Here is a 230,686-nt window from a genome sequence, read left to right on the forward strand (position 1 = left end):
CCCTCACTTTCTGCTAGGTGGTTGATAAATTGGTAGTCGGTTTGGTCGTACTGGGTGCAGTATTCTCTGATTGGGTAGGTTTCTTTGAGTTTGAATTCAAATTGTTGTCCTTCGCTCATTCCATATTCGGTGAGTATAACAGAGATAATTTCAGGTACTGTTTTGTTACGAAATACTCGTTGGTTGGTTCTTTTCTTTAGGTGAGTTAGGATGGGAGTTAGGATGATTTTGAAGGTAGCATAGTGTTGTCCTACTGCTCCACGCTTAACGGTTTGTATTACGCCATTGATGCCTTCTGATTTCTCTGGATTAAAGGATAGGAAGGCAGGTTTGCTGAGTAGTTGGGTAATATCAAAACGGATGTGGTTACAAACAAGGGTGATTTCAAATACGTAATCACTGGAGATGGTTTCTATACCTTCGAAAGATAATACTTGTAGTTTGGCATTACTTTCTAGTCCCTGCACATCTATGCTGAAATGTGTGCTATTTGCTGGGTCAAACATAAAACGACACTCCTATCGTGTATCTAAGCGATAGCAAATACTACAAAACAAAAGATAATAAAAGGCAAGCATACTCTTTTAACTTTTAAAATAAAAGACAAAATAAGAGTTAAATTATGAGTATTGTAAGTACTAAATGCGAGCATTTTAAAATCCTTCACCAATATGTCGCATCCTTAATGGAGGCGGACTATAAGCGGGTTGACCTACCGATAGCAAGCTGTCGGCACATCCGAAGATGTCCCACTCATAGCCCGCCATAAAACAGACATAACAAAACACTAGAGTAAGTGTTAGGTCATATCTATGGCGGTACTGCTTGCTAAAAAATGGGAGGTCAAGCCCATACCTTAGTTTAACTAAGGTGAATTAATTAAACATCATAGAAAAACAAAAAACAAGTCTTTAGTTATTCATTGTTGTCTATTGTCGTATGGTGGCGCGGTCTTTGCTTCGCGCGGGCGCGCGCGTTTTTGCAAATCATTAGTTTTTAATCCTATTACATTAGGATTATATATAGATTAAATGCGGTTTTTATGCACCCCCTGTCTAATTTCGCGCTAGTAAAAAAATGACTAGAGAGGCGGTCTCTATTGAAAAAGTCACAAGGTTTTACTATACCCCTATGATTAGTTAAATTTGAGTAAGTGACTATTTTCGATTAATTGCTTTTTGTTTGATATATGTTCACATGTGCTATTATTTTTATATTTTAAATAACAAGGAATTTTACAATATGCTTAACCGCGAATTTGCACTTGAGATTTTAAAAGTCTGTACTAATACAGTAATTCCTGAAGAACAAAAAGCACAAATAATTGAACTTTGCCAAAAATATAATTTTGGTTATCCAAGTTCTCAGTTTATTAGTGCTTATGAATATTTAGTTGAAAAAGATTATATAAAAGGCTGTATTGGTTATGGGTTTTCTTTACCTTTTATTGCGACAGAAAAAGGAGTTAATTTTTTAGGAACTTAAAATTAATAAATTTCAAAAATGATAACTGCGCCTAATAACTTTAGGCGCATATTATAGGAGAGGAGACAAGTGGATATAAAAAATACTACACGTTACTGTTTATAAAAAGCCATTTTAGTAACAACAATTTCTTTTGCTTTATTTAGGTCTATTTCTGATAATTCAGGCAAATAATAATAAATAGGCTCTCTTCCATCTGTACCTGCAAAATCAGCATATTCCCATGTCTCATAAATTGTTTCACCTTTTGAATTAATGGCATGTAAATTACCATGTAATAATTCACTAAAACCTATTTCATCTGCAAAAATAGCCCATGACCACAACTCAATTAATAAATCACTATTAGATTGATTATCTTCAAATTTTTCATAGAGATTATCAAAAATAGCTTCAATAGCGAGATTACTTCCAGATAACGCTGCATGGTATTCTATTTCTGAAAGCTCAACTGAAATATTAATATCTTCTAGATCAATTTCAGACTCATATAAAAACCAAGACATTCTTTCAAAACCAAAAAGTTTAATTGCCTTGTATAAGGTATCTATTAATTCTTTTCGAACGTTCATACTATCATCTAGATTACTAATGTAATCATCCAAATCACTTTTGAATACATCAGGAATAGCCATGCCTCTAAGATGTTGTTGATACAGTCTGTAAACTTCTCCTCTATCATAATCTAAATGTAAAGTCATAATGCTATTTAAAGCCATTAATTTACATATCAATGCATTATAAGAAGGTTTATTTAAAGATATTGAATCCTCTATAGCTTGGTAAATAGTTTGCTCTTTTAGCTCTTGTAAATTTTCTTTATAGGAAATTCTATCAATTACTTCATCAGTGGTAAGAAAAATAACTTGATATGAAGATAAAGAGCCAATGATGATTTCTGAAGTTTGTGTAGCAACTGATGATAAATTGAACTTATCACATAGTTCTTTAAATCTTTCTTGATGTATTCTACAAGTAGATTTGAAATCACAGTTTAGAGTAAGTGTATCAGCACATAGAAACTTAAAAGATTTATAGCCATTCAAAGCAGCTGCTAATTCATAAACTTGTACACGAGTCAAATCTGAGTTAAATACTTTGAGTTTTTGGTGTGCTTCATAAATAGCGGTAGATAAAGTCATATTTTTTCCATATAACTAAATAAATCTTTAAGGGAAACAAACGCACATGACAAAATTCATAAGATTTATTTAGTCTTTTGGTAAAAAAATCAACTTTAAAAATGTGATTTAGTGTCAGTTTTTACTCATGTGCAAGTAAGGGCGACCCCTTTAAATATATTAAATAATAATAAAAAAATTATGTCAATAATAGAATTTATAGTTCATACAATAAGCTTTATTTTGTTGTTAAGGCAGATTACTGGTGGGTTACTCTTTTTTAGGGGCTGGCATAATTCAAAATATTTCAATAACTATAATTAACTTGATCTATAGCGACTTGATAAACAAATTATAAATATTATTTTTTCTCATTGGCTAAAGCCAGTTGATAACATTGTTCTAGTTCTTGATCAGTTAGCTTGGCTAGGTCGCGTTTATGTTGTTCGCCAATAATAATATTAAGCGCGGGCGGTTGTTGTTGTGTTGGCTGTGGCTCTGGTTTATTACCATAGACGCGGGGTTTAAGTTTTGAAGCTATCCACATTCTTGTTTGTATCTGTAGTTTAGCCTTTGTTAATGCGCCCCCTGTACAGTAAACAGTATCAGCAATATTTAATAAATCATCCGCTAGCATATCGGCTTGAATTTCTCTAGCTAGCTTGTACAGGTCGCAAAACTCCGCATTACTCGCTAACCATCGAAAAATAGTAGCCTTTTCTGGCATATCTTCAGAAGTACATATTGCCCTTAATGACTCGCCATTAATTAAACGGTCAATAATGGTTGTTGCTAGTTGTTCACTATATTTAGTTGGTCGTGCCATTTAATACCCTTGTATTATCCCGTGTATGCTTATTTTAAGCCATTTAAACACAAAAGTAATAGTAAGGTAGCAGTAACACAACAAGAAGTTTAAAAAGGGGCTTTTATGGCGTCTATAGAATATTTAAATATTTACTTGTTGTAGTACGTGGGTAATGTTAAATTTAATTGACTTTAACTAAATCGTTAAAGCATGGGCTTGGCCGCCCATTTAAGCAGCAATTCCTACTAGATAGCAATTTATTGTTAATTGTCCTGTCATGGTGGGCTATGTATGGGACATCCTACGGGGTGTGCCAGTTTGCTTGCTTACTGGTCGGCCAACCTGTACATAGTTCCACCGCCCTATAAAAATTTGGCTGATAGATGGGCGGTTAATATCTAGTAAGCAGGTAAACATATCATGACAAATTCAGAAAATACCCCTCGTTTTATTCCCCTTAATCAATCATCACAATGTAATAGTAACAATGTACTTTATTATGATAAGCATGTTCCTATAGAGTCTATTTTGGAATGTGCAACGGGGCGGTTAAGTGCTATTTTAGGATTGGTTGAGTCATTACATGAATATAATAATCCTTCACCTTATGCAGTACAAAAAATAGCTATTGTTAGCACTCTATTATTAAGTGATGTAATGAGCTTAATTAATATGATTCAATCAATAACACAAGATAGATAAATTATATTACTCGTTATAAAAAAGACTGGTTTTTTAACTGGTCTTTTTTGGGGGCTGAAAAAATTATACGGGGTATTATGTTCTCACTTGGGGGGCACTTTTTCGGCTATAAATATTAATTAACAAGGCTTTTAGGTGCATGAAAGTGTTGACTTTTTAAAACATGATTTTAGGGCTAAAAAAGCAAAATAACATCCTTTTATAAATAAAAGATTTAATCCATAACAGGAGTTATAAATTTAAAAAGGTTTGATATCAATAAACTAATAATTTAAGTTTATTCAGTCTTTATCTAAAATTATTTAAATATTAGTAGTTTCTCTAATTTTTATTTATTTAATTTAGTCCCTGTTTTTTGTAGAACAATAATACTTTCTTCAGTCATTGTTGGAGCTGTTTCACCTTTAATATTCGTTGCACTGACTTTAGAGGGCATTCTTTTATTATGAATATCTCGGTAGTAAATATTTTTTAGTTTAAATCCTAATGTTGCCCCAAACTCTGCAATTATTAAATCAGTATGTAACTTTACAGAGTGTACTACTCGAGAAGATGTTACTAGGACAAAAAATTTTTCATCTTTAAGATAAAGAGATGCATTTTTCATACAGTTATATAAACTATCATAAAAAGAAATAATATCTTTTAAGCGATCTCTGTGTTTCTTACTTTCTTTCTTTTCTGTTGCAGCTTGCATACGTAAATTAAATAACTCTATGATGTTTTGTAAAGTTATTGAGCAGGTTTTATAACTTAATGTATCAATATGACTTGTTTTTCCTCCTAATAAATCATTATCTAACTGAGCTATAGGTGTACCACTTAATGTTTCTAAACCTAATATTTGAGAGGAAAGCCTTGAAAACTGTCCATATGCAACTGTAGTTGAGCTATCCCCATATGGGGGGGAAGTAATAATGAGATCAGCCTTATTTTTTCCTATATCTTTTTGAAAGATTGTACTATCAGAATTGATAATTATAGGTAAGTTTTTTTTATTTTTTATTTTATTGCTATAGTTGGAAACTGCATTAATGTTTGTTTGTAAAACTGGTAATAATTCATTAAAGAACACTTCTTTATTATATCCTCTGCCTACTTTTTTAGTATCCCTGTGCATCTTAAATCCGCCATGATTACAGTATGATATTTTTCTAACAATTTCGCTAAAAGATACTAAAATTAAATTTCTTATATTTTCATTATTAAAAATTTTTATTGAGTTCAGAAAATCTGAAATACTCTGTATCGTTTCATCATGAAACCAGTAATTTATATTATCAAATTGTATTTTTTTTGTATCTGAACAAAAAAAGCTCTCTTTTAATGTTGTTACAATATCCTTAAGATCTTCATCTGAAATATATGTAAATTTAGTTTTACTTATTAAACAAGCCAAAGGATTTAACTCAATACCTATACTTTTTCGATCTAATAAAAAAGACTCTACTAGTGTTGTACCTGAACCTGCAAATATATCAACAACAGTTTCGCCTTGTTCACTAAAGGTATTAATTATTTTTTCAACTAATTCTGGAATAAAAACAGCTGGATACTTATGAATATTATGAGTGGCAAGATAATTTCTTCTTGTTTTAAAAGTCCAGTTGAATAACCAGTTTTTTAAATCAGTGTTATTAGTCATATGGAAAATTAATACCTATAGGGTTTTGTTTACCGTTGATTATTATTCCACAATTTAAACAACAAAACAATCATACATAGGGTATTACCATGAATAAGGAAGAATTATATCAAAAAATAGCTACTCGTATTTTACAAAAAAGAAGGGATAGAGATTTATCTCAAGAACAACTAGCTAATGAAATAGGCAAATCTCAGTCGTGGATTCAAAAAATAGAGTCAGGTAAAAAGCCAATTTCATTATTTCTCCTATATCAACTTTCAGAAGTGTTGCAATGCTCAATATATGGATTAATTCCAGAAACTAATGAGGAGTGAATTAAATGTGGACCACAATCGAGAACGCTAACTTACAAGCATTTATAAATGATTTTAATAAAGTTAGAAACTTAGGATTCATTCCTTGTACAAGACTTGGCAGTACAGCAATAGGAAAGACCTTTGAAGATGCTTTGAAAATAGCTGAAAATAACAAAAAGGACCCTGATTTACATGGTTTTGAAATTAAAGCTCAACGCCACTTAACTAGTAGTTATGTGACATTATGTACGAAATCACCAACAAATCCACCAAAGGCTAACCAAATATTAAAAGATGAATACGGTTATCCAGATGCAAGTCATCCAGATATTAATGTTCTTCATACATCTATTTTTTGTGGTAAAACTAACAGATTACCATCCAACTATTGTTTTACTTTAGAAATAGATGAGTTAAATGAGCAGTTATATATTGTTATCACTAACCCAGAAGGAATTATTAATAAATCAATATATTACACCTTTACTGCTATTCAAAATGCCTTATCTAAAATTAATAATCTTGCATATGTTCAAGCTGAAACAGAGATAAGAAATGGTCAAGAGTTTTTTCATTTTAAAAATGCAACCATATTTTCTCAAATGAAAGACTTTCATGTTTTTATTGATATGATGAAGCAAGGAAAAATTATGTATGATATAAGGCTCGGTGCATATAAAACAGGTCCTAAAATAGGAAAGGCTCACGATCATGGTTCAGGGTTTAGAATAAAAAAGGAAAATTTTGGTCAACTATATAATTATTCACAAACCATTTGATTGTTACCTTTTTATATAAATTATTTTTGTTTAATCCAATAATAACCTGCTTTAATAGTACTAGCCACTATAACAAGTGGCTTGTCTATTAGCTCTACCAAGTCGGATTGATCTATTAATTTATGTTGTAGTAGATATTCAGGGGTAACTTGTAGAATATGGGCTATCTGATTAAGCCAATTATATTGAATTGGGCTTAGTTCAGTTAGTTGGGATATTTTCTCTAGTGGTTGAGAATGCGCCAGCAATTCACTTTTTATAATGTCCTTATGCTGTTTTATATAGTTGGCTATTTCTTTTGTCACTCGATTACTCGGTTTAACATTTAATTTATTATCAGTAATGCTGATAGTTAAACCTTGTTTAGTTAGATATTGAATAGGGTTAATCGAGGTCAAAATTTACCCCCTTATCATCGTCCATAAGCTCATTTATAGAATGTGTACTACTATCATTTTGTAGGTCTGTTAGGTCTTTTTCACTATCCCTGCCAGTAGTAGGGGGTATTTTATCCGTGACAACGTGACAATCTTTGTTATTGTTGACTTGTAGCGGTTTTTCTATCCGTGACATTTGACTAATGTCACGTTTAATATTTTGGCTGTTCTCGTTGTCTCCCTTAGCTTGTCCCGTTGTCACGCATTTATCAGGGATATCTATCGGGGTGTTAGTAATATAACGGTTAAATGCGTCTTTGAATTGATCTTTTGTATATCCTCTTGCCCGTTCATCTATACCTATTCTTATTGTATTAGAGACTATATCAAATTCTTTTAGTATCTTGGCTAGGTTACGGGCATTTATGCCCCGTCCTTTATTCCATGTACACCAATTAGCCTCATTATCTGAGTTTAGCTCATTAACTAGATCATGACTGAATATTCTATCTATGCCCTTAGTATTAAAGAGTGTTTGTATATCTCTTAGTAATTCGGTGCGGGTGCTGTCGTTTTCTTCTTGTTCGCCATTTATGCGTATCGCTGAGTTAATGGCAGTTTGTTGCCAATGCCCGCCCGCTAGGGTGGCTATTTGTCTTAGTGACTCCCAACAATCATTAGCGCGGTCATTAAGTTGTGGTAATGGCTCAATCTGGATATTAATTATTTTTAGTTGGTTGTCTTGTGCAAATCTGGCTAGTTTAGCGCGTAATACTCGCCAGAGTTCTGGGTCTGATTTATCTATGTTTTTAACGGTTTCGCCCTGTGTTTTGCGTCTGAGTTTTAAAGTAATACTTCTGTCCTGTAGGGTATCGGCTATTTTACCAATGCCACAAAGGGCTTTAGCTCCCCATACATTAAACGGGGTTGGTATTAAATCTTCGCCAACACAACGAATAATAAACGCACTTTCACGGGTAAAGCCTGAATTTATAATACCTCGCATATCATCATGTAATGATAGAAATGTATCAACTTCATCAATAAATAAAGTAGGCTTGTAAAGTTCTAAGAGTCTAAATAAAGAAGCACTAGAGATATTGGAGGTTATAAAGCCTTTATAAGATAGTCTTTTTAGGGTGCTAAGTAGTTTAGTTTTACCGCAACGCTTTTCAGGTGCTGTTATATTGGCAATAGGAGCATAATTAACATAATCAATAAACCATGTATAACTAGCCCACAAAGTACAAGCGACAATTGTTTCATGATCGGCTATTACATATTGTTGTAAGGTGTCTTTAATTTCATTTAGTAGTTGTTCGCCATTTATAGGACTATCCCATATTTCGATTAGTGGAAATATGTCGTTTGTGTTTTGCTCCTGGTCTTGGTTTGGTTTTTGGGTGGTTAGTTTATCGAACAATTGCATAGTAACCTTTTTACTTTCTTTTACTACTTGCCTAAAGCGGTTATAACTGGCGGGGTTTTCTTGGTATAGTATTTTAAAGGCTTGTATAACTTCATCTGTTAAGACTGCGCCCGCGTCATCGGCTAGCCTCGCTATGGCCTGTTGTATAATCTGTTCAGGGTCTAGGGCTTGCCATTGGTTACTATAGAGATCGTTATTATTTGACATGCTGTAACCTCTTAAGACGTTGTAAAGCTAATTGATAGCGTTGTTTATCCGCTTTATTTAATAGCTGTCCTTTGTTTTGTTGTGCTTCTGCTACTTGAATAATTAGTCGCTCATGAGCTATAGCTTGCTTGTTAGGTAGCTTTTTATAAGATGGGTTACTATTACCTTGTTTATAAGTAGGCTCATATTTAAATAAATCTTTTAATTCAAGTCCTATGGCGTTTACTATTTCGTTAGCAGTGCAACCACTCCAACACTTAAGTAATACGGTATTGTCTGTACATTCTGTAATCGTCAATGATGGGCTTTTGTCGGCATGACTAGGACAAAGGGCTAGCCATTGGCTTAAACCGTCTTTAGTGGGTTTTTTCGCTTTTACCTTATCCAACTTATCTAATACTTTATCTATGGGTAACTTATCAGCATAATTAACAGGGATATTCATTATTATTTATTCCTCTTTTATAGGGGCTAATTACTTTTTTAAGGCAATAAAAGCCCCTGTTAGCCAGTAATAACACTAGCTAATGATTTAAAAAATAATTTATTTAATGATATAGAATTATGGTTTTAAGTTATTTGTTATCACGTTCTTGTAATCGGTTGGAAATCCATTCTTGTATCTCGGTATATTCCCATAAAGAAGATTTACCAAATTTAGCAGGGGGTGGAAAAATACCTGATTTAATATAGTTATATACACTCGCTCTTGATAAACCTGTTAGGTTCATGACTTCGTGTAATCTAATTAGTCTTTTACTTTCTGTTTGCATGTTATTTACTCCATAACAATTTATTAGGTAGTTATAGAGTAAATAAATAATTAAAATAAAAAAATTAGCCCCACCCTACGGAAAAAGGGTGGTTTTTGACTGTAAATGTATAGTTTTCAAATGGAAAAAAGGGGGTTTTTCGAGCGGAAATAGGATAATTATATATTTACATCAAATCGTTCTTTTACAAAAATTTTTAGTTGTTCTTTTTCTTTTTCACTTGGTCGACCATTCTGTCTTGTATAGTCTGGTGCTATAGGTTTAATCCATTCTTTAAGGGTTTCTTTAGAGGGAATAAATATATCATCCCCACTATCTGCTAAAGATTTTAAATCAGCTAATACTATCTGTGTCATTGCGTTAATTCTAATAATTTTATAGGGGTCATCATTTTCCCAATAAGCTTTACTTTTAGATATAGCTATTGCTTTAGTTTCTTCTATTTTTGATAATCTAATACCAAGGTTTTCTAACTTCTGTTGCTTTAGCTGATTTTGATAAGTGTTTGAGGAAATTAATTGACCTATATAAAGGCTTTCAGTTGCAAATATTAGAAGTTTAGAAAGCATATCATAATTAATTGTAGATTTTTTCTTATTAAAAAAGGGAAAAAATAAAGGGTCAGTACTTTTATAATCTAAAATTTTTAATGCTTGCTTTATAAACTTAATACTCATAACAGCATATAAATGTACTATATCTACTTCCTTATCAGTACTTGTTCTGTATGTTTTATTTGTATCATTAGCATTTAGATAGCTTAGTAATAAAGGTCTGAGTTTAGCATAATCCCTAATACTATAAGTACTTTCATATTGTTGTTTTACAATAGTTACTTGGTTTAGAGCAAAGTCTATTACGGCATTAGATAAAAAAGACCTTATTTCCTTAATTTCAGCAATAGTAAAATTATGTAAAAAAATTGTGGCGTATTCGTAAACTCTACCAATACCATAATAAGGAATATAATTAAAAAAAGGTTTAAATGGATCAGTATGATTATTTAAATATTGGTTTGGTATGTCAGTAAAACGATATAGTGTCCATAATTTATCTGTATATTCTTGATAATTTTCTTGGTTAACTCTTTGGATAAAAGGCATATTTATGTAATGTACTTATTAAAAATAATATATTAGAGTAATAATTCAAGTAGTTTAGATAGCTATAGACAATAATGTAATTATTCTAAAGTCTACAAACATAGCTTAAAATTTCATTAAGAGAATAACCGACAAATTATTTATCATTCATTTTTGTATTGATAAGGTGCTTTATAACCATGATCTCTATTGTAGATAATATAGTTACTCCACCATTGCATAATATTTATTCTTTCCTCTAAATGCTTCGCTTTATGAATATAGGCGGCTCTAACATTATTGCGCTCTAGGTGGCTCATTTGGCGTTCTACGGCATCTTCACTGAATAAACCACTTTCTATTAATGCACTACAGGCTAATGATCTAAAGCCATGCCCGCATATTTCGGTTTTGGTGTTATAACCTATCTTTCTTAGTGCTTCGTTTATAGCATTCTCTGAAATTGGTTTAATACCGTTGTAAGTAAATATTAGGTCATAGTTGCCTGTTATTTCTTTTAGCTCTGTAAATAGCTGTATAACCTGATCTGATAAAGGTACTATATGGGCGGTCATCATTTTAGCCGCTCTATCAGCATATCTAACTCCTTCGATAGCTTCTCGAGTTTCGGGAATAATCCAAACTTTATTAGTAAAGTCTATTTCATCCCATCGAGCGAACCTTAACTCACTTGATCTTACAAAAGTATGTAAGGTAATTAACAAAGCATATTTTGTTACTACATAGTGAGGATAATTATATAAACGTTCGGCTAGTTCTTGTAAGTGTTCTATATTTAATGCAGGTCTATGATTAGATTTAGGCGCAATTTTTAAGCCTGCTAGGTCTATTGATGGGTTATTTTCAATTAATCCTTTAAATACAGCATGTCGCATGATTTCTATTATCTGTCTTCTAATTCTACTAGCAACATCTAGTAAACCATCATCTATAAGCTTTTGTACTGGAGGTATTAAATCTTTAAGAGTTATGGTATGAATTAATTTATTACCTAAAGAGGGCAATAAATGAAGCTCAATACCTCTTGTCACTTTATTAGTATTAATAGGTTTCCAATTCTTTTCATATTCCGTTTGTTTTATCCAACTTCTAGCTGTTGCTTCAAATGTATTGCCAGTATTTAAAATAGTTTTATCCTTGTTTTTTTGTTCTATTGGATCAATCCCTTTTACTAGTAACTCTTTTACTTTGTCTCTTTTTTCTCTGGCTTCTTTTAAAGATAAGACGGGATAATTGCCAAAAGCTGTTACAGTTTCTTTTCCATTTGGCTTTTTAAATTTCATCCGCCAGCTTTTTGTTCCATTTGTTTTGACTAATAAGAAAAGACCACCACCATCAAATAATTTATAGTTTTTATCTTTAGGTTTTGCACTATTAATTTTAATATCACTTAATGGATTAACTAATATAGCCATTATCTATACTCACAAAGGTGTTAATATTGTACCCCCTTTTGTACCCCCTTTTTAATAAGTTGTCAATGGTTCTATAACAGTCTTATAATATAAAAATACTAAGTAATTCAATATAGTTAATATAATATATAGACTATTTTAGAAAATATAATACTCATTAATGGCTCCGCCTCCGAGCACCATATATAAAGCCTAGTTAATTAATTTAACTAGGCTTTTTTGTTTTAAGAGTTTTGTTAACTGCCATTTTAACCCTATTAAATAATTTATACCTCTTCAATTTAGAGCAGTTAAAATACTAAATTGATTTTTGTAGTTTGACTAATAAAATATGTAGATTTATAGTATAGGGTTTTGTTCATAAACATGATAATTTTCTTATATTTAGAAGTTAAGAAGAGGTTTCAAAATGAAGCGTTTAGCAAGAACCGAGTGGGTTGGCTCTTTGGATGAGGGTGTAAGTGTAATAACTACGGATAGCCAAGTTCTAAATGAAGCGACACATTCGTATAGTGCGCGCTATCAAGAAAACACTCCTAATCAAACTAGCCCAGAAGAACTTATAGCAGCAGCACATTCAGACTGTTATTCTTCCATGTTTAAAATAGTTTTTGAAAAAGAAAATTATGATGTGCAGAATTTAAAAACTTGTGTTGAAGTAACAATAGATGATGAAACACATGATGTAATAGGTTCGGATATATCTGTAGTAGCTAAAATACCAAATATTTCAAAAGAAAAATTTATTAGTTTAGCTACTTTAGCAAAAGATATATGTCCAGTAACTAGATTATTAAAAATACCAGTTAGTCTTGATTGTGAGTTAATAGAATAGCTAAATATATTCCTAATATTGTATTGGGTGCTTTCGTTAATTAATACAATTTAATAGAAAAAGTTGTTGCTAGTGGTTATAGCTATAATAACCTTATTTCTATTTTATCAATCCTATGCAATAAATTGCTGAAAAGTATTACAGCTTTTTTTTCACCATGGGCCATATGGTGCATTCTTGCAAACGGACAGGGTACGATGAAATCATTGTATCCTGAGCTTATTTATTAACATTTAAGTAATAACTAAGGATAGATACATAATATTGTTTTATTGGAAATTTAAGTAAAAAATTATTTTTAAACGAGGAAGTGTTTGTTTGATGTACACTTTTGAAAGTGTAATTTTTCACCCTACGATAGGCAAGAAAAAGAAGCCTAAAATTTACTGTTGGAATGTTATAACAGTTTATTAAAGGCTTTAACAGAGTTAACCCATGCAAGGATATATAGTTATATCGTCTTTATTTAGCAACTTAGAGTGAATAGAAAAAAAGTTTTTAATCGTTAAAGACAAACTAAATAAAGACACTACTAATAGTAGGGTAATTAACTATTTATGTTAATTAGCTGAATGACTATATTGACCACCTACATAAGTTGTATAAACATAATTAATTCATACTAATTCTATTCAGTTACGATTATTTAGAATGTATTTTTACAATTTGAATAAGTTATTGCTGAGGCAGAAATAATATATTTCAGTTTAAAAATAGCATATCAACTCTACTTTAGAAAATTTATAAGTGAGAACATATATGAAATTTATTAAAATTGAAGATCCTATCTATTTAGTTAATCCAGAAACAATAGCCTTTATTAGATGGCAAGATCCATTCTTTTTTATAAAATTGGTAGATGGTTCAGATTTGCCAGGTATTTATTTTGAAGGGTCTATAGAAGAGTTCACAGCTAACCTGTTTGAGAACATTATTGAATTTAACTAGTTATTTTAGATAGTAAATTATTGTATAAGCCCACAGTAGTGGGCTTTTTCTTTATTATTTGTAATTGATTAATGAATGATATAAGGTCTTGGCAAAACAAAAAAAGATAAAGTCTTACGCTGTATACTAAGTATATGCCGATAATCTGATTTATTATATAAAATATGAAAATAGAGTAAGCTCATTCCTTGATAGGTTTATTTAACAATAGGTATTTCATCCCATCGTGTTGTATAACGTTTACTTAGTAAATCTCTTTTAATAATCCAAGCAGCATTATGTCTTATTCCACCTATTCTAATAGTATCTCTACCCATTTTTTTATTAATCATATCAACAGTGCTATTTAATTTATTGCTTTTTTCTTTCTGTTCACTATCTTGTGATGCTGAAAAAATATCAAATTGCTGAATGTCTTTATCTGTAAGATCAAGCATCATGACACCTGCCTTCATAAACATATAGCCTTTTTTATAAATAGTCTTTAATCCTTGTTGAGCAGCTTTAATTATCTCTCGCGTGTCATTAGTAGGATAGGGAAGTGGTACAACAATAGAGGGATTATATTGAGGTAAATCATCCCTAAATCTATTGGTTTTAAGAAATATAAGAACAGCTCTTGCAACCGAGTTTTGTTTTCTTAGTTTTTCTGCTCCTTTGCTTGAATGGACTCTGATAGCTTCATGTAAGTCATATAGACTGCCTGTTAAGCGTCCAAAACTACGAGAAGTCATAATGTTCTTTTTAGTTGTATCAAGATCATCAAGCACTATGCAGGGTATACCCTGTAATTCTAGTACAGTCCGTTCAAGAATAACTGAAAATTGTTTTCTAATATATTTAGGATCAGCTTCCTTTAGTTGCCAAGCTGTTGTTATGCCCATTGCCTGAAGTTTGTTGGCTATTCGATAGCCAACGCCCCATATCTTACTAACAGGTAAGTTTTTTAATAATGTTTCTAGTTTTGGTTCTGTTGGATGTAACCAACAAACGCCTTCATAATCAGGATTCTTTTTAGCTACATGATTAGCTATCTTGGCTAGTGTGCGAGTAGAGGAAAGGCCAATACTAACAGGAATGCCCGTATTCCGTTTAATGATATGTCTTAATCGTTTACAGTGCTCTACAGGATTACCGAAACCCTCCAGATGTACAAATGCTTCGTCAATAGAGTAAATCTCTAAATCGGCTGTATGTTCTCTTATTGTATTAAATACTCTGTAACTCATATCACCATATAGTTCATAATTAGAACTAAGTAAGGTTATTTGCTTCTGTATTCCATTAGGAATCTTAAAAGCAGGCATCCCCATAGGCACAAGTGGCTTGATCTCATTAGAACGCGCTATGATACAGCCATCATTGTTGGAGAGAATGCCTATGGGTTTACCTACAAGACTAGGATTAAATACACGTTCACAAGAAGCATAGAAGTTATTGCAATCAATAAGGCCAATCACTGGCTTCTACCCCTTAAAGAGTGAATAGTATGGATTACTACACCCCATATATGAACTTCTTTATCCTTTAAAGGGATAGTAGGATAGTCAGGATTACCAGATACTAAACAAGGCGAGTTAGGCATATAAGCTAAACGTTTACAGGTTAACTCACCATCAATGGCCACAATTAAAATATCACCAATTTTAGGATCAAGTGAACGATCAACAATCAACAAATCCCCGTTAAATATTCCATCATTAATCATAGAGTCGCCGACAGCTCTAATATAATAAGTAGCGTTAGGGTGCTGAATAAGAAGCTCCGTAAGATCGAGCTTAGTTTCAAGATAATCGTCAGCAGGGGAGGGAAAACCAGCTCTAACAGGGTTGTTCACAAATGGCAAATAGTGCATTTCAGACTCAAATGCACAACCAAGCACAACAAAACTAGATTTGTGCAAGTTAAAATCTCCAAAAAAATACTATAAAAATCCGTAGCTCAAAATCCCTTATTGGCATCATGCTCATTGTTGGATTATTAGAAGTGATAGTATGATTAAAATTACATACTTTAATGAGTTAAATATATAATTATAGCTTTATGGCGGTCAAGCTAACTCTACTAATGTTTATAAATATTAGTTCAAGGTTATCAAATACACTATAAAAAAAGCCTTATATTCACTATGATACAAGGCTTTATATTGTATTTATGTCAATATAAGAAAAATAAAATAGTTATTTAATCGTTGTAACAATTTCGCCAACGACCTTTTCAGGAAATCCTTTAAATTTTATAAAATGAATAAAACCTTTGCGTTCTACAGGCACTAAATAGACATTAATATAATCGTTATTTAAGGGACGCATAAAAGCCATAAAGCTTTTATTAGCAATTTTAATTGCTGTAATTTGTCCATTACAAAGCCCTTCTTCTTTTCTCACTTTTTGAATAGCATTCATATCATCACCTAGCGGTAATAATCCGAATAATTTAAGATAGAACATATCAGGTTTTAACTTACTACCAGTCACAGTTTCTCGGTAATTAAAACCAATTACTTTGCCATTATTAAAAAATATTAGAGGAGAGTCACTAACCCCAAAACTGATGGGTTGTTCAACTTTCATTTCTAAACCTGTAAGGGTGACTAAAGGAAAGTTAGCAGAAGCCAAAGGTGTATATTCTTGTAAATTTACCTTTACTTCGCAATCATCAGCTATTGCAGTATTTGTAATGAACAATGATGTTATAAATATAAGAAAAAGCTTTTTCATGTATTACTCACCCTTTACTTTAGATTTAATTTAACTAACTAAGTATTACATAAAATAACTTCAATCATTAAGTAATTTCTAAGACTGGAGATGAGATAAGTAAAGTTAATAATGATTATGCATTATATAGTGATCCATACCATGTATATAACTATTGGTAGCTATTAATTTAATTGGTGGTTTAAATATTATCTATTTATTGGTGATATTCAGTGGGTTACTTTATATGCCAAAGTTCTTAAGATAATACCAACAATACCCAATGCAGCAAATAGCAATGCACCCAGTATAGAATATTGTGTACCCCAATCAGAGATAAATAATCCACAAACAAAGGTTCCTAATGTGGTACCAAGATTAGCAGCGGTTAAAAATAAGCCATTAGCAAACTCTGGTGCTTCGGGGGCGGCAGTGCTGACCATATATTGATTACCATTGTTGGCAATACCAACAAATATGCCCAGTGGTAACAAAATAGCAGTAACAATGAAAGCGGATTCACCCATTATAAATAACAAAATATATAATGCTAAGAGTAATATAGGCATGCTAATTAATGTTGGAGAAGGTATTTTTGCTAGTAGTCTACCTGCTAGAATATTACCAATAATATTAGCCAGCCCATATAAAAATAGTAATAAACTAATAATTTTAAAGGACAATATGGTCACTGAATGTAGATAATCAGAAAGATAACTATAAAAACCAAACATCACAGCATTCATCAAAATAGCCGCGATTACAGACAACCATAAAATAGATTTCTTCAACACAGCTAACTGTTTACCATAAGTTAGCCTACTAGTTGTTGGCATTGATGGTATAAACAATATTGTAGCAGCTAACACTATAACATTTACTACCGTGAAAAATACCATAGCCATACTAAAGCCCCATTCATCAGCAATAAAGCTAGTTATGGGTACGCCAAGTACCATACCAGCTGAAACACCAACAAATACTTTTGCTATTGCTTTGGGCGCTTCCTGCTTACTGACTGAAGCTGCTGCGGTTGTAAAGGCAATGGTAATATATACAGGATGAAAAAAAGCGGGAATAGCGCGAAATACTAACTGGACACTATAGTTTTCAGCAAAAATAGAAATAATATTACTTACCACAAATACTGATAGGGACAACACCATTGCAGTTTTGCGGTTTATTTTAGAAAACAGTAATGGAACAATTGGTGCAGTGAAAGCTATTACTAAAGCAAATAAACTAATCATCCAGCCTGCTTCAGGCACACTAATATTAAATTTTTGGGCGATAATTGGAATAATGCCAACCACTCCCATTTCAGTATTCAAAATACCAAATACACCAAGGGTTAAAATCGGTACTAACAGGCGATTATTTGCCTGATGAGTTGAGTTTGTCATCAAAAACCTTACTAGTTATTTAATCTATGATGGAAAACGGTTTAAGTTACGCCCACTACCATTAGTTTTAGCGAGTGATATAGCATGGACTATCTAGGGTATAAAAGGTGTATTAAATGCTTCGAGTTTTCCATTAGAATTTTATCTATAAAAATACCTGCTGAAACATTTCAGACAGGTATTTTTAGAAGGGTATTAATTATCGCAAACTTATCATTTCAAATTATCTTTAAAAAACTGTTCAAACTTATCAAATGGAATTTTATCCAAGTTATCGTACAAATCCACATGGTCTGCATCAGCGATAACAACCAGTTCTTTTGGTTCAGCAGCAGCCTTATATACATCTTCTGAATAGTAGCGTGAATGCGCTTTATCGCCAGTTACTAGCAGAACAGGACGTGGTGCAATCCATTTGATATTTTCCATTAGTGGGAAACTAAAGAATGACATAGGGGTAGTCGCTGTCCAAGCAGTTGTTGAGTTAATTGCTCTTGGATGAAAGCCTCGAGGTGTTTTGTAATAGTCATAAAATCTTGCCAAAATTGGATTAGGATCTTTTGGTAATGCCTCAGGTAAGACATGATCACCTTTAATGATATTGCCTTTTTCATCAAAGGGTATTTCATGTAGCCCTACAGCAAATGTACCTTGTTCAGCATCAATCCAACGTTGTTGGCTTAAATAATCTACTACTTTCTGCCGTTGTTCTGGTGTATAGGAATCTTGATAACCTTTACTCATACTACGAGACATATCATACATAGCTGTAGTTGCTACTGCTTTGATACGAGAATCACTTGAAGCAGCAGTAATAGCCATGCCTGTTAAGCCACATATAGCCAACACACCAATACGATCACGGTCAACAAAAGGTTGTAAACCAATAAAATCTACTGCTGCACTAAAATCTTCTGTATAAATATCAGGTGATGCCACATTACGAACTTCACCACCACTTTCGCCAGTGAACGAAGGATCAAAGGCTAAAGTAACAAAGCCCCTCTCTGCTAAGGTCTGTGCGTGTAAGCCAGCAGTTTGTTCTTTTACTGCACCAAAAGGGCCACTTAAAATGATGGCAGCCAGTTTTTTATTAGCCATGTTCTGTGGTGTATAGAGATCACCCACTAACGTAATGCCATAACGGTTTTTAAAAGTAACTTTTTGATGATCAATCTTATTACTTTTAGGGAAAGTTTTATCCCATTCTTGAGTAAGTTGCATACTGTTTATTCCTGTATTTCCAATAACTTGAGGATTAGCGATTGCAGCAGATGTACTGATAATAAGTGAAATCCCTACAGCAACAGCAATTTGCAGAAATTTTCTGTGGGAGAAGAAAGGTTTCATAGTGACTCCTAGCTGTTAGCTCATTGATAAAATATGCGATTATTTTGTTACTTGTTTGCATAGCTTAATTTAATGAATTTATTATTGATCAAGGATTACTCTGATACAATGAATAAATTCGGAATTGATAATTCGCAAATCGAGAATAATTATGTTGAACCGATTAGATGCGTTGAAATATTTTTGTATTGCTGCTGAAACATTGCAATTTCGAGAAACAGCAGTACGAATGTCAGTATCGCCACAAGTGGTTACACGCATGATTGCCGAACTAGAAGAAGAATTAGGTACATTATTGTTTGTACGTAATACGCGCAATATGCAGCTAACTGAATTTGGTGAGCGTTTTTTACCACAAGCACAACAATATTTATTAGACGGTGAAAAATTATTTGCAACGGCTAAAAAAAAGCAAAGTGATATAAGTGGTGTGGTTCGAATTACTGCAATAAGGCTACCTGAAAATGAGGCTATCATAACTGACTTGGTAGAAAAGTGTGCAGATTATCCAGAGTTACGAATAGATTGGCGTGTAGATTCAGCTAAACTTCATTGGGTAGAAAATCAGATTGATATTGGCCTGCGTATTGGATTTGAACCAGATCCACTGATGATTATACGAAAAATTAGCACCATGCAGGATAAATTCGTGGTTTCACCAAAATTATTGGCTAAGCTTGGTCAACCAAAAGATTTAGATGATTTACAAAAACGTTATCCTGTAAGCAATTTAATCAATATTAATACAGGTCGTTCATGGGGTTGGCCAATTAATGACGAACTGCACTTATTTCCAAAACAGCTTCAGTTTGCCACTGATGATCAATACAGTGAACTTTCTGCAGCATTAGCAGGAATGACTTGTTCACTTGTTGCAGACTATATATGTAATAAATACCTTGCAACGGGTAAGTTAGTTGAGCTATTTCCTGATATCCCGCGAAAACAGTGGCAAATGTACCTCTATCGGCCACAGCGTACCATTACTTCTGCGCATGTGTTGAAAGTATTTGATTGGTTAACCGAGATTTTGCATAAATACTATAAAAAATAAAAAAAGTTAGATCAGTAGCAATGATATAAAGCATTTTTTAAATAATGCTGAAAAATGCTTAGTAAATACAATAAAATTCATACAGATAATTCTATAATGTAACGGTTTGAAAGAAAGTATTGTTATTTAGAATCCTTATCTGCTAAAGCGCTTAATGATATACTCCAATTACTACACCACTTAGTGAAAGGAGTTCTACATTGGACATTCCACGTATCTTCAACATTACTGAAAGTGCTCATCGTATCCATAACCCATTTACCTCAGAAAAACTTGCTACATTGGGTGCTGTATTACGCCTCAAACATGGAGCTCGAGTGCTTGATCTTGGTAGTGGTTCAGGTGAAATGTTATGCACTTGGGCGCGTGATTATGGAATCACTGGTATTGGGGTTGATATGAGCCAGTTATTCAGTAAGCAGGCGAAGCTCCGAGCAGTAGAACTTAGCGTTGACAATCAAGTACAGTTTATTCATGGTGATGCTGCTGGCTATGTAGCCAAAGAGAAGTGCGATGTAGCAGCCTGTATTGGCGCAACGTGGATTGGTGGGGGTATCGCTGGCACTATTGAACTTCTAACAAAAAGCCTTCATAAGGGTGGAATCATCCTGATTGGTGAGCCCTACTGGCGTCAATTACCGCCAACAGAAGATATCGCTAAAGAATGCTTTGCCAATTCTATTTCTGATTTTCTTATGCTTCCTGAACTTGTCAGCTTTTTTGACGAGCTAGGTTATGACGTTGTGGAAATGGTGCTAGCTGACCAAGAGGGCTGGGACAGATACGAAGCAGCCAAGTGGCTAACTATGCGCCGATGGCTTGAGGAAAATCCTAACGATGACTTTGCTAAAGAAGTTCGCGCCCAACTGACTATCGCACCAAAACGCCATGTCATCTATACACGTGAATACCTAGGATGGGGCGTGTTTGCTCTGATCGCACGATAATATTAAGTGATAGAAGGAGTTATTGTTTTCAATAGCTGGAGAAATTGTATTATAGCTGCTAATGAGCTTACATTTAATGGCGCACTCGGCGGGAGTTGAACCCACGACCCCTGCCTTCGGAGGGCAGTACTCTATCCAACTGAGCTACGAGTGCGTATAGCAGAGGGGCATAATAATACGCATATAACAATTAATAGTCTACACTTTTGGTTATTTCATTTGTAGTAAAATAGAAATTAAGTTATCGAGTTATTAATTTTTACTGAAAAGGCTTTAGTTGCTTATAATAGATCAACTAAATAACAATAAATTAGTCTATTATTTATATTTACAGTAAAACTAATAACCCATTGGATGTCGCTATGAATAAACCTGCGTTAATTGCTATACCTGAATCCTTACAATCAATGAAGTTACATGGTATTAATGCTTTTTCAGAGGCGTTGGCCGATAAAGGTTTAGATAGTAAGATTTATCAGCAATGGCCTGCAGAAAAACAGCAGCAATTAGCCAGAGTATTAACCTGTAGTGAGTTTGTTGTAGAGCAAGTAAGACGTTGTCCAGAAATACTATTAGAATTGTTAGAAAGTGGCGAGCTAGATCGTAGTGTTAGTAGGCAGGAGATTATTGAGCAGTTAGCAAAAGTTGTGGATGCCTGTAGTACAGAAGATGAGTTATTAAGTTGTTTACGTAAGGCACGTAATCGTCAACAAATCCGTATTATTTGGCGTGATATTACAAGGCAAGCAGATTTAATAGAAACTTGTAAAAACCTTTCTGATTTTGCAGATGCGAGTATCGATCAGGCTTATCATTGGCTATATAAAGAGCAAGCTAAGGTTTTTGGTGTGCCTATTGGCAGATACACAAAACAACCCCAGCATTTAGTTATTTTAGGGATGGGTAAATTAGGTGCTCAAGAGCTAAATCTTTCTTCTGATATTGATCTAATTTTTGCTTATCCAGAGGGAGGGGAAACGGAGGGGGCTAAGAAGTCTTTAGACAATCAAGAATTTTTTACACGTTTAGGCCAAAAGCTAATTAAAGCATTAGATAGTATTACTATTGATGGTTTTGTGTTTCGAGTAGATATGCGTCTACGGCCTTATGGCTCAAGTGGCCCTTTAGTTTATAGTTTTCCTGCCATGGAACAATATTATCAGGATCAAGGGCGTGATTGGGAACGTTATGCCATGATTAAGGCGCGAGTAGTTGCTGGCGATAAGGAAACGGGCAAGGATTTAATAGAAATTTTAAGACCCTTTGTTTATCGACGTTATCTCGATTTCACTGCTATTGAAGCCTTGCGCACGATGAAGCAATTGATTCAACAGGAAGTTAAACGTAAGGGAATGAGCGAGAATATTAAACTTGGCTCAGGTGGTATTAGAGAGATCGAGTTTATTGCACAGGCTTTTCAGTTAATTCATGGTGGCAGGGATTTAAGTTTACAGCAGCGACCTTTACTAAAAGTACTGGATACTTTAGCAGGTGAAGGATACCTACCTTCTGCTGTGGTGGATGAATTAAAGTCAGTTAATTGTTTTTTACGTTATGTAGAACATGCGATTCAAACCATTGCTGATAAGCAAACCCAAATGTTGCCAGATAACCCAACAGATCAAGCCCGTGTAGCGTTTATGATGGGCTATGAAAATTGGCAAGCATTTTATGAGGCTTTAACAAGCTATCGTGAACGTATAGATTGGCACTTTAAGCAGGTGATTGCTGATCCAGAAGAGGAAGAACAAGAAGCTAGTCAAGCTGTTGGGGAGGAGTGGTTATCTCTGTGGATAAGAACCCAAGATGAAGAGAACTCCTGTAATCAATTAGCAGAAGCAGGGTTTACAGATGTACAGGCACTTTATCAAAAGTTAATGGATTTACGCCATAGTCCTAGTTTGAGATCTATTCAGCGTACAGGGAAAGAACGTTTAGACGCTTTTGTGCCACGCTTGATTAATGCTGCTATGGAGTTGGAACAGCCTACCTTAAGTATATTAAGAGTATTGCCTTTAATTGAAGCGGTAGCGCGTCGCTCTGTTTATTTAGTATTGCTTACGGAAAATCCTAGTGCCTTAAAAAGATTGTTAAAGCTCTGTGCAGCGAGCCCTTGGATTGCTGAGCAAATTACTCATTATCCAGTGTTGCTTGATGAACTGTTAAATGAAGATAAATTATTTAGCCCGCCCAAAGCAGTAGAATTGGCCGCAGAGTTACGGCAGCATTTAGCACGTATTCCTGAGGATGATTTAGAACAGCAAATGGAAGCATTGAGACATTTTAAATTGGCACACCGTTTACGGGTGGCAGCTTCTGAAATTACGGGTAATTTACCTTTAATGAAAGTAAGTGATTATTTAACGTGGTTAGCAGAAGCTATTCTTACTGAAGTATTGCATTTAGCATGGCGCCAATGTGTCTCGAAATATGGTGTTCCTCAACGATTAGATGGTACTGCTTGTGATTTAGATTATATTATTATTGGTTATGGCAAGGTGGGCGGTATTGAAATGGGTCATAATTCAGACCTTGACCTTGTTTTTATTCATAATGGTGATCCACAGTCAGAGACAGATGGCGCTAAGTCAATTGATGGCTTGTTGTTTTTTACCCGTTTAGGGCAGCGAATTATCCATATTTTAACCACTCAAACCACTTCAGGTATCTTATATGAAGTTGATATGCGCTTAAGGCCTTCAGGTGCATCAGGTTTATTAGTTAGTAGCTTAGCTGCTTTTCAACGTTATCAAGAGAAAGAGGCGTGGACTTGGGAGCATCAGGCATTAGTTAGGGCGCGCGTATTAACTGGTGCCTCTGATGTGGCAGAAGCATTTGAGAAAATTCGTATTGAGATATTGGGCAGGCAACGAGATTTAACACAGCTTCAAACAGAAGTAAGTGAGATGCGCAAAAAAATGCGTGATAATCTAGGAACACAAATAACCAATGCTGGACTAGGTAATAATGCTTTTGCAGCAGATCAATTATTTAATTTAAAACATGATGCAGGTGGTATGGTAGATATTGAGTTTATGACTCAGTTTGTTACTTTGGCTTGGTCATGGAAATACCCAGAATTATCTGTTTATACTGATAATATTCGTATTTTAGATGCAATGGCAGAAACCCATTTAATGACACAGGAAGATGCTCTTTGGCTACAAGATACTTACCGAGCTTATCGTTCGGTGGTGCATAAATTAGCATTACAGAATGAACCTAATTTAGTCGCTGCTAATCAGTTTGTTGAAGAGCGAAAAAGGGTAATGAGTTTTTGGTACTCTCTAGGGCTGAGTTAACTCTTTATATTGTTCTTATCTATAACTGGTGAGGATGGATAATCATCATTGAGTGATCGTATTTTATTCAGAGATTTATAAACTAGCAATTGAAGGATAACAGATAACCGCTTAGCTTTTGTTATTTTAGGATACTCCTTTGATCTGGTATTATAAGCAAATTATCCTAATGCAGATTATAAGCAATTAATGAATATATTAATTATAGGCCCTTCATGGGTGGGCGATATGGTGATGGCGCAAACTTTGTTTATATGTTTGCGTAAAGAATATCCAAATTGCAATATTGATGTACTAGCACCAGAGTGGAGTAGACCGATTTTAGAGCGTATGCCTGAAGTAAGAGAAGCTTTATCTTTTCCTTTAGGGCATGGTGCATTAGATATTAAAACCCGTAAACAAATAGGCCGCTCATTACAAGGTAAGTATGAGCAAGCTATTGTATTACCTAATTCCCTTAAATCAGCATTAGTGCCTTATTTTGCCAAAATTGCTAAGCGTACAGGTTGGAAAGGTGAAATGCGGTATATCTTGTTAAATGATATCCGTAAGCTTGATAAAACACTTTATCCTCTAATGATTGAGCGTTTTATGGCGTTAGCGTATCCAAAAGGTAAAGTTTTAGCCCAACCGTACCCTAAACCTCATTTAGAAATTAATCCAGAGTTACAACAACAAGCATTAGCTACTTTTAATTTGCAGCCAGTTAAACCGATATTAGCGCTATGCCCTGGTGCCGAATTTGGTGAGGCAAAAAAATGGCCAGCAGAGTACTATGCCAAAATAGCAGAAGATAGAATAGCAGTAGGTTGGCAAGTATGGATATTTGGTTCTAAAAATGATTTTCCAGTAGGTGAGACCATTCGTAATCTTTTACCGAATGAACAGCAAAACCAATTATATAATCTAGCAGGACAAACCAGTTTGGCACAGGCTATAGACTTATTAGCTTGTGCTAGTGCTGTGGTTACTAATGACTCAGGATTAATGCATGTGGCTGCTGCATTAAATCGCCCAATTGTGGCGGTATATGGTTCCACCTCACCACAGTTTACTCCTCCCTTAGCTGAGCAAGTAGAGATAGTGCGCTTAGGATTAGATTGCAGTCCATGTTTCGACCGTACCTGTAGATTTGGTCACTACAATTGTTTAAAGCAATTAAAACCTGAGTTAGTTGAAACAGCATTGGATAAGTTAATTAAAGTGAAACAGGTGGATTAAATGCGAGTTTTATTAATTAAAACCTCTTCGCTAGGTGATGTAATCCACACTTTACCTGCCTTAACTGATGCTAAAAGAGCGATTGCGGACATTCAATTTGATTGGGTCGTAGAAGAAAGTTTTGCAGAAATACCCAGTTGGCATCCTGCGGTGAATGAAGTTATACCTGTAGCTATCAGGCGCTGGCGCAAAAACCTTTGGCAAACATGGAAAAGTGGCGAGTGGCAAGCATTTAAGCAACGATTAAGAGCTTATAACTATGACTTAGTGATAGATGCTCAAGGTTTGTTAAAAAGCGCTTGGTTAACCCGTTATGTAAAAGCACCTATCGCAGGGTTAGATAAACTATCAGCTAGAGAACCAATGGCTAGTCGTTTTTATCAGAATAGTTATTCTGTTGCTTGGGGGCAGCATGCTGTTGAGCGTGTGCGTCAGTTATTTGCGCAAGCCTTAAATTATCAATTGCCAACAACAATGGGCGATTATGGTTTAGATCGCCAACGGGTAATAGGGAATTTACAAGGTAATGATCCCTATGTCGTGTTCTTACATGGAACTACTTGGGATACAAAGCATTGGCCAGTATATTATTGGCGACAATTAGCAGAAATACTCAATCAGCAAAATGTTTGCGTAAAATTACCTTGGGGTAGTGATAAAGAAAAGTTAAGGGCTGAACAGATAGCAAAAGATTTAGTGAATGTAGTGGTGTTGCCTAAATTAAATCTGCAAGGTATTGCAGCAGTATTGGCAGCTGCTAGAGCTTGTGTGGCTGTAGATACTGGCTTAGGACATTTGGCAGCAGCGTTAGATACGCCTACCATTTCTTTATTCGGCCCTACTAATCCTGAATTAACAGGCTCTTATGGTAAAGAGCAAATCCATTTAATAGGTAATTACCCTGCATGTATACCCTGCTTAAAGAAGGAGTGTACTTATCAGCCTACAGAGCAAGATAAACAGCTATTTGATTTAAACAAAGAATATCCGCTTTGTTTTACGCAAGTAAATCCACAACAAGTGATTAATCATTTATCTGTATTGCTTAACAAAAAACCCATCGTTTAAGATGGGTTTTAGCAAGCAAACATGAAGTTAAACTTGGGATTGATGGTAGTTTTGTAATCCCATCTTTTCAATTAAACCCAGTTGTTTTTCTAACCAATAAGCGTGGTCTTCTTCAGTATCTTTTAATTGGTTGCGGAGCATATCACGGCTTACAAAGTCGCCTTTTTCTTCGCATAATTTAATGCCATCAACTAATGCTTGGCGAACATGTAGCTCTAAACGTAAATCAAACTCAAGCATTTCAGGTACAGTAGTCCCAATATTGATTTCATCAGGACGCATAGTTGGTTTGCCTTCTAAAAAGAGAATACGTCGCATAATTTGGTCAGCATGTTCGGTTTCTTCTTCCATCTCATGATTAAGGCGCTCATACAATTTTTTAAAATCCCAGTCATCGTACATTCTGGAATGAATAAAATATTGATCACGGGCGGCTAATTCTCCCGTTAATAGTTTATTTAAATAATCGATAACTTCAGGATTGCCACGCATTTAGAGTCTCCTTAACGCTAAAGGAGCGTTATTATTAGAAGTGAGTTTATTTCTATAGCATAAATTTTAGTCACTATTGTTTCAAATTACCAGCAATTCAGACTAAATCATTAAAAAAAGCTATGTTGTTGTAAATGCAAATATTTATCATTGTTTATTGCATTCTTTTTAGGCATAAAAAAAGAGCTATCATATTGTTAAATAGCTCTTTTTTTATTAATTCAATAAAACAGGTTAGTTTACTTTTTTACCATGCGCCTGTTGGTCTGCATGATAAGATGAACGCACTAATGCGCCTGATGCGACGTTTTTAAAGCCCATTTTTTTACCTTGTTCTGCAAACCATTCAAAGGTATCTGGGTGTACAAAGCGTTGTACAGGCAAGTGGCTTTTTGATGGCTGTAAGTATTGGCCTAAGGTCAACATATCAACTTCATGCTCCCTTAACCTTTCCATTACTTCAATAATTTCTTCATCGGTTTCACCAAGGCCTAACATTAAACCTGATTTAGTAGGAATATGAGGGACGCGCTTTTTAAAGTTTTGCAGTAAGTCTAATGACCATTCAAAATCAGAACCTGGACGTGATGATTTATATAAGCGAGGTACAGTTTCTAGGTTGTGGTTAAATACATCTGGTGGTTCTGTTGCTGTAATATCTAATGCGATTTCCATACGACCACGATAATCAGGTACTAGCGTTTCTAGCTGTATAGTAGGCGATAATTTACGAATTTCTCTTAGACAATCAGCAAAGTGTTGAGCGCCGCCATCGCGCAAGTCATCACGATCTACAGAAGTAATAACTACATAGCGTAAACCTAAATCAGCAATGGCAATGGCTAGATTTTTAGGTTCATCTGCATCAAGTGGGTTAGGGCGACCATGACCAACATCGCAGAAGGGACAACGACGGGTACAGATATCACCCATAATCATAAAGGTTGCTGTACCTGAGGCAAAGCATTCGCCTAGATTAGGGCAAGTGGCTTCCTCACAAACACTATGTAAACGGTGTTTACGAAGCAAAGTTTTAACTCTTTCCACTTCTGGGGTAGCAGGAATACGCACACGTATCCAATCAGGTTTTTTAGGTAGCTCAGTGGTAGGAATAACTTTTACAGGGATTCTAGCTACTTTATCAGCACCCTTTAATTTAACACCCTGTACAGCTTTTTTAGGAGTGTTAGGTGATTCATTTTGCATAGTCATATTTCAATTTCTTTATCTAAATGATTTATACAGATGGCATTAAATAAAATATATAAAGCTATGTTTTCCAACATACCTCATTTTTATCCTATTTAAGGGGGGATCTATAATTTGCTTACTACTATTATAGTCTCATTCTTTGAATTTGCTATTAGATAAAATTCTAACTTTTTATTTTATTGCTATAAAAGAGGGGTATAAATAGGGTTAGTTTACAAAAAAGGGTAGTTACCACTACCCTTATTATTACTGGACGTGGTAGCGTCCAGCCATTGCTTTATAAAGCATATTTTCATATTGTATCAGTTTGTATCTATTGTTAATTAGCGATATCTTTGAGTTTGTTTCAGTATTGAGAGCATTCAGCCAATCTGAAATTTCACCAGCACCTTGTTGGTATCTGTCATCATAATATTGGCTAATTTGCTGATCGTATTTATATTTTTCCTCAGTATTCGCTAACGTATCTTTGGTTCTGGAGTAAGAGTAATAATAAGTATCTACCTCATTAAGGGCCGTGGTTAGGCTTTGCTCAAAAGAAAGGCGTACAGATTCGTATTCTGCTTCTGATAGTTTTATATTCCATCTTACTTTGTTCCATTGTAGAAAAGGCAGATCAATACTGACATTACCAGAGGCAAAAGGCACATTAAAAGCAGTGTTAACTTTGTCCGAAGATGAATTAATCGCTGCGCCTAGGGTAATAGTTGGATACCAACTTTTATCAGTGGCTTGTTTATTGAGTGATGCTTCTTCTAATCTATATTCGGCTGCTTTTAGATCAGGTCTATTGGCTAACACAGATAATGGAACATTAAGATCAACTTCTGGTAGCGTTAAACCAAGCAAGCTAGGGTAGTTAATGGTTAACTTATCTTCTGGCTTTAAATTCAATAAATTGCGTAGTGTCTGTTCTGCTGTTTTTTGCTGATTTTTTAAATCAATTAAATTGTTATTAGCACTTAAAACAGATTGAGTCGCTTGTGCAGGATCTAATGCTGATACTTTACCATATTGGTATTTAAAGCTAACTAATTCATTAATTTGTTGGTAATTCTTGATACTTTGTTCAGTAACGATAATCGCTTCATTAAGGTAGACAAGCTGGTAATAAGCGTCTACCACACTATTTATTAAGCTTAATCTAGCTGTTTCCAAATCTTGAACAGTGGCTTTATATTCCCATTCTTTAGCACTGGCTGTATCCGCTATTTTTTGCCATAAATCCAACTCATAGCTTAAAGATAAGTTACCACTGACATTCCTATTGCTATCGCCACCATGTTTGATATTTTTACTGGCTGAGCCGCTAGTTCCTCCAGAGAAGCTAGGCACTAGGTCTTCACCTATTAGATTAGCTTGGTAAAGTGCTCTATTAACATTAATGGCGCTTTGAGCAAAATCAATATTGTTGGTTAAAGCTAACTCAATCAGTTTATTAAGTTCATTATCACCATAGATAGTCCACCAATTAGTATCTATTTGATAACGATCTATTACTTGTTGTGTTAGTTGTAGTCTTTGTTGCAGTTGTTGATCTGGGTTGTTAGTAGTAGCACAGCCCATTACAAGACTAGATAGGATAAGTGGTAATATCAATAATTTAGTCGGTTTCATAGGATTATCCTCAATCTCTGGAAAGTGCTTCTATAGGGTTGAGTTGGGAGGCATTGCGGGCAGGCATAAAACCAAAAACAATACCAATTAACGAAGAACAACCTAGTGCTAGCACGATTGAACTGGCTGAAAATGACATGGCGAATCCAGTAACTAGATAGTTGAAAACAAAGCCTATAAGGTAAGAAAGACTAATCCCCAATAAACCGCCTATTAAACAGATTAATACTGCTTCAATCAAAAATTGCTCAAGTATATTATGTTGTCTTGCACCGATTGCCATACGAATACCAATTTCTTTGGTACGTTCTGTAACTGACACTAACATAATATTCATTACACCTATGCCGCCTACCACTAGCGATATTAATGCAATACAAGAAATCAACAAAGTCATTGTGTTAGTGGTACTTTCTATGGTTTGTTTAATACTATCAGTATTTTGGGTAAAGAAATCTTGTGTGCCATGTTTAACGGTAAGTAGTTTGGTTAAGTTTTTTTCTGCTACTTGGGAGCTTATATCATCTCTTACTTTTACCGTAATAGAGCTGATATAACGTTGCCCAGTAATTTTATTCATTACCGTAGTATAAGGTGACCATAGATTTAGACTGTCGCTATTACCAAAAACAGTTTGTTGTTCTTTAGTTACACCGATTATTTCTAATGGTTTTTTATTAAGTACCACTATTTTTCCTATAGGGTTTTCGCCATTAGTAAAGAGTTTCTTTTGGGTATTAGGATCAATAACAACCACAGAACTGTTATTCTGTACATCTTGTTTGTTAAAGAAACGCCCTTGTGCTATCTCTAAGCCTTTTACATCAAAATATTGTTCACTTACACCGCTTAGTTGGCCATTTACGGAAATATTACCGTACACTAAAACACCACTGGCAGAACTGACAGGGGTTGAGCTAGTTAGATAGCTTTGTTTGGCTAATACATCTGAATCATCAACGGTTAAGGTTTTAACTCTACCAGACCTCATATCCCCGAAGCCTTTGCCGGGATAGATATTGATAGTATTAGTACCCATCGAGTTGATATCGGTTAAGATTTTTTCCTGTGAGCCTCGGCCAAGGGCAACAACAGACACAACTGAGGCTATACCAATAATAATACCAAGCATAGTGAGCATAGAGCGCATTTTATGGGCTATGATTGCTTGCACAGACATTTTAAAGGATTCTACAAATTGATCTTTATAGAACATTAAACTATTACGTTCTTTGCTTGGTTTAGCGGCTTCAGTTTTTACAATATCATCAGCTTTACGTTGATCACTGACGATAATGCCATCTTTAATTTCTATAACACGGTTAGCGAAATTAGCAATATGTGCATCGTGGGTTACTAAAATAATGGTATGGCCTTGCTTATGTAAGTCTTGTAAAATTTCCATGACCATTTCACCACTTTTAGAGTCCAGCGCACCTGTTGGTTCATCGGCAAGGATAATTTCACCACCATTCATTAATGCACGCGCAATACTTACACGCTGTTGTTGACCACCAGAGAGTTCATTAGGTTTGTTTTGTGTTTTATCATTTAACCCTAAGCTTGTTAATATTTCTTTAGCACGTTTGGAGCGTTGATTGTAGTCTAAGCCTAAGTAAACAGCAGGCAGAGCCACATTATTTTCTGCAGTTAAGGTACTTAATAGATTATAACGTTGAAAAATAAAGCCAAATTTTTTACTACGCATTTTGGCAAGTTCATTATTATCCATTTCTTCTGTTTTTATACCATCGATAGCATAAGAACCAGAAGTAGGCGTATCTAAACAACCAAGTACATTCATCAAGGTGGATTTGCCTGACCCTGATTGCCCTATAATGGCAATAAAATCACCTTTTTCTATCTCAAGGTTAATATCTTTCAGGATATGAACACGATTATTGCCTTCCCCAAAATATTTATTGAGGTTTTTAACTTCTATCATTGTCATATTTATAACCTCATTCTGGTGTTTTTACTGCTGGCAGCCGTTATTTCTGTACTAGCCATTTGCGCTGAAATAACCCTTTCACCTTCTTTAAGACCAGAGATAATTTCGGTATTCATACTGTCTGATAGACCTACCGTCACTTCTTTTTCTACTACCTTATTACCTACTTCTAAGGTATAGACATAGTTTTTATCACCCACCGTGTTGAGTGTAATAGTAGGTACTATAAGCACATTGTCTTTGCTAGCAATTGTGATGGTGTTTTGAGTTGTCATACCTATGCGTAATGTTCCTTCTTCATTAGGCACTACTAAATTGCCATAGTAGTAAACAGCGGTACTGGAATCTGTGGTGCCAGTATAGTTACCTGCCGTCAAGGTAGTTAGGCCTGGATCTAGTGTATCTAATTGGCCTTTGAAGATTTTAGTAGGTTCAGAAAGAATGGTATAAGTTACTTCCATGCCAGGCTTTATTTTGGTGATATCACCTTCAGAGATTTGCATCTTAATTTCCATTTTACTTAAATCAGCAATCTGCACAATGGTTGGAGTAGTTTGATTTGAGTTAACTGTTTGCCCTTCTTCAACGGGTACAGAAACAATAGTACCATCAAAAGGTGCCACTATTTTGGTGTAACCTAAGTTGGTTTCAGCGGTATTTACTGAGATTTGGGTTTGGATGATTAACGATTCTAAATCGGCAACATTGGCTTTGGCTGTGGCTAAAGCATCATTAGCACTGTCTAAGTTTTCATCAGAAGTAGCATTTTTAGCTTTTAAGCTTTTTTCACGATTATATTTCTTTTGTGCAACAACTAAAGCTATTTTCTTGGCTTCTAATTGAGTTTTGTATGACTCTAATTTAGCTTTGTTGATGTTAAGCTCGTTTTCTTGGGTAGTGGAATCAATCTCTGCAATCATGTCACCTTTTTTAATCTGTTGCCCTAAGGAAACATAAAGCTTTTGAATTTGCCCAGAAACTTGCGCACCGACGGTTACAATTTGTTTAGCGCCTATTTCACCTGTGGTATTAACCGTGCGCTTAATATCGCCAATAACTACTTTTTCTGTGAGGTAGCTTATTTGTTCTTTTTGATTAAAAAAAAGAAAATAAATAGCAGTGGCTATGGCTATTAATACCACTATAGAAATGGTGATTTTTTTCCCCTGTTTCATCATTACTCCCAGCTATACAGATTAAGTTAAAGTAATGATACAAGAATATTTTTAGGAAATTTAAGGATTTACCAAAACCTTACCGATTCTTTACATAGAGCAATTTAATGTAAATTTATAAGTAATAGGGGTATTTATTGTTTGTCTGAAAAGTAAGTAACTTGTCTATAGGCTAGTTTATTGACGAATTGTGCTATTACTCGCTTAATTAACTCATCAAAATCAACATTACCAATAAAATCACTTAATTGAGTCATCCGCATACCTGCATAGCCGCAGGGGTTAATACGAGAGAAAGGTTCTAAATCCATTTGTGCATTAAGTGCAAAACCATGAAATGATGCATTGCGACGAATTCTTAAACCAAGGGAGGCTATCTTAGCATCTTCTACATAAACACCAGGAGCATCTGCTTTGGCATAAGATTTAATACCATATGAGGCGAGTAGATCAATTAAGCTATTTTCGATAGCGGTTACTAATGTTCTAGGGCCTAAATGGTGGCGCTTTACATCAATCATCAAATAACCAATCAATTGCCCTGGTCCATGATAGGTTACTTGTCCACCGCGATCTGATTGGACAACAGGTATATCACCAGGCATTAGCAAGTGTTCGGTTTTACCTGCTGTGCCTTGGGTGAAAACAGGATAATGTTGTAATAACCAAACTTCATCTTGGGTTTGTTCAGTTCGGTTATTAGTGAAATCTTGCATAGCATGCCATACAGTTTCATAAGGCTGTATGCCTAATTTGCGAATAATAAGTGTATCGGCACTCATTACAATACCATATGAACACGCCCTGTTGCTTTTAAGTCATCATGAATAGCTTGCAGCTGAGGAACACCTGTGGCCGTAATAGCTAAACGAAGCGAATGGTATTTACCATTACTGCTATACTGATCAGTAATAGTAGACTCATCGAAATCGGGGGCATGCTTACGAATAATATCAATCACTAATTGCTTAAATTCATCATGAGCATCACCAATTACTTTGATGCCATAATTTTCACAAGGAAACTCAATTTTAGGTGGTTCTTGATTGGTCATAAATTCACCTTAGTTAAATAGCCCTTTAAAAAATAACACGATGCTATCCCACATACGTTTAAAGAAACCACCTGGTTCTACCGTTTGTAAGGCTACTAAATCGGTACTATAAATTACTTGATTGCTAGCGGTTTTAATTTCTACCTTGCCCACTACTTGTCCTGCCTTTACAGGTGCAATTAGTTGCTTAGCTGTGGTTACTTGGGCATGTAAGCCTGTAAATTGGTTTCTAAGAAGGGTTAAGGAAATATCCTGTGCTAAACCTGCTTGTACTTCAGCAGCATCGCCTTTCCAGACTTTTAGGCTAGATAATTGGTCACCTTTTTTATAAAAAGTTCTATTTTCATAGAAGCGGAAACCATAGGTTAATAATTTTTGGGTTTCTTCTGCACGTGCTTTTTCGCTTGCTGTACCAAATAGTACCGCAATTAGTCGTAAATCATTACGTTTAGCAGAGGCTACCATGCAGAAACCTGCTTCTTCAGTATGACCAGTTTTTAGTCCATCTACTGTATTATCTCGCCACAGTAAAAGGTTACGGTTAGGTTGCTTAATGTTGTTCCAAAGAAACTCTTTTTGACTATAAATCGCATAGTGGGCAGGGTCTTCGTAAATAATAGCTCTGGCTAAGATACCCATATCATGCGCTGAGGAGTAATGCTCTGGGTCAGGCAAGCCTGTAGCATTCATGAAGTGAGAGTTTTTCATGCCTAGTTGTTGAGCTGTCTTATTCATTAGCTGTGCAAACACTTCTTCACTACCTGCTAAATACTCTGCCACAGCCACACTGGCGTCATTACCTGATTGAATAATGATGCCATGCAATAGGTCTTCTAATGATACTTTTTTACCAACTTCAATAAACATTTTAGAACCACCAGTACGCCATGCTTTTTCACTGATCGTTACTAAATCTGTAGGTTTAACTTGACCCTTTTTCATTTCTAAAGTGGCCAAGTAAGCTGTCATTAATTTAGTTAAACTGGCGGGCGGTAAACGTTGGTCACCATTGTTATTGATTAACACTTGTCCAGTTGCAGCATCTATCAGTACATAGGATTTAGCAGCTAATTGGGGAGCTGCAGGAGTAATTTCTTGGGCATGAGCAAGGCAAGCACTAAATAGAAATGTGGCTGCTAATGTGGTACGTTGGATAAAGTGGGTTATTTTCATATTCTTCAAAATTAATTAATGTTAATAAAAGTTAGTCTTGCTTAACGAGCTTTGATTGACCTAAGTTGGCGACGCGGATAGCTTCTTGGGTTTTAAATGTTTCGTGTTGATTAGGTAATGGGCCTAAACGGACACGATATAATTGCTGAGCGCCATTTAATACAGAGCTAATAAATACAGGAACATCGGTCACTTTGACTAGGCGTTGTTTTAACAGTTCCGCAGCATCAGGGTTAGCAAAAGCCCCTACTTGTAAGTAAAGCCCCTTCTGTATGTTACTAGTATCTGCCATTGCATGTTGATTTGTTGGCGGTTGGTATTCACTTACTTGTGTATCATTTACAGATTGTGTAGTTACAGTAACTGAAGTTTGTGGTTGTTGCTGAGCAACCGTTGTACTTTTAGTATTGTCCCATTGTTGCGGGTCAATACTTTCAACTCTTACTTTCGCTGTACCTGTATCAGCATAACCTAACTTTTTAGCTGCTGCAAAAGATAAGTCAATAATTCGATCTGAATGGAATGGACCACGATCATTAACTCTTAAAATAACACTACGGTTATTTTCGAGATTGGTTACTTTAACGTAACTGGGTAAAGGAAGTGTTTTATGAGCTGCTGTCATACCGTATAGATCATAGAGTTCGCCATTGGCTGTAGCTTGTCCATGAAACTTAGTACCATACCAAGAGGCCATGCCTACTTCTTTATAACCTGTGGCAGAGTTTTTGGGATAATAAGTTTTACCTAATACGGTATAAGGATTTTTTTTATAGGTTCCTGTATGAGGAGAAGGAGTAGCATCAGGAATATTGGATACATCTACATCCCACCAAGGCGCACCATCTTTTATAGGTCGTACATATTGACCAGAGTGAGAGGTTTTAGCGACTTTTTGATAACTGTCATCATTATTATTGGTAGTGTCATTAGACTGACAACCAATGAGTAATATCATTAAGCCACTAAGTGTCGTTAATCGGGCAATCTGTAAAAGTTTAGTCATTATTTAATTTAGTAGCCAATAGTTGTTCAGATAGTTGGTAAACAACTAACGAATACATTACGCTACGATTGTAACGTGTAATCACCTGAAAGTTATTTAAGCCAACCCAATATTCATCACCTGCCTCACCATCAAGCTTAAATGCCATAACGGGGGTATTATCAGGGATGGTCTTTGCTAGCGACCAACCTGCCTGCGTTAGTTTAGCAATTGTTCTATCTAATTCAAGCCCTGTAGATAAAACACAGGCAGCTTTGTCACCTGTTACTTTAGCTTGTAGCACAACAGTTTGCTCAGATTGCCAGCCATGTTCTTTGAAATAATTAGCTACACTTCCAATAGCATCAGTGGGGTTATTCCATATATCTATATGTCCATCATTATCAAAGTCCACCGCATAAGCTCTAAAACTACCTGGCATAAATTGAGCCATGCCCATAGCACCTGCATAAGAGCCTTTTAGTGTTAAAGGGTCTAGTTGCTCTTCACGGGTCATCAATAAATATTCTTTAAGCTGTCTTCTAAAAAAATCACTACGCGGTGGATAGTCGAAGCCTAAGGTTGTTAATGCATCCATCACAGGCCAACTGCCCATATTACGACCGTAAAAAGTTTCTACACCAATAATTGCAACCACTATTTGTGGTGGAACACCATAGGTCTTTTCAGCTCTTTCTAAAGCTTCTTGGTTATTTTTCCAGAAAGTTACACCTTCATTAACACGTTGCTCAGTCATGAAAATAGGGCGATATTCTTTCCAAAGTTTTGCCTTTTCAGCTGGTTTGGCAATTAAATCTAAAATAGCTTGTTGTTTTTTTACTTTGCTAAATAATGTGCTTAGTTGCTCTTCGGCAAAGCCATTATTTTCTACCAAGTCTTTGGTAAATGTTTGAACCTCTGTAGATTCATTATAATTATTAGCATAGGTTATTGGCGTCACAGTTAGCAATAAGGCGAGCAAGGTCTGAATTTTAATGTATTTATTTATCATATGCATTTTCATCTTATAGAGGTTGTCCATTGGCGATGCGTTTGGATGGCCATTAAAATACCAAATGAGGAAAGTAATGTAACAACTGAGGTTCCGCCATAGCTCATCAGAGGTAAAGGAACGCCCACTACGGGTAATAAGCCACTAACCATGCCAATATTTACAAAAATGTAAACAAAGAATGTCATACTCAAGCCACCTGCCAAAAGTTTGCCAAATAGCGTTTGAGCATTAATGGTAATCATTAAACAGCGTGCAATGATTAATAAGTAGATTGTTAACAGTAAAATAACACCAAATAAACCAAATTCTTCCGCAATTAATGCAAAAATAAAATCAGTGTGGCTTTCTGGTAAAAAGTCTAAATGAGATTGTGTGCCTTCTAACCAACCTTTACCCCAAAATCCTCCAGAGCCAATAGCAGCTTTGGATTGAATAATATTCCAACCTCTACCTAAGGGGTCTGACTCTGGGTTTATAAACGTTAGCACACGATGTTTTTGGTAGTCGTGCATAATAAAATGCCACATACCATAAGCAATAGGAATGGCGGCAATAATAGCACTAATGATCCAGCTCCAACGAAGCCCTGCAATAAATATAACAAAAGCACCAGCAGCTAAGATAAGTAGTGATGTACCTAAGTCTGGCTGTCTAAGTACTAATAAGAAAGGAATACCTGTTAAAACTAGACTCACTATCACATGTTTAAAGCTCGCAGGTAAACTATGCCTTGATATATACCAAGCAATAGTGGCTGGTACTACGATCTTCATAAATTCAGAAGGTTGAAAACGGATTAAGCCAGGTATTTTTAACCAGCGTTGAGCGCCCATAGCGTTGTGGCCATTAAAATCTACAATAATCAGTAAGATAACACCGATAATATAGGGAATAAGTACCCAGCGAGCCATAAATCGTGGATCGAATTGGGCAATAACTAACATAATAAAAGTGCCCATAACAAAGAAAGTAGCTTGTCTATTCACAAGCTCCATATTTTTACCACTAGCAGAGTAAAGGATAAATAAATTAGCTGCTGCTAAAACTAATAGCAGTACTAGCAAATAACCATCAATATGTAATCGTTCTAAAAAGGTAGCTCTTCGTTTATGTGGCGCTTGATTATTTAAAATAATCCGTTTTTTACTAGTTAACATTGTTTGTATCCTCTAATGTTTCACTAGCAGGTGGTAATTCTTCTGGCGAAGGCTTTTTAGCCATTAATTCAGCATCGGTTTTAAGTTGGCCATCAGCATTTAATAGCCAAGCATCCATTACTTGTTTAACAATGGGTGCAGCCACACCACTACCAGATTCACCATTTTCTATAATAATAGCCACAACAATGCGTGGTTTTTCAGCAGGAGCAAAGGCAACAAATAGGGCGTGGTCACGATGCCTTTCATTTAAACTTTTACTATCATAACGTTCATTTTGACGTATGGCGACTACTTGAGCTGTACCACTTTTACCTGCTATACGGTAGCTAGCTGTACTGCCCATTTTTCTAGCTGTACCTCGTGCGCCATGAACCACTTGCTGCATATCCTGATTAACGATATCCCAGTTGTCTTTATTTTTTAATTTAATATCAGGAGGAGTAGGTCGGTCTTTAGTATCAATTGAACCGTTAGCGATAAGCTGTTCAATAGTCAAATTATCAGCAAACTTTAATAAATGAGGGCGAATCCAATGGCCATGATTGGCTATTAATGCAGTTGCTTGGGCTATTTGTAAAATAGTAGTTTGCATATCACCTTGGCCAATTCCTGTAATTAAAGTATGTCCAGGATACCAACGTTGTTTGTGAACTTTTTCTTTCCACTCTCTGGAGGGCATAATACCTGATGATTCTTCTAAATACATATCAAGTGATACGCGTTGTCCTAAGCCAAATGAAGTCAAATACTTATGTAGATTATTAATACCTATTTTATAGGCTAAATCATAAAAGTAAGTATCATTGGAACGCATGATAGCTGTTTCCATATTTATCCAGCCGTCACCACCTCGATTCCAGTTACGGTATTTATGGGTAGAGTTGGGTAGCTGATAAAAACCAGGGTCAAAGATTTTCTCATCTGGTGTGGTAGCACCTACTTCAAGCCCTGTTAATGCAACCAAAGGTTTAACTGTAGAACCAGGTGGATAAGTACCATAGATAGCACGATTTAAAAAAGGTTTATCTGGATTATTAGCTAATGCACTGTAATCTTTTTGACTAATACCTGTTACAAAAGGGTTAGGGTCATAACTTGGGGAGCTAACTAAAGCTAATATTTCACCATTGCGAGGGTCTAAAGCAATAATGGCAGCACGTTTATCTTCTAAAACCTCCATCGCCATCTTTTGTAAATAATAATCCAGTGTAAGAGTTAAATTTTGTCCTGCTATCGGTTGCGTTTGGCTTAATACACGCATTACTTTACCACGCGCATTGGTTTCTACTTCTTCATAGCCTACTTGTCCATGTAACATGCTTTCATAGAAGCGTTCTGCACCTGTTTTTCCTATGTGATGTGTACCACTATATTCAACAGGGTCAACACGTTTTAAATCTTGGTCGCTGATACGTCCTACATAACCTACAGAATGTGCAAATAATTTCCCATAGGGGTAATTACGAATAAATTGTACTTCAACTTCAACACCAGGTAAGCGAGGCTGATTGATAGCAATAATAGCCCTCTGTTCTTCTGTAAGTTCGTATAAAAGGGGGATAGATTCAAAAGGACGAGAGCGTTGTTTTACTTTATTAATCAAACTTTCTTTATCTTCATCGGTTAAATGAAGAACTTCAACCAGCGTATCAATAATAGTTGGCCAATCTTTGGCACGCTCACGGGTAAAAGTTAAGTTAAAACTGGGTTCATTACTGGCAATAACAATACCATTACGATCATAAATAATGCCACGTATAGGCGGGATTGCTTGGGTATGAACACGGTTTTTTTCAGAAAGAGTTGAGTGGTATTTGTATTGAATAACTTGTAGATAATACATTCTAGCAAACAGAATGAGTATTAAAGTGGCGATAAAAATAGAACCGACAATTACCCTATGCCTTATGATACGGGCATTTTTTATGTGATCTTTTATAGGAAGTGGTTCTACCATAATGAACTATTTAAACCTTTAGGTTTATTTATGATAGGGGTGGCCAGCAAGAATGGTCCAAGCCCTATATAACTGTTCTATAATCACAACCCTAACAAGTGGATGAGGTAAAGTTAAGGCAGAAAGTGACCATTTTTCATCACTGCGCTTACAAACTTCTGGAGCTAACCCTTCAGGCCCACCAATCATTAAGTTAATATCTTGTCCTGCTAGTTGCCATTGTGCTAAACGTTCAGCTAGTTGCTCTGTACTCCAAGGTTTACCCGTGACTTCTAAAGTAATAACTTTGTCGCTAGGTTGGGTTTTATTCAACATGGCTACCCCTTCTTGTTGAATAAAACGTTTAATATCAGCATTTTTACCCCGAGTGGTTAACGGAATTTCTATTAACTCTACAGGTAATTCTTTGGGTAAACGTTTATGATATTCTTGCCAACCTTCTTCAATCCAACGTGGCATTTTACTACCAACAGTAATCAGCCGAATACGCATAAATTAGATAGCTTCATTATTAGTTTGTTTAGCACGACTTTGTTCTGCACCTTGCCACAAGCGTTCTAAATCATAAAAGCTACGAGTTTCTTGTAACATAACATGAACCACTACAGAACCTAAATCTACTAATGCCCATTCGGCATTTTCTAAACCTTCAATACCTAATGGACGCACACCTTGTTTTTTCACTTCTTCAATCACATTATCAGCTAATGCTTTTACCTGACGTGAAGAACTACCTGTAGCAATAACCATAAAATCAGTGACACTGGTTTTTTCATGAACATCAATAACAACAATGTCTTTGCCTTTTAAATCGTCTAGTGCGGCAGTGGCTATTTCTACAATTTGTTTACTTTGCATAATATATTGGTTACCTAAATATACGAAATACTACTTACTCGTTTACTTGATGAGTAATCTATTTCTATTAATGAGTTATAAAAACCTGTTCGTGTTATTGATAAAGCTGGTGTTGATTAATATAGTCTAACACAGTCTCAGGTAATAAAAATTGTACCGATTTACCCTGTGCTAAATTGTTTCTAATCTTGGTTGATGAAATATCTAAAGGCGTCTGCTGTATATAAGCGATTTGCCCGTATTTTTCACTAAACTGCTTAGAATCAACTCGTTTATTTGCTATAAATGTTTGTAATTCAGGCGGGATTTTAGCAGATAGATGAGGTCGTTGTAATACAAGAATGTGACAATAATTTAATAGCTCTTGCCAGCGATACCATGAAGGTAAGCCACAGAAAGCATCCCACCCCATAATGAAAAACAATATATCATTAACAGCCAGTTCTTGATGAATGGAGTGGAGAGTATCAAAGGTATAAGAAGGCTTGTCACGTTTTAACTCTCTATCATCCACAGCAAACAGTGGTGTATTGCTAGCAGCCAGTTGTACCATTGCTAAACGATGGCTGGCGCTGATTGAGGGTGTTTCACGATGTGGTGGTAAGGCATTGGGAATTAGTCTTAATTCATCCAATGCCAGTTGTTCTGCAACTTCAATAGCTGATCTTAAATGCCCTATGTGAATAGGGTTAAAAGTGCCACCCAGTAAACCTATTTTAGCCACGGGTTTGACCATCACCTAAGACAATGTATTTTTCCGTAGTCAAACCTTCTAAACCTACAGGGCCACGCACATGCAGTTTATCAGTAGAAATACCAATCTCTGCCCCTAAGCCATACTCAAAACCATCTGCAAAGCAGGTTGGGGTATTATGCATCACTGAGCTTGAGTCTACTTCTGCAAGGAAACGTCTTACTGATTCGGTATTTTCAGTAATAATGCTGTCTGTATGGTGAGAACCATAATAATTAATATGACTAATCGCTTGTTCAATATTATCGACTACACGCACAGCCAAAATGGCAGCTAAGTATTCTGTAAACCAGTCTTCTTCAGTGGCTTTATTAATAGTAGGTAAATAGCTGAGTGTACGTTCACAGCCACGTAGTTCAACACCTTTTTCTATAAATTGTTGAGCTACAATGGGTAAGAATTTTTCTGCTACTGCTTGATCAACCAGTAGTGTTTCCATCGCGCCACAGATACCATAACGATAGCATTTAGCATTTACTGCAACCTTGCACGCTTTTGCTAAGTCGGCATATTGGTCTACATAAATATGGCAAACACCATCTAAATGCTTGATTACGGGCACTTTAGCATGTTCGCTAATACGTTGGATAAGGGATTTACCACCACGAGGAATAATAACATCCACATATTCAGGCATGGTTATTAGTAAATCAACCGCTTGACGATCAGTAGTATTTACCAATTGTACACAATGAGCAGGCAAATTAGCTTGTTGTAAGCCTTGTTGAATGCAGGCTGCAATTGCTTTGTTGGAGTGAATAGCTTCGGAGCCGCCTCTTAAAATAATAGCATTGCCTGATTTTAAACAAAGTGCAGCGGCATCAATGGTTACATTAGGACGTGATTCATAAATCATACCAATGACGCCAATAGGTGTACGCATTTTACCAATTTGTAAACCAGAAGAAGTATATTTTAGATCTCTAATAGCACCTACAGGGTCAGCTAGGGCAATAACTTGTTTTACGCCTGTAATCATCCCCTCTAAACGAGCATCAGTTAACTCTAAGCGGTCTAATAAAGCTGATGATAAACCATTTTTTTTACCATTTATAAGGTCTTGTTGATTGGCTTGTTGAATAGTTTCTTTGGCATCAGCTAACTGGCCAGCAATACATTGTAGAGCTTTGTTTTTTTGTGCTGTCGTTGCTTTAACCAATGCTTGTGCAGCCTGTCGAGCATTAATGCCCAACTCATGCATATAGTCAGTAATATTTGCCATAATAGATCCAGTGTAAATCGTGAAAATTATAATATTTTGCTATAAGTAGATAGTATCTATATAAAATGAGTAAAGATCAATATAATGGGTAATTAAACTGCTCAAGATAAAGTTGAGCAGTTAGTATATGTTTAAACTCTTTCATTACCCATAGTTTCTCTGATACGTTTAGCGATGTAAGCAACATGAGTTTCCAAGGCAAAATGTCCTGTATCTAGCAATTCCACTATTGCATTAGGATTATCTCGTTTAAATGCTTCAGCACCAGCTTGAATGAAAAATGGATCATGTTTCCCCCAAATGATTAAAGAAGGAATTTGTGTATCTCGGAAGAATTTTTGAAAGGCTGGATAAAGTTCTAAGTTATTAGCATAATCAAGCAGTAAATCAAGCTGGATTTCCTTATTCCCAGGTCTCTCAAACAAAAATGTATCTAAGTAGTATGCTTCAGGTGCTACAGTTTCAATGTCTTTTACTCCATGTAGATATTGCCAATAAGTTCCTTTTAAATTCAAAATATTTTTATCAATAGTCTGGCGATTTTCCTGACTAGGATTATTCCAATAAGTTCTAATTGGATTCCAAGCATCTCCAAGACCTTCTATATAAGCATTACCATTTTGAGAGATAAAGCCAGTCAATCTATTTGGATAATTTAGAGCAAGGCGTAAACCAATTGGAGCGCCATAATCAAAAACATACATTGCATAACTTTTAAGATCTAAAGTATCAACAAACTTAGTCATAGTCTTTGCAATATTATCAAAGTTATATACATAGTTAGTTTCACTAGGGACTTCTGTAAAGCCAAAACCAGGTAAATCAGGGGCAATAATATGAAATTTATCAGCTAATAAAGGTATTAGCTCTCTAAATTGATGTGAAGAACTAGGAAAGCCATGTAAAAGCAAAAGCAAAGGTAGATTTTTATCCCCTGCTTCTCGATAAAATAAACGAATATTATCTACATTAATAAACTTATATTGAATGGGATAATGAGTATTGATAGTCATTTTAAATTCCTTTGTAACCTGTATAATTAGTTTTAGAGGTTTCGTAATTGTGGTGTGATATTTGTAACTTGTCAAATATTATTTTAATGGTTACAATGAAATTATTAATAATAGGTAAAGAAAATGGCAAATATAAATACTGTTCCTCAGCAACCCTATGTATTAGCAGATCATATTGTGTTGGATATGATTAATACAGTAGCTAAAGTAAATGGGGATATTATTGATTATTGGCAGTCAGCTAAGGATGTCATTAATTGGTTAGATAAAGTAGCTAATATAAATGTGCCTGTAGATAGAAAGTTTACGGATGAAGATTTACTTCATTCAGCCAAAGAGTTGCGAGAGAGTGTTCATCTACTTATTCAAGCTAAAAAAGCAGGCGAATTGTTACGCATTGATTTACTAAATAATTTTTTATTAGAGTCTTTAAGTTGGTTAAGCCTAGAAGTTAATAAAAGTGGAGAGTTAGGTTTTAAAAAAAATTATAAAAAGGATACACCCAAACAAATATTAGGACCTCTAGCAGAGGCCGCAGTTGAATTGTTAGTGACAATGGATTTTGGCCTTGTAAAAAGGTGTGAACATGAAGATTGCATATTGTGGTTTTATGACAAAACAAAAGCCCATAAAAGACGGTGGTGTAGTATGGCAGTTTGTGGAAATAGACACAAAGTTGCTAATTTTAGAAAAAAACAGCAATAGTATTGGTTAGATTTAGTTAAGTTTTTCTTAAGTTGGTTGGTAATTATGAGCAATATTGAGTTTACAAAAGAAAATGCACTGCACAAATTATTAATCAAGTGACCACTCAAAGCTAAAGTTTTGCTGAGCATCTTTATCTCGCCATTGAGGGAAATTAGCAACGGCTATTACAGTATTTTGCTCATCAAGCAATAAGGGTATTCTTTGACGAATAAAGCTAGGAATGGCTTGTTCATTAAATAATCTTTTTAAATCCCGATGACCGCGATTATGCAACTGTAAGACCTCACCACCTTGTCGATAGCTTACAAGTAAAGGCTTGTTAGGTAAATCACCTTGTAGAGTAATCATACCATTATTGGGTAGTGGTATTTCCTGTTTTGGGGAAATGGGCAGTTTAATAGGGGTGGGCTTATTAAGCCATTTATCCATGAGTAACCAGATGCGTTGATTGCTACGATGTAGTTCTCCGTTTTGTAATTGCCATATAGGTTTTGCACACTCTTTAGCCTTGAGTAAGTCTTGCCAACCTTGCCAATGAACAGTTGCAGGGAGTAGCGTATATTTGGCTAGCCAGTAAGAAAGCGCATTTTTTTGCCTAGCCTCTGTTAAATTGGCGAGAGGCGCTAGCTGTAAACTGGGTATGGTTAGCCATGGGTAAAGAGGATGAATGTTAGCTGCTGTTAAGTCTTGTATTGCTAATTCATTTAGTAGTTGTTGGGCTTCCTGAAGATGTTTGGCCGTTTGTGCAATATTGTTTATAGCCTGTGGCCAGTAGTCTTGTAGGACAGGAATAATTTGATGACGTAAATAATTACGGGCAAAGCTTGTATCTGCATTACTGGGATCTTCAATCCATTTCAAATACTCGGTTTCGGCGTAGTTTTTTAATGTTTGATAGGGTATATCCAAAAGTGGCCGTACCACTGTTCCTGCGGCTAATGGTCGGCTTTTAGGTATTGCTGTTAAACCTCTAACACCTGCACCCCTTAATAAGCGAAATAATAAAGTTTCTGCTTGATCGTTTTGATGCTGGGCTGTTAGTAAAATATCCCCTTTTTGCATTATCTGCTCGAATGCTTGATAACGAGCTTCTCGAGCTACTTGCTCAATACTGGCTTGTTTCGCGACTTTTACTTTAATAATTGTTAAAGGAATGGCGAGTTCATCACAAATTTTTTGACAATGTTCAGGCCAAGATTCAGCCACAGCTTGTAAACCATGATGAATATAAATAGCTGATAATTCAGGTAAGTTATAGTGTTTTTTTAATTGAACTAAGAGATGTAGTAAAACCGTAGAATCCATGCCACCAGAAAAACCAACAATCCAACGTTTAGCTTGTTGATAAGGTGCTAGTTGTTGCCATAACTGAGAAATGAGCGACATGGTGATTGAATTAAAGAGTTATCTATTATTAAGTACAATAACATATTTAATCATTTAAGCAATTAACCGTCGGTTGATAAACGGTCACTACGATCAAACTGCCAAGTTCTTATAATTTCAATAATGTCAGTATCTGCAAGCTCTCTAGGGAAAGGGGCAAAGGGAGCTGACATATGCACAATGCGAATAGCTGCGCGATCTAATACAGGTTTGCCTGATGATTTAAGCACTTTGACTGTATGTAATTGGCCATTTTTCTTAATAGCCACTAATAATCTTAAATTGCCATAAATCTTTTTTGTGCTGGCTTCTTTGGGGTAATTTAGGTTACCAATACGTTCGATTTTCTTACGCCATTCATCTTGGTAAGCAGCACCTTTATCTCTTTTAGTTGCGGCTGAGGTAATTTGTAAAATTTTAGGGCGTTTTGCATAGGCTTGCTCTTTTTGCGCAATTTGTGCCTCTAAACTGGCTATTTGTGCAGCCCAATCTGTATTATTAACGGTTTGTTTAGCTTGATCTTGCTGTTCTTTCTTTTCAGATTCTTTAATGTCTTTTTGCTGTTGTTTACTGGCCGTGGTTAAAACGCTTTTAGTGGTTTCGGTAGGCTGTTGCTCCTTTTCCATCATAGGCAACGGGCTAGGCGCAGGATTAATTTCTATGGCTTGAAACTCGGCGGGAGAAGTTGTCCTTGGTATCAGTGCTTGTTCTTCAGTGCCACTGCCTTGTTGATTTTCTTGGGCAATAAAGTCTGCCTCTTCAGGTGCCTTATCATCTTTAAAAGAAGCTAAAGAGACATCTAATACTTTTCCAATATGCTGATCTTCAGGTGTAAAGCCAACACCAAAAATAATCGTAGTATGAAGGATAGCAGCTAAACATATCATCAAGCCAAGCAAGTCATTTTGCTTGGATTTATGGAGCTTAGCTAATTTATTAAAAAGTGATCGCATAATTTTTACATTTAAAATACTTAAAACATCCTGTTTGGTTCGCTCAGTATTTCAATCAACGATGAAAAGTTGATTGAAATTTAAGGAGTTACTTTTTTAACTTGGCTTCAATACAATTCATTAATTTACCAGCAATATCTGTATTATACGCTTTATCAATTTCTCGAATACAGGTAGGACTAGTAACATTGACCTCTGTTACATATTCACCAATTATATCTAAACCCACAAACAGTAGGCCTCTTTTTTGTAACTCAGGGCCTATTGCTTTAGCAATCGCATAATCTTTTTCAGACAGAGGCTGAGCTATACCCGTTCCACCAGCAGCTAAGTTACCACGGGTTTCTCCTTTGGCAGGAACACGTGCTAAACAGTAGGGAATTGGCTCGCCATCAACAATTAGTATGCGTTTATCACCTGCAGTAATATCTGGAATATAGCGCTGTACCATAGTTTGACGAGTACCATGTGCAGTTAATGTTTCAATAATAACTGACAGGTTAGGGTCACCTTCGCGGTGACGGAAAATAGAGGCTCCGCCCATTTCATCTAATGGTTTTAAAATAACATCACCTTGTTCTTTTATAAAAGCTTTTAAAATATCAGGGCGGCGGCTCACTAAAGTGGGCACCATAAATTCTGCAAAATTAGTAGCAAATAATTTTTCGTTACAGTCCCTTAGGCTTTGTGGTTTGTTTACAATTAATACACCTTGTTGCTCAGCTTTTTCAAGTAAGTAGGTGGTGTATAAAAACTCACTGTTAAAGGGAGGATCTTTGCGCATTAAAATAACATTTAATGTATCAAGACTAATATCAGCTTCTTCACCTAAGTCATAAAAATGCTCTGGTTGTTTATAAACTTTTAGTGAACGAGCTTTGGCTCTAACCATACCATGTAAAAGATATAGGTCTTCTTGTTGCATGTAAAACAGTTCCCAACCACGTTCTTGAGCTGCCCATAGCATTGCCAGCGAGCTGTCCTTCTTAAAATTAATGCTATTGATAGGATCCATCACAATGCCGAGACGTATAGACATAACTCAGTATTCTCCTGATATAATCTGCTATTTTGATGATACAATGTTGACATATGTAAATAATTATAGAATAAATTAACATATTATGTAGTATGATATGTTATAAATAGTATTTATAATACAAAATCATCAACATTTGCACTCTAGTTAGTTACTGTGCTCTATGTTATGTATAATATGGTCATAATGTAGATTATTTTTATCTCAAGTGATGGCGGAATAAGATGGAACAAGGTGAAAAACTTAAAGTCATGGTGATAGACGATTCTAAAACTATTCGTCGAACCGCCGAGACCCTGCTTAAAAAAGCAGGATGCGATGTGTTTACTGCAGTAGACGGTTTTGATGCGTTGGCTAAAATAGCTGATAATCATCCAAATATTATTTTTGTAGATATTATGATGCCACGCCTTGATGGTTATCAAACTTGTGCACTTATAAAAAATAACAGCCGTTTTAAAACTACGCCTGTTATCATGTTATCATCTAAAGATGGTTTGTTTGATAGGGCAAAGGGAAGAATAGTAGGTTCAGATCAGTATTTGACTAAACCGTTTAGTAAAGATGAGTTATTAGGTGCAATAAAAGCGCATGTTCCAAACTTTGTACCTCAAGATAATGCAGCTGAATAAGCAGCTGTTTTTGTATATTAATAATTAAAATTGGTGGTAAGGTAAAATGGCTCGAATTTTAGTTGTAGATGACTCTCCTACAGAAGTATATAAATTAACAACAATGTTACAAAAACATGGGCATATGGTTATTGGAGCGGAAAATGGAGCAGATGGTATTGCACTAGCTCGTAAAGAAAAGCCTGATGTTATTTTAATGGATATAGTTATGCCTGGCTTTAATGGTTTTCAGGCAACGCGTCAATTGACGAAAGATGAAGAAACAAAGAATATTCCAGTTATTATTGTTACAGCGAAGGATCAAGAGACTGATAAAGTATGGGGGCGTCGTCAAGGAGCTAGAGATTATTTAACTAAGCCAATTGATGAAGCTACACTTTTATCTACTGTAGATGCTGTATTAGCAGGGTAATTGCAACAAACCTTAAAGCTTAAGGAGTTATGGACATGGGAATGCAAGAGAAAAGCACCCCATTTAATTTGTTACTCGAAATTGATCAGCTTTATACTGACTCAGGCATTAGCTTGCCTGAGCAAAGAAGGTTGCAGGCTAGTATTTGGACTGGTATTGGGTTTAGATTAGGGCAATATCATTTTGTAATTGCTATTAATTACTTGGAAGAAATTCTTACTGAACCGACATATACCGCAATTCCGATTGTTAAACCATGGTTAAAAGGGGTGGCGAATATGCGTGGTCACCTATTGCCAGTAATGGATTTAAACAAGTTATTTGGTATTCCTTCTGAGGCTTCTCGTAAGCAGCGGCGAGTGATGGCTGTAAAGAATACAGATGGTGGGTATGTTGGGTTTTTAGTTGATGCTGTATATGGTATGCAGTATTTTTCTGCTGACAATCAATTGGCAGGTACAGTTGATATACCAGAATCGTTGACGCCTTTTATTGCAGGTGTGTATAAAGGTGAGCAACAAAAGTGGTTAATTTTTAATACTGAAGCTTTTATGGCAAGTCCACAGTTTTTAACAATAGGACAGTAGTTAATAGTTAAAGGTCAAAGTTTTAACAAATTAGATAATATATTAAAGTCTAAGGGCCTTAAAATCTGGCTTTCAAAGAGGCATAAGTAGTATGAGTAAAGAAAAATCAGCTAGTTCATCAAAGCAAAGTAGTAATTTTCTACTAGTATTGCTAGGTATTTTGCTAACCGTGCTAGTTGTAGCATACGTAGCAAATCTTTTTTATCTTGGTAAGAAGTCTGCAGATGATAGAGCTTTTGTTAAAAAGGCAAATGATTTGCGTGTTTATTCGCAAAGTATAGCGGCTGATTCATTAAAAGCGCTTACAGGTAGTGAAGAGGGCTTTAAGAACTTGACTGTTGCCTCTACTAGTTTTGATGCAGATTGGACAAGCCTAAAAAATAAACTACCAATAGATCAAGCGAATGGTTTGACAAATGCATGGTCAGCATTAAAGCCTAATATTGATACTTTATTAATTAGACAAGAAGCTTTAATAACTACTTATGCATCAGTTGACACTTCATTTAAGTTAGTAGAAAACTTACGTACTATTAGTCAAAACACACTTGATAAGTTAAAAGATCAGCAAAGTGATATCAGACTTACTAATCAAATGCAACAAGCTGCCCTCTTATTAGAGAGTATTCAGCACAATTTAAATAGTGTGTTGACTGATTATGCAACTATTGAAAATACTAGTAGAGATTTAACAGAAAAAGTAAAAGAGTTTAATAATATTGTTGATATGCTTAAACAAAGTGGTGTATTGCCAAGTGAAGCTCAAAATATTTTATTAACTGCAGTTAGCCCACTTAATCAATTAAGATCTAATGTAGATGTGATCCTTGAGAAGTCTCAATATATTGCAGAATTACAAAGTGTTGAGACAAAAATTCTTGATGGCTCAAAAAGATTGTTAACTGAAGCTACTAGAGTAGCTGATAATATTGAAGAATCAACATCTGCTTTTAGTACTAGTGCCTTCTTAGGTTATGTAGCCTTACTACTCATTATCGCTTCAGTTGCTGGTATGTTCTTTGTTATTCAAAGAAATACACGTAGTCGTTTACAAGAAACAGCAAGAGAAAACGCAGTAAACCAAGAAGCAATTTTGCAGTTACTTGATGAAATTGGTGATTTGGCTGATGGTGATTTAACGGTAAGTGCAACAGTTTCTGAAGCATTCACTGGTGCGATTGCTGACTCTATTAACTACTCTATTGAACAGTTACGTGATTTGGTACGAACGATTCACCAAACATCTGGTCAAGTATCTGCTACTGCTGAAAATAGCCAGAGCTTGGCGATGAACCTAGCGGAAGCGGCTGAGCATCAGGCGGGTGAAATTGCAGGTGTATCAACAGCTATTAGTGAAATGGCAGGCTCTATTGATAAGGTATCTGCTACTGCACTTGAGTCAGAAAACGTGGCAAAACGTTCGGTAGAAATTGCACATAATGGTAGTAAGATTGTACATAATACTATTTCTGGTATGGATACGATTCGTGAGCAGATTCAGGATACTGCTAAACGTATTAAACGTTTGGGTGAATCTTCACAAGAAATTGGTGATATTATTGGTCTGATTGATGATATTGCTGAGCAAACGAATATTCTCGCACTTAACGCAGCTATTCAGGCATCGATGGCTGGTGATGCAGGTCGTGGTTTCGCGGTGGTTGCGGATGAGGTACAGCGCCTAGCAGAAAGATCTTCAGCAGCTACCAAACAGATTGAATCATTAGTTAAAGCCATTCAAACAGATACTAATGAAGCCGTTATTTCGATGGAACAAACTACTTCGGAAGTTGTTCGTGGTGCTAAACTTGCAGAGAATGCTGGTGTTGCTCTTGAAGAGATTGAAAACGTATCACAAGCATTGGCAAAATTGATTCAGTCAATTTCTAATGCTGCTAGACAACAGGCTTCAACAGCTGCTCATATTTCAAGAACGATGGATGTAATTCAAGAAATTACAACCCAAACTTCTTCAGGTAGTACAGAAACAGCGGTTTCGATTGGTCGTTTAACTACCATGTCAAGGGACATGCGTAAATCTGTAGATGGTTTCAAACTACCAAATAACTAGTTGATTTTAAAGAATTAATATGCTTATACAGTTTATGTTGAATCAGATAATAAGTGTGCTTTGTGTTGGAGAGTATGCATGGCTATAAATAATGTCACTACAAAGGATAGCCATGATTATGTTGCGCTTAGTTGGGTAAAGAATGAGATAGTAAATAATCTTAATCAAGTTCAACAAGTGCTAGAATCATTAGCTGATGAAACAACAAGTAAAGATAATATAGCGTCAGGATTAGCTAATTGTTATAGCTTGTTGCATCAGGTTAGTGGCGCACTAAATATGGTGGGCTTTCCTGGTGCAGCATTATTTGCAGAAGAAATAAAAACTTTCTGTGAAACACTAATCAATGACAAAGTAGAAAACTTCAGCCATAGTTTGCAAGTGTTTATGCAAGCTGTGTTACAGATGCCTACCTATCTAGAAATTATCCAGACAGAAGGCCATGACATCCCTATAGCTTTATTACCTCTTATCAATGAGATGAGAGAATGCTATAGAGCAACCCCTTTATCAGAAGTTGAATTATTCTCTCCTAAATACTACGGGGCGGCTTCACCTTTAACGGATGAAGAACTAAAAGAGATTAATACAGAAGGATTAGCTAATTTATTACGTAAATTACGCCAATCACTACAATTATCCTTAATTGATTTAATTCATAATCGTAATCTTGAGGTAGCTCTTGATCATTTAATCAAGATTTTTAATTATCTTGGGCGTTTATGTAAAGCTACGCCAATTTCTATGCTATGGCGTATTTCATTAGCTTTTGTAACGGGTATTAATGAAAAAAGTATACCTAATAATCATGAAGCTAAAGATTTGTTAAAACAAATTGATCGACAAATAAAAATGTTGGTTGAGCAAGGTGTTGTTGGAATGAATAACCCTGCTCCAGATGGATTGATAAAAGAATTATTATTTTTATTGGCTCAAGTTGATAGTAATTCTGATGAAATCAATGCAATTAAACAAGAGTTCCATTTAACAAACTTAATTTTAAATGTTAAAGATGTTAATACGCATCAAACAAAATTAGCCAATATTGATAAAGCTGCTTTAGAGTCTGTATCTCAAGCATTGTCAGAAGAGTTCACTTTTGTTAAAGATCGATTAGATTTATTTGCTCGTTCTGAAAATCACAGTGAAGTAGATCTGCAAGGTTTACCTGAAACGCTAAAAGTAATTTCTAATACATTAGAAATGTTGGGTTTAAATACGCAGAAAAATGTTGTTAATAAACAATTTGATGCCATTAATAATGCCATCATCAATAATTATTTAGATAAAGTTCAAGCGATTGATATTGCTGAAGCAATATTAGATGTAGAAACAGTAGTTGCTAATATTACCAAAACTGGTGGCGCAGTAAAAACGGGTGTTACTGGCGATGCACAAGAAGTAGTAATCCGCGAAGCAGCTTATGAACTAACACAAGTAAAAGAAATTTTAACACAATATTTTGCAACAGCAGGAAAAGAAGGACAAATAAAAGATACAACAGAGCTATTAGCTCATACTGCGGGTGCTTTAGCTATTATTTCACAACAACGGGCAGCCGCTGTAGTTATCCGTTGTTTACAGTATATTGAAGAGCATTTAATTAATAGTACGCTTTATCCTGATAATAAAGAAATTGACTCTATTGTTGGTGCGATTGCAAGCATTGACTATTACATGGAGTGTTTAGCTAAAAATCAAATAGTAAGCGCTAAAGATGCGTTGAACTTCGCAGTAAAATATTTATATGAGTTAGATTATTCATTACCTGATGATTATGAATCATTGACGACTAAATATATAGCATCTGCACCAGCTCTAGAGGAAGCTGCGCAGAATGTTTCCGTTGAAGATAATGTTGTTGATATAGAAACTGTAGAACAGCCAGAAGTTATTGCGGAGCAATCTCCAACAATACCAGAACAGCCCATAGTTCAAGAAACTAAAGTTGAAGATGAGATAGATGAAGAGCTTGTTGAAATCTTTACAGAAGAAATGGAAGAGATTTTAGAAGCATTATCAACTACTTTACCTGCGTGGGTCGCTAATACAGATGATAAGGATTCACTAACAGAAATTCGCCGTTCTTTCCATACCATTAAAGGGAGTGGACGGATGGTGAAAGCTATGGTTATTGGTGAATTAGGTTGGTCGGTAGAAAATATGCTGAATAGAGTTATAGATAAAACTATACCTATTACGCAACCCATCTTAGAAGTAGTACAAGATGTTGTAAAATTACTGCCCGAACTCATTAAAGAATTTGCATCAGGACAGCAACATCCTCGTGAAGATGTTGACTATTATTCAGCCGTTGCTGATGCATTGGCTGCAAAGCAAGTACTACCAACTAAAAAAAAATCTGAAGAAGTTTTAACGGTCGAAGAGACGGTTGTTGAAGAAGATGAGGAAGTTACTGAACCAGAATTGGTTGTTGAAGAAAATTTACAAGCGCAAGAAGCTGATCCAATAGCTCCATCATCTGATGAAGAAGAAGCAAGTTCAGCTTCTGCAGAGTTTGATGTTGAGTTAATAGATATTTTTATTGCTGAAGCTCAGACTCATATGCAAACGTTAAAAGCATTTATAACGTTATGTGAACGCTCATTACCTCAAATTGTTACAGATTCTTTACAACGAGCAATGCACACTTTAAAAGGTAGTGCATTAATGGCAGGTTTAGATGCTATTGCTAATATAGCTAAACCGTTTGAAGGCTTCTTAAAAGAATGCAGTATCAATGCTTGGGCAATTGAACGAATTGATCTTGAGTTATTACGTGATGCCTATGCATTATTAAATAAAGGTATTCGCCAATTAGAACTTTATTCATTAGCACCTGTTGATGGTACAGAATCATTAGTTGAACGTATTCGTTTACGTCGTGAATACTTAATTTCTCAACTTGAAGTAACAGCAAGTTCTGAATTAGCTAATTCAGATAATGATGCGTCACCTGCTGCTTTAGTTAGCGCATTAATGCAGAGTGTTGATTTATTATTAGATGCTGAAGAATATATTGAAAAATGGCGTGAAACACCTGCTAATGATTTTACGCAACTTTCTGTATTACAGGAAGAATTAGCAAAAGTATCGCCTTATGCACAACAAGCAGGTTATCCTTCAATTGCAGATTTAAGCAATGTCTTATTGAAAGCTTATGCTGCAGTAGCTGCAAATACTATAAAAAGAGATGATGCATTTTTTGAAGCATTGGCTCAAGTTCATCATGTGTTATTGAATTGTATTGATCAATTAGCAGCGGCACAGGTTGTTTCTGAATATCCTGAAGAGATTGCTTCTTTAGAGCAAATTTTATCTCGCTCTAATGTTCAAGAAGAAGTAGTTGTAGAGCAAGATGAGACTATAGACCAGCCAATAGCTGATAAATCTGAAGAAGTTGAAAAAGCTACTGAACCAGAAATAATAGAAGCAGATATTGAACCAACAAAGCAGGAGGTTGATACTCAACCTTCAACAGTAGAAGAAAGTACTTTAGCTAATGCTAATACCCAAGTTTCAACTAACTTTATTACGGAAGATAAACTAATTCTAGGTGCACCTGCACCTGCTGGTCCAATTATTGAGTCTGAAGATGACATTGATCCAGATATGGCAGAAATCTTCCTTGAAGAAGCTGATGAAATATTAGTTGAAGCAAGAAATGACTTAGATAAATGGATTGAAGATCAAAACCCTGATCACTTAAAAGACTTACAACGCCAATTGCATACTCTAAAAGGTGGTGCAAGAATGTGTGGTGCTGTAGGTTTGGGTGATTTAGCACATGGTCTGGAATTTATTTATGAAGGCTTATTGAATGGTCGATATAGTAATTCAACAGATCTAGTTAAGTTACTGAATAAAACCCATGATTTTATTCAGTTGATTGTTGATACATTACATGACTCTACGGTATTACCTCAAAGTCCTGAGTTATTACAGGCTATTCAATTATTTCGTCAAGAAGGACGTGTTGTTTTAGATGATGTGGCAATAGTTTCAGAATCATCAGAGCCAGTAGTGTTAGAGGCTGAAGTTGTTGATAATGCAGCTGTAATTATTCAAGAACCTACAGAACAAGTTACGGAAGCTCAAGTAGTAGAGACTGAAGTGATTGAGGCTGAGGAAGAAGATCAAGTAACTAGTCAACCAAAAGAGCAGCCTGTAACTATTGATGCCGAACCCGTTGAGGTAGTTCAGCCTACACAGGTTAATGAAGAACCAGTAGTAGATCAATCAGAAAAAGATCAAGCGTCTCCTGTAGTTGTAGAATTTAGGCAAACAGAAGTTTCTAAACCAAAAGATAAAGTAGCAACAAAAGAAAATAAAGAAGTAGCTGAGCAAATTAAGGTAGCAGCAGAACTATTAGATAGTTTAGTTAACCTTGCTGGTGAAACCTCTATTTATCGCAGTCGTGTTGAACAGCAAAATAGTGATTTAGCCTCTGCGTTGATGGAGATGGACGCTACTATTGATCGGGTACGCGATCAGTTACGTCGTTTAGATACAGAAACTCAAGCGCAAATTATTTCTAGACACCAAACAGAAGTTTCGTCTAGCTATACAGATTTTGACCCATTGGAAATGGATCAATACTCACAAATACAGCAATTATCAAGATCATTGTTTGAATCTGCTTCGGACTTGCAAGATTTAAAAGACACCTTGATGCGCCGTAATCGCGATGTTGAAACATTGTTACAGCAACAAGGGCGTGTAAATACAGAGCTACAAGAAGGCTTAATGCGCACACGAATGGTGCCATTAGATCGTATTGCGCCTAGATTACGCCGTTTAGTGCGTCAAGTTTCTACTGAGTTAGGTAAACAAGTAGATTTAGTGATTGGTAATACAGCAGGTGAAATGGATCGAGGCGTGATTGACGCTATTGTTGCGCCATTAGAGCATATGATTCGTAATTCACTTGACCATGGTATTGAAAGTAAGGAAGTTCGTGAAGCAGCAGGAAAACCTACTAAAGGTACAATTTCTCTAGACCTTATTCGTGAAGGTGGGGAAATGGTATTACGTCTTAAAGATGATGGTGCTGGTATTTCGGTTCAAACTGTACGTGAAAAAGCCATTAATAAGGGCTTAATGAGTCCTGACGAAAAACTTTCTGATAAAGAAATTCTACAGTTTATTTTAGAGGCTGGTTTTTCAACAGCTAAAAGAATTACTCAGATTTCTGGTCGTGGAGTTGGTTTAGACGTTGTAGTAAATGCTGTTAAGCAATTAGGTGGTGTATTAGCATTAGACTCTGAAGAGGGTAAAGGTACAACTTTCTCTATTCGCTTACCTATTAACTTATCAGTGAGTCGTGCACTAATGATTCGTGTTGGTGAAGATCATTATGCAATTCCGATGAGTACAGTAGAAGGGGTAACTTATATATCTCCTGAACAGCAGAAAGAGTTTTATCAGTTTGGTACTGCTGAGTTAGAGTATGGTGGCGAGTCTTATCGAGTTAAATATTTAGGAGAACTCTTAGGTACTCAAGTAGTAGCGCAAACACAACATGTAATTGAGGAAAAAGCTCCTGTTTTATTGGTACGCTCTGGAGAACATTATATTGCCTTACGTGTTGATGAGTTATTACCATCAAGTGAAGTGGTTGTTAAGAGTTTAGGTGCTCAATTCCTTTCAGTACCTGCTATTTCGGGTGCTACAATCCTAGGTGATGGTCATGTGATTATCATCCTTGATTTAAGTGCATTAGTACGTAGTTATTTTGTTCATCAGCAACATAACGTTAGAACAGAAGAAAGAAGAGTAACGACCGCTGAGAAATTAGAAGAGGTGAAGCGTCCGCCATTAGTTATGGTTGTGGATGACTCTGTAACTGTACGTAAAGTAACAACCCGTCTTCTTGAACGTCAAGGTATGCAAGTAATTACTGCTCGTGATGGTCTAGATGCCGTAACTCAGTTGGAAGAAAAAGTTCCTGATATTATGTTGCTTGATATTGAAATGCCTAGAATGGATGGATTTGAGGTGGCAACAAGGGTACGTAATGATGAGCGGACTAAGCATTTACCAATTATCATGATTACATCACGAAGCGGTGAGAAACATAGAGAGCGTGCATTAGCTATTGGTGTTAATGAATATATGAGTAAGCCTTTTATGGATGCTAAACTAATTAAGTCTATATCTGATCTGCTACCCACATTTGAGGTTAATTTATTGGAGAGTAGTTCATGACAGAACAAACATCTGCTAAAAAGACTTCATTAAATGCGTCATTAATTACCTTATTGGATAGAACATTAATTCTTCCTAGTACTGCCATAGTAGAAGTAGTATCTATTTCAATGCCTCAGGTTGTTACCAAAATGCCACGTTGGTTTTTAGGCTTTTTACCTTGGCAGGGCTTACGAATACCTTTTATTTCGTTTGAAGCTATTTGTGGTTCATCGTTTAGAATTAATGCGAATTCAAATATTGTAGTTTTAAAAACTACCACTGAATCATTACAGAGCAAATTTTATGCTATGCTAATTCAGAATACACCAAGTAATTGTACAGTGACTGAAGAAGCAATTATGGATGTGGTAGGTGAATTATCTCGTTATGAGTTAGAAACTGTACGTATTAATGACCATATAGCTAAAATCCCTAATATTCCTGCATTAGAAAAATTATTGATCGACACGGGTGTATTAAATTAGTATGAATATCAGTTGTTGCATGGATGCAGCAATGAATAGTTTTGTCGAAGTAGTTTAAAAATAAACTGTTTATATTAGAAGTTAATCTGCTTATATAAGTATCTCCTAAAGTTCTTGTTATGAATACCCACCTAAGAGGGCAATATGAAGAAGTCTTTGATTGTTTTGTTACTTTCTTTACTATCTTTTGCTAATTCTGTCTTTGCTGGTGTAATTGATGATGCAGTTAAAAGGGGTACTTTAAGAGTGGGATTAAACCCTACCTATATGCCTTTTGAAATGACCAATAAAAAAGGGGAGATTGTTGGTTTTGAAGTAGATGTATTAAAAGCAATGGCTAAAGCGATGGGTATTAAGTTAGAAATAGTGTCAATGTCTTATGATGGCTTGATTCCTAGTTTATTAACAGAAAAATTTGATCTTATTGCTAGTGGCATGACGGTTAACCAAGAAAGAAATTTACGGGTTAATTTTGCTGATCCATTAATTATGACAGGTCAAACATTACTGATTCGTAAAGAGTTAGCAGATAAAATTAAATCCTACCGTGATTTAAATACAAGTGATTATAAAATTACTTCAAAAATAGGCACTACAGGTGAAGTGGCTGCTAAAAGATTATTAAACAAAGCTCAGTATTATAGCTATAACACTGAAGCAGAAGCTGTTCTAGAAGTGGTTAATGGTAAAGCTGACGCCTTTGTTTATGATGCTTCATATAATATTGTGGCATTGAAAAAATTAGGGAATGATCGTTTGGTTTTCTTAGATAATCCAATTACCTATGAGCCACAAGCATTTGCTTTAAGAAAAGGGGATTATGACAGTATTAATTGGATTAATAATTTCCTAAATCAGATTAAAAATGATGGCACTTATGATCGTCTGTACAATAAATGGTTTAAAAGAACTGACTGGTTAACAGAGATGGAATAACAAATTCTTTGTTTTGACTAAAAAGCTATATAAATTAAAAAAGGTGTATATGAAAAGAAGTTTAGCTTTTATAGTGATTATATTAACATCTATAACAATATCTTTTGCGGGAGTGGTGGATGATGCGGTTAAAAGGGGGACACTTAAAGTAGGCTTAACACCTACTTATATGCCTTTTGAAATGACCAATAAACAGGGCGAAATTGTTGGTTTTGAGGTGGATGTTGTGAAGGCTATGGCCAAAGCAATGGGTGTTAAACTGGAACTTATCCCCGTTTCGTATGATGGTATTATTCCTGGTTTGCTAACAGCAAAATTTGATCTTATAGCCAGTGGTATGACTATTAATCAAAGCCGTAACCTAAAGGTTAATTTTACTCGGCCATTTATAAGTACAGGTCAAACACTGTTGATTCGTAAAGATTTGGCAACAGCTATTAAGTCATATAAAGATTTAAATAATGAAAAATACAAAATAACTTCACAAACAGGTACAACAGGTGAATTTATTGTGAAGAAGTATATTAGTAAAGCTAGCTACTATGGTTATAACAGTGAAGCTGAGGCTATTCTTGAGGTGGCTAATGGTAGGGCTGATGCTTTTATTTTTGATGAGTCCTACAACATAGTTGCCCTACAAAGATTAGGTAAGGAAAAACTATTCCATTTAGACAGTTTGATTACTGTTGAACCTATAGCATTTGCGATAAGAAAAGGGGATTATGACAGTATTAATTGGATTAATAATTTTTTAAACCAGATGAAAAACGACGGTACGTATGACCGAATTTATAACAAGTGGTTTAAAAAGACTGATTGGTTGCAGGAGATGGAATGATTTGTGCTTATAAATAACGGCACAATTAATGAATTTTTACGCTATTAAGTGGGGAACTTATGAAAAGGTTTTTATTCGCTTTATTCCTATGCATAACAAGTATCACCATAAGTAATGCTGGGATAATAGATGATGCAGTAAAACGCGGTGTATTAAGAGTAGGTATGGATCCCACTTATATGCCATTTCAAATGACTAATAAACAAGGTGAAATCATTGGTTTTGAAGTAGATATTCTTAAAGCCATGACTAAGTCAATGGGGATAAAACTAGAAATTGTTTCCGTAGCCTATGATGGCATCATTCCAGGATTATTAACTAATAAGTTTGATATGATCGGTAGTGGAATGACGGTTAATCAAGAACGTAACATTAAAGTAAATTTCACTGATCCTTTTATTAAAACTGGGCAAACATTGCTTATCAGAAAAGAATTAGCTAATAAGATCAAATCGTATAAAGACTTAAATAGCCAAGACTATAAAATTACCTCTAAATTGGGTACAACTGGTGAGTTTGTAGCTAAAAGACTTATTAATAAAGCACAGTATTTTGGCTATAACACCGAAGCAGATGCTGTTTTAGAAGTAGTAAATGGTAAAGCAGATGCTTTTATATATGATGCACCCTATAACGTTGTGGCTTTAGAAAAACTGGGTAATGGACAATTGGTTTTTTTAGATGAGCCATTTACTTATGAACCCTTAGCGTTTGCTATTAGAAAAGGTGACTACGACAGTATTAATTGGATTAATAATTTTTTAACCCAAATTAAAAATGATGGTACTTATGATCGGATTTACAATAAGTGGTTTAAACGTACGGATTGGTTAAAAGATATGGAATAAGTTTTCCATAAAAATTTATTACTCAGTATTGGTAGGTTAACTATGAAAAAGATATTAGCATCGCTGTTCTTAATGCTTACACTAGGTATAGCACAAGCAAGTATGATTGATGATGTAGTAAAACGTGGTACGTTACGAATAGGATTAGATCCTACCTATATGCCCTTTGAAATGACAAATAAGAAAGGGGAAATTGTCGGTTTTGAAATTGATCTAGTTAAAGCGATGGCAAAATCTTTAGGGGTGAAATTAGAGATAATTTCTATTGCGCAAGATGGTGTTATCCCAGGCTTATTAACCAATAAGTTTGATATGGTGGCAAGTGGTTTATCTTTAACCCAAGAAAGAAATTTAAAAGTTAATTTTCCAGATCCTTTTGTGATGACTGGTCAGACTATCCTTATTCGTAAGGAGCTAGAAGGTACCATTAAATCCTATAAAGACTTGAATGATGGTAAGTATAAAATTACATCTAGACTCGGTACTACAGGCGAGTTCGCGACTAAACGGCTAATTAATAAAGCTAAATATTTTGGTTATAATACCGAAGCAGAGGCAGTGCTTGAAGTAGCTAATGGTAATGCCGATGCATTTGTTTATGATGCTGCATACAATGTAGTGGCAATTCAAAAGTTAGGCCAAGGTAAGTTAGTTTTCTTGGATAAACCATTTACTTATGAGCCATTAGCGTTTGCTATTAGAAAAGGTGATTATGATAGTATTAACTGGATTAATAACTTTTTAAACCAAATTAAAAATGATGGTACTTATGATCGTCTTTATAACAAATGGTTTAAGCGCACCGATTGGTTAAAAGAGATGGAATAATATCCATCTCTTCTATAAATTTTATATAAAACTTTGTAAACAATAGCTTATAATGTCTAATTTATAAGCTGTAACTATATAATTATGTCTAGAACTTCTAAACGTCACTGGCCGTGGCACCTGCTTACTATTGCCATTCTCGCTGTAACAGCTTTGATATTTTGGTATGCTACTGTTTCAACCGCTTATAAATGGGATTGGAATAATATTTCCAACTACTTTTACTATAACAAAGAAGTTATTTTAGAAACTGCACCAAGCGATGTAGAGGTTACCAGTATAGATCAACAAGGGCAAAAGACGATTATCACCTTAGTTGATTATGAAACAAACGAAGAGTTTAAAATAACTGCTGTAGCAGAACAAATAAAAGTATTAAAAGGACAGGAGTTAACAGAGGGAGATACTATAACCTCTACTACTAAATGGACAGCAGGTCCTTTTGTAAAAGGTTTTTGGACAACCTTATGGCTTTCTGTTGTATCAGGTATTTTAGGTTTAGTGATAGGTCTAATCGCTGGCTTATGTCGTATTTCTAAAAATCCTACCTTAAGGGATTTATCAACTATTTATGTAGAACTTATTCGAGCATTACCACTACTAGTAATCATTTTTATTATTTACTATTTCTTTGGTACGATTCTTAAATTATCCCACGAAACAGCCGCGATTGTTTCCTTATCCTTTAGTGCGGGTGCTTATATTGCAGAGATTGTGCGAGGCGGTATTCAGTCTATTTCAAAAGGTCAAACAGAAGCTGCCCGTTCTTTAGGTATGGGTGCCGCTAGCACAATGTGTGTAATTATTTTACCACAAGCATTTAGAAGAATTTTGCCAGCATTAACTGGCCAATTTATTAATCTAGTAAAAGATACTTCTTTATTATCAGCTATTTCTATTATTGAAATAACAAGGGCTGCTCAATTAGCAACCACTACTTCAATGAAGCCTTTTGAGATGTGGTTTTGTGCGGCAGCGTTGTATTTGTTAATTAATATTCCACTCTCTATTTTGGCTCATTATTTAGAAAGAAGGCTGGCAAAAAGTGATTAATGTAAGAGAAATTAATAAAGTTTTTGACAGCAAAGGCATGGTTGTTCGTGCTGTTGATAATGTGACTGTAGATATTGCCAAAGGTGAGGTGGTGGTTATTATTGGCCCTTCAGGTTCAGGTAAATCGACTTTTTTACGTTGCCTAAATGCCTTAGAAGATATAGACAGTGGCTCAATAACTATTGATGGCATTCATGTCACCCACTCTAAAACAAATATTAATGCGTTACGTCGTGAAGTGGGAATGGTGTTTCAACACTTTAATCTATTTCCCCATATGACGGTATTAGAAAATTTATGTGTGGCTCAACGTATTGTTCGCAAACGTTCGAAAGCAGAAGCGATAGAGAAAGCTAAGGCTTTATTAACCAAAGTTGGCATTGCTCAAAAAATTAATGAATATCCCTCACGTTTATCAGGTGGACAGCAACAAAGGGTAGCGATCGCTAGAGCACTTTGTATGGATCCTAAAGTCATGTTATTTGATGAACCTACCTCTGCCTTAGACCCTGAGATGGTAGGTGAGGTTTTGGATGTAATGAAAAAGCTCGCCCAAGAAGGCATGACCATGGCCTGTGTAACTCATGAAATGAAGTTTGCCAGAGAAGTAGCTGACCGTATTTTATTCTTCGATCATGGTAAGTTATTAGAAGATACTACACCTGCTCAATTTTTTACTGCTCCTAAAGATCCAAGAGCGCAAGCATTCTTACAACAAATTTTGTAGAGGTTATTATGCGTATAGGTGAGCTAGCAAAAGCAGCTAATTGCACAGTAGAAACTATACGCTATTACGAGCAACAAGGTTTATTGCCAGAGCCTTATCGTACGCAAAATAATTACCGTGTTTATAATAAAGATCATTTAGATCGTCTAAAATTTATCCGTAATTGCCGTAACCTAGATATGGCTCATGATGAAATAAGAGAGCTACTTAAATTAGCTAATGATACTGATGAAAACTGTACAGCAGTGGCTAATTTACTTGAGCAGCATATACAGCACGTTAATCAGCGCCTTAAAGAGTTGCAGGAATTACAACAGCAATTAGTTGATTTACATAATCGCTGTCAGGGTAATCGACCTGCTAATCACTGTAATATCGTACAAGAGCTTACGGAAATGGATATTCCAGCAAATTCCCATAAAACCCATTTGGGATAAAAAAGAGTTAGTTTCTAGTAGCTTATAAATACCTATTAGCGTTTTATCACTAATCGCTGTATATTATGAAGACAAATAATAACGAATAGTAATAAATCATAATAGATGACAACCTTACTAATTACTCTACCTATTTTTGCTTATATCTTTATTGGCTGGTTAGCAGCTAAATCTCGTTATGTTTCTGATAAAGTATGTGATGGATTATCAGAGTATGTGTTTTCTATTGCTGTGCCTGTATTAATTATGATGACATTGGCACAGACCTCCTCAGAAGATCCTATTATACCTACTTATTGGGTGTCGTATTTTGGTGCTTGTGCTATAGCATGGGGCATTACCATGTTATTAACCAAAAAGTTATTAAAAAGGCCTCATAAAGAAACGGTTATTTGTGGCTATGCTACTAGTCAGGCCAATACGGTATTTATGGGCATACCACTCATTTTAGATGTGTATGGACAAGCAGGTTCAGTACCTTTATTTATGTTATTAGCTATCCATTTACCTATTATGTTAGGTGCGGCTAGCTTTTTAATAGAGTTAGGTGGTAGTGAAAAGTTTTTTACCAAGCTTAAACGTATCGTATTAACTATTTGCACAAATCCTATTTTTGTTGCATTAATTATTGGTTCGTTTTTACATTATTTTGCAATCAAGCCACAGGGTACTATCAAAACCATATTAGAAAGCATTGCAGGTACGGCATCAACTTGCGCTCTTATTTCGCTGGGTATGGCATTAAACCGTTATCGAATTAAAGATGATCTTAAATGTGCATCTATTATTGTAGTAGGTAAATTAATCATCCATCCACTAGCGGTTTGGGTCTTAGCATTTTATGTATTTGAGTTACCCCCCGTTTATGCTGGGGTGGCTGTTTTATTTGCTACTTTACCTGTTGGGGTTAATGCTTATTTACTTTCTTTCTATTATAAAACAGCAGAGCGACCAGTATCTTCAGCGGTACTTATTTCAACGGTGCTATCGGTATTTTCGGTTTCAATTTGGTTAAGTTTACTGTTAAAAATGCAGTAGAATAGACCATTTATAACAAAACCTTATTATTTATACAGCCTAATAAATCAGTCTTTGTTATAATTAAAAATTTCCTGAATTAGCTAAGAATAGACATCTATCCCTATGGACAAGACATATCAACCTGACAGTATTGAACGCTCATGGTATCAAACATGGGAATCTAATAATTACTTTGCCCCACAAGGACAAGGTGAACCTTATACTATTATGCTGCCACCGCCTAATGTCACAGGTAATTTACACATGGGGCATGGTTTTAATAATGCCATTATGGATACCTTAATCCGTTACCGTCGTATGCAAGGTAGAAATACTTTATGGCAACCAGGTACAGACCATGCAGGTATAGCTACACAAATGGTGGTAGAGCGTCAGCTTGGGTTACAAAATATTAGTCGCCATGATTTAGGGCGTGACAACTTTATTGAAAAAGTCTGGGAGTGGAAAGCTGAATCAGGCGGTAATATTACCCGTCAAATTCGTCGCTTAGGTTCCTCAGTAGATTGGTCTCGGGAACGCTTTACGATGGATGAAGGATTATCCAATGCAGTAAAGGAAGCCTTTGTTCGTCTCTATAATGATGGCTTGATTTACCGTGGTAAACGTTTAGTTAATTGGGATTGTAAATTTCATACCGCTATTTCTGACCTTGAAGTAGAAAACCATGATGAAAAAGGTCACCTATGGCATTTGCGTTATCCATTAATGAATGGCGAGAAAACTAAACAAGGCATAGAGTATTTAATTGTTGCCACTACTCGTCCTGAAACTATGTTAGGGGATACAGCAGTTGCTGTTCATCCAGAAGATGAGCGTTATCAGCATTTAATTGGCAAAACTATTTTATTGCCGTTGGTCAATCGTGAAATACCTATTATTGCCGATGAATATGTAGATCCTGCATTTGGTACAGGCTGTGTAAAGATTACCCCTGCTCACGATTTTAATGATTATGAAGTGGGTAAACGCCATAATTTAACATTGATTAATGTATTAGATGCTAATGGGGCTATTTTAAAAGTAGCACAAGCTTTTAATATAGATGGAACGGTTAATACCACAGCAGATACTCGTTTGCCTGCGGTTTATGCTGAAATGGATCGTTTTGATGCTAGAAAGGCAGTAGTTGCCGATTTTGAGAAGTTAGGTTTACTAGAAAAAATTGAAGACCATGCCCTTAAAGTACCAAGAGGAGATCGTTCAGGTACAGTGATTGAACCATGGCTAACGGATCAATGGTATGTAAAAGCATCTGTATTAGCTAAACCTGCTATTGAAGCAGTAGAAGACGGACGTATTCAATTTGTACCTAAGCAATATGAAAATATGTATTTTGCTTGGATGCGTAATATTCAAGATTGGTGTATTAGTCGTCAATTATGGTGGGGACATCAAATTCCTGCTTGGTATGATGAACAGGGTCAAGTATATGTGGGTAGAGATGAACAAGAAGTTCGTCAACAATATAACTTGGCAAATAGTATTCAATTAAAACGTGATCCTGATGTACTGGATACATGGTTTAGTTCTGGGCTGTGGACATTTTCCACCTTGGGTTGGCCAGAGCAAACCGATGCCTTAAAAACCTTTCATCCAAGCTCAGTATTAGTGAGTGGTTTTGATATTATTTTCTTCTGGGTAGCCAGAATGATTATGATGACTATGCATCTAATAAAAAATCCAGATGGCACGCCACAAGTACCTTTTAAAACTGTCTATATGCATGGTTTGGTAAGGGATAGTCAAGGTCAAAAAATGTCGAAATCTAAAGGCAATGTTTTAGATCCTTTAGATATTATTGATGGCATAGACCTAGAGAGTTTAGTCGCTAAACGTACAAGTGGCTTAATGCGACCAAAAGATGCTGAAAAGATTGATAAGCAAACCCGTAAGGAGTTTCCAGATGGAATTGCTTCCTATGGTACAGATGCGTTACGTTTTACTTTCTGCTCATTAGCCTCTACAGGTCGTGATATTAACTTTGATATGAGCCGTGTTGAGGGTTATCGTAATTTCTGTAATAAAATTTGGAATGCTGCTCGTTATGTGCTTATGCAGTGTGACAATCAAGATTGTGGGCAAAATGATGAGCCTGTCGAGTTAACCTTAGCAGATCGTTGGATTATTTCACAACTACAGCATACGGAAACTGAAGTAGCTCGTCATCTAGATCAATTCCGTTTTGATTTAGCAACGCAAGTGCTTTATGAATTTATTTGGAACCAATACTGTGATTGGTACTTAGAGCTTTCTAAACCTGTATTATGGGATGAGTCTGCACCTGTTGAGCGTTTAAGAGGTACGCGTCGTACCTTGGTTAGGGTATTAGAAGCAACTTTGCGTTTAGCGCATCCTATTATGCCATTTATTACAGAAGAAATTTGGCAGAGTATTAAAGTATTAGCAGGTAAATCTGGTGATACTATTATGCTACAACCTTATCCTATTGCTGATGAAAGTAAGCTAGATAAACAAGCAGAAGCAGATATTGAATGGTTAAAAGCCTTTATTAATGGTATCCGTAATATTCGCGCGGAAATGAATATTAATCCCGGTAAGCTATTAGAAGTAATGCTGAACCATTGCAATAGTGAAGATCAACGTCGTTTACAAGAAAATGAAGCATTCTTAAAGAAACTAGCTAAGCTAGAAAATATTACTGCACTAACAGCAGGCCAAGAAGCTCCACCCGCGGCTACTGCCTTAGTGGGTGATATGGAAGTATTAGTGCCTATGGCAGGGCTTATTGATAAAGAGGCAGAACTAGCACGTTTGGATAAAGAAATTCAAAAACTAACAGCAGAAGTACAACGTACTAATGGTAAGTTAGGCAATGCTAGCTTTGTGGAAAAAGCACCTGCTGAGGTGATTGAAAAAGAACGCAGCAAATTGGCAGAAGCGGAACAAGCGATTGCACGTTTAACTGAACAACGTAAAAAAATTGTAGAGTTGTAAAAATGTTGTAAAAGTTAAGCTAGATTCATAGCGAATAAAAAAAGATCCTGTATAGTTTATATAGGATCTTTTTTTATGGGTTAAATTAAAAAGGACAAAGCTATGACTAAGTGGCTAATTATTATCTGTTTAGGAACTCTAACTTTTTACTGTCAGGCAGAAACACAAAAGCTAAGTTCAGCAATTAAAGAAGTAACTGTATACAATGATCGTGCAGCAATTACTCGTTATGCTGAAGTACAGTTAGTTGCAGGTGAGCATGAGTTAATTTTTGAAAATTTGCCAGTGCGTTTGGATGATGCTTCACTACAAGTAGATGCAAAAGCAACCAGTGCTACTACTATTTTGGATGTGGTTACTAAGCAGCAACTTCTAATTAGTAATGCTAATGAACGCTTACAACAAATCGAAAAGCAAATAGAAACATTACAAGAGCAGTTGGCTAAGCTAGATGACAGAGAGAATATTATAAAAAGTCAGTATGATTTTATTAAGCAAATGCAAAATAGTGCAGTAGGTGCTACTGATAAAGCCAATAGACCATCAATGCAACAAATCCAACAGATAATGGAGCTTGCTAATAATAACTTAACCCAGTTAACAGCAGAGCAACGGCAGCTAACAACAGATAAAGAGCAATTACAAAAGCAACTACAAGTACTGCAAAATGATCGTTATCCTTTACAAAGAGAAGTTAATACACAGGTTAAAAATGTAGCTGTTAGGGTAAGCTTGGCTCAATCAGCAACCGTAAAAATAGCTTTAACTTATGTTACCTTGGGTGCTAGTTGGTATCCTATTTATGATGCACGTTTTAATAGTAAACAACAAAATTTATCTTTAAATTATTCTGCTAATGTTGCTCAACAAACAGGCGAAGATTGGCGAAATGTTAAGCTTACTTTATCAACAGCTCGTCCAGCTTTAGGAGGTAATGCGCCTTTATTAATGGAATGGAAGCTGGAAGAATATTCTGCGAAGTTTGATAGCGATGCCCGAGCGCGTGCAAAGGGCAGAATACAGATGGTACTTGAACCAGAACAGTCGGTATCTGCAAAAATGGATAAAGTGGTAAGTTATAAACCAGCATTAGTGCCTGTGGCAAATGTAGAAATGAGTGCGACCAGTACAGCCTTTACCATTACTGAACCTACCTCATTGATAACAGGGGGAGATCAGCAAAAAGTAACTATCAATAGTATTCCTGAGTTATCAACCAATTTAGTTTATCAAATAGTACCACGTTTACAGCAAGTAGCTTATTTACAAGCAGATACTAAAAATAGTTCAACCTACCCACTATTAGCAGGACAATTAAATATCTTTATGGATGGTCGTTTTATTGCAACAGGACAGCTAAAAACAGCCATGCCTAATGAACAATTTAAAATTGATTTAGGTGCAGATGAAGCGATTAAAGTAACCTATAAACAATTAAAACGTTTTACGGAGAAAACAGGCTTTACTAATAGTGGCGAGCGTATTACTTATAATTATTTAATTACTGTACAAAATAATAAAAATAAAGAGGTTAAGTTAGATATTAAAGACCATATTCCCATTTCACAAAATGAAAAAATAAAGGTAAAACTACTATCGCCAAAAAATATTAGTCCAGATAAGGAAGGAAAGCTTAATTGGCAAATTACCCTTAAGCCTATGGAGAAGCAAGAAATCCCCGTTAATTTTACCATTGATTATCCAGTAGATACTAAAGTGATAGGTTTATAAGGAGCATGATAATGAAACAATGGCTATCGGTTATTTGTTTAGGCACATTAAGTATTTATTGTTATGCTGAACAAAAGACATTAACTTCTGCAATTAAAGAGGTAACCGTTTACACAGATAGAGCAGCGATTACTCGTAAAGCAGAGATATTATTACCTGCGGGTGAGCATGAGTTATCTTTTAATAATCTACCTGTGCAGTTAGATAATAATTCAGTGCAACTAAATGCATTAAGTACTGTTCCCACCACTATTTTAGATGTGACAACTAAGCAACAGGCTCGCCTAGAAGAAGCGAATATACGTTTACAAAAAATAGATCAAGAAATTAAGCAATTAAATGCCCAGTTAAACGCCTTAGCAGATCAAGAAAAATTATTAATAAATCAGCAAGAGTTTGTTAAAAAAATGCAAGAGGGTGTATTAGCACCAAGCAAAGATGCCACGCGTCCATCAGCACAAGAACTACAAAATATTATGCAGTTTGCTAAAGATAATTTAGCTACTATTCTAGAAAAACAACGAACCATTGTTAAGCAAACAACAGCCTTGAAAAAACAACTGAGCGTACTACAGAATGAACGTTATCCCATTCAGCAAAAAACGGGCTATCAAGTAAAGAATGTGGTGGTTCGTGTTAATTTACAGCAAGCAGGTAAGGTTAATTTGGATTTAACCTATATGATTTATGGCGCTAATTGGTATCCTAGTTATGATGCTCGTTTTGATAGTCGTAATAATAAGTTATCAGTGACTTATTTAGGTGTGATTAGTCAAAGGACAGGTGAGGACTGGCAAAATGTTAAATTAACACTTTCCACCGCAAAGCCTAATTTAGGAGGTAATGCTCCAGAATTAACTGCTTGGTTAATCAATGAGGCTACAAAAGTAAAGCCAATAACACCTAAACTGGCTGGTGCGAGTGGTTATGCTTCAATGGCTCCTGCTCCTATGGCAGCAATGCAAGAAGAAGTAGCTGTGAGACAGATCGCTAGCGTAGATACTGGAATGACAAGCGCTTCATTTAATATTGCTAAACCTACCTCTTTAGCCAGTGATGGTAGTCAGCAGAAAGTAACTATTACTGATATTGATTTAGCGAGCAAGCTGCAATATATAACAGTACCTAAGTTAGCTCAGGCTGCTTATTTGCAAGCAGCAAGTATTAATAATACTGATTTCCCCTTATTGGCAGGTAAATTAAATATTTTTATGGATAATCGTTTTATCACGACAGGTAGTTTAAAAACCATTATGCCTAAACAGGAATTAAAGTTAGATTTAGGTGTGGATGAAGGTATAGCCATTACTTATAAACAGCTTAATCGTTTTACAGAAAAAACAGGTTTAACCAGTTGTTATAATAAAGTAACGTATGAGTATTTGCTTACTGTACAGAACAATAAGCAAACACCAGAAACTATCAAGATAATGGATCATATTCCAGTATCTCAAGATGAGAAAATTACCGTTAAATTATTATCACCCAATCCTAAAACTATTGAGCAAGATAAACAGGGTAAAATAACTTGGCAGCAGACACTAAGTGCAGGTGAAAAGAAAGAAACAATGATTAAATTCTCTGTAGAATATCCAGTGGATATGAATATTAGAGGATTGTAATAATCATAGTGTACAAAGTAAAAAGCCAGCAATAAAGCTGGCTTTTTTTATATCTATTGCACTACCTTTTTATACAAATAGCGATATAAGACAAGATTTAGTGTTTAGTTAAATCTGTTAATGCTAAATGCGGTGCAATCATATTTTCAGGCTTAAGAATTTCTTCAAGTGTTTCTTCACTGAGTAATTTCTCTTCTCGTACTAACTCTAATACACCTTTGCCAGTTTCTAAAGCGATACGAGCAATACGCGTTGAGTTTTCATAACCAATATAAGGGTTAAGTGCAGTTACTAAACCAATTGAGTGTTCAACAAGATTTTTACAATGTTCAACGTTGGCTGTAATGCCTTCAATACAAAGGGTGCGCAACATTTCCATAGCACGACTTAACAGTCTTATAGAGTCAAATGTTTTATAGGCAATCAGTGGTTCCATAACATTTAATTGTAACTGGCCACCTTCCGCTGCAATTGTTAGTGCTAAATCATTACCAATCACTTCAAATACTACTTGGTTAACTGCTTCAGGAATAACAGGGTTAACTTTACCAGGCATAATAGAACTACCAGGTTGTCTTGGTGGTAAGTTAATTTCATTAATACCTGTTCTTGGACCACTTGATAATAATCTTAAGTCATTACAGATTTTTGATAGCTTGACACCTGTACGTTTTAGCATACCAGACAGTAATACGAAAGCACCCATATCTGAGGTGGCTTCAATTAAGTCAGTAGCAGGTAATAAAGGGTGTCCTGTAATACGTGCTAGATGTTGTACCGCTAAGAATTGATAACGAGGGTCGGCATTAATACCTGTACCAATCGCTGTACCGCCAAGATTTACTTCACGTAGTAAATCAGGGATTAATAGACGAATGCGGTCGACATCTTCAGTTAGTGTAGTGGCAAAAGCTTTAAACTCTTGGCCAAGTGTCATAGGTACAGCATCTTGTAATTGAGTGCGACCCATTTTAATCACATGGGCAAACTCTTCGCCTTTTTGTGCAAAAGAGTCACGTAGTTTACCTAATGCATCTAATAATGAATCATAGCCTAATAATAAACCAACACGAATGGCGGTTGGATAGGCATCGTTAGTAGATTGAGCCATATTGACATCATTATTAGGGTGCAAATATTTATATTCACCTTTTTGATGTCCCATTTCTTCTAAGGCAATATTAGCAATGACTTCATTAGCATTCATATTGGTAGAAGTACCTGCACCGCCTTGAATCATATCTACTAAAAATTGATCATGAAACTCGCCATTGGTGATACGTTCACAGGCTTTAACAATAGCCGCATGTTTTTCATCAGATAAATAACCTAATTCATGATTGGCTTCTGCAGCAGCCCATTTGACCATGGCTAACGCATTCACTAATTTAGGGAAGTGAGATAAGGTAATGCCTGTGAGTTTAAAGTTGTTAATTGCTCTTAATGTTTGAATACCATAATAGGCATCATTAGGTACTTCTAGAGTACCAAGTAAATCTTTTTCAATGCGGACTGATGCAGAATTGGACATAATAAAAACCTGTTTTTGAAATACGGTTACTACAAAATTTGCGAAATAATAGGATTTAAAAGGGTTTCTTACAAATGCCTTTATTTGCTATGCTATGCAAAATTTGCATAATATGGTTTTTTTATTTTTGAGAGAAAATGGACATGAACCTTGAATTACGATGGTTAGAAGACTTTAGCGCCCTTGCTACAACCTGTAGTTTTTCTAAGGCTGCGGAGCAACGTTTTGTAACACAACCTGCCTTTAGTCGTCGTATTAAAAATTTGGAAGAGGCGCTAGGTTTTAGTTTAATTAATCGTTCTAAAACACCCATTGAATTAACCGAGTCAGGTCAAGTTTTCTTGATTACTGCAAGGAATGTAATAGAGCAATTACATGAGGTGGTTAGGCATATTCATCATACCGATACTACACAGGGTGAAGTATTGCAATTTGCAGTAGCACACTCGTTAGCACAAGGTTTTTTCCCGCAATGGATGGCGAAGCTTCGCAGAGATGGCTTATCAGTTACTTGTCGCTTAGTGGCAGCAAATGTGGGTGATGCAACCCGTGCTTTACGTGAAGGTGCTTGCGACTTAATGCTCGCTTACCACGATCCTGAATCTGCTTTACAACTGCCACCAGAGTTGTTTCCTTGGTTGGTTTTAGGGCATACAGAGATGGTTCCTGTGTGTGGTTTTGATGAGTATAAACAACCCTTATTTGAAATAAACAATCAACAACAATTCCCTTTATTGGCCTATGGACAAGGTGCTTTTCTAGGACATTCGGTTAATTTACTATTAAGGCAATCTAAACTACGCTATGTCAAACTCTTTGAAACAGCTATGGCGGACAGTTTAAAAGCGATGGCTATGGAAGGTTTAGGTGTGGCGTGGTTACCTAAATTGAGTGTGGAAAATGAGTTGGCTCGTAAAGAGTTAGTAATATGTGGGGATAGCCAGTGGTTTATTCCATTGGAAATACGGCTTTATCGTTGTTCATTGATTAAGAAAAATGCTATTAAATCATTTTGGGAGAAGTTAGAAGACCCTGCTAGCTTAACCAATGAATAACAAGCATAAAATTATTTTTTGCTGGCTATTACTGTTTTATATAAAAGGGCGTACACTTTAGATAATGTTTCTTATAAGGCCACCGTTGTTGCTAGGAGTACTTAAATAGGGCTATGAACAGTTCTTATTGCAAATTCTATTCAATTAGTTGTTTGCTATTATTATTTATTAATCAATTATCAGCAGAGGGATTAAATTTACCAACTATAACAAGTTGTACATTTAATGTGCCTCAAGAGCAACAAGCCTTTATGCTAGATCGTTGTTTGGTGGCTGCAAAAGCGGGTGATAAAGAGGCTCAATACCAATTGGGGCTTTATTATAGTGATGGAAAATTAGTTACTGCTAACTATCCAGAGGCACTTTATTGGTTTAAACAAGCTTCTGCTCAAGCGCAGGTTGATGCTCAAGTTCGATTAGGTTATATGTATTTACAAGGGCAAGGCGTGCCTGTTAATAATTTACAAGCCTATATTATTTTTAAAATAGCGGGTATTAATGGTTCTGATGAAGCAATGGATGAAGCCGATGTAGCAGCAGACCTGATGAGCCCACAAGAATTACAACAAGCGAATTATATTTTAGGTAAAACATTCCGACGCTATCTAAAAAATATTAAAGAGTAACGCTAACCTCGCTTATTATATTATTTGGTAGGCAGAGGGGGCATAGGAAATGGCATAATATTGCCAGTACCTTTTGCTTCAGTGATTTTAGCAATTCCTAAACGTTCAACTTCATCAATACGGATGACACTGTGCATTGGTATAAAGCTTCGATTAACACCCTCAAATTGGGATTTTAGTCTTTCCTCACTAGGATCAACTACCATTTGGGTGCGTTCACCAAAAATAAATTCTTCTATCTCAAGAAAACCCCACAAATCACTTTGATAAATTTGTTTGGCATACATTTCGTAAACCTGACCTTGGTTTAAGAAAATCACTCGATAAATAGGCTCTTCATTTTTGCTCATAAGTTAAGGTAACCAAAATTCTACAAGTTAGGTTAATGAAAACCATTTATTTTACTCTAGATTTAGTTAATTTACAGCAGGATTAGTTAAATTCTATCAAGCTAGTTAGAAAATTTCATCAGCCATTAGTAGGTTATAACTTTTTTTAAAATGAATATAGCAGTATCATAGTAACAGAGTAAATGTTTACACAGAGGGTTTTAAAATGACTGACATTATTCATGTCACTGATAATGATTTTGCAGAAAATGTATTAAAGTCTGATCTACCAGTGTTGGTTGACTATTGGGCTGAATGGTGTGGCCCATGTAAAATGATAGCACCTGTTTTAGATGTGTTAGCGGATGAATACGATGGCAAGTTACAAATCTGCAAATTGGATATTAGCAACAACCCAGAAACTCCACAAACCTATGGTGTACGTAATATTCCTACGTTAATGATTTTTAAAAATGGTGAAGCTATTGCAACCAAAGTGGGTGCAGTAAGTAAATCGCAATTAGCTGCATTTATCGATGCAACCCTTTCTTAATAAGTAATAATACAGCTATTTTTATTAAGTAGCTGTATCTCTCCTCAAGCAAGCCTTTATTGTATTCAATCGAATATGCATCTATTTAAAATGAAATGTTTTTAATAGTAGGATAAAGGCTGTTATCTATCTTATAATAATCCTTTTCATTAATTGATTAGGTTGTTTGCTATTATTATGACCAAGAAGCTTTTTATTGAAACACACGGCTGTCAAATGAATGAGTATGATAGTGCTCGTATGGCAGATCTATTGGGAGAAAATCAGGGTGTTGAGTTAACTGATAATCCTGAAGAGGCGGATATTTTATTATTAAATACCTGCTCTATTCGTGAAAAAGCACAAGAAAAAGTATTCTCAAATCTTGGTCGGTGGCGTGAGCTGAAAAAACGTAACCCTAATATTGTAATTGGGGTAGGTGGTTGTGTGGCTAGCCAAGAGGGGGCAGCTATTCGTGATCGTGCGCCTTATGTGGATGTAGTATTTGGCCCACAAACCTTGCATCGTTTACCAGAAATGATTGACGCAGCTAAGACTACTCAAAAGCCTCAAGTAGATATATCTTTCCCTGAAATAGAAAAGTTTGACCGCTTGCCTGAACCTCGCGTGGATGGGCCAACGGCAATGGTTTCTATTATGGAAGGTTGTAGCAAATACTGTGCTTTCTGCGTAGTGCCTTATACTCGAGGTGAAGAAGTTAGTCGTCCAGTGGAAGATGTCATTGCTGAGATTATCCATCTGGCTGAAAATGGTGTTAAAGAGGTTATTTTATTAGGGCAAAATGTTAACGGTTATCGTGGCAGTAATACTGAAGGTGGCATTACTGATTTTGCCGATTTATTACGAATAGTGGCTGAAATTGAAGGTATTGATCGTATTCGTTATACCACATCACATCCTCTGGAGTTTTCTGATGCACTTATTCAAGCTCATGCGGATTTAGCAAAATTAGTTAAGTTTGTACATTTACCTGTACAGGCTGGCTCGGACCGTATTTTAGCTGCGATGAAACGTAATCATACAGCTCTTGAGTATAAGTCACGTATTCGCAAATTAAAGGCGGCAGTACCAGATATTTGTATTAGTTCTGATTTTATCGTAGGTTTTCCAGGAGAAACAGAGCAAGACTTTGAACAAACTATGAAGTTGATAGCAGATGTTGGTTTTGATTTCTCTTATTCTTTTGTTTATAGCGCGCGCCCTGGAACCCCTGCTGCAGATCTACCTGACGATACACCAGAAGAAGTAAAAAAACAGCGCTTACAAATATTACAAGCACGTTTGAATCAGCAGGGCTTTGAAATTAGTCGCCGTATGGTAGGCACTACTCAAACAATTTTAGTTACAGACTTCTCCAAGAAAGATCCAGGCATGTTGCAAGGCCGTACCGAAAATAACCGTATAGTTAATTTCCGAAGTGATAACCCGCTACTAATTGGTCAATTTGTGAAGGTAACAATTGAAGAGGCATTACCTCATTCATTAAGAGGAGTGCTTATTAATGATTAAGCTAATTGCTATTCATCGTAACTTGTTGTAGGCTTAAGCTATTCGTTAATAATTAAAGGTAACCACTAAATACTTTGAGCGCTTTACCTAGCACTAGACAATTTACATTAGAGCCATTCGATACGAGACGTTTTGCCAACTTAAGTGGTCAATTTGATGAACATTTTCGGCAAATTGAGCAACGTTTGGGCATTGAAATCCGTAATCGTGGTAATCAGTTTGAGTTAATAGGTAATGAGGAACCAGCCTTAGCAGCTGAGAATCTGATTCGTCGATTATACCGTGAAGCGAAAAGTATGCCCTTATCACCAGAGGTGATACATTTATTCCTACAAGAATCTGGCTTGGAAGAAATGGTGGCGCCTAATAATAATCAACCACAAATCACCTTAAAAACCTTAAAGGGAACTATTCGGCCACGTGGTGCGAATCAGCAAGGTTATGTTAAAGCTATCTTAGAAAATGATATTAATTTTGGTATTGGCCCTGCGGGTACAGGTAAAACTTATTTAGCAGTTGCTTGTGCAGTGGACGCATTACAGCGGGAACAAGTACGTCGTATTTTATTAGTGCGTCCAGCGGTTGAAGCTGGTGAAAAACTAGGTTTTTTACCAGGTGATCTATCACAAAAAATTGATCCTTATTTACGTCCGCTTTATGATGCGCTGTATGAAATGCTAGGCTTTGAACATGTAGCTAAATTAATTGAGCGACAAGTTATTGAAGTAGCTCCTTTAGCTTATATGCGTGGTCGTACCTTAAATAATAGCTTTATTATTTTAGATGAAAGCCAAAATACCACTATTGAGCAAATGAAAATGTTCTTAACCCGTATTGGTTTTGGTTCTACTGCTGTTATTACGGGCGATACCACCCAAATTGATTTACCTAAAGGCACACGTTCAGGGTTAATGCATGTGATTGATGTTTTGCTTGATGTACCTGGCATTAGCTTTACTCACTTTAAAGCAAAAGATGTGGTAAGACACCCCTTAGTACAACGTATTGTAGAAGCTTATGATCGTTATGATAAAAGTTTAGGACAACAAGAAAAAAATGAGCATTGAGTTAGACTTGCAGCTAGCCAGTGAAGAGCCTTATATACCTGATGCTAGTCTGTTTCTAAAATGGTGTGAAGCAGCTATTACACCCTATCAAGAACATGCGGAACTTACTATTCGTATTGTTGATGAGGCAGAAGGGCAAGCGCTTAATGCTACTTATCGTTGTAAAGATTATGCAACCAATGTTTTATCGTTTCCCAGTGAGTTACCTGAGGGAATACTTGATATTCCTTTATTAGGGGATTTAATTATCTGCGCACCCGTGGTAACGAAAGAAGCTGAGCAACAGCAAAAAAGTTTAGAAGCACATTGGGCACACCTTGTTACTCATGGTTGTTTACACCTATTAGGTTTTGATCATGAAGAGCAACAAGCTGCTACAGAAATGGAAACATTAGAACAACAATTACTAATGAAACAGGGATATCCTGACCCTTATCAGGAAGTTAACTAAACGTAGGTATTGCAAAAGAAAATGAGCGAAGAACAGTCGAGTCAGCAGAAATCTTGGTTTGAAAAATTAACCCAAGCATTTGCCCATGAGCCAAAGAATCGTCAAGATTTATTAGAGCTTTTACATGAGGCACACATCAATAAGTTACTAGATGCTGATGCGTTAACTATTGTAGAGAGTGCTATTCAAATAGCAGACTTACAAGTCCGTGATATTATGTTGTCACGCTCGCAAATGGTTTCTATTAAATTAACTCAAACAATTCAAGAGTTTTTACCTGTTATTATTGAAACAGCGCATTCTCGTTATCCTGTTTTAGAAGAAGATAATGAAACAATAGCAGGTATTTTATTAGCAAAAGATTTGCTACCTTATTTATTGAAATTGGCAACTGGTCAAGAAACTGAATGTGATATTAAAAAACTACTTAGACCAGCTACTTATGTACCTGAGTCAAAAAGAGTAAATGTATTATTAAGAGAGTTTCGCGCTACCCATAATCATATGGCTATTGTAGTAGATGAATATGGTGGTGTGGCTGGACTAGTAACCATTGAGGATGTGTTAGAGCAAATAGTTGGTGATATAGAAGATGAGCACGATGTAGAGGAAGAAAGTTATATTCGTCCTCAACCAAATGGTGACTTTGTGGTTAAAGCTCAAACGCCGATTCATGTGTTCAATCAATATTTTACTGAAAATCGTTATTCTGAAGAATTTGGCAAAACTATTGGTGAATTGGTTTTACACCACTTTGGTCATTTGCCAAAGCGCAATGAAACAATGGTGATTGGTGCATTTCGTTACCGTGTACTTACTGCAGATAGTCGTCGACTCCACTTACTACGCTTAACTCCCTGTAAAATTGTGGAATAACAATGCTATCCATTATTATCAAAAAGGGTTGGTTAGGCCATTTAATTGCCTTTTTAGCAGGTGTTTTAACGCCACTTTTCTTAGCGCCCTTTAATATTTGGCCAATCGCATTTATTTCTGTTGGTTGTTTTTATCTGGGTTTAAAAGAGCTTACAGTTAAACAAGCGATTATCCGTAGTTGGTGTTATGGTTTTGGTGCCTATATAGCGGGTGTTAGTTGGATTTATGTCAGTATCAATACCTTTGGTAATGCCCCTGTTTGGCTAGCGGCTACATTAACTATTGCTTTCTGTATGTCGGTTGCTTTCTTTTTTGTTATTCCTGCCATTATTTGGGTTAAATGGTTTCGTGCAGACCATACCTATTTTATAGATGCTTTCGCATTTGCAGGATTATGGGCTATCCAAGAATGGTTTAGAGGTTGGTTTTTAACAGGCTTTCCTTGGCTTTACACAGGCTACAGTCAGCTTGATGCACCATTAGCAGGTTTTGCGCCTATTGGCGGTGTTTGGCTAATTTCTTTTTTGATTGCCTTAATAACAGTTTTATTAATTAAAGCCTATTATTTTAGGCAACAAAAAATAAAAGTAATTATAACCTTTGTGATGGTTATTGCTTTACCCATTGTAGGAATGTTGCTTAATAAAATCCATTGGACAACACCTGTGAATGATAAATTACCAGTTACTTTAGTTCAGGGTAATATTGCTCAAGGGCAAAAGTGGGAACCTTCATTTTACAGAGATCAATTAAATTTATATTGGGCTTTGACGCAAAAAAACCAGAAGGTAGATAGTTTAGTCATTTGGCCTGAAAACGCGATTCCTTATCTAAAAGAATCTGTGCAAGATTTATTAGATAATACTATAGGTGTTTATGAAAAAAATAATCAAGCGACATTAATAACTGGTCTGCCAATTAGGCAGCAGGATAGTCAAGGTGATCGTTATTATAATGGTATTACCGTAGCAGGTGAGGGTGAAGGTACTTATTTAAAACAAAAATTGGTTCCTTTTGGTGAGTATGTTCCTTTACAAGATATGCTACGCGGTATGATTGAGTTTTTTGATTTACCAATGTCTGATTTTAGACGTGGTAATTCAGATCAGCCTTTATTGAAAGTGAAAAGCTATCAAGTAGCTCCTTTTATTTGCTATGAGGTAGTGTATCCAGATTTTGTGGCTTCTTTGGGGGCTGAAAGTAATTTGTTGATAACTATTAGTAATGACACATGGTTTGGTCATTCCATTGGACCTAAGCAACACATACAAATGGCACAAATGCGCGCTTTAGAAGCTGATCGCTGGATGGCGAGAGCAACTAATAATGGTATTACTGCGATTATTGATAATAAAGGCCAGATCGTTAAAGAAATTCCAAGTTTTGAAGTGGGTGTATTACAGGGAGAAGTAACTTTAGTGTCAGGCAAAACACCTTATCAAATCTGGTATAGTTATTTCATATTAAGTATTAGTTTTTTAGGCTTATTAGTTGCGTTATTTGTGAATAATTACAAAAAATAACCTTGATATTTTTAAGGAGTTTTACCTTTTACTGTTATAATGATCACTTTGGCATTAAGTGAAGGTAATATCTATGGAACAGGGTAAGACGACTAAACCAACTACTAAAAAAACGCCTGTGAGAAAAAGCGCTGCTAAACCTACAACTACACCTCGTACACGTAAAGTAGTTGCAAAAACTTCTGCAACCAAAGCTGCACGTGATTTGTCGGTTAAAACTATTCAAGAAGCTAGTAAAGATCCAATAGCAACTAAAGTAGCTTTAGCACCTCACGGTACTACAGAAGATAGTAGTTCAGCAGTTCTCCCTGATAGTTACCCTTACCGTACTAGAATTAAACGTAATGATTATGAAAAAACCAAAAAGCAATTACAAATAGAGTTATTAAAAGTACAGCGTTGGGTTAAAGAAACAGGACAACATATTGTGCTACTCTTTGAAGGACGTGATGCGGCAGGTAAAGGGGGAACTATTAAGCGCTTTAATGAGCATTTAAATCCTCGGGGTGCCCGTGTTGTGGCTTTGGAAAAACCTACTGATGCAGAAAGAGGACAATGGTATTTCCAACGTTATATTCAGCACTTACCTACTAAAGGTGAAATCGTATTTTTTGACCGCTCTTGGTATAACCGTGCAGGCGTTGAAAAGGTGATGGGTTTCTGTACACAACGTGAATATTTAGAGTTTTTGCGCGAGACCCCCAATTTTGAAAGGATGTTGGTAAATAGTGGTATTATCTTATTTAAATATTGGTTCTCAGTAAGTCGTGAAGAACAGTTACGCCGTTTTATCGCCCGTCGTGATGATCCATTAAAACAATGGAAATTATCACCTGTGGATATTCAATCATTGGATAAGTGGGATGATTATACAAAAGCTAAGGAAGCTATGTTTTTCCATACTCATACAGGCGATGCACCTTGGACTATTGTTAAGTCAGATGATAAAAAACGTGCCCGTTTAAATTGTCTGCGCCATTTTTTGTATCATTTGGATTATCCAGAAAAAGATCTAAAAATTGCTTATGAGGCGGATAGTTTGTTAGTGGGGGATCCGATTTTATTACAAGGGCAGTAATTAAAAAAGGCTTGCATTTGCAAGCCTTTTTATTAGTTATTACTCGCTTTAAAAGTGAGCATAGTTGTAGAGGGTTGATTGGTTGTTGCTGTTGGGGTGTCTACTTTTTCCTCGACAAAATTTAGCAGACCAAGTTGAGCTTTAATTTGCGCAGGATCAGCTTTAACTTGATAGAGTATCGTAGTACCTGATGTTTCTATTACCTTACCTTCAAAACTATTCATTAAATTATTTACTTGTACATAACGACTAAAATCTACGTCTTTAATCAAAATTTCTAGTGTTTCTGTTGCGCTTGTTTTTATTATAAAAACGTTCGCTAAGGCAGGATTAATAGCTGTGAAAACTTGTTCAGCTAGTTTAGCCTCTGAGTTTGCTGTTGCATTACCTTGCGTTAGAGGTTTTGTGTCATTTGCAGATAACCATAGACGCCAAGTGGCTTGATAATTATTATCCGTTTGTTGCATATAAACAATTAATATGGCATTGGCTGCATACTGCTCTGATGCTTGTAAAATTTCTTTAGGGTTGTCTGCATTAAAATTTGTTTTATTAGCTAGCGCTTGTTCGTTTAAATCAGCTAATGGAAAACGCAAAGGGAAGCCTTGTGTATTAGCTGCATTGCTGATGATTTTAGCAGAAGCTTGGGCATCATCTACTAAGCTACTGTCAGTATTATTTTCATTAAGCCACCACGTCATAATAGTAGGGCGACGATTTTGCCAATAACTAATATCGGCTTTGGCTAGCGCTTGTTCAATAGCTGTTTGATCGAAAGAGATAACTAAACGGGCAGGATTAGTTTGTTGGGTATAGTTTTCTAAGAAGTCATTAGGTTTTTTTAAGATTTCAGTGATTGCTGCTTGCTCTGTAATTTTGGGATTGCCTGTTAACCGCGTTAATACAGTGGTTAATCCTTTGCTTAATAACGGATCAATTTGTTGCTCATTATTGTCAATAGCCACCTCAACTGTAGTCATAGGGTTTGCTAAAGCTTGTGGAATTAAAAAATTACAGGCACACAAGAGGACAATAGAGAAATAGCGAAATAAAGTAAGCATTCAATGATCTCCTAAAGGAGCTATTTGGTAAAAAATTAAATTTTATATACGGAGAAATAGTACTTGTTTTTTAGGTGTATATAAAAAGTAAATTGTATTTTTTTATTCCATATAGAAGTTGCCATTTTCAAATACATATTCAACAGTAATTATCTATGAATATGTATTTGAAGTAGACGAGGCTTATACGGCAGGAGTTAATGCTGTAAAGAATGGTAGTAATAAGAATAGTTTAATAATAATAGCATTTACAATATCAATAAAAAATGCACCCACCATTGGTACTACAATAAATGCAATATGTGAAGGGCCAAATCGTTCAGTAACAATTTGCATATTGGCAATGGCTGTAGGTGTTGCCCCTAAACCGAAACCGCAATGGCCTGCTGCGAGTACAGCGGCATCATAGTTTTTGCCCATAAGACGGAAAGTAACAAACACAGCGTATAACGCCATAATAATAGTTTGAATAACCAGAATAATAAGCATAGGGATAGCTAATGATGCGAGTTCCCATAGTTTTAAACTCATTAATGCCATCGCTAAAAATAGTGATAAACAAACATTACCTAGGATGGATACAGAACGTTCAACAATTTGAAAATTGCTAATGCGAGGAATAGTATTGCTTATGATAACACCAATAAAAAGTACGCATACAAAGGTAGGTAACTCAAAAATAGTTCCTTGTAATAGTTGTTGCAAATATCTACCTAAGCTAAGGCAAATTGCTAGCATAGCAATAGTTTCAATCATTGCTGTGGAGTTAATAGAACGTTTAACCTGCGGTTTTTCAAAAACTGTTGAGTCAATGGGGTTATCTTTTTCAGTTTCTGGATGTTCTGGGTGTTCTTCTATTTTATTTTTCTTAATAAGATAACGTGCAACAGGGCCGCCAATTATTCCACCAAAAACTAAACCGAATGTAGCACATGCCATAGCCACTTCAATAGCACCTGCAAAGCCATACTGACTTACAAAAATATCGCCCCAAGCTCCGCCTGTTCCGTGTCCTCCTGAAAGAGTAATTGAACCAGCTAATAATCCCATTAAAGGATCCATGCCTAAAGCAGTTGCTAGACTAATACCAACAATATTTTGGATAAATAAAAGACCTACTACTCCAATTAAGAATATAAAGATCATTTTGCCGCCAGAACGTAGCTGTTGAATATTGGCATTTAAACCAACGCTGGCAAAGAACATTAGCATTAAGGGATCTCTTAATGACATGTCAAAGGTTACTTGCCAGTCAAATATTATTTTGGCCAATAGCAATATTATTGCAGCAAATAACCCTCCTGCTACAGGACCAGGAATAGTATAGCGATTTAAAATACTAACTTGAGTAACAAGGAATTGGCCAAGTAATAAAACAAGGCTGGCAATGACGAGTGTGTTATAAACATCTATTTGTAACATTAAAAAGAGTCCCCTTTTAGTGAATCTTTACTTTATAAAAAGGTATACAAGAAATTTATAGGAATAGTTTTTATATCTAAACAACTGAATATAAGTAATAAAGTTGTTTTAAGTTTGTATACAAGAAAATTATAAAATTTCGCTGTGCATAATAACCTAACTGTATTGTATTAAGAAAGTAGTCATTGTAATTAGTGCTTTATTATCAAGCTGTATCCGTTAGTTTGCAGGGTATGCTTAGGTGATATATTTAATAAATTAGTTTATTTTTGATAGGTTTGATAAAATTATTCTTAAGATATTTTCAAAGAGAAGTAAAAGAAGATTTTTAATCTAAAATTTCATTAAATATTTTTTTGATTGGTACAAAATTCACGTACAATAGGCTCTTTTTAAGCAGCCCTGTGATCGATAGGTTAACAAATATGACTAATAAGCAACCCTCCCTCAGTTATAAAGATGCTGGTGTAGACATCAATGCAGGCGAAGCCCTTGTTGAGCGTATTAAGGGAGTGGCTAGACGTACTGCTAGACCAGAAGTGTTAGGTGGTTTAGGTGGTTTTGGCGCGTTGTGTGAAATACCAAAGGGGTATGAGCAACCAGTATTGGTATCTGGTACTGATGGTGTTGGAACTAAATTACGCTTAGCTATGCAATTAGGGTTGCACGACACTATCGGCATTGATTTAGTAGCGATGTGTGTTAATGATCTTGTAGTCTGTGGTGCGGAGCCATTATTTTTCTTAGATTATTATGCTACAGGTAAATTGAATGTAGATACTGCTGCTGATGTAGTAACAGGCATTGGTAAGGGTTGTGAAATGGCTGGCTGTGCATTAGTGGGTGGCGAAACAGCGGAAATGCCTGGTATGTATGAAGGGGATGATTACGATTTAGCTGGCTTTTGTGTAGGCGTAGTAGAAAAATCAAAAATTATTGATGGTTCAACAGTAGCTGCTGGTGATGTATTGGTTGCTCTGCCTTCTTCTGGTCCTCACTCTAATGGTTACTCTTTAATTCGTAAAATTATTGAAGTGAGTGGTGTTGATATTCAAAATACTGAGTTAGGAGGCAAGTCTTTAGCTAGTTTGTTAATGGCGCCTACGCGTATTTATGTTAAAGCATTGCTTGAGTTAATTCGTCATGCACCTGTAGTAAAGGCTATTGCCCATATCACTGGGGGTGGATTGCTAGAAAATATCCCTCGAGTTTTACCTGACAATACCGTGGCTCAAATAGATGTGGCAAGTTGGCATCGTCCTGCTATTTTTGACTGGCTACAACAGCAAGGGAATGTAGATGAAACTGAAATGCATCGTGTACTTAATTGTGGTGTGGGTATTGTGATTTGCGTTGCTGAGCAAGACTTAGAGTTAGTGCTTGATAATTTACATGAGTCAGGTGAAAAGCCTTGGGTTGTTGGCCGTATAGAAAAAAGTGATGTCGAGCAGCCACATGTGATTTTAAATAATTTAAAGCAACACTAATGAATAAGCCTTGCAAGATCGTTGTTCTTATATCAGGTAATGGTTCTAATTTACAGGCTATTATTGATAGTATTCATACACAGCATTGCCCTGCTGAGATTGTAGCGGTTATTAGTAATAAAGCGGAGGCTTACGGTTTAGTAAGAGCACAACAAGCGGGCATTACGGCACATTGCATTGATCATCGCCAATATCAAGATCGGCAGTCTTTTGATCAGGCATTGATGAAGTTGATAGATCAATATCAGCCAGATTTAGTTGTGCTGGCTGGTTTTATGCGGATTTTAACAGATGATTTTGTAAATCATTATTTAGGTCATCTTATTAATATTCATCCATCTTTATTGCCTAAATATCCTGGCCTAAATACTCATCAACGAGCATTACTGGCTGGTGATAAACAACATGGCTGTAGTGTACACTTTGTAACGCCTGTATTGGATGGTGGGCCTGTTATTATTCAAGGTGTAACAGCTATTACGGATAACATCGATTTAAAACAATTAGAAGAGCGTGTTCATCAGTTAGAACATAAAATTTACCCCATCGCTATTACATGGTTTGCTGAACAACGTTTAGTATTGGTTAATAACGCAGCTATGCTAGATGCACAACCTTTGCCTTTGACTGGGTATTATTATGAATCAAATGATTAAAACATCTATTGTTAGTTTATTTTTGTCTGTTAGTTTTATATTTCCCACCTATGCGTGGCAATTAAAGCCTTTTGAAACTACTTATAGTGCCACAATTTCTAAAATACCTTTTGATGGGCAAGCTACTTATAGCTTAACTAAACAAGCTAATCAATGGCACTTTCATACCCAAGCATCAATGGCTATTGCGCAACGTGTAGAAAATAGTAGTTTTGTATTAAAAAATGGTGCAATTCAGCCTTCTTTTTATAAATTTGAGCAGTCTGGCATTAGGCCTAAAGAAGTGTCTTTGAGCTTTGATTGGAAAAAAATGTTTGCTAAAGGACATTTTAAGGACAGAAAACATGATGATGATATGTTTTTTGATCTTAAATACAGTATGTTAGACCAGTTATCTACTCAGTTAGCTCTACAGATAGATATTGCTAATGGTAAAAAGCAAATGAGCTATCGAGTAATAGAGGATGATAAACTTGATACTTACAAGTTTAAAGTGGTAGCTGAGGAAACCATTGAAACACCTGTTGGTAAGTTAGTTGCAGTAAAAGTGCAACGTGTGAGAGATACTAATAGTAAACGACAAAGCTATATTTGGTTTGCTAAAGATTGGAATTATACAGTTGTACGTCTTTATCATTTAGAAAAGAATGGGCAAGAGTATGTGATTTCTTTAGCCCACGGTACGGTTGATGGTAAAGAAATTAAAGGTAAATAGTGAAACGTTAGTTTTGATCAGATTTTTTTAAAATATTATCAATATCTTTTTTGTGATCTAGGCCAATTTGTTCAACTGTCTTTGCTTTATCTAATGCTTGTTTTTGACTATCCAAAAAAGTTTCAGCGGGTGGTTCAGCAGGCGAGCAAGCAACTAATAGGCATGCTAGAAAAGGTATAGCTAATAATTTTATATGAGTATTCATTGGCGGTACTTTAAGTAAATAAAATCTATACTATTTATTTTAATCTATTTATATTAGTTGTAGTTATAATAATTAGTTACATTTATACTTCAAGGAGTTCTTAGTGAGCCGAATTGACTCTTCTGGGCATCTATCAAGAGGTCTCTCTAATAGGCATATTCAGTTAATTGCACTAGGTGGCGCTATTGGTACAGGGCTATTTTTAGGTTCATCTAAAGCAATTTCAATTGCAGGTCCAGCTATTTTATTAGGCTATGCGATTGGTGGTTTCGTTGCTTTTATGATTATGCGCCAGTTAGCAGAAATGACCGTAGAGGAGCCAGTTGCAGGTTCTTTTAGCCATTTTGCCTATCGTTATTGGAGTCCTTTTGCTGGTTTTGCTTCAGGCTGGAATTACTGGTTATTATATGTTCTAGTGAGTATGTCGGAGTTAACGGCAGCCGCTCAATATATTCATTATTGGTTACCACAAGTTCCCACTTGGATCTCTGTATTAAGCTGTTTTGTGTTAATTAATGCTATTAATTTAATGGCAGTAAAAATCTATGGCGAAGTAGAATTCTGGTTTGCGATTATTAAGGTAATTGCTGTTATTGCCATGATTGTTTTTGGTGGTTATCTATTATTTTCTGGCAATGCTGGGCCAGAGGCATCAGTTACAAATTTATGGGCGCATCAAGGTTTTATGCCTAATGGTATAAAGGGATTGATTATTGCTCTAGCCATTATTATGTTTTCATTTGGTGGTTTGGAGCTAATAGGTATCACCGCGGCAGAAGCTGAACAGCCTGAAAAAACTATTCCAAAGGCTACTAATCAAGTTATTTATCGAATACTAATTTTTTATATTGGCGCACTGACGGTATTACTTTGTTTACATCCATGGAATCAAATCAATCCTAATGAAAGTGCATTTGTGACTGTGTTCCATGATTTAGACCAATCAATTGTGTCTCATGTGCTTAATTTCGTGGTATTAACTGCTGCATTATCTGTGTATAACAGTGGTTTATATTGTAATAGTAGAATGCTATATGGTTTAGCGGAGCAAGGAAATGCACCTAAGCAATTAATGTACACAAATCGCCGTGGTACACCCATATTTGCCGTAATCTTATCAGGATTGGCAACATTAACTGCTGTGATACTAAATTATTATGTGCCAAAAGAAGCTTTTTCTATATTATTAGCCTTAGTGGTTTCTGCTCTTGTTATTAATTGGGCGATGATTAGTTTTACCCATATTATGTTTAGACGTCATAAGAATAAACAGGGAGTTGTACCTAAGTTTAAGGCTTTATTCTATCCTGTAGGCAATATCATCTGCTTAATATTTTTAACAGGAATGCTAGTAATTTTAGCGATGGATGAGGGAATGAGGCTGTCTGTGGAATTGATTCCAGTATGGATTGTTATACTAGCTGTAGGATATGGAATAAAACTTTATTTAAAAGGTAAAAAGAATTAATTATTAAATTAAGGTTGTTATGACAATACACGTTGAGCGTTCTGCCTTATTGCCTTATTCGGCACACCAGATGTTTGTATTAGTAAATGATGTTGCAAAATATCCTGAGTTTTTACCATGGTGTACAGGAACTGAGATATTAGCGAGTTCTGATACTGAAATGGTAGCCAAGGTATTAATAGCAATGGGTCCAATTAAACAGTATTTTATTACTAAGAATACACTTGTGATGGATACATCCATTGAAATGAATTTACAGGAAGGACCATTTAAGCAATTGCATGGTTTATGGACTTTCAATCAGTTAAGTGATGAAGCCTGTAAAATACATTTAATAATGGATTTTGATTACAGTAATGTACTGATTAAAGCTACATTAGGCCCTTTATTCAATAAAGCAGCAGGTACAATGGTTGATGTATTCTGCCAGCGTGCCAAGGATTTATATGGCTGAGTTGATAAAAATAGAGGTAGCTTATGCCTTACCAGATAAGCAAACATTATTGGCTATTTCTGTAGCAGAGGGTACTACCGTAAAACAAGGCATTGAGTTAAGCGGTATATTGCATCAACATCCTGAACTTGCCTTACAAACTAATAAAGTAGGAATCTTTGGTAAAAGAGTCTTAGAGATTGACCAAAAGATATTACAGAATGGTGATCGGATAGAAATTTATCGTCCTTTGCAAGCAGACCCTAAAGAAGTACGTAGGAAAAGAGCAGAAAAAGCAGCCAATAAAAAAGCCTGAGTAGAAGTCAGGCTTTTTTCTTAGTGTATGAGTAGTCTATAACGTATCAGGAATAGGTATATCCATTGTTTCTGTACTATCTACTTCACGTTGAATCTGCTCTTCTAATGAGCCTGAACCATCTGTAGATATACTACCCGATGTGCCTATGGTAGGTTTTCCGCCTAAAATCTCTTCATCACGTGTCATACCAGGTAAAAAGTCACCAGCAAGCCCAATTAATTGATTATCTGCATTAAATGTTAGGCTCACATTTTCTTGTTGCATTGCGCCACCGCCAGGTTGAATGCTATAGATATAGTCCCAACGATTAGCGTGAAATGGATCTGTAATCAGTGGGCTACCCATTAAATATCTAACTTGAGCGCGTGTCATTCCAGGCCTTAATTGGTTGATCATATCTTGGGTAATGATATTACCTTGTTGGATATCAATCTTATAAACACTAGGAAAACATCCCGAAAGTGTTAAAAGGCCTATCATTATGCCGCTAAATAAGGTAAATTTTGGCTTTTGCATTAGAAACAGACTTCCACTAATATTATACTGTCTAGTTAAAATTATAATATCATACCTTTATTATGGTCTATTGCGAAGCTTAAAGTGAGAAAACATATGGTAGAAAATAATGAATTAAGAAAAGCTGGCTTGAAAGTAACCTTACCAAGGGTAAAAATTCTACAGCTTTTAGATGCAGCAGAAAACCGTCATATGAGTGCAGAAGATGTTTATAAATCTTTAATGGATTCAGGTGAAGATGTAGGTTTGGCTACAGTTTATCGGGTTTTAACGCAGTTTGAATCTGCAGGGCTTGTGGTTCGACATAACTTTGATGGTGGACATGCAATATTTGAGTTAGCCGATGGCGATCACCATGATCATATGGTATGTGTAGACTCTGGTGAGGTAATAGAGTTTATCGATAGAGAAATTGAGGAATTACAGCATAAAATTGCTGAGCGTCATGGATTTGATCTCGTAGATCATAATCTTGTGTTATATGTTAAAAAGAAAAAATAACGATAAATAGTTAAGCTTCGTTATACGTTGTTTTGCATCATTTATACAAAAAAAATTATAAGTGATGCAAATCTTTAACAATAAAAATATAAAAACTACTACTTGTGGCTAATACTCAATTGAGCCTTAATCATGCTTAGATAAGTCTTCATTTTTGTAACAGTATGTTATATTAGTTATATTATTGTTACTTATATAATCAATAAGGGTTTTATATGAAAAGTAATAAAGTGCTTTGTCAAATCCCATGGCTAATATTAGCTGTTGCTGGTGCTTGCTGTTTAGGGGTTATTGCATTAAGGCGAGGGGAACCTATTAGTGCATTATGGATTGTAGTGGCAGCAGTGTCTGTTTATCTTGTCGCTTATCGATACTATAGTCTTTTTATTGCTACTCGAGTAATGCAGTTAGATGCAACCCGTGCAACACCAGCCGTGCTGCGTAATGATGGTTTAGATTATGTTCCTACCAATAAACATGTTTTGTTTGGCCATCATTTTGCTGCAATTGCAGGAGCTGGCCCTTTAGTAGGACCAGTTTTGGCAGCGCAAATGGGTTATTTGCCTGGCACTTTATGGTTAATTGCTGGTGTGGTATTAGCAGGTGCAGTGCAAGACTTTATGGTGTTGTTCTTATCTACTCGCCGTAATGGTAGTTCCTTAGGTGAAATGGTTAAAGAGGAAATGGGGCCTGTGGCAGGTACCATTGCCTTATTTGGTTGTTTCCTAATTATGATTATTATTTTGGCAGTATTATCTCTTATTGTGGTCAATGCTTTAGCCCATAGCCCTTGGGGTGTGTTTACGGTTATGGCTACAATACCAACCGCCATTTTTATGGGTGTATACATGCGTTATATACGCCCAGGACGTATTGGTGAGATTTCCATTATTGGCTTAATCTTATTATTGCTTTCTATCTGGTATGGCGGCGTTATTGCTGCAGATCCTTATTGGAGTCAGGTCTTTGACTTTGACCATAAAACCGTTACTTTTATGCTTATTGGTTATGGTTTTGTAGCGGCTATGTTACCTGTATGGCTGTTATTAGCACCTCGTGATTATTTATCTACTTTCTTAAAAATTGGTACTATAGTCGGGCTAGCAATAGGTATTATGATTCTTAATCCAGAATTAAAAATGCCAGCAGTAACTGAGTTTGCCTCAACGGGTAAAGGTCCAGTATGGTCAGGCCACTTGTTCCCATTCTTATTTATTACTATTGCTTGTGGTGCGGTATCTGGTTTCCATGCGCTTATCTCTTCAGGCACTACTCCAAAGCTATTAGCCAATGAAAAAGATGCTCGTTATATTGGTTATGGTGGTATGTTAATGGAGTCTTTTGTAGCTATTATGGCATTAGTGGCTGCATCTATTATCGATCCTGGTGTTTATTTTGCGATGAATAGTGCACCCGCTATAGTGGGTAATACACCCGAAGCTGTAGCAGCTACTATTAGTAGTTGGGGTTTTATAGTTGATCCCGCTACCTTAACTCAAACAGCAAAAGATATTGGTGAAAATACTATTTTACATCGTGCTGGTGGTGCTCCTACTTTGGCTGTGGGAATCGCACAAATTCTTCATCAAGTACTGCCTGGTGAGGATATGATGGCATTTTGGTATCACTTTGCTATTTTATTTGAAGCGCTGTTTATTTTAACCGCAGTGGATGCAGGTACTCGTGCAGGTCGCTTTATGTTACAGGATTTATTAGGTAACTTTATTCCTGTACTTAAGAAAACGGAATCATGGGGTGCTAATATTATTGGTACAGGTGGTTGCGTAGCATTATGGGGCTATCTGCTGTATCAAGGTGTAGTAGATCCATTAGGCGGCGTAAATACCCTATGGCCATTATTTGGTACGTCAAACCAAATGCTAGCTGCGGTTGCGTTAATTCTTGCGACCACTATTTTAGTGAAGAAGAAACAAACTAAATATATATGGGTTACAGGTTTACCTGCTGTTTGGTTATTAATCTGTACTACTTATGCAAGTTTTATCAAGTTATTCGCTGATGCTCCAATGGGTTTCTATGCGCAAGCAGTAAAATACCAAGAAGCATTAAATGCAGGTCAGGTTTTAGCGCCAGCAAAATCATTGCATGATATGCAGAATGTGGTTATTAATAACTATACGAATACGGGCCTAAGTATTTTATTCTTATTAGTGGTTGCCAGTATTTTATTCTTTGGCTTTAAAACAGCCTTTAAAGCCGCTAAAAATCCTCAACGTACAGATAAGGAAACACCTTATCAACCATTGCCAGAGGGTGGTGTTAAAACATCGCTTACTCACTAAGTAATAAAGAAATCCAGCATTATTTTGATAGTGCTGGATCTTCTGGAGATAACGTGTCATGTTTGGTAATTTAGGTAAAGCAGGTAAATATTTAGGTCAGGCGGCAAAAATGCTTGTGGGCATGCCTGACTATGATAATTATGTTGCTCATATGAAAAATAACCATCCAGATAAGCCTGTAATGACTTATGAAGAGTTTTTTCGTGAGCGTCAGGAAGCACGTTATGGTGGTAGAGGTAAGGGTGGTTTTCGTTGTTGTTGATTAATATATAGCTATTCGCTAGTTTTTATACTTTGTTAAATAGCTTTGCTATACAGACTACTTGTACTATTTTCAGCCATTTGCCTTATCTAAAAAACTATGAAAATAACTATTAAGTGATTAAGGAATTTTTATGTCAGTTATTCCAGCTACAATTCTCTCAGGCTTTTTAGGTGCTGGAAAAACTACATTATTGCAGCATATTTTACAAGAACAACATGGTTATAAAATAGCTGTTATTGAAAATGAATTCGGTGAAGTAGCCATCGATAACACGTTATTAGGTGATAGGGCTACGCAGATTACCACGCTTAGTAATGGTTGTATTTGTTGTAGTAGTCAAAATGAATTATCTGATGCCTTATATGATTTACTAGATGCAGTGGATGATGGGTTATTAGAATTTGATCATCTTATTATCGAATGTACAGGCATGGCTGACCCTGGCCCCATTATACAAACCTTTTTCTCTTCAGAAGTATTGGGTGAACGTTATTTATTAGATGGCGTTATTACTTTAGTTGATGCAGTGCATGCTATGCAACAGTTAGATCAATTTGCTATAGCACAAGCTCAAGTAGGTTATGCAGATCGTATTTTAATCACAAAAACAGATATTCATTCTGATAATGATCTTTTAGAGCAAAGATTACGAAAAATTAATGTAAGAGCGCCAATTTATAAGGTTATTCATGGTCAAATTGATTTAACGGTATTATTTAATATTGAAGGTTTTATTTTAAATGATCAGTTAACTATTGCTTCACCTGTATTTAGCCCAGTAATGTCTAATCAGCAAGCGACGTGTGTTCAATCAATGGTTATTCGTTTAGAAAAACCTTTGGAGTTAAGTGCGGTATCTGATTTTATGGATAATTTATTAACTACCTACGGTGATCAGATTTTACGTTATAAAGGTATATTATTCATTGCTAATGAGTCAGGTCGGCTGTTATTTCAAGGTGTGCATAAGTTGTACAGTGCTGATTGGGATAGAGATTGGCAAGCAGATGAAGAACGCGAAAGTGTATTAGTTTTTATTGGTTTAAATTTGCCTGAACAAGAGATTAGAGATGGTTTTGCTAAGTTGTAGAGGAAGAAGCAATATATTAGTGAGAGTCTTTGTTGTTATTGCAGCTAGTATCTTATTGGTTAGTTGTGCGAGTAAAACAATTGCTCCTCTGGTGGTAATGGATCAGTTTGCTTGTCAAACGATTAAATTAGCTGTTAATCAAGAATTAGTGGTTAACTTACCGAGTAATCCATCCACAGGCTATCGCTGGTCAATGGTAAAGCATCCCGATTTTCTAAGGGTGGTTGAGGCGGATAATTATCAGCAAGATAAAATGAATGGTGAGCCACGAGTAGGGATGGATGGGCAATCTTTATGGATTTTTAGAGCCGAAGCGACAGGAAGTGATCAGTTAGATTTAATTTATCATCGACCTTGGGAGAAAGAGCAAGCGCCTGCTAAACAGTTAAGTTGTAAGATTACAGTTAGTTAATTAGGATATATTTATCCTAATTAACTAAAATATAGAATTAAAAAGCATAACTATAAAATAAAGAGTAATTATTGACACCCTGGTTAGGTTTTTTGATGCCTCCATTGGAGTAGTGCATAACCCGTACACCTAGTTTTTGTCTTTCTAAGAAGGTGATCCCTAATCCTAAACGGTCTTCAAAATTAAAGGCTGAGCCAAGTTTTTTATTAGAAACGCGCGTTCTTGAAAAAGCAGCCACCCCTATTGCCACTTCAATATAGGGCTTTATTTGACTATTTGTATTAAAGTTGTAAGTAAATACAGGAGCAACCGCAAGAGAGTGGTTGCCAGCCGCTGCATCTCCACCTTCCCAATAAGTATAGCCAAAATCCCAATAGCCTGATACATAACCTACTGTAGAGTTAAGCCAATTTACATTCCACGGAGCAGCAATAGCAAAACGATAAGTCATATCCCCAGCATCTGTCGCCCCAACTGCAACCCCAGCGTTTAAGTGATAGGTAGTATTGTTGCTGATTTCTTTACTGGATGTAGAGTAATCTTGAGCAAGTGGTATAGTGGGTATGGTTAATAATATTGCAGTAATGACAGTACTTATTGTCTTCATAAAAATAATCCTTATACCTAATCTATAAAAATAGCATTCACTCATTTCTAAGTGTGACAAAAGCATTAATTTATTTATAAAAAAATGACGGCCTAGTGTTAACTGATGAGTAAACCAGTCTATGATTGGTTCAAATTAATTATTATATACATTGCTGACAATAATTAATTGTAAACCAATACTATTGTTTAATAAAAAGAAATATTTTTAGGACGAGTATAGATAAGCAAAATATGATTGATTTTTGATAAGTAGCATTCGTTAACAAGTGAGCAAATAATTATTGTTTATAGTAGCGAAGCTGAACAAAGTTATGCATTACATAAGTAATTGAGAATTGTCACCTTCAAGAAATTGAGTAATAGCTTGTTGTGGACTTTCTGCTGTAATTATTGCTACTTGCGTATAGCCTCTACTGATTAAGTTTTTTTCTCTTAAGCTGTTGCCATACATTCCTAATAAAAAGCATACAACGATACCGAAGACTGAGCCAATACCATTAATAATAGGTATTGCTTCTTCGATAGGCATGTCTTTCACAGCAGCACCTACAATAGTTTGTAGCAGAATTGAAATAATAAAAAGACCAAAACCAAGCCACCATATTCTTTTGACAAATGTCCAAATAATACCAAAGAAAAATGCAGGCCAGGACCAACCTTGTTTAACAGCTTCATAAATGCCTAAAGAATTTTTGAAAATCTTGTAGTTATTCATTGTGTTGTCTCAAGATAAGTTGTTAATAACAAGAGTTTGTAAAAAGTATTTTAGCAACAATGGGCTAGGATGATATTAGCCCATTGTTGGATTTTTATTATTTATCTAAAGGACGCATATGTGGGAATAAAATCACATCACGGATAGAAGGTGAATCAGTTAATAGCATTACAAGTCGATCAATACCTATACCTTCCCCTGTGGTTGGTGGCATACCATATTCTAACGCATTAACAAAATCAGCATCATAATGCATGGCTTCATCATCGCCTGCATCTTTATCTTTTACTTGTTGCATAAAGCGTTCTGCTTGGTCTTCAGCGTCATTAAGCTCAGAGTAAGCATTTGCAATTTCACGGCCACCAATAAATAATTCAAAGCGATCTGTAACACTAGGATCTTCATCATTACGACGGGCTAAAGGTGATACTTCAAATGGATATTGGGTAATAAAGGTAGGTTGTTCAAGTTTATGTTCTACTAACTCTTCAAAAATCATTGTTTGTAGTTTACCTAAACCTTCATAACCTTTAACATCGGCGCCTGCTTTTTTCGCAATAGCACGTGCTTTTTCAATATCTTTTAGATCGTCAGTGGTAATTTCTGGATTATATTTTAAGATCGAGTCAAACACAGATAAACGAGCGAATGGTTCGCCAAAATGGAATACTTTACCTTGGTAAGGCACATCTGTGCTACCTAATACTAATAAAGCAAGTTCACTGAATAACTCTTCTGTTAAATCCATATTGTCTTCATAGTCAGCGTAAGCTTGATACCATTCAATCATGGTAAATTCTGGATTATGACGAGTAGAAACTCCTTCATTGCGGAAGTTACGGTTAATTTCAAATACCTTCTCAAAGCCACCTACTACTAGACGCTTTAGATATAACTCTGGCGCTATACGTAAGAACATGTCCATAGCTAAGGCATTATGATGTGTTTGGAAAGGTTTAGCTGCTGCACCACCTGGAATGGTTTGCAACATTGGTGTTTCTACTTCGATAAAATCACGGTCTATTAAAAACTTACGAATATGACTAATAATTTTTGAGCGTGTTTTAAAAACATTACGTACTTCGTCATTAACAATTAGATCTACATAACGTTGCCGATAGCGCATTTCTGTATCGGTTAAACCATGATGTTTATCAGGTAATGGGCGTAATGATTTGGTTAATAGACGAACATCTTGCAAATGAATAAATAAATCACCTTTATTGGAGCGAGATAGATAACCTTGTGCACCAATAATATCTCCAAGATCCCACGTTTTAATATCTGCAAGGGTTTGTTCTGGTAAATTTTTACGGTCAACGTACAGTTGAATACGACTGGTCATATCCTGTACCACTAAAAAAGCACCGCGATTTAACATTAAACGACCAGCGATTTTGATCTGTTTTTTATCAGCTTCTAATGTTTCCTTATCTTTACCTTCTCCAAAGGCTAATAGATCAGTAATATAGCTATTACGACGAAAATCATTAGGGAAAGCAACTGAATGCTTATCACGTAAAGCAGCTAATTTTTCTTTACGTTGTGCGATCAGCTTGTTTTCATCCTGCTGTTGTATGGTCTGTTCAGTCATATTGTTTCTCGTTTATATCGCTTAAATTAGAGGCCTTGTTTTAAACTTGCTTCTATAAATTTGTCTAAATCACCGTCTAGTACGGCATCACAGTTAGTATTTTCAATACCAGTTCGTAAATCTTTAATACGTGATTGGTCAAGTACATAAGAGCGAATTTGACTACCCCAACCAATATCGGATTTAGAATCTTCTAATGCTTGTGCAGCAGCATTACGTTTTTGCATTTCAAGTTCATACAACTTGGCACGAAGCATTTTCATGGCATGGTCTTTATTAGCATGTTGCGAGCGTTCGTTTTGACAGCTTACTACGGTATTTGTAGGAAGATGGGTAATACGTACCGCTGAGTCGGTGGTATTAACGTGCTGTCCGCCTGCACCAGAGGAACGGTAAGTATCAATTCGTAAATCTGCAGGATTAATATCAATTTCGATGTTATCATCAATTTCAGGTGAAACGAATACGGCTGCAAAAGAGGTATGACGACGATTACCAGAGTCAAAAGGGCTTTTTCTTACGAGACGATGTACACCTATTTCTGTGCGTAACCAACCAAATACATATTCACCTTCAATATGAATGGTGGCAGATTTAATACCAGCCACTTCACCTGCCGATAGTTCAACAATTTGAGCCTTAAAGCCATGACTATCAGCCCAACGTAGGTACATACGTAATAGCATATTGGCCCAGTCTTGCGCTTCAGTACCGCCTGAACCTGATTGAATATCCAGATAAGCATTATTAGCATCCATTTCACCACTAAACATACGGCGAAACTCAAGTGCTTCCATAACACTATTTAAGCGATTTACTTCTTTTTCTATATCTGCAACCGCTGCTTCATCATCTTCTTCCACAGCCATTTCTAATAGGTCTTTGGCATCGGCTAGACCATTAGTCATTTCATCTATGGTAGCTACGACTTGCTCTAATTGTGAACGCTCTTTACCTAAACCTTGTGCCTGTTCAGGATTATTCCAAATGGCAGGGTCTTCTAATTCTCTGGTGACTTCAATTAAGCGATCTTTTTTAAGATCGTAGTCAAAGATACCCCCGAATAGCTTCGGTGCGTTCTGTTAAATCTTTAATTGTATTTAAAATAGGGTTAATTTCCATCACAAAACCTATTAATATAACCGTGTGAAAACTGATTATTATAACTGGTTTATAAGGGAATTAGTTAATTGAATATGGATATTTTATTGTAGAAGGAATAATAAATAGATCCAATAGCCCTTAATTGGGTGGTTAAGGGCTATTAAGCTATTTTAGCTTCTATTTAAATTAGTCATCGCTAATGGATCAACCCATTTATCGAAATCTTCTGCTGATACTAGCTTTAATTCTAAAGCGACTTGTTTTAAGCTTTTGTTTTCTTTATGTGCTGTTTTTGCAATAAGAGCAGCTTTGTCATAACCAACATGTTTATTAAGTGCTGTGACTAGCATTAGATTATTTTCTAAATGCTTTTTAATAACTGGTAAATTAGGTTCAATACCTACTGCACAATGTTCATTAAACGATAAACAAGCATCAGATAATAGATCAATACTTTCTAATACATTATGCACCATAACAGGTTTATAAACATTTAATTCAAAATTACCTTGGCTACCTGCAAAGGCCACAGTTGCATCGTTACCAAATACTTGCGCACATACCATGGTTAAGGCCTCGCATTGGGTAGGGTTTACTTTGCCAGGCATAATAGAAGAACCAGGTTCATTTTCTGGAATAAGGATTTCGCCTATACCACAGCGAGGGCCACTGGCTAACCAACGAACATCATTCGCTATTTTTAATAAGGCACCTGCTAAGGTTCTTAATGCAGCAGAAACATTAACTAACGCATCATGAGCCGCTAAAGAAAAGAATTTATTTTTAGATGAAATAAAAGGATGTCCTGTAAGTTCTGCAATATTGGCAGCACAACGATCGCCAAATTGTGGATGAGCATTTAAACCTGTACCAACAGCAGTACCACCAATGGCTAAACTATAAACACCTTGTAGAGTGTTTTTTACAGTATCTAAAGCAAAGTCAATTTGCGCTACCCAGCTACTAATTTCTTGACCTAATGTTATAGGGGTCGCGTCTTGTAAATGGGTTCTACCTGTTTTAACCACTTCTCTGTATTGTTCACTTTTTTTCTGTAGTGTATCTCTTAATTGGCTAACATCAGGGAAAAGTCTATTAAACAACTCTAGCACAACAGCAATATGCATAGCGGTTGGAAATGTATCATTGGAAGATTGGCCACAATTTACATGGTCATTGGGATGAACTACTTTTTTATCACCAATTTGCCCACCTAGAATTTCTACCGCACGATTAGCAATGACCTCATTGCCATTCATATTGGATTGAGTACCAGAGCCCGTTTGAAATACTACAAGGGGAAAGTTATCATTTAATTTACCAGCAATAACATCATCAGCTGCTTTGGCAATGGCATTTGCTATATCGGTAGGTATTTCACCGAGGTCTCTATTTGCTAAGGCTGCGGATTTTTTTAGAATACCAAATGAGTGAATAATAATAGGGTGCATTTTAAAGCGATCAACACCTATTTTAAAATTATGGATAGAGCGTTCGGTTTGTGCTCCCCAATATTTGTCGGCAGGTACATCAATTTCACCCATTGAATCATATTCTTTGCGTATATTACTCATAACTTACCCTTTATTTAGAACAAATTTAATTATTGTTGATTGGATAAACTAAAAACTAGCAGAGTTCAATTTATTTCCCACATGGTATAAGAGATATTAGTCTAAGGATAGACTGTAATTGTTTATAACAATTGTTCAAGTTTTTTATACGTTGTTGGCCAGCTTAGCAGTATAGTGATACTGTTTTCAGCCATTCAGCTTGTCTAAAAAAACTTTGGAAATAAATATATTACTTTAGATAATTTAGTTTATTTGAAAGATATATTAATTATTTTAAAAATTACTTGCAAATGATAATTATTATCGTTAATATATAACCAAGTTGATCGCAAGATTAACTGACAAGTCAAAGCGTTCGATCTGCTGTATAAGATTGTTTGGTTTGTCTCCTCATCAGGCTAATCACGGTTTCTACCCAGCTTTTGCTGGGTATTTTTTTGTCAATTAATATAGCCTTAGTCTCTCATAAGTTGCTGACGAAGAAATTTTAAAACGGTATCTGTTTTAGGTTGTACGCCTCGCCACAGGGAAAAGGCTTCAGCTGCTTGCTCTACTAACATTCCTAAACCATCCATTGTTTTAGCAGCACCATTTTTTTTGCCCCATTGGCAAAATACGGTTGGCTCTTTACTGTACATCATGTCATAACAAATAGTTTTTTTAGGTTGAATAAGTTGTGGATTGATATTAGGTAATTCATTACTAAGGCTGGCAGAAGTGGCATTAATAATTAAATCAACAGTTTCTGTTATGGTTTCGTAACTATGAGCGCTGATATAGCCTAGATGTTTAGTAAGCCCAACCAATGTTTCAGCTTTATTTAAGGTGCGGTTGGCTATTAAGAGATGTTGTGGTTGTTCATTGAGGATAGGTTCAATAACACCACGCGCAGCACCACCTGCACCTAATAATAAGATGGTTTTACCTTTTAGATTAATACCAGCATTTTTTAGGTCACGTACTAATCCAACACCATCTGTATTATCACCAAGCAAAGAACCATCGGCTAACTTCTTTAAGGTATTAACTGCCCCTGCTAACTGCGCTCTGGGTGTTAGCTCATTGGCTATGTGATAAGCTTCTTGTTTAAAGGGAACAGTAATATTACAACCTTGACCTATTTCAAAAAACTTTTTAAGCGCTGTTGCAAAGCCATCGATAGGTGCAAGAATCGGCTCATAAATTATTTTTTGATTGGTCTGTTGTGCGAATAATCGATGAATAATAGGAGATTTACTGTGAGCTATAGGGTTACCGAAAACAGCATAGTGGTCCATTTACAAATTCACTCTTAAATTAAATATTTAGCCAATTACGATTTGTTAAAAAATATTCTGTTAATTCGGCCTCAGGCGTATTAGGCACTGGATGCCAATTGTATCCCCATCGAACTTCTGGAGGCAATGACATTAAAATAGACTCTGTACGACCACCCGATTGTAGACCAAACAAGGTGCCACGGTCATATACAAGGTTAAACTCTACATAGCGACCACGCCGAAAAGCTTGAAACTCTCTTTGCTGTTCGTTGAAAGGAGTATTTTTACGACGTTGGATAATTGGTATATACGCCTTAGCATAAGCATTGCCAATAGCTTGGATAAAAGCAAAACAGGTTGCAAAGTCCCAATCATTTAAATCATCAAAAAATAAACCACCAATACCTCTTGGCTCCATACGATGTTTTAAATAAAAATATTCATCACACCATTTTTTAAAACGAGGATAGGTTTCTTCACCAAATGGTTTGCAAGCATCGTAGGCAACTTGATGCCAATAGATACAGTCTTCTTCAACAGCATAGTAGGGGGTTAGGTCAAAACCACCACCAAACCACCAAACGGGTGTATGCCCTTCTTTCTCCGCTACAAATAATCTAACATTAGCATGAGAGGTGGGAATATGAGGATTTTCAGGATGAATAACCAGTGACACACCCATTGCTTGGAAGTCTCTACCTGCTAATTCAGGGCGATGTTCTGTAGCAGACGATGGAAGCCCTTGGCCATAAACATGCGAGAAGTTAACGCCGCCTTTTTCAATGATGGCGCCATTACTGATAACACGAGTACGACCACCACCACCTGTTGGTCGATCCCAGCTTTCTTCTATAAACTTGGCTTTGCCATCTTCTTTCTCTAAGGCTTGGCAAATATCGTTTTGTAATGATAGTAAATAGTTTTTTACTGCTTCAATAGGTAAGGTCATAAGGTAATCACATTTTTATAGTGGCTGTATGCATAGGCTTGCATATTCTTTATTGGGTTGGAGTATATCATTTATCTTGTTGATATAAACTTAGTAATCTGTATTAGATGGATAGAAAATAGTAATTTCAAGAATATAATCAGTAGTAAGAATCTTTAAATTGTTGTTTTAGCTGCTTTGCGCAGCGAATAATATCTCTACGGTTACCAGCAATTGCATCTAGTTGGAGGGCAATTTCTCTTAATTCAATGGTTATATCATAGTGAGGATAAGATGCTTGGTAATGAAAGCCTCTGTGAGGAATTTCTAAACATCTAGCAAAATTATGTAATTCTTCTAATGTGTCAGCGACTAGATGACACCAAAATTTACCCCGATGGGGTACACGTACATTATCTACATAGATAGCCATATAAATCAGCCAACAACAGTTAATCACAATTTAAATAAAATTTACTCTAATAAATCTATATAAGGGTATTTATTATATATTTAAACTTAAAATGATTATTTTAACTACTAGTTTTATTTAGCCATAGCTTGCGCTTTGAGTTCAGTGGGCATTTTTTCAATAGCGTAACGCAGTGCTGTACGTGGCATTGTTGATTTATTGGCCATTATATATGCAAATACAGCTTGTAGATGTGTTTGGCTAGCGACTTTTAATAGCCAACCATAACCTTTTTGTACCATGTCATCTTTATCAATTAATAATGTATCAGTAATGGTAAAAATATTGTCTAAGAAAAGCCCTTTTCTAGCAGGAATAATTAAGGTTACTGCGGCTCCGCGTTTTACCCATCGATTAGCAGAGTGTGTCCAGTTATTGAGTTGCTGAATATAATCTGGGTACATTTCAATAAAAGTACCAATGGTATGGTTGCAGAGTGTATCGCATGTGGCCCAGTTATTAACATAATTGTTTAGCCACTTTTCAAAAACTTTAAAATCATTGGGTTGATAATCTTTATGTAAATAATAGGAGAGATTACAGGCTATTATTGATTCTTCAATATAGTCAGATTGCCAAAGTTTTTCACATAATTTAAAAATTTGTTGTTTGGGATAGTCTTTAATTTGTTTAAATAAATCCTTACTGATTTTTCGTACTATAGCTGTTTTAACACCATAAGCAGTAATTGTTTCTTTAAAGAATCGTTGGCTATTTACTTGGGTATGCTGGTCAGCATTATTTTTTAATTGCTGTTGAATATCTATTATGAGCTTACTTAAATTTAGATTATTAGTAGTCATTGTTATCCCTCAACTTAGCTTGTAAATGATTATAAAACAGTAAATAGTGTGCTTATACTGAGTTGGCGCTATTAAGTTATTTAAACTTTAAAAATTGTTTGATAAATCCTAACAAACTTTTAGTTTCCAGCATTTTTTGCTCTATCTTAGGTGGTGTTATCAATGAACTACTATTGCTAGTGGGATTAGTGTTGGTTTCTGGAATAACAGTTGTATTTTGTTGTTCTTGTTCAAGTAATGGCGTATTTTCTGGCCAAAGTTTTTTTAGGGTATTTAATACTTCATTTAATTGGCCATTTAGCAGTTGATCTAACTTTTCTATAGAGCTGCCATAGGCTTGGTTAATGCGTTTGTTTATGGATTTTCTATCTAGCACTTCTTTAAAAATTAGATGTTCAGCTAAACGGTTTAACCATTGCCGTTGAATAGGTGTCCAGTTATATAAAGCCTGTGCTTTTTGTAAGGTTTGTTCAACTCTATTTTCGAAAGGAATCAGAGGTTCAGCTATTGCAGCATGACGAATATAACCTATTAAGCCAGCATCAATAATTTGGTGATATTGGTTGCGCCATGCAGTTTGTAAATTAGTTTCACTGTAACCAGCGTTATCGAGTAGCAACCTGATTTCTTTTAACTCAGCCTTGGTAATATTGTTAGGCTTAACTAGCGTTTTATTAAGCGTTTTAACGTGTTTAATTTGTTCCTGAATAAACGTTGTAAAACTGTCTAAGAAATCTTTTGGATTGTTATATTGACCATACAGTTGCTTACGATTAATAAATTTATCTGCCTGTTCAGAAATGATCTGGTAGTGATTACCTGCTAGTAATTGTTTAATCTCTCGTAATTCTTTTAAAAAACTTTTACGTGTTTTAAAAAAATCAGCGGCTTTTTTGGCGCCTATTTGTTGTAAATAGTTATTTAGCTTATAGGGTGCAATACCCCAAGTATTACTTGTTTCGTTTAGTTTTTCTTTAATAACATTGTCATGTTCCGCTTGATAATTGGCTTTACGAAGAATACGCATGATTTTTTGGCATATCTGATCAAGCAGTACATCAGCCTGAGTTTTATTAGGCAGATTACTTGGAGTGTTTAGGGCATCTTTTAAAAATTTATTATCTGTAAATTGTTCTAGTAAATTAATTAAGGGCGTATCAGTTTTTTGCAAGGGTTGCATTGTAGTTACCTCTTGTAAAAACTGACAAATACCAAGGGGATCATAAATGCGGAAAACGGTTTTACCAATTTCATCACAACGGCGATTCGCCCTACCTAGCATTTGTTCAAATAAAATTCGAGATTTTACATGGCGCAAAAATACTAAATTGCAGATTTGTGGCACCTCTATTGCCGTTGCTAGTAAGTCAACAGTAATAGCGATATTGGGGTATCGTTCTGTTTTAAAAGCTGTAATAAGTTGCTTAGGGTTATAGCTGCCGATGGTAATTTTGGCAACAGCTGTTTGATCATATGATTGTTGATAAAGTTTGCTAAATGCCTTATCAAGCAAATTTTTAACCATATCTGCATGGAGATCTGAAGCACAAAAAATAAGTGTCTTTTCTTTTGCAAAAGGATTTAACTCTTGAACTAGTTGTTCGCAGATAATTTCATTAAAACTTTTGTTAATAACTAAGCGATTAAAGCTTTCACTATCAAAACTCAATTCATCTGCTAATTCTGTTGATTCAATATTACCAGTTTGAGCATTGATAATATCGATGTTATAGCCTTTATTAAAGTGTATGCCATGTTGTGTTAATTCTGTTTGATAAAGAATAGGAGGTTCATAATCAATTAAGTAATCATCAGCTACTGCTTCACGATAAGAATAACTGTAGACAGATTTTCCAAATATATCTGTAGTATGTTTTACTGGTGTGGCAGTTAAGCCAATTTTAACTGCATCAAAATAGTTAATTAGTTGTTGGTATTCTTTTATATACTGTTGCGCGTCTCTCGTAGCTAATTCTCCCTCTATCATTTCCTGTTCTAACATATAACCGCTATGGGCTTCATCAATGATTATGCAATCGAAACTATCTATAGAGGGAGCAGTATCTGAGGCAAAAATACTTTTTACCATACTCTGTACAGTGGCCAGTTGTAGATGGTTGGTTAAGTTATCAATATGTTTTGATAGCTCGGTTAAATGATAAAGTTTTGCTAAGGTTTGATACTGTTCATCAAGCGTATTAGTAAGTATATCAGTTGTTTGTAAACCTAGTGCAGCGTGATCAACTAAGATCAAAATACGTTTAAATCGTTTGGTTTTTAAAAATCTATAAATTAACGCATTGATAACAATAGTTTTACCTGTTCCTGTCGCCATAGCAATTAAACAATTACGCTGGTTTTGTAAGAGGGCGTTTTCAACTGCTTGAATGGCTGCTTGTTGATAACCTCGTAGGTATAACTGAGCAAATTTTTCTTGTTGTAAAGCCTGTTCAGCTGCATTGATGTTATGGCTAAGTTTAGTTAATAAGCCTTGCGGTGTATGGAAGTGTTGTAATGCTTGAGCTAAATTATTAGTTGTACGTAAGTCTCTAAACCATGTACCTGATTTTTCTTCTAACTGTGCATTATAAGGTCGACCATTGCTGGAGTAGACAAAAGGAATAATGTAAGGTGTGTTATCATTGCTAGTCCAAGGCTGATTATGTTGGGCTAATAGCCAAGGTGCTTGCATAAGAGGTTCAATTTGGAAGCCTTTGGCATAGCTTTCTGCTTGACGTATTTTATCTGCAACATTGATATTCTCACATTTGGCTTCTATAACTGCGATAGGGGTCAAACCACAAAATAGAATATAGTCAGCATAAGCAGCATTGCCTTGATAAAAAATAGGGTATCCAGCAATAGCTTTATTTTTATCTGCTTCAGGGCGAATGCCATTATCCCATGTGAGTTCCAAACTATCTGCTTGCCAACCTGCTTCAACAAGTTGTTGATCGATTATTAAACGTGCTAATTCTTCTGTTAAAAAAACTTGTTGATTTGCTTCTTTGATTTGATGGCTAATAATTTGTTGTTGTCTTACTGCTTGTTGAGGATTACTTTTGTTTCGTTCAACCAGTTCTAATTGTAAGAGTTTGATGTGGGTTTCAAAGGATTCTCGTTGTTTCTGCAAAGCTTGTTCTTGCTGTTTAACTTGTGCTGCAAGTGTACGAGCTTCTTTATCCATTTGTTCTGCTAACAGGGCGTATTCTTGTTTTTCTTTTTTTAATAAGTTTACTAATTGTTGGTTATCTTCAAGTTTTTCATTACTTGCCCGTAGTTGGTTAATTTGATTTTGTAATTCACGGAGTTTTTGGCTAGGATCAGGTGGTGCAATAAAACTGCCTGGATTAAATTTACTACCCTCTTTACCAAAAGATTGGTGATACCAAACAGCGAGACTACGTGCCATTTTTAGACCGTTTAAGGCTTCTTTATGCTCGGTTTTAAATTCATGAGTAGCCTTATTACCTTCTACCCGTATCGTATGAAAAAGATTACGTATGGTAGGGTCTAATCTTAACTCACGATCAATTTGATGGATAAGATCGACTTGTGGGGTTGTATCATCAAAGTAAATACCACATCGAGCAGCAATATCTTTAGCAAATGCTTCACCTAACTGGCGTAATTTAATCAAGGTGGTATTTGGATCACTGGCAAATACTTGTTCAGCAGTATGAGCTAACTCGAAGAATATGTGATCATATTCCTTTAGGAAATCAAAATTGCTGGTGAAGATAGTCAATTTTTAGCTGATTATTACTATTCAATATTTTGCACTTGTTCTCGCATTTGTTCGATAAGTACTTTTATATTTACTGCAGCTTGGGTTGTGCGTGTATCGTAGGCTTTTGAACCTAGTGTGTTGGCTTCACGGTTTAGTTCTTGCATTAAAAAGTCTAAGCGACGGCCACAAGGTTCTTTGCTATTAAAGGTATGACGTACTTCTGTTAGGTGGGTTTGTAGGCGATCTAGCTCTTCGGCTACATCTGATTTTTGTGCAAGTAATACCAGTTCTTGTTCCAAGCGTTGATTATCGATTTCCGTTTGTAGTTCTTGGCAGCGAGTTAATATTTTTTGGCGTTGATTATCAAGCATTTCTGGAATAATTGGGCGAAGCTTATTAACTTCGTTATCAATATTGGTTAATCGATCATCTAGTAATTGTTGTAGCTCTTGACCTTCCCTTGCTCTATTTTGTTTTAAGTTTTTGAGTGTTTTAGAAAATAGCTCAATAGCTTGTTGTTGTAATAATTCGTGATTAGCCTGTTCGTTAATTAATACACCTGGCCAAGATAATACAGTAAACGGATTGATTGGTGTGGGATTAATGGTTAGTTCAGAGATTTGCTCAGCAGCCTGAACAAGTTGTTTAGCTCGTTCTGCATCTATTTGTAGAGGATTGTTTTGAGCATTAGGGGAGAATGTAAATATACATTCTACTTTGCCGCGAGAAATTTCTTTTTTTAGAACATCCCTTAATTGCCATTCAAGAACCCGAAAAGTTTCAGATAATTTGAAACTATGTTCTAAATAACGATGATTAACAGAGCGAATTTCCCAACATAAAACCCCTTCATTAATAGATAACTCAAGGCGTGCAAATGCGGTCATACTCTGTAACATAGCTAAGCTCTCCATTATTTTGATATTGTAAAAGGTATATTAAATCACCTTTTAGCTAAGCTTGCTATGTTAAAGTGAGCATAACTAAAACGTAGATGGTAAGGAGTATCTCCAAAATCTGTACCTCTAGCGACAACAATATTTTGTTGTAATAGCTCATCCAGTAAATTATTAAAGTCATAAGTGTTTTTTTGTAAACAATGAGCGTAAAGATGAAAACCGCCTAATGGTGGTTGAAAAGTTAATTTATGTTGATAGTTTTCCGTAAGCCACTGCATTAATTGTTGCGATCTGTTAGCTAATACAGTTTGTAGGTATTGTTGATGTTTACTACTATGTTCTGTTAAGTAGTGTTCAGCAAGTAGTTGTGGCAGAACACTAAGCCCTGCATCTAGTTGTTGCCGAATATCTGCTAATTTATTAACGATAGCTTTGGGGGCAATCATCCAACCTGCGCGAATATTTTTGCCAATGTATTTGGAGAGTGAGCCAATATAGATAACTTGTTGGTGTTTATCTAATTTTTTTAGGGGTGAGGTATCAAGTTGGGGGTTAAAGGATAAAGCACTATAAGCATCGTCTTCGACGATTGGAATACGTTTTTTATAACAGTAGCTAAGTAATTGTTTTTTTCGATTTTCAGACATAACAAAACCAGTGGGGTTTTGGAAAATAGGGTTAAGAAAAATCATTTTTATGGATTGCTGATTAAGTAGTTTTTCTAAACCTTCTAATGTTATACCTTGTTGGTCTGTTGGAATGGCATAAATACGTAAGCCTGCTGCTTGGAATAATGGTAATGAATAAAAGTAGGAGGGCGCTTCAATACCAATAGCATCACCTGGTTTTAATAAGCCTTGAGTAATAAGAAAGATAGCCTGTTGCGCGCCTGAGGTAATTAATATTTGCTCAGAAGCTACCGTCATTTTAAAGCGTTTTTGTAGGTAATCCTTTACAGCTTGGCGAAAAGAAATTAACCCTAAATGTGCAGCTTCTGTACCTTGCTCATGGGTTAGTAATTCTTGCCATGAAAATTCAGGTAAAGAAAGGGTGGGTAGTAAATCGCTAGCTAAGTCACCATTGGCTAAATCTAATATAGGTTGTTGCTGGCTGTGTGCTTTTTGGCGTAGCTGGTTAGCTTGTAGATAGTATGCGTCTTGTCTTTTTTTCGAAAGTATCTCTGGTGTAGCCTGCCAATTGATTAAGGGATAACTTTGTAACCCCCATTTTTGTTCATTCACATAGGTTCCACTACCGATTTTGCGAATAAGAACGCCTCTATCTGTTAATTCATCTAAAGCATGAATAATGGTAGAACGATTGACTTTCAGTAAGGTGCTTAATTGTCGTTCAGAAGGTAACCGCTCCCCAGATTGCAATTGGCCATTTTCAATAGCTTGTTCAATATGATTAACAATCTGTTTGTAAATAGGTTGTTTGATTGCTGGATTATTGTTTAATGCCCACATAGGCTTACTCGATCATAAGAATTGGCTAAGGATATTATAGATAAATTGGATGGTATAAATACAGTCCAATTGGATGTTTTTTATTTTATGGAAAAGTTTATTCTGAACACTCTAAAAATTAGTTAAATAACAGGAGTGCTGAGAGTGACAACTAAAATTGTAGGTTCAGAAACAGTTAAACGTGGTATGGCGCAAATGCAAAAAGGCGGTGTAATCATGGATGTGATTAATGCTGAGCAAGCAAAAATTGCTGAGGCAGCAGGTGCTGTAGCAGTAATGGCATTGGAGCGTGTACCTTCGGATATCCGTGCTGCTGGCGGTGTGGCAAGAATGGCTGATCCTACCATTGTTGAAGAGGTAATGAAGGCTGTGACCATTCCTGTGATGGCGAAAGCGCGTATTGGTCATATAGCAGAGGCTCGTATTTTAGAAGCGATGGGCGTTGACTATATTGATGAAAGTGAAGTGTTAACGCCTGCCGATGAACAATATCATTTATTGAAAAGTGACTATACGGTACCCTTTGTATGTGGCTGTCGTGATTTAGGAGAAGCCTTACGCCGTATAGGTGAAGGAGCGTCTATGCTTCGTACTAAGGGCGAGCCAGGAACGGGCAATATTGTTGAAGCTGTGCGTCATATTCGTAAAGTAAATGAACAAATTCGTATTTTGGCAAACAAGTGTGATGATGAACTGATGACCTTTGCTAAAGATATAGGCGCACCTTATGAACTAGTAAAAGAAGTAAAAAAACTAGGTAAATTACCTGTGGTTAACTTTGCAGCAGGTGGGGTGGCTACTCCAGCAGATGCGGCGTTAATGATGAGCTTGGGAGCAGACGGTGTATTTGTAGGTTCTGGTATTTTTAAATCAGATAATCCAGAGAAGTTTGCTAAAGCTATTGTGCAAGCCACTACCAATTATCAAGATTATAAGCTATTAGCTGAACTCTCTAAAGGTTTAGGTACACCAATGAAAGGTATTGAGATCTCTAGGCTTTCTGATGCAGAGCGGATGCAAGATAGAGGTTGGTAGGATGAAAACCGTTGGTGTTTTAGCACTACAAGGTGCAATTGCTGAACACTTGCAAATGCTTGAGCAGTTGCAAGTAAAAGGTGTACCCGTTAAACATGTTGATGATTTAGCAAATATTGATGGTTTGATTATTCCTGGTGGTGAGTCTACGGCTATTAGTCGTTTAATTCAGCAACATGGCTTATATGAAAAGATTCAGCAATTTGCTAAACAATATCCTGTGATGGGAACCTGTGCTGGGCTAATTTTATGTGGCAAAAATATCGTTAATTCAGATGGCAAGGTTATGCCTTTGGGATTAATAGATATTACTGTGGAGCGTAATGGTTTTGGTAGACAAGTAGATAGTTTTGAAGCGGTCTTGTCTGTTAAGGGTATTGTTGAAACAATTCCTGCTGTATTTATTCGAGCGCCATTTATTCAGGCAGTTGGTGAGGGAGTCAAAGTGCTTGCTACAGTTGAAGATAAGATTGTGATGGCGGAGCAGGGTAATATTTTGGTGATGGCTTTTCATCCTGAACTCACCAAGGATACTCAAATAGTTGAGTATTTTATTAGAAAAATTGGTTAATAAATTTTGGGCTGCTTTGGCAGCCTTTTTTTAAAGTTTAAAACCAACATTAACCATCATTGCATTAAAGCCTAATAAAAGAACTTCGGTACTAAATCTATCTACTTGAATGCCAATAGACGGAATAATAGCAGGGGCTATTCCCGTGCCATTCATGGGTATTTTATGTTGATATTTGCCATGATAACCATGAATTAAACCACCTGAGATACGTGCATAAAAAGGGGTGTCTTCTAATTCAAACCGTTTACCTGCGTAGGCATAGACAGAGCGTTGTCTAAATGAATTACGAAAAGTCGCTCCGCCAAAAAACCAGCCAGAAGAAAGGTTGTAATCAATCCCTATTAGCTCTTGGTGATTATTATGTTCAGGGTTTGGGTGAAAATGTTTAGTATAGACGCTTGTTTGAAATTGCCAAAAGTCCTTGCGCTCATTCTCTGCAAAACTTATTTGTGTGGTGACTACTAAAATCAACAATACTATTGAACGTAAACTTAACATTAAATAAAACTACCTATTTAAATACTACGTGTTCAGTTTAAGTTGAAACCTATTAAATAACCTTAACCAATCATGACTAGCTACAAATATATATAACTAAACTGTTTAAAATTATTTAAAGAATGTCTTAAAGAAATATTTATATTGTCATAAAAATGACACATGAGCTTTCTATACTCTATTTAAGTTAATTGATAAATAGGTATTTAAATGAGTTTGTGGAAATCAATAATTGTAACTAGTCTAGGGTTAGTATTTTCTGTACAAGCATTAGCAGAAAAGGGGCAGTTAACTGTTTATACTGCATTAGAAACGGATCAAATTAAGATGTATCAACGAGCTTTTAATAAAGCTCATCCACAAATTCAATTACGCATAGTACGTGACTCAACAGGTGTTATTGTTTCTAAATTATTGGCTGAAAAAAATAATCCTAAAGCTGATGTGGTTTGGGGAGTAGCGATTACTGGTTTAGGTGTATTGAAGCAACAGGGCATGTTAGAGGCTTATGCTCCCTCTAATTTATCTAATATTAAGGCTGATTATCGTGATAGTGAGAACCCACCTTATTGGTGGGGGTTGGATGTTACGGGAGCGGTGCTTTGTTTTAATACAGTGGAAGCTAAAAAACGAAATATTCCTAAGCCTGAAAGCTGGCAAGACTTATTAAAACCAATTTATCAAGGACAGATTGTAATGCCTGATCCTACTTCATCAGGTACAGGTTATTTTGATGTGATTAGTTGGTTGCAGATGTGGGGTGATGAACAAGGTAAGGGCGGTGGCTGGCAGTTTATGGATGGATTGCACAAGAATATGGCACAGTATACTCATTCTGGTTCTAAACCTTGCAATATGGCAGCAACGGGTGAGTATGTAATAGGTATCTCTTTTGAGTATCGTGGCCATACCAATAAAGCTAAAGGTGCACCTATTGATTTAGTTTTCCCTAAAGAAGGATTAGGTTGGGATGTTGAAGCCTTTGCCATCCACAAAGGAACAAAGAACTTAGCAGCGGCAAAAACATTAGCAGATTGGGCTTCTAGCACAGAGGCAATGAAGCTATATGGTAAAAGCTTTGCAATTACGGGACAGCCTAATGTTGCCCCTAAGTTAGCCAATATTCCTGATGATTATGAGCAACGTTTAATTAAGATGGATTTTGATTATGCAGCTAAGCAGCGTGATGTGATTTTAAAAGAGTGGAGTTCACGTTATGCCAATAAGTCAGAGCCTAAGAAGTAGAAATCTGAAGGAAATGCAATTAATGAATAATTCCTATTTAAGGTTAGATCATATCTGTAAGCAGTTTGGCAAGTTTATTGCGCTTAATGACATTAATCTTACCATTAAACAAGGCGAGCTAATATGTTTTTTAGGCCCTTCAGGTTGTGGAAAAACTACTCTATTAAGAATTATTGCAGGTTTGGAGCAGCAGTCATCAGGGACGATTATCCAACGAGGAAAAGACATAAGCTATCTACCACCAGCAGAGCGTGATTACGGTATTGTATTTCAGTCTTATGCACTATTTCCTAACTTAACCATTGCAGAAAACATTGCTTATGGTTTAGTTAATCGTAAACAGTCAAAAATAGCCATTAAACAGCGAGTGGATGAGCTATTGGTTTTGATAGGTTTAGCTGATAGTGGTAATAAATACCCTGCTCAGTTGTCTGGTGGACAACAACAAAGAATTGCATTAGCTAGAGCGTTAGCAACAGCACCTAATTTATTGTTGTTAGATGAACCATTGTCTGCTTTAGATGCTACAGTTCGCGTGCATTTACGTAACGAAATTTGTAGTCTACAAAAACAATTAGGCTTAACTACTATTATGGTAACCCATGATCAAGAAGAAGCCTTATCTATTGCGGATCGAGTAGTGGTGATGAACCATGGCATTATTGAGCAGGTTGGAACACCCTTAGAGGTTTATAGTCATCCCGTCTCTCCTTTTGTAGCTAATTTTGTGGGGAAGATAAATTGTTTAGATGCGATTGCTGAGGGTAATCAATGGTTTCGTTGTGGTGATTTGCGCTTAAAGTGTGAGCAACCCCATCATACCGCCTTTACCCAAGGTGATAAGGTTAAACTCTATTTGCGTCCTGAAGATAGAGTGGTTGAGCAATTACCAGTTAATGATATAAACAACTGTACAGGCATTATAAAAAATATCGAATTTCTTGGCGGTAAATGTTTAGCTGAATTGCAAGTTGATCGTTTAGCTAACCAATCACTGCAACTGCAATTTTCATTGAATCAAATGTATGACCTTAATGTACAGCACGGGGCTAATTTGCAGTTTGCTATCCGTCCTGAACGCGTCAATGTTTTTCCAGTGAAAGAGTTATGATGCAGACAGAGTTATCAATAGCCAGTAAACAATCAATTAGTAGTCATTGGTTAAAGTGTTTCAAAGGTAATCAATGGTTAATTTTAACCGTATTACTGGTAGTGTTATTTTTATTATTAATATTTTTAGCTGCACCGCTTGTAGCAATTATTGGCCAGATTTACACGGAAGATCGTGTAAATAGTTCAGGCTGGGCAGCGGTTAGTAGCTACCTTAGTTCTGCTAGTTTATTAAAAAGTTTAGCTAATAGTTTATTAGTATCTACATTAGTCACACTCATTGTTATTCCATTAGCTTTTACTTTTGCTTATGCTTTAACAAGAAGTTGTATGCGTTTTAAAGGAGTGATGCGCAGCATTACATTACTACCTTTATTAGCCCCTTCATTATTAGCTGCTATTTCGTTAATTTATTGGTTTGGTAATCAGGGAATTGCTAAATCATTCTGGCAATTGTTAGGCTTTGAAAGTGTTTATGGGGCATCAGGTATTGTACTTGCCGAGTGCTTTGCTATTTTCCCCCATGTATTGATGATTATAGTTACTTCTTTATCTCTTGCTGATGGTCGCTTATATGAAGCAGCCGAAGCAATGGGAACATCAACTCTTCGCAAGTTTTTTACCGTGACTTTGCCAAGTGCTAAATATGGGGTTATTTCTGCCTCGTTAGTGTCTTTTACTTTAGTGATGACAGATTTTGGTGTGCCTAAAATTGTCGGTGGTGATTTTGATGTATTAGCTACTGATATTTTTCGTTTAATCATTGGTCAACAAGATTTTCAGCAAGGGGCGGTAGTCGCTTTATTATTGTTATTGCCTGCATTGCTTACCTTTGTTGTGGATTACTTTATTAGGCGTAAACAAACAGCTTCATTAAGTGCACGAGCAGTAACATTAGTAACAAAACCTAAGCGTAATTTTGATATTGCTATGACAATATATTGTGTTGTGATTTGTGGCTTGATGTTGGCTATGTTCTTTATGGCAGTATATGCCTCTTTTGTTAGTTTTTGGCCATATAACCTTAATTTAAGTTTATTAAATTATCAATCTGCATTAATAGATTCTGAATTAGGTGGAGCAATTATTAATAGCTTAATCTTAGCATTAGGTACTACTTTGATTGGTACAACAGTAGTTTTCTTGGGTGCTTATATGCTTGAGAAAACCAAAGGCTTTGATTTTTTAAGACCATTGATTCGTTTGTTAGTGATGTTACCAATGGCTGTACCAGGTTTAGTATTGGGCTTGGGGTATATCTTCTTTTTTAATGCGCCTAGTAATCCCTTAAATGGTTTATACCAAACCATGATTTTATTAATTATTTGTACGGTTATCCATTTTTACACCACCAGTCATATGACTATGGTTACTGCTCTAAAAGCGATTGATTGGGAATTTGAAGCGGTATCTGCTTCTCTTAAAGTGCCTTTCTATAAAACCATGTGGCGAGTAACTTTACCCATTTGTTTACCTAGTTTATTAGATATTTCCCGTTACTTTTTTATAAATGCAATGACTACTATTTCAGCAGTTATTTTTTTGTATTCGCCAGAAACCCAATTAGCTTCAGTGGCTATTTTGAATTTAGATGATGCGGGCGATATGGGTGGTGCGACCGCTATGGCAGTAATGATTACCGCTATTTCAATTTTGGTAACAGGGGTTTATCTGTTGCTTGGAAAGCTTTTGCATAAACGAACACAGCGTTGGCGGAATAGCTAATATTGATAATAAGTACTTTTTGGAAATAAGATGGATAGAGATAATATTCTTTTAACCCCTGGCCCTTTGACTACAACACTACGCACTAAGTTAGCGATGCTGAAAGATTGGGGGTCTTGGGATACAGATTTTAATGCCCTAACGGCTAAATTACGCCAGCAATTATTAGAGGTTATTGATGGTCAACAAGATTATGTAGTTGTGCCATTACAGGGTAGTGGTACATTTGCTGTGGAAGCAGCCATTGCCACGATAGTTCCTAAAAAAGGACATCTTCTAGTGCTGGATAATGGCGCGTACTGTAAACGTATGGCTAAATTAGCCACAATGATGGGGCGTCAAACTACTGTGTTATCCCACCCAGAAGATGAGCCTATTAGTATTGCTGCTGTTGAACAAGCAGTGATTGCTGATTCGAGTATTACCAATATCGGTTTGATTCATTGTGAAACAGGTACAGGTATTGTTAATCCTTTAGCAGCGGTAAGTGATCTTTGCCAGCGTTTAGGACTTGGTCTCATTGTAGATGCAATGAGTTCCTTTGGTGCTTTACCAATTAGTGCAAATGACATTGTATTTGATGCACTTATTTCTGCCAGTGGTAAATGTTTAGAGGGTGTGCCTGGTATGGGGTTTGTGTTTATTCGCAAAGCTATATTAGATAGCTGTGAAGGGAATAGTCACTCATTGGCAATGGATTTGTATGATCAGTATATTTATATGGAGCGAACAGGGCAGTGGCGTTTTACTCCGCCAACCCATGTAGTAGCTGCATTAGCAGAGGCTATGAAGCAATTTATTGAAGAAGGTGGACAGCCTGCAAGACTGGCACGTTATAACAATAATTGCCAAGTGCTATTAGACGGTTTAGCTACGCTAGGCTTTAAACCTTTTTTAAAGCCAGAATATATTTCACCCATCATTATTACTTTTTTAGCACCACAAGATAGTCATTACGATTTTAAGCAGTTTTATAGCCTTGTAAAAGCAGCTGGATTTATGTTGTATCCTGGTAAGTTAACAGCGATAGAAACATTCCGTGTAGGTTGTATTGGAGCGATTGGTGAAAAAGAAATGCGTCAGGTTATCAGTGCTATGCATTTTTGTATGCAACAGATGAATATTGAAATTAACTAACTATTTTAAAAGATAAGAGATTAAACGATGACACAACCTCAACACCTGTTAACAGCCGTTGTATTTGATTGGGCTGGTACCATGATTGATTTTGGTTCTTGTGCACCAATGGGTGCCTTTGTAAAGCTGTTTGAAAAATTTAATATTCAATTATCTATAGAACAAGCACGTGGCCCTATGGGTATGGCCAAGTTAGAGCATATAAAAGCATTGTTAGCTCTCCCAGAGATTAGTCAACAATGGTTACAGCAGTATGGAGCAAAACCGACCAGTACAGATGCAGAGCATTTGTATGAAGTATTTACGCCTATGAATGCTGAGGTAGTAGGCGATTTTGCAGATTTTATACCAGGTGCTATTGAGCTAGTGAATACCTTGCGTGACTGGAATATTAAAATTGGATCAACTACAGGTTATAACAGACCTATTATGGAGAAATTATTGCCCATTGCTGCAAAGGCAGGTTATAGCCCAGATAATTTAGTGTGTGCCGGTGATTTATGTGCAGGTAGACCTTCACCCTTGATGATGTATCAAACGTTTGCTGATTTAGGGGTATGGCACCCTTATACAGTGGTTAAAGTTGATGATACAGGGGTTGGTATAGAAGAAGGCTTAAACGCAGGTACATGGACAGTGGCGGTAGCTATTAGTGGTAATGAAGTAGGGCTTAGTTTACAAGAATGGCAAGCGTTAGACTCGAAAGAACAAAATAAATTACGTCAACAAGCTATGGCAAAAATGCAAGCGACAGGCGCGCATTATGTTATTGATACAGTAGCAGATTTATTACCTGTGTTAGTGGATATTGAGAATAGGTTAAGATTAGGTGAAAGACCTTAATATAGCTATTGATCTACATTTTTATACGTCGTTGAATGAGTTCGCCGTATTAGTTGTACTGTCTTCAGCCATTCGCCTTGTCTAAAATTGTATAACAACAGCTATAGTATAAGGTAAAAAGCCAATGTAGCTTACATTAGCTTTTTAAAACAGACAGCTATCGCTAATAAATTAGAATACCCATTTTAGAATTAGCAATATAATTAATAGGATAGCAACCACTCTTAATATGTTATAGGCAGTGCGGGATTTACGCTTTAATGCTTTAATCGGGGTGCTAAAAAATTTTGAGAAATTAATAAATCCACGATAAGCGCGGTTAGCAAAGCCTGCATGTTCACCATCAATATTTTGAGGTTGAGTTAAATAAGCGAGCACATTGCTTACCCATTGATTAATGGTATACATAGGTTGTTTTAGTGGGCGATCAAGATCACAGAAGAAGATTAAGCGATAGTCATCGGTATCGTTGATTACATAGTGAATATAGGTTTCATCAAAAATAAAGTCTTCACCATCGTACCAAGCTTGCGGTTGTTCATCCACATAGATTGCACACTTTTCAGAGTTTGGTGTTGATAAACCTAAATGATAACGTAACGTTCCTGCAAAGGGATCACGATGGGGATTAAGGTGACTACGAGCAGGTAAACGAGTGAATAAGGCACTTTTGATTAAAGGTACTTGTCTGACTAGCTCTAAGGTTTTTGGACATAAATTTTCTGCAGAGGGTAAGGTGTCTCTGTTCCATGTTAAATAGAAACGTTTCCAACCTCTTTTAAAGAAAGAGCCAAAGCCAGCTTCATTACCACCAATAGCTGCACGAATATAGCCTTCATCAAATAATCTTTCACCTTCTTCTTTGATAATTTGCCAATTCTCTTTAATTAAATCCATTTCTTTAAAGTCTTCTCTGTCATAGTAAGGTTGAGACTTTTGTTTGGAGAAGATATACATTAAGGCATTATAGGGTGCAAATAATGCAGAGTAGTTAAAAAATTGCCTTAACAGCGGGATACGGCGAGAGCGTCCATGGAAATATACATACAGTACACCCCAAATAAAAAAAGCTACGATTAATATTTTAATTAATGTAGATATGGTAATAGTAATAGTCATATTGGCTAACCTTTATAAATGGTTCAACATTTTGACAGCTATTTAACTTTAAATTCACACTACGAAAGTTGAATAAAAAAACGCTCATTAATATAGCACGGATGATTTTTAAATAAACCTATATTATGGAATAACAATGGATTTATTTAGGTGTGGTGAAATCTTTTCTTGCGACAACTACGAGTAAAGCAGCCGTTTTACTATCGACTACCCCTGTAACATTTTCGGGTTGATAACGCATTTGAAAGGCTTTAATAACTTTTACTGTTGGTTTATCTAATAATCCAGTTTGGGGTACAGCATAGCCGATAATAGCAAGTTTTTCTTGTACCCAGCCTGTATCAGGTAATTTTTGTTGGTCAAAAACAGCTTTTTGAGCAGCAACAGCCTGTTCGTTTGGCCATACTGCTAAACCTTCTTTAGCTAAACGTCGCCAAGGAAATAGAGGGCCTGGATCGGTTTTGCGTAAAGGTGCAACATCACTATGACCTAAAATATTTTCCGCTGATAACTTGTAACGAGCTTTGATGTCTTTTAATAATAGAATCAGTGATTGTATTTGTGCTTCTGAGTAGGGATGCCATTTGATATTGCCATGTGCTTCTTCCGTAAATCCCTCATTGACTATTTCAATACCTATAGAGCTACTATTTAAAAAGGTTCTGCCTTGCCATTCACTTAGTCCAGCATGCCATGCTCTGTTTTTTTCATCTACCAATTGGTAAATAGTACCTTTTTGATCTTCAATAAGGTAATGACTGCTTACGGGTTCTTTGGTTAATAAATAAAGAGAGCGATTAAAATCAGTGGCGGTGTAGTGTAAAACCACATATTGCACACGACTATCTTGCCCAACAGCTTGGTAGTCTTTATTAATTTTTAAGCCGCTTTGACAAGCAGTCAATAAAATAAGGCAAAAACACAGAAATAGTTTTTTCATTAAAAGCAATTCCATATTCCAGTAAGGAATAATAGTAATTTTATGATTTATTATAAAAACGATTGATATTAGCTAGTATAGCATCAGGTAAACGAATATCGACTTCAATAGGTAAATGGTCGGATATAGGTTGTTGTAAAACATTGACTTGTTCTATTTTTAGTTCGGGGCTTAATAGAATATGATCTAGGCAATGCTTAGGCTTCCAACTAGGATAGGTGGCTTCTGTTTGAGGTAATACAAGATTAAGATTTTTTAATGCAGTATCTTCTAATAACTCCACTGTTCCTGCATTCATATCGCCCATTAAGATATGGTATTTATAAGGAGCAATCATATTATAAATATATTCTAGTTGTTCTTTACGTGTTTTCCTACGTAAAGCTAGATGCATAGCTACAACGACTAGGGCGTCTTCCCCTTCACCAAAGCGAGTAAAAATAGCTCCTCGACCCCGCACCCCGGGCAAAGGATGATCTTCAATAAGTGTTGGCTTGAAACGGCTTAGCATGCCATTGCTATGCTGAGCTAGTTTGCCAAGATTACGATTGGTTTGCTGGTGCCAATAGGGGAATTTAGCTAATTTGGCTAAAAATTCTACTTGATTAATACCACTGGAACGTAAGCTGCCACCATCAACTTCTTGTAAAGCAACTAGATCGTATTTATTGATTAGCTCTGCAATGCGTTGTAGGGTTTTAGCCCGATTTTTATGAGGCAACACATGTTGCCAGCTTCTTGTAAAGTAATGATGAAACTGGCTAGTGTTATTACCCACTTGAATATTAAAAGTTAAGAGTTTCATTATTCCTTGTGGGGGTAGAATAATGGGGCTACTCTCCTTATTAATTTGGGGAGAAAGGTGAGTAGCGACCTCTTTTTTCTTTTTAATATTTATCACAGTAATTATCCATTCTTGCTCATGTTAAAAATGATAACACTGTTTTTTATAAGCAAATACTTATTTAGCAGTAGCTGCTGTTTTTTCTGTAACTGAACTGTCATTAGCTGGCGTTAAAGAAGCACGTTCTTTTTCAATAAGGTAATTAGTTACACGCATTAAATCAGCAGGTTCTGAAACATCATCATTAAAATCAATACGATATTTACCATTAACTATGATGGCAGGAACACCTGAAATACCATATTTATTTAGGATTTTTTTGTCTTTTTCCATTCTTGCTTGAACGCCAAAAGAGTTATAGGTTTCTAAGAATTTCGCTTTATCAACACCGTGTTGAGCCACAAAATCTGCCATATCTTCTGGTGTCAGTAATAAGTTTTTACGCTGACGAATAGATTCAAACACGGCAGAATGTAATTTATCTTCTACTTTTAAGGTATCTAAAGTAATAAATAATTGACCATGAATATTCCAAAGTTTGCTAAATAATGCTGGCATACGTACAAAATGAACATCTGCTGGTAAGTTTTTAGCCCATTTATTAATAATTGGTTCTAAATCATAGCAATGGGGGCAGCCATACCAAAAAACTTCTGTTACCTCGATCTTACTAGGTTCTGAAGTAGGAACAGGGGTTGGTAAAATAGTATATTCTTTACCTGCTTGTGGTTCAGGAAGTGCTAAAACACCAATTTGTGCTTGTGCAACAATACTAAAAAGTGCAGTTAAACTAATAATCCCTGCCATTAACAAACGACGCATATTTCTCTCCATTATAGAGTCAACAACAAACAATTAATTTTAGAGCAGTACAATACCGAATTAAATGGGAATTGCAATAATTAGTTGTACTTGGTTTGTGACAGAGTGTAAATAATCAATCTAATCACGTTCGTTAATATTAGAATATTTAAAGTTTGGTAATGCAAACATTATGATATTATGTTGTTCATTATCGTGTTAAGGTTTTTGTATGTCTGCAAATAAGTTTATGGGGTTGTGTCAAAAAGCTTCTTTTTTAACCAGTGCTGCTAAGGTTGATCAGTGTCCAGCTGATGTGGGTTATGAAGTGGCATTTGCAGGTCGATCAAATGCAGGTAAATCAAGTGCTATTAATGCGTTAACCCATGCTAATCTAGCTAGAACCTCTAAAACACCTGGAAGAACGCAGTTAATTAACTTTTTTACAATTGATAATGAGCGTCGTTTTGTTGATTTACCTGGTTATGGTTATGCTAAAGTACCATTACCCTTAAAAGAGCATTGGCAAAAACATCTTGATGCTTATTTGTCTACCCGAGAAAGTTTAAAGGGCATTGTATTAATGATGGATATCCGTCATCCATTAACAGAGTTTGATAAAATGTTGTTGGATTGGGCTGATGCATCAGAAATGCCTGTACATATTTTGCTCACTAAAGCTGATAAGCTCACTTTTGGAGCAGCAAAAACGGCTCTATTAAAAGTACAACAACAATTAGGCGATTATCAAAATATCTCTGTATCTATTCAACTTTTTTCCTCTATTAAGCGTCAAGGCCTAACTGAGGCATCAACGAAACTGCGACAATGGCTACACTTCGAGCCTTGAATAAATCTGTTACAATTGATTGTGGTAATTTTCCGTTTTGTGTTAGCAAGATGTGTAAATTCAATGTTTGAGTAGTCTCTGCTCAAATAAAACTAAGTGCTTAAAAGCTATTTATTTTTCGTGTAACTGTTATTTATTTATCCAGCACAGTATGTGGTTACAAGGTTTAAAGAATAATAGATATACAAAAAAACAACAGTTTTTAAGTTGAAAATAATGGTAAAGGCTCCTCTAAAGAGGTTGAGAGATGAGAAATCGAAGATATCTGCGTTTGTTTACCATACCACTTCTGCTCTCCTTAGTACTATTAGGTGGGTGTGATGCGGCTTTGTTAAACCCTAAGGGATATATAGGTCATGAAATTAAAACGTTGATTATTATCTCAGTATGCTTAATGCTTATTGTGGTAATTCCAGCGATCTTTATGTCTTTATATTTTCCTTTTAAATACCGTGAAGGTAACAATGCAAAGTACTCTCCTGACTGGGATTTTTCAATGAAAATTGAAACCATGGTTTGGGGTGTACCTATTATTATCATTCTAATATTAGGTAGTTTAACTTATTACTATACTCACAAAGTTGAACCTTCTAATCCACTTCCTGCACATGTTTCTTCTGAGAAACAAATGACAATTCAGGTGGTAGCACTTAAATGGAAATGGTTGTTTATTTATCCAGAACAAGGCATTGCAACAGTTAACCAAGTTGTTTTCCCTGAGAAAACGCCTGTTAAGTTTGCAATCACTTCTGATACAACTATTACTTCTTTCTTCATTCCACAATTAGGTAGTCAAATCTATGCTATGGCTGGTATGGAGACTAAGTTACATTTAATGGCTGATGAGCCAGGTGTATTCCAAGGTACGGCAGCTAACTTTATTGGTTATGGTTATTCGTATATGTTGTTCAAAGCTGTATCAAAAACCAGAGCTGATTTTGATGCATGGGTTGCAGATGTTAAATCTGGTCAAGCAAAAGATCAGGTAACAGGTGACAGTGTTAATGTGAGTTCTTTAACACCAGCAGCATATCAAGCGTTTAGATTGAAAGAAAACAGGGCATCGTTTGAGCCAGTTGCTTTCTATAACTTGACTCCTAGCCAATATGGTAAGGATGGATTATTTGAAGATATTCTTGAATCTTATATTCCAGAACCTAAACCACAGGCAGCTTCTCATCAATCAGCATCTGTTGGAGGTCACTAATTATGTCGGGTTTTCATAGTGGAGACTTAAATCCAGACAAATATAATAACCTCACAGGTTATTTGTCGCTGGATGCAATTCCAACAAACGAACCTATCGTTATGTGGACGATTGGTGTCGTTCTTGTTTTAGGAGTTGTTGCATTAGCTTTAATTACTTTCATGGGTTGGTGGAAACCACTCTGGAAGGATTGGTTGACTTCTGTTGACCATAAGAAAATTGGTATCATGTATATCGTGGTATCTGTGTTAATGTTGGTACGTGGTTTTGCTGATGCGTTAATGATGCGTACTCATCAAGCAATGGCTGCTGCTACCCCCCATGTGGATGGTGTAACAGCTGGTTATTTACCACCTGACCACTACAACCAAATTTTCACTGCCCATGGTGTGATCATGATTTTCTTCATGGCTACTCCATTATTGTTTGGTTTAATGAATATTCTTTTACCACAACAAATTGGTGCACGTGACGTTGCTTTCCCATTCTTAAATAACTTCGGTTTCTGGTTAACAGTTGCTGGCGTTATCGTTTGTAACATCTCTTTAGGTGTGGGTGATTTCGCAACGGGTGGTTGGTTAGCTTATGCCCCTGAAATGGGACTGGAGGGAGCGCCTACTGTAGGTATGAATTACTACCTGTGGAGTTTGCAGCTTTCTGGTGTGGCGACGACAATTGGTGCAATTAACTTTATTGTTACTATTTTCAAAATGCGTGCGCCAGGCATGACTTTAATGCAAATGCCTATTTTCACTTGGACATGTCTTGCTGCTAATATTTTAGCTGCTTGTATTTTCCCAATCTTAACTGTTGCTTATGCATTATTAACGTTAGATCGTTATTTCGATTACCACTTCTTCACCAATCATATGGGTGGTAACGCGAAAATGTATATCAACTTAGTATGGGCATGGGGTCACCCTGAAGTATACTTCTTAGTATTACCTGCATTTGGTATTTACTCTGAAATTGTGCCTGTATTCTCTGGTAAACCACTATTCGGCTATAAAACAATGGTTTATGCGACAGTAGCAATCATTGTACTTAGTCTTTTAGTATGGGGTCACCACTTCTTCACCATGGGTGCTGGCGGTAACGTTAATGCCTTCTTTGGTGTTATGACGATGATTATTGCCATTCCAACGGGTGTGAAAGTATTCAACTGGATCTTCACCATGTATGAAGGTCGAGTCCGCTTTACATCACCTATGTATTGGATTGTTGGTGCATTAGTTACGTTCACTATCGGTGGTATGACAGGTGTTATGTTATCTGTTCCTCCTATCGATTTCGTGGTACATAACAGTTTATTCTTAGTAGCTCACTTCCATAACACTATTATTGGTGGTGTGGTATTTGGTTACTTAGCAGGTGTTGTATTCTGGTTCCCTAAATGGTTTGGCTTCAAAATGAACGAGAAGTTAGGCAAATGTGCATTCTGGGGATGGTTGATTGGTTTCTACTTATCATTCATGCCATTATACGCATTAGGCTTTATGGGCTTAACTCGTCGTATGAGTCAATTCCAAACAACTGAATATGCTACCTATTTCATTATTGCAATGATTGGTTCATTCTTTATCTTAATCGGTACAGTATGTTTAATCCTTTCATTACTTGTAGGTATTATTCAACGTAACCAAACTCGTGACTTAACAGGTGATTCATGGGGCGATGGTCGTTCTTTAGAATGGTCTATTTCTTCTCCACCTCCTATTTATAACTTTGCTGTTATTCCAAAAATTTATGGTATCGATGCATTCCATAAGTTAAAAGAAAAAGGTGAAGCTTATAAACGTCCTGAGAAATATGAAGCGATTCATATGCCTAAGAATACAGGTGTAGGTACTATTATTGGCATTCTAACTGCTATATGGGGATTTGCTATTGTTTGGCATATCTGGTGGTTAACTATCGTTGGATTTGGTCTAGCAGTATTGACCTATATTATCTATACATTCAGCGATGACACTGACTACTATATTCCTGCAGAAGAAGTAGAACGCATCGAAAATGAACGTTTTGAGAATTTAGCAAAGGCAGGTATTAAGTCATGACAACTGATACTTTGAAAAATCCTGTGCATGGAGCAGAGCATGGTCATCATGATCATGACTCTAGTTCTATAACAATTTTCGGTTTTTGGATATATATTCTTACCGATTTAATGATCTTTGGTTGTTTGTTTGCCGTGTATGCTACTCTTGATCCATCTTATGGAGTGGCGATGTATTTTCCATCAATGGTAAATGCAGCAGGTCAAACCGTACCATTCAATGCTAAAGAACTGTTTGAACTACCATTTGTATTAACTGAAACGTTTATCTTACTGTTCAGTAGTATTACTTATGGTTTTGCAATGGTTGCTGCTCACAAAAATAATAAAGGCCAAGTAATGTCTTGGTTATTAATTACTTTTGTATTAGGTGCAGCGTTCATTAGCATGGAAGTGTATGAGTTCCATCACCTAGTAGCAATGGGTAATGGTCCAAGCACTAATGCAACTATGTCTGCGTTCTTCACTTTAGTGGGAACTCACGGATTGCACGTAACTTGTGGTCTAGTGTGGATGTTAGTGATGATTGCTCAAGTAGCAGGTAAAGGTTTAACTAATAAAGTTAATACACGTTTATCTTGCTTAAGCTTATTCTGGCACTTCTTAGACATTGTTTGGATTTGTGTATTTACTTTCGTTTACTTGAAAGCATACGCTTCATTTTAAGGAGTTATGTAATGAGTGATCATAATACATCATCAGGACATGGCACAGTATCAAGCTATTTAGTTGGCTTTGTATTAGCTGTCATTTTAACAGTTATTCCATTTTATATGGCGATGACTGGTACTCCTAATTTCTTTATATTAGTAGTATTTGCTGTAGTGCAAGTAATTGTGCATGTTGTATGTTTCTTACATATTGACTATTCACAACCACAGCGTTGGCATTTGATGACCTTTATCTTTGCTGTAGCAACAATTCTCATAATTGTTATTGGCTCAGTATGGGTAATGGAAAACTCAATGAAGAATATGATGAGTGATAAACAACATCATAGCATGCAAATGATGCATCAGAGCATGAGCACAGATAAGTAAGAGGTATACTACAATGCTAAAGAAGTATTTGCTTATCACTAAACCAGGCATCATTTTTGGTAATTTGATTGCTGTTATTGGTGGATTCTTTTTGGCTTCTCAAGGTCACTTTGATTTCGCTAAATTGGTGGCCGTGATGATCGGTACTTCTTTAGTTGTAGCATCGGGTTGTGTCTTTAACAATTATGTTGATAGAGATATTGATTCAATGATGGAGCGTACCAAGAACCGTGTGATGGTAAAGGGTTTAATTTCTCCTACCATCGCACTTATCTATGCAACAGCTTTAGGTGTTGCAGGTGCGCTTACTCTTCACTTTTTTACTAATGATCTTGCATTAGGCTTTGCCATTATGGGCTTTGTTGTTTATGTAGGATTGTACACCCTTTATTTTAAAAGAAATTCTGAGTATGGCACTATTATTGGTAGCCTATCAGGAGCCGCACCGCCAGTAATCGGCTATTGTGCAGCCAGTGGACAGTTTGATTTAGGTGCAGCTATTTTGTTATTAATTTTCTGCTTATGGCAAATGCCTCATTCTTATGCCATAGCGATCTTCCGTTTTAGTGATTATAAGGCAGCTGAAATACCTGTACTGCCAGTAAAACGCGGTATTAACATTGCTAAACGTCATATTGTAGGTTATATCGTAGCCTTCGCTGCTGCGGCTGTATCATTGTATATCTGTGATTACGCAGGTATTGGCTTTTTAATAGTCACAGGTTTAATCAGTGTTTATTGGTTATTTATTGCTGTTAAAGACTATAGTAAAGCAAATGAAGTACAGTGGGCTAAACGACTATTTATGATCTCTATTCTTGCCATTACTGTATTAAGTGTAATGATGTCTTTTGAAGTTAATTGGGTGCAATAATTTAAAGCATTTGAGAACTTTTCTTTCAATATATAATAGTCTTATATATTTTTATATAGCTATCTTTTCTATTTGACTACCAAGCTTTTGGTTGTTTTCATTTTTTATAAATAAGCGTATTATAAAAAAGTCTTCAGGGCGGGGCGAAATTCCCCACCGGCGGTAAATCTATCACAGATAAGCCCGCGAGCGCTTTGTTATGATCGTTGTAAGAAAGGCAGCTGATTTGGTTAAAATCCAAAGCCGACGGTTACAGTCCGGATGAAAGAAGATGCATCTCAGCAATATTAGATTCATTGCTAAACAATTTTAGATGAGGTGAATGCATAGTTGTTCATCAGCATATAAAGGTGTAGAGCAATAGATACAGTTGTTGTTCTGTAGCTTTTGGCTGTGGGAACAATAGTTCTTATAGTCATGCCCTGAAACGTTTATCGCCCATTTTTAATATTATTTGCGAGGAGCGTTTCAAATGTTAACTTTTTTACATGATTTTCCAAGAATAGCTGCTGCTATAAATGCTTATCAGCAAGGCTTGCCTGTATTACTATTAGACGACAATTATCGTGAGGATGAAGCGGATATTGTGGCGGCGGCTGAAAATATTAGTATAGAAACTATGGCGCTAATGATTCGTGAAGGAAGTGGTATTGTTTGTCTTTGTTTAACAGAGCAAATAGCAGATGAACTAGCCTTAATGCCAATGGTTGCTAATAATCAATCACGTTATCAGACAGCTTTTACTGTTTCTATAGAGGCAAAAGAAGGCGTTTCAACAGGTGTATCAGCTAAAGATAGAGTCACCACTATTCAAGCAGCTTTATCTTCTAATGATCAACATAGAAATATAGTAAGCCCTGGCCATATATTTCCATTACGTGCAAGACAAGGTGGAGTATTAGAGCGTCGTGGTCATACCGAAGGCTCAGTGGATATTGCTTGGCTAGCAGGTTTAAAACCAGCAGCCGTATTATGTGAGCTAACTAATGCTGATGGTACTATGGCTAAAGGGCAGCAAGTAGAGGATTTTGCAAAGTTGCATAATATACCCATATTAACGATAGAAGAATTAGTGCAGTATTTTCTATTAATACAAACTCGGCAGACTCATCAGCAACCAATAGCAGCAAAATCAGTGGTGGTTTAAACTACGACCAAAAATATTAATCATTAGTTTATATCCCTACTTTTATTAAGTAGGGATATTTTATAAATTTTAGTCAATTATAAAGGTATTGATAGCAATAGATGGCTAGGTAAATAATAGCTTTTCATGTATAGTTAGCAGCTTTCACATAATTTATTTTGAGAAAGGTATGTGATAGGAATAATTTCTAAATAATACATCCTATAATCGCTTTCTGTTTTCTATGATATTACCTTGAGAAGTACCCTATGTCGTCAACAAATCACCCTGTTGAGCAAATGAATCCAACAGAAATTCGCGCAACCTTTGGTTTATCCTTAGTGTTTGCATTCCGAATGTTGGGGATGTTTATGGTATTGCCTGTGATGGCAATATATGGACAGTCTTTGCAAGGTGCAACACCTGTCTTGATTGGCTTGGCTGTAGGTGCATATGGCTATACGCAAGCACTGCTACAAATACCTTTAGGGATAATTTCTGACCGCGTGGGTCGACTACCTATTATTTTAATTGGGTTGTTATTATTTCTGTTAGGCAGTATTGTTGCTGCTATGTCTGATACTATTTGGGGTGTGTTAATTGGTCGTGTTTTACAGGGCACAGGTGCGATTTCTGCTGTAGTGATGGCTCTATTGTCTGATTTGACACGTGAGCAACATCGTACTAAAGCAATGGCTTTTATTGGTATGAGTATTGGAGCTTCTTTTGCTATTGCAATGATAGCAGGGCCTATTCTAGCCAGTTATTTTGGATTGCATGGATTATTTTGGTTTATTGCAGTAATGGCAGCAATAGGCTTTTTGCTAATGGCTTTTGTAGTTCCAAGACCTAATAAACAAATATCACGACGTGATGCAAGTGTGGCTAAGAGTGATTTTTTACCCACTCTAAAAGATTTAGATTTATTTCGGTTGGATTTTTCTATCGCTGCTGTGCATATAGTAATGATGGTAAATTTTATGGCATTACCAATAGTGTTGGTGAATGAATCTGGTTTGCCTAAAGAGCAACATTGGTGGGTATATTTGGTGGCTTTTGTTGGGTCAGCATTTGGTATGATTCCAATGATTATTTATGGTGAGAAGAAGCGAAGGCTACATCAAGTATTAATTACTTGTGTTGTTATTTTGTTGTTATGCAGTTTATTCTTTTTGTTGCACCATCCTTCATTATGGGCTTTATTAGCTGGTATTTTAGTGTTTTTTATAGCGTTTAATACTATTGAAGCATTATTGCCTTCCATGGTGAGTAAAGTAGCGAAGGCTGGAGCAAGAGGGACTGCTATGGGTATTTTCTCAACCAGTCAGTTTCTTGGTGCAGGTATCGGAGCTTCATTAAGTGGGGTGTTAATTAAATTTGGTGGTTTGCCTGCGGTATTTATAGGCAGTTGCGTTATTTGTATTATTTGGTTATTGGTTATTCTGAAGATGAAAGAACCTCCCTATGTAACCAGTATTCGCTTAGCTTTAACCAGTGATCAATTAGCTAACCAGCAATTAGTACCTTATTTAATGCAGCAGACAGGTATCAGTGATGCATTAGTAGCTCTTGATGAATCGGCTATTTATGTAAAAGTTGATAAAAAATTAATCAAAGCTGATCAGTTGCAGACATTAATAGCCTCTGCCCCTAAAAACCTATAAAAAAAGTGATAGTTTAGTCAGTTATTTTAGCAAGCTCTTGTTGTAATGTTTCTAGCTGTTCTAAGGCCATTAACCAACTTTCTTCTGTTGTAGCTTGTTGTGCCTTTAGACTAGTTTGCTGTTCTAATAGTTTTCGTAATTGGTCTTTTTGGGTTGCTTCATACAGGCTTGTATCTGCTAATTGCTGTTCAATAGTAGCAAGTTGATTTTGAATCTTTTCTAATTCTTTTTCTAATTTATCCGCTTCTTTTTTATAAGGAGCTAATTTTTGTCTTAGGTTGGCAGCTTGTTGACGTTGAGCTTTTTTATCAACTTTTTCTTCAACTACAGTAGTATTTTGATTAGTAGGTTGTTGTTTAGAGCGATAATCTATTAACCAACGAGTATAATCATCTAAATCACCATCAAAAGTTTCAATTTTACCGTTAGCGACTAGTAAAAATTCATCGGTAGTGCTTTTTAATAGATGACGATCATGGGATACCACTAAAACAGCCCCTGAGAAATCTTGCAAAGCCATTGTTAATGCGTGGCGCATTTCTAAATCAAGGTGATTGGTTGGTTCATCCAGTAATAGCAAGTTAGGTTTTTGCCATGCAATCAGCGCTAATGCTAAGCGTGCTTTTTCACCACCAGAAAAATTAACCACAACTTCATCACAGCGATCACCTTTAAAGTCAAATCCACCTAAGAAATTACGTAAAGTCTGTTCCCGTTCAGTCGGTGCTATTCTTTGAAGGTGTAATAATGGACTGGCTTGATTATCTAAAGCATCTAATTGATGTTGAGCAAAGTAACCAATAGCAAGATTTTCGCCTTGAGTTTCATGTCCTTTGATTAGCGGTAGTTCGCCTGCTAATGTTTTAATTAGAGTGGATTTACCTGCACCATTAGGACCTAATAATCCCACTCTTGCACCAGGCATAATTTGTAATTTAACAGCTGAAAGTACAGTTTTATCTGTGTACCCTAGGCTGGCTTCTCTTAAGCCTAATAAAGGGCTTGAGATTTTGTCTGACTCTCGGAAGCTAAAATTAAAGGGAGAATCCACATGAGCAGGTGCTAAATCTTCTAGTTTTTCTAACGCTTTAATACGACTTTGCGCTTGGCGAGCTTTGGAGGCTTTAGCTTTAAAGCGTGTGATAAAACTTTCCATGTGTGCACGTTGAGCTTGTTGCTTTTCAAAGGCCTGTTGTTGCTGCGCTAAGCGTTCTGCTCGAGTGCGCTCAAAGGCTGAGTAGCCGCCTCTATAAAGAGTAAGTTTTTGTTGTTCTAAATGTACGATATGATCAACAACACTATCCAAAAAATCTCTATCATGGGAGATAAGAATTAATGTGCCTTGATAACCTTTTAGCCAATCCTCCAACCAGATAATAGCATCTAAGTCTAAGTGGTTGGTGGGTTCATCTAACAGTAATAAGTCAGAAGGGCACATAAGGGCTTGAGCAAGGTTAAGGCGCATTTGCCAGCCACCCGAAAAGTGTTTAACAGGCTTTTCCATTTCTTCATTAGAAAATCCTAAGCCTGCTAATAAGCGGCGTGCCCTTGCATCAGCGGTATAGCCATTGGCGTTATCCCAATCGGTGTGAAGATGGGCTAATGCTTCACCATCATGGTTAGCTTCTGCTTCAAAAAGTTGTTGTTGAATAGATCTTAAATGAGTGTCGCCATCTAACACATAATCAACAGCAAGCCGCTCTAAATCTTCGATTTCTTGGCGCATATGAGCAATACGCCATTCTTTTGGAATATAGAGATCACCACCATCTAAGCTCAATTGACCTTGTAATAGGGCAAATAGACTGGATTTGCCAGCACCGTTAGCGCCAATAAAGCCTATTTTTTGGCCTGGATGTAAGGTAAGGCTAGCATCATCTAATAATATTTGAGGGCCGCGTTGTAATTTAATATGTTCTAATCTAATCATAATGGCGCGCAGTTTAGCAGATTTGCTATTAACTCAATATAGCAATAGTAACAAAACTAGTGGTTATTGTGTTTGCGAAGTAACTAGCTATTTTATGAAAGAGAAGGGGAGGTATAAAATAAAGCCAATCTAGTAAATAGCTTGGCTTTAAGTAGACTGCTTACTTAGGATGTATTTGCTTCATTTGTGCAAAAGAATTATTTGCTGCTTTACATGTTTGGATAGCTTGATCTGTAGTTAAGCTTTTAAGACTTTCTTCAAGTTGTTTACGAGCGTCTTTAAATTGTCCTTTAACTTGTGCAGGAATATGATCTTGCTTTTCAAGTTGAGTGATAAACTCATCATATTCTTTTAGGGTAGTTGTACATTCTGAGGGAATGCTATTACCACAACCTGCAAGAATTAACCCACAAAAAGATACAGCTAATAATTTTTTCATTTGATAAATCCTATTATCAGTTTGTTATTAATAGTAAAATTGTATTAAGTATGTTATTTAAAAAATAAAACGCTTAACATTAAAAGGTAAAATGTTACACTTTATAGAGTTTATAGTAGTCGTTTATTCTTAATTAAACCTTAAATGGGTGATGAGGTTCTTCTTATGTTTCCCTATGCTATCGCTCCTTCAATTTTATCTGCTGATTTTGCTCGTCTAGGGGCTGAAGTTGAAGAGGTATTAGAGGCAGGAGCTGATATAGTGCATTTTGATGTGATGGATAATCATTATGTGCCTAATTTAACAATAGGCCCAATGGTTTGTAAGGCCTTACGTAAATATGGCGTCACAGCACCTATCGATGTTCATTTAATGGTAAAACCTGTAGATCGTATAATTGGTGATTTTATTGAGGCTGGTGCTACTTATATTACTTTCCATCCTGAGGCTTCTGAGCATATAGATCGCTCATTACAGCTAATTAAGTCGGCTGGTTGTAAAGCAGGTTTGGTTTTTAATCCTGCTACTCCATTAGATGCTATTAAGTATGTGATGGATAAGCTAGATATGATTTTATTAATGAGTGTAAACCCAGGATTTGGTGGACAAAAGTTTATACCTAATACCTTACAAAAATTAAAAGAAGCCCGTGCTTTAATAGATCAATCAGGTTTGGATATACGCTTAGAAATTGATGGTGGTGTCACTGTTGATAATATCGCTGAAATAGCTAAAGCAGGTGCAGATACTTTTGTGGCAGGATCAGCTATTTTTAATACAGCCAATTATCAACAAACAATTACTGCTATGCGTAACGAGTTGGCGCAGGTAAATAATTGATGAATGTATTACAACAACACTACCAAGGCACATATCCAAAGTTAATTATGTTTGATTTGGATGGTACTTTGGTCGATTCTGCGCCTGATATAGCTATTGCTGTTAATAAAACATTACAGGATTTAAATTTGCCAGCTGTTGCTGAGGAAAGTGTTAGAAACTGGGTAGGAAATGGTGCAGATATATTAATTCGTAGAGCTTTAACAAATGGTGATGATAACAACTCTATCGATCAAGCCCTATGGGATAAGGCTTTTAAGTTATTACTAGAATATTACCCCTATCATCATAATGCTAATTATATATATCAAGGGGTAAAGCCTTTTTTAGAGTTTATGCAGAAACAGACAGTTAAAATGGCAGTAGTCACTAATAAGCCCGTTGTTTTTGTTGAGCCATTGTTAGTAGAGTTAGAAATTAATCAATATTTTCAATGGATTGTAGGTGGCGGTAGCTTGCCTCAAAAAAAACCTGCACCAGAGCCATTATTATATGTATTACAGCAGGCCAATATAATGGCTGAGCAGGCTTTGTTTATTGGTGATTCGAGAAATGATGTAAGGGCTGCTAAAGCAGCTAATGTCCCCTGTGCTGCCTTAACCTATGGTTATAATCATGGTGAGTCGATTGCCGTAGAAGATCCTGACTGGGTAATCGATGATTTAAGAGATTTGTTAAAATAATTAAAAGATATTGATTAGGACGAATTGTTGAAAATTTTTGTTAAAGAAAGGTTGATTCTAAATTAAAGCTGCGGTACTGTAACTACTATCAATTTTTAATCTATCCTTTAAGGATCAAACAAACGTGGTAAACAAAAACACATTTTGGATGAGAGTTATTAAGGCACTAGCCCGTTGGCGTTGGCGCGCCTAATGCTAATTAGGCCGCATACGGCCGCCCAGTTTTTTACCAAATGTGTTTTTATAGTGTTTATCCAATGAGGTTTGATTCATGTCCCCTGAACAATTTAAAGCATTAGCTGAACAAGGTTACAATCGTATTCCTGTCGCTGTGGAAACGTTGGCTGATTTTGATACCCCTCTTTCAATTTATCTAAAATTAGCTGATGGTCCTAATAGTTTTCTTTTAGAGTCTGTGCAGGGTGGTGAGAAATGGGGGCGTTATTCTATTATTGGTTTACCTGCACGTACCGTATTGCGCGTTAGAGGATATCATGTAGAGGTTTTTACAGATAATAGACTGGTACAAAGTTTAGATGTAGAAGATCCCTTAGATTTTGTAGAAAAATTTAAAGATGCTTATAAAGTAGCTCCTATTTCTGGCTTGCCCCGTTTTAATGGTGGTTTGGTTGGTTATTTTGGTTATGACTGTGTACGTTATGTGGAGAAAAGACTAGGACCATGTCCTAATCCTGATCCATTAAATAATCCTGATATAGTATTACTTGTAGCTGATAAAGTAGCTGTTTTTGATAATCTTGCTGGTAAGCTATATTTTATTATTTTGGCAGACCCTAGCCAAGAGCAGGCTTTAGAGAAAGCTCAGGATGAAATTAAAAGCTTAATCACAAGATTACGTCAACCTGTATTCCCTCGAGCAGGATTAAAACTAGATGTTCCTGAAGGTAAAGAGTTAAATTATACAGCTAGCTTTACCCAACAAGATTATGAAAAAGCAGTAGAGGTTATTAAGGAGTATATTCGTGCAGGCGATTGTATGCAGGTTGTGCCTTCGCAACGGATGTCAGTAGCTTTTGATGCTGCGCCTATTGATCTTTATAGAGCATTGCGTTGTTTTAATCCAACACCTTATATGTATATCTTTAACTTCACCGATTTCCATGTGGTTGGTAGTTCTCCAGAGGTATTGGTGAGGGTTGAAGATGAGTTAATCACGGTACGCCCTATTGCAGGTACACGCCCAAGGGGTAAAACAGCAGAAGAAGACGTTGCCTTAGAAAAAGATTTGTTGAGTGATGCGAAAGAAATTGCTGAACATTTAATGTTAATTGATTTAGGCCGCAATGATGTGGGTCGTGTGTCGGAAATTGGTAGTGTTAAAGTTACTGAACAGATGATTATCGAGCGTTATTCTAATGTAATGCATATTGTATCTAATGTAACAGGGCAATTACGCAAAGATTTAACAGCGATGGATGCATTAAAAGCTATTTTACCCGCAGGTACTTTATCTGGCGCTCCTAAAATTAGAGCTATGGAAATCATTGATGAAATAGAACCAGTAAAACGCGGAGTATATGGTGGTGCTGTAGGCTACTTAGCTTGGAATGGCAATATGGATACTGCTATTGCAATTCGTACAGCCGTTATTAAAAATGGTGAATTACACGTACAGGCCGGCGGTGGCATTGTTGCAGACTCTGTGCCTGCCTTGGAGTGGGAAGAAACCATTAATAAGCGTAAAGCGATGTTTAAAGCAGTTATCTTAGCTGGTCAAACGAAGTAAAGGAGCAACAAAAATGTTATTAATGTTAGATAATTATGATTCCTTTACTTATAACCTAGTTCAATATTTTGGTGAGCTTGGTGCAGAGGTTAAGGTATTACGTAATGATGAAACAACGGTTGAAGAAATAGCAGCATTACGACCTGAGCGTATTGTTATTTCTCCTGGCCCTTGTACACCGAATGAAGCAGGTATCTCTTTAGCGGTTATTGAACATTTTGCAGGTAAATTACCAATTCTTGGGGTATGTCTGGGGCATCAAAGTATAGGCCAGTTATTTGGTGGCCAAGTTATAAGGGCAAGAGAGCCGATGCATGGTAAATTAAGCCCTGTGTACCACACTAACCAAGGTGTGTTTGCAGGATTGAATAATCCACTAACCGTAACTCGCTATCATTCATTAATAGTAGCTTTGGATACGTTACCTGATTGTTTAGAAGTGACAGCTTGGACAGAAACCGCTACAAGTGAAAAAGATGAAATAATGGGGTTGCGCCATAAAACATTGATGGTTGAGGGCGTACAATTTCACCCTGAGTCTATTTTAACCGAGCAAGGTCATGCAATGTTAGCGAATTTCCTAAATCAACAAGGAGGAACGCGTTAATGGATATTAAAGAGGCATTAAATCGCATTGTTAATCAATTGGATTTGACCACAGATGAAATGCAAGTGGTTATGCACCAAATTATGACGGGCGAGTGTACAGAAGCGCAGATTGGCGCTTTTATGATGGGGCTACGGATGAAAAGCGAAACCATCGAAGAAATTGTTGGTGCTGCGCAAACTATGCGTAACTTGTCTTTGAAGGTTAATCTACCTTCATTAAATGGTGTTGTGGATGTTGTAGGTACTGGGGGGGATGGTGCTAATATTTTTAATGTATCTTCTGCTACAGCATTTGTAACAGCAGCGGCAGGGGTAAAAGTAGCAAAGCATGGCAACCGTAAAGTCTCTAGTAATTCAGGCAGTGCTGATTTATTGGAATCAGCAGGTATTTATTTACATCTTTCACCTGAACAAATTGCGCGTTGTATTGAAGTGATTGGCATAGGTTTTATGTTTGCGCAAGATCACCATAAAGCTATGCACTATGCAGCAGTACCACGTAAAGAATTAGGCTTGCGGTCATTATTTAATATATTAGGACCATTAACTAACCCTGCTGGTGTTAAACATCATGTGATAGGTGTATTTAGTCAGGCATTGTGTCGACCAATGGCTGAAGTCTTAAAAAGATTAGGTAGTAAACACGCTTTGGTCGTTCATTCACGAGATGGTTTGGATGAGTTTAGCTTAGCATCTGCCACTTTTATTGCGGAACTAAAGGATGATGAAGTAAAAGAGTATTGGTTAGAGCCAGAAATGATGGGTTTAAAAAGCCAAACACTGGTGGGTTTAACTGTTAATAATTCACAAGAGTCTTTAGCGTTGATTCAGGACGCTTTAGGTGGACGTCACAGTGAGGCAGGTAAAAAAGCAGCCGATATGATTATTCTAAATACTGCACCTGCCCTTTATGCTGCAGATTATGCGACGGATTTAAAGGAAGCGGTGCAGTTGGCACAAGATGCTTTGTATAGTGGCCTTGCTAGGGAGAAAATGAATGAGTTGGCTGCTTTTACACAAATTTATAAACAGGAGAATGAAGGGTGAGCTTACCAACAATATTAGAAAAAATCATTGCTCGTAAATTTGAAGAGGTGGCAGAGCGATCTGCCAGTGTTTCAATCACCCAATTACAGCAACAAATTAAGCAAGTTTCACCTGTTCGCGGTTTTGCTAATAAATTAATGGAGAAAGCAACTAACAAGCAACCCGCTGTCATTGCAGAAATTAAAAAAGCTTCACCAAGTAAAGGGGTTATTCGTGACCTGTTTTATCCTGCAGACATTGCTCAAAGCTATCAGATGGGTGGTGCCAGTTGTTTATCAGTATTAACGGACAGAGATTTTTTTCAAGGATCGGAAGCTTATTTACAAGAAGCCCGTAATGCTTGTGATTTGCCTGTGTTACGTAAAGATTTTATGGTTGATCCTTATCAAATAATTGAAGCAAGAGCTATTGAAGCAGATTGTATATTACTTATTGTTGCTGCGTTAACTGATACTCAAATGAGAGAATTAGAAGATACTGCTAGAGAAGTTGGCTTAGATGTATTGGTGGAAGTACATAGTCAACAAGAGTTAGAAAGAGCGCTTACTGTGTTAGACACAGTTTTGATTGGTATTAATAATCGTAATTTGCATAATTTTGAAGTCACTCTACAAACAACTATTGAGCTATACAAACAAATACCAAAGGATCGTTTAGTGGTCACTGAAAGTGGTATTTTAACCCAACAAGATGTGCAATTAATGTTAGATAATGGTATTTATAGCTTTTTAATTGGTGAAGCATTTATGCGTGCTGAAAATCCAGGCGAACAGCTTAAATCGTTTTTCAAGATTTAGCTTTATTATCAAAAAAAGGAGCATTGCTTACTATTTATTACTTTTCTTAGTGTAATGGTTGAAGTAATGGCTTTGCTTTTTATTAATAATTGAATAAGTAAAAGATAAAAATAGAGTTAGTAAGCTGGTTAAGCTTCATTGATATTACTATTAATATGTTAATTTTTAGAATTATATTTCTGTTAGTAATCAAACATTTAATGCGCTAACCAAGCTACCTATTTAATCAAAGTGGGTAACTTAGCGAGTTCCAAAGACGACAATATTTCTGCCTGATACACTAATAAGTGCTTGGTCTTCCATGTCTTTTAAGACTCTTCCAACCATTTCACGGGAACAACCTGAAAGGTTACCTATTTCTTGGCGTGTAACTCTGATTTGCATACCATCAGGATGAGTCATTGCATCAGGTTGTTTACAAAGATCAAGTAAGGTACGTGCAACTCGTCCTGCTGTATCTATAAATGCTAAGCCTGTTACTTTGCGAGTCGTTTGCCGAAGCCTTGCAGACATTTGACTAGCAATAATATAAAGTACTTCAGGGAATTGATGAGCAATCTGATGAAAGTTTGCATAGGATATTTCAGCAATATCACTACTTACTTTGGTATAAACGCTTGCCGTACGAAAAGCGTCAGTTTTTGTTCTATCTGGATCAAAAAGTGATAACTCACCAAAAAAATCTCCTGTATTGAGATAGGAGATAATCATATTTTTATCATCTTCTTTAATGGAGACAGTGGCGGAGCCCTTTACCATAAAAAATAAGGTATCCGCACGATCACCTTGATTTACCACACATGTCTTAGCAGGGTAATGGTGAATTTTAAAATGATGAATGATTTTGGTAAGCCCCTTTAATTTGGGGTTGTAACTATAATCAATCATTGATTTTTCCAATTTGGTTTTGATAGAAGGACACAACAAGCATACATTGAAGCACAATAAAAACAATTAGCCAAGAATATTATTGATTGGTTGTGAATTCGGTCAAATAAGACTAACAATGGTTGTAATTAGATTAAAATTAATAATAAGTATAGAACTTTAGTCTTATTTTTTAATCAAATAGAGTAGAAATTATTTAATTGGTTGTTTATATATTTTTACAAATTAGTGGGCGCTAAAGCCTCTCGGTAAAATGTGCTGTTGATTATATTCCAAGGTTATAGACCTGTAATGAGTATAGTCTGTTTGATACAAGTCAAGGAGTCTATTGCTGATAACTCCTAGACTGCAAATTCAATAAATTATGTTTAAGGTTATGTAAGTAATGTCAAATATTGTTCGTTGGGATACTCAGTTGATTCGTCGTTATGATGTGGCAGGTCCACGTTATACGTCATATCCTACGGCTGTACAATTCCATGATGGTATTGGGACATTAGATTTAGTTCGTGCCTTGCGTTTAAGCCGTGAAGCTAAAAATCCGTTGTCTCTTTATATTCACATTCCATTTTGTGCCAATATCTGTTACTACTGTGGCTGTAATAAAGTTATTACGAAAGATAGAAGCTATAGTGAGCCTTATGTAAAAAGGCTTATCAAAGAGATTGAGCTTGTTAGTAAACATTTAGATAAAGATCAAGTAGTAGAGCAAATCCATTTTGGTGGTGGCACACCTACTTTTTTAACAACAGAACAAATTGGCCAGATTATCAAAGCATTGCATGACCATTTTCAGTTTGCAGATAATGCCGATTGTGATTTTGGTATTGAGGTTGATCCCCGTGAAGCTGACTGGACCATTATGGGGCTATTACGCGAATTAGGTTTTAATCGTGTTAGCTTAGGGGTACAAGATTTTGACCCTGAGGTACAAAGAGCTGTTAATCGCCTCCAGACATTTGACCAAACACAAGCCATTATTGATGCAGCACATACTTTGCAATTTCGCTCAATTAATGTTGATTTGATTTATGGGCTACCAAAACAAACTCCAGAAAGATTTGCAAAAACGGTTAAAGAAGTTATAGGCCTACAGCCAGATAGACTTTCTGTATTTAATTATGCTCATCTACCTGAGCGGTTTAAACCTCAACGCCGTATTAACACGGATGAATTGCCTAGTCCTAGTGATAAGTTACAAATTTTACAAGAAACTATAGAGCAATTAACTGCTGCTGGTTATCGTTATATTGGTATGGATCACTTCGCATTGGCAGATGATGAATTAACCTATGCACAGGAAGAGGGTACTTTATGTCGAAACTTCCAAGGCTATACAACCCATGGACATTGTGATCTGATTGGGTTAGGTGTTTCTTCAATTAGCCAAATAGGTGATTTGTACTGTCAAAATACGAGTGATCTTACTGTTTACCAAGACTGTATTGATAAAGGACAAATGGCCGTTAAACGTGGTTTGATTTGTAATGAAGATGATCGCATTCGTCGTGCAGTTATTCAGCAGTTGATTTGTCATTTTTATTTAGATTTTGCAACCATTGAGAAACAATTTGGTATTAGTTTTAAATCTTACTTCAAGGATGTATTGCCTAAATTGCAAGCAATGGCAAATGATAATTTATTAAAATTAGAAGAAAATGCCATTACTGTGCAAGATTCAGGTAGATTGCTAGTAAGGTCTGTTTGTATGGTGTTTGATCATTATTTAACAGAGCAAATTTTGCAAAGATTCTCGCGAGTTATTTAGAAAAGTCTTTTGAACATTGAACATAAGCTGAAAATTAGATAAATTACTGGTAAAAGTAGTGATAATTGTTGTATTCTTATGGATAGGGATATTCTAGGGTAAACAGTACTATGCCAGAAACAGCTAAAGCGAGAATGCCTCTACAGGCGCATTGTAAAGATTGTAGTTTAATCGGTTTGTGTCTTCCATTGTCGCTTGATCAAGGTGATATAGATCTTCTTGATCAAATCGTAAAACGTAGCCGCCCCATGAAAAGGGGAGAGTTTCTTTTTAATCAAGGTGATAAGTTTTCTTCTATATTTGCTGTTAGATCAGGTAGTTTAAAAACTTTTAGTGTCACGGATGAGGGTGAAGAGCAAATAACAGGTTTTCATTTACCAAGTGAAGTGGTTGGTTTATCAGGAATGGATACAGATGTATATCCTGTATCAGCTCAGGTATTAGAAACTACTTCAATTTGTGAAATTCCTTTTGATCGTTTAGATGACTTATCAGTACGCTTACCTCAATTGCGTCGGCAATTAATGCGTATCATGAGTCGAGAAATACGTGATGATCAGCAAATGATGTTATTACTCTCTAAAAAGACAGCAGATGAACGTATCGCTACATTCCTTATTAATCTATCTGCGCGATTCCGTGCTCGTGGTTATTCTGCTAATCAATTCCGTTTAGCCATGTCTCGTAATGAAATAGGAAATTATTTAGGACTGGCCGTTGAGACGGTTTCACGTGTATTTACTCGTTTTCAACAAAATGGCTTGTTAAAAGCTGAGGGTAAAGAAATTATCATCTTAGATTTGAATAATCTGTTGGCATTAGCTGGCGGTAATTCAGATTTAGTGGGTTGTCCAAATAGTAACTAACTGATATTTCAAAAATTCTTTAAAGTGGTTATATTTGGTTAATCACTTTTACTTTTTTAATTATTATTAAATTTATAAGTGTCTGATTTTATGAATCAGAATCAGTATTATTACCATTCTTTATAGCATATTGTATTTCCTAAAATATTTACGTTTTCTTTACTTTGTTCTGACAACCCTTTGACCTTTAAATGTCTATACTACTTATAAAAGTATCAAGACAATGGGCTTATTATTTTGTTAAATCAGAATAAGGGAATTAATATGAAAAAGTGTCTCTATGGAATAGTTGTAGTTTCTGTTTTATTTTGGTTTATTAGTTTGATGGTTAATCCTAACCTATCATGGAATGTGTGGACAATAAGGAGGGAGTTAATTTATTTAACAGGTATTATCTCTTTTGCTTTTATGTCTCTCATTATGCTGTTGGCCATAAGACCAAAATGGCTAGAAAGTGTTTTTGGTGGTCTAGATAAAATGTATTATCTGCATAAATGGGCAGGTATTTGGGCGATTAGTTTAGGAGCTGTGCATTATTTACTAAAATTAGCTGGTAAAGTACTTATCTTGTATTTTGAAAGAGCACCTCGTATGAGGATGGGTGGAATATCTGATGATTTCTTTATTCGTAATCGGAAATTGGCAGAATCTTTAGGTGAATGGACATTATGGTTTTTATTAGCTGCGCTAGTATTAACATTATGGCATAAGTTTGCTTACCATTTATGGCGCTATACCCATAAATTAATGGCAATTGCTTTTCTTATTATAGTATTTCATACCGTTATATTAACGCCTTTTAGTTACTGGTCACAGCCTGTAGGAATTTTGATTGGTTTAGGATGTTTAATTGGAACGGGTTGCGCGTTACTATCATTATTTGGTTTGATTGGCAGACGACATACTTATCAAGGGCAAGTGTTGGCGATTAAAACATTGGATCAATACACAATGGAAATTACTTGTAAAGTAAATGGGTATTGGCAACATGATGCAGGGCAATATGTATTTTTTACCCATGATAGGTTCGAAGGGCAACATCCTTTTACTATTGCTTCAGCTGACCATAATAGTAACCAAATAAAGCTTTGTATAAAGGCGTTGGGAGATTATACAAAAAATTTACAGCAGAATGTTAAAGTCGGAGATGCTATACAAATTGAAGGGCCCTATGGTTGTTTCGATTTTAGGAAAAAAGCAACAGCACGACAAATTTGGATAGCTGGTGGTATAGGTATTACTCCATTTTTATCATGGTTAGAATCGTTACAGGATGATGTTAATAAAGATATTTATCATGCAGATTTGTATTATTGTGTACGTAGTGAAGAAGAGGCCATATTTGTAGAAAAATTGCAGCGACTAGTTGCTTCATTACCTAATATAAATTTACATGTACAGTGCAGTAAAGAGCGGGGTTATTTAACAGCAGATAAACTTAATATTGAGCAAAATGAACAAGGAAATTATCCTAGTATTTGGTTTTGTGGACCTACAGGATTTGCTGATAGTTTAAAAACTAACCTTAGCAGCAAAGGATATCCACTAAGGTTATTTCATCGAGAGTATTTTACCATGCGTTAGTCTTTTTTAAGACCTTCAATAAGTACGGGACATGGGGCATTTTCAATTACTTTCATACAGGTTGATGGGTCAAATAGTCGAGAAATTTTCGACATTTGACGATGCCCCATAATTATTAGTCCAGCATTAATTTGTTCTGCATATTGTACAATTTGTTCGGACGGATCACCTGTCACAATATGTGCTTTTACTTTTATATCAGACTTTCTAAGAAACTCTAGTGATTCTTGAATTAATTGATTGGCTGCTCTTTGTTCATCACTGGCAGCTGAAATAGCTTCCTCATCCTCATCATAGACAGGGTCAATAGTAAAAGCGATATCACCCACGTAAATTAGATGGGCCTCTGTATAAAGGGCACAAAATGGTTTTGCTAATTCAAGGATATGTCGAGTGTATTTAGAACCATCAATTGCAATTAGTATAGAATTAAACATAGTGATAGCCTTTAAAGAAGAATGTTTATTGTTATATTAAATGAAAATTTAATAATTACTATGCGCAATATCAGATTATTGGATAAAATCTAATATTGACCTCATGATACATTATTGTGAAGTTTCTTGATTTAAATTTATTAATTGTTACGATATTTTGTTACAGTACCCAAGTATGGCTAAAACAATGAAAAGTATTACCGAAACTACACCAAGGATTTGTACCGTTATTGGTGTGGACAAGTGGTAAGTTAAAGCTACCTTAAATATATTTGGGTAAAAGGAATAGATAAAACAAATAGTTATTCAATTAATAAATTTATTTTGTTATTACCGTAGTTCATGTCCATAAGAACAGCGTTTATCAGTAATGGATTTAGTAGTTAAGTGTAGAATAAATTTTAAACACTTCTTTAACTATGAGCATAATTATAACAAGTTTATGAATAATTTATTCAAAATTGACGAAATTTGTCACTATTAGTCTTATCTTACGATTTTTTCCTAATTTTGCTATACCACAGATAAGAAAACTCAAATTTTAAATTGTTTTTAATGCTAGTTAATACAAATAGATATAATTTTTTTGAATTTATTTCAAATATTGGTCTACTTTTTGCGTTATTAATTATAACACTAGGATAAGAGAGATGAAGAAAGCAAATTATGGCTTTACATTAATCGAAATCATGATAGTGATCGCTATCATTGCCATTTTGGCTGCTATAGCTGTGCCCATGTATCAGAATTATATTACACGAGCAAAGTTAGCAGAGGTATTTTCTATGGCCTCAGGATTAAAAAGTCGTATTGCTGAGTCTTACTCACTAAAGCAAACTTGTCCAGTTAATACGAATGCTGCTGATCAAGGTGTTTTAAAACCAGCAGACTATGCGACCCAGATTATAGAAGAGATTACTATAACAACGGGGACAAATGGTTGTGATATTAATGTCAAAATCCGATCTGATGCGGCATTAGTATCCTCTGCGCGTGGTAAGACAATTACTTTGCAATTGGCTGCTGGTAATACATCAGGTGCATATTCTTGGGATTGTGTAACTGATATGTCAGCAAGTGACGCAGGAAAATATTTACCAAACATTTGTCATCAATAAATAGCGTTTGCCATACTTAGCCCTCTAATAGAGGGCTTTTTTTATTTCTTCAATTGTTTTACAGCAGTTGATAATTCATTACACAATTTTAACACTGCATCAACTGCTTGTTCTTTGCTTGCAGCTTGTTCAATTTGACTTACTAAGGCAGAGCCTACTACTACCCCATCAGCTAATTTAGCAATAGCCGTGGCTTGTTCAGGTGTTTTTATGCCAAAGCCAACACAAATGGGTAATGCAGTATGTCTATGAAGTCTACTCATTGCCTCAGTAATCTGTTCTTCAGTAGCACTACCTGCACCAGTTATACCTGCTACAGAAACATAGTAAACAAATCCTGAGCTATTATTTAATGCTTGTGGCAGACGTTTATCATCTGTTGTTGGTGTGGTTAAACGAATAAAATCTATACCTACTGCTTGTGCAGGAGTACAGAGATCAGCATCATGTTCTGCTGGTAGGTCTACGATGATTAGGCCATCAACTCCTGCATTAGCCGCATCTTTGGAAAAGCGTTCCACACCATAATGATGAATAGGATTAAAGTAACCCATTAAGACAATGGGGGTAGTTTGATTTTGTTGCCGAAATGCTGTAACCATTTCAAGGGTCTTAGCTAGATTCTGACCATTTGCTAAAGCGCGTAATGATGCTTTTTGAATAGTAGGGCCATCTGCCATTGGGTCAGTAAAAGGCATGCCTAATTCAACAATATCAGCACCAGCGGATGGTAATTGTTGAAGTAGACTTAATGAGGTTTGGTAATCAGGATCACCTGCTGTTAAAAAGGTAACGAGAGCAGTTTGATTTTGTTGTTTAAGCTTAGCAAAACAATTCTTTATACGACTCATAATTGATGTTCCTTAATATAACTCATCACGGTTTGCATATCCTTATCACCACGTCCTGAAAGATTCACAACCATTAAGTGGTCTTTAGGCAATATAGGTGCGCGCTTTATTACCTCAGCTAACGCATGAGCTGATTCAAGTGCAGGAATAATACCTTCCAAACGGCAGCAAGTTTGAAATGCTTCCATTGCTTCATCGTCATTAATAGAGACATATTCAGCACGTTTTATTTCATGTAACCATGAGTGTTCAGGGCCAATGCCTGGATAATCAAGCCCAGCAGAAATAGAGTGAGCATCAATAATTTGACCATCACTATTTTGAAGTAAATAGGTGCGATTGCCATGTAAAACACCGGGCTTACCACCTGTTAGGCTAGCGGCATGCTTATCGGTATTGACACCATGACCCCCAGCTTCTACACCAATTAACTGAACATCTTTATCATTAATAAAGGGATGAAAAATCCCCATAGCATTTGAGCCACCACCAACACAGGCTACTACACTATCTGGCAAACGGCCTTGTTTTTCGAGCATTTGTTGCTTTGTTTCCTTGCCAATAACTGATTGGAAATCACGAACCATGGCTGGATATGGATGAGGGCCTGCAACAGTTCCTATAAGATAAAAAGTGTCTGCAACATTGGTTACCCAGTCGCGTAAAGCCTCATTCATGGCATCTTTGAGTGTACCTGTACCAGATTGCACAGGAATAACTTCAGCACCTAGTAATTTCATACGAAAAACATTAGCTTGCTGGCGTTCAATATCAGTAGAACCCATATAAACAACACATGGTAAACCAAAACGTGCAGCAACAGTTGCTGAGGCTACACCATGCATGCCAGCACCAGTTTCTGCAATAATACGAGTTTTACCCATACGTTTGGCCAATAGAATTTGACCAATACAGTTATTAATCTTATGCGCACCTGTGTGATTGAGTTCTTCACGCTTAAGGTAAATTTGTGCGCCACCGCAATATTCTGTTAAACGTTCAGCAAAATAAAGTGGGCTAGGTCTACCTACATAATCTTTTTGAAAATAAGCTAATTCTTCTAAAAATGTAGGGTCATTTTTGGCTGCTGTATATTCTTTGTCCAAATCTAAAATCAATGGCATTAAAGTTTCAGCAACATAACGACCACCAAATGGGCCAAATAAGCCTTTGGCATCAGGCGCGTTATACGTTGAAGACATGATTACTCCACAAGTGGTATCAGGAATGAGTGGTTTATTTTATAGTTTATTATAACAAGTTCCCAATAATAAATTGTTTTTAATTCAAGCAATCGTTTTTATAAAGATTAATAAATGCCCACATCTAATAAGTAATCTTTAAGATATAGCGTTTATTGAAGCAGTAATACAATAATAAACAAAAAATTTTACTGAGTAATAAGTTTTAATTTAATAAAAACTTAGTGTTTTATATTGAAAACTATGGATGTTTTATTATGCAAAATTGTTTATTTTTCATTTTTTAACTTTAATATAAGTAATTGTTAAGTATAGCTATTTATTTCTTGTGGTAATAATGACTAATGTAAGTCAGGCATTTAATAATAAGTTTAGAATGAAGATGAATAATTTATGAATAAGGAGTAGTATTGTTGTTTCATCGTGGCACAGGAGAGTAATTATGAAATTATTGAAAGAGTTATCGGAAACATTACAACCACAACAAAAGTATCAATTATTGATTAATGGACAATGGAGGGATGGTGCTTCAGGTAAAACTTTTACCAGTATCAACCCTGCTACAGGTGAGCAATTGGCTGTATTAGCCGAGGCTGATCAAGCTGATGTAGATTTAGCTGTAAAAAGTGCTTGGCAAGCTTTTACTGCATGGAGTAAAACTTCTCCTGCTGAGCGTTCAGCTTTATTATTAAAAATTGCTGATTTATTAGAAAAAGAAACTGAGCGTTTTGCAACCTTAGAAACGCTAGACAATGGTAAACCTATTCGTGAAACAATGAATGTTGATGTGCCTGCATCAGTGGATCATTTCCGTTATTTTGCAGGTGTAATTCGTGCTCACAGTGATGAAGCAGATGTGATTGATGAAGATACATTGAGCATTGTATTAAGTGAGCCTATAGGTGTTGTTGGGCAAATTATTCCTTGGAATTTCCCGTTATTAATGGGTGCATGGAAAATTGCTCCTGCCTTAGCAGCAGGTAACTGTATTGTTATTAAACCATCACGTGAAACTTCTATTTCATTAGTAGAGTTGGCGCGTGTGTTGAATGAAGTATTACCAGCGGGTGTAGTAAATGTTCTAACAGGTTCTGGTTCTACCACAGGTCAGTATATGTTAGATCATGAAGGCTTTAGTAAATTAGCCTTTACAGGATCTACAGATATTGGTTATGACGTGGCTAAGGCTGCTGCAGAAAAATTAATTCCAGCTACTTTAGAGTTAGGTGGTAAGTCAGCCAATATTGTGTTTGAAGATGCACAAATGGATAAGGCTGTAGAAGGTGCAGCTATTGGTATCTTATTCAATCAAGGCCAAGTTTGTTGCGCAGGTTCTCGTTTATTAGTACAACGTTCTATTTATGATAAGTTCTTAGAGCAATTAAAAGCTAAGTTTGAATCAGTTAAAGTAGGAGATCCATTAGATCCTAATACACAGATGGGTTGTCAAATCAATGAGAAACATATGGATAAAATTCTAAGTTTCGTTGGTATTGGTACTAGTCAAGGTGCGCGTGTATTAACAGGTGGTGAGCGTTTTGGTACAGAAGGTGCGTTTGTTAAGCCAACGGCTATTGTTGACTGTAAGCCTGATATGAAAATCTCTTGCGAAGAAGTGTTTGGTCCAGTATTAGCAGTCATTCCATTCGATACAGAGGAAGAAGCAGTAAAAATTGCTAATGATTCAGAGTTTGGTTTAGGTGGCGCTGTTTGGAGTCGCGATATTAATCGTGCTTTGAGAGTGGCAAAAAGTGTGAGAACAGGACGTATGTGGGTTAATTGCTATAACCAACTACCTGCACATGCGCCATTTGGAGGCTACAAAAAATCAGGTATTGGTCGTGAGACCCATAAAATGATTTTGGAAGCTTATACCCAGAAGAAAAATATTTTTATTAGTACTTCTGAAAAACTTACTGGTTTATTCTAGTTCTGTCATTTTGAAAGGGCTAGTCTGTTAGCCCTTTCATTAGTACTCTATAAATAATAGATTTCAAGGATTGGACATTATTTATTTTAGACAAATATTATAAGTTTTTAATAATTTGAAATTAATTAATCGGGATTTTTTTATATAAAAACAAATATTTGTTGTTATCATATTATTCATACTATTAAAAATTCGAACTTTTTTCTAAACAGAATGAACTTTTAATATTATTCATGTTCATATAGATAGACTGAGATATAAACACGTCTCATTCATACTCCTTGATGTTAAGTATTGTTAGTTTTTGTTGGGTTTCCCCTAACCCGACAGCTTGAATCCCAGATTTCTCCCCCTCCCTAAATTTGAAATCTGGGATTTTTTTTGTTTAAAATTAGTCAGTTGCAATTAAATAAGCCATGATTAACGCATCTTCATGACCTTTAGCTGTAGGGTAATAATTGGTACGGCGTCCTATTTCATTAAAACCATAACTTTCATAGAGATGATAAGCATTTAAATTACTTTCACGTACTTCTAAAAAGCATTCTTTAGCGCCTAGTTGTTCGGTTTCTTTCATTAGGTGATCTAATAACAGTTTACCCAATCCTTTATTTTGTTGTGGAGGATTTATGGCAATATTAAGTAGTTCAGCTTCATCTACAATAATTTTAAGGAAACCATAGCCTGCTAATTGCTGTTGATTAAATAATAGCCAACATTGGTAACTGCTGACAGCATCTTTGATTATGTTTTTTGACCAAGGGTGATAGTGAGCCTGTTGTTCTATATGATAAACAACATCCACATCTTCAATTGTCATTTTACGAAAAAAGAGATCGGCTATACTTGCCATAGCGGGATCAATTGGCGAATGCTTTGCCAGAGGTTAGCTTTGTATTGTGGGTTATCAATCAGTAATTCTAAGCTAGGGCTTAGTAAGGTTTGGCCCAATAAATCTACAATAGGTGTTTGATAATAGTCTTGTTCGTCTAGTCCTATTGTATAGCGAATAGTTGATAATCCAATTAACCATAGGCAACAACTATCAGTTGCTTGCTCTTGATAGGTACTAATAAAGCTTTGTAAAAACTCTTGTGCCTCTTTTCTCCCTTGTGGAATAACAATCTGTTTAAAAAGCGGCCAATGAACAATATCACCTAATAATTGAGGGCTATCTGGCAATTTAGCAGCACGTAAAATATTACGCAGTAGTTGATAAGCAGGATCTCTGATCTGGAATGCACTGCCAGTGGGTAATTCTACTAACAGTAAACAACGACCTGCTTGCATTAATTGTAATGAGAAATGCGGTGTTTCATCAGAAGTAGTAGTAGCTGATGTAATTTCAGGGGTATAGGATTGTTCTACAGTAATTGGCTCTATAATTGTAACTTTTTCTTCAACAGTTATATCAACGATGATTTCTTTAGTGACTGTTTCTAATATAGGTTGAGAAACAGATGAGTCACTAATTACATTATTATCAGTAGCTGTAACAGAGGGCGCTGCATAAGGTAATACTACTCGTGGTAGCCAAGTATCAATTTGCATGGCAGCTAAGTAATTATTACGCAGAGTTTCATTCATCACTAATAAGCTTTTTTCAGTAAATTATCTTGCTATTTTACCTATTACTACAGCTAATGTTTAGTAAAAATAATTATTTATTTGTATAAAAAATAAATCTATAAATTACATATTTATTTAAATAAAAAAGCCCAGTTAAACTGGGCTTTCTAAATAATATTAACTTTTATTGTTTTTGAGTAGAGCTTTCTTGTTTCATACGCTCTAACTCTTGCTGATATAACGCATCAAAATTTATAGGGGCGAGCATTAATGCAGGGAAGGAACCTTTTACTACTAGGTTATCTAGAGTTTCGCGGGCATAAGGGAAAAGTAAATTAGGGCAGAATGAACCAAGCATGTGGCTTACATCATCTGCACCAAGCCCTTTAATTAAGAAAATACCTGCTTGTTGTACTTCAGCAATAAAAGCTACATCATCATCAATTTTAGCGGTAGCAGAAAGTGTTAAAACGACTTCATATACATTGTCTTCTAAAGAATTTTGACGAGTATTTAAATCTAGATTAACCGCAGGTTTCCATTCTTTTAAGAAGATTTCAGGTGTTTTAGGAGATTCAAAAGACACATCACGTACATAGATACGTTGAATGGAAAATTGTGGTTCTGGAGCGTTGTTTTGTTCAGACATATAAAGTATTCATCCGTTATCAATTAATAAAGAACTAGTTCGTAGCGAGTAATGAATCTAGTTTTCCCGTATTTTCTAATGCAAATAGATCGTCACAACCACCAATATGTTGGTCATTGATCCAAATTTGTGGAACAGAGTTTTTACCAGCTTTTTCTCTCATTTCAGCACGGACTGCTGGCTTGCCATCCACGGTAATTTCTTGAAAGCCAACACCTTTATGAGTTAATAGTTGTTTTGCTTTAATACAATAAGGGCACCAAGCACTTGTATAAATAATAATTTTAGCCATATTACTAAGCCTTTGCTTTCTTTTTGACTAAAGGTAAGCCATCTGCTTTCCAGTTAGCAATACCACCACCCAATTTTGCTACGTTAAATCCTGATTTTTTCATATCTCGGCAGATAGGTCCACTTTGTTGACCTTGGCTATCTACGATAACAATAACCTTATTCTCTTTATATTTATTTAGCTCAACCACCCGTGAAGTGAACTTATCAAAAGGAATGTTTACTGAGTCAGTAATGTGTCCTGCACCAAAATCTTTAGAGGAGCGAATATCTACGATAATGGCTTGATCGCTATTAAGTAATGAAGTAAGTTGAGCTGAGCCAATGCTACGGCCACCACGACGTATTTCAGTAATAGCTAATACCACCAATAGAGCTAAAAAAACACCACAGAGAAGGTAGTGGTTACCAATAAATTCTATAATTCGAGAAGTATCCATTAATTAATGAGTTCCGCTATAAATGATCAGTAAGTATACACGAAGTTTCACAAAAGCTAATAAAGTAGTTTATACATTAAAACGGAAATGCATAACATCGCCATCTTTCACAATGTAATCTTTACCCTCTAAACGCCATTTACCTGCTTCTTTAGCACCAGCCTCTCCCTTATATTGAACAAAATCATCATAAGCAATCACTTCAGCGCGAATAAAACCTTTTTCAAAGTCAGTGTGGATAACAGCTGCTGCTTGTGGAGCTGTAGCACCTACTCTAACTGTCCAAGCTCTTACTTCTTTAACACCAGCAGTAAAATAGGTTTGTAAATTCAATAATTCGTAGCCAGCACGAATTACGCGATTTAAACCAGGTTCTTCTAAGCCAAGTTCTTCAAGGAACATGTCTTTGTCTTCACCATCTTCAAGTTCAGCAATTTCTGCTTCTATTTTATTGCAGATAGGGACAACAACAGCACCTTCTTCGGTTGCTATGGCTTTTACAACATCTAAGTGAGGATTATTTTCAAAACCATCTTCTGCTACATTAGCAATATACATTACAGGTTTTACAGTGAGTAGATGGAAGGTTTTGATTTTCGTTTTTTCTTCTGGCGATAAATCTTTAAGCATTGAGCGGGCAGGTTTACCATCTATTAAATGAATTTGTAATTTTTCTAATAAAGCCTTGCTAGCGATGGCTTCTTTATCGCCACCCTTAGCCAATTTTTGGGCGCGTTGTAGTTGCTTTTCAATGCTATCAAGGTCAGCAAAAATCAGTTCGAGGTCGATAATTTCAATATCACGTTTTGGATCAACGCTATCGGCCACATGAACAATATTATCGTCTTCAAAACAACGTACAACGTGGGCAATGGCATCAGTTTCACGAATATTGGCTAAAAATTGGTTACCTAAACCTTCACCTTTTGAAGCCCCTTTTACTAAACCAGCAATATCCACAAATTCCATGGTAGTAGGGAGAACACGTTCTGGTTTAACAATCTCTGCTAAAATATTTAAACGTGCATCGGGCATAGGCACGATGCCACTGTTAGGTTCAATAGTACAGAACGGAAAATTTTCAGCGCCAATACCTGCTTTGGTAAGCGCGTTAAATAAGGTAGATTTACCAACATTTGGTAAGCCAACAATACCGCAATTAAACCCCATTGTATGTATCCCTTAAAGTTATTTATGCTTTTTGACTATGTAATTGATGCATGGCCTTGTTCCAATTGCCTGCCACTATGTCAGGTAATATATCAAGTGTATGTTGTATACTGGTAGCTAGCAATTGGCGTTCTGCTTGAGGCGCTCTACTTAATACAAAATTTGAAACTAAGTTTTTGTTTCCAGGATGACCAATACCTAGTCGTAAGCGATAGAAGTTATTTTGATTAGCACATTGCGCAATAATATCGCGTAAGCCATTATGACCGCCATGCCCACCACCTTGTTTCAGTTTTGCTGTACCAGGCAGTAAATCAAGCTCATCATGTGCTACTAATATAGCCTCAGTAGGAATCCGATAAAAGTTGGCTAGTGCTGCTACGGCTTGACCACTACGATTCATGTAGGTTGTTGGAATAAGTAATCTTACATCATGACCATTTAAGGTAAAGCGACCAACTAATCCAAAATACTTGCGATCAGCTACTAATGGAACATTATATTTTTCTGCAATGCACTCAACGAAAAGGGCTCCTGCATTATGCCTAGTTTGATCATACTCTAGTCCTGGATTACCAAGACCTACTATCAACTGTACGGCAGTCATGTCAGGAGCCCCTCTTTATACAGGAGAATTACTCTGCTGCAGGTGTTTCACCACCAGTTGTGTCTTCATCAGCACTTTGTACACGTGGTGTATGAATAGTAGCAACAGGTAAGTCATTGTTATGAGCTAGGGCTACAAGTTCTACACCTTTAGGAGCTTTAAGATCTGATAAGTGAACGATTTGATCAAGTTCAACATTAGCCATATCTACTTCAATAAACTCTGGTAAGTCTTTTGGTAAACAGCTAATTTCAACTTCACCAGTGATGTGAGAAATTTCACCACCACCTTGTTTAACACCAACTGCTGTTGCTTCGTTGATGAAGTGTAAAGGAATAGTTGTAGTAATTTTTTGACCAGCAACCATGCGTTGGAAATCAATATGTAAAACGAAACCTTTAGAAGGATGACGTTGTAACGCTTTGATTAATACACTTTCTTTTTGACCAGCAACATTAACAGTTAAGATATGACTAAAAACTGTTTCGTTCTCTAATAACTTAGCAAGGTCTTTAGCTAGTAAGCTAACTGATTTAGGTGCTTTGTCGCCACCATAAATAATACCAGGAACCATGCTTGCGTTACGACGTAGGCGGCGGCTCGCACCTTTCCCTAAATCATCACGCGCTTGTGCGTCTATTACAAAATCTACCATTTTTTAAAATCTCCAAAAATAAAAACGCTCAAAACGTTTGCGACCAGCGTTTGAGCGACTTATAAAAAGGCTTATTTATTAATAAGCCAAGTAAATTAGCGCTTGTCTAATAACGGAACATAGCGCTAATGGATTCTTCATTGCTAATACGACGTACTGCTTCAGCTACAATCGGTGCAATATCTAACTGGCGAATTTTAGCACAACCTTGTGCTTTTGCCGAGAGGGGAATGGTATTTGTCACGACTAATTCGTCGAGCACTGAACCATTAATATTCTCTATAGCGGCACCAGATAAAATTGGATGCGTACAATAAGCTAACACTTTAGTTGCGCCAAAGTCTTTTAAAGCTTTCGCAGCATGGCAAAGAGTGCCAGCAGTATCTACCATATCATCAACCAGTATACAGGTACGGTTTTCTACTTCACCAATAACATGCATTACTTCTGACTGATTAGCTTTAGGGCGACGTTTATCAATAATAGCGAGTTCAACACCTAATGATTTGGCAACCGCTCTTGCTCTCACTACACCACCAATATCAGGGGATACGACCAGTAAATTTTCAAAGCGTTGTGCAATGATATCATCTACTAATACAGGAGAACCATAGATGTTATCTACTGGAATATCAAAGAAGCCTTGAATTTGGTCTGCGTGCAGGTCAACAGTCAAAACACGGTTAACACCTACTGTATCTAGTATATCAGCAGCTACTTTGGCAGTGATCGGTACACGCGCAGAACGTGGACGTCGATCTTGGCGTGCATAACCAAAATAAGGAATAACAGCCGTAATACGGCTAGCAGATGAGCGACGAAAGGCGTCAGCCATTACTACTAATTCCATTAAATTATCATTGGTTGGGGCACAAGTAGGTTGAATTAAAAAAACATCCTTACCACGAACATTTTCATTAATTTCTACGCTGATTTCACCGTCAGAGAATTTACCAACAGATACATCTCCAAGAGGAATGTGTAGCTGGCTAACCACACGTTTTGCTAGATCAGGGTTAGCGTTCCCTGTAAAAACCATCATTTTTGACATGAAGTGATACCTAGAGAGGTTATCAAAGAATATGGCAGGGGTGGCTGGATTCGAACCAACGCATGGCAGGATCAAAACCTGCTGCCGTACCGCTTGGCTACACCCCTATACTATTTAAAATATTAAAATAGGTATTTTAGGTTTCTTGCTTATCAAGAATTGGTGCGCACTTTAATGTTTAGAGAGGATAATGTCAACACCTAAACAAAAAAAATATTAGAAAACTTAATTTAATATTAATGTAAAACTAAAAATTTAGACATTAGTATTACTTTGCGATAGACTCTCAAAAACATATAAAAAGTGCGAGTTAAATCTGTAGTCTTGAGCGATTTAAGAAATATTTTATTAATATCAATCTGGTAGATGATGAGATTATTCAAACAAGTGTCACAAAAAACTTTTTTGCCTTGGTTCTGGTCTGGGCTGATGAGTTTATGCCTTGTAGGGTGTGATTCAGGTACTTCAATGACTGCTTTAGAAAAAATAAAGCAGGAGGGAGTATTGCATGTGGTCACTCGTAATAGTCCAGTTACTTATTTTGAAGATCGTAATGGAGAAACAGGTTTTGAGTATGAGTTAGCAAAACGTTTTGCTAATAAGTTAGGTGTAGAACTTAAGGTTGCACCTGTTAACTCATTTGATGAGGTATATAATAAGGTTGCTGAGGGTGGTCAATTAGTTATTGGTGCTGCTAGTTTAGTTAATACTGCTAGAAGGAATGAGCAGGTAAGCTTTTCGAATCCTTATTTAGCTGTTGATAGTTTAGTGTTGTATCAACGTTCAGCTAAACGGCCTAGCAATGTCAAAGATTTAATTGGTAAGTCTATTTTGGTTGTTAAAGGAAGTAGTCAAGCTGATCAATTAAGGGCCTTACAACAACAATATCCAAACTTGTCTTTTCAAGAATCAGATACAGTAGATGTAGTTGATCTTTTACAGCTACTTGAAGATAAAAAAATAGATATAACAATTATTAACTCTAACGCACTGGCTATGACTCAAGTATATTACACGAATGTTCGGGTTGGTTTTGTGTTAGAAAAACAGCAAAAAATGGGTTGGGCTGTTGCAAATAACGCTGAAGATACAAGTGTCATAGATGCTATTAATGAGTTTTTTGAAGAGGTTGAGGACTCAGGTAGTTTAGCCCGTTTAAATGATCGTTTTTTTGGACATCTAGACACGCTAGGTTATGTTGGTGCTTATTCTTTTGCTCGCCATTTACAAGAACGTTTACCTAAATATGAAAAATATTTTATTGAATATGGCAAAAAGAATAATTTAGATTGGCGATTACTGGCAGCTGTTGCTTATCAAGAGTCACATTGGAACCCAGATGCAGTCTCACCCACAGGGGTGAGAGGGATAATGATGTTGACACAAAGAACAGCAAAAGCTATGGGGGTTGAAAATCGTTTAGATGCTAAGCAAAGTATTATGGGTGGAGCGAAGTTTTTATCTATCTTAAAGCAATCAATAAAGAAAGAAATAGTAGATCCTGATCGAACCTTTTTTGCATTAGCGGCTTATAATATGGGGCAAGGCCATCTTGCTGATGTTCAGAAAATAGCAGAGTTGAATAAATTAGATGGCAACTCGTGGCGTGATGTGAATCAGGTATTACCCTTAATTTCTCAAAAGCAGTGGTATCAACAAACGCGTTATGGATATGCAAGAGGTTTTGAGACTAAACAATTTGTACGTAATGTCCGTCGCTATTATGATATTTTAAATTGGTTAAGTCACTCACAGCGTGAAATGCCAAAAATAGAAGATCCCCAGTTACATATTCCTACATTAAGTCGTAATGAGTCAATGACCACGACTAAATCACTTTAAGCGACGATTTTTAAAGAATTCTTTTAATAAAGCGGAACATTCATCAGCCAATACACCACCCTCAATTATTAAACGATGATTAAGAAATGGTTTATTAAAAAATTGATCTTGGCTAATAATAACACCAGCCTTTGGTTCTGTTGTACCGTAAACAAGACGACCAATACGAGCGTGCACTAGTAATCCTGCACACATACTGCAAGGCTCTAGTGTGACATAGAGGGTTGTATCAATAAGACGATAATTATTGAGTGTTTGAGCAGCCTCACGAATTGCCACCATCTCAGCATGAGCGCTAGGATCATGTTGTGTAATAGGTTGATTAAAGCCACGCCCAATAATGGTGCCATTATGGACAATAACAGCGCCTACGGGAACTTCGCCAATAGCATAACCTTGCTTGGCTAAGTCTATTGCTTGTTGCATAAAGTATTGGTCTTGGCTGCGATCAATAATTTGCTTAGTATGTATATTCAAGCTAGTTTTCTATCATCATAAAGTTGCTAATTGTGAGTTGAATAATAATCATTGACAGGTTATAGTCAAGTTTTGGCATAAAGTATGCTTAAAATTTAAAAGTTATGAAAGTATAGAAAAGATTAAAAAGTTAAATAAGAGTCATCGTAATGACTACATAAAAAACAATTATTCTAATATAAATAATAAGTTAGATTAAATTTACTATAAATAGATAATTGACAGTATGGTTGCTTTACGTTTGACTTAAAGGTTCATAGGTAATAAAGGTATTCTATCATGACAGTACCCCTGCGTGCTGATCCATTAGAAGCAAGTGAGTTTTTAAAAAAACACCCAGAAATACAGTTTGTTGATTTGTTAATTGCTGATATGAATGGGATTGTTCGTGGTAAGCGTATAGAACGAGCTAGTTTACAAAAAGTATATGAAAAAGGGATTAATCTTCCAGCCTCTATTTTTGCTTTAGATATTAATGGTTCTACTGTAGAAAGTTCAGGGTTAGGACTTGATATTGGTGAGGCAGACCGTGTTTGTTATCCTATCGCTGGTACATTATGTGTTGAGCCTTGGCAAAAAAGACCAACCGCACAATTATTGATGGCGATGTATGAGCCTGATGGTACTCCTTTTTTTGCTGACCCTCGTGAAGTGTTGCGGCAAGTAGTTAAGCAGTTCGATAATTTAGGATTAACTATTTGTGCTGCTTTTGAGGTTGAGTTTTATTTAATTGATCAAGAAAATATTAATGGTCGACCTCAGCCGCCTCTTTCTCCTATTTCTGGCAAGCGGCCGCAGTCTAATCAGGTTTATCTTATTGATGATTTAGATGAATATGCAGATTGTTTACAGGATATTTTGGATGGTGCAAAAGTGCAGGGTATCCCTGCTGATGCCATTGTAAAAGAAAGCGCACCTGCACAATTTGAGGTGAATTTGCACCATGTTACAGATCCTATTAGAGCGTGTGAATATGCAATTTTACTAAAACGATTAATTAAAAATATTGCATATGACCATGAAATGGATACTACTTTTATGGCTAAGCCCTATCCTAAACAAGCAGGGAATGGTTTACATCTGCATGTATCGATCTTGGATAAAGAGGGTAATAATATTTTTACTGCAGATGATGCTGAGCAAAATGAGATATTACGTCATGCTGTCGGTGGGGTATTGGAAACGTTACCAAAAAGTATGGCGTTCTTGTGTCCTAATGTGAATTCTTATAGGCGTTTTAGCGCACAATTTTATGTGCCTAATGCCCCAACATGGGGGTTAGATAATAGGACAGTAGCTATCCGTATTCCTACAGATACACCAAATTCCATCCGAATTGAACACAGAGTGGCTGGCGCGGATGCTAACCCTTATTTATTGATGGCAGGTTTGTTAACAGGTATTCATCATGGTCTTACTAATAAAATAGAACCAGCCAAAGCAGTAGAAGGCAATGCTTATGAGCAGTATGAGCCTAGCTTACCCAATAATTTAAGGGATGCATTAAGAGAGTTAGATGATAGTGAGGTATTTGCGCGTTATATTGATCCAAAATATATTGATATATTTGTAGCCTGTAAAGAGAGCGAGTTGGAGGAGTTTGAACTATCCATTTCCGATTTAGAATATAATTGGTATTTACATACGGTTTAAACAATAAATTCATGATAATAGGTGTGATATGTCTCGATTGGTAACAGTAGCTGCTACCCAAATGGCTTGTAGTTGGGATCGTGATGCTAATATTACTAAGGCTGAAAAATTAGTTCGAGAGGCTGCTGGCAAAGGGGCAAATATTATTCTCATTCAAGAGTTGTTTGAAACACCTTATTTTTGTCAAAAACCTAATGCTGATTATATGCTTTTAGCAACCCCTATAGAAGATAACCCAGCTATCAAACATTTCCAACAAATTGCAGCTGAATTAAAGGTTGTATTACCCATTAGTTTTTTTGAGCTAGCGGGACGTGCTCGTTTTAATAGTATTGCGATTATTGATGCTGATGGTAGTTTATTAGGTATTTATCGTAAGAGTCATATCCCAGACGGCCCTGGTTACCATGAGAAGTATTATTTTAATCCTGGTGATAGGGGTTTTCAGGTTTGGCAAACTCGCTATGCGAAGATCGGTGTAGGCATTTGTTGGGATCAATGGTTTCCAGAAACAGCTCGTGCAATGGCTTTATTAGGGGCTGAGTTATTATTTTATCCCACCGCTATTGGTAGTGAGCCGCATGACGCTACTATTTCTTCAAGAGATCATTGGCAACGAGTACAGCAAGGTCATGCTGGTGCTAATGTAATGCCTTTAATTGCTTCTAATCGTGTAGGTAGAGAGGATCAAGAAGACTATCATATTACCTTCTATGGTTCTTCATTTATAGCCAATCAGTTTGGTGAGAAAGTGGCTGAAATGGATGAGTTAACAGAAGGGGTAATTACTTATGCTTTTGATTTAGATGCATTAGAAAAAATCCGTAGTGCATGGGGTGTATTTAGAGATCGTCGGCCAAACTTGTACTATCCATTAACAACCCTTGATGGTTATCTTGAATCCTAAGGATTGCAATATGCTAACTACTCCAAAAGCTGATGGGTTTTATATGCCTGCCGAGTGGTATCCACAATATCAAGTGTGGATGATTTGGCCTGAGCGTACTGATAATTGGCGTTTAGGTGCTAAGCCAGCTCAAAAAGCTTTTACTGAAGTTGCGTTAGCTATTGCTGAATTTGCTAGGGTAACTGTGGGGGTAAGTGCTAGACAGTATGAAAATGCATTGCTTCATTTAACAAAAGAGTCTACAGATAAACCCATACGAGTGGTTGAGCTTTCATCGAATGATGCGTGGGCTAGGGATACTGGCCCAACTTTTGTAATCCGTAAGGATGGTGAAGAGTTACGGGGTGTTGATTGGGGATTTAATGCTTGGGGTGGCTTAGAGGGTGGTTTATATTTTCCTTGGGATTTTGATGAGCAAGTAGCCTCAAAGATACTCCAGATAGAAGGATGTCATCGTTATCGTTGTGATGGTTTTGTGCTTGAAGGTGGTTCTATCCATGTGGATGGTGAGGGAACAGTATTAACAACAGAAGAATGTTTACTAAATCACAATCGTAACCCCCATTTAACACGTCAACAAATAGAACAATATCTTAGTGATTATTTAAATATTGAAAAAGTAATTTGGTTACCTCAAGGGTTATATAATGATGAAACCAATGGGCATATAGATAATTTTTGTTGTTTTATTCGTCCAGCAGAAGTAATACTGGCGTGGACAGATGATGTAAACAATCCCAATTACGGTCGTTGCCAAGAGGCTTGGCAAGTTTTAGAAGCAACTACAGATGCACAAGGAAGAAAACTAACGATTCATAAAATGCCTATCCCAGGGCCACTATTTGCCACAGAGGAAGAGTGTGCAGGAGTCGATTATCAGCAAGGTAGTCAGCCTAGGGATCCTTCTATTCAATTAGCTGGCTCATATATTAATTTTTTAATAGTGAATGATGGTATTGTCGCTCCTTGCTTTAATGATCCTAAAGATCAAGAAGCGCAAGCTATTTTGCAACAACTGTTTCCTGATAAAAAAGTGGTCATGGTTGCTGGTCGTGAAATTTTATTAGGTGGGGGTAATATCCATTGTATTACCCAGCAGCAACCATTTTAATCAATAACTATCAGCAGTTGAGTCAATAGTAAAGGGATTTTCTTTTAGGCGGGAAATGCCTGTATCGATATGGCCGTTGTTAAAAAGCTTAATCCAGCGATAGCCTGGCGCTAAATTATCTAATTTGAATTCATCTGTATCTGGTGCAAATTGAATGCAAGTAGACGGACTAGAGAATAAGTAAGTTCCACGATAATATAATTCAACAACTTGATGTATGTGACCACATAGAACGACATTAGCATTTAAAAAATACTCAAGGCAATCTAAAAACTCCCATGATTCTTGCAATCTTATATCATTAAGCCAACGGGCATTTGTCGCAAAGGCTGGATGATGAATACCAATTAAATGAAAACGTTTGGTTGATTGCAGAGACTTTAATAGGTTTTCTAATAGTTCTTTTGGTAGCTTGCCGTAATTTTCACCTATAACTTGCGAGTTAAGGGTTATAACACGCCAATATTCACCTATATCTTGCTGAGTAATTAAATGTTCTTGGAAGCTATCAATATTCTGAATAACAGAAAAATCATCATGATTGCCAGATGTCCATAAAGAAGGAGCATTGATTCTTTTAATTTGTTCTTGAAAAAATTGATAAGAGGCTATGCTACCATCTTGCGAGATGTCGCCTGTTACTAGCACTAAGTCTATAGCTGATTGTTCTTCATTAATTAGTGTAACTACTTGCTTTAGGCTTTCAGCCGTTGTAACACCCAAGAGTTTTTCCTGTGGATTGGCAAAAAGGTGGGGGTCAGTTAATTGTACACAAAGTAAATAATCTTTATGGGATGCCGCAGTCATTATTAAAAAAGAACCTTTTGATACTATTTAAAGGTTTTTAGTATAACGGATAAATTGTTATCTACCTAACGCAAACTTATTACATAGGGGGTAGTTCTTGTAAACAGCTTACTCGTTTTTGCATAGCATCTTCTTTAGTAATGCAGTCAGAAATACCCTTAAAATGAGGATTTCTAGAAAAATCGTCCATACAATAATCATAAAAGTTTGGGTCACTACCCATTTCTTCTAATTGAGTTATAGATAGCTTTTCTTGATTGTATTCTTCTAACGTAATATTTTTTTCTTGGTAATTCTTATCTGCTATTCTATGTAAATAAAGTGCTGTACTCATCATACTAGTTTGAGTTGTTTGACAGCTGATTCGTTGCTGTCTTAATTTTGCTTCAGCGATGGTTTCTTGCCTTTGTTCAGCAGTTGCTTCTTCTTTTTTTTCGGCGAAAATTAGTGTTCTAGAATCTTTTGCTACTTCAATTTTACTAGGTGTCTCATTCGAAGTTTGACTAGGGGGAATTTTAGAGTAGTGCCATTTACCTGAAGTATCTTGCCATTTGTATAGTATTTTATTATTGTCTTTTTGTTGTGCAAATACAACTGTAGGGATTGACAGTATGAATCCTAAGGAAAGAGTAACAATTATCTGCGTGATATTTTTCATAATGATTAAGAATCATACCTATAAAAACTAAAATCAAATATTAGATAATAGTAATATTAAAAATGCCATTTAGCGTCATAAAATGACAAATTATGTCATATAGTATAAAAGCTTGATTTGTTAATTCATTTTACTGATTCGGCAATTAGCCAGTCAATATTCCATGTGCCAGTATCTTCAGTAAGTGCATTGGATAAATAGGGTAATAAAACAGTTAATTCATGCTCAAGCTTCCATGGTGGATTTGCAATAACCATTCCAGAACCATTTAATCCTAAATTATTATCAGCAGGTTTTACCATAAACTCTGCTTTTAACAGCTTGGGGGCATTGGTTTTTTTTAATTGATTATAAAAGTTGTTTAGATTTTTTTGATCTTTAATGGGATACCAAATAGCAACAATTGCTTGCCTCATTCGAGTTATAGCCTCGATTAAACTTTTGATACAAAGATCTAACTCATTTGTCTGTTCAAAAGGAGGATCTATCAGTAGTAGAAGTCTTTTTTCAGCAGTTGGTAACAAAGCTTTAGGTAATAGCCAGCCATCTTGTGTATGAATAGTGATACGGGGGTCTTTTCTGAAATTTTGCTTGAGTAGTTGAGCATCTTCTGGATGTTTTTCATTAAAAATCATACGATCCTGAGGGCGCATAAGTTGTTGAGCTAACATTGGAGAGCCAGGGTAATATCGTAAGCTTTGATCTAAATTAAGCTGGTTAATAACGGTTAGGTAATCATCTAATAATTCTGGTGTATTTTCTTGTTCAAGTAGTCGTTTAATACCTTCTAACCATTCACCAGTACGTTCTGCTTCTGAACTGTATAAATCATATATTCCTAAACCTGCATGACTATCTAAATAAGCAAAAGGTGTTTCTTTTTGACAAAGCAAAGCAATCAGACGGCTTAGTACAATATGTTTAAAAACATCTGCATGATTTCCTGCGTGGAATGCATGGCGATAGTTCATAGTAAATTTCCACTATATTAATAAGATGGTATCTTTTTTAGGTTTCAATAGTCGAGTGTCAGTAGAACAGGTTACAATATTTGTTATTATAGTAACAGTTATTGTTTATGTATTGTCTAATTAGACTGGTCTATTTAAAAGTATTACTCCTTTTCGTATTTTCTGTTGTTGATAACTAAGAAGTTAATATATGGTTGCTAATAAAAATATTCATTCTGTTGTTGCTACTATTGATTTAGGCTCAAATAGCTTTCATATGCTATTGGCTAGAGTTGACGATGAAAAAATACGTGTTTTAGAGCAATTAGGGGAAAAAGTACAACTGGCTGCTGGTATTACAGATAATCTTCAGCTAGATGATCAAGCAATGGAGCGGGGTTATAATTGCTTAAAGCGTTTTGCTCAGTTTGTTAATGATATGCCTTTGGGAAGCGTTAGAGTAGTAGGTACTAATGCGTTGCGGGAAGCAAGGAACCGCAAAGTATTTATTAAACATGCAGAAGAAATACTAAAACACCCTGTTGAAATTATTTCGGGTAGAGAGGAAGCACGACTTATCTATTTAGGAGTTTCCCATACCTTACGTAGTTCTAAAGATAAACGTTTAGTAGTTGATATTGGTGGTGGTAGTACTGAATTTATTATTGGTCAAGATTTTGAGCCAAAATTATTAGAAAGCCAGCAGATGGGTTGCGTTAGTTACAATAAACGTTTTTTTGTAGGAGAAAAACTCACGGCAAGCCGTTATGCACAAGCGTATACAGCGGCTCGATTAGAATTAATGGCTATTGAGCAATCACTACAAAAAATGGGTTGGCAAGAGGCCGTAGGTTCATCAGGAACCATAAAGGCAATAGCAAATGCTTGTAAATCAGCAGGTTATTCTACATCTGAGGCGGATATCACTCGCGAAGGTATCACTTGGTTAAAACAAAAAATTCTAAAACTAGGGGATATTGAAAAATTAAATATTGAAGGGATTAAAAATGATCGTAGGGCCATTTTACCACCAGGTTTAGCAATATTAGAAGCTGTTTTTGATGCACTTGATATTGATAAAATGATGTATTCAGAAGGAGCGCTCAGGGAGGGTGTACTTTATGATCAATTAGGACGTTATACCCATGAAGATGTTCGCGAACGTACCATGACTTATTTACAAGAACGTTATCGTGTGGATATGGAACAGGCTACAAGAGTATCTGAAAAGGCGTTAGAGACATTAGAGCAAGTGGCTGAAGCATGGGGACTTGAAGATGAATGGTATAGAGAGTTATTAGAGTGGGCTGCCAAAGTACATGAGATAGGGCTAGATATAGCCCATTATCAATACCATAAACACAGTGCTTATTTATTAGAATATTCAGAGTTATTAGGTTTTTCAAAACAAGAGCAACAGGAGTTAGCTTTATTAGTTAGAGGACATCGCCGTAATATTCCTAAAGAAAAATTTGAAGAGGCTACTGAGAACAGTGAGCAATTAATAAGGCTTTGTATCTTATTAAGATTTGCTATTTTATTCCATCATATTCGTAGTGATCAGAATAAACCAATAGTTAAATTAGTGGCAAAAACTAAAAAATTAGAGATTCGTTTTCCAGAAAACTGGCTAGAGGAGAATCCTTTAACAAGAGCTGATTTTGTACAAGAAGCTAGTTGGTTAAAACGTATTGGATATGACCTAAATGTTTCTTAAAGGGATGATGATGAGAAAGTGTACACGGTGGTTATTACTTATAATATTAATCTCACCAATAATAGCTTATGGCAAGAGTAGTGTATGGATAGCTGAAAAGGATAACCAAAAAATTATTTTAGCAGGCAGTGTCCATTTAATTCACCCATCACAACTTCCTTTGCCAACAGAATATTTAAAAGCATTCGATGCCTCTCAAAGAATAGTATTTGAGATAGATTTGGCTGAAATGACATCGTTAACATCTGCCGCTAAAATGATGCAGGCATTTCAGTTGCAGGGTACAACACTAGATAAAACACTGCAACCAGCAGTGTGGCGTGAGTTACAACAGGTGATGCAAAAATATAATGTGCCAGCCACATTGCTGATGTTCGATGCTGCTTTTATGAGTTTCTCTTTGCCTATGATTATTTGGCAACAACAGGGCTATCAAGAAGGAATTGATAAAGTTCTCTATGATAAAGCAAAACAACAGGGTAAAACGGTAGTTGGTTTAGAAACCTTTGATCAGCAATTAGCTGCTTTAGCTTCATTAAAACAAATAAATCCTAATATACTGATTGAAGAAACTTTAAAAGGGCTAACTGATCCAGAGTTGGCATTAGATACATTAGTAAAACAGGTCTATCAGGGTGAAACTACTGCCATTGAAGAACAGTTAGTGCATTATCAAACAAAAGATATGGAAACGTTTTACCAAAACTTATTAGTTAAGCGTAATCAAGCGTGGATAAGTCAAATTACTCGTTATGCAACAGATAATACGCCAACTATGGTGGTAGTAGGAGCCATGCATTTAGTGGGTGATGATAGCGTATTAAAATTATTAGAAGAAAAAGGTTATCAAATAAAATACTATGAATAAAGGGTTATTCCGCTTTTAAGTGTCGCCCTCCATTAATACTAAGGATTTCTCCAGTAATATTAGAGCTATCTAATAGATAATTGATCGCATTAAATATTTCTTGTTCCCCAGGAACAATATTGAGCAGTGATTTGTTAATAGCTTGTTGCTTATAGCTATCTGTATCATGCTCATTAAACATAACCAATGACGGTGCAATGCAATTCACTTTAACATGCGGAGCTAATTGTTTCGCAAAAGAAAGCGTTAAATTAGTTAAACCAGCCTTACTAGCACAATAGGCAATATGATCTATACTGCCCTTTCTAACACTATCATCAGTAATATGAATAATATCTGCTTGGCTAGACTTTTTAAGTAACTCACTACAATGTAGGTTAATTAAATAAGGTGCTTGCATATGTACAGTAAAAAGTTCTTCGAAAACTTTTCCAGTCCCATTATCTTTTGACCATGTGGAGGCATTATGAATAATGGCGCGTAATGAGGTTGTTGTTTGTTTTAGTTGAGTAATAAATTGCATTATACTTTCATTGTTTTGAAAGTCAGCTTGGATAGTGATAGCCCCTTTATTTTTTAATTGGTCAATGCTTGGGCGATATTGACGGTAGGTGATAATAACAGGAACGCCTTGTTCTAACCATTGCATAGCACAATAAAAACCAATCCGTTGGCCTGCACCTGTAATTAGAATAGGGGATATTGTCATATTAGTTCCTAATGGTGAATGGACGGTAGTGTATGGTAACCAATGCAGAAATAGAAAGCTATTGGATTGATTTATAGTCCAGTCTGTTTAAATTTACAAAACAAACAAATATAGCTTTGTTTATTACTAAACAATATGTTATTAGCTTTTAATGATTGTTTGGGTAGAGTAAGCAGTATATAGTGGTACAGGATTTACTATGAAACAAATAATAGATTCATTAAGTTATAAAATAATAGTGCTGCTAGAGATAAACAATGACTGAGCAACAAGCTGTGCCTGCAATTATTAATCAGTATATTGAAATGTTATGGTTAGAGAAGGGTTTATCTGATCACAGCCGTAATAGCTATTTAAGTGATTTACAGCATTTTGATCAATGGCTTGCAAAGCATAATGTTGGCATTGAAAAGGCAGGCCGAGAAATTATTTTAAACTATTTAGCTTGGCGCTTAGAAAAAGGTTATAAAGCCCGTTCAACAGCTCGTTTATTGTCCGCATTGCGGAGTTTTTATCGTTATTTAGTAAGAGAGGGTTTTTGTGAGAGTGATCCTACCTTACAAATTGAAATGCCTAAATTAGGGAATCCCTTACCTAAAATGTTGTCTGAACAAGATGTAGAAGCGCTATTAGCTGCACCAGACGTTGAAGATACGATTGGTTTGCGTGATAAGGCCATGTTAGAGGTTTTATATGCTTGTGGTTTACGAGTAACAGAGTTAGTAAGTTTAACGTTAGAACAAGTAAATTTACGACAAGGGGTATTGAAAACGTTTGGTAAAGGGCGGAAAGAGCGATTAGTCCCATTAGGTGAAGAAGCTATTATTTGGATAGAGCAGTATTTAAAAGCAGCAAGAGGGTTGTTATTAGTAGGTAAAGTTAGTGATGTATTATTTCCTAGTAGTCGTGGCGATATGATGACGCGGCAAACTTTTTGGCATCGTATCAAGCTTCATGCCAAAGTGGCAGGTATTAGTAAATCATTATCACCACATACTTTACGCCATGCTTTTGCAACACATTTATTAAATCATGGGGCTGATTTAAGGGTTGTGCAAATGTTGCTGGGGCATAGCGATTTATCAACAACCCAGATTTATACACATATTGCACAAGCACGACTACAAGAATTACATGCAAAACACCATCCACGCGGATGATGTTTTTTGTTTAATGATATTACTTTGTTCTATAGACTAGACTGTAAATTTACTTGAAAGAATATATTATGGAAAAGTTAGACCGTTACGATCTAAAGATTTTAGAAATATTGCAAAAAGATGCTAGTTTGCCAAACCATGAATTGGCAGATCAAATTGGTTTATCTCCATCACCTTGCTCAAGACGTATTAAGCAATTAGTAGAGTCTGGCTATATCGCTAAGCAAGTAGCCTTATTAGATGCAAAAAAATTAGGGCTTTCTTTGACGGTGTTTGTTTTGGTCGGTATGGATCGTCATACCCCTGAGCGATTTGAGCATTTTCAAGCAGAATTAACAAAACATTCAGAAGTGGTTGAGTGCAGTTTGATTACAGGGATGGACGCAGACTATCAGTTAAAAGTAGTGGTGCCTGATATTGATTATTATCAGAAGTTTTTATTAGGTGTATTAACCCGAATTGAGGGTGTTACTAGTGTTCGCTCTTGTTTTGTACTTAACCAAGTGATTTCAAAAACGGAAATGCCATTAGAGCATTTGAAGAAAGGTTAGTTATTTATCATTACTCATGAATTGATGGCCATGAGTAATGATAAACAAAAATTAATAATCGGACAGTATATATACTAAGCGGATAACATCAGTTTTTAGGGCTAGATCTGATGATCCCAATCTTTTATGAATAGTCATATGTAAAGAGCCGCCTTCAACTTTTCTAAAAGCACCTTTATAGATAACACCACTCGACATATGCACCTCAATATTTTTATTAAAAGCCTTAGCATTTAGCTGATTAATTGGCGTAAGTTGTCGCTCTGCTGATTTAATAATAGGTTTTTTAGATACTGAATTTACAGGATCATTTTGTGCTAATTGTTCTGAGGTTGTCCATTTAAATTCAACGGGAATATTTTTGCCGTTAATTCTTAATGAAGGATGAACCAGTTCAAGCGCTACTTGTTCATTCATTGCTTTTAACTCTTCGAGGGTAACAGGTCCTTTAGGTTTGGTAGCAATATAGAACTCTTTAGGGTTTTTTATGTATTCATTAATAGCATTAACTATTTCATCATTTAAAGTAAATCCAAATAAATCAACACTAGCTTGGTCTATCTCTTTTTTTGAAAAAGGTGGTAAATCAGCTATATATTGATCTAATGATTTATTTTCTTTTTGTGCACAATAGTTATAAAGTTTTTTGGTGAAAACATCTTCTGACCAATGCATTTCAAACTCTGGAATCGCATTCTTTTTTTGATCTGATGCTACCATAGGGTTAAGTAAAGAAGCATCACCATAAAATGAAGAAGAAAACTTAGAGGCATTTCTTGTATTTAAATCAAAGCTAGCTTTAATCCGTCTAGCAGAAATTTTTTGATAGGCAAGATCAATATCAAATACAAAGGTTTGATAGCCGATATCCATGTATTCAACTAAGCCAATTTTTTTGACTTTGCCACAAGGAATATCAAAAGGATAACGGAACGAATCAGCTATTTGTTTATTATTTAACAAAGCTGTTGAATGAACAGTAATACCTTGAATTCTAAGCGCTATTTGGTTAGGTATTTTACTACCCCAGTTTTTAAAAATTAGCCCTAATAACTCAACGATATTTTTAGATTTTAATTCTATTTTTTCAATCTTAATACTTTGGCCAGCATAGGAAATAGTAATGTTATCAATACTGCTAGAACCTTGTAATGATGTGCTAACACCGCTGTAATTAAATACCCCAGGTGGTAAAGTATCTTGTATATCCTTGGCAGTTTTATCTGTGTAGTACCAGAGTAATGCTTTGGTTCCACCCACCACTATTAAACCAATAATAATAAGTAAGATAAAAAGATTACGTATTTTTGCCATTTTACTTTTGTCCATATTAAGCACTAATTTAAGTGGTAATGTAATGGATAATTATCCATATTAAAAGTGATTTTGTGCTTAATATGCTTTTCAGCAATGATAGTAGCTATTATTTTATAGTGTTTAAACTATCACATTATATGTAATTGTACTGTTTTATTTAGTTAACTTGGAGTATTCTTAGCATTTTTTAAGTGTTTAAAATAAGCAATAGCATCGCTTATTGAGAATAAAGAATGTTAATAATGTAAGTTACTATCTGTGAGTTATTTATCCATAGAGTTTAGTGTTCTATTTCCTCTATTTTTTTTATTATATTGGGCACTAGCAAAGAAACCATTTTATCAGAATGGCCTATTATTAATAGCAAGCTATGCAGTTGTGGCAAGTTTTGATATTAATTTTCTAGCCATACTGATTACTTATTCTTTTGTTTTGTATGGGCTTTCTTTTCCAATTTATTACAGTAAGCGTAGTGGCCTTTGGTTAGCAATAGCCATTGTTGCTGCTATTATTAATTTGTGCTTTTTTAAATATTTTGATTTCTTTAGGGTACAGGTTCAGGCATTTATCACTGGCTTGGGAATAGATTATGCCATTCCAGGAATTGAAATTTTATTGCCAATAGGTATTTCTTTTTATACATTTCATTCTATTAGTTATTTGGTTTCTCTAAAGAAAAAAGAAATCAGTATTCCCTCTGCGGTTGATTTTGCTTTATTTTTATCTTTCTTCCCTAGTTTAGTGGCAGGACCTATTAATAGAGCGAAGGATTTTTTACCACAAATTCAAGTAACGCAGCCAAGAGAGATAGGTAATTACAATCAAGCATTTGTGTTAATTTTATTAGCACTGATTAAAGTGCTTTGTTTAAATACTGCATTGGCAGATAATTTTGTCGATCCAGTATTTGCTAACCCTAGTAGTTATCATTCTTTAGATATTTTATTAGCAGTCTATGCGTATGCTTTACAAATTTTCTTTAATTTCTCTGGCTATACTAATTTAGTAACAGCCATTGCCCTGTTATTAGGTTTTAGATTACCCATAAACTTTAATATGCCTTATTTTGCGCATAATTTACGAGATTTTTGGCAGCGTTGGCATATAAGCTTATCAACTTGGATTAGAGATTATATTTATATTCCTTTAGGGGGCAATCGTCAGGGCTTTAGCCGTACACAAGTTAACTTGTTTACCGCAATGACACTTTCTGGCCTTTGGCACGGAGCTAGTTTTACTTTTATAATATGGGGTATGATTCACGCGTTAGGTGTGGTATTGCTTAATATTGGTGATCGTTATTGGGGTCGAGATCGTTTAAGCCAGCTTTCAATCTGGTTGGCAAGATTTATTACTTTCCACTATGTTTGTTTTGCATGGATTTTTTTCCGCTCTGTAACTTTGTCTGATGCCACTGAGTTTTTGGCTGCATTCGCTCATAATTTTACAGGTGTTGCACTGAACACCAATGTCATACTGTATTTTGCTCTGTTATTGATTGTCTTTTTTGTTTATCCGCTATTAGCTAAATTACCTGATTTACTCATCAAACTATTAGATAAGATAGTATGGATTTTTTTGCCTATTGTATGGATTATTATTTTATTACTTGTATTAACCACTGCACCTGCAGGAATTCCTAACTTTATTTATGCGAATTTTTAGATATGACAGCAGGTAATAAGAAGTTTTTAAAAGTATTCTATTTGTTATGTATAACAATGATGGCGTTGTTATGGTTACAACAACGCTCAATAAATGCTTATTGGATACAAACTTATCATCAGGGCAGCCCTTTATCTGTATTAGATAAGTATTCTGCTTGGCAAGTAGGTGGTGATATAACTGCTTTTCTAAGTACACAACTTGAATCTGTGCAAGCAGACATAACAGCTTTAAATGATGAAACTATAGCTGTAGTTAATAATCATTTAATAAATATGCAAGATGATATACCTTTAGTGGATAATCAAAGCGCAGAAGAGTTAGCGTTATTAATTGATTCGCAAGCAGTTTTTAAATCCTCTAGTTTACTTATATTTCCACAAAAGCCATTTTTGCAGGTAGTTGAAATAAAGGCTATGGATAAAGAGCAAGTTATTACTAATAGTGGCTTATTAATTGTCTCTCCAGCATTTAAGGATAGATCAGAGCCAGAGTTAATTGTTAATAAAGATAACCGCTTTTTACTTGAAAAGGGGCAGAAAGTATTTTTTGTTGGTGATTCTTTAATGCAAGGTGTTGCACCGCATGCTATGCGTTCTTTGCTAAAAGTACATGGTATTGAGAGTATAAATCTTAGTAAACAAAGTACAGGGCTTTCTTACCCTAGATTTTATAATTGGCCACAAATGGCGCGTGAGACTTTCAGTAAAAATCCTGATATTAAGTTGATGGTTGTTTTTATGGGGCCTAATGATCCATGGGATTTCCCCGTTGTGCGAGGCAAAAGGTTTTTAAAGTTTAATACGCCAGAGTGGGAAGGCGTCTATCGCGCACGTATCCAACAGCTGATAAATGCAGCAACTGATCATGGTGCCCAAGTATTATGGATAGGCGTACCTAATATGAAGGATACTAAATTAAATGTAGGTGTAATTAAATTAAATAAGATTTATCAGTCACAAGTTACTATAGCAGGGCAACGCTATATTCCTTCGAATGATTTATTAGGTATGCAAGATGATCAATTTGTAAAATTTTTGCGTATACCTAACCGCGGAAATGTAACTTTACGTACAGATGATGGTGTCCATTTCACTATTATTGGGCAAAAGCGTATAGCTGACAAAATTATCTCGCTATTACGCTTTAACGATTCTATGGATGTAAATAAATGAAAACAGTAATTCAATTAATAGCCATTATTTGTTTGGTAGCAGATCTACCCGTTATGGCTCAAACATCTGCTAGTTTGATTAAGCAAGTTAATATTGAGAATTTTGGTGAAGCTAATTTAGCTAAGCTTAAGAAAAAAATAACCCATGTTGAAAATCGGGTGGCGCCTCCAGACTCAGTATTAAGAATTAGTCAATTGGGTGATTCACATACAGCAGCTGATATTTTTACAGGACAGCTAAGACAGAAATTACAGCAACGTTTTGGTGGAGCAGGCATTGGCTGGATTAGTCCGATTAATGTATATGGGCAACGTAATACCCAAGTTTTTTATACCGCTTCGGATTGGTCATTAACCTCTAGCCGTAGCACGGACGCAAATGACTATCCTATGGGTGGCTTTGTGGCAACACCAGCCGTTGCAAATGCCCAGCTAACGGTTAATTATAATGTGGATGAAAAGCCTAGCTTATGGAATGCTACTTTGTTAGTAAAGCAATTGAAGCCAGGGCAATCTTTAAAGTTAGTTGATGGTATGAATTATGAAACGACACTGGATACGAGAAATAATAAAGATTGGCAGTATATCAGTGTCTATGTCATGCTGCCTTTTACTATTATTGCTGAATCAGCAGACTCAGCCAAATTAGGTGGTATTTGGCTAGAGAAAAATGGCCAACCAGGTGTTGTTGTATCACCTATTGCTATAAATGGTGCTAAGCAAAGTATTTGGCAAAAATGGCGAGCAAAATGGTTGAATGATTTAGCAAGAACAAAAAGTGATCTTGTTATTATTGCCTATGGAACCAATGAATCATTTGAAACACCCTTTAATATAGCAAAATATAAGCAGTTTCTAACAAGTAGTGTAAAACAGGTTCGTAAAAAACTGCCTAATACGGCCATTCTTATAATTTCTCCTCCAGATACGATGCAACGTAATAAAGTAAAACGTGGTGCGGGTTGCCAAGCTATGCAGACACCGCACTTAACGAGTATTCGAATTGTACAAAAAGAGGTAGCAAAACAACAGCACACACTTTATTGGGATTGGTCTGCTGCAATGGGGGGCAATTGTTCAATGCAGCGTTGGGTGGAAAAAGGATTAGCCAATAAAGACTATGTGCATTTAACGGCTACGGGCTACCAACAAAGTGCAGATAGCCTTTATAATGCGATTATGCGATTACTTCATTTACCAAATGGGTAATAATATTTTAGAAACTTGTTACAATTATACGAGTAATAGAGAATATGAATTTTGTCAGCAAAAAGATATGCTAACATTAACTCAGGTTGTAGATTAATTAAAGATGTCACGTTTATTGCGTAGTCCCTATTGGTTATTTGTATTGCTGTTAGCCTTATTAGCTGGTTTACAATATCGGTTATGGTTGGGTGACGACGGAATGCGTCAAACGGATGAATTAAAAGACCAAATTGCCATTCAGCAAGCAGAAAATAAGAAGTTATTAGAAAAAAATCGACGTTTAGAAGCGGAAGTTATTGAGCTTAAAAAAGGTACTGAAACTATTGAAGAGAAAGCAAGACACGATCTTGGTATGGTAAAGGATGGAGAAACGCTCTATATAGTGCCCAATGAAAAATAGTGATCAAATCCCCCCTTTTTGGGTAGTTATTCCTGCGGCTGGTATTGGTAGTCGTATGCAGTCGGTAGTGCCTAAGCAATATTTACCATTAGGTAGATTAACTGTTTTAGAACATACCCTTAGTTGCTTTTTGGATCATCCTAAATTGTTAGGAATAGTTGTCAGTTTAGCTAGCGAAGATAATTATTGGAATAGTTTGGCTGTAAGTAAACATCCTGCTATTCAAACAACTATAGGTGGTAAAGAGCGTGCCGATTCAGTGTTAGCAGGTTTATCATTACTTGCTCAACAAGCCGAAGCGGATGCATGGGTATTAGTACATGACGCAGCGCGACCTAATTTACAGCAAGAAGATTTAGATAAATTGCTGATAGTGGCAGGTAAAGACTCTGTGGGTGGGTTATTAGCTGTTCCTGCAAGAGATACTTTAAAACAAGTTGATGATGCTGGGCGAGTGAAAACCACTTTAGATAGGCGGGTTATTTGGCAAGCGTTAACACCACAAATGTTTCATTTAGATCAATTGCAATCAGCATTAGAGCAGGGATTAAAATCAGGGCAAGCTATAACAGATGAGGCTTCTGCTTTAGAGCTAGCAGGTTACTCTCCTTTATTAGTGGAGGGGCGAAGTGATAATTTAAAGGTTACTCATCCCGAAGATATTCAATGGCTAGCACCTTATTTTATCAATTTATAAGGTGAGCCTGAGATGATTATTCGTTCTTGTGAATTCAATGATATTCCAATGATTACAGCCATTTATGCTGAGGCGGTTATAAATGGCACAGCTACCTTTGAGTTGGAGCCGCCTTCTGAGTTAGAAATGACTAAAAGAAGGGAGGCATTATTAGCAAACAATTATCCTTATTTAGTGGCAGATAAAGATGGGATAGTAGTGGGTTATGCTTATGCAGGAGAATATCATAAACGTCCAGCTTTTCATGGTACTGTGGAAGATTCAATTTATATCCATCAGAATTTTCAGGGTAAAGGTATGGGAACGGAGCTGTTAAAACAATTAATTGTAGAAGCTACTCAGCGTGATTTTAGACAAATGATTGCTGTGGTGGGTGATTCCGCTAATCATGGTTCAATAGCATTGCATAAAAGGCAAGGTTTTGAATTAATTGGTACACTTCACTCAGTTGGTTGGAAGCATGGCCGTTGGTTAGACACAGTAATAATGCAACGACCACTGGGTGACGCGGACAATTATCCTTATAAAAAGCTGAACAAATTATAGAGAGTTGAGAAGTATCCAACCTAATGTTTATAAAAAATAATAGAATGTGAATTTTAATTAGAGATTTATTATGGCTACATCTAAGCAACAAGCAAGATTAATGCGTATAGCAGCTATGTCTTCTGTGGCAGTTGCTATAGTTTTAGTATTAGTTAAAGCAATCGTTTGGTGGTTTAGTGGTTCTGTTAGCTTATTAGCAGGTTTAACCGATTCATTCTTAGATAGTCTTGCGTCTCTAATAAACCTAATTGCTATTACAATTGCTTTAAGGCCTGCCGATCATGATCATCGTTTTGGACATGGCAAGGCAGAGGCTTTAGCTGGGCTTGCACAGGCTTTATTTATTACCATCAGTGCTGTATTCGTCAGTTGGGAAGGCATTAAGCGGTTTATCAATCCCGTGGCATTGGAGAATACCCATTGGGGTATCGCTGTAATGGTGTTTTCGCTTTTTGTTACCATTGGGTTAGTAAGTTTCCAACGTTATGTCATCAAGCAAACAGGATCAACAGCGATTACAGCAGATTCATTACACTATAAATCAGATATTCTTCTAAATATTAGTATTTTATGTGCATTAGGACTCAGTTATTATGGCTGGCAACGTAGTGATGGCTTTTTTGGTGCATTGATTGGCTTCTATATTTTGTGGAGTGCTGTGAGTGTTGGTAAAGAAGCCATAGAGATTTTAATGGATAAAGAATTGCCCGACGAAGTGACAGAGCAAATGCTTGAAGTGGCTAGATCCGTACCAGAAGTAATTAATGTACATGATCTAAAAACACGCAAATCAGGCACCCAATGGTTTATCCAGCTCCACGTCGAATTACCTGCTATGATGAGTTTAGACGATGCTCATCAACACTGCTTACAAGTGAGAAAAGTTTTGCAAGCTCGATGGCCAGCATCGGATGTAATAATACATGCTGATCCTCGTTAATATATTGTTTATAATTTATACCATTTGTTAGTTATCACATAGATTATTTATAGCTTAAACTATAACTGCTTGATTATTTGGAAGGAAAAGTAACAATGAAACGTTCAACAATGGCTACAGTAATGTTAGGTTGTGTATTAGCTACGCCAGTGATGGCATTTGAATTAACAACGGATTTTGTTGTACGTTCTTTGTATGCTTCTCAACAAGTCACTTCTAGTTTCTCAAATGATAAGATAGTTCAAGCTGCACAAGATGATGCGGCTAGTTTTGTGGCTTCTAATGGAGAGATTCGTGGGGCACGTATTGAGGCAGTATTTCAAAAAATACGTAATCAATACCCAGATTTAAAAATAACAGATTTAGAGCTAGCTGAAGCAATTCTCGCTCAGTGAGGAATTATTTAATATGAAAAAACTATTGTGTAGTATAGCTGTGGTGATGGGAATATTATATATTCCAAGTTCCTATGCTATTGATCAAACGAAGGATGTTTTCAATATTACGACCCGTGCTTTTGCGCGTAGTTTGGATTTTACTTCGGATACCACTACTTCAACCCGTGATAAATTTAAATTAGTGCAAGCAGCTAAAAGTGATGCTGCCGCTTTTGTTGCCACAGAAGGCAAAATACAGGGGCCCTATTTAACGAAAGCCTTCGAAGTCATACGAGATGAATACCCAGAAACAGCAAGTATGGCAGACCTAGAGTTAGCTAAAGCTGTGCTTGCTATTAAGTGATTAAGTTAGTCAAATATTTTTTAACTGCTATAAGTGTTATTACTTATAGCAGTTATTGTTTGGCCGATCTTAATTTACAACTCAACACTAAGGGGTTAACAGAACAACAAATAATAGCTTCGCAACAATTGCTAGAAGAGGCTAAATCTGCATTGCCTCCTGCTTTTACTTCAAAGCTTGCTCATAACGTTACTGTCAGTTGGTCAGATACGCTGCCTAATGATGCCTATGGTCGAACCAATGGGCGTTTTGGTCTTTATTTAAATAAAAGATTGCTACCTTCCTTAGTTGATGGAAGTGCTGCTACCGAAAAAAATGATCGTCCTCATGGTACAGTGCGTAGAGAACTATTAGCTACTGTAATTCATGAGTTAGCTCATTTGTATGATGATGCAGGTTTATTTTCTAACGAGCAATTGCCACAGATTCGTTATTGCCAACGATTAGCTAAATCACAGGGCATTAAATCGGTGCCTGCTTATTGCATGGGATTTTTAAATCGACATTTTACGTTGAGTGATGATGCTGAATTTTTAGATTTGGCAGGTTGGCCATTATTAATCGGTGAGTCTGATCTTAGAGATGACCAGAATACACGTATTGATCGTTCGCCCGATCATTATGAGTTAACCAACCCTAAAGAGTTTATGGCAGTGAATATGGAGTATTTCTTATTAGATAAGAATTATGCCTGTCGTCGCCCTCGTTTAAATGATTGGTTAGTAAAACATTTTAATTGGCAGCCAGCACAGCAAACACAATGTTCTAAAGATTATGTTTATCTCTATGCAAATGATACTCCAGATAGCTCTCCATTAGAGCATTTAGATCCAGAACGTATTTATGAGGTTGATTATTTATTTGCTGCGGCTAATAAAAACTGGATGAGTCGTTGGGGGCATAGTATGTTACGGCTGGTTGTGTGTGCGCCAGATAGACCGCGTGGCCCAGATTGCCGATTAGATTTAGAGTATCATCGAGTCTTATCCTATCGCGCCTTTATTAATGATTTACAAATTTCTAGTATTAAAGGATTAACAGGCAGTTATCCATCTAGGTTATTTATCTTACCTTTAAATCAGGTGGTTGATGAGTATACCAAGCTTGAGTGGCGGCCATTAGAATCAGTTCCTCTTAAATTATCTCGGTCAGAGCTTTTGTCTTTAGTGGATCAAGCTGTGGAGCTGCATTGGAGTTATGATGGTAATTATTATTTTATTACCAATAATTGTGCAGTTGAAACCTTAAAGTTATTACGCAGTGGTACCAATAGAACAGATTTGCAAACATTGGATACTATAACGCCAAGTGGTCTATTAAAACTATTAGAAGTTAGAGGCTTAGCAGATATCTCAGTATTAAAAGATCGCAAAGAAGCTATGCGATTAGGTTATTTCTTTGACTCTTATCGTGATCGTTATGAAATGATGTTTCAGGTAATTAAAGAGCAGTTAGCTGTCCCTGAACATTCTGTCGATGAGTGGTTAATGCGCCCGGCATTGTCTCGTCAACAGTTCTTTAAAAAAGCCGACTTACGAGCTACTGCCGCCTTAGTTTTGTTAGAACAAGCTTCTGTAAGAAGACAAACTTTATTGGCTTATCAAGTATTAAAAGATCGTTATTTGAAGCCTACTAATCATTCAGACAATCAGCAGCAAACCTCTGATACACAAGATAATATTCAACAGTTGGTTGAGCATAGTGGATTTCTTTCTAGACCTGCTAGCTTGTTGAAAGATGGCTATGGATTACCTCTACCAGATGAAATAGCTAAGCTATCTGAGGAAAGCCTAGCTAAACAACAACAGCTTGATAAAGTTATGCTTTCTTTAAAAGATCAATTGAAAATGTTATTACCTGTAGATTTAGTAAAAGAATTGGATGGCACAGAGGCGAATATAAAAATATTAAGCGAGCAATTAAGAACTTTGCATACAGCCAGTGGCGGTTTGCAACTTGATAAGCTAAATGAATAATTTAGTTTAAAGCGGATTAACCTCAGTTAAAAACAAATTACTCATTTATTCTTCAGGATATTTCAAACTATTATTATAAAATTTGTCACTTACATATAAGCATAGCATCGTTTGAAAATCACCATCTCCTGTATAGGCTCTAGATAATAGAGTGATAAAACGGTTATCTGAAGTTTTCCATTCTGTATAGTTTTCTTCATCATCGCAATGAGTGATATTAGGTTCTCCTAATAAGTTCATTAATTGTGTTCTTAATATTAGGTAATTCTTTTGATAGAGGGAGAAGCTTTGATCGCTTAAAAATAAATAATTGCCCCAGTCATATTCACTGTAATAAGTGACCGCAATTGTTTTAATAGATCCACAGGGTAAGATGGCTAGTTCGTCTTCATCGTATTTTGCATAGTTAATATGGTATTCATTATAGGGGTGGATTTTTCTTGATTCGTTTCTGTGATCATCGTAGATAAAATCAACAAATTTAAAAGGTTGGGCTGGACTTGACAGTAGTTCGTCAATTAATGCTTTAAGCTCTGCATCAGTGTAGTTAGGAGTGTTATGGAAATCTCTATTAAATAATAATTCAGGTTGTTCAATCTGATTTTTAGAATAACTAACTATTATATTCTGCTGATTATCTTTTAATAAGGCATTATCTTCATTGAATTGTAATGTGGCTATAATTTCTCCATCAGAGAGAACATATTCAATACTATTTTGGTTAGTGATAAAGGCAGGGAGAGTATGGTTATGACCTATGAGCGAATTGTAGTAATAACCATTATCTTTATATTTAGAAAGTGGTTCAATCCAATGCTGTTTATAAAAAATTTCACCTTTACTATTTGCAATTCCCCATTTGGGTTCTATGGTCTGATTATTTTCTTTGCTGCGAATAATGCTTATATTAGAAATATCAAAAAAAGAATGAGCATATTCAATATTATTTTCTGCAAAATTGATAATAACTTCTGCTGATCCTTGTTTTATAAAGGATTCTTTGGTTCTGATAAGCCCGCAATTTAGGCTGCTGTCATCAAAACTTTCATCTAAAGGAAATTCAAAAATAATATTACCTTTAGCATCTAAGCAGCCACCAGTGGAGTTATCTTTATTAAAATAAGCAAGATTGTCTTGATTGTAGTTGGAGATCTTTTGGTAGGTAGGTTTTAATATCCATTCACCATTGGTATTGATTAGACCATATCTATTGGTTTTTGCATCTTTGAATGGTGCAGCTCCTTTACAGGAAAACGGACAACCAATACCTTCTTTATAGTGGACAACCATTTCTGCAGTATTATTGAAATAGGCGGTATAGTAGCTCTCTCGTGTAGTGACAATTATTGGAACTAAGCCGAGAGAGTCAAATATTTTTATATTATGAAGGGTGGGTCTTGGTGAGAATATGGCTGATTCAGATAAAGGTGGTAAAGTCAGTGGATATTGCTGTAAATCACTTAAAGAAAATAGAAACGTTTTTCTATCTTGATTAGTTGCAAACCAAAATTGATTATCTATAGGTGTAGAATAAGGATATTGGCAGGGAATAATAAATTTACCTGTAGTATCAATAATTCCCCATTTTTTATCTATTTGCACACGAGCAAAACCTGCAGAGGTAAACATTTTGGCTTGCTCGAATTGAGGCTCAATAGCCCATTCACCCTTATAGTTTAAATATCCCCACTGATTATCTTGATTAGCGGCATTGATTAATAGGCCATTAGTGGTGTCAGTTGCATTACCAATGTTTCTCAGTGTGTGCTGGAAAAATTGGCCTTTATCATTTAAAACAAAATAATCACTAGTATTGTTAGTTTTTAGTATTCTTATTATCCAAACTTGTTGCATCTAATATTCCTTTTTATCCTTTAAACCTTGTAAATATCCATTGCTGATTATGACGAGATAGGCGCTAGATGTTATTATATTAATTCAAAGTTAATTTACTATTAATTATAGTAATAAAATAATAGATTGAGATAAAAGATGTACGTTACATGGTTAAAGAGCCTAGCTGATAAGCTACACCCACGTGCTTGGGATTTTATTCAATTAATCCGTCTTGAAAAACCCATAGGTATCTACTTGTTATTGTGGCCTACGCTTTCTGCGCTGTGGATAGCAGGTAATGGTAGCCCTTCTGTTAAAAACGTTATTATCTTTTTATTAGGCGTAATATTAATGCGTTCAGCAGGCTGTATTATTAATGATTTTGCTGATCGTAATTTTGATGGCCATGTGGCACGTACTAAAGAAAGACCTTTAGCTGGTAAACGAATTAGTATTAAAGAAGCTTTTATATTCTTTTTTAGTTTATTGTTTATCTGCCTCTTGTTAGTACTATGTACTAATCTCACTACCTTTTATTTATCTTTTGGGGCAGCGGCAGTAGCCGCTTGTTACCCCTTTATGAAACGTTTTACAAATTATCCCCAAGTTGTTTTAGGTGCTGCTTATTCATGGGGAATTTTAATGACCTTTACTGCAGAAACAGGTCAGTTACCTTGGTTTGCATGGTTGTTATTTTTTGCCAATGTGGCATGGACTGTGGCATTTGATACTTACTATGCTATGTCAGATAGAGAGGATGATTTAAAAATCGGTGTAAAATCAACAGCTATAGCTTTTGGGCAGTATGACCGTTTGATTATTGCTATTTTGCAGGGAATTAATTTAGTTGGATTTATCGTAGTAGGTCTTTATTTAGGCTTTGGTATTTATTTCTATGTGGGTTTACTAATTGCGTTAGCTTGTTTTATTTGGGAGTATATTGATACTCGTAGTTTAGACCCACTTATTTGTTTTAAAGCTTTTTTACATAATCATTGGGCTGGGTTAGCTATTTTTATAGGGATAGTGCTGGATTATTTGCTTAAATAGTCAGTTTTAAAAAAAAGTAATAAGTTTTTGTTAAGAATACTTGCAGATATCAACAATAGATTGCATGATATAAAACCTTGTTAACAACTTTTATAAAACATATGGACCCTGACTCGAATAGTTTTCTTTTTTATTTAGCTGATACTTTACTTATTTTATTTGCACTTTTTCTTGTTGTACTTAATGGTTTCTTTGTGGCAGCAGAATTTGCCATGGTTAAGTTACGTGGTACCCGTGTTGAGGCCATTGCTGATGTTAATGGTTGGCGGGGGCGAATTCTAAGAAAAGTCCACCACGAATTGGATGCCTATTTATCAGCCTGCCAATTAGGTATTACTTTAGCGTCATTAGGTTTAGGATGGGTTGGTAAAGCAGCTTTTGCTGAATTAATTACACCATTATTATTTTATGTGGGTATACAGTCAGCAGAAATTATAAATGGTATTTCTTTCTTTGCTGCGTTCTTTATTATCTCTTATTTGCATATTGTTGTGGGTGAATTAGCACCAAAGTCTTGGGCAATTCGTCAACCAGAAAAGCTATCACTGTGGACAGCAGTGCCTTTATATTTATTTTATTGGTTAATGTATCCTGCAATTTGGTTGTTGAACCATAGTGCAAATGCAATTTTGCGTATAGCGGGTCAAGCTGATGTGCATGGTCATGAACACTATTATAGTCGAGATGAATTAAAACTTATCCTGCATTCAAGCCGAGCGCATGATCCTACCGATGGCGGTATGCAGGTATTGGCATCTGCTGTTGAGATGGCTGAGTTAGAAGCCGTGGATTGGGCTAATTCCCGTGAGGACTTAATTTATATCGAGCATGATGCTTCATTAGATGATGTATTAGATATTGTGAAGCGTCATAAATACAGCCGCTATCCAATTTATGATACCGAGACAACAGAGTTTACAGGTATTCTACATATTAAAGATCTATTGTTAGAGTTGGCTGATAGCAGAAGAGATAGATCTGAGTTTGCACTTGATCTTGAAGAGTTATCTCGACCTTTAGATAGGGTTTCTAAAAATACCCCTTTGGGAGAACTGCTAGAACGCTTTAAGCAAGGGGGTGTTCATTTTGCCCTCGTTGAAGAAGCTGATGGTAAAGTGGTAGGCTTCTTGACAATGGAAGATGTGTTAGAAGTTTTAGTGGGTGATATTCAAGATGAGCACCGTAAAACTGAGCGTGGTGTATTAGCTTATCAGCCTGGTAAGTTATTAGTGAGAGGGGATACCCCTTTATTTAAGATCGAACGCCTGTTAAATGTTGACCTTGACCATATCGCTGCTGAAACAATGGGTGGATTAATTTATGAAACCTTAAGCCGTGTTCCTGAAGAGGAAGAGGTTTTAGAGACAGATGGTTTAAGTATCACTGTGAAAAAAATGAAAGGCCCTAAAATCTTATTAGCTAAAGTAACAAAGCTAGATGAGAGTAAGCCTTATAAAGAAAATACCGATTAGATATTTTATCAATTATTGGTAACTCTACCACGATAAATAGTTTTGCTGTTTACAGGCTGTGTGAAGTCATAAGGGATGGATTCTAAAGCCATCCCTACATTACGCTGTACCACAAAGTGTAAATGCGGACCTGTACTACGTCCAGTATTGCCTGAAAGGGCAATTTGTTCCCCAACTTTAACGTGTTGCCCTTCTTTATGGCGAATAGATCCTTTCTTAAGATGTAGATAAACACTCATGGTGCCATCATCATGTAAAATACGTATGAAATTTCCTGCTGGATTCGTTCCTTGCCCTGTTTGGTTATTTTCCACTTTTACTACAATACCAGAGCGAGCTGCAATAATGGGCGTTCCTTCTGGCATACCAATATCTCTGGCATAGCGGCCTTTGGGGCCTGAGTGACTGAATTTTCCGCCTGGTCCTTGAGTTTGCTGAAATGGACCACCTCGCCAAGGAAGTGGATAACGATAAGGCTGTGGTTTGGTTCTTGGATCACCTAGCGCATAGGCTAATTTTGGCGTATAACGCATAGGCTTTGTACGATCAAATGGTGTTAAGGTTACTAAGCGAATTTCTTTTCTTGGGGGAAGGATCCAATGTAATTTTTTATTGGCTGCACCCACTACATTATCAACATTTTCTAATGTAAGCTGGATTTCAACAGGTGCATACAGCTCATTTTTTATCTTAAGTGTCTCGCCACCTGCATGTTTTACTGTGTTTAATTTAACTTGATTTTCGATATGCTCAATAATTTCATCATTTAATTCAAATGGTTTTGAGCCAGGTAATTGTTTATCTGTATAAGTAAGAACACCATTGCTATCTATATATTGGTAAATAGGAGCACTTAAGGTATAAGTACAATAATTACAAAGTAATAAAATGCTGAATACGGCACATTTCTGCTTTGTTAAAGCAGCTCTCATTTATCAACAACCTCAGTATACAAATTATTTATAACCTTCTTATAGTAACCTAGTTCTATATCTAGTAAAGTAATATTAATTATAAATACAGTAAATGTTTAAATTTCTGTATTATATCAGTATATTTTAAAACTATCTGGTTATGATGATAAAAGTAGCAATGATTTTAGACTCATATCTGGATTGTTTTTTGTAAAATGGCAATAGAACAATTAGTGTCTATAAAATAAAGGAATTTGTTATGAAGCATCTTATTTTAACAATGGTCGTTTCACTTTTTACTGTGTTACCTGTTGCTGCGCAGATGTATCGTTGGGTTGATGATAAAGGGCAGGTTCATTATGCCTCCGAACCGCCTCAAGGGCAAAAGGTTGAGCAGATTAAAAAACCAACCTCACCAAAAGTTAATAATCAAGATGTATTTGAAAAAGATGCTGATGATGAAAAAAAACAAGCAGAAGCTGATAAGCAAGCTACTTTTAATCAAGCAGCACAGCAACAAGCACAAAAAGATGAAGCTCAAACGCGATTAGCCTGTGATGGTATGCGTAAAGATTTAGCGCTTTATCAAAATTATCCGCGAGCACGGGTTGATGTAGAGGGTGAGACTCGCCGTTTGACTCCTGAAGAATTAAATACAAGAATTGCAGACTTACAAAAAAATATTAATGAGAATTGTCAGGGATATTAATTTCGTTAAAAAACAGCCTTTTTAAAGGCTGTTTTTTATTTGATGCTATTAAATAGCTTATTTTTACTAAGATTTAGAGTTTTTTGTTAAGTTGAAAATTATTAAAGAATTATTAAACCAATAAAATATCATTTATTAAAATATTCTGCTTCCATTTTTATTTTTTTCTATCAAAGTTTAATGTTTATGGCAAATTTTAGGTTAATCAATCAATACCACTTGACTTATGAACCATTAACAACAACAATTATGCCCACCACTGATATATGACCTTAACGGAAATATTCTTTCAGTAGACATGACGCTTACCAGTGTCGACTTACGTTTACCCAATATGCGTTACCTCGCTTCGGGTTAGAAAACTCGCCACAATGAGTTCTCTAAAGTTTATTAGCTAGCAGCTGATGTAGTCGGCGATTATCATCGTGCATGGTCTGCTAGCAGTGAACTTATACCTAATTTTTTAGTGAGTAATTGCTTTTAGAGGTGAACAAGCGTGGAATTATTATCTGGCGCGGAGATGGTTGTTCGTTTTTTACGCGATGAGGGCGTAAAATATGTTTATGGATATCCTGGTGGCGCATTATTGCATCTTTACGATGCATTATTTAAAGAAAAAGAATTAACCCATATTTTAGTACGTCATGAGCAAGCAGCTACTCATATGGCTGATGGTTATGCGCGTGCTACAGGCAAAGCAGGCGTTGTTTTTGTAACTTCTGGGCCTGGTGCTACGAACGCTATTACGGGTATAGCAACTGCCTTTATGGATTCAATTCCAATGGTAGTTATTTCTGGTCAAGTAACTTCTTCCTTAATTGGTTCTGATGCATTCCAAGAAGTGGATATGGTCGGAATCTCAAGACCTATTGTTAAGCATAGTTTCATGGTACGCCATGCTTCTGAAATTCCAGAAATCATGCGTAAAGCCTTTTATATAGCTGAGTCAGGTCGACCTGGCCCTGTTGTAATTGATATACCAAAAGATACCTGTAATCCAGCAGAGAAATTTGAATATACTTTCCCAGAGAAAGTGAAGTTACGTTCTTATAATCCTGTACAGCGTGGACATTCAGGACAAATTCGTAAGGCTGTTGAGTTATTGTTATCTGCTAAACGTCCTATTATTTGTTCAGGTGGAGGTGTGATATTAGGTCATGCTGCTGCACAGTTAACCGAGTTAGCACGTAGATTAAAATTACCAGTATCCAATACGTTGATGGGACTTGGTGGTTATCCAGGTTCTGATAAGCAATTTATTGGTATGCCAGGCATGCATGGTAGTTATACCGCTAATATGGTAATGCATCATAGTGATGTTATTTTAGCAGTGGGTATGCGTTTTGATGATAGGGTCACTAATGATATTAGTAAATTCTGCCCTAATGCCAAAATAATCCATATCGATATCGATCCTGCTTCTATTTCTAAAACAATTAGAGCGGATATACCTATTGTAGGACCTGTTGATAATGTATTAACAGAAATGATCGCTGTGGTAAATGAGCTTTCAAAAGAAGCTAATGAGAAAGCGTTAATTGATTGGTGGAAGCAAATTGACGAATGGCGTAGTAAAGGTTTATTCCCTTATGACAAAGAGAATGAAACTATTATTAAACCAGAGTTCGTGATTGATACATTATATGAAGTAACTAAAGATAGAGATACTTATGTGACTTCAGATGTAGGTCAGCACCAAATGTTTGCTGCACAGCATTATCTTTTTGATAAACCTAATCGCTGGATTAACTCAGGTGGTTTAGGAACCATGGGATTTGGTTTTCCAGCGGCAATGGGCATTAAATTAAATTTCCCTGATGCAGATGTTGCTTGTGTAACAGGTGAAGGTAGTATTCAAATGAATATTCAAGAGCTTTCTACCTGCTTACAATATGATTTACCTGTTAAAGTTATTTGTTTGAATAATGGTGTATTAGGCATGGTAAGGCAATGGCAAGACATGCAATACAATAGCCGCTATTCTCATTCCTATATGACATCATTGCCAGATTTCAAAAAGCTGGTAGAGTCTTATGGACATGTGGGGATAGGTGTTGAAAAAGCAACTGATTTAAAAGATGCTATGCAAGAAGCTTTCGCCATGAAAGATCGATTAGTATTTATGGATATTAAAACGGATGCGAGTGAACATGTGTATCCTATGCAAATTCGTGATGGTTCCATGCGTGATATGTGGTTAAGTAAAACGGAGCGTACCTAATATGCGTCATATAATCTCTTTATTAATGGAGAATGAGCCTGGTGCGTTATCGCGTGTTGTTGGTTTATTCTCACAACGTAATTACAACATCGAAAGTTTAACTGTGGCAGCGACAGAAGACCCAACAGTCTCTCGTCTTACCTTAACAACTCAAGGTAAGCCAGAAGTTATTGAGCAAATTACTAAAAACCTCAATAAACTTATTGAAGTGGTTAAATTAGTAAATTTGTCTGAAAGTGAGCATATTGAGCGTGAACTACTACTTATTAAAGTAAAAGCGACTGGTGCTCAACGTTCAGAAGTGAAACGTACAGTTGATATTTTTAGAGGCCAGATAGTAGATGTAACGCCAAACCTCTATATTGTCCAATTGTCAGGTAGTACCAGTAAAGTAGACAACTTTATTGCTACTATTGGCTCTATGTCGACTATTGTTGAAGTAGTTCGTACAGGGGTAACGGGTATTTCTAGGGCTGATAAAGTCTTAAGTATTTAGGGTAGCTAGTAGGGAAAATTAATTATATTTCTCAGGGCTAATATTTTATTTATCTATACACAAAATTTATTTTAATATTTAAAGGAAAATTTCAATGCGCGTTTACTATGATAAAGACTGTGACCTTTCAATTATCCAAGGTAAAAAAGTAGCTATTATTGGTTATGGTTCACAAGGTCACGCCCATGCTTGTAACCTAAAAGATTCAGGTGTGGACGTTGTCGTTGGTTTACGTAAAGGTTCAGCAACGGTAAAGAAAGCAGAAGCACATGGTTTAAAAGTGGCTGATGTAGCAACAGCAGTAGCCTCTGCGGATGTAATCATGATCTTAACGCCTGATGAGTTCCAAGGTCAATTATACAGAGAAGAACTTGAGCCAAACTTAAAGAAAGGCGCAACCTTAGCGTTTGCTCATGGTTTTGCTATTCACTACAACCAAATCGTACCACGTTCTGACTTAGATATTGTTATGATTGCTCCTAAAGCGCCTGGTCATACAGTGCGTTCTGAATTCGTAAAAGGTGGTGGTATACCTGATTTAGTGGCGGTATACCAAGATGCTTCTGGTAATGCAAAAAATGTAGCATTGTCTTATGCAAGTGGTATTGGCGGCGGCCGTTCAGGTATTATTGAAACTACTTTCAAAGATGAAACAGAAACTGACTTATTTGGTGAGCAAGCAGTACTTTGTGGTGGCTGTGTAGAATTAGTTAAAGCAGGCTTTGACACATTAGTAGAAGCGGGTTATGCACCTGAAATGGCATACTTTGAATGTCTACATGAATTAAAACTAATTGTAGACTTAATGTATGAAGGTGGTATCGCTAACATGAACTACTCAATCTCCAATAATGCAGAGTTTGGTGAATATGTTACAGGTCCAAAAGTAATTAACGAAGAGTCTCGTTGGGCTATGCGTGAAACATTACAACGCATTCAAAATGGTGAATATGCTAAAGCATTTATCAGTGAAGGTGCTACGAACTATCCAACCCTAACTGCAAATCGCCGTTTAACTGCAGAGCATCCAATTGAGCAAGTAGGTGAACGTCTACGTGCGATGATGCCTTGGATTGCGGCAAACAAAATCGTTGATAAATCTAAAAACTAATTAGATTTATTCAGACTAAAAACGCGACATATGTCGCGTTTTTTTATATTTACAGGAAACTACAACAAAAGTGATTAAATCCTATAATGTAATACCTGAATATGAAGAGTTTACAAATTTTACTTAATATCCTAGCTAGCGGTTATTTTAGAAATGAATAACAATTAGGAAATAGTTAAAAATTATTTTCTGGAAAAATACTCATAGTCAAATTTAGGGAAGATCAAAAACTTAAACAACTATTGTAGTTTGCAAATGATGCTAAATTAATTGAGTTTATTGAAAATATTAACTCTCATGAAGATGGTGATAGTAGTAGAAGAAAAGTAGGTTTGAGTATACTTTAATTCAAATAAGATTAGAATTTCTAACAAAATAAATAAGCATTGTTACATTTTAAGATAATAAAAATGTCATTTCTTGAAAATCAATTCACTATAACCTATATAATAATAAGAGATTTTACTAAGGAACTATTATGAAAGATCAGTCTAACGAACAACCTGAAGATACTTCAATAGAAAATAAAATTTCATTGCCTGTGGATGAATATATTGAAGAAGTGCCTGATGAAAAAGGTCAGAAAGTTCGTCACAAAGGAGTTTATCTATTACCTAATCTCTTTACGACAGCTGCTTTGTTTGCAGGCTTTTATTCAATCGTTAGCGCTATGTATGCACCTGTAGTAGTTGCTCATGAAGGTATAGAAGTAGCAAGAGATTACTTTATTTATTCAGCTATAGCTATTTTTATTGCCATGATACTAGATGGTCTTGATGGACGAGTTGCCAGACTAACGAATACACAAAGCGCATTTGGTGCTGAATATGATTCGCTGTCAGATATGGTTGCTTTTGGCTTAGCGCCGGCCCTATTAGCATTTCAATGGTCATTAGCTGAAGCTGGTAAACTTGGATGGATGGTCGCTTTTATATTTGTTGCTTGTGCCGCTTTAAGACTTGCTCGCTTTAATGTGCAAATAGGCTCAGTTGATAAAAAATATTTTATAGGTTTAGCTAGTCCTTCTGCAGCGGCTGTAGTTGCTAGTAGTGTATGGGCTTTCAATAAACTAGAAATTGGTGGTGAAAGCGTAGTATATCTAATGGTGCCATTAGTAGCAGCAGCAGGTGCCTTGATGGTAAGTAATTTCAAATATTACAGCTTTAAAACATTGGATATCAAAAGTAGAGTCCCATTTATTGCTATATTAGTCATTGTATTACTGTTTGCAATAATAGGCACCGCCCCTGCTTATGCTTTATTTTTTATTTTCTTTGGCTACACTATATCAGGGCCTATACAATTCTTATTACACCTTAAAAAGCGAGATAAAAATAAAAGTCAACTTGACAATAATTTATAAAAACGTATAATTTTGATCCCTTTGTTATTATTTATAGACTTTTGGTTAATTTTGCAGTTAAAAATAAATCGAAAATATCTTAAAAAAGACATTGACAAAGAGATTAAAAGGCGTAGAATGCGCGCCTCATCTGAAGAGTAAAGCTCCAAAGATACAAGTTCTTTAACAATATAAATCAAGTAAATCGTGTGGGTGTTTGTAGTACTGGTAAGAATTATCAGTAATATAAATAACTCGTCATGAATGAGTTTTTAGATTACTGAGCCGTTTTGGCTTCTTATGAAGCAAAAGATTTAAAACTGAAGAGTTTGATCATGGCTCAGATTGAACGCTGGCGGCAGGCCTAACACATGCAAGTCGGGCGGTAACAGGTCTTTCGGGATGCTGACGAGCGGCGGACGGGTGAGTAAAGTCTAGGAATCTGCCCATTAGAGGGGGACAACGCGGGGAAACTCGCGCTAATACCGCATACGCCCTACGGGGAAAGGTGCTTAATTGTACCGCTAATGGATGAGCCTAGATCAGATTAGCTAGTTGGTGGGGTAAAGGCCCACCAAGGCGACGATCTGTAGCTGGTCTGAGAGGATGATCAGCCACACTGGGACTGAGACACGGCCCAGACTCCTACGGGAGGCAGCAGTGGGGAATATTGGACAATGGGGGCAACCCTGATCCAGCCATGCCGCGTGTGTGAAGAAGGTCTTCGGATTGTAAAGCACTTTAAGTTGTGAGGAAGGGGTAGTGTAACGAACTACTTTTGACGTTAGCAACAGAATAAGCACCGGCTAACTTCGTGCCAGCAGCCGCGGTAATACGAAGGGTGCAAGCGTTAATCGGAATAACTGGGCGTAAAGCGCGCGTAGGTGGTTTGTCAAGTTGGATGTGAAATCCCCGGGCTCAACCTGGGAACTGCATCCAAAACTGACTGACTAGAGTACGGTAGAGGTTAGTGGAATTTCCTGTGTAGCGGTGAAATGCGTAGATATAGGAAGGAACACCAGTGGCGAAGGCGACTAACTGGACTGATACTGACACTGAGGTGCGAAAGCGTGGGGAGCAAACAGGATTAGATACCCTGGTAGTCCACGCTGTAAACGATGTCAACTAGCCGTTGGAGTCCTTGAGGCTTTAGTGGCGCAGCTAACGCAGTAAGTTGACCGCCTGGGAGTACGGTCGCAAGATTAAAACTCAAATGAATTGACGGGGGCCCGCACAAGCGGTGGAGCATGTGGTTTAATTCGACGCAACGCGAAGAACCTTACCTGGCCTTGACATGTCCGGAATCTTGCAGAGATGCGAGAGTGCCTTCGGGAATCGGAACACAGGTGCTGCATGGCTGTCGTCAGCTCGTGTCGTGAGATGTTGGGTTAAGTCCCGTAACGAGCGCAACCCTTATCCTTAGTTACCAGCACGTAAAGGTGGGCACTTTAAGGAGACTGCCGGTGACAAACCGGAGGAAGGTGGGGATGACGTCAAGTCATCATGGCCCTTACGGCCAGGGCTACACACGTGCTACAATGGTTGGTACAGAGGGTTGCCAAGCTGTGAAGCGGAGCTAATCTCAGAAAACCAATCGTAGTCCGGATTGAAGTCTGCAACTCGACTTCATGAAGTCGGAATCGCTAGTAATCGCGAATCAGAATGTCGCGGTGAATACGTTCCCGGGCCTTGTACACACCGCCCGTCACACCATGGGAGTGGGTTGCTCCAGAAGTAGCTAGGCTAACCTCGTGAGGCCGGTTACCACGGAGTGATTCATGACTGGGGTGAAGTCGTAACAAGGTAGCCGTAGGGGAACCTGCGGCTGGATCACCTCCTTAAACGAAAGCTGGTACTACAAATACCCACACGAATTACTTGATTTATGATTGCGAAGAACGAATTGGGCGAAGGCCTGAGAAGTTAACAGATTAGGGTCTGTAGCTCAGCTGGTTAGAGCACACGCTTGATAAGCGTGGGGTCGTAGGTTCAAGTCCTACCAGACCCACCAAATGAAGGGGCCATAGCTCAGCTGGGAGAGCGCCTGCCTTGCACGCAGGAGGTCAGGAGTTCGATCCTCCTTGGCTCCACCAGATACCTAATCGAAACAAAAAGCTAGAAGCTAATTCTTTTAAATAAAGAGACTTACCTTCTAACTTTTAAAGTTAGACTGTTCTTTAACAAATTAGATATGCAAAGAAGTAAAGATTAATTAATAATTACTGGTCTAATTATTAATGCTGAGGTGAAAATATTGCGAACTCAAGCGCAAATTTTCGGCGAAACAAATGTCGATTCTTTGGTTGTGTAGCATTAGATTACTAGATAATTTAGGGTTATATAGTCAAGTGAATAAGCGCATACGGTGGATGCCTTGGCAGTCAGAGGCGAAGAAAGACGTGATACCTGCGAAAAGTTACGGGGAGCTGGGTACAAAGCATTGATCCGTAAATGTCTGAATGGGGAAACCCAACTGAGAGAACCTCAGTTATCCAGTACTGAATACATAGGTACTGAGAAGCGAACCAGGGAACTGAAACATCTAAGTACCCTGAGGAAAAGAAATCAACCGAGATACCCCAAGTAGTGGCGAGCGAACGGGGTGCAGCCAGTGTTCAGAAGCATGAGTATTAGTGGAATGGCGTGGGAAAGCCAACCATAGAGAGTGATAGTCTCGTACACGAAAATGCACATGTGGATCTAAGTACACAAAAAGTAGGTCGGGGCACGAGAAACCTTGACTGAAGACGGGGGACCATCCTCCAAGGCTAAATACTACTGACTGACCGATAGTGAACCAGTACCGTGAGGGAAAGGCGAAAAGAACCCCGAGTAGGGAGTGAAATAGAACCTGAAACCGTATGCGTACAAGCAGTGGGAGCGGACTTGTTCCGTGACTGCGTACCTTTGTATAATGGGTCAGCGACTTATATACAGTAGCAAGCTTAACCGAATAGGGAGGCGTAGCGAAAGCGAGTCTTAATAGGGCGCCTAGTTGCTGTGTATAGACCCGAAACCAAGCGATCTATCCATGGGCAGGTTGAAGGTTAGGTAACACTGACTGGAGGACCGAACCGACTACCGTTGAAAAGTTAGCGGATGACCTGTGGATCGGAGTGAAAGGCTAATCAAGCTTGGAGATAGCTGGTTCTCCTCGAAAGCTATTTAGGTAGCGCCTCATGTATAACTTCTGGGGTAGAGCACTGTTTCGGCTAGGGGTCATCCTGACTTACCAACCCGATGCAAACTCCGAATACCAGAAAGTTTTAGCATGGGAGACACACGGCGGGTGCTAACGTCCGTCGTGAAAAGGGAAACAACCCAGACCGTCAGCTAAGGTCCCAAAATTTTGGTTAAGTGGGAAACGATGTGGGAAGGCATAGACAGCTAGGAGGTTGGCTTAGAAGCAGCCATCCTTTAAAGAAAGCGTAATAGCTCACTAGTCGAGTCGGCCTGCGCGGAAGATGTAACGGGGCTCAAACCAAATACCGAAGCTACGGGTTCATCTTATGATGAGCGGTAGAGGAGCGTTGTGTACGCCTGTGAAGGTCAATTGAGAAGTTGGCTGGAGGTATCACAAGTGCGAATGCTGACATGAGTAACGACAATGGGTGTGAAAAACATCCACGCCGAAAGACCAAGGTTTCCTGCGATACGTTAATCGAAGCAGGGTTAGTCGGCCCCTAAGGCGAGGCTGAAAAGCGTAGTCGATGGGAAATAGGTTAATATTCCTATACTTCTAATAACAGTGATGGAGGGACGGAGTAGGCTAAATCAGAGTGGCGTTGGTTGTCCACTTGAAAGGCTGTAGGTAGATCTCTTAGGCAAATCCGGGAGATTATTACTGAGAACTGATGACGATTCATTTATTTTAAATGGAGAGTGATTGATGCCATGCTTCCAAGAAAAGCTTCTAAACTTATGTTATTAGGAACCGTACCCCAAACCGACACAGGTGGTCAGGTAGAGAATACCAAGGCGCTTGAGAGAACTCGGGTGAAGGAACTAGGCAAAATGGCACCGTAACTTCGGGAGAAGGTGCGCTGGTGGTAGGTGAAGTTCCTTGCGAATGGAGCTGAAGCCAGTCGAAGATACCAGCGCCGCTGCAACTGTTTATTAAAAACACAGCACTCTGCAAACACGAAAGTGGACGTATAGGGTGTGACGCCTGCCCGGTGCCGGAAGGTTAATTGATGGGGTTAGCTTAGGCGAAGCTCTTGATCGAAGCCCCGGTAAACGGCGGCCGTAACTATAACGGTCCTAAGGTAGCGAAATTCCTTGTCGGGTAAGTTCCGACCTGCACGAATGGCGTAATGATGGCGGCGCTGTCTCCACCCGAGACTCAGTGAAATTGAAATCGCTGTGAAGATGCAGTGTATCCGCGGCTAGACGGAAAGACCCCAGAACCTTTACTGTAGCTTTGCACTGGACTTTGAACCTGTTTGTGTAGGATAGGTGGGAGGCTTAGAAGCTTAGACGCTAGTTTAAGTGGAGCCGACCTTGAAATACCACCCTGACATGTTTGAGGTTCTAACTCTGGCCCGTAATCCGGGTTGAGGACAGTGTATGGTGGGCAGTTTGACTGGGGCGGTCTCCTCCTAAAGAGTAACGGAGGAGTACGAAGGTGCGCTCGGCGTGGTCGGAAATCACGCTAAGAGTATAAAGGCAAAAGCGCGCTTGACTGCGAGACAGACAAGTCGAGCAGGTACGAAAGTAGGTCTTAGTGATCCGGTGGTTCTGTATGGAAGGGCCATCGCTCAACGGATAAAAGGTACTCCGGGGATAACAGGCTGATACCGCCCAAGAGTTCATATCGACGGCGGTGTTTGGCACCTCGATGTCGGCTCATCACATCCTGGGGCTGAAGCCGGTCCCAAGGGTATGGCTGTTCGCCATTTAAAGTGGTACGCGAGCTGGGTTTAGAACGTCGTGAGACAGTTCGGTCCCTATCTGCCGTGGACGTTTGAGATTTGAGAGGGGCTGCTCCTAGTACGAGAGGACCGGAGTGGACGAACCTCTGGTGTTCCGGTTGTCACGCCAGTGGCATTGCCGGGTAGCTATGTTCGGAAGAGATAACCGCTGAAAGCATCTAAGCGGGAAACTTGCCTCAAGATGAGATCTCACTGGGGATTTAATCCCCTAAAGGGCCGTTGAAGACTACAACGTTGATAGGTTGGGTGTGTAAGCGTAGTGATACGTTGAGCTAACCAATACTAATTGCCCGAGAGGCTTGACTATATAACCCCAAGTTATTTGGTTAAGAATCGAAGAAAGACATAAAGTAAAAGTTGAAAATGAGCAAATGAGTTCGTTTGCCGAAGCTAAGAGTAGACACAAACGTTAATTAATCAAATACTTTGCAACAAGCATATCTAATTTAGGTGATGAGTATAAATAACCAAACTACTTACACCATAAAGAATTGCTTGAGGAAAATAGAGCGTTGGAACCACCTGAATCCTTCTCGAACTCAGTAGTGAAACGACGTATCGCCAATGGTAGTGTGGGGTCTCCCCATGTGAGAGTAGGTCATCCTCAAGCTCCTAAATCAAAGCCCCCTGATCTTATAAAGATAGGGGGCTTTTTAGTTATTGAGACTTTTAAGTCAGAATAGTAAATAGGATTTACAGGCCTTTTGCACTCCCATTATAAATTTATAGAATTACTTCAGTGGGTTTAATACAGCCAAATCCACTTTTATTGGTTGAAATTATTTAAAAAATTAATTTAAATAATCTTTACTCATTAGGCTGTTTCTTAAATTTAGCTTGAGTGCCTCTATTTATTAAGTCAAACAGTTGGCTAGCTTTTATGTAGCTACTAAATGTTTTATAGCCTAGTTCTTTTGGATCAAAGTTTAGGTTTGCTTTAATTTGAGAAAGATAGGCAATACCTTTTGAGTTTGCTGTATTTTTAAAGGCATTAATTAGTTGTTCTTTAGTGCTAAAGTTTTTATTTTGTGTATTATTTTTTAGTTTTATAATGGTATTTTTATTACTAAGTTCAAATAGTTTTGTTGCTTCGATAAAGCTACTGAATTTTGCAAAACCATAATTTCTTGGATCAAAATCATTTAATATTTTATCTAGTTGACCTCTCATTATAGAAAGCGTGGCTTTCCCTTCTTCATCTGAAATGGATTTAAATACAGATAAAATATGTTTGGTTAGTTTTTTATCAGTGGATATATCTATTTTATTATTTATGCTGTTAATTGTTTGTGGTTTTATTTCAGGTTCAACTTTTGGTTTTAGGATTTCTGTATAGATAAAACGGTCACAAGACGCTCTAAAAGCTTGTGGTGTTTTTTGTTGTCCTATACCTAATACTAGTTTTCCAGATTCTCTTAGTCTTGTGGCTAATCGCGTAAAGTCACTATCACTGGATACTATGCAGAAACCATTAAGGTATGTGTGGTTATATAGTAGATCCATAGCATCTATTATTAGAGCACTATCGCTATTATTTTTACCCGTTGTATAGGTGAATTGTTGTATTGGTTGAATAGAGTATTTTAAAAGAATAGGTTTCCAAGGATTAAGTAAATTATTAGTCCAATCTCCATAAATCCTTTTTATATTTGTAATACCATATTTGGCAACTTCAGCTAGTAGTTGAGCAATAATATCAATATCTGCAGTTGTATTTTCAGCGTCAATTAGTAATGCTAAGTTTGAGTTATTTATTTCCATTTTTTATCTCTATTAGCTGTTTAATTAAAGTTAGTATACTGGATAAATTTTCTAGAATTGATTATAAGTTATTATTTCTAGATTAAAACTTTAAAAATATTTAATTAGTATAGTTAGTCCATATACCAATGTTTTGTTGTTGTGCCTTTTGTTGATATTTTAATAGTCTATTGCCTGTAGATTCTTCTAAGTAATCAACACTCGCTTTTGCCATTCCTGTACGTATTTGTTGTTTAGCAATATCTTTGCCACCACATTCTACGTCGCCGATTATAAGCTGATTATTGCGCATATAGACTGTAACCTTAGCTTCTTTATTTAAGCATAATTTAGCTAAGTTTTGTTTTGATTCTTGAGCAAAAGGTTGATTGTTGATAGGTGCTTCAATACCAACCACCATTAAATTTATTTTATTAAGCGTTTGTTGTTTGTCGTAAGAATAATGGCAATTAGCGACTAATGAACCACCATTATTTATATCTAGAATCATGCACAGAAAAAGTTCCATCATATGTTTTACCTTAGCTTAGGAGATTATTAGAATTGTTAATATTTATGCTTAAGTAGTAAGTTTAATAGAATAGCTAAAATACTAACTAATCCTACACCTACTAGGCTAAATGCACCTATTTTCAGAGTTAGCCCACCTATACCGCAGGTCAGTACTACTGAGACTATTACAAGGTTTTTTGGAATAGCTAGATCTACTTTGCCATCAATAATAGTTTTTAAACCAATGGAAGCAATAGTACCGAAAAGAAGTACCATAATACCACCCATTACTGGGGCAGGTATGGATTGAAGGATCGCATTAAATTTTCCAAAGAAAGCTAAAGCAATAGCGAGGATAGCCGCATAGGTCATAATAATGACTTTAAAGTTATGGGTAATCATTAATGCACCAGTTACTTCTGAGTAGGTGGTAATTGGTGGTCCACCAATTAAACCTGCAAAACAAACACCAACACCATCGCCTGTTAGGGTGCGATGTAGTCCTGGTTTCTTTGTATAGTTTTCGCCTGTTACATTGCCAGTAGCCATTACATTGCCAATATGTTCAATAATGGGGGCAATGGCAACAGGGAGTATAAATAGTGCTGCATACCAATTTACTTCTATTGCGTGCAACTCTGGAACAGCAAACCATTTAGCTTCAATGATAGGTTGAAAATCAATTAGTCCCATAATAACTGCAGTAATATATCCAACAATAACGCCTGAAAGAATAGGAATAAGGCGAAACATACCGCGTCCAAAAACGGATACAACGATTGTGGTAAGTAAGGAAATGGCAGCTAATGTAATAGCTTGATAGTAGCCTATAGTTGAGCCGTCTACTTGTCCCATTGCCATGTTAGAGGCGGCTACTGCAACAGATAAGCCAATAACCATAATAATCGGGCCAATTACTACAGGTGGCAGTAGTTTATCGATAAGACCGATACCTCGCCATTTGATAATTAATGCAAAAATAAAATAGGTAAAGCCTGCAGCAAATAAACCGAATTGGGTAGCGCCATGTCCCCATGTGGACATGGCATAACTAATGGGAGCTATAAAAGCGAAGGATGACCCTAAAAAGATAGGTACTTGGCCTTTGGTAATAAGTTGGAATAATAAAGTACCTACACCAGCACCGAGCAGTGCCATAGCAGGATTGAGACCTGTTAATAGTGGTACTAGTACCATTGCCCCAAAAGCAACGAATAGAATTTGTGCCCCTGCTATTAGTTGTTTTATATAGTACATAGTGGCTTACCTTATAAAATAGCTTAACTATTATATAGATAAAAAATTGGTAGCGCGTAAAAATAACAATTATTTAAGTTAATTTATTGTTGAGTAGATAGAAAGTTGCCAATCTGCTTGGTAAATGGGTTGATAGAGTTTTTCTGCCCACTGTTCAAATTGCTGATTTTGGTTGAGTATTTCAAAACTAGGATATTGCCTTAGCAGTACAGCACTTTGCTGGCACTCACCTGATGTATATTCTGTCCCTTCATAAGTTGTCTGAGCTGATTCTAAGTTGTTTTTAGATAACAGGGTAAAGGCAGTTTTAATAGCCACAGGAAGAGGTTGTTGCATTCCTTGTTGGCAACTGATTAATAGAGAGTTAAGTAAAGGAATAGCCTGTTGAGGGTTAATGGGCGCTAAGGATATATAACAATCTAAACCTAGAATAAGTGTCTGTAGAGGTATATTGCAGCTATTAGCGGCTAGTTGTATAACCCAAGGAGCAACTAGTTGTTGCCATTTATATTCTTTACCATTTAGTAATGTGTTAGGTAAAGTAAAGCAGTTTAATAAATGTTCGTCATTTAGTTGATAAAGATTATTTAGCCAACTTTGTAAATGAATATCTTGGTATTGGTAGTTAATAGGTAATGGGGTTGTTATTTGTTGATAGGGTGCTATCAGTAAACGATGTTGCTCTAGTAAGGGCGTTAATTGGTTAATAAGTTCTAAACCTAGTTGTTGACCAAACCCAGCCATAGGAAGCTGTCCACTACGTTGTAGGTTATCAATATTGTTAATTAAAATCTGTTGTATCTGTTGTTCATTTTTATTATGAATAAGACAATTTTTTAATAATTGTTCAGTTATTTGATAACGCTGTAAACCCTTTAGAGAAAAGGGTTCGTCGTCTTCCATAAATTCTCTGGTTTGGTTAAAAGAGACTTTTAGGCGTTGATTAAAAAAGTAACGTACGGGATGTTTAAGAAAACTAGTGAGTTGTTCTAGGGTAACTGGTGTATCAGCAGGAAAGATGGGTAGTTTTTGTTGATTAGTTAAAGCATGATTTTCTTGATAGAGCCCTGCCCATTCTTGAGCATAGCTAAACCAGTTATTCTCATTGTGAAAATAACGACGACTAAAGGGTTGTAAAGCATGTACTTGTGTTAGCGAATTAAGTAGATCTTTGCCATCTTTTGATAGCCAACCACTGGCTAAGTGATCTCTTAGTTGCCCAATAAGAACAGAAGGGGGGCGTTCGCTATTATCACGAATACTGCGGCCTATCCAGCTAATATAAAGACGATTACGGGCGGATAGTAAAGCTTCTAATAGTAAATAACGATCATCTTCTCTTCTCGAACGATCTCCTGGCCTATAATCTTTTGTCATCAGATCAAAATCAAGATGTGTTGAGGGGCGAGGGTAGTCACCATCGTTCATACCTAATAAACAAATAATTTTAAAAGGAATGGCGCGCATAGGCATGAGCGTGCAAAAACTGACTGAGCCTGCAATAAAGTTTTGGGTAAAACGTTCGTTATCTATACCTGCTAGCCAAGCCTCTCTAACAATAGTCAACGGTAGCTGTTCATTTAGACTTGCCTCTTCACACAGGGTTAACCAGTCATCTAGTAGATTAGCTAGCTCCGTAACAAGTTGTTGTTCATTGTCATTGCTTGGTTCGAATAGTAACTCTAGTAGTTGTCTGAGCAGGGTTGCCCATTCAATAGGTAATAAGTGTTGTGATAGTTTCTGTTGAATATCATCCAATACCGCAATAAATTGGGTGAGTGAACCAATAAGAGTAGCTTGATTACCACCAATTTCATCAAAGGGTTGTATAGTTTGCCAGTTAGTATCACTATTACCAATAGCATAGCCTAGTAACATACGGCGTAAACCGAACAGCCAACTATTTTGTTCCATTGTTGTTGGTAGGCCAAGTTTATGCCTTTGTTCTGCATCTAGCCCCCAACGAATTCCTGCTTGGTGTATCCAACGATGGAGGGTAGGTAAATCTTGTTCTTGCCAATTAAAACGTTTACGGATAGCAGGTACATCAAGTAGGTCTAATATATCAGTTACAGCAAATCGACTATCAGGTAGCTGTAGAAGATATTCAAGTGCTATCAGTAATGGCTCTACTTTTCTTTTACCACGATCAGAAAGGGTAAAGGGAATATAACGTTTATCTTGTTTATCAATTTTGCCAAAGGTTGCTTGGATAAAGGGGGCATACTGGTCAATATTGGGTACCATGACAATGATATCGCGTGGCAATAATGATTTATCATGGTTAAATAAGTCAAGCAATTGGTCTTGTAAGATTTCTACTTCACGTTGTGGGCTATGAGCTATATGGAAACGAATAGAATGATCTTGTTCAATATTGACGGTTGGCCATTGCTTACGCGTTTCTGGTAATGCTCTTAATTCAAGAATATCATCCTGCAGTTGCCCTAATAAGGTATCGGTTTTAGGGGCGTCATAAAGATCTATTTTGCCTTCATTGATAATTCCAAAGCGTTGTTGATAACTTTCGGGATCATCGTAGCTATCCAGTAGGTTTATATAGTCACGACCTTGCTTGCCCCAAGCGGCTAGTAGAGGATGACCATGTTGATGGAGGTCTTGAATTTGCAGTTTATTAACTTTTTTCTTTTGGCGGCGATATTCATGGCGTAATAGTTGTTTACCTTCAATAATATCTAACCAATGATAGCGACAAGGATTGTGTACATAGAGCATTACTTGCGTAAATTTAGCTAATATAGCGAGTGCTTCAACCATTTGGGCAGGTAATGCTGAGATACCAAAAATACTAATACGCTTTGGTAGCCCTTTAGGAGCTTTGGTTAGTTGTTGGCAATATTCAATAAAATGCTGATGTACGCCTGCACGACTGCCTTGCATGACTTCTTCTCCTAAATCTTCGAGTAAAAGTCGCCATAGGGCAGGTTGCCAGCGTTGTTCTTGAGGGACAGGTCTTACTTTGCCATGCACATTTTTTAGTTGATCTTTGCCTTGTAACCAGTCTTGTAGCCAATCAGAACGATAAACTTGGTATTGGTCAAATAGATCGGCTAGTTGTTCAGCTAATTGGTAATGTTTACGTTGGTCAATATCATCAGCAAGAAACTGTTTTAATGCAGTGAATAACGGGTTATTCAAGCATTGTGGTAGTAGTCTAAGTAGGCGCCATGTAAGGGGGGCTTTATCTAAAGGCGATTGTTTAGCTACCGCTTTTTCACCTAACACGGTACGATAAATTTGCCATAAAAAACGTGCAGGTAATTGGATATTAATGGCAGCCGCTATACCACAGCCATCATTAATAGGATCGGCAGCGAGGGCTAGCTTTAACCATTGAGCAATACCATTACTTTGCACCAGAATAATTTCTGGTTCTAAGGGAGGTAGAGGATGTTCTTGCAACCAACTAACAGCAAGGTTTCTTAGTTGTTCAAGGTGATTGCCATGTACAATCATTAAGCCTGACTGCAATGGTGACCTCCAGATAGATAGAAATAAATAAGGGGGTATTTTACACCCCCTTGTTAATTATTCGCTAACTTTCTGTAAGTAGCGGAAAAAATCAGAGTTGGGATCAAGTACTAGCACATCGTTTTTGTCTTTAAAACTTTCACGATAGGCTTGTAGGCTACGATAGAAGTTATAGAATTCTGGTGCTTTAGAATAAGCGTTAGCATAGATGGTTGCCGCTTCGGCATCGCCCTCACCGCGTATCTCTTCAGCATTACGATAAGCTTCTGCTAAAATAACTTGTTTTTGACGATCTGCTTCTGCACGAATTCTTTCAGCAGCTTCACGTCCTTCCGCACGATATTTTTGAGCTTCACGTTCACGCTCAGTACGCATTCTGGCGAATACACTGTCATAAACTTCTTTAGGTAAATCAATCGCTTTAATTCTTACATCAAGCACTTCAATACCTAACTCTTTTTGAGCCATTTTATTAAGCGAATCGGTTACTTGTTCCATCACTTCATTACGGCCACTGGCAGATTTGCTAGTGGATTCTGTTAATTCGCCAGAATCATTCACTAATTCGTTAAGGGTTTTATTACCAAATTGATTACGTAATGCAGCATCTAAACGGCGACCTAAGCGTTCATCGGCGATAGCTTTTTCACCACGTACACTGGTGTAGAATAGTTCAGGATTAGAAACTCTCCAGCGCGCGTAGGCATCAACCATAACAGATTTCTTTTCTTTAGTAAGAAAACGTACATTGGGTGTTTCTAGCGTTAGTAGACGACCATCAAAAAGTTTAACTTTATTGATGATAGGCCATTTAAAATGTAAACCTGGCTCTAAATTAGATTGTTCTATTTCTCCAAAGCGCAATAAAATGCCTTTTTCTGTTTGTAAAACAATATAAAGTGAGTTCCAAGCAAAAATAACAAGTAGGAAAACAAAGACTAAAGGAAAAAGTAATTTATTACTCATTAGCGGTTCCCCCTTGTTCTTAAGTCTGTGCTAGTAGGTCTTTGGCTACTAGTATCCATAGGTGGATTGTATGAGTTAATACCAGTGCTAAAGTTACTATTAGCAGTAGAGTTGTTGGTTGGTATAGCTGGTTGATTATTCATTAACTTATCGATAGGTAGATAAAGCAATTGGCTTTGTCCATCTTTACCCGTAACTAGGATTTTACTGGTTTTGGTAAGTATTTCTTGAATAGTTTCAAGGTACATACGTTCTCTAGTTACTTTAGGAGATTGTTGATAAGCCGCTAGTAATTTTTCAAAGCGAATTGCTTCACCTGTCGCTCTATCAGCAATGGCTTCACGATAACCAGTAGCTTGCTTTTCGATACGTGCTGCTTCACCACGAGCATCAGGAACAATACCATTTTGGTAGGTTTCTGCTTCGTTCTTTAATTTTTGTTGCTCTTCACGGGCACGAATTACATCATCAAAAGCAGATTGAACATCTGATGGCGCTGTGGCGCTTTGGATATTTACTTGCGTGACTTGAATGCCTGTTTCGTACTTTTCAAGCATTTTTGTTAATTCTTCTTGAATATCACCCGCCATTTTTTCACGGCCACTCGTTAGGATATCATCCATATTAGTTGAGCCTGCTACTTGCCTTAAAGCACTGTCAGTAGCATTTTCTAGGCTTTGCTCAGGGGCATCATTTTTTAGAACGAATTTTTCTAGATCAATAATACGATATTGAACAGTGAGAGGAATTTCTACAATATTCTCATCACTGGTTAACATTTGTCCATGTTTGCTGTAAGAGCGTTCTGCAGTTACATTGACCTGAAACTTAGTATCTATAGGAGGAAAATAGATATGTAGGCCAGGTTTAACAGTATCATGGTATTTACCAAAGCGTAAAATAACAGCTTCTTCTTGTTGATCTACTACATAGATCGCCTTAGAAAGCCAAAAACCAATAATAACTACAATGATAATTAAAATAATAGGTAAGATAGGAATTGCAAAGTCACCACCACCATTATTTCGACCTGAGTTATTATTAGAGGTTTTTTTACCGCCTAAGAATTTGTTAAAAGACTCTTTGACTTTACGTAAAGCTTCATCAAGATCAGGCGGGCCATCATTGCCACCATTGTTTTTAGGTGGTTTGCCCCAAGGATCTTGATCACGATTTTTATCTTTATCATTATCGTTGTTATTTGAATTACCAGGCTCATTCCAAGCCATAATTCCTCCCAAAATATAATTAATGCCAGTAGTTGTTTATTATGGCATGAAAGAACATATTTAAAAGAATGAATTATAGCAAAAATAACTATTATATTGCCGAAATTTATTGCAAAGTATGTTTTATAATAATTTATAAATGGTAATAGGATTGATAACTAATGAAATTAGTAAAGTATTGGTTGATTATTGTTCTAGGGGTAATATCGCAAGCAGTAGTAGCGGAGAATAGTCAGCTTACTTTTGCTAAGCAATTATTAACAATTAATGGCATTAAATTACAGGTTGAATTAGCGGCTACTGAACAACAGCGCCAACAAGGGTTAATGTTTCGTAAAAGCATAGAGGCGGGGCAAGGCATGTTATTTTATTTGGATGAAGACTCAATGCCTTGTTTTTGGATGAAAAATACTTATATACCATTATCATTGGCCTTTATTGATAAGCAGAAACAGATTGTACAAATTGAACAATTACAGCCAGAAAGCCTTAACCATGTATGTGCCATGCAGCCTATTAGCTATGCATTAGAGGTGCCACAAGGATGGTTTAGTGAACAAGGAATTGATATTGGGATGTTGGTAGAAGGAATAAACCATCCTATACCTTAATATTTAGCTATAGGATGGTTATATTAAATTAACTATCTAGTAGCTGCTTATTACGTACAGCACCTTTGTCTGCACTGGTTGCTAATAAAGCATAAGCTTTAAGTGCGGTACTGACTTTTCTTGCTCTTGGTGCAGCAGGTTTCCAACCTTTTTGTTGTTGTACTGCGCGACGATTAGCCAACTCTTCGTCGCTAACAAGAAGTTGAATAGAACGGTTAGGAATATCTATTAATATCTTATCACCGTTTTGTACCAAACCAATATTGCCACCTGATGCTGCTTCTGGTGAGGCATGACCGATAGATAGGCCAGATGTACCACCAGAAAAACGTCCATCAGTTAATAAAGCACATTGCTTGCCTAAACCTTTGGATTTAAGGTAACTGGTTGGGTAGAGCATTTCTTGCATACCTGGCCCACCACGAGGACCTTCATAGCGAATAACCACTACTTCGCCTGCTTTTACTTCGTCAGCTAAAATACCTTTAACAGCCGCATCTTGGCTTTCAAATACATGGGCGGTACCTTCAAAACGTAAGATAGAATCATCTACTCCAGCTGTTTTAACTACACAACCATCTTCAGCAAGATTGCCATATAGTACTGCTAGTCCACCATCTTTAGAGTAGGCATGTTCATAATCACGAATACAACCCTCAGTGCGATCTAGGTCAAGACTAGGCCAACGGGTTGATTGACTAAAGGCTTGCTCGGTACGTATGCCAGCAGGACCTGCTTTAAAGAAAGTATGTACAGCTTCATCATTAGTTTGGCTAATATCCCATTGTGCAATAGCATCTGCTAAGGTTTTGCTATGTACAGTATTAACAGAGGTATCTATTAGTTCTGCTTTAGCTAATTGGCCTAGAATACTAAAAATACCACCAGCACGATGTACATCTTCAATATGATATTTCTGCACATTAGGAGCAACTTTGCAAAGCTGTGGCACTTGGCGAGAAAGCTCATCAATGACTTTCATATCAAACGCGACTTCACCTTCTTGAGCAACAGCTAGTAAATGTAGAATGGTATTGGTAGAACCGCCCATTGCAATATCAAGTGTCATCGCATTTTTGAAAGCAGCTAAGGATGCGATATTGCGTGGTAATACGGAGCTATCGTTTTGTTCATAATAACGCTTGCAAAGGTCTACGACGAGATGAGCAGCATTAACAAACAACTGTTTACGATCTGCATGAGTTGCCAAGGTAGTACCGTTGCCAGGCAAGGATAAACCTAGTGCTTCTGTTAAGCAGTTCATAGAGTTGGCGGTAAACATTCCAGAACATGAGCCACAAGTAGGGCAAGCGCTACGCTCATATTCTGCAACTTGTTCATCTGTATAGTTATCATCAGCGGCAATAACCATTGCATCAATTAAGTCTAGATTATGGTCTGCTAACTTAGTTTTGCCAGCCTCCATTGGGCCACCAGACACAAAAACTACGGGGATATTAAGGCGTAATGCCGCCATTAGCATACCAGGTGTGATTTTATCGCAATTAGAAATACAGACTAGGGCATCTGCGCAATGGGCATTAACCATGTATTCTACAGAGTCAGCAATAATTTCTCGGCTTGGTAGCGAATACAGCATGCCATCATGTCCCATAGCAATACCATCATCAACCGCAATAGTATTAAACTCTTTGGCGACACCGCCTGCTTTTTCAATTTCACGGGCGACCAGTTGGCCTAAATCTTTTAGATGAACATGGCCTGGTACAAACTGGGTAAACGAGTTAGCCACAGCAATAATTGGTTTACTAAAATCTTCATCTTTCATACCCGTTGCACGCCATAAGGAACGGGCACCCGCCATATTACGGCCTTGGGTGGATGTTTTGGAACGATAGTCAGGCATTGAAAGCTCCTGTTTTCACGGCAATAGTTTAATTATTAACGTGAGTGGATTAGTAAATACATTGTTAGGTAAACAAGGGTATTTAATCCTAATCATGCGATACATTCGGGGTAACCAACTTACTCGTAAAACTCACAATCACAGTAGAATAATGGATAAGTATTCTACAACGGTATTGCAAAACAACATACAACTTTATCTCGTTATTTATAGGATTAACATTTATTGTGAAGTTTCCTAGTAAATAATAAGATTTAATTGTTTAATCAATAGGCTGTTGTTGTGCTTCTCTGTCTCGATAGCCTAATAAATATAAAATGCCATCTAACCCTAGGTTAGAAATAGCTTGTTTAGCTGATTGTTTAACCAATGGTTTGGCTCGGAATGCAACACCTAACCCTGCAATACCTAACATCGGTAAGTCATTTGCTCCGTCACCTACCGCAATGGTTTGTTCTAAGCTTATGTTTTCTTTTATCGCTAACTCTTTTAATAGGTTAGCTTTTCTTTGCGCATCTACAATAGGCTCAATAGCTACACCTGTTAATTTGCCATCTACTATTTGTAGTTCATTGGCATAGACATAATCAATGCCTAGTTTTTGTTGTAATTTTTTAGCGAAGTAGCTAAAACCACCTGAAAGAATGGCTGTTCTATAACCGAGCTTTTTAAGCTCATCAAATAAATTTTCGGCTCCTTCAGTTAGTGGTAGATTATCAGCTATTTCCTCTAATACAGTTTCAGGCAGGCCTTTGAGTAACGCTAAGCGTTCTTTAAAGCTTTCTTTAAAATCAATTTCACCACGCATAGCTCGTTCAGTAATAGCCGATACTTGCTCACCAACGCCTGCTGCTTTGGCTAGCTCGTCAATGACTTCTGCTTCAATAAGGGTTGAATCCATATCAAATACAGCTAAGCGACGATTACGGCGATAAATACTGTCTTGTTGGAAAGCAATATCTACACCTAACTCAGCACCTACATTTAGGAATTCGGCTTTCAATTTGGCAGTATCTGCTTCACCACGAACGGAGAATTCAATACAGCCTTTACTGTTTTCTGGCGAAGTACTAAGAGGAATACGACCAGATAAACGGTCTATGTGATCAATATTAAGATTATGAGCTGCTGTGATAGTACTTACTCGACAGAGTTGTTCAGCAGTAACTTTACGAGTTAGTAAGGTTACAAGATGACGTGGCTTACCTTGACCAGCAACCCAAACATGGTAATCTTGTTCAGAAATAGGAGTAAAGCGCACTTGCTGATCTAGTTCGTAACCACAGAATAATACATCTTTTAGAACATTAGAATCGCTATTATCAGGAAGCTCTACAAGAATACCAAAAGATAGTGTGTTATGAATCACTGCTTGGCCAATATCAAGAATTTGCGCCCCCCCAGCAGCTAACACACCTGTAATTGCTGCAGTAAGTCCAGGACGGTCTTCTCCAGTAATATTAATTAAAATAATTTCACGCAATCTACAATCTCCAACACTGTAAAGCACAAATTTTTACTATTTTAACTTGTTTAAGGGCTTTCCCCAAAAAAAAACGCTCGTTATACTAATATATTCCTATTTTTAAAAGAGTTTTGCTTGTGAAACAGCAACAACATGCTAAAAAAGACAATCTTTTTTTATATTCCAACCAAACAATACGACAAAAACGTGTCTCTCTCGTTGCAAGTTTGATCTTGCAATGTTTGTTAGTGTTAGCTATTGCCTTTGGTGTTTACGCTTGGTTGGTTAATGATCAGTTTAAACTTTCAATGCGTCAACAGGCTGATGCGGTAGGGCAAAGTTTATTAACTCAAACTGCCGAAAGGGCAGCGGAGTTATTAGCCATTGATGATAAGTTAGGGCTGAATATTCTGTTAGGTTCATTGGCTAAAAATCCATTAGTTGCTGATGTGGGTATTTATGATGGTGAAGGTAATGAGTTATTTCGTGCAGGGCTCAAACAGTTTACTCACACCAATAAAACAGACTTATATAAAGAAAAATTAGCTGTCCAAAAACAGCCAAATGTTGAATTACGGCTAAGGTTAAATCATCAGCAGTTTCAGTTACCTTGGGTGGTGAGTATTGAGCGTGCTATTATTATTGCAGGAATTTTACTGGTTGCTGTGTTAATTTTTATCTTTAGATTAGGTCGTAAAATTACTGTGCCAATTGCTCAATTACGGGAGTGGGTGAGGGATCCCGTTATGCCCGTTCCCGCTAGTGATCGTCAAGATGAAATAGGCGCTTTAGCGAGGGAGTTACAAACTAAATTAATTACAGCTGAAGAAATTGAAGCATATTACGCACAGTTTATTGAGCCAGAGCCTGAGGTGGTTGAAGCTGAGGTTGTGAATATTAAACAGGCTGAAGATGAGTTAACAGATAGTAATTTTGATCAGTCCTTTCTCGATGAAATTGCTTGTTTTGACAGCGCAGAGAGTACTGATAAAGATATAGCTGTTGCTAGTGATTCACTGGCAACAGATAAACAAGAGTCAGAAAGTGCTGTAACTATACCACCGCCTACACAAACTGCCGTATTGTATATACGATTGGGTGGGCAAGATAAATTAAAATTATTATCCAAAGAGCGATTAATTAATTTATTACAGCGTTATCGTGATTGTTTAGATCAAACTGTACGTATTTATAAAGGTGAAATACATACTTTAAATGATGGTAGTAGTTTAGTGCTATTTCATGGGCGGGGTAATGATACAGATACTTATTTAACCCATGCCATCTGTTGTGGTGAATTAATGCGTGGCTTAAGCCATGAATTACAAGTTGAGCTAGCTGATACTAATATTACTCTATTGTTGCAAATAGCGTTGGCACAAGGTACAGATTTATTAGGGTTAACACCTCAAGAGTTATTAGAGAATGCAACTATTAAATTAGCTCAGTCATTGGTTGATCATAGCCGTAATTTATTATTAATGGATCAATCTGTTGCAAGTGACGAGAGGATAGGGATTTTAGCTAAGATTAGAGGATTAGCTAATCCAACAGATACCTTTTGTATTGAACGTGTGTTAGAACCTTATGCTGAAGTGCTTGAAAAACAGCTAAGAAATATGCGTAATAATAAATTGTAGACAATAAAAAAGCTGCTTAATAAGCAGCTTTTTTATATTAGATAAGACTATATTTTTGGTATAACATAGTTCTGTTGAGTGATTAAGTCCACACCGCACTCTAAGTTTTCAAACCAATTGATAAACTTATTAACCATTTCTTTACCTTTGAATGGGCGACCATGCTGAGGAACCATCATTTCAATATCTAAACCACGAATCATACTTGCCCAATAGCGACCGATTTTGTTACTAATCATGTAGCGTTGGTGGAAGCCAAGCATATTTGGTAAGTGTTCTTCAAAGTTCGTAACGGGCTCTGCATCATCTACAATAGATGCACCTAAGTCACCAGAGAATAAGATTTTACTTACAGGATCATATATTTGGAAGTTACCTTCCGAATGTAGGAAGTGTGCGGGTACAGCCATTAATTTAGTATCACCTAAAGGAATAGCACCACCTGCATCAGGTAATTGAATGATACGTTCATAAGTGTTAATGCCATGGCTATTAGAAAGATAGTTAGCCACTAAGTGAGGTAAGAAACGCGCCCATAACTTAGAGCAAATAACACGTGCATTAGTGTGTAATAACCATTTGTCTAAAGATGCCACGATATCTGGATCTTGATGAGATGCAAAGATATAAGTCAAATCTTTTAGGGCTAAATGCTTAGCAATCTCTAAAGTTAAAGTGGTATAAGTTAAATCTCCACCTGGATCAAGGAGGATAGCCTGATCACCGTCTAAAATCACAAATTGATTAGACTGTACACCACCACCTGTAACAAGGTTATCAAAACAGACACACTTATGGGTGCCATTATCAAATAAAGTAATCGGATCGCGTCGCATGAGATACCCTCTAAAAATGTCTCATTATTTAATCATTTACTTGAGTAGAGGTTATGACATAAGTCAAAAGCATTACTCATCTATCAAATATGTTGCGCAAGGCTCTATACAATAGCTTACAAATGATTTTATTGGTATAGCTTAACTCAAATTAATATATATTTATACAGTGTATTGTTATAATTATCGATAGTTATTTGTTCAAATTGTGAAAAAAGTGTGAAATTTAAATAACTAGTTGACTATAAGCAAACTTTTTTTAAATTATAACTTGTTATTTTCATAGTCTAATTTTTATAAATGAGGTATTTGGTTGTTGTCTCTGCTATTAAAACTTATCCAAAATAAAGTGTATTAATATTTTATGTTGAAAAAAATATTCAAATCTGTAGATAGCCTTTTTAAACGCTCTGATAAGCCATCAGAAAGTGTTCAACCATTACCCCAAAAAAAATATATATTAGAACAAGAACATATTAGCAAAAATGCGTTAGAAACCATTAAAAAACTTCATAAAGAAGGTTATGAAGCTTATTTAGTGGGGGGGTGTATCCGTGATTTATTACTTAGTTTACGTCCTAAAGATTTTGATGTGGCTACCAATGCAACCCCCGAACAGGTCAAGAGAATTTTTCGTAACTCAAGAGTGATTGGTCGTCGTTTTAAATTAGTTCATGTTTTTTGGGGTAGAGAGACTATAGAAGTAGCGACTTTCAGAGGTCCACACAGTAAAGATGATATTGCAACGGATGCATCGCAACACAGTAATGGTCGGATATTACGTGATAATGTCTATGGCTCAATGGAGCAAGATGCAGCGCGACGAGACTTTACGATTAATGCGTTTTATTATGATATTGTAAAAAAACGAGTTGTGGATCATGTAAATGGTTTAGAAGATATTAATAATAAAGTAATTCGTTTAATAGGCAATCCACAAAAACGTTATCAAGAAGACCCCGTAAGAATGTTACGGGCGATCAGATTTGTGGCAAAGCTAGATTTTTCTATAGCCCCCGAAACTGAGCAACCGCTTAATCAGCTAGCTTATTTGTTAGCAGATATTCCTGCTGCTAGGTTATTTGATGAGGTATTAAAATTATTTTTATCTGGTAATGCAGTAAAGATATTTACACTACTTTGCCAATATAATCTATTTCGTTATCTATTCCCTTTGACAGCAGAAGTTTTGGCTAAATCGCCGCAGGCCGAAAAGTTTATTCAGCAAGCTTTGATTAATACGGATGCAAGATTAAATAGTGGAAAAACAGTTAACCCTGCTTTTTTATATGCTAGTTTATTGTGGCCAGTATTATTAGAGCGATTGGGCAAACCAATTTCTGAAAAACTCCCTAATCTGTTAGATTTACACGATTTAGCCAATGATATAATTGTTGAGCAAAGTAAATATACAACTATTCCTAAACGCTTTGGTATACCGATGCGTGAGATTTGGGAAGCACAAATTAGGCTGACCAGACGGCAAGGTAAAAAAGCAGATGCTTTACTATTACACCCTCGTTTTCGTGCAGGTTACGACTTTCTGTTATTAAGGGAGTCTATTGGAGAGGATACAGAGGGCTTAGGTAAGTGGTGGACAGCTTATCAACAAGCTGATGATCAGCAAAGACGAACAATGATTCGGCAAGTAAATGGAGATAAAAAGCCAAATCGAAGAAAACGCCATTACTATAAGCCCAAAACAAAGGATAAGGCAGAGGGAAAAATTGACTAAGCAACTTGTTTATATTGGTTTGGGTAGTAATTTACAAGATCCTGTTAGCCAGTTAACCACAGCATTAACAGCCTTAGCTAATCTGCCTAATACTCAATTAATTAAGCAGTCTTCGTTATATATAAGTGATTCATTGGTAGAAGGTCAGCCTCAATATATTAATGCTGTTGCTTGTTTAGAAACAAGCTTGGTCCCAGAAGTATTTTTGGATTATTTACAGCAAATCGAAAATAAACATGGAAGAGTTCGCACAGAACGATGGGGAGCGAGAACCTTAGATTTAGATATAATTCTCTATGGTAATCAACAAATTAATACAGAGCGTTTAACAATACCTCATCCACAAATGGCTTTGCGTTCCTTTGTACTAATCCCTTTATTAGAAATAGCGCCAGCAATTTGTTTGCCAGATGGCAGAGCAGTGACTGATTTACTGGCCGATTGTCCTTCACAAAATTTGCAAAGGTTATCAAGTTAATGTTTATCAATATAATGATACTGATCCTAGTTTTAGGTATCAAACTCGTTAAGGTTGTTAGGTAATGAGTGAAACGAACTTAACTTATTATTACTTAACATAACTAAAGCAAAAACTAGGCTTAATCAAATATACTTTCAAAAGAGTATTTTGTGCAAAGCTAATAATATGGCTAATTTCCTAGTTAATAATTAAATTATCTTTATGAATAAGTTCTGGCTCATTGATAAAACCTAAAACTTTTTCAATTTCATCTGAGCTTAAACCGATAATTTTTTGTGTCTCTGTAGCGTTGTAGTTAATCAGCCCTCTGGCGATTTCCATACCTTCTAAATTAGTACAGGCAACCATTTCACCACGTCTAAAATCACCTTCTATATTTTTTACACCCACAGGAAGTAAACTTTTATGATATTGGGTGAGTGCAGTTACAGCGCCGTTATCAAGTGTTATTTTGCCTTTAACTTGTAGTTGCCCTGCTAACCACTGTTTGCGAGCTGCAATAGGTGATTGATCAGGTGTTAGTAGCGTTCCTATACGTTCACCTTGTTGTATTCTGGTAATGACTTGGGGAATGGTGCCACCGATAATAATGGTATTTGTACCAGAACGAGCAGCAAAACGGGCTGCTCTAAGTTTAGTTTGCATACCGCCACGACCTAAGTTACCTGCACCTCCAGCAACATCATCTAAGCTAGGATCATTAGCTTTAGCTTCGTAAATTAACTGAGCATCTGGATTATTACGTGGATCAGCATTAAACATGCCATCACGGTCAGTAAGAATAACTAATAAATCTGCTTCAACTAGATTAGCTACCAATGCAGCTAGGGTATCGTTATCACCAAAACGAATTTCATCGGTAACTACCGTATCATTTTCATTAATTACAGGAATAATATCTAAATCGATTAGGGCTCTTAAGGTACTACGGGCGTTTAAATAGCGTTTGCGATCAGATAGATCATCATGGGTCAGTAAGATTTGGGCTGCTTGGCAATTAAACTGATCAAAACAGTTTTCCCAAGCTTGCACGAGTACCATTTGACCAATAGCAGCCGCTGCTTGCAGTTGGTGCATTTCTTTAGGTCGAGTATCCCAGCCTAGTTTACTCATGCCTGCAGCAACAGCGCCTGATGAAACTAATATAAGTTCAATACCTTGATTTCGTAAGGCAACCATTTGTTCAACCCAGCCACGCATAGCATTTGGATCTAGTCCTTTACCATTAGCAGTAAGTAAAGAGCTACCTATTTTTATAACCCAGCGTTTGGTTTGGGAAACTATTTGCCGCATGATTGTTAATATCCTAAAAATACAAATCCAGAGTTTATCTATTTTATACTTTATAAAAAGAAATAATAAGGTGGTTTGGTATGGGATAAAGCAATTAATTTTATTATTGTAAAACAATTGTTTTAATTTTTAAATGGGTTATTATTAATAATAATGAGTTAGCTATAGTAGTAAGTGATTTGTCCATATAATATAGGGAGTATAAAGTGACAAGGGCTTTAATCATGTTGTTATTACTAAGTTTGACAGGTTGTACAACATTTAAAACAAACGCAATATTGGAGCGTTTTGAAACACCAGATGAAGTAATAGCTGTAATAGGTGAGCCTAGTTATATACTAGATAATCGTTATGTATGGCGTTTTAATACTGAGACTCGAGAAACTGTTTTTCGAACGACTCCCTATACTACCTTTGAAACGAAGTATATTAATGGCCAACAAATGATGGTTCCTAAAACAAAATATCGCTATGAAAGTGAAAGCATAGATGTGATTAGGAGTTGTGAGTTAATATTAGTAGCAGATAATGAGCAAAAACTGATTTTTAGAGAGGCAATAGGTAATTATTGTAATGGGCTTTATAATAAGAAATTAAGTAATTATTTGATGGATCAAGGCAAGTTAAGTAAAGCACATATTTTAGTTCACGCTTTAATATTTATAGTAAGTGTTGCTGGTGCCTATGGATCATTGGCAGGGAACTAGTGATATAATTTACGCTCTAATATTTATCAATAATAATCATGTTATCACTCGTCAATACTCAGTATGCACTATACAATATTTGGTGCTATACGTAGTTCATTACTAATTTCACAATAAAGTAATTTATGAATAATAATTCGTTAACAATTAAATGGCGTACCCAGCCAGAGTTACATGAGCAACTCGCAGAACAAGAAGCTGATTGGCTATTTAATGAAGATTCTCTTACCCAAAGATTAACAGCAATTAGTCAACAACAATTCTCTATTGAGGTATTACTGGAAGAGTGGCAGACATTACGTCAAGATGAATACCAAAAGCTTGCAGCCCCTACTGATAAGAAAGGTTGGGTTAGAGAGGTATTTTTAAAAGGCTGTGGTGAGCCTTGGGTTTACGCGCGTAGTGTTGCTTTACAAACTGATTTAAAAAATGATCAATATGATTTAACTAATATTGGTGAAAAATCATTAGGCTCTATATTATTTATTGATAAGACTTTTCAAAGAACACCCCTTGAAGCAACGCGATATCCTGCTGAGCTATTACCAGCAACTCATCAGTTTCAAAACTTATGGGGAAGGTGGTCAAGTTTTATTAATGACGAAGTCAATGTGATTGTACAAGAGATCTTTTTGCCTGCTTTTTGGCAAAAAATACAAGAGCAAAAATTAAGGGCAATATAATCATTGCCCTTTATAGAGAGATTAAACTTTTAAGAAGTTTAAAATACCTTCAGCAGCTCCACGACCTTCTGCAATAGCAGTCACTACTAAATCAGAACCCCTTACCATATCACCCCCTGCAAATATTTTTGGGTTATTGGTTTGGTATTGATAAGGACCAGTTGCTGGCGCAACTACTCTGCCTTGGCCATCTAAGTTAATTTTATATTCCTCAAACCAAAGTGCAGGACTAGGGCGGAAACCAAAAGCAATAATAACTGCATCAGCAGGTAATATTTCTTCTGAGCCTGCAATAGCGACAGGTGAGCGGCGACCTCTAGCATCGGGTTCACCTAATGCTGTTTCTACAACTTTGATACCTTCAACCTTGCCATTACCAATAATCTCAATAGGTTGACGATTAAATAAAAATCTAACCCCTTCCTCTTTAGCATTTTTTACTTCTTTGCGAGAGCCAGGCATATTTTCAGCATCTCGACGATAGGCACAAGTAACCGATGTTGCGCCTTGACGAATAGAGGTACGAGTACAGTCCATAGCGGTATCACCACCACCTAATACAACCACTTGTTTACCTTGCATAGAGATAAAGTGATCGGCAGATTTCTCAAAGCCAAGGTTATGATTAACATTAGCAATTAAGAAATCTAATGCATCATAAACACCTACTAAGTTTTCCCCAGGAAAGCCACCTTGCATGTAAGTATAAGTACCCATACCCATAAATACAGCATCATATTCGTCCAGTAGCTGTTGTATAGAAATGTCTTTACCAATTTCGGTATTAAGACGAAACTCAATTCCCATCTCTGTAAAAATCTCACGACGACGACTCATTACAGTTTTTTCTAATTTAAATTCTGGAATACCAAAAGTAAGCAGTCCACCGATTTCTGGGTTACGGTCAAATACAACAGGCGTCACGCCATTACGTATAAGTACATCTGCACAGCCTAAGCCAGCAGGGCCTGCACCAATAATAGCTACTTTTTTACCTGTGGCTTTAACATGAGAAATATCTGGACGCCAGCCCATAGCGAAAGCAGTATCACTGATATATTTTTCTACTGAACCAATAGTAACAGCACTAAAGCCTGTTTGATTTAGTGTACAAGCTCCCTCACAGAGACGGTCTTGCGGACATACGCGACCACAGACTTCTGGTAAGCTGTTAGTTTGATGAGAAAGTTCAGCTGCTTCAAATATACGGCCTTCTGCCACCAGCTTTAACCAATTAGGAATGTAGTTGTGAACAGGGCATTTCCATTCACAATAAGGGTTGCCACAATCAAGGCAACGCTCCGCTTGTTCTGTAGCACGTTCTGGTTCAAAAATATTATAGATTTCAATAAATTCTCTTTTACGTTTACCTAAAGCTTTTCTTTTAGGTTCTTTACGTAATACGTCAAGAAACTGGAAGTCGTTATGTATATGTTCGCTCATTTACAACCTCGTTACCGCAAGGCGGTAGTAATTAAGGTGAGTGATATTAACCACTCACTTTAGTTAATTATTGTGGATTTGCTCGGGTGCTGCTTAACAGCATTTTTAAATTGGCTGCTTTAGGTTTAACTAACCAAAAACTACGGATGTAATCATCTAAATTATCAGCTATTTCTTTACCCCAAGTGCTTCCTGTTTCAGCCACATATTCATCCAATACACTTTCTAAATGGTTGCGATAGGCTTCCATTGTTTCTTTGCTAATCCGTTGAATTTCTACCAGATCATGATTAACTAAATCCACAAACGTACGGTCTAGGTCTAATACATAGGCAAAGCCACCTGTCATACCTGAACCGAAGTTATAACCTGTTTTTCCTAATACGCAGATGAAGCCACCTGTCATATATTCACAGCAGTGATCGCCTGTTCCTTCAACAACCGCATGAGCACCAGAGTTACGTACGCCAAAGCGTTCGCCCGCTGTACCTGCTACAAAGAGTTTTCCTCCTGTGGCGCCGTATAAACAGGTATTACCTACAATAGCTGACTCTTGGGTTTTAAGGGTGCTGTCTTTGGGTGGCGTAATCACAATCTTACCGCCTGTCATACCTTTACCCACATAGTCATTAGCATCGCCTACTAAATGAAGATGTAAACCACCAGCATTCCATACCCCAAAACTTTGTCCTGCTGTTCCTGTGAAACGGAAAGTAATAGGCTTTTGAGACATGCCTTGGTTACCATGTAATTTAGCAACTACACCAGATACTCTTGCGCCTATGGAGCGATCACAGTTACAGATATTGAGTTCAAATTCTCCACCAGACAGTGATTCAATGGCAGGCATGGCCATTTCAACCATGCGTTCGGCTAGTAACCCTTTATCAAAAGGTGGATTATTTGCTACCTCGCAGAACTGTGGTTTATCTTTAATTTGGCTGTTAGCCAGTAAGGGTGATAGATCTAAGTTAGCTTGTTTATCTGTTTCACCTGATAAAACTTCTAATAAATCCGTGCGACCAATGATTTCCGCTAAGCTGGTTACGCCCAACTTAGCTAACCATTCGCGAGTATCTTCAGCAATAAATTGGAAGAAATTGGTGACCATTTCAACAGTACCAATAAAGTGTTCTTTACGAAGACGATCATTTTGAGTGGCAACACCTGTGGCACAATTGTTAAGGTGACAAATACGTAAGTATTTACAGCCTAAAGCAATCATTGGTGCAGTACCAAAGCCAAAGCTCTCAGCCCCTAAAATAGCTGCTTTAATAACATCTAAGCCTGTTTTTAAGCCACCATCCGTTTGTACTCTGACTTTGCCACGTAGATCATTACCCCGTAATGTTTGGTGAGTTTCTGCTAAACCTAATTCCCAAGGTGCTCCTGCATATTTGATAGAGGAAATAGGAGAGGCACCTGTACCACCATCATAACCAGAGATAGTGATTAAATCGGCATAAGCTTTTGCGACACCAGCAGCAATGGTTCCTACTCCAGCTTCAGCCACTAATTTAACCGATACTAAGGCTTGTGGATTAACCTGTTTGAGGTCAAATATTAGCTGTGCTAAGTCTTCAATAGAATAAATATCATGATGAGGTGGAGGTGAAATCAATGTAACCCCTGGCACGGCATAACGTAGTCGAGCAATTAAGCCATTCACTTTACCACCAGGCAATTGTCCACCTTCACCTGGTTTTGCGCCTTGGGCAATTTTAATCTGTAATACTTCAGCGTTGACTAAGTATTCTGGTGTTACACCAAAGCGACCTGTAGCAACCTGCTTGATTTTAGACATTCTAATGGTGCCATAGCGAGCAGGGTCTTCACCACCTTCACCTGAATTAGATCGTGCACCAAGACGATTCATAGCTTCAGCTAAAGCTTCATGTGCTTCTGGTGATAGTGCACCTAATGAAATACCAGCAGAATCAAAACGTTTTAGAATGGCACCAATAGGTTCAACCTTATCTAATGGTAAAGGTGTATTTAGTGCCTTAACATTAAATAAGTCACGAATCATTGAAACAGGACGTGTATCTACTGCTTGTGCATATTCTTTGAATTTTGCATAGTTACCTGTTTGTACAGCTTCTTGTAGTAGTTGTACTACATCAGGATTGTAAGCGTGATATTCACCATTGTAGATAAATTTCAGCAAACCACCTTTTTGAATGGTTTTACGAGTATCCCATGCTTCAATAGCTAGTAGCTTTTGTTCAGCTTCTAAATCGATAAAACGAGCACCTTCAATACGGCTTGGTACACCACGGAAACAAAGGTTAGTTATTTCAGAAGATAAACCCACTGCCTCAAAAAGTTGCGCTCCACGGTAAGAGGAAATAGTGGAGATACCCATTTTAGAAAGAATTTTCTTAAGGCCTTTAGAAATACCTTTACGGTAGTATTTAAATACTTCGTAAAGATCGCCTACTACTTCACCTGTACGCACTAGATCAGCTAATACTTCATAAGCTAGGTAAGGATAAACCACGCTAGCACCAAAGCCGATTAACACAGCAAATTGGTGTGGGTCGCGGGCGGTTGCTGTTTCTACAAGAATATTACACTCACAGCGTAAGCCAGTGGCTATCATATGGTGTTGTACAGCACCTACCGCTAGTGCAGCGTGAATAGGTAGCTTGTCAGCAGCGATATTACGGTCAGAAAGAATAAGCTGACTTTTACCATTTCTAACAGCTTGTTCTGCTTGTTCCACTACTTTTTTGATGGCTGCTTCTAAACCAATGCTAGGATCATAATTAAGGTCTATAATTTCTTTAGCAAATCCTTCACGTTGCATATTAAGGATGGTTTGCCATTTAGCAGGGGATATAATAGGGCTGGTTAAAATAGCCCGATTAGCATGTTCTGGCGCTTCTTCATAAATATTATATTCAGGGCCTAAGCAGGTCTCTAAAGACATTACGATTTCTTCACGTAAGGGGTCAATAGGTGGATTAGTTACCTGTGCGAACTGCTGACGGAAATAATCGTACACTGAACGAACACGCTGAGATAACACAGCCATTGGTGTATCATCGCCCATTGAGCCAACTGCTTCTTGCCCTTGTTCTGCTAGTGGTCGTAATACTTGATCGCGCTCCTCAAAGGTGACTTGGAACATTTTCATGTATTGTGCTAATTGTTCACCACAGTAGCTAGCATCACCTTGTTGGCTTTCATTTAATGTGGCTTGAATACGTAAAGCATTTTGTTTTAACCACTGTTTATATGGGTGTTTAACTTTTAGGCGGTTATCAATTTGTTCAGTATTGAGCATTTCACCTGACTGAGTGTCTACAGCTAAAATTTGTCCAGGTCCTACACGGCCTTTAGCTAATACATCTTTTTGATCATAATCCCATACCCCCACTTCTGAAGCTAAAGTGATATAACCATTTTTAGTGGTTACCCACCGTGCAGGGCGTAGCCCATTTCTATCCAATAAACAAACAGCATAACGACCATCAGTTAATACTACACCTGCTGGACCATCCCAAGGTTCCATATGAATAGAGTTGAATTCATAGAAACTCCGTAAATCAGCATCGATGGTTTCCACATTCTGCCATGCTGGCGGAATCATCATTCTTAAACCACGGAATAAATCCATGCCACCTGTTACTAACAGTTCTAGCATATTATCCATACTAGCAGAGTCAGAGCCTGAGCAATCTATAAGCGGATCTAGTTCTTGTAGGTTAGGTAATAAAGGGTTAGCAAATTTGTTACGACGAGATAGCGCCCAATTACGGTTACCTGTTATTGTGTTGATTTCACCATTGTGTGCAAGAAATCGGAAAGGCTGAGCTAAACGCCATCTAGGTAAAGTATTAGTGGAAAAACGTTGGTGGAATACACAAATAGCTGTAGCCATGCGTTCATCCCCTAAATCAGGGTAAAACTGCACCAGATCCGCAGGCATCATTAAGCCTTTATAGATAATATCTTTACCAGATAAGCTACAAACATAAAAATCGGTATCATCTATTAAAGCTATTTCAGCACGGCGACGTACAAAAAATAGTTTAATGGCAAACGCTTGATCAGAAAGTCCATCACCTGTTACAAAAACTTGCTCAATACGTGGCATTCTTTCTAACGCCAATGGTCCCAATACAGAATCATCTGTAGGCACTTCACGCCAGCCAATAAGTTTTAAACCGTTAGCTAAAATTTGTTGGTTAATTTGTTCTTTTGCTGTTTTGGCCTTTTGCTCATCAGGGCTTAAAAATATCATGCCCACCGCATATTGTTCAGGTAGGCTTGCTTGAAACTGTTCTTCAGCAATTATTCGGAAAAATGCATCAGGTTTCTGAATTAATAGACCACAGCCATCGCCTGTTTTTCCGTCCGCATTAATGCCACCACGATGGGTCATGCAAGTAAGTGCTTGAATGGCAGTTTTTAAAAGATGATGGCTTGCAGTACCTTGCATATGCGCGATTAAGCCGAAGCCACAGTTATCTTTAAACTGGTCTGGATAATATAAACCTGTATTCATAGTAATTCCCATCAGGTAACTCAATAGTTAATGCTTAATAGCTAGATGTTTTTATAATGTGATTTATCCAAAAATTGTTTGTTAAGGTTTTCGAATAAAGGGCGTGTATTATATGTTTATTTTTATAATATGCAAATAGTGTATATCATATGCATATTTTGCATAATGTCCATTTTGCTTATTGTATAGCTAACTAATTGGTAAAATTAGACAAAAGAATAATTCAAAAATGCGATTATTTTTTTCCATAATAAAAAAAGTAAGAGAATTTCTTTTTATTAATAAGATAAAGTTATATACAGATTTATGTTACTTGCAATGCAGAAGTTGTATAATAATTTATATAAGACTTTGTAATAAAAAGAAATGGTACTATTAATAAATTGTTTTAAGATGATAGAATATATTAATTATCCTTAAAAATAACTTGTGCTAATATACTAAAAGAGTATAAGTAATTATGTTTTGTATTGATGTTTTTGTATATAAGTATATGTGTTAGGTTGTTATGTGTTAAGAAGAGGGTATTACCTATTTTAATTAGTAATGTTTATAAAGCTTTTTGTTAAATTAATAATTTTTTTAAAAGTTGTTTTTGCATTTGATTTTTATTAGTTTTTAGTATGTTTTTTAATAATTATGGAAGGGGAAGGAATCTCCAGTAATAGAAAAAAAGTTGTTTCATTATTGGTGTTTTCTATAGATGGTTCAGCATTTATAGGGTGTATTTTAGTTTTTATTTGTTGGGGTTTTAAGGAATAGCAAGTGAAAGCTAAAGGTATCTAAGTTGTTCAAAAATTAAATATTTTATTTATAAATTAATACATATTTATAGGTAGGTTATTTTTATCAAAATTTAGTATTTAACATTTTAGCTAAAAGCGTATTTCTGCTAGTGGAAATAACTATTTAGTAGGCTAGGTTGCCATTTTGGGCATAAACGATTATTTTTGCCATTAAATCGTTTATGCCCTTTTTTTATCAATCAAAATTATTGTAAAGATTTATCTTTTATTTTGAAATGAATCCAGCCAACTTTTCCATCTTGCATTTCTTTTGTTTTAAATAAGGCAATCTCGCTCGCTTTAAACAGCGGGGGCGGATGATCTCCTACTATAATAACTTCTACACCTTGCATTTCTGGTGAGGTCACAAACTCTGCTATATAATCAAAAAATTGCGCTTGTAACTTGAGGCTACGACAAGCGTCTCCTGTTTCTGGTAAATTATAGGTTGTGCAGTTAAATCGCTCATTATGTATATCATGTTGATAATAGGTATAGTGTGCAGTTAATGTTAACCAATAATTGAAGAGCTTTTTATCTTGAGCAAAGGATTGCTTGAGAAATGGTAAAATATCCCAATCACAGATACCATTAAAAGGTATACAGTTAACAGGCTTGTTTAATTCTTCTTGAAAGGTTTGAGTTTTAAATCCTGCTTTAGGATACCATTCTTTTCTACCATAAATAGTGCTACTACCACCATGGATTGCTTGTGTTTCATAACCTAATTTATTAAGTGTGTGGGGCATACAATTTTGAAAGCCAGTTTTTATTTGGTAAAGATCCACTGTAGAAGGATAAAGCTGGCAAAGTTCTCGTAGTTCTCCCTCAACAGTAAAGCCACGAAATAAAAAATCACCTTGCTTAAAATATTCAAAAGAATCCGTTTTGGTTTTTAGTGTTTTTAATATATCTTCTTGAATAGCTTGATTTAAAGGTTGCCCCCACGACTCAACCACTATTAAAAGAAGTTTCTGATTTAAGGGTTGATGTTGTTGTATGACATTTGTCCAAGGTGTAGTAGCGTGGTAATAAGGGCTAGGTGCTAATAAATCGCCACCTAATAAATTTGAAAAATTGGCTTCTTGGTTTTTTATAAAATAGACAGAATTGCTACTGGCAAAGGGCGTATGGTAAATATTTGTTTCTTGGCCATTATTTTGTTCTATTAAGTAACAAGCAGTATTACCTAAAATAAGTATTAAGGTAACTGCTAATAGATTATTAATAGTCACTTTCTTAGTGAATTGCCATAAAATAATCGCTTCTATAGCTATAATAGCAATAACTGCTGTGGCATAAACAAGAAAAATTTTAGGGCCTGAAAAAATAAAACTAATTAAATAAAGACTGTCTCTAAAATGAAAACTTGGATAGTGTTGTAATACAATTAGTAAGATATCTATTAGAAAAATAAATACAAATAATATAATACCTATTGCTCTTACTAGTCGATTATGAAAAATTAGACAGATAAAAGGAAGTAAATAATCAATATTAAAAATTGATCGATTATCGCCAGTCCAATAAGTTGCAATAACAAAAATAAAATTAGGTAATATTAATAATAGACAGGCTGTATAAATAAGCGACTTTATGTTTAACTGATTATTCATTGTAAAAAATGCTGGCAATAAAAAAGATAAAGTATAAAGTAACTATAAAAAAATATCTTTAGTTAGCTATTTTTAATAGGGTTTATAGATTATTAAAGGAGTATGGTAATGGATAAGCAGCGTTGCTATTGGTGTACTGCCGATGCTGAATATAGAGCCTATCATGATAAGGAATGGGGAGTACCTAGTTATAATGCGCAGCACTTGTTTGAAATGTTACTGCTAGAAGGGTTTCAAGCTGGGCTTTCATGGTTAACTGTACTGAAAAAACGAGAGAATTATCGAAAAGTGTTGTTTAATTTTGATCCTCATAAAATAGCAACAATGTCTGATGATTATATTGAGCAGTTATTACAAGATAAAGGAATTATCCGTAATCGATTGAAAGTAAATGCTGCGCGTAAAAATGCAATGGCTTGGTTGAAGCTTGAGGATCCAGTGCAATTTATTTGGTCGTTTGTTGGTAGTAAACCCAAAATAAATCATTTTAAAAAAATGGAGCAGATACCTGTCACTATTGCAGAATCAGACGCAATGAGTAAGGCATTAAAAAAACTAGGTTTTACGTTTGTTGGTTCAACCATTTGTTATGCTTATATGCAAGCTGTAGGTATGGTGATGGACCACACCACAGATTGCTTTAGGTATAAGCAAATAATAGATAAACTTAATAAATAACTTGGTAGTAATAGTTACCAAGTTATTATGTTTTTTCTATAGCCTGTTCGCTTGTAGTAGGCTCTGTTAATGTTAGCTCTTTACCTTGACTATTTTTTAGGGTGACTTCAATTTGATGATAAGGAATATTGATGTTTTCTGCTTTGAATAGCGTGAGTATTTGACTATTAATTTCATCCGTAGCGGAACCACGATCTGCTATTTCATTAACAAGCATTGTTAATTCAAGGTCTAAAGTGTCTACACCAAAGTTAACAAAAGAAACAGAGGGGCCAGGGTCTTGAATAACTCGGGGATTATTTTGAGCAATTTTTAATAGTAATTCTTTCACTCTATCGATATCTGAGTCATAGCCAACACCAATTTTGAGAGTGATACGGGTGATTGTATCAGTAAGGGTCCAGTTGATAAGCTGGCCTGTTGCAAAGGTGGTATTAGGAATAATAACTTCTTTGCGATCACCGTCTGTTACACGGGTAGCACGAATTTGAATACGGTTTACTGTGCCAGTCACACCACCTACTGTAATTCTGTCGCCAATCCGCACGGGGCGTTCAAAAAGTAAAATAATGCCAGATACAAAGTTTTTAAAGATTTCTTGTAACCCAAAGCCAAGACCTACAGAAAGAGCAGCCACTAGCCACTGTAATTTATTCCAACTTACACCTAATAAACCGAGGGTTAATGAAAAGCCAACAGCGATAATGACATAGGTTAATAAGGTCGTGGTTGCATAAGAAATACCTCTTTCTAGATTAAGACGAGAGAGTACAGTGACTTCTAATAAACCAGGTAGGTTACGGGTTAATACTACAGTTACTATTGCTATAACAATAGCTACAATGAATGCTTTCAGGGTTAAAGGAACTAGCGTTGCGCCATCTACTCCAACATATTGATAGAGTGTAATAGTATCTAGATAAGAAAATACAGCTAATACATCCGACCATATCCAGTATAAAGTAAAACCAAACACAACAAATAAACCTAAACGAATAAGACGCAATGATTGCTGGTTAATTTCTTGAATACCTAATACAGGTTCTTCAATGATTTCTTCTTCACCTTCTTTGGTCTCGGCTTTATTTTTACGTTTTTCTAATGCCCGTTGGAATGCAATACGACGAGCAGCTACACTGAGTCCACGAACTAGTACAGCTTCAGAAATTACCCATATTATTAACGCGTAAAGTGTATCAATAAGTCGATCTGTTAATCGTAACGCGGTATAGTAATAGCCTGCAATGGTTGCAATCATAAGGATAATAGGCAGTGAAACAATGGCAATAGCCATGATCCAACGAACGGTATTAAAATGAACTCGTGCCTGTTTAGAGAAAACGGAACGGGCAATTATTATAGCCATTAATAGGTAGCAAATAATAACGATAATAATACCTAAAACATCATTAGCTAAATTGCCTAATTGTTGGCTAGCAATCATTACAACAGACATCAAAATCAGTGATAAAGCACCCACTTTGAAGATTTGTTTGCGCATAGTGGCTACTTGTCTTTCATTCCAGTTGAAATGGGTTATTGCTACACTATGGGGTGATAGTAGTCGATAAGTTGTATAGAAGAACAGCCAACCTAATGCTAGCTCTAACAACGTTTTGCCATAAGCGACATTCATACCTTGTCCATCTAATAATAGAGCAATACCGCCAAGCGCAAGGACTAAACTTACTGGCAGAGCAAGCAGAATATTAAATAGGATCACTAACGGGGTATGGTATTGTGTGTCATGTCTGACATTGCCCACTTCTTTATTAAGTGATTCTATTCTGGTTGTTAAATAATGGCGTTTCCAAAGTAGTAATATAATAAAGAAAACAACAGGAGCAAATATCCATGGCCTATCAATCAAGCCACGGCCTAAATCAGTTAGTGTTTGTTGCCAAGAAATAGAGCTAAGTTCTTCTTTTAAACGACTAGGTACTTGTTTTAGCCAATTCCACCCTAGTGCTGAATTGCTAGGTAGCCAGAACATTTTTTCATCTATTTCATCAGAAATTTGTGATACTTTTTTCTGTAATTGTTGCTTCGTTAATTGTAGGTTAATGGCTTCTGTAGTTAAGCTATTTAGAGAATATTGTAATTGGCTAAATAATTGCTGGCGAGTTCTGGCGAGTTCAAGTAGCTTTTGACGCAATTCATCAGGAACATCCATATTATTAGCGAGTAATCTATTTACATAGTTACTTGGGCTAATAAATTGTTCTTGTTGTTCATTAAGTTGGAACTGGTAGATACGTAAATTAGCTATTTCATCTGCTAAATTACTGTCCTCAGTGGGAGTTGGTAAAACTTGCTTTTGTTGATATAAAATTCTAGAAAGAGCAATGCTATTTTTTAATGCAAGACTTTGTTCTTTTAATGTTTCTTCAATTTGTTGTGTCTTATTTAGTTGTTGTTTAGTGGTTTGATTAAGTTGGCTGATTTCATTTAAGCGGTTGTTACTTTTTAAAAGGTATTCAGAAAATTTAAGGTTGGTTTCACTTTCTCTACTTAATAGTGTATCGGTTTGACTGCCTTTATGCTCTGCTAAATCTTGCACAGTTTTTTCTGTCGCAGCTTGTCTACGTGTATTAATAATATTCTGTAATTGGACATTTTCCTGTTCCAATCTATTGATTTGTTCAGTGAGTAAGTTACGTAAGCTAGTAGAGTATTCTTGTAATACACTGCTGCCAGCAAGCTCTTGATTTAATAAATTAATTTGCGCGTTAATAGAAGCTTGTTCTGCCTGTAGTCTAAGTTTTACAGCATCTGTTTGGGTAATTTTTAGTTGATCTGCTATTTCTTGTAGACGAGGTTGTAAGGCACTGATTTGTGTTTGGGTCTGTTCTGGACGTGTTTGTAACTGTTGGATAGTATTATTGGCATTGGTTAATTCCACTTGCCGATTGGTAATTTGTGTATTGTTATCACTAAGACGTTGCTGTAGTTCAGCGTCGCTCATCTTAGGTTCAATATCTTGAATAGTTTTAGCAGGGTTAGCAGTAAGCTCTTCTAGTTGTTGACGATAAGCAGCAGATTTAGCAGGTGCTTCCGCAAGTTGAGTTTTTAGGCTAGCAATTTTAGATTCAGATTCATCACGATTCTTAGCAAATTGTAATGCTTGATCTAGTGCTGATTTAGCGACAGCAGCTTCATTTTCAGGTAAGTTCTTTGCTGGTAAGTCATCAATCGCTTGTTGAATAGTAGAGGTGGATACAGTATTGGATGTGGTTTCGTTAACCTTAGTGGCAGCGGGCGCTGCAATACTGGGTAGTGTAAAACTAAGCCATAAAACTAAAAAAATGTACCACTTCTGCTTCATCATTAGCGAGACCTTTGCCTGTAAAAAATCCTTTTTTATTATGCACAGTTGTTGCTATTTGGGCTAGTAGATAAATAGTCTAGGCACTCTTTTAACATTGCAAAACAATTGATAGGAAATTGTATCAGCAAGTTTTGCTATGTCGCTGGCTAAGATATTTTTCCCCCATAACTCCACTTGACTACCTACATTTGCATTAGGATGATCTGTTAAATCAATGGTCAACATATCCATAGAAATACGTCCAATCAATCTAGTTTTGTTACCATCTATTAATACAGGCGTATCGTTTGGTGCATGGCGGGGATAACCATCAGCATAACCCATGGCTACTACCCCTATGCGCATAGGTTTATTAGTAATAAAACGACCACCATAACCTACAGCTTCTCCCATAGGTAACTCTCGAGTCGCAATAATTTTTGATTGTAAGGTCATAACGGGTATTAATTGATCTGCAACTGTTTGTGGTTGGCTAAAAGGGGAAGAACCATACAGCATAATACCGGGGCGTACCCAATCAGTTTGTAGTTCAGGAAAAGCTAATAAGGTAGGTGAATTACTTAGGCAGGTTTCTGCCTTTAAGGTGCTAGCGATTTGTTGAAATATGCTGAGTTGATGTTTGGTATAATCAGTATCTAATTCATCAGAACGAGCAAAGTGAGTCATTAAAGTAATCTTAGCTACTTTATTTGTTGCTAAGAGTCTTTGGTAAGCAGCTTGATAGTGTTCAGGAAAGAAACCTACCCGATGCATACCTGAATCCATTTTAAGAAATACATTTAATGGTTTATTTAGGTAGGCTTTTTCAATGGCAGCAATTTGCGAATGGGAATGAATAACTGTCCATAAATCAAATTTATTGATTAAGGGTAATTCACTTTCTTCAAAAAAACCCTCTAATAATAGAATAGGGTTTAAAATCCCTGCTTCTCTTAGCTCTAAAGCTTCCTCTATACAAGCTACAGCAAAAGCATTAGCTTCTTTTTCTAATGCTTTTGCACATTGCACCGCGCCATGACCATAAGCATCTGCTTTAATAACGGCAATAGCTTTAGAGCCAGAAATAGAACGAGCTAACTGGTAATTATAGCAGAGGGCTTTA

The 230,686-nt window shown here is 36.4% G+C and carries 202 protein-coding genes, 4 tRNA genes, 3 rRNA genes, 1 pseudogene and 1 riboswitch (2 of these 211 only partly in view); of the genes and pseudogenes, 112 read left to right on the forward strand and 98 right to left on the reverse strand.

From position 1 onward, the window contains the following. Positions 1 to 506 carry the start of a type VI secretion system Vgr family protein gene (locus tag JHT90_RS00275; protein ID WP_201092654.1) on the reverse strand. 1,651 nt of this gene lie to the left of the window's left edge, so 506 of the gene's 2,157 nt are visible here — the first part of the coding sequence; its start codon is at positions 504 to 506; the stop codon falls past the left edge of the window. Between the two features lie 736 nt (positions 507 to 1,242). Between JHT90_RS00275 and JHT90_RS00280 the strand changes: the two genes are divergently transcribed. Next, positions 1,243 to 1,485 carry a hypothetical protein gene (locus JHT90_RS00280; RefSeq protein ID WP_201092656.1) on the forward strand — a complete coding sequence of 81 codons (243 nt, stop codon included), beginning with the start codon at positions 1,243 to 1,245 and terminating at the stop codon, positions 1,483 to 1,485. A 92-nt stretch (positions 1,486 to 1,577) separates the two neighbouring features. Here the strand turns inward: JHT90_RS00280 and JHT90_RS00285 are convergent, their stop codons facing one another. Beyond that, positions 1,578 to 2,627, reverse strand: a complete 1,050-nt coding sequence (locus JHT90_RS00285; RefSeq protein ID WP_201092658.1) for a hypothetical protein — start codon at positions 2,625 to 2,627, stop codon at positions 1,578 to 1,580. A gap of 340 nt (positions 2,628 to 2,967) precedes the next feature. Next, complete coding sequence (locus JHT90_RS00290) at positions 2,968 to 3,432, reverse strand: terminase small subunit-like protein (RefSeq protein WP_201092659.1); 465 nt, start codon at positions 3,430 to 3,432, stop codon at positions 2,968 to 2,970. Positions 3,433 to 3,834: 402 nt separating this feature from the next. On the opposite strand from JHT90_RS00290, the gene JHT90_RS00295 reads away from it, so the two are divergent. Then, positions 3,835 to 4,116 (forward strand): hypothetical protein, encoded by a 282-nt coding sequence (locus JHT90_RS00295; protein ID WP_201092660.1) that lies wholly within the window; start codon positions 3,835 to 3,837, stop codon positions 4,114 to 4,116. Between the two features lie 328 nt (positions 4,117 to 4,444). Here JHT90_RS00295 and JHT90_RS00300 read toward each other — a convergent pair whose 3' ends face one another. Continuing rightward, the gene (locus tag JHT90_RS00300) at positions 4,445 to 5,761 is read right to left on the reverse strand and encodes a DNA methyltransferase (protein WP_201092662.1); all 1,317 of its coding nucleotides are present in this window, start codon (positions 5,759 to 5,761) and stop codon (positions 4,445 to 4,447) included. 89 nt (positions 5,762 to 5,850) lie between these two features. Between JHT90_RS00300 and JHT90_RS00305 the strand changes: the two genes are divergently transcribed. Both JHT90_RS00305 and JHT90_RS00310 read left to right on the forward strand, forming a co-directional pair. After that, positions 5,851 to 6,078 (forward strand): helix-turn-helix domain-containing protein, encoded by a 228-nt coding sequence (locus tag JHT90_RS00305; RefSeq protein WP_201092664.1) that lies wholly within the window; start codon positions 5,851 to 5,853, stop codon positions 6,076 to 6,078. A 5-nt stretch (positions 6,079 to 6,083) separates the two neighbouring features. Continuing rightward, a complete protein-coding gene (locus tag JHT90_RS00310; RefSeq protein ID WP_201092666.1) occupies positions 6,084 to 6,839 on the forward strand; it encodes an MvaI/BcnI family restriction endonuclease in 756 nt (251 codons plus the stop codon). Positions 6,840 to 6,859: 20 nt separating this feature from the next. On the opposite strand, the gene JHT90_RS00315 is transcribed toward JHT90_RS00310, so the two are convergent. The 6 genes from JHT90_RS00315 to JHT90_RS00340 all read right to left on the reverse strand — a co-directional run bounded on the left by JHT90_RS00315 (position 6,860) and on the right by JHT90_RS00340 (position 12,143). After that, positions 6,860 to 7,237 carry a hypothetical protein gene (locus tag JHT90_RS00315; protein WP_201092668.1) on the reverse strand — a complete coding sequence of 126 codons (378 nt, stop codon included), beginning with the start codon at positions 7,235 to 7,237 and terminating at the stop codon, positions 6,860 to 6,862. Continuing rightward, positions 7,224 to 8,852, reverse strand: coding sequence for a DUF3631 domain-containing protein (locus JHT90_RS00320; protein WP_201092670.1), 1,629 nt, complete (start codon positions 8,850 to 8,852; stop codon positions 7,224 to 7,226). The genes JHT90_RS00315 and JHT90_RS00320 overlap by 14 nt, the downstream gene beginning before the upstream one ends. Continuing rightward, a complete protein-coding gene (locus JHT90_RS00325; RefSeq protein ID WP_201092671.1) occupies positions 8,842 to 9,297 on the reverse strand; it encodes a virulence-associated protein E in 456 nt (151 codons plus the stop codon). Before JHT90_RS00325 ends, JHT90_RS00320 begins: the two co-directional genes overlap by 11 nt. Before the next feature lie 130 nt (positions 9,298 to 9,427). Then, positions 9,428 to 9,625, reverse strand: a complete 198-nt coding sequence (locus tag JHT90_RS00330) for a helix-turn-helix transcriptional regulator (protein ID WP_201092673.1) — start codon at positions 9,623 to 9,625, stop codon at positions 9,428 to 9,430. A 158-nt stretch (positions 9,626 to 9,783) separates the two neighbouring features. Further along, complete coding sequence (locus tag JHT90_RS00335; protein ID WP_201092682.1) at positions 9,784 to 10,728, reverse strand: hypothetical protein; 945 nt, start codon at positions 10,726 to 10,728, stop codon at positions 9,784 to 9,786. Positions 10,729 to 10,871: 143 nt separating this feature from the next. Further along, a complete protein-coding gene (locus JHT90_RS00340) occupies positions 10,872 to 12,143 on the reverse strand; it encodes a tyrosine-type recombinase/integrase (protein WP_201092691.1) in 1,272 nt (423 codons plus the stop codon). 409 nt (positions 12,144 to 12,552) lie between these two features. Here JHT90_RS00340 and JHT90_RS00345 point away from each other — a divergent pair, with 409 nt between their 5' ends. Together JHT90_RS00345 and JHT90_RS00350 are read left to right on the forward strand one after the other, a co-directional pair. Beyond that, positions 12,553 to 12,978, forward strand: a complete 426-nt coding sequence (locus JHT90_RS00345; protein WP_201092699.1) for an OsmC family peroxiredoxin — start codon at positions 12,553 to 12,555, stop codon at positions 12,976 to 12,978. Positions 12,979 to 13,737: 759 nt separating this feature from the next. Next, positions 13,738 to 13,926, forward strand: a complete 189-nt coding sequence (locus JHT90_RS00350) for a hypothetical protein (RefSeq protein WP_201092701.1) — start codon at positions 13,738 to 13,740, stop codon at positions 13,924 to 13,926. 197 nt (positions 13,927 to 14,123) lie between these two features. Here JHT90_RS00350 and JHT90_RS00355 read toward each other — a convergent pair whose 3' ends face one another. The 5 genes from JHT90_RS00355 to JHT90_RS00375 all read right to left on the reverse strand — a co-directional run bounded on the left by JHT90_RS00355 (position 14,124) and on the right by JHT90_RS00375 (position 19,378). Continuing rightward, on the reverse strand, positions 14,124 to 15,386 hold the full coding sequence (locus tag JHT90_RS00355) for a Y-family DNA polymerase (protein WP_201092703.1): 1,263 nt from the start codon (positions 15,384 to 15,386) through the stop codon (positions 14,124 to 14,126). Beyond that, a complete protein-coding gene (locus JHT90_RS00360; RefSeq protein ID WP_201092705.1) occupies positions 15,383 to 15,829 on the reverse strand; it encodes a LexA family protein in 447 nt (148 codons plus the stop codon). Before JHT90_RS00360 ends, JHT90_RS00355 begins: the two co-directional genes overlap by 4 nt. A gap of 277 nt (positions 15,830 to 16,106) precedes the next feature. Further along, on the reverse strand, positions 16,107 to 16,646 hold the full coding sequence (locus tag JHT90_RS00365) for a hypothetical protein (protein WP_201092707.1): 540 nt from the start codon (positions 16,644 to 16,646) through the stop codon (positions 16,107 to 16,109). 209 nt (positions 16,647 to 16,855) lie between these two features. Continuing rightward, positions 16,856 to 18,028 (reverse strand): MFS transporter, encoded by a 1,173-nt coding sequence (locus JHT90_RS00370; RefSeq protein ID WP_201092709.1) that lies wholly within the window; start codon positions 18,026 to 18,028, stop codon positions 16,856 to 16,858. 213 nt (positions 18,029 to 18,241) lie between these two features. After that, positions 18,242 to 19,378 carry an alpha/beta hydrolase gene (locus JHT90_RS00375; RefSeq protein WP_379971653.1) on the reverse strand — a complete coding sequence of 379 codons (1,137 nt, stop codon included), beginning with the start codon at positions 19,376 to 19,378 and terminating at the stop codon, positions 18,242 to 18,244. A gap of 151 nt (positions 19,379 to 19,529) precedes the next feature. Between JHT90_RS00375 and JHT90_RS00380 the strand changes: the two genes are divergently transcribed. Next, positions 19,530 to 20,432: a LysR family transcriptional regulator gene (locus JHT90_RS00380; protein ID WP_201092711.1), complete on the forward strand. Its 903-nt coding sequence runs from the start codon at positions 19,530 to 19,532 to the stop codon at positions 20,430 to 20,432. Between the two features lie 200 nt (positions 20,433 to 20,632). Further along, positions 20,633 to 21,379 carry an SAM-dependent methyltransferase gene (locus tag JHT90_RS00385; protein WP_201092713.1) on the forward strand — a complete coding sequence of 249 codons (747 nt, stop codon included), beginning with the start codon at positions 20,633 to 20,635 and terminating at the stop codon, positions 21,377 to 21,379. 77 nt (positions 21,380 to 21,456) lie between these two features. On the opposite strand, the gene JHT90_RS00390 is transcribed toward JHT90_RS00385, so the two are convergent. Continuing rightward, positions 21,457 to 21,533 (reverse strand) — tRNA-Arg (locus tag JHT90_RS00390). Positions 21,534 to 21,741: 208 nt separating this feature from the next. Here JHT90_RS00390 and glnE point away from each other — a divergent pair. From glnE to waaC, 3 genes are all read left to right on the forward strand, one after another. Further along, positions 21,742 to 24,681, forward strand: coding sequence for a bifunctional [glutamate--ammonia ligase]-adenylyl-L-tyrosine phosphorylase/[glutamate--ammonia-ligase] adenylyltransferase (gene glnE / locus JHT90_RS00395; RefSeq protein WP_201092719.1), 2,940 nt, complete (start codon positions 21,742 to 21,744; stop codon positions 24,679 to 24,681). A gap of 189 nt (positions 24,682 to 24,870) precedes the next feature. Then, on the forward strand, positions 24,871 to 25,902 hold the full coding sequence (gene waaF, locus JHT90_RS00400; protein ID WP_201092721.1) for a lipopolysaccharide heptosyltransferase II: 1,032 nt from the start codon (positions 24,871 to 24,873) through the stop codon (positions 25,900 to 25,902). Next, complete coding sequence (gene waaC, locus JHT90_RS00405) at positions 25,903 to 26,970, forward strand: lipopolysaccharide heptosyltransferase I (protein ID WP_201092730.1); 1,068 nt, start codon at positions 25,903 to 25,905, stop codon at positions 26,968 to 26,970. It begins immediately after the preceding gene. 27 nt (positions 26,971 to 26,997) lie between these two features. On the opposite strand, the gene bfr is transcribed toward waaC, so the two are convergent. The 17 genes from bfr to JHT90_RS00490 form a co-directional block, all read right to left on the reverse strand. Further along, positions 26,998 to 27,462, reverse strand: a complete 465-nt coding sequence (gene bfr, locus JHT90_RS00410; RefSeq protein WP_201092739.1) for a bacterioferritin — start codon at positions 27,460 to 27,462, stop codon at positions 26,998 to 27,000. 234 nt (positions 27,463 to 27,696) lie between these two features. Next, positions 27,697 to 28,674: a lipoyl synthase gene (gene lipA / locus JHT90_RS00415; protein WP_201092740.1), complete on the reverse strand. Its 978-nt coding sequence runs from the start codon at positions 28,672 to 28,674 to the stop codon at positions 27,697 to 27,699. Between the two features lie 246 nt (positions 28,675 to 28,920). After that, positions 28,921 to 30,291 carry a toxin/drug exporter TdeA gene (gene tdeA / locus JHT90_RS00420; protein ID WP_201092742.1) on the reverse strand — a complete coding sequence of 457 codons (1,371 nt, stop codon included), beginning with the start codon at positions 30,289 to 30,291 and terminating at the stop codon, positions 28,921 to 28,923. 10 nt (positions 30,292 to 30,301) lie between these two features. Further along, the gene (locus JHT90_RS00425; RefSeq protein WP_379971670.1) at positions 30,302 to 32,248 is read right to left on the reverse strand and encodes a MacB family efflux pump subunit; all 1,947 of its coding nucleotides are present in this window, start codon (positions 32,246 to 32,248) and stop codon (positions 30,302 to 30,304) included. Continuing rightward, positions 32,245 to 33,420 (reverse strand): efflux RND transporter periplasmic adaptor subunit, encoded by a 1,176-nt coding sequence (locus JHT90_RS00430; protein WP_201092746.1) that lies wholly within the window; start codon positions 33,418 to 33,420, stop codon positions 32,245 to 32,247. Before JHT90_RS00430 ends, JHT90_RS00425 begins: the two co-directional genes overlap by 4 nt. A gap of 131 nt (positions 33,421 to 33,551) precedes the next feature. Continuing rightward, entirely contained in the window at positions 33,552 to 34,199 is a 648-nt protein-coding gene (lipB, locus tag JHT90_RS00435; protein WP_201092748.1) for a lipoyl(octanoyl) transferase LipB, read from the reverse strand. Beyond that, positions 34,199 to 34,471 (reverse strand): HP0495 family protein, encoded by a 273-nt coding sequence (locus JHT90_RS00440; protein ID WP_201092750.1) that lies wholly within the window; start codon positions 34,469 to 34,471, stop codon positions 34,199 to 34,201. Before JHT90_RS00440 ends, lipB begins: the two co-directional genes overlap by 1 nt. Before the next feature lie 9 nt (positions 34,472 to 34,480). Beyond that, entirely contained in the window at positions 34,481 to 35,644 is a 1,164-nt protein-coding gene (locus JHT90_RS00445) for a D-alanyl-D-alanine carboxypeptidase family protein (RefSeq protein WP_201092753.1), read from the reverse strand. 31 nt (positions 35,645 to 35,675) lie between these two features. Further along, the gene (locus tag JHT90_RS00450; RefSeq protein ID WP_201092754.1) at positions 35,676 to 36,650 is read right to left on the reverse strand and encodes a septal ring lytic transglycosylase RlpA family protein; all 975 of its coding nucleotides are present in this window, start codon (positions 36,648 to 36,650) and stop codon (positions 35,676 to 35,678) included. Beyond that, positions 36,643 to 37,647, reverse strand: coding sequence for a lytic murein transglycosylase B (gene mltB, locus JHT90_RS00455; protein ID WP_201095696.1), 1,005 nt, complete (start codon positions 37,645 to 37,647; stop codon positions 36,643 to 36,645). Before mltB ends, JHT90_RS00450 begins: the two co-directional genes overlap by 8 nt. Before the next feature lie 2 nt (positions 37,648 to 37,649). Beyond that, the gene (gene rodA, locus JHT90_RS00460; protein WP_201092756.1) at positions 37,650 to 38,801 is read right to left on the reverse strand and encodes a rod shape-determining protein RodA; all 1,152 of its coding nucleotides are present in this window, start codon (positions 38,799 to 38,801) and stop codon (positions 37,650 to 37,652) included. Continuing rightward, a complete protein-coding gene (gene mrdA / locus JHT90_RS00465; RefSeq protein WP_201092758.1) occupies positions 38,791 to 40,761 on the reverse strand; it encodes a penicillin-binding protein 2 in 1,971 nt (656 codons plus the stop codon). The genes rodA and mrdA overlap by 11 nt, the downstream gene beginning before the upstream one ends. Positions 40,762 to 40,785: 24 nt before the next feature. Then, on the reverse strand, positions 40,786 to 41,253 hold the full coding sequence (rlmH, locus tag JHT90_RS00470; protein WP_201092760.1) for a 23S rRNA (pseudouridine(1915)-N(3))-methyltransferase RlmH: 468 nt from the start codon (positions 41,251 to 41,253) through the stop codon (positions 40,786 to 40,788). A gap of 3 nt (positions 41,254 to 41,256) precedes the next feature. Beyond that, on the reverse strand, positions 41,257 to 41,619 hold the full coding sequence (gene rsfS / locus JHT90_RS00475) for a ribosome silencing factor (protein WP_201092769.1): 363 nt from the start codon (positions 41,617 to 41,619) through the stop codon (positions 41,257 to 41,259). Positions 41,620 to 41,713: 94 nt separating this feature from the next. Continuing rightward, on the reverse strand, positions 41,714 to 42,355 hold the full coding sequence (gene nadD / locus JHT90_RS00480; protein ID WP_201092771.1) for a nicotinate-nucleotide adenylyltransferase: 642 nt from the start codon (positions 42,353 to 42,355) through the stop codon (positions 41,714 to 41,716). Continuing rightward, positions 42,336 to 43,595, reverse strand: a complete 1,260-nt coding sequence (locus JHT90_RS00485; RefSeq protein WP_379971656.1) for a glutamate-5-semialdehyde dehydrogenase — start codon at positions 43,593 to 43,595, stop codon at positions 42,336 to 42,338. The genes nadD and JHT90_RS00485 overlap by 20 nt, the downstream gene beginning before the upstream one ends. A gap of 131 nt (positions 43,596 to 43,726) precedes the next feature. Beyond that, positions 43,727 to 44,608, reverse strand: coding sequence for an alpha/beta fold hydrolase (locus JHT90_RS00490; RefSeq protein WP_201092772.1), 882 nt, complete (start codon positions 44,606 to 44,608; stop codon positions 43,727 to 43,729). 123 nt (positions 44,609 to 44,731) lie between these two features. Here JHT90_RS00490 and JHT90_RS00495 point away from each other — a divergent pair, with 123 nt between their 5' ends. Continuing rightward, entirely contained in the window at positions 44,732 to 45,313 is a 582-nt protein-coding gene (locus JHT90_RS00495) for a CGNR zinc finger domain-containing protein (protein WP_201092774.1), read from the forward strand. Positions 45,314 to 45,403: 90 nt separating this feature from the next. On the opposite strand, the gene tilS is transcribed toward JHT90_RS00495, so the two are convergent. The 3 genes from tilS to gshB form a co-directional block, all read right to left on the reverse strand. After that, positions 45,404 to 46,702: a tRNA lysidine(34) synthetase TilS gene (gene tilS, locus JHT90_RS00500; protein ID WP_201092782.1), complete on the reverse strand. Its 1,299-nt coding sequence runs from the start codon at positions 46,700 to 46,702 to the stop codon at positions 45,404 to 45,406. Positions 46,703 to 46,764: 62 nt separating this feature from the next. Further along, positions 46,765 to 47,655 (reverse strand): energy transducer TonB, encoded by an 891-nt coding sequence (locus JHT90_RS00505; RefSeq protein WP_201092784.1) that lies wholly within the window; start codon positions 47,653 to 47,655, stop codon positions 46,765 to 46,767. A gap of 88 nt (positions 47,656 to 47,743) precedes the next feature. Further along, complete coding sequence (gene gshB / locus JHT90_RS00510) at positions 47,744 to 48,694, reverse strand: glutathione synthase (protein ID WP_201092786.1); 951 nt, start codon at positions 48,692 to 48,694, stop codon at positions 47,744 to 47,746. A gap of 224 nt (positions 48,695 to 48,918) precedes the next feature. Here gshB and pilG point away from each other — a divergent pair, with 224 nt between their 5' ends. From pilG to JHT90_RS00595, 17 genes and pseudogenes are all read left to right on the forward strand, one after another. After that, complete coding sequence (pilG, locus tag JHT90_RS00515) at positions 48,919 to 49,326, forward strand: twitching motility response regulator PilG (protein ID WP_201092796.1); 408 nt, start codon at positions 48,919 to 48,921, stop codon at positions 49,324 to 49,326. Between the two features lie 46 nt (positions 49,327 to 49,372). Next, complete coding sequence (gene pilH, locus JHT90_RS00520; protein ID WP_201092806.1) at positions 49,373 to 49,738, forward strand: twitching motility response regulator PilH; 366 nt, start codon at positions 49,373 to 49,375, stop codon at positions 49,736 to 49,738. Between the two features lie 35 nt (positions 49,739 to 49,773). Further along, on the forward strand, positions 49,774 to 50,325 hold the full coding sequence (locus JHT90_RS00525; protein ID WP_201092808.1) for a chemotaxis protein CheW: 552 nt from the start codon (positions 49,774 to 49,776) through the stop codon (positions 50,323 to 50,325). Between the two features lie 1,036 nt (positions 50,326 to 51,361). Further along, positions 51,362 to 52,396, forward strand: a pseudogene (locus JHT90_RS15385) (methyl-accepting chemotaxis protein); the annotation flags it as partial. 78 nt (positions 52,397 to 52,474) lie between these two features. Further along, positions 52,475 to 58,603 carry a hybrid sensor histidine kinase/response regulator gene (locus JHT90_RS00535; protein WP_201092813.1) on the forward strand — a complete coding sequence of 2,043 codons (6,129 nt, stop codon included), beginning with the start codon at positions 52,475 to 52,477 and terminating at the stop codon, positions 58,601 to 58,603. After that, positions 58,600 to 59,070, forward strand: a complete 471-nt coding sequence (locus JHT90_RS00540) for a chemotaxis protein CheW (protein WP_201092815.1) — start codon at positions 58,600 to 58,602, stop codon at positions 59,068 to 59,070. The genes JHT90_RS00535 and JHT90_RS00540 overlap by 4 nt, the downstream gene beginning before the upstream one ends. A 144-nt stretch (positions 59,071 to 59,214) precedes the next feature. After that, the gene (locus tag JHT90_RS00545; protein ID WP_201092817.1) at positions 59,215 to 60,006 is read left to right on the forward strand and encodes a transporter substrate-binding domain-containing protein; all 792 of its coding nucleotides are present in this window, start codon (positions 59,215 to 59,217) and stop codon (positions 60,004 to 60,006) included. 49 nt (positions 60,007 to 60,055) lie between these two features. Beyond that, the gene (locus JHT90_RS00550) at positions 60,056 to 60,844 is read left to right on the forward strand and encodes a transporter substrate-binding domain-containing protein (protein ID WP_201092819.1); all 789 of its coding nucleotides are present in this window, start codon (positions 60,056 to 60,058) and stop codon (positions 60,842 to 60,844) included. Positions 60,845 to 60,903: 59 nt separating this feature from the next. Then, a complete protein-coding gene (locus tag JHT90_RS00555) occupies positions 60,904 to 61,692 on the forward strand; it encodes a transporter substrate-binding domain-containing protein (protein WP_201092821.1) in 789 nt (262 codons plus the stop codon). A gap of 42 nt (positions 61,693 to 61,734) precedes the next feature. Continuing rightward, positions 61,735 to 62,520, forward strand: coding sequence for a transporter substrate-binding domain-containing protein (locus JHT90_RS00560; protein WP_201092823.1), 786 nt, complete (start codon positions 61,735 to 61,737; stop codon positions 62,518 to 62,520). 84 nt (positions 62,521 to 62,604) lie between these two features. After that, positions 62,605 to 63,573, forward strand: coding sequence for an amino acid ABC transporter permease (locus JHT90_RS00565; RefSeq protein WP_201092825.1), 969 nt, complete (start codon positions 62,605 to 62,607; stop codon positions 63,571 to 63,573). Continuing rightward, positions 63,566 to 64,300, forward strand: coding sequence for an amino acid ABC transporter ATP-binding protein (locus tag JHT90_RS00570; RefSeq protein WP_201092827.1), 735 nt, complete (start codon positions 63,566 to 63,568; stop codon positions 64,298 to 64,300). The genes JHT90_RS00565 and JHT90_RS00570 overlap by 8 nt, the downstream gene beginning before the upstream one ends. Before the next feature lie 8 nt (positions 64,301 to 64,308). After that, the gene (cadR, locus tag JHT90_RS00575) at positions 64,309 to 64,737 is read left to right on the forward strand and encodes a Cd(II)/Pb(II)-responsive transcriptional regulator (protein WP_201092829.1); all 429 of its coding nucleotides are present in this window, start codon (positions 64,309 to 64,311) and stop codon (positions 64,735 to 64,737) included. Between the two features lie 105 nt (positions 64,738 to 64,842). Continuing rightward, a complete protein-coding gene (locus tag JHT90_RS00580; protein WP_201092831.1) occupies positions 64,843 to 65,775 on the forward strand; it encodes an AEC family transporter in 933 nt (310 codons plus the stop codon). Positions 65,776 to 65,880: 105 nt separating this feature from the next. Continuing rightward, positions 65,881 to 68,733 carry a valine--tRNA ligase gene (locus JHT90_RS00585; protein WP_201092840.1) on the forward strand — a complete coding sequence of 951 codons (2,853 nt, stop codon included), beginning with the start codon at positions 65,881 to 65,883 and terminating at the stop codon, positions 68,731 to 68,733. A gap of 102 nt (positions 68,734 to 68,835) precedes the next feature. Further along, positions 68,836 to 70,464: a mucoidy inhibitor MuiA family protein gene (locus tag JHT90_RS00590; RefSeq protein WP_201092842.1), complete on the forward strand. Its 1,629-nt coding sequence runs from the start codon at positions 68,836 to 68,838 to the stop codon at positions 70,462 to 70,464. Between the two features lie 11 nt (positions 70,465 to 70,475). Beyond that, complete coding sequence (locus JHT90_RS00595; protein ID WP_201092844.1) at positions 70,476 to 72,086, forward strand: mucoidy inhibitor MuiA family protein; 1,611 nt, start codon at positions 70,476 to 70,478, stop codon at positions 72,084 to 72,086. Between the two features lie 97 nt (positions 72,087 to 72,183). On the opposite strand, the gene aspA is transcribed toward JHT90_RS00595, so the two are convergent. Continuing rightward, complete coding sequence (gene aspA, locus JHT90_RS00600; RefSeq protein WP_201092846.1) at positions 72,184 to 73,617, reverse strand: aspartate ammonia-lyase; 1,434 nt, start codon at positions 73,615 to 73,617, stop codon at positions 72,184 to 72,186. 143 nt (positions 73,618 to 73,760) lie between these two features. Between aspA and JHT90_RS00605 the strand changes: the two genes are divergently transcribed. After that, positions 73,761 to 74,672, forward strand: a complete 912-nt coding sequence (locus JHT90_RS00605) for a LysR substrate-binding domain-containing protein (RefSeq protein ID WP_201092848.1) — start codon at positions 73,761 to 73,763, stop codon at positions 74,670 to 74,672. A gap of 113 nt (positions 74,673 to 74,785) precedes the next feature. Next, positions 74,786 to 75,298 (forward strand): tetratricopeptide repeat protein, encoded by a 513-nt coding sequence (locus JHT90_RS00610; protein ID WP_201092855.1) that lies wholly within the window; start codon positions 74,786 to 74,788, stop codon positions 75,296 to 75,298. Between the two features lie 20 nt (positions 75,299 to 75,318). Here the strand turns inward: JHT90_RS00610 and JHT90_RS00615 are convergent, their stop codons facing one another. Continuing rightward, complete coding sequence (locus JHT90_RS00615) at positions 75,319 to 75,648, reverse strand: DUF1820 family protein (protein WP_201092857.1); 330 nt, start codon at positions 75,646 to 75,648, stop codon at positions 75,319 to 75,321. Between the two features lie 205 nt (positions 75,649 to 75,853). Between JHT90_RS00615 and trxA the strand changes: the two genes are divergently transcribed. The 7 genes from trxA to ppk2 all read left to right on the forward strand — a co-directional run bounded on the left by trxA (position 75,854) and on the right by ppk2 (position 82,684). Continuing rightward, positions 75,854 to 76,180: a thioredoxin TrxA gene (gene trxA, locus JHT90_RS00620; protein ID WP_201092859.1), complete on the forward strand. Its 327-nt coding sequence runs from the start codon at positions 75,854 to 75,856 to the stop codon at positions 76,178 to 76,180. A 177-nt stretch (positions 76,181 to 76,357) separates the two neighbouring features. Then, a complete protein-coding gene (gene miaB, locus JHT90_RS00625) occupies positions 76,358 to 77,689 on the forward strand; it encodes a tRNA (N6-isopentenyl adenosine(37)-C2)-methylthiotransferase MiaB (RefSeq protein ID WP_201092861.1) in 1,332 nt (443 codons plus the stop codon). 74 nt (positions 77,690 to 77,763) lie between these two features. Then, entirely contained in the window at positions 77,764 to 78,756 is a 993-nt protein-coding gene (locus JHT90_RS00630; protein WP_201092863.1) for a PhoH family protein, read from the forward strand. Next, positions 78,746 to 79,207 (forward strand): rRNA maturation RNase YbeY, encoded by a 462-nt coding sequence (gene ybeY / locus JHT90_RS00635; RefSeq protein ID WP_201092865.1) that lies wholly within the window; start codon positions 78,746 to 78,748, stop codon positions 79,205 to 79,207. The genes JHT90_RS00630 and ybeY overlap by 11 nt, the downstream gene beginning before the upstream one ends. A gap of 21 nt (positions 79,208 to 79,228) precedes the next feature. Further along, entirely contained in the window at positions 79,229 to 80,083 is an 855-nt protein-coding gene (locus JHT90_RS00640; protein WP_201092873.1) for an HlyC/CorC family transporter, read from the forward strand. 2 nt (positions 80,084 to 80,085) lie between these two features. After that, positions 80,086 to 81,606 carry an apolipoprotein N-acyltransferase gene (gene lnt, locus JHT90_RS00645; RefSeq protein WP_201092875.1) on the forward strand — a complete coding sequence of 507 codons (1,521 nt, stop codon included), beginning with the start codon at positions 80,086 to 80,088 and terminating at the stop codon, positions 81,604 to 81,606. Between the two features lie 73 nt (positions 81,607 to 81,679). Beyond that, positions 81,680 to 82,684 (forward strand): polyphosphate kinase 2, encoded by a 1,005-nt coding sequence (gene ppk2 / locus JHT90_RS00650; protein WP_201092877.1) that lies wholly within the window; start codon positions 81,680 to 81,682, stop codon positions 82,682 to 82,684. Between the two features lie 32 nt (positions 82,685 to 82,716). Here the strand turns inward: ppk2 and JHT90_RS00655 are convergent, their stop codons facing one another. Then, a complete protein-coding gene (locus JHT90_RS00655) occupies positions 82,717 to 83,745 on the reverse strand; it encodes a DUF2066 domain-containing protein (RefSeq protein ID WP_201092879.1) in 1,029 nt (342 codons plus the stop codon). A 183-nt stretch (positions 83,746 to 83,928) separates the two neighbouring features. Further along, a complete protein-coding gene (gene gltS, locus JHT90_RS00660; RefSeq protein ID WP_201092881.1) occupies positions 83,929 to 85,167 on the reverse strand; it encodes a sodium/glutamate symporter in 1,239 nt (412 codons plus the stop codon). Between the two features lie 425 nt (positions 85,168 to 85,592). Between gltS and purM the strand changes: the two genes are divergently transcribed. From purM to JHT90_RS00675, 3 genes are read left to right on the forward strand one after another with little or no spacing between them, the layout of a single operon-like run. Then, positions 85,593 to 86,654, forward strand: a complete 1,062-nt coding sequence (gene purM / locus JHT90_RS00665; protein ID WP_201092883.1) for a phosphoribosylformylglycinamidine cyclo-ligase — start codon at positions 85,593 to 85,595, stop codon at positions 86,652 to 86,654. Further along, positions 86,654 to 87,310 carry a phosphoribosylglycinamide formyltransferase gene (purN, locus tag JHT90_RS00670; RefSeq protein WP_201092885.1) on the forward strand — a complete coding sequence of 219 codons (657 nt, stop codon included), beginning with the start codon at positions 86,654 to 86,656 and terminating at the stop codon, positions 87,308 to 87,310. The genes purM and purN overlap by 1 nt, the downstream gene beginning before the upstream one ends. Then, positions 87,294 to 88,025, forward strand: coding sequence for a DUF3108 domain-containing protein (locus JHT90_RS00675; protein WP_201092886.1), 732 nt, complete (start codon positions 87,294 to 87,296; stop codon positions 88,023 to 88,025). The genes purN and JHT90_RS00675 overlap by 17 nt, the downstream gene beginning before the upstream one ends. A gap of 7 nt (positions 88,026 to 88,032) precedes the next feature. Here JHT90_RS00675 and JHT90_RS00680 read toward each other — a convergent pair whose 3' ends face one another. After that, the gene (locus JHT90_RS00680; protein WP_201092888.1) at positions 88,033 to 88,230 is read right to left on the reverse strand and encodes a hypothetical protein; all 198 of its coding nucleotides are present in this window, start codon (positions 88,228 to 88,230) and stop codon (positions 88,033 to 88,035) included. Between the two features lie 103 nt (positions 88,231 to 88,333). On the opposite strand from JHT90_RS00680, the gene JHT90_RS00685 reads away from it, so the two are divergent. From JHT90_RS00685 to JHT90_RS00695, 3 genes are read left to right on the forward strand one after another with little or no spacing between them, the layout of a single operon-like run. Next, positions 88,334 to 89,698, forward strand: coding sequence for an amino acid permease (locus JHT90_RS00685; RefSeq protein ID WP_201092890.1), 1,365 nt, complete (start codon positions 88,334 to 88,336; stop codon positions 89,696 to 89,698). A 19-nt stretch (positions 89,699 to 89,717) separates the two neighbouring features. Next, positions 89,718 to 90,152: a type II toxin-antitoxin system RatA family toxin gene (locus JHT90_RS00690; protein WP_201092892.1), complete on the forward strand. Its 435-nt coding sequence runs from the start codon at positions 89,718 to 89,720 to the stop codon at positions 90,150 to 90,152. Beyond that, positions 90,145 to 90,447 carry an RnfH family protein gene (locus tag JHT90_RS00695; RefSeq protein ID WP_201092894.1) on the forward strand — a complete coding sequence of 101 codons (303 nt, stop codon included), beginning with the start codon at positions 90,145 to 90,147 and terminating at the stop codon, positions 90,445 to 90,447. Before JHT90_RS00690 ends, JHT90_RS00695 begins: the two co-directional genes overlap by 8 nt. A 36-nt stretch (positions 90,448 to 90,483) precedes the next feature. On the opposite strand, the gene JHT90_RS00700 is transcribed toward JHT90_RS00695, so the two are convergent. Then, entirely contained in the window at positions 90,484 to 90,966 is a 483-nt protein-coding gene (locus JHT90_RS00700) for an outer membrane protein assembly factor BamE (RefSeq protein WP_201092896.1), read from the reverse strand. 96 nt (positions 90,967 to 91,062) lie between these two features. On the opposite strand from JHT90_RS00700, the gene fur reads away from it, so the two are divergent. From fur to JHT90_RS00725, 5 genes are all read left to right on the forward strand, one after another. Then, positions 91,063 to 91,467, forward strand: a complete 405-nt coding sequence (fur, locus tag JHT90_RS00705) for a ferric iron uptake transcriptional regulator (RefSeq protein ID WP_201095700.1) — start codon at positions 91,063 to 91,065, stop codon at positions 91,465 to 91,467. Between the two features lie 215 nt (positions 91,468 to 91,682). Next, entirely contained in the window at positions 91,683 to 93,770 is a 2,088-nt protein-coding gene (locus JHT90_RS00710; protein ID WP_201092897.1) for a carbon starvation CstA family protein, read from the forward strand. Positions 93,771 to 93,828: 58 nt separating this feature from the next. Then, positions 93,829 to 94,032 carry a YbdD/YjiX family protein gene (locus tag JHT90_RS00715; RefSeq protein WP_201092899.1) on the forward strand — a complete coding sequence of 68 codons (204 nt, stop codon included), beginning with the start codon at positions 93,829 to 93,831 and terminating at the stop codon, positions 94,030 to 94,032. 133 nt (positions 94,033 to 94,165) lie between these two features. Continuing rightward, on the forward strand, positions 94,166 to 95,125 hold the full coding sequence (gene yjiA / locus JHT90_RS00720; RefSeq protein WP_201092901.1) for a GTPase: 960 nt from the start codon (positions 94,166 to 94,168) through the stop codon (positions 95,123 to 95,125). Between the two features lie 19 nt (positions 95,126 to 95,144). Further along, complete coding sequence (locus JHT90_RS00725) at positions 95,145 to 95,537, forward strand: protease inhibitor I42 family protein (RefSeq protein ID WP_201092903.1); 393 nt, start codon at positions 95,145 to 95,147, stop codon at positions 95,535 to 95,537. 37 nt (positions 95,538 to 95,574) lie between these two features. Here the strand turns inward: JHT90_RS00725 and JHT90_RS00730 are convergent, their stop codons facing one another. From JHT90_RS00730 to JHT90_RS00785, 12 genes are all read right to left on the reverse strand, one after another. Continuing rightward, the gene (locus JHT90_RS00730; RefSeq protein ID WP_201092904.1) at positions 95,575 to 96,144 is read right to left on the reverse strand and encodes an acyloxyacyl hydrolase; all 570 of its coding nucleotides are present in this window, start codon (positions 96,142 to 96,144) and stop codon (positions 95,575 to 95,577) included. 318 nt (positions 96,145 to 96,462) lie between these two features. Next, complete coding sequence (locus JHT90_RS00735) at positions 96,463 to 96,861, reverse strand: DUF2628 domain-containing protein (RefSeq protein WP_201092906.1); 399 nt, start codon at positions 96,859 to 96,861, stop codon at positions 96,463 to 96,465. Positions 96,862 to 96,958: 97 nt separating this feature from the next. Continuing rightward, positions 96,959 to 98,455 (reverse strand): lysine--tRNA ligase, encoded by a 1,497-nt coding sequence (gene lysS / locus JHT90_RS00740; protein WP_201092908.1) that lies wholly within the window; start codon positions 98,453 to 98,455, stop codon positions 96,959 to 96,961. 26 nt (positions 98,456 to 98,481) lie between these two features. Next, positions 98,482 to 99,577 (reverse strand): peptide chain release factor 2 gene (gene prfB / locus JHT90_RS00745; RefSeq protein WP_201092910.1). Its coding sequence is split into 2 segments (ribosomal slippage): positions 98,482 to 99,504 and positions 99,506 to 99,577, totalling 1,095 coding nucleotides; the frame shifts between segments, so codons are not numbered across the junction. 152 nt (positions 99,578 to 99,729) lie between these two features. Then, a complete protein-coding gene (gene fumC / locus JHT90_RS00750; RefSeq protein ID WP_201092912.1) occupies positions 99,730 to 101,133 on the reverse strand; it encodes a class II fumarate hydratase in 1,404 nt (467 codons plus the stop codon). Positions 101,134 to 101,588: 455 nt separating this feature from the next. Continuing rightward, entirely contained in the window at positions 101,589 to 102,410 is an 822-nt protein-coding gene (gene aroE, locus JHT90_RS00755; RefSeq protein WP_201092914.1) for a shikimate dehydrogenase, read from the reverse strand. A gap of 19 nt (positions 102,411 to 102,429) precedes the next feature. Beyond that, complete coding sequence (gene hemF, locus JHT90_RS00760; protein ID WP_201092916.1) at positions 102,430 to 103,341, reverse strand: oxygen-dependent coproporphyrinogen oxidase; 912 nt, start codon at positions 103,339 to 103,341, stop codon at positions 102,430 to 102,432. A gap of 139 nt (positions 103,342 to 103,480) precedes the next feature. Further along, positions 103,481 to 103,753: a DUF4031 domain-containing protein gene (locus JHT90_RS00765; RefSeq protein ID WP_201092918.1), complete on the reverse strand. Its 273-nt coding sequence runs from the start codon at positions 103,751 to 103,753 to the stop codon at positions 103,481 to 103,483. 113 nt (positions 103,754 to 103,866) lie between these two features. Then, positions 103,867 to 104,595, reverse strand: a complete 729-nt coding sequence (locus JHT90_RS00770) for a DNA alkylation repair protein (RefSeq protein ID WP_201092920.1) — start codon at positions 104,593 to 104,595, stop codon at positions 103,867 to 103,869. Positions 104,596 to 104,671: 76 nt separating this feature from the next. Then, positions 104,672 to 108,343, reverse strand: coding sequence for a type I restriction-modification system endonuclease (hsdR, locus tag JHT90_RS00775; protein WP_201092922.1), 3,672 nt, complete (start codon positions 108,341 to 108,343; stop codon positions 104,672 to 104,674). 17 nt (positions 108,344 to 108,360) lie between these two features. Continuing rightward, a complete protein-coding gene (locus tag JHT90_RS00780) occupies positions 108,361 to 109,224 on the reverse strand; it encodes a YicC/YloC family endoribonuclease (RefSeq protein WP_201092924.1) in 864 nt (287 codons plus the stop codon). 44 nt (positions 109,225 to 109,268) lie between these two features. Then, positions 109,269 to 110,693: an aminotransferase-like domain-containing protein gene (locus tag JHT90_RS00785; RefSeq protein ID WP_201092926.1), complete on the reverse strand. Its 1,425-nt coding sequence runs from the start codon at positions 110,691 to 110,693 to the stop codon at positions 109,269 to 109,271. 186 nt (positions 110,694 to 110,879) lie between these two features. Between JHT90_RS00785 and pdxS the strand changes: the two genes are divergently transcribed. After that, the gene (gene pdxS / locus JHT90_RS00790; protein ID WP_201095702.1) at positions 110,880 to 111,728 is read left to right on the forward strand and encodes a pyridoxal 5'-phosphate synthase lyase subunit PdxS; all 849 of its coding nucleotides are present in this window, start codon (positions 110,880 to 110,882) and stop codon (positions 111,726 to 111,728) included. Position 111,729: 1 nt separating this feature from the next. After that, positions 111,730 to 112,299 (forward strand): pyridoxal 5'-phosphate synthase glutaminase subunit PdxT, encoded by a 570-nt coding sequence (gene pdxT, locus JHT90_RS00795; protein WP_201092934.1) that lies wholly within the window; start codon positions 111,730 to 111,732, stop codon positions 112,297 to 112,299. 30 nt (positions 112,300 to 112,329) lie between these two features. Here the strand turns inward: pdxT and JHT90_RS00800 are convergent, their stop codons facing one another. After that, positions 112,330 to 112,800 (reverse strand): sn-glycerol-3-phosphate transporter, encoded by a 471-nt coding sequence (locus tag JHT90_RS00800; RefSeq protein WP_201092937.1) that lies wholly within the window; start codon positions 112,798 to 112,800, stop codon positions 112,330 to 112,332. Between the two features lie 216 nt (positions 112,801 to 113,016). On the opposite strand from JHT90_RS00800, the gene JHT90_RS00805 reads away from it, so the two are divergent. Genes JHT90_RS00805 through phnX form a run of 5 tightly spaced genes read left to right on the forward strand, consistent with a single transcriptional unit; the run spans position 113,017 to position 118,860 of the window. Continuing rightward, a complete protein-coding gene (locus tag JHT90_RS00805) occupies positions 113,017 to 114,045 on the forward strand; it encodes a putative 2-aminoethylphosphonate ABC transporter substrate-binding protein (RefSeq protein WP_201095704.1) in 1,029 nt (342 codons plus the stop codon). A 22-nt stretch (positions 114,046 to 114,067) separates the two neighbouring features. Then, entirely contained in the window at positions 114,068 to 115,156 is a 1,089-nt protein-coding gene (locus JHT90_RS00810) for a putative 2-aminoethylphosphonate ABC transporter ATP-binding protein (protein WP_201092939.1), read from the forward strand. Then, positions 115,153 to 116,880, forward strand: a complete 1,728-nt coding sequence (locus tag JHT90_RS00815; RefSeq protein WP_201092941.1) for a putative 2-aminoethylphosphonate ABC transporter permease subunit — start codon at positions 115,153 to 115,155, stop codon at positions 116,878 to 116,880. Before JHT90_RS00810 ends, JHT90_RS00815 begins: the two co-directional genes overlap by 4 nt. Positions 116,881 to 116,910: 30 nt before the next feature. Further along, positions 116,911 to 118,017: a 2-aminoethylphosphonate--pyruvate transaminase gene (locus JHT90_RS00820; protein ID WP_201092943.1), complete on the forward strand. Its 1,107-nt coding sequence runs from the start codon at positions 116,911 to 116,913 to the stop codon at positions 118,015 to 118,017. A 27-nt stretch (positions 118,018 to 118,044) separates the two neighbouring features. Next, positions 118,045 to 118,860 carry a phosphonoacetaldehyde hydrolase gene (gene phnX, locus JHT90_RS00825; protein WP_201092945.1) on the forward strand — a complete coding sequence of 272 codons (816 nt, stop codon included), beginning with the start codon at positions 118,045 to 118,047 and terminating at the stop codon, positions 118,858 to 118,860. A 171-nt stretch (positions 118,861 to 119,031) separates the two neighbouring features. On the opposite strand, the gene JHT90_RS00830 is transcribed toward phnX, so the two are convergent. The 4 genes from JHT90_RS00830 to JHT90_RS00845 form a co-directional block, all read right to left on the reverse strand. Then, entirely contained in the window at positions 119,032 to 119,967 is a 936-nt protein-coding gene (locus tag JHT90_RS00830; protein WP_201095706.1) for an aspartyl/asparaginyl beta-hydroxylase domain-containing protein, read from the reverse strand. Positions 119,968 to 120,121: 154 nt separating this feature from the next. Then, complete coding sequence (locus JHT90_RS00835) at positions 120,122 to 120,919, reverse strand: N-acetylmuramoyl-L-alanine amidase (RefSeq protein ID WP_201092947.1); 798 nt, start codon at positions 120,917 to 120,919, stop codon at positions 120,122 to 120,124. A gap of 40 nt (positions 120,920 to 120,959) precedes the next feature. Then, on the reverse strand, positions 120,960 to 121,769 hold the full coding sequence (locus tag JHT90_RS00840; protein ID WP_236254132.1) for an endonuclease/exonuclease/phosphatase family protein: 810 nt from the start codon (positions 121,767 to 121,769) through the stop codon (positions 120,960 to 120,962). 111 nt (positions 121,770 to 121,880) lie between these two features. Continuing rightward, positions 121,881 to 122,585: a thiol:disulfide interchange protein DsbA/DsbL gene (locus JHT90_RS00845; protein WP_201092951.1), complete on the reverse strand. Its 705-nt coding sequence runs from the start codon at positions 122,583 to 122,585 to the stop codon at positions 121,881 to 121,883. 211 nt (positions 122,586 to 122,796) lie between these two features. Between JHT90_RS00845 and yihA the strand changes: the two genes are divergently transcribed. The 8 genes from yihA to JHT90_RS00885 all read left to right on the forward strand — a co-directional run bounded on the left by yihA (position 122,797) and on the right by JHT90_RS00885 (position 131,381). Then, positions 122,797 to 123,414 (forward strand): ribosome biogenesis GTP-binding protein YihA/YsxC, encoded by a 618-nt coding sequence (gene yihA / locus JHT90_RS00850; RefSeq protein ID WP_201092953.1) that lies wholly within the window; start codon positions 122,797 to 122,799, stop codon positions 123,412 to 123,414. Positions 123,415 to 123,661: 247 nt separating this feature from the next. Further along, complete coding sequence (gene cyoA, locus JHT90_RS00855; protein ID WP_201092955.1) at positions 123,662 to 124,621, forward strand: ubiquinol oxidase subunit II; 960 nt, start codon at positions 123,662 to 123,664, stop codon at positions 124,619 to 124,621. A gap of 2 nt (positions 124,622 to 124,623) precedes the next feature. Further along, entirely contained in the window at positions 124,624 to 126,678 is a 2,055-nt protein-coding gene (gene cyoB / locus JHT90_RS00860; RefSeq protein WP_201092957.1) for a cytochrome o ubiquinol oxidase subunit I, read from the forward strand. Continuing rightward, the gene (cyoC, locus tag JHT90_RS00865; protein ID WP_201092958.1) at positions 126,675 to 127,343 is read left to right on the forward strand and encodes a cytochrome o ubiquinol oxidase subunit III; all 669 of its coding nucleotides are present in this window, start codon (positions 126,675 to 126,677) and stop codon (positions 127,341 to 127,343) included. Before cyoB ends, cyoC begins: the two co-directional genes overlap by 4 nt. Positions 127,344 to 127,354: 11 nt before the next feature. After that, positions 127,355 to 127,717 (forward strand): cytochrome o ubiquinol oxidase subunit IV, encoded by a 363-nt coding sequence (gene cyoD, locus JHT90_RS00870; protein ID WP_201092960.1) that lies wholly within the window; start codon positions 127,355 to 127,357, stop codon positions 127,715 to 127,717. Between the two features lie 13 nt (positions 127,718 to 127,730). Next, a complete protein-coding gene (gene cyoE / locus JHT90_RS00875) occupies positions 127,731 to 128,591 on the forward strand; it encodes a heme o synthase (protein WP_201092962.1) in 861 nt (286 codons plus the stop codon). Positions 128,592 to 128,716: 125 nt separating this feature from the next. Continuing rightward, positions 128,717 to 128,868, forward strand: a riboswitch (FMN riboswitch). 195 nt (positions 128,869 to 129,063) lie between these two features. After that, the gene (gene ribB / locus JHT90_RS00880; protein ID WP_201092964.1) at positions 129,064 to 129,738 is read left to right on the forward strand and encodes a 3,4-dihydroxy-2-butanone-4-phosphate synthase; all 675 of its coding nucleotides are present in this window, start codon (positions 129,064 to 129,066) and stop codon (positions 129,736 to 129,738) included. A 248-nt stretch (positions 129,739 to 129,986) separates the two neighbouring features. Then, positions 129,987 to 131,381 carry an MFS transporter gene (locus tag JHT90_RS00885; RefSeq protein ID WP_236253997.1) on the forward strand — a complete coding sequence of 465 codons (1,395 nt, stop codon included), beginning with the start codon at positions 129,987 to 129,989 and terminating at the stop codon, positions 131,379 to 131,381. Between the two features lie 13 nt (positions 131,382 to 131,394). On the opposite strand, the gene JHT90_RS00890 is transcribed toward JHT90_RS00885, so the two are convergent. Next, positions 131,395 to 133,311: an ATP-binding cassette domain-containing protein gene (locus tag JHT90_RS00890; protein WP_201092972.1), complete on the reverse strand. Its 1,917-nt coding sequence runs from the start codon at positions 133,309 to 133,311 to the stop codon at positions 131,395 to 131,397. Positions 133,312 to 133,471: 160 nt separating this feature from the next. Next, entirely contained in the window at positions 133,472 to 133,750 is a 279-nt protein-coding gene (locus tag JHT90_RS00895; protein ID WP_201092974.1) for a DUF5339 family protein, read from the reverse strand. A gap of 165 nt (positions 133,751 to 133,915) precedes the next feature. Between JHT90_RS00895 and rpe the strand changes: the two genes are divergently transcribed. From rpe to trpC, 6 genes are all read left to right on the forward strand, one after another. Continuing rightward, complete coding sequence (gene rpe / locus JHT90_RS00900) at positions 133,916 to 134,590, forward strand: ribulose-phosphate 3-epimerase (protein WP_201092976.1); 675 nt, start codon at positions 133,916 to 133,918, stop codon at positions 134,588 to 134,590. Next, positions 134,590 to 135,273, forward strand: coding sequence for a phosphoglycolate phosphatase (locus JHT90_RS00905; RefSeq protein WP_201092978.1), 684 nt, complete (start codon positions 134,590 to 134,592; stop codon positions 135,271 to 135,273). The genes rpe and JHT90_RS00905 overlap by 1 nt, the downstream gene beginning before the upstream one ends. A 271-nt stretch (positions 135,274 to 135,544) precedes the next feature. Then, positions 135,545 to 137,020 carry an anthranilate synthase component I gene (gene trpE, locus JHT90_RS00910; protein WP_201092980.1) on the forward strand — a complete coding sequence of 492 codons (1,476 nt, stop codon included), beginning with the start codon at positions 135,545 to 135,547 and terminating at the stop codon, positions 137,018 to 137,020. A 13-nt stretch (positions 137,021 to 137,033) separates the two neighbouring features. After that, on the forward strand, positions 137,034 to 137,627 hold the full coding sequence (locus tag JHT90_RS00915; protein ID WP_201092982.1) for an anthranilate synthase component II: 594 nt from the start codon (positions 137,034 to 137,036) through the stop codon (positions 137,625 to 137,627). After that, positions 137,627 to 138,676 carry an anthranilate phosphoribosyltransferase gene (gene trpD, locus JHT90_RS00920; protein WP_201092984.1) on the forward strand — a complete coding sequence of 350 codons (1,050 nt, stop codon included), beginning with the start codon at positions 137,627 to 137,629 and terminating at the stop codon, positions 138,674 to 138,676. The genes JHT90_RS00915 and trpD overlap by 1 nt, the downstream gene beginning before the upstream one ends. Further along, positions 138,673 to 139,473 carry an indole-3-glycerol phosphate synthase TrpC gene (gene trpC, locus JHT90_RS00925; RefSeq protein ID WP_201092986.1) on the forward strand — a complete coding sequence of 267 codons (801 nt, stop codon included), beginning with the start codon at positions 138,673 to 138,675 and terminating at the stop codon, positions 139,471 to 139,473. The genes trpD and trpC overlap by 4 nt, the downstream gene beginning before the upstream one ends. A 240-nt stretch (positions 139,474 to 139,713) precedes the next feature. Here trpC and crp read toward each other — a convergent pair whose 3' ends face one another. Next, positions 139,714 to 140,361 (reverse strand): cAMP-activated global transcriptional regulator CRP, encoded by a 648-nt coding sequence (gene crp / locus JHT90_RS00930; RefSeq protein WP_201092993.1) that lies wholly within the window; start codon positions 140,359 to 140,361, stop codon positions 139,714 to 139,716. A gap of 385 nt (positions 140,362 to 140,746) precedes the next feature. Here crp and hemN point away from each other — a divergent pair, with 385 nt between their 5' ends. The 3 genes from hemN to JHT90_RS00945 all read left to right on the forward strand — a co-directional run bounded on the left by hemN (position 140,747) and on the right by JHT90_RS00945 (position 144,579). Beyond that, positions 140,747 to 142,129 carry an oxygen-independent coproporphyrinogen III oxidase gene (gene hemN, locus JHT90_RS00935; protein WP_201092995.1) on the forward strand — a complete coding sequence of 461 codons (1,383 nt, stop codon included), beginning with the start codon at positions 140,747 to 140,749 and terminating at the stop codon, positions 142,127 to 142,129. Positions 142,130 to 142,239: 110 nt separating this feature from the next. Then, positions 142,240 to 142,995, forward strand: coding sequence for a fumarate/nitrate reduction transcriptional regulator Fnr (gene fnr / locus JHT90_RS00940; protein WP_201092997.1), 756 nt, complete (start codon positions 142,240 to 142,242; stop codon positions 142,993 to 142,995). Between the two features lie 264 nt (positions 142,996 to 143,259). Continuing rightward, positions 143,260 to 144,579, forward strand: a complete 1,320-nt coding sequence (locus JHT90_RS00945) for a ferredoxin reductase family protein (protein WP_201093005.1) — start codon at positions 143,260 to 143,262, stop codon at positions 144,577 to 144,579. Here the strand turns inward: JHT90_RS00945 and JHT90_RS00950 are convergent. Continuing rightward, complete coding sequence (locus tag JHT90_RS00950; RefSeq protein WP_201093007.1) at positions 144,576 to 145,016, reverse strand: universal stress protein; 441 nt, start codon at positions 145,014 to 145,016, stop codon at positions 144,576 to 144,578. The genes JHT90_RS00945 and JHT90_RS00950 overlap by 4 nt on opposite strands. 650 nt (positions 145,017 to 145,666) lie before the next feature. On the opposite strand from JHT90_RS00950, the gene JHT90_RS00955 reads away from it, so the two are divergent. Continuing rightward, positions 145,667 to 146,134 (forward strand): pilin, encoded by a 468-nt coding sequence (locus JHT90_RS00955; RefSeq protein WP_201093009.1) that lies wholly within the window; start codon positions 145,667 to 145,669, stop codon positions 146,132 to 146,134. Between the two features lie 41 nt (positions 146,135 to 146,175). On the opposite strand, the gene trpA is transcribed toward JHT90_RS00955, so the two are convergent. Both trpA and trpB read right to left on the reverse strand, forming a co-directional pair. Then, complete coding sequence (trpA, locus tag JHT90_RS00960) at positions 146,176 to 146,985, reverse strand: tryptophan synthase subunit alpha (protein WP_201093011.1); 810 nt, start codon at positions 146,983 to 146,985, stop codon at positions 146,176 to 146,178. Further along, a complete protein-coding gene (gene trpB / locus JHT90_RS00965) occupies positions 146,982 to 148,187 on the reverse strand; it encodes a tryptophan synthase subunit beta (RefSeq protein WP_201093013.1) in 1,206 nt (401 codons plus the stop codon). The genes trpA and trpB overlap by 4 nt, the downstream gene beginning before the upstream one ends. Positions 148,188 to 148,629: 442 nt before the next feature. Here trpB and JHT90_RS00970 point away from each other — a divergent pair, with 442 nt between their 5' ends. Then, positions 148,630 to 150,117 carry an aldehyde dehydrogenase family protein gene (locus JHT90_RS00970; protein WP_201093015.1) on the forward strand — a complete coding sequence of 496 codons (1,488 nt, stop codon included), beginning with the start codon at positions 148,630 to 148,632 and terminating at the stop codon, positions 150,115 to 150,117. Between the two features lie 391 nt (positions 150,118 to 150,508). Here JHT90_RS00970 and rimI read toward each other — a convergent pair whose 3' ends face one another. From rimI to JHT90_RS01020, 10 genes are all read right to left on the reverse strand, one after another. Continuing rightward, positions 150,509 to 150,970, reverse strand: a complete 462-nt coding sequence (gene rimI / locus JHT90_RS00975) for a ribosomal protein S18-alanine N-acetyltransferase (RefSeq protein WP_379971664.1) — start codon at positions 150,968 to 150,970, stop codon at positions 150,509 to 150,511. Further along, on the reverse strand, positions 150,958 to 151,704 hold the full coding sequence (locus tag JHT90_RS00980; RefSeq protein ID WP_201093017.1) for an energy transducer TonB: 747 nt from the start codon (positions 151,702 to 151,704) through the stop codon (positions 150,958 to 150,960). The genes rimI and JHT90_RS00980 overlap by 13 nt, the downstream gene beginning before the upstream one ends. Before the next feature lie 166 nt (positions 151,705 to 151,870). Next, positions 151,871 to 152,335: a protein-export chaperone SecB gene (gene secB / locus JHT90_RS00985; protein ID WP_201093019.1), complete on the reverse strand. Its 465-nt coding sequence runs from the start codon at positions 152,333 to 152,335 to the stop codon at positions 151,871 to 151,873. A gap of 34 nt (positions 152,336 to 152,369) precedes the next feature. Then, positions 152,370 to 152,627: a glutaredoxin 3 gene (gene grxC / locus JHT90_RS00990; protein WP_201093021.1), complete on the reverse strand. Its 258-nt coding sequence runs from the start codon at positions 152,625 to 152,627 to the stop codon at positions 152,370 to 152,372. A gap of 4 nt (positions 152,628 to 152,631) precedes the next feature. Continuing rightward, complete coding sequence (locus JHT90_RS00995; RefSeq protein WP_201093023.1) at positions 152,632 to 153,066, reverse strand: rhodanese-like domain-containing protein; 435 nt, start codon at positions 153,064 to 153,066, stop codon at positions 152,632 to 152,634. Between the two features lie 69 nt (positions 153,067 to 153,135). Continuing rightward, positions 153,136 to 154,236, reverse strand: a complete 1,101-nt coding sequence (gene ychF / locus JHT90_RS01000) for a redox-regulated ATPase YchF (RefSeq protein WP_201093025.1) — start codon at positions 154,234 to 154,236, stop codon at positions 153,136 to 153,138. A 22-nt stretch (positions 154,237 to 154,258) separates the two neighbouring features. Then, on the reverse strand, positions 154,259 to 154,843 hold the full coding sequence (gene pth / locus JHT90_RS01005) for an aminoacyl-tRNA hydrolase (RefSeq protein ID WP_201093027.1): 585 nt from the start codon (positions 154,841 to 154,843) through the stop codon (positions 154,259 to 154,261). Positions 154,844 to 154,871: 28 nt separating this feature from the next. Then, complete coding sequence (locus tag JHT90_RS01010; protein ID WP_201093029.1) at positions 154,872 to 155,498, reverse strand: 50S ribosomal protein L25/general stress protein Ctc; 627 nt, start codon at positions 155,496 to 155,498, stop codon at positions 154,872 to 154,874. A 106-nt stretch (positions 155,499 to 155,604) separates the two neighbouring features. Next, positions 155,605 to 156,549 (reverse strand): ribose-phosphate pyrophosphokinase, encoded by a 945-nt coding sequence (locus tag JHT90_RS01015; protein WP_201093031.1) that lies wholly within the window; start codon positions 156,547 to 156,549, stop codon positions 155,605 to 155,607. A 32-nt stretch (positions 156,550 to 156,581) separates the two neighbouring features. After that, a tRNA-Gln gene (locus JHT90_RS01020) sits at positions 156,582 to 156,656 on the reverse strand. Positions 156,657 to 156,918: 262 nt separating this feature from the next. Between JHT90_RS01020 and mltF the strand changes: the two genes are divergently transcribed. Beyond that, positions 156,919 to 158,391 carry a membrane-bound lytic murein transglycosylase MltF gene (mltF, locus tag JHT90_RS01025; protein ID WP_407926487.1) on the forward strand — a complete coding sequence of 491 codons (1,473 nt, stop codon included), beginning with the start codon at positions 156,919 to 156,921 and terminating at the stop codon, positions 158,389 to 158,391. Here the strand turns inward: mltF and tadA are convergent. Then, the gene (gene tadA, locus JHT90_RS01030) at positions 158,383 to 158,817 is read right to left on the reverse strand and encodes a tRNA adenosine(34) deaminase TadA (RefSeq protein WP_236254078.1); all 435 of its coding nucleotides are present in this window, start codon (positions 158,815 to 158,817) and stop codon (positions 158,383 to 158,385) included. The two genes, mltF and tadA, sit on opposite strands and share 9 nt — an antisense overlap. A gap of 330 nt (positions 158,818 to 159,147) precedes the next feature. Between tadA and JHT90_RS01035 the strand changes: the two genes are divergently transcribed. From JHT90_RS01035 to aguA, 3 genes are read left to right on the forward strand one after another with little or no spacing between them, the layout of a single operon-like run. Continuing rightward, positions 159,148 to 160,521 carry a glutamine synthetase family protein gene (locus JHT90_RS01035; protein WP_201093035.1) on the forward strand — a complete coding sequence of 458 codons (1,374 nt, stop codon included), beginning with the start codon at positions 159,148 to 159,150 and terminating at the stop codon, positions 160,519 to 160,521. Between the two features lie 28 nt (positions 160,522 to 160,549). After that, the gene (gene aguB, locus JHT90_RS01040; RefSeq protein ID WP_201093037.1) at positions 160,550 to 161,428 is read left to right on the forward strand and encodes an N-carbamoylputrescine amidase; all 879 of its coding nucleotides are present in this window, start codon (positions 160,550 to 160,552) and stop codon (positions 161,426 to 161,428) included. Positions 161,429 to 161,438: 10 nt separating this feature from the next. Further along, positions 161,439 to 162,539, forward strand: a complete 1,101-nt coding sequence (aguA, locus tag JHT90_RS01045; protein ID WP_201093039.1) for an agmatine deiminase — start codon at positions 161,439 to 161,441, stop codon at positions 162,537 to 162,539. On the opposite strand, the gene cpdA is transcribed toward aguA, so the two are convergent. The 3 genes from cpdA to JHT90_RS01060 form a co-directional block, all read right to left on the reverse strand. Next, entirely contained in the window at positions 162,540 to 163,346 is an 807-nt protein-coding gene (gene cpdA, locus JHT90_RS01050; protein WP_201093041.1) for a 3',5'-cyclic-AMP phosphodiesterase, read from the reverse strand. A gap of 79 nt (positions 163,347 to 163,425) precedes the next feature. Next, on the reverse strand, positions 163,426 to 164,004 hold the full coding sequence (locus JHT90_RS01055) for a hypothetical protein (protein WP_201093043.1): 579 nt from the start codon (positions 164,002 to 164,004) through the stop codon (positions 163,426 to 163,428). Positions 164,005 to 164,129: 125 nt separating this feature from the next. Next, a complete protein-coding gene (locus JHT90_RS01060) occupies positions 164,130 to 164,975 on the reverse strand; it encodes a 23S rRNA (adenine(2030)-N(6))-methyltransferase RlmJ (RefSeq protein ID WP_201093045.1) in 846 nt (281 codons plus the stop codon). 190 nt (positions 164,976 to 165,165) lie between these two features. On the opposite strand from JHT90_RS01060, the gene ppx reads away from it, so the two are divergent. After that, positions 165,166 to 166,671 (forward strand): exopolyphosphatase, encoded by a 1,506-nt coding sequence (gene ppx, locus JHT90_RS01065; protein ID WP_201093047.1) that lies wholly within the window; start codon positions 165,166 to 165,168, stop codon positions 166,669 to 166,671. Then, positions 166,661 to 167,539, forward strand: a complete 879-nt coding sequence (locus tag JHT90_RS01070; protein ID WP_201093049.1) for a TraB/GumN family protein — start codon at positions 166,661 to 166,663, stop codon at positions 167,537 to 167,539. The genes ppx and JHT90_RS01070 overlap by 11 nt, the downstream gene beginning before the upstream one ends. A 4-nt stretch (positions 167,540 to 167,543) precedes the next feature. Here the strand turns inward: JHT90_RS01070 and folM are convergent, their stop codons facing one another. Beyond that, positions 167,544 to 168,248: a dihydromonapterin reductase gene (gene folM / locus JHT90_RS01075; RefSeq protein WP_201093051.1), complete on the reverse strand. Its 705-nt coding sequence runs from the start codon at positions 168,246 to 168,248 to the stop codon at positions 167,544 to 167,546. 257 nt (positions 168,249 to 168,505) lie between these two features. Here folM and xerD point away from each other — a divergent pair, with 257 nt between their 5' ends. Together xerD and JHT90_RS01085 are read left to right on the forward strand one after the other, a co-directional pair. Continuing rightward, positions 168,506 to 169,408: a site-specific tyrosine recombinase XerD gene (gene xerD / locus JHT90_RS01080; protein WP_201093053.1), complete on the forward strand. Its 903-nt coding sequence runs from the start codon at positions 168,506 to 168,508 to the stop codon at positions 169,406 to 169,408. 68 nt (positions 169,409 to 169,476) lie between these two features. Further along, positions 169,477 to 169,959 (forward strand): Lrp/AsnC family transcriptional regulator, encoded by a 483-nt coding sequence (locus JHT90_RS01085; protein ID WP_201093055.1) that lies wholly within the window; start codon positions 169,477 to 169,479, stop codon positions 169,957 to 169,959. 51 nt (positions 169,960 to 170,010) lie between these two features. On the opposite strand, the gene JHT90_RS01090 is transcribed toward JHT90_RS01085, so the two are convergent. After that, on the reverse strand, positions 170,011 to 171,288 hold the full coding sequence (locus JHT90_RS01090; protein WP_201093057.1) for a hypothetical protein: 1,278 nt from the start codon (positions 171,286 to 171,288) through the stop codon (positions 170,011 to 170,013). A gap of 246 nt (positions 171,289 to 171,534) precedes the next feature. Here JHT90_RS01090 and JHT90_RS01095 point away from each other — a divergent pair, with 246 nt between their 5' ends. The 10 genes from JHT90_RS01095 to JHT90_RS01140 all read left to right on the forward strand — a co-directional run bounded on the left by JHT90_RS01095 (position 171,535) and on the right by JHT90_RS01140 (position 180,624). Beyond that, positions 171,535 to 172,941, forward strand: a complete 1,407-nt coding sequence (locus JHT90_RS01095) for an MBOAT family O-acyltransferase (protein ID WP_201093059.1) — start codon at positions 171,535 to 171,537, stop codon at positions 172,939 to 172,941. Positions 172,942 to 172,943: 2 nt separating this feature from the next. Next, on the forward strand, positions 172,944 to 174,116 hold the full coding sequence (locus JHT90_RS01100; RefSeq protein WP_201093060.1) for an SGNH/GDSL hydrolase family protein: 1,173 nt from the start codon (positions 172,944 to 172,946) through the stop codon (positions 174,114 to 174,116). Next, the gene (locus tag JHT90_RS01105; protein WP_201093062.1) at positions 174,113 to 175,324 is read left to right on the forward strand and encodes an SGNH/GDSL hydrolase family protein; all 1,212 of its coding nucleotides are present in this window, start codon (positions 174,113 to 174,115) and stop codon (positions 175,322 to 175,324) included. The genes JHT90_RS01100 and JHT90_RS01105 overlap by 4 nt, the downstream gene beginning before the upstream one ends. A gap of 103 nt (positions 175,325 to 175,427) precedes the next feature. After that, positions 175,428 to 175,724: a cell division protein FtsB gene (gene ftsB, locus JHT90_RS01110; protein WP_201093070.1), complete on the forward strand. Its 297-nt coding sequence runs from the start codon at positions 175,428 to 175,430 to the stop codon at positions 175,722 to 175,724. Beyond that, positions 175,714 to 176,421 (forward strand): 2-C-methyl-D-erythritol 4-phosphate cytidylyltransferase, encoded by a 708-nt coding sequence (gene ispD, locus JHT90_RS01115; RefSeq protein WP_201093072.1) that lies wholly within the window; start codon positions 175,714 to 175,716, stop codon positions 176,419 to 176,421. Before ftsB ends, ispD begins: the two co-directional genes overlap by 11 nt. A gap of 12 nt (positions 176,422 to 176,433) precedes the next feature. Next, the gene (locus JHT90_RS01120; protein ID WP_201093074.1) at positions 176,434 to 176,967 is read left to right on the forward strand and encodes a GNAT family N-acetyltransferase; all 534 of its coding nucleotides are present in this window, start codon (positions 176,434 to 176,436) and stop codon (positions 176,965 to 176,967) included. Positions 176,968 to 177,037: 70 nt separating this feature from the next. Next, positions 177,038 to 177,907: a cation diffusion facilitator family transporter gene (locus tag JHT90_RS01125; protein WP_201093076.1), complete on the forward strand. Its 870-nt coding sequence runs from the start codon at positions 177,038 to 177,040 to the stop codon at positions 177,905 to 177,907. A 95-nt stretch (positions 177,908 to 178,002) separates the two neighbouring features. Continuing rightward, complete coding sequence (locus JHT90_RS01130; RefSeq protein ID WP_201093078.1) at positions 178,003 to 178,302, forward strand: DUF2388 domain-containing protein; 300 nt, start codon at positions 178,003 to 178,005, stop codon at positions 178,300 to 178,302. Positions 178,303 to 178,315: 13 nt separating this feature from the next. After that, positions 178,316 to 178,648 carry a DUF2388 domain-containing protein gene (locus tag JHT90_RS01135; protein ID WP_201093080.1) on the forward strand — a complete coding sequence of 111 codons (333 nt, stop codon included), beginning with the start codon at positions 178,316 to 178,318 and terminating at the stop codon, positions 178,646 to 178,648. After that, positions 178,648 to 180,624: a DUF7844 domain-containing protein gene (locus JHT90_RS01140; protein ID WP_201095712.1), complete on the forward strand. Its 1,977-nt coding sequence runs from the start codon at positions 178,648 to 178,650 to the stop codon at positions 180,622 to 180,624. Before JHT90_RS01135 ends, JHT90_RS01140 begins: the two co-directional genes overlap by 1 nt. A 45-nt stretch (positions 180,625 to 180,669) precedes the next feature. Here JHT90_RS01140 and JHT90_RS01145 read toward each other — a convergent pair whose 3' ends face one another. Further along, positions 180,670 to 182,478 carry a WG repeat-containing protein gene (locus tag JHT90_RS01145; protein WP_201093082.1) on the reverse strand — a complete coding sequence of 603 codons (1,809 nt, stop codon included), beginning with the start codon at positions 182,476 to 182,478 and terminating at the stop codon, positions 180,670 to 180,672. Between the two features lie 138 nt (positions 182,479 to 182,616). Between JHT90_RS01145 and ubiA the strand changes: the two genes are divergently transcribed. Both ubiA and JHT90_RS01155 read left to right on the forward strand, forming a co-directional pair. Further along, positions 182,617 to 183,510: a 4-hydroxybenzoate octaprenyltransferase gene (gene ubiA / locus JHT90_RS01150; RefSeq protein WP_201093084.1), complete on the forward strand. Its 894-nt coding sequence runs from the start codon at positions 182,617 to 182,619 to the stop codon at positions 183,508 to 183,510. A 101-nt stretch (positions 183,511 to 183,611) separates the two neighbouring features. Continuing rightward, a complete protein-coding gene (locus JHT90_RS01155; RefSeq protein WP_201093086.1) occupies positions 183,612 to 184,982 on the forward strand; it encodes a hemolysin family protein in 1,371 nt (456 codons plus the stop codon). 8 nt (positions 184,983 to 184,990) lie between these two features. Here the strand turns inward: JHT90_RS01155 and JHT90_RS01160 are convergent, their stop codons facing one another. After that, entirely contained in the window at positions 184,991 to 185,914 is a 924-nt protein-coding gene (locus JHT90_RS01160; RefSeq protein ID WP_201093088.1) for a M23 family metallopeptidase, read from the reverse strand. Between the two features lie 241 nt (positions 185,915 to 186,155). Here JHT90_RS01160 and JHT90_RS01165 point away from each other — a divergent pair, with 241 nt between their 5' ends. The 10 genes from JHT90_RS01165 (at position 186,156) to rrf (ending at position 197,316) form a co-directional block, all read left to right on the forward strand. Continuing rightward, positions 186,156 to 186,605: a DUF4124 domain-containing protein gene (locus JHT90_RS01165; protein WP_201093090.1), complete on the forward strand. Its 450-nt coding sequence runs from the start codon at positions 186,156 to 186,158 to the stop codon at positions 186,603 to 186,605. A 496-nt stretch (positions 186,606 to 187,101) separates the two neighbouring features. Next, positions 187,102 to 188,826 (forward strand): acetolactate synthase 3 large subunit, encoded by a 1,725-nt coding sequence (locus tag JHT90_RS01170; RefSeq protein WP_201093092.1) that lies wholly within the window; start codon positions 187,102 to 187,104, stop codon positions 188,824 to 188,826. A gap of 1 nt (position 188,827) precedes the next feature. Continuing rightward, positions 188,828 to 189,322 carry an acetolactate synthase small subunit gene (ilvN, locus tag JHT90_RS01175; protein WP_201093099.1) on the forward strand — a complete coding sequence of 165 codons (495 nt, stop codon included), beginning with the start codon at positions 188,828 to 188,830 and terminating at the stop codon, positions 189,320 to 189,322. A gap of 94 nt (positions 189,323 to 189,416) precedes the next feature. Further along, on the forward strand, positions 189,417 to 190,433 hold the full coding sequence (gene ilvC / locus JHT90_RS01180; protein ID WP_201093101.1) for a ketol-acid reductoisomerase: 1,017 nt from the start codon (positions 189,417 to 189,419) through the stop codon (positions 190,431 to 190,433). 478 nt (positions 190,434 to 190,911) lie between these two features. Further along, a complete protein-coding gene (pssA, locus tag JHT90_RS01185; protein ID WP_201093103.1) occupies positions 190,912 to 191,796 on the forward strand; it encodes a CDP-diacylglycerol--serine O-phosphatidyltransferase in 885 nt (294 codons plus the stop codon). A 296-nt stretch (positions 191,797 to 192,092) separates the two neighbouring features. Then, positions 192,093 to 193,616: ribosomal RNA gene (locus JHT90_RS01190) — 16S ribosomal RNA — on the forward strand. A gap of 93 nt (positions 193,617 to 193,709) precedes the next feature. Further along, a tRNA-Ile gene (locus JHT90_RS01195) sits at positions 193,710 to 193,786 on the forward strand. 6 nt (positions 193,787 to 193,792) lie between these two features. Continuing rightward, positions 193,793 to 193,868 (forward strand) — tRNA-Ala (locus JHT90_RS01200). A 249-nt stretch (positions 193,869 to 194,117) separates the two neighbouring features. Continuing rightward, a 23S ribosomal RNA gene (locus tag JHT90_RS01205) occupies positions 194,118 to 197,013 on the forward strand. A gap of 187 nt (positions 197,014 to 197,200) precedes the next feature. Continuing rightward, positions 197,201 to 197,316: ribosomal RNA gene (gene rrf / locus JHT90_RS01210) — 5S ribosomal RNA — on the forward strand. Together the 16S, 23S and 5S rRNA genes with 2 tRNA genes alongside form the textbook arrangement of a ribosomal RNA operon. A 197-nt stretch (positions 197,317 to 197,513) precedes the next feature. Here the strand turns inward: rrf and JHT90_RS01215 are convergent. The 6 genes from JHT90_RS01215 to hflK form a co-directional block, all read right to left on the reverse strand. Next, positions 197,514 to 198,467: an NYN domain-containing protein gene (locus JHT90_RS01215; RefSeq protein WP_201093105.1), complete on the reverse strand. Its 954-nt coding sequence runs from the start codon at positions 198,465 to 198,467 to the stop codon at positions 197,514 to 197,516. A gap of 100 nt (positions 198,468 to 198,567) precedes the next feature. After that, positions 198,568 to 198,978 (reverse strand): thermonuclease family protein, encoded by a 411-nt coding sequence (locus JHT90_RS01220; protein ID WP_201093107.1) that lies wholly within the window; start codon positions 198,976 to 198,978, stop codon positions 198,568 to 198,570. Between the two features lie 35 nt (positions 198,979 to 199,013). Then, positions 199,014 to 200,216 (reverse strand): uracil-xanthine permease family protein, encoded by a 1,203-nt coding sequence (locus JHT90_RS01225; protein WP_201093109.1) that lies wholly within the window; start codon positions 200,214 to 200,216, stop codon positions 199,014 to 199,016. Positions 200,217 to 200,294: 78 nt separating this feature from the next. Continuing rightward, the gene (gene recC / locus JHT90_RS01230; protein WP_201095713.1) at positions 200,295 to 203,693 is read right to left on the reverse strand and encodes an exodeoxyribonuclease V subunit gamma; all 3,399 of its coding nucleotides are present in this window, start codon (positions 203,691 to 203,693) and stop codon (positions 200,295 to 200,297) included. Positions 203,694 to 203,765: 72 nt separating this feature from the next. Next, positions 203,766 to 204,674: a protease modulator HflC gene (hflC, locus tag JHT90_RS01235; protein ID WP_201093116.1), complete on the reverse strand. Its 909-nt coding sequence runs from the start codon at positions 204,672 to 204,674 to the stop codon at positions 203,766 to 203,768. Further along, the gene (hflK, locus tag JHT90_RS01240; protein WP_201093123.1) at positions 204,674 to 205,903 is read right to left on the reverse strand and encodes an FtsH protease activity modulator HflK; all 1,230 of its coding nucleotides are present in this window, start codon (positions 205,901 to 205,903) and stop codon (positions 204,674 to 204,676) included. Before hflK ends, hflC begins: the two co-directional genes overlap by 1 nt. Positions 205,904 to 206,064: 161 nt before the next feature. Here hflK and JHT90_RS01245 point away from each other — a divergent pair, with 161 nt between their 5' ends. Continuing rightward, positions 206,065 to 206,514: a DUF192 domain-containing protein gene (locus JHT90_RS01245; protein ID WP_201093125.1), complete on the forward strand. Its 450-nt coding sequence runs from the start codon at positions 206,065 to 206,067 to the stop codon at positions 206,512 to 206,514. A gap of 28 nt (positions 206,515 to 206,542) precedes the next feature. On the opposite strand, the gene ilvD is transcribed toward JHT90_RS01245, so the two are convergent. Both ilvD and serB read right to left on the reverse strand, forming a co-directional pair. Further along, positions 206,543 to 208,381, reverse strand: a complete 1,839-nt coding sequence (gene ilvD / locus JHT90_RS01250; RefSeq protein ID WP_201093127.1) for a dihydroxy-acid dehydratase — start codon at positions 208,379 to 208,381, stop codon at positions 206,543 to 206,545. A gap of 262 nt (positions 208,382 to 208,643) precedes the next feature. Further along, the gene (gene serB / locus JHT90_RS01255; protein WP_201093129.1) at positions 208,644 to 209,864 is read right to left on the reverse strand and encodes a phosphoserine phosphatase SerB; all 1,221 of its coding nucleotides are present in this window, start codon (positions 209,862 to 209,864) and stop codon (positions 208,644 to 208,646) included. Between the two features lie 119 nt (positions 209,865 to 209,983). Between serB and JHT90_RS01260 the strand changes: the two genes are divergently transcribed. Next, positions 209,984 to 211,486: a histidine kinase gene (locus JHT90_RS01260; protein ID WP_201093130.1), complete on the forward strand. Its 1,503-nt coding sequence runs from the start codon at positions 209,984 to 209,986 to the stop codon at positions 211,484 to 211,486. Positions 211,487 to 211,533: 47 nt separating this feature from the next. On the opposite strand, the gene JHT90_RS01265 is transcribed toward JHT90_RS01260, so the two are convergent. Further along, complete coding sequence (locus JHT90_RS01265) at positions 211,534 to 212,322, reverse strand: oxygen-binding di-iron domain-containing protein (RefSeq protein WP_201093131.1); 789 nt, start codon at positions 212,320 to 212,322, stop codon at positions 211,534 to 211,536. A 364-nt stretch (positions 212,323 to 212,686) separates the two neighbouring features. Here JHT90_RS01265 and pcnB point away from each other — a divergent pair, with 364 nt between their 5' ends. Beyond that, positions 212,687 to 214,057, forward strand: coding sequence for a polynucleotide adenylyltransferase PcnB (gene pcnB / locus JHT90_RS01270; protein ID WP_201093134.1), 1,371 nt, complete (start codon positions 212,687 to 212,689; stop codon positions 214,055 to 214,057). Beyond that, complete coding sequence (gene folK / locus JHT90_RS01275; protein WP_236254001.1) at positions 214,050 to 214,535, forward strand: 2-amino-4-hydroxy-6-hydroxymethyldihydropteridine diphosphokinase; 486 nt, start codon at positions 214,050 to 214,052, stop codon at positions 214,533 to 214,535. The genes pcnB and folK overlap by 8 nt, the downstream gene beginning before the upstream one ends. 180 nt (positions 214,536 to 214,715) lie before the next feature. Here folK and proB read toward each other — a convergent pair whose 3' ends face one another. Next, on the reverse strand, positions 214,716 to 215,831 hold the full coding sequence (proB, locus tag JHT90_RS01280) for a glutamate 5-kinase (protein ID WP_201093137.1): 1,116 nt from the start codon (positions 215,829 to 215,831) through the stop codon (positions 214,716 to 214,718). 206 nt (positions 215,832 to 216,037) lie between these two features. Between proB and JHT90_RS01285 the strand changes: the two genes are divergently transcribed. Together JHT90_RS01285 and JHT90_RS01290 are read left to right on the forward strand one after the other, a co-directional pair. Continuing rightward, the gene (locus tag JHT90_RS01285; protein WP_201093139.1) at positions 216,038 to 216,538 is read left to right on the forward strand and encodes a hypothetical protein; all 501 of its coding nucleotides are present in this window, start codon (positions 216,038 to 216,040) and stop codon (positions 216,536 to 216,538) included. 125 nt (positions 216,539 to 216,663) lie between these two features. Continuing rightward, a complete protein-coding gene (locus JHT90_RS01290; protein ID WP_201093141.1) occupies positions 216,664 to 217,221 on the forward strand; it encodes a chorismate--pyruvate lyase family protein in 558 nt (185 codons plus the stop codon). A 21-nt stretch (positions 217,222 to 217,242) separates the two neighbouring features. On the opposite strand, the gene JHT90_RS01295 is transcribed toward JHT90_RS01290, so the two are convergent. The 3 genes from JHT90_RS01295 to JHT90_RS01305 all read right to left on the reverse strand — a co-directional run bounded on the left by JHT90_RS01295 (position 217,243) and on the right by JHT90_RS01305 (position 225,578). Further along, positions 217,243 to 218,664: an FAD-dependent oxidoreductase gene (locus tag JHT90_RS01295; RefSeq protein ID WP_201093143.1), complete on the reverse strand. Its 1,422-nt coding sequence runs from the start codon at positions 218,662 to 218,664 to the stop codon at positions 217,243 to 217,245. Positions 218,665 to 218,731: 67 nt separating this feature from the next. Beyond that, positions 218,732 to 223,177 (reverse strand): glutamate synthase large subunit, encoded by a 4,446-nt coding sequence (gene gltB, locus JHT90_RS01300; RefSeq protein WP_201093145.1) that lies wholly within the window; start codon positions 223,175 to 223,177, stop codon positions 218,732 to 218,734. A 991-nt stretch (positions 223,178 to 224,168) separates the two neighbouring features. After that, complete coding sequence (locus tag JHT90_RS01305; protein ID WP_201093147.1) at positions 224,169 to 225,578, reverse strand: sulfatase-like hydrolase/transferase; 1,410 nt, start codon at positions 225,576 to 225,578, stop codon at positions 224,169 to 224,171. Positions 225,579 to 225,686: 108 nt separating this feature from the next. Between JHT90_RS01305 and JHT90_RS01310 the strand changes: the two genes are divergently transcribed. Continuing rightward, positions 225,687 to 226,256, forward strand: a complete 570-nt coding sequence (locus tag JHT90_RS01310; RefSeq protein WP_201093149.1) for a DNA-3-methyladenine glycosylase I — start codon at positions 225,687 to 225,689, stop codon at positions 226,254 to 226,256. Positions 226,257 to 226,281: 25 nt separating this feature from the next. Here JHT90_RS01310 and mscK read toward each other — a convergent pair whose 3' ends face one another. Next, positions 226,282 to 229,584: a mechanosensitive channel MscK gene (gene mscK, locus JHT90_RS01315; RefSeq protein ID WP_201093151.1), complete on the reverse strand. Its 3,303-nt coding sequence runs from the start codon at positions 229,582 to 229,584 to the stop codon at positions 226,282 to 226,284. 60 nt (positions 229,585 to 229,644) lie between these two features. Further along, positions 229,645 to 230,686 carry the 3' portion of an alanine racemase gene (gene alr / locus JHT90_RS01320; RefSeq protein WP_201093153.1) on the reverse strand. It continues 29 nt past the right edge of the window, so only the last 1,042 of its 1,071 coding nucleotides appear in the window; its start codon lies off the right edge, out of view; it ends in the stop codon at positions 229,645 to 229,647.

The organism is Entomomonas asaccharolytica, assembly GCF_016653615.1.
Lineage (GTDB): Bacteria > Pseudomonadota > Gammaproteobacteria > Pseudomonadales > Pseudomonadaceae > Entomomonas > Entomomonas asaccharolytica.

What these genes read in the sequence shown, in the direction of transcription:
- waaC (WP_201092730.1), top strand. Translation starts at nt 25,903, where the DNA reads ATGCGAGTTTTATTAATTAAAACCTCTTCGCTAGGTGATGTAATCCAC.
- fur (WP_201095700.1), top strand. Translation starts at nt 91,063, where the DNA reads ATGGTAGAAAATAATGAATTAAGAAAAGCTGGCTTGAAAGTAACCTTA.
- JHT90_RS00970 (WP_201093015.1), top strand. Translation starts at nt 148,630, where the DNA reads ATGAAATTATTGAAAGAGTTATCGGAAACATTACAACCACAACAAAAG.
- fnr (WP_201092997.1), top strand. Translation starts at nt 142,240, where the DNA reads ATGCCAGAAACAGCTAAAGCGAGAATGCCTCTACAGGCGCATTGTAAA.
- rodA (WP_201092756.1), bottom strand. Translation starts at nt 38,801, where the DNA reads ATGTTAACTAGTAAAAAACGGATTATTTTAAATAATCAAGCGCCACAT.
- JHT90_RS00295 (WP_201092660.1), top strand. Translation starts at nt 3,835, where the DNA reads ATGACAAATTCAGAAAATACCCCTCGTTTTATTCCCCTTAATCAATCA.
- ilvN (WP_201093099.1), top strand. Translation starts at nt 188,828, where the DNA reads ATGCGTCATATAATCTCTTTATTAATGGAGAATGAGCCTGGTGCGTTA.
- JHT90_RS00590 (WP_201092842.1), top strand. Translation starts at nt 68,836, where the DNA reads ATGACTAAGTGGCTAATTATTATCTGTTTAGGAACTCTAACTTTTTAC.
- JHT90_RS00350 (WP_201092701.1), top strand. Translation starts at nt 13,738, where the DNA reads ATGAAATTTATTAAAATTGAAGATCCTATCTATTTAGTTAATCCAGAA.
- JHT90_RS00430 (WP_201092746.1), bottom strand. Translation starts at nt 33,420, where the DNA reads ATGATGAAACAGGGGAAAAAAATCACCATTTCTATAGTGGTATTAATA.
- purN (WP_201092885.1), top strand. Translation starts at nt 86,654, where the DNA reads ATGAATAAGCCTTGCAAGATCGTTGTTCTTATATCAGGTAATGGTTCT.
- JHT90_RS01105 (WP_201093062.1), top strand. Translation starts at nt 174,113, where the DNA reads ATGAAAACAGTAATTCAATTAATAGCCATTATTTGTTTGGTAGCAGAT.
- JHT90_RS01130 (WP_201093078.1), top strand. Translation starts at nt 178,003, where the DNA reads ATGAAACGTTCAACAATGGCTACAGTAATGTTAGGTTGTGTATTAGCT.
- mrdA (WP_201092758.1), bottom strand. Translation starts at nt 40,761, where the DNA reads ATGGTAGAACCACTTCCTATAAAAGATCACATAAAAAATGCCCGTATC.
- JHT90_RS00835 (WP_201092947.1), bottom strand. Translation starts at nt 120,919, where the DNA reads ATGAAAAAACTATTTCTGTGTTTTTGCCTTATTTTATTGACTGCTTGT.
- phnX (WP_201092945.1), top strand. Translation starts at nt 118,045, where the DNA reads ATGACACAACCTCAACACCTGTTAACAGCCGTTGTATTTGATTGGGCT.
- JHT90_RS00700 (WP_201092896.1), bottom strand. Translation starts at nt 90,966, where the DNA reads ATGCAAAAGCCAAAATTTACCTTATTTAGCGGCATAATGATAGGCCTT.
- yjiA (WP_201092901.1), top strand. Translation starts at nt 94,166, where the DNA reads ATGTCAGTTATTCCAGCTACAATTCTCTCAGGCTTTTTAGGTGCTGGA.
- JHT90_RS00535 (WP_201092813.1), top strand. Translation starts at nt 52,475, where the DNA reads ATGGCTATAAATAATGTCACTACAAAGGATAGCCATGATTATGTTGCG.
- ppk2 (WP_201092877.1), top strand. Translation starts at nt 81,680, where the DNA reads ATGGAACAGGGTAAGACGACTAAACCAACTACTAAAAAAACGCCTGTG.
- JHT90_RS01155 (WP_201093086.1), top strand. Translation starts at nt 183,612, where the DNA reads ATGGACCCTGACTCGAATAGTTTTCTTTTTTATTTAGCTGATACTTTA.
- JHT90_RS00380 (WP_201092711.1), top strand. Translation starts at nt 19,530, where the DNA reads ATGTTGAACCGATTAGATGCGTTGAAATATTTTTGTATTGCTGCTGAA.
- JHT90_RS01305 (WP_201093147.1), bottom strand. Translation starts at nt 225,578, where the DNA reads ATGAATAATCAGTTAAACATAAAGTCGCTTATTTATACAGCCTGTCTA.
- JHT90_RS01145 (WP_201093082.1), bottom strand. Translation starts at nt 182,478, where the DNA reads ATGCAACAAGTTTGGATAATAAGAATACTAAAAACTAACAATACTAGT.
- JHT90_RS01215 (WP_201093105.1), bottom strand. Translation starts at nt 198,467, where the DNA reads ATGGAAATAAATAACTCAAACTTAGCATTACTAATTGACGCTGAAAAT.
- hemN (WP_201092995.1), top strand. Translation starts at nt 140,747, where the DNA reads ATGTCAAATATTGTTCGTTGGGATACTCAGTTGATTCGTCGTTATGAT.
- JHT90_RS00505 (WP_201092784.1), bottom strand. Translation starts at nt 47,655, where the DNA reads ATGCGATCACTTTTTAATAAATTAGCTAAGCTCCATAAATCCAAGCAA.
- cyoB (WP_201092957.1), top strand. Translation starts at nt 124,624, where the DNA reads ATGTCGGGTTTTCATAGTGGAGACTTAAATCCAGACAAATATAATAAC.
- rimI (WP_379971664.1), bottom strand. Translation starts at nt 150,970, where the DNA reads ATGGCAAGTATAGCCGATCTCTTTTTTCGTAAAATGACAATTGAAGAT.
- tdeA (WP_201092742.1), bottom strand. Translation starts at nt 30,291, where the DNA reads ATGAAACCGACTAAATTATTGATATTACCACTTATCCTATCTAGTCTT.
- glnE (WP_201092719.1), top strand. Translation starts at nt 21,742, where the DNA reads ATGAATAAACCTGCGTTAATTGCTATACCTGAATCCTTACAATCAATG.
- JHT90_RS01090 (WP_201093057.1), bottom strand. Translation starts at nt 171,288, where the DNA reads ATGGACAAAAGTAAAATGGCAAAAATACGTAATCTTTTTATCTTACTT.
- gltS (WP_201092881.1), bottom strand. Translation starts at nt 85,167, where the DNA reads ATGTTACAAATAGATGTTTATAACACACTCGTCATTGCCAGCCTTGTT.
- JHT90_RS00595 (WP_201092844.1), top strand. Translation starts at nt 70,476, where the DNA reads ATGAAACAATGGCTATCGGTTATTTGTTTAGGCACATTAAGTATTTAT.
- pdxT (WP_201092934.1), top strand. Translation starts at nt 111,730, where the DNA reads ATGAAAACCGTTGGTGTTTTAGCACTACAAGGTGCAATTGCTGAACAC.
- fumC (WP_201092912.1), bottom strand. Translation starts at nt 101,133, where the DNA reads ATGAGTAATATACGCAAAGAATATGATTCAATGGGTGAAATTGATGTA.
- JHT90_RS01290 (WP_201093141.1), top strand. Translation starts at nt 216,664, where the DNA reads ATGAATAATAATTCGTTAACAATTAAATGGCGTACCCAGCCAGAGTTA.
- ispD (WP_201093072.1), top strand. Translation starts at nt 175,714, where the DNA reads ATGAAAAATAGTGATCAAATCCCCCCTTTTTGGGTAGTTATTCCTGCG.
- bfr (WP_201092739.1), bottom strand. Translation starts at nt 27,462, where the DNA reads ATGCGTGGCAATCCTGAAGTTATCGATTATTTAAATAAACTATTAACG.
- JHT90_RS00810 (WP_201092939.1), top strand. Translation starts at nt 114,068, where the DNA reads ATGAATAATTCCTATTTAAGGTTAGATCATATCTGTAAGCAGTTTGGC.
- JHT90_RS01220 (WP_201093107.1), bottom strand. Translation starts at nt 198,978, where the DNA reads ATGATGGAACTTTTTCTGTGCATGATTCTAGATATAAATAATGGTGGT.
- JHT90_RS01225 (WP_201093109.1), bottom strand. Translation starts at nt 200,216, where the DNA reads ATGTACTATATAAAACAACTAATAGCAGGGGCACAAATTCTATTCGTT.
- pcnB (WP_201093134.1), top strand. Translation starts at nt 212,687, where the DNA reads ATGTTGAAAAAAATATTCAAATCTGTAGATAGCCTTTTTAAACGCTCT.
- cyoD (WP_201092960.1), top strand. Translation starts at nt 127,355, where the DNA reads ATGAGTGATCATAATACATCATCAGGACATGGCACAGTATCAAGCTAT.
- JHT90_RS00695 (WP_201092894.1), top strand. Translation starts at nt 90,145, where the DNA reads ATGGCTGAGTTGATAAAAATAGAGGTAGCTTATGCCTTACCAGATAAG.
- hemF (WP_201092916.1), bottom strand. Translation starts at nt 103,341, where the DNA reads ATGACCTTACCTATTGAAGCAGTAAAAAACTATTTACTATCATTACAA.
- JHT90_RS01055 (WP_201093043.1), bottom strand. Translation starts at nt 164,004, where the DNA reads ATGAAAAATATCACGCAGATAATTGTTACTCTTTCCTTAGGATTCATA.
- JHT90_RS00525 (WP_201092808.1), top strand. Translation starts at nt 49,774, where the DNA reads ATGGGAATGCAAGAGAAAAGCACCCCATTTAATTTGTTACTCGAAATT.
- JHT90_RS00815 (WP_201092941.1), top strand. Translation starts at nt 115,153, where the DNA reads ATGATGCAGACAGAGTTATCAATAGCCAGTAAACAATCAATTAGTAGT.
- JHT90_RS00545 (WP_201092817.1), top strand. Translation starts at nt 59,215, where the DNA reads ATGAAGAAGTCTTTGATTGTTTTGTTACTTTCTTTACTATCTTTTGCT.
- JHT90_RS00310 (WP_201092666.1), top strand. Translation starts at nt 6,084, where the DNA reads ATGTGGACCACAATCGAGAACGCTAACTTACAAGCATTTATAAATGAT.
- ubiA (WP_201093084.1), top strand. Translation starts at nt 182,617, where the DNA reads ATGTACGTTACATGGTTAAAGAGCCTAGCTGATAAGCTACACCCACGT.
- JHT90_RS00280 (WP_201092656.1), top strand. Translation starts at nt 1,243, where the DNA reads ATGCTTAACCGCGAATTTGCACTTGAGATTTTAAAAGTCTGTACTAAT.
- folM (WP_201093051.1), bottom strand. Translation starts at nt 168,248, where the DNA reads ATGACAATATCCCCTATTCTAATTACAGGTGCAGGCCAACGGATTGGT.
- JHT90_RS00335 (WP_201092682.1), bottom strand. Translation starts at nt 10,728, where the DNA reads ATGCCTTTTATCCAAAGAGTTAACCAAGAAAATTATCAAGAATATACA.
- JHT90_RS01165 (WP_201093090.1), top strand. Translation starts at nt 186,156, where the DNA reads ATGAAGCATCTTATTTTAACAATGGTCGTTTCACTTTTTACTGTGTTA.
- gltB (WP_201093145.1), bottom strand. Translation starts at nt 223,177, where the DNA reads ATGAATACAGGTTTATATTATCCAGACCAGTTTAAAGATAACTGTGGC.
- JHT90_RS00330 (WP_201092673.1), bottom strand. Translation starts at nt 9,625, where the DNA reads ATGCAAACAGAAAGTAAAAGACTAATTAGATTACACGAAGTCATGAAC.
- JHT90_RS00540 (WP_201092815.1), top strand. Translation starts at nt 58,600, where the DNA reads ATGACAGAACAAACATCTGCTAAAAAGACTTCATTAAATGCGTCATTA.
- JHT90_RS00615 (WP_201092857.1), bottom strand. Translation starts at nt 75,648, where the DNA reads ATGAGCAAAAATGAAGAGCCTATTTATCGAGTGATTTTCTTAAACCAA.
- ychF (WP_201093025.1), bottom strand. Translation starts at nt 154,236, where the DNA reads ATGGGGTTTAATTGCGGTATTGTTGGCTTACCAAATGTTGGTAAATCT.
- JHT90_RS00690 (WP_201092892.1), top strand. Translation starts at nt 89,718, where the DNA reads ATGACAATACACGTTGAGCGTTCTGCCTTATTGCCTTATTCGGCACAC.
- JHT90_RS00915 (WP_201092982.1), top strand. Translation starts at nt 137,034, where the DNA reads ATGTTATTAATGTTAGATAATTATGATTCCTTTACTTATAACCTAGTT.
- cadR (WP_201092829.1), top strand. Translation starts at nt 64,309, where the DNA reads ATGCGTATAGGTGAGCTAGCAAAAGCAGCTAATTGCACAGTAGAAACT.
- ybeY (WP_201092865.1), top strand. Translation starts at nt 78,746, where the DNA reads ATGAGCATTGAGTTAGACTTGCAGCTAGCCAGTGAAGAGCCTTATATA.
- JHT90_RS00780 (WP_201092924.1), bottom strand. Translation starts at nt 109,224, where the DNA reads ATGTTACAGAGTATGACCGCATTTGCACGCCTTGAGTTATCTATTAAT.
- rlmH (WP_201092760.1), bottom strand. Translation starts at nt 41,253, where the DNA reads ATGCGTATTCGGCTGATTACTGTTGGTAGTAAAATGCCACGTTGGATT.
- JHT90_RS00955 (WP_201093009.1), top strand. Translation starts at nt 145,667, where the DNA reads ATGAAGAAAGCAAATTATGGCTTTACATTAATCGAAATCATGATAGTG.
- lnt (WP_201092875.1), top strand. Translation starts at nt 80,086, where the DNA reads ATGCTATCCATTATTATCAAAAAGGGTTGGTTAGGCCATTTAATTGCC.
- JHT90_RS00585 (WP_201092840.1), top strand. Translation starts at nt 65,881, where the DNA reads ATGGACAAGACATATCAACCTGACAGTATTGAACGCTCATGGTATCAA.
- JHT90_RS00325 (WP_201092671.1), bottom strand. Translation starts at nt 9,297, where the DNA reads ATGAATATCCCTGTTAATTATGCTGATAAGTTACCCATAGATAAAGTA.
- JHT90_RS01245 (WP_201093125.1), top strand. Translation starts at nt 206,065, where the DNA reads ATGAAATTAGTAAAGTATTGGTTGATTATTGTTCTAGGGGTAATATCG.
- JHT90_RS00735 (WP_201092906.1), bottom strand. Translation starts at nt 96,861, where the DNA reads ATGAATAACTACAAGATTTTCAAAAATTCTTTAGGCATTTATGAAGCT.
- JHT90_RS00365 (WP_201092707.1), bottom strand. Translation starts at nt 16,646, where the DNA reads ATGAAAAAGCTTTTTCTTATATTTATAACATCATTGTTCATTACAAAT.
- JHT90_RS00980 (WP_201093017.1), bottom strand. Translation starts at nt 151,704, where the DNA reads ATGAATGAAACTCTGCGTAATAATTACTTAGCTGCCATGCAAATTGAT.
- JHT90_RS00845 (WP_201092951.1), bottom strand. Translation starts at nt 122,585, where the DNA reads ATGCGTCGTTTGTTAATGGCAGGGATTATTAGTTTAACTGCACTTTTT.
- tilS (WP_201092782.1), bottom strand. Translation starts at nt 46,702, where the DNA reads ATGTCGCTCATTTCTCAGTTATGGCAACAACTAGCACCTTATCAACAA.
- JHT90_RS00550 (WP_201092819.1), top strand. Translation starts at nt 60,056, where the DNA reads ATGAAAAGAAGTTTAGCTTTTATAGTGATTATATTAACATCTATAACA.
- mscK (WP_201093151.1), bottom strand. Translation starts at nt 229,584, where the DNA reads ATGATGAAGCAGAAGTGGTACATTTTTTTAGTTTTATGGCTTAGTTTT.
- pilH (WP_201092806.1), top strand. Translation starts at nt 49,373, where the DNA reads ATGGCTCGAATTTTAGTTGTAGATGACTCTCCTACAGAAGTATATAAA.
- JHT90_RS00340 (WP_201092691.1), bottom strand. Translation starts at nt 12,143, where the DNA reads ATGGCTATATTAGTTAATCCATTAAGTGATATTAAAATTAATAGTGCA.
- rpe (WP_201092976.1), top strand. Translation starts at nt 133,916, where the DNA reads ATGTTTCCCTATGCTATCGCTCCTTCAATTTTATCTGCTGATTTTGCT.
- JHT90_RS01310 (WP_201093149.1), top strand. Translation starts at nt 225,687, where the DNA reads ATGGATAAGCAGCGTTGCTATTGGTGTACTGCCGATGCTGAATATAGA.
- JHT90_RS00800 (WP_201092937.1), bottom strand. Translation starts at nt 112,800, where the DNA reads ATGTTAAGTTTACGTTCAATAGTATTGTTGATTTTAGTAGTCACCACA.
- tadA (WP_236254078.1), bottom strand. Translation starts at nt 158,817, where the DNA reads ATGCAACAAGCAATAGACTTAGCCAAGCAAGGTTATGCTATTGGCGAA.
- pdxS (WP_201095702.1), top strand. Translation starts at nt 110,880, where the DNA reads ATGGCGCAAATGCAAAAAGGCGGTGTAATCATGGATGTGATTAATGCT.
- trxA (WP_201092859.1), top strand. Translation starts at nt 75,854, where the DNA reads ATGACTGACATTATTCATGTCACTGATAATGATTTTGCAGAAAATGTA.
- JHT90_RS00605 (WP_201092848.1), top strand. Translation starts at nt 73,761, where the DNA reads ATGAACCTTGAATTACGATGGTTAGAAGACTTTAGCGCCCTTGCTACA.
- trpD (WP_201092984.1), top strand. Translation starts at nt 137,627, where the DNA reads ATGGATATTAAAGAGGCATTAAATCGCATTGTTAATCAATTGGATTTG.
- ilvC (WP_201093101.1), top strand. Translation starts at nt 189,417, where the DNA reads ATGCGCGTTTACTATGATAAAGACTGTGACCTTTCAATTATCCAAGGT.
- JHT90_RS00655 (WP_201092879.1), bottom strand. Translation starts at nt 83,745, where the DNA reads ATGCTTACTTTATTTCGCTATTTCTCTATTGTCCTCTTGTGTGCCTGT.
- ilvD (WP_201093127.1), bottom strand. Translation starts at nt 208,381, where the DNA reads ATGCCTGACTATCGTTCCAAAACATCCACCCAAGGCCGTAATATGGCG.
- JHT90_RS01015 (WP_201093031.1), bottom strand. Translation starts at nt 156,549, where the DNA reads ATGTCAAAAATGATGGTTTTTACAGGGAACGCTAACCCTGATCTAGCA.
- JHT90_RS00905 (WP_201092978.1), top strand. Translation starts at nt 134,590, where the DNA reads ATGAATGTATTACAACAACACTACCAAGGCACATATCCAAAGTTAATT.
- JHT90_RS00495 (WP_201092774.1), top strand. Translation starts at nt 44,732, where the DNA reads ATGGCAAATATAAATACTGTTCCTCAGCAACCCTATGTATTAGCAGAT.
- grxC (WP_201093021.1), bottom strand. Translation starts at nt 152,627, where the DNA reads ATGGCTAAAATTATTATTTATACAAGTGCTTGGTGCCCTTATTGTATT.
- JHT90_RS00765 (WP_201092918.1), bottom strand. Translation starts at nt 103,753, where the DNA reads ATGGCTATCTATGTAGATAATGTACGTGTACCCCATCGGGGTAAATTT.
- JHT90_RS01295 (WP_201093143.1), bottom strand. Translation starts at nt 218,664, where the DNA reads ATGAGCGAACATATACATAACGACTTCCAGTTTCTTGACGTATTACGT.
- rsfS (WP_201092769.1), bottom strand. Translation starts at nt 41,619, where the DNA reads ATGCAAAGTAAACAAATTGTAGAAATAGCCACTGCCGCACTAGACGAT.
- JHT90_RS00945 (WP_201093005.1), top strand. Translation starts at nt 143,260, where the DNA reads ATGAAAAAGTGTCTCTATGGAATAGTTGTAGTTTCTGTTTTATTTTGG.
- JHT90_RS00995 (WP_201093023.1), bottom strand. Translation starts at nt 153,066, where the DNA reads ATGGATACTTCTCGAATTATAGAATTTATTGGTAACCACTACCTTCTC.
- aguA (WP_201093039.1), top strand. Translation starts at nt 161,439, where the DNA reads ATGCTAACTACTCCAAAAGCTGATGGGTTTTATATGCCTGCCGAGTGG.
- aguB (WP_201093037.1), top strand. Translation starts at nt 160,550, where the DNA reads ATGTCTCGATTGGTAACAGTAGCTGCTACCCAAATGGCTTGTAGTTGG.
- yihA (WP_201092953.1), top strand. Translation starts at nt 122,797, where the DNA reads ATGTCTGCAAATAAGTTTATGGGGTTGTGTCAAAAAGCTTCTTTTTTA.
- JHT90_RS00885 (WP_236253997.1), top strand. Translation starts at nt 129,987, where the DNA reads ATGTCGTCAACAAATCACCCTGTTGAGCAAATGAATCCAACAGAAATT.
- JHT90_RS01060 (WP_201093045.1), bottom strand. Translation starts at nt 164,975, where the DNA reads ATGAACTATCGCCATGCATTCCACGCAGGAAATCATGCAGATGTTTTT.
- mltB (WP_201095696.1), bottom strand. Translation starts at nt 37,647, where the DNA reads ATGCATATGATAAATAAATACATTAAAATTCAGACCTTGCTCGCCTTA.
- JHT90_RS00440 (WP_201092750.1), bottom strand. Translation starts at nt 34,471, where the DNA reads ATGACCAATCAAGAACCACCTAAAATTGAGTTTCCTTGTGAAAATTAT.
- JHT90_RS01135 (WP_201093080.1), top strand. Translation starts at nt 178,316, where the DNA reads ATGAAAAAACTATTGTGTAGTATAGCTGTGGTGATGGGAATATTATAT.
- aspA (WP_201092846.1), bottom strand. Translation starts at nt 73,617, where the DNA reads ATGTCCAATTCTGCATCAGTCCGCATTGAAAAAGATTTACTTGGTACT.
- JHT90_RS00290 (WP_201092659.1), bottom strand. Translation starts at nt 3,432, where the DNA reads ATGGCACGACCAACTAAATATAGTGAACAACTAGCAACAACCATTATT.
- JHT90_RS00610 (WP_201092855.1), top strand. Translation starts at nt 74,786, where the DNA reads ATGAACAGTTCTTATTGCAAATTCTATTCAATTAGTTGTTTGCTATTA.
- cyoC (WP_201092958.1), top strand. Translation starts at nt 126,675, where the DNA reads ATGACAACTGATACTTTGAAAAATCCTGTGCATGGAGCAGAGCATGGT.
- proB (WP_201093137.1), bottom strand. Translation starts at nt 215,831, where the DNA reads ATGCGGCAAATAGTTTCCCAAACCAAACGCTGGGTTATAAAAATAGGT.
- pth (WP_201093027.1), bottom strand. Translation starts at nt 154,843, where the DNA reads ATGACTGCCGTACAGTTGATAGTAGGTCTTGGTAATCCAGGACTAGAG.
- cyoE (WP_201092962.1), top strand. Translation starts at nt 127,731, where the DNA reads ATGCTAAAGAAGTATTTGCTTATCACTAAACCAGGCATCATTTTTGGT.
- JHT90_RS00565 (WP_201092825.1), top strand. Translation starts at nt 62,605, where the DNA reads ATGTCTAGAACTTCTAAACGTCACTGGCCGTGGCACCTGCTTACTATT.
- JHT90_RS00305 (WP_201092664.1), top strand. Translation starts at nt 5,851, where the DNA reads ATGAATAAGGAAGAATTATATCAAAAAATAGCTACTCGTATTTTACAA.
- JHT90_RS01160 (WP_201093088.1), bottom strand. Translation starts at nt 185,914, where the DNA reads ATGAGAGCTGCTTTAACAAAGCAGAAATGTGCCGTATTCAGCATTTTA.
- JHT90_RS01035 (WP_201093035.1), top strand. Translation starts at nt 159,148, where the DNA reads ATGACAGTACCCCTGCGTGCTGATCCATTAGAAGCAAGTGAGTTTTTA.
- nadD (WP_201092771.1), bottom strand. Translation starts at nt 42,355, where the DNA reads ATGGTCAAACCCGTGGCTAAAATAGGTTTACTGGGTGGCACTTTTAAC.
- crp (WP_201092993.1), bottom strand. Translation starts at nt 140,361, where the DNA reads ATGATTGATTATAGTTACAACCCCAAATTAAAGGGGCTTACCAAAATC.
- JHT90_RS01085 (WP_201093055.1), top strand. Translation starts at nt 169,477, where the DNA reads ATGGAAAAGTTAGACCGTTACGATCTAAAGATTTTAGAAATATTGCAA.
- mltF (WP_407926487.1), top strand. Translation starts at nt 156,919, where the DNA reads ATGAGATTATTCAAACAAGTGTCACAAAAAACTTTTTTGCCTTGGTTC.
- JHT90_RS00375 (WP_379971653.1), bottom strand. Translation starts at nt 19,378, where the DNA reads ATGAAACCTTTCTTCTCCCACAGAAAATTTCTGCAAATTGCTGTTGCT.
- JHT90_RS00300 (WP_201092662.1), bottom strand. Translation starts at nt 5,761, where the DNA reads ATGACTAATAACACTGATTTAAAAAACTGGTTATTCAACTGGACTTTT.
- hflC (WP_201093116.1), bottom strand. Translation starts at nt 204,674, where the DNA reads ATGAGTAATAAATTACTTTTTCCTTTAGTCTTTGTTTTCCTACTTGTT.
- miaB (WP_201092861.1), top strand. Translation starts at nt 76,358, where the DNA reads ATGACCAAGAAGCTTTTTATTGAAACACACGGCTGTCAAATGAATGAG.
- JHT90_RS00560 (WP_201092823.1), top strand. Translation starts at nt 61,735, where the DNA reads ATGAAAAAGATATTAGCATCGCTGTTCTTAATGCTTACACTAGGTATA.
- lipB (WP_201092748.1), bottom strand. Translation starts at nt 34,199, where the DNA reads ATGAGTGCCGATACACTTATTATTCGCAAATTAGGCATACAGCCTTAT.
- JHT90_RS00320 (WP_201092670.1), bottom strand. Translation starts at nt 8,852, where the DNA reads ATGTCAAATAATAACGATCTCTATAGTAACCAATGGCAAGCCCTAGAC.
- JHT90_RS00785 (WP_201092926.1), bottom strand. Translation starts at nt 110,693, where the DNA reads ATGTGGGCATTAAACAATAATCCAGCAATCAAACAACCTATTTACAAA.
- purM (WP_201092883.1), top strand. Translation starts at nt 85,593, where the DNA reads ATGACTAATAAGCAACCCTCCCTCAGTTATAAAGATGCTGGTGTAGAC.
- JHT90_RS00450 (WP_201092754.1), bottom strand. Translation starts at nt 36,650, where the DNA reads ATGACTAAACTTTTACAGATTGCCCGATTAACGACACTTAGTGGCTTA.
- recC (WP_201095713.1), bottom strand. Translation starts at nt 203,693, where the DNA reads ATGATTGTACATGGCAATCACCTTGAACAACTAAGAAACCTTGCTGTT.
- JHT90_RS00445 (WP_201092753.1), bottom strand. Translation starts at nt 35,644, where the DNA reads ATGAAAATAACCCACTTTATCCAACGTACCACATTAGCAGCCACATTT.
- JHT90_RS00770 (WP_201092920.1), bottom strand. Translation starts at nt 104,595, where the DNA reads ATGACTACTAATAATCTAAATTTAAGTAAGCTCATAATAGATATTCAA.
- lysS (WP_201092908.1), bottom strand. Translation starts at nt 98,455, where the DNA reads ATGACTGAACAGACCATACAACAGCAGGATGAAAACAAGCTGATCGCA.
- lipA (WP_201092740.1), bottom strand. Translation starts at nt 28,674, where the DNA reads ATGACTATGCAAAATGAATCACCTAACACTCCTAAAAAAGCTGTACAG.
- JHT90_RS01070 (WP_201093049.1), top strand. Translation starts at nt 166,661, where the DNA reads ATGTTTCTTAAAGGGATGATGATGAGAAAGTGTACACGGTGGTTATTA.
- JHT90_RS00715 (WP_201092899.1), top strand. Translation starts at nt 93,829, where the DNA reads ATGTTTGGTAATTTAGGTAAAGCAGGTAAATATTTAGGTCAGGCGGCA.
- JHT90_RS00820 (WP_201092943.1), top strand. Translation starts at nt 116,911, where the DNA reads ATGGATAGAGATAATATTCTTTTAACCCCTGGCCCTTTGACTACAACA.
- waaF (WP_201092721.1), top strand. Translation starts at nt 24,871, where the DNA reads ATGAATATATTAATTATAGGCCCTTCATGGGTGGGCGATATGGTGATG.
- JHT90_RS00640 (WP_201092873.1), top strand. Translation starts at nt 79,229, where the DNA reads ATGAGCGAAGAACAGTCGAGTCAGCAGAAATCTTGGTTTGAAAAATTA.
- JHT90_RS01125 (WP_201093076.1), top strand. Translation starts at nt 177,038, where the DNA reads ATGGCTACATCTAAGCAACAAGCAAGATTAATGCGTATAGCAGCTATG.
- ribB (WP_201092964.1), top strand. Translation starts at nt 129,064, where the DNA reads ATGTTAACTTTTTTACATGATTTTCCAAGAATAGCTGCTGCTATAAAT.
- JHT90_RS01010 (WP_201093029.1), bottom strand. Translation starts at nt 155,498, where the DNA reads ATGGTAGATTTTGTAATAGACGCACAAGCGCGTGATGATTTAGGGAAA.
- JHT90_RS00485 (WP_379971656.1), bottom strand. Translation starts at nt 43,595, where the DNA reads ATGGCAAATATTACTGACTATATGCATGAGTTGGGCATTAATGCTCGA.
- JHT90_RS01265 (WP_201093131.1), bottom strand. Translation starts at nt 212,322, where the DNA reads ATGCGACGCGATCCGATTACTTTATTTGATAATGGCACCCATAAGTGT.
- JHT90_RS01120 (WP_201093074.1), top strand. Translation starts at nt 176,434, where the DNA reads ATGATTATTCGTTCTTGTGAATTCAATGATATTCCAATGATTACAGCC.
- JHT90_RS00890 (WP_201092972.1), bottom strand. Translation starts at nt 133,311, where the DNA reads ATGATTAGATTAGAACATATTAAATTACAACGCGGCCCTCAAATATTA.
- hflK (WP_201093123.1), bottom strand. Translation starts at nt 205,903, where the DNA reads ATGGCTTGGAATGAGCCTGGTAATTCAAATAACAACGATAATGATAAA.
- JHT90_RS00895 (WP_201092974.1), bottom strand. Translation starts at nt 133,750, where the DNA reads ATGAAAAAATTATTAGCTGTATCTTTTTGTGGGTTAATTCTTGCAGGT.
- trpA (WP_201093011.1), bottom strand. Translation starts at nt 146,985, where the DNA reads ATGAGTCGTATAAAGAATTGTTTTGCTAAGCTTAAACAACAAAATCAA.
- JHT90_RS00675 (WP_201092886.1), top strand. Translation starts at nt 87,294, where the DNA reads ATGAATCAAATGATTAAAACATCTATTGTTAGTTTATTTTTGTCTGTT.
- JHT90_RS00490 (WP_201092772.1), bottom strand. Translation starts at nt 44,608, where the DNA reads ATGACTATCAATACTCATTATCCCATTCAATATAAGTTTATTAATGTA.
- trpE (WP_201092980.1), top strand. Translation starts at nt 135,545, where the DNA reads ATGTCCCCTGAACAATTTAAAGCATTAGCTGAACAAGGTTACAATCGT.
- ftsB (WP_201093070.1), top strand. Translation starts at nt 175,428, where the DNA reads ATGTCACGTTTATTGCGTAGTCCCTATTGGTTATTTGTATTGCTGTTA.
- JHT90_RS00730 (WP_201092904.1), bottom strand. Translation starts at nt 96,144, where the DNA reads ATGAAGACAATAAGTACTGTCATTACTGCAATATTATTAACCATACCC.
- secB (WP_201093019.1), bottom strand. Translation starts at nt 152,335, where the DNA reads ATGTCTGAACAAAACAACGCTCCAGAACCACAATTTTCCATTCAACGT.
- pssA (WP_201093103.1), top strand. Translation starts at nt 190,912, where the DNA reads ATGAAAGATCAGTCTAACGAACAACCTGAAGATACTTCAATAGAAAAT.
- JHT90_RS00285 (WP_201092658.1), bottom strand. Translation starts at nt 2,627, where the DNA reads ATGACTTTATCTACCGCTATTTATGAAGCACACCAAAAACTCAAAGTA.
- aroE (WP_201092914.1), bottom strand. Translation starts at nt 102,410, where the DNA reads ATGGACCACTATGCTGTTTTCGGTAACCCTATAGCTCACAGTAAATCT.
- gshB (WP_201092786.1), bottom strand. Translation starts at nt 48,694, where the DNA reads ATGTCTATACGTCTCGGCATTGTGATGGATCCTATCAATAGCATTAAT.
- JHT90_RS01100 (WP_201093060.1), top strand. Translation starts at nt 172,944, where the DNA reads ATGACAGCAGGTAATAAGAAGTTTTTAAAAGTATTCTATTTGTTATGT.
- JHT90_RS00710 (WP_201092897.1), top strand. Translation starts at nt 91,683, where the DNA reads ATGAAAAGTAATAAAGTGCTTTGTCAAATCCCATGGCTAATATTAGCT.
- JHT90_RS00580 (WP_201092831.1), top strand. Translation starts at nt 64,843, where the DNA reads ATGACAACCTTACTAATTACTCTACCTATTTTTGCTTATATCTTTATT.
- pilG (WP_201092796.1), top strand. Translation starts at nt 48,919, where the DNA reads ATGGAACAAGGTGAAAAACTTAAAGTCATGGTGATAGACGATTCTAAA.
- cyoA (WP_201092955.1), top strand. Translation starts at nt 123,662, where the DNA reads ATGAGAAATCGAAGATATCTGCGTTTGTTTACCATACCACTTCTGCTC.
- ppx (WP_201093047.1), top strand. Translation starts at nt 165,166, where the DNA reads ATGGTTGCTAATAAAAATATTCATTCTGTTGTTGCTACTATTGATTTA.
- JHT90_RS00950 (WP_201093007.1), bottom strand. Translation starts at nt 145,016, where the DNA reads ATGTTTAATTCTATACTAATTGCAATTGATGGTTCTAAATACACTCGA.
- JHT90_RS00555 (WP_201092821.1), top strand. Translation starts at nt 60,904, where the DNA reads ATGAAAAGGTTTTTATTCGCTTTATTCCTATGCATAACAAGTATCACC.
- JHT90_RS00345 (WP_201092699.1), top strand. Translation starts at nt 12,553, where the DNA reads ATGAAGCGTTTAGCAAGAACCGAGTGGGTTGGCTCTTTGGATGAGGGT.
- cpdA (WP_201093041.1), bottom strand. Translation starts at nt 163,346, where the DNA reads ATGACTGCGGCATCCCATAAAGATTATTTACTTTGTGTACAATTAACT.
- JHT90_RS00370 (WP_201092709.1), bottom strand. Translation starts at nt 18,028, where the DNA reads ATGACAAACTCAACTCATCAGGCAAATAATCGCCTGTTAGTACCGATT.
- trpB (WP_201093013.1), bottom strand. Translation starts at nt 148,187, where the DNA reads ATGTCTTCAACGTATAACGCGCCTGATGCCAAAGGCTTATTTGGCCCA.
- xerD (WP_201093053.1), top strand. Translation starts at nt 168,506, where the DNA reads ATGACTGAGCAACAAGCTGTGCCTGCAATTATTAATCAGTATATTGAA.
- JHT90_RS00680 (WP_201092888.1), bottom strand. Translation starts at nt 88,230, where the DNA reads ATGAATACTCATATAAAATTATTAGCTATACCTTTTCTAGCATGCCTA.